Annotated in this window: 206 protein-coding genes, 1 tRNA gene, 1 pseudogene, 1 riboswitch and 1 other annotated feature (1 of these 210 only partly in view); of the genes and pseudogenes, 112 read left to right on the top strand and 96 right to left on the bottom strand. The window is 48.6% G+C overall.

The genetic code is table 11. From position 1 onward, the window contains the following. Positions 1-264: 264 nt before the first annotated feature. The 11 genes from FYJ78_RS04270 (at position 265) to FYJ78_RS04220 (ending at position 10,822) form a co-directional block, all read left to right on the top strand. Positions 265-720: a ribosome maturation factor RimP gene (locus tag FYJ78_RS04270; RefSeq protein ID WP_154620169.1), complete on the top strand. Its 456-nt coding sequence runs from the start codon at positions 265-267 to the stop codon at positions 718-720. Positions 721-755: 35 nt separating this feature from the next. After that, on the top strand, positions 756-1,898 hold the full coding sequence (gene nusA, locus FYJ78_RS04265; RefSeq protein WP_154620168.1) for a transcription termination factor NusA: 1,143 nt from the start codon (positions 756-758) through the stop codon (positions 1,896-1,898). 2 nt (positions 1,899-1,900) lie between these two features. Continuing rightward, positions 1,901-2,182, top strand: coding sequence for an RNase P modulator RnpM (gene rnpM, locus FYJ78_RS04260; RefSeq protein ID WP_154620167.1), 282 nt, complete (start codon positions 1,901-1,903; stop codon positions 2,180-2,182). Between the two features lie 3 nt (positions 2,183-2,185). Beyond that, positions 2,186-2,506, top strand: a complete 321-nt coding sequence (locus FYJ78_RS04255) for a L7Ae/L30e/S12e/Gadd45 family ribosomal protein (RefSeq protein WP_154620166.1) — start codon at positions 2,186-2,188, stop codon at positions 2,504-2,506. Positions 2,507-2,525: 19 nt separating this feature from the next. Beyond that, positions 2,526-4,943, top strand: coding sequence for a translation initiation factor IF-2 (gene infB / locus FYJ78_RS04250; protein ID WP_154620165.1), 2,418 nt, complete (start codon positions 2,526-2,528; stop codon positions 4,941-4,943). Positions 4,944-4,980: 37 nt separating this feature from the next. Beyond that, complete coding sequence (gene rbfA / locus FYJ78_RS04245) at positions 4,981-5,361, top strand: 30S ribosome-binding factor RbfA (RefSeq protein ID WP_154620164.1); 381 nt, start codon at positions 4,981-4,983, stop codon at positions 5,359-5,361. Between the two features lie 6 nt (positions 5,362-5,367). Further along, on the top strand, positions 5,368-6,348 hold the full coding sequence (locus FYJ78_RS04240; RefSeq protein ID WP_154620163.1) for a DHH family phosphoesterase: 981 nt from the start codon (positions 5,368-5,370) through the stop codon (positions 6,346-6,348). A gap of 1 nt (position 6,349) precedes the next feature. Next, positions 6,350-7,228: a tRNA pseudouridine(55) synthase TruB gene (gene truB / locus FYJ78_RS04235; protein WP_154620184.1), complete on the top strand. Its 879-nt coding sequence runs from the start codon at positions 6,350-6,352 to the stop codon at positions 7,226-7,228. A gap of 14 nt (positions 7,229-7,242) precedes the next feature. Beyond that, on the top strand, positions 7,243-8,181 hold the full coding sequence (gene ribF / locus FYJ78_RS04230) for a riboflavin biosynthesis protein RibF (RefSeq protein WP_154620162.1): 939 nt from the start codon (positions 7,243-7,245) through the stop codon (positions 8,179-8,181). Positions 8,182-8,323: 142 nt separating this feature from the next. Beyond that, the gene (rpsO, locus tag FYJ78_RS04225) at positions 8,324-8,599 is read left to right on the top strand and encodes a 30S ribosomal protein S15 (RefSeq protein ID WP_154620161.1); all 276 of its coding nucleotides are present in this window, start codon (positions 8,324-8,326) and stop codon (positions 8,597-8,599) included. 153 nt (positions 8,600-8,752) lie between these two features. Next, complete coding sequence (locus FYJ78_RS04220; RefSeq protein WP_154620160.1) at positions 8,753-10,822, top strand: polyribonucleotide nucleotidyltransferase; 2,070 nt, start codon at positions 8,753-8,755, stop codon at positions 10,820-10,822. Positions 10,823-10,875: 53 nt separating this feature from the next. Here the strand turns inward: FYJ78_RS04220 and FYJ78_RS04215 are convergent, their stop codons facing one another. Continuing rightward, on the bottom strand, positions 10,876-11,862 hold the full coding sequence (locus FYJ78_RS04215) for a site-specific integrase (protein WP_154620159.1): 987 nt from the start codon (positions 11,860-11,862) through the stop codon (positions 10,876-10,878). 123 nt (positions 11,863-11,985) lie between these two features. On the opposite strand from FYJ78_RS04215, the gene FYJ78_RS04210 reads away from it, so the two are divergent. The 3 genes from FYJ78_RS04210 to FYJ78_RS04200 are packed head-to-tail and all read left to right on the top strand — an operon-like array spanning position 11,986 to position 15,109. Then, the gene (locus tag FYJ78_RS04210) at positions 11,986-13,377 is read left to right on the top strand and encodes a GDSL-type esterase/lipase family protein (protein WP_408014416.1); all 1,392 of its coding nucleotides are present in this window, start codon (positions 11,986-11,988) and stop codon (positions 13,375-13,377) included. Next, positions 13,355-14,827 carry a YhdP family protein gene (locus FYJ78_RS04205; RefSeq protein WP_154620158.1) on the top strand — a complete coding sequence of 491 codons (1,473 nt, stop codon included), beginning with the start codon at positions 13,355-13,357 and terminating at the stop codon, positions 14,825-14,827. Before FYJ78_RS04210 ends, FYJ78_RS04205 begins: the two co-directional genes overlap by 23 nt. Positions 14,828-14,866: 39 nt before the next feature. Then, complete coding sequence (locus FYJ78_RS04200) at positions 14,867-15,109, top strand: YjfB family protein (RefSeq protein WP_235899819.1); 243 nt, start codon at positions 14,867-14,869, stop codon at positions 15,107-15,109. Positions 15,110-15,153: 44 nt separating this feature from the next. On the opposite strand, the gene FYJ78_RS04195 is transcribed toward FYJ78_RS04200, so the two are convergent. Beyond that, entirely contained in the window at positions 15,154-16,026 is an 873-nt protein-coding gene (locus FYJ78_RS04195) for a Cof-type HAD-IIB family hydrolase (protein ID WP_195847855.1), read from the bottom strand. Between the two features lie 160 nt (positions 16,027-16,186). Here FYJ78_RS04195 and recG point away from each other — a divergent pair, with 160 nt between their 5' ends. From recG to FYJ78_RS04180, 3 genes are all read left to right on the top strand, one after another. Beyond that, positions 16,187-18,250, top strand: a complete 2,064-nt coding sequence (gene recG / locus FYJ78_RS04190) for an ATP-dependent DNA helicase RecG (protein ID WP_154620182.1) — start codon at positions 16,187-16,189, stop codon at positions 18,248-18,250. Positions 18,251-18,354: 104 nt separating this feature from the next. After that, a complete protein-coding gene (gene dapB, locus FYJ78_RS04185) occupies positions 18,355-19,149 on the top strand; it encodes a 4-hydroxy-tetrahydrodipicolinate reductase (protein ID WP_154620155.1) in 795 nt (264 codons plus the stop codon). Positions 19,150-19,226: 77 nt separating this feature from the next. Then, positions 19,227-20,258, top strand: coding sequence for an aspartate-semialdehyde dehydrogenase (locus tag FYJ78_RS04180; protein ID WP_154620154.1), 1,032 nt, complete (start codon positions 19,227-19,229; stop codon positions 20,256-20,258). A 73-nt stretch (positions 20,259-20,331) separates the two neighbouring features. Here FYJ78_RS04180 and FYJ78_RS04175 read toward each other — a convergent pair whose 3' ends face one another. Then, the gene (locus FYJ78_RS04175) at positions 20,332-20,871 is read right to left on the bottom strand and encodes a methylated-DNA--[protein]-cysteine S-methyltransferase (protein ID WP_154620153.1); all 540 of its coding nucleotides are present in this window, start codon (positions 20,869-20,871) and stop codon (positions 20,332-20,334) included. 268 nt (positions 20,872-21,139) lie between these two features. Between FYJ78_RS04175 and FYJ78_RS04170 the strand changes: the two genes are divergently transcribed. From FYJ78_RS04170 to FYJ78_RS12730, 35 genes are all read left to right on the top strand, one after another. Next, positions 21,140-21,397, top strand: coding sequence for an IreB family regulatory phosphoprotein (locus tag FYJ78_RS04170; RefSeq protein WP_154620152.1), 258 nt, complete (start codon positions 21,140-21,142; stop codon positions 21,395-21,397). After that, entirely contained in the window at positions 21,394-21,810 is a 417-nt protein-coding gene (gene ruvX / locus FYJ78_RS04165; protein WP_154620151.1) for a Holliday junction resolvase RuvX, read from the top strand. Before FYJ78_RS04170 ends, ruvX begins: the two co-directional genes overlap by 4 nt. A 69-nt stretch (positions 21,811-21,879) precedes the next feature. Next, complete coding sequence (locus FYJ78_RS04160) at positions 21,880-22,221, top strand: DUF1292 domain-containing protein (RefSeq protein ID WP_154620150.1); 342 nt, start codon at positions 21,880-21,882, stop codon at positions 22,219-22,221. A gap of 84 nt (positions 22,222-22,305) precedes the next feature. Further along, positions 22,306-23,418: an endolytic transglycosylase MltG gene (gene mltG / locus FYJ78_RS04155; protein ID WP_328597631.1), complete on the top strand. Its 1,113-nt coding sequence runs from the start codon at positions 22,306-22,308 to the stop codon at positions 23,416-23,418. A gap of 37 nt (positions 23,419-23,455) precedes the next feature. Further along, a complete protein-coding gene (locus FYJ78_RS04150; RefSeq protein WP_154620149.1) occupies positions 23,456-24,109 on the top strand; it encodes an O-methyltransferase in 654 nt (217 codons plus the stop codon). Further along, positions 24,093-25,328: a peptidase U32 family protein gene (locus FYJ78_RS04145; RefSeq protein ID WP_154620148.1), complete on the top strand. Its 1,236-nt coding sequence runs from the start codon at positions 24,093-24,095 to the stop codon at positions 25,326-25,328. The genes FYJ78_RS04150 and FYJ78_RS04145 overlap by 17 nt, the downstream gene beginning before the upstream one ends. A gap of 55 nt (positions 25,329-25,383) precedes the next feature. Continuing rightward, positions 25,384-25,665, top strand: coding sequence for an acylphosphatase (locus FYJ78_RS04140; RefSeq protein ID WP_154620147.1), 282 nt, complete (start codon positions 25,384-25,386; stop codon positions 25,663-25,665). Between the two features lie 16 nt (positions 25,666-25,681). Then, positions 25,682-26,128 carry a type II 3-dehydroquinate dehydratase gene (gene aroQ, locus FYJ78_RS04135; RefSeq protein ID WP_154620146.1) on the top strand — a complete coding sequence of 149 codons (447 nt, stop codon included), beginning with the start codon at positions 25,682-25,684 and terminating at the stop codon, positions 26,126-26,128. A 17-nt stretch (positions 26,129-26,145) separates the two neighbouring features. Then, a complete protein-coding gene (locus tag FYJ78_RS04130; RefSeq protein WP_154620145.1) occupies positions 26,146-27,216 on the top strand; it encodes a M24 family metallopeptidase in 1,071 nt (356 codons plus the stop codon). A gap of 73 nt (positions 27,217-27,289) precedes the next feature. Continuing rightward, positions 27,290-27,847, top strand: coding sequence for an elongation factor P (gene efp / locus FYJ78_RS04125; protein ID WP_154620144.1), 558 nt, complete (start codon positions 27,290-27,292; stop codon positions 27,845-27,847). 294 nt (positions 27,848-28,141) lie between these two features. After that, positions 28,142-28,540 (top strand): Asp23/Gls24 family envelope stress response protein, encoded by a 399-nt coding sequence (locus FYJ78_RS04120; RefSeq protein WP_154620143.1) that lies wholly within the window; start codon positions 28,142-28,144, stop codon positions 28,538-28,540. 15 nt (positions 28,541-28,555) lie between these two features. Then, positions 28,556-29,125, top strand: a complete 570-nt coding sequence (gene amaP, locus FYJ78_RS04115) for an alkaline shock response membrane anchor protein AmaP (RefSeq protein WP_154620142.1) — start codon at positions 28,556-28,558, stop codon at positions 29,123-29,125. Between the two features lie 15 nt (positions 29,126-29,140). Next, positions 29,141-29,386: a DUF2273 domain-containing protein gene (locus FYJ78_RS04110; protein ID WP_154620141.1), complete on the top strand. Its 246-nt coding sequence runs from the start codon at positions 29,141-29,143 to the stop codon at positions 29,384-29,386. Between the two features lie 21 nt (positions 29,387-29,407). Beyond that, positions 29,408-29,839 carry a transcription antitermination factor NusB gene (gene nusB, locus FYJ78_RS04105; protein ID WP_154620140.1) on the top strand — a complete coding sequence of 144 codons (432 nt, stop codon included), beginning with the start codon at positions 29,408-29,410 and terminating at the stop codon, positions 29,837-29,839. A gap of 62 nt (positions 29,840-29,901) precedes the next feature. Continuing rightward, a complete protein-coding gene (xseA, locus tag FYJ78_RS04100; protein ID WP_328597630.1) occupies positions 29,902-31,122 on the top strand; it encodes an exodeoxyribonuclease VII large subunit in 1,221 nt (406 codons plus the stop codon). 1 nt (position 31,123) lies between these two features. Further along, positions 31,124-31,369, top strand: coding sequence for an exodeoxyribonuclease VII small subunit (gene xseB / locus FYJ78_RS04095; RefSeq protein WP_154620138.1), 246 nt, complete (start codon positions 31,124-31,126; stop codon positions 31,367-31,369). Then, positions 31,369-32,250 (top strand): polyprenyl synthetase family protein, encoded by an 882-nt coding sequence (locus tag FYJ78_RS04090; protein ID WP_195847857.1) that lies wholly within the window; start codon positions 31,369-31,371, stop codon positions 32,248-32,250. The genes xseB and FYJ78_RS04090 overlap by 1 nt, the downstream gene beginning before the upstream one ends. A gap of 15 nt (positions 32,251-32,265) precedes the next feature. Beyond that, positions 32,266-34,170 carry a 1-deoxy-D-xylulose-5-phosphate synthase gene (gene dxs / locus FYJ78_RS04085; RefSeq protein WP_154620137.1) on the top strand — a complete coding sequence of 635 codons (1,905 nt, stop codon included), beginning with the start codon at positions 32,266-32,268 and terminating at the stop codon, positions 34,168-34,170. After that, a complete protein-coding gene (locus tag FYJ78_RS04080) occupies positions 34,152-34,961 on the top strand; it encodes a TlyA family RNA methyltransferase (RefSeq protein ID WP_154620136.1) in 810 nt (269 codons plus the stop codon). The genes dxs and FYJ78_RS04080 overlap by 19 nt, the downstream gene beginning before the upstream one ends. Positions 34,962-34,973: 12 nt before the next feature. Continuing rightward, the gene (locus FYJ78_RS04075; RefSeq protein WP_154620135.1) at positions 34,974-35,825 is read left to right on the top strand and encodes an NAD(+)/NADH kinase; all 852 of its coding nucleotides are present in this window, start codon (positions 34,974-34,976) and stop codon (positions 35,823-35,825) included. Between the two features lie 35 nt (positions 35,826-35,860). Continuing rightward, positions 35,861-36,313 carry an arginine repressor gene (argR, locus tag FYJ78_RS04070; RefSeq protein ID WP_154620134.1) on the top strand — a complete coding sequence of 151 codons (453 nt, stop codon included), beginning with the start codon at positions 35,861-35,863 and terminating at the stop codon, positions 36,311-36,313. Positions 36,314-36,339: 26 nt separating this feature from the next. Further along, a complete protein-coding gene (recN, locus tag FYJ78_RS04065; protein ID WP_154620133.1) occupies positions 36,340-38,064 on the top strand; it encodes a DNA repair protein RecN in 1,725 nt (574 codons plus the stop codon). 56 nt (positions 38,065-38,120) lie between these two features. After that, complete coding sequence (locus tag FYJ78_RS04060) at positions 38,121-38,480, top strand: hypothetical protein (protein ID WP_154620132.1); 360 nt, start codon at positions 38,121-38,123, stop codon at positions 38,478-38,480. A 120-nt stretch (positions 38,481-38,600) separates the two neighbouring features. Then, positions 38,601-39,149 carry an NUDIX domain-containing protein gene (locus FYJ78_RS04055; RefSeq protein WP_154620131.1) on the top strand — a complete coding sequence of 183 codons (549 nt, stop codon included), beginning with the start codon at positions 38,601-38,603 and terminating at the stop codon, positions 39,147-39,149. A gap of 46 nt (positions 39,150-39,195) precedes the next feature. Further along, positions 39,196-39,822 carry a site-2 protease family protein gene (locus FYJ78_RS04050; protein WP_154620179.1) on the top strand — a complete coding sequence of 209 codons (627 nt, stop codon included), beginning with the start codon at positions 39,196-39,198 and terminating at the stop codon, positions 39,820-39,822. 12 nt (positions 39,823-39,834) lie between these two features. Beyond that, on the top strand, positions 39,835-40,557 hold the full coding sequence (locus FYJ78_RS04045) for a segregation and condensation protein A (RefSeq protein ID WP_154620130.1): 723 nt from the start codon (positions 39,835-39,837) through the stop codon (positions 40,555-40,557). Continuing rightward, the gene (gene scpB, locus FYJ78_RS04040) at positions 40,550-41,209 is read left to right on the top strand and encodes an SMC-Scp complex subunit ScpB (RefSeq protein WP_154620129.1); all 660 of its coding nucleotides are present in this window, start codon (positions 40,550-40,552) and stop codon (positions 41,207-41,209) included. Before FYJ78_RS04045 ends, scpB begins: the two co-directional genes overlap by 8 nt. Positions 41,210-41,248: 39 nt before the next feature. Then, a complete protein-coding gene (locus tag FYJ78_RS04035) occupies positions 41,249-43,738 on the top strand; it encodes a U32 family peptidase (protein ID WP_235899818.1) in 2,490 nt (829 codons plus the stop codon). Positions 43,739-44,231: 493 nt separating this feature from the next. Beyond that, a complete protein-coding gene (locus tag FYJ78_RS04030; RefSeq protein ID WP_154620127.1) occupies positions 44,232-44,396 on the top strand; it encodes a hypothetical protein in 165 nt (54 codons plus the stop codon). A 47-nt stretch (positions 44,397-44,443) separates the two neighbouring features. Further along, entirely contained in the window at positions 44,444-44,608 is a 165-nt protein-coding gene (locus FYJ78_RS04025) for a hypothetical protein (protein ID WP_154620126.1), read from the top strand. A gap of 50 nt (positions 44,609-44,658) precedes the next feature. Beyond that, entirely contained in the window at positions 44,659-45,057 is a 399-nt protein-coding gene (locus FYJ78_RS04020; protein ID WP_195847854.1) for a hypothetical protein, read from the top strand. 121 nt (positions 45,058-45,178) lie between these two features. Further along, positions 45,179-45,499 (top strand): ArsR/SmtB family transcription factor, encoded by a 321-nt coding sequence (locus tag FYJ78_RS04015; protein WP_154620124.1) that lies wholly within the window; start codon positions 45,179-45,181, stop codon positions 45,497-45,499. A 97-nt stretch (positions 45,500-45,596) separates the two neighbouring features. Beyond that, positions 45,597-46,001 carry an arsenic resistance protein gene (locus tag FYJ78_RS04010; protein ID WP_328597629.1) on the top strand — a complete coding sequence of 135 codons (405 nt, stop codon included), beginning with the start codon at positions 45,597-45,599 and terminating at the stop codon, positions 45,999-46,001. 107 nt (positions 46,002-46,108) lie between these two features. Then, positions 46,109-46,696 carry a sugar O-acetyltransferase gene (locus FYJ78_RS04005; protein ID WP_154620123.1) on the top strand — a complete coding sequence of 196 codons (588 nt, stop codon included), beginning with the start codon at positions 46,109-46,111 and terminating at the stop codon, positions 46,694-46,696. 227 nt (positions 46,697-46,923) lie between these two features. After that, a complete protein-coding gene (locus FYJ78_RS12730) occupies positions 46,924-47,691 on the top strand; it encodes an MmcQ/YjbR family DNA-binding protein (protein WP_195847853.1) in 768 nt (255 codons plus the stop codon). Between the two features lie 313 nt (positions 47,692-48,004). Here the strand turns inward: FYJ78_RS12730 and FYJ78_RS03995 are convergent, their stop codons facing one another. Further along, positions 48,005-49,306, bottom strand: coding sequence for a PHB depolymerase family esterase (locus FYJ78_RS03995; RefSeq protein WP_154620122.1), 1,302 nt, complete (start codon positions 49,304-49,306; stop codon positions 48,005-48,007). 513 nt (positions 49,307-49,819) lie between these two features. On the opposite strand from FYJ78_RS03995, the gene FYJ78_RS03985 reads away from it, so the two are divergent. Next, positions 49,820-50,467, top strand: coding sequence for a flavodoxin family protein (locus tag FYJ78_RS03985; protein ID WP_154620120.1), 648 nt, complete (start codon positions 49,820-49,822; stop codon positions 50,465-50,467). Positions 50,468-50,774: 307 nt separating this feature from the next. Here the strand turns inward: FYJ78_RS03985 and fba are convergent, their stop codons facing one another. The 3 genes from fba to uraA all read right to left on the bottom strand — a co-directional run bounded on the left by fba (position 50,775) and on the right by uraA (position 54,068). After that, positions 50,775-51,773 (bottom strand): class II fructose-1,6-bisphosphate aldolase, encoded by a 999-nt coding sequence (gene fba / locus FYJ78_RS03980; RefSeq protein ID WP_154620119.1) that lies wholly within the window; start codon positions 51,771-51,773, stop codon positions 50,775-50,777. 151 nt (positions 51,774-51,924) lie between these two features. After that, positions 51,925-52,803, bottom strand: a complete 879-nt coding sequence (locus tag FYJ78_RS03975; protein WP_154620118.1) for an RluA family pseudouridine synthase — start codon at positions 52,801-52,803, stop codon at positions 51,925-51,927. A gap of 17 nt (positions 52,804-52,820) precedes the next feature. Continuing rightward, complete coding sequence (gene uraA / locus FYJ78_RS03970; RefSeq protein WP_154620117.1) at positions 52,821-54,068, bottom strand: uracil permease; 1,248 nt, start codon at positions 54,066-54,068, stop codon at positions 52,821-52,823. A gap of 347 nt (positions 54,069-54,415) precedes the next feature. Between uraA and FYJ78_RS03965 the strand changes: the two genes are divergently transcribed. From FYJ78_RS03965 to FYJ78_RS03945, 5 genes are all read left to right on the top strand, one after another. After that, on the top strand, positions 54,416-55,645 hold the full coding sequence (locus tag FYJ78_RS03965; protein WP_154620116.1) for an aspartate kinase: 1,230 nt from the start codon (positions 54,416-54,418) through the stop codon (positions 55,643-55,645). A 277-nt stretch (positions 55,646-55,922) separates the two neighbouring features. Beyond that, positions 55,923-57,167: an aminotransferase class I/II-fold pyridoxal phosphate-dependent enzyme gene (locus FYJ78_RS03960; RefSeq protein ID WP_154620115.1), complete on the top strand. Its 1,245-nt coding sequence runs from the start codon at positions 55,923-55,925 to the stop codon at positions 57,165-57,167. Between the two features lie 251 nt (positions 57,168-57,418). Then, on the top strand, positions 57,419-58,045 hold the full coding sequence (locus FYJ78_RS03955; RefSeq protein WP_154620114.1) for a DUF47 domain-containing protein: 627 nt from the start codon (positions 57,419-57,421) through the stop codon (positions 58,043-58,045). After that, entirely contained in the window at positions 58,038-59,036 is a 999-nt protein-coding gene (locus FYJ78_RS03950) for an inorganic phosphate transporter (protein WP_154620113.1), read from the top strand. The genes FYJ78_RS03955 and FYJ78_RS03950 overlap by 8 nt, the downstream gene beginning before the upstream one ends. Before the next feature lie 85 nt (positions 59,037-59,121). Further along, the gene (locus FYJ78_RS03945) at positions 59,122-60,750 is read left to right on the top strand and encodes a nucleoside kinase (RefSeq protein WP_235899817.1); all 1,629 of its coding nucleotides are present in this window, start codon (positions 59,122-59,124) and stop codon (positions 60,748-60,750) included. Between the two features lie 50 nt (positions 60,751-60,800). Here the strand turns inward: FYJ78_RS03945 and FYJ78_RS03940 are convergent, their stop codons facing one another. From FYJ78_RS03940 to dat, 3 genes are all read right to left on the bottom strand, one after another. Continuing rightward, positions 60,801-62,228: an alanine/glycine:cation symporter family protein gene (locus FYJ78_RS03940; RefSeq protein ID WP_154620111.1), complete on the bottom strand. Its 1,428-nt coding sequence runs from the start codon at positions 62,226-62,228 to the stop codon at positions 60,801-60,803. Between the two features lie 208 nt (positions 62,229-62,436). Then, positions 62,437-63,825, bottom strand: coding sequence for a pyruvate carboxylase subunit B (locus FYJ78_RS03935; RefSeq protein WP_154620110.1), 1,389 nt, complete (start codon positions 63,823-63,825; stop codon positions 62,437-62,439). A gap of 312 nt (positions 63,826-64,137) precedes the next feature. Further along, a complete protein-coding gene (gene dat, locus FYJ78_RS03930) occupies positions 64,138-64,995 on the bottom strand; it encodes a D-amino-acid transaminase (RefSeq protein ID WP_154620109.1) in 858 nt (285 codons plus the stop codon). 207 nt (positions 64,996-65,202) lie between these two features. Between dat and FYJ78_RS03925 the strand changes: the two genes are divergently transcribed. The 41 genes from FYJ78_RS03925 (at position 65,203) to FYJ78_RS03725 (ending at position 107,862) form a co-directional block, all read left to right on the top strand. After that, positions 65,203-65,472, top strand: a complete 270-nt coding sequence (locus FYJ78_RS03925; protein WP_154620108.1) for an ACT domain-containing protein — start codon at positions 65,203-65,205, stop codon at positions 65,470-65,472. Positions 65,473-65,519: 47 nt separating this feature from the next. Continuing rightward, entirely contained in the window at positions 65,520-66,881 is a 1,362-nt protein-coding gene (locus tag FYJ78_RS03920; RefSeq protein WP_328597628.1) for a PFL family protein, read from the top strand. 94 nt (positions 66,882-66,975) lie between these two features. Then, entirely contained in the window at positions 66,976-67,623 is a 648-nt protein-coding gene (gene nth, locus FYJ78_RS03915; protein ID WP_154620107.1) for an endonuclease III, read from the top strand. A 22-nt stretch (positions 67,624-67,645) separates the two neighbouring features. Further along, on the top strand, positions 67,646-68,098 hold the full coding sequence (locus tag FYJ78_RS03910; protein ID WP_154620106.1) for an N-acetyltransferase: 453 nt from the start codon (positions 67,646-67,648) through the stop codon (positions 68,096-68,098). Between the two features lie 120 nt (positions 68,099-68,218). Next, positions 68,219-68,453 (top strand) — a binding site (T-box leader). 70 nt (positions 68,454-68,523) lie between these two features. Next, positions 68,524-69,537: a 3-deoxy-7-phosphoheptulonate synthase gene (gene aroF, locus FYJ78_RS03905; RefSeq protein ID WP_154620105.1), complete on the top strand. Its 1,014-nt coding sequence runs from the start codon at positions 68,524-68,526 to the stop codon at positions 69,535-69,537. After that, positions 69,534-70,430, top strand: a complete 897-nt coding sequence (locus FYJ78_RS03900; protein WP_154620104.1) for a prephenate dehydrogenase — start codon at positions 69,534-69,536, stop codon at positions 70,428-70,430. Before aroF ends, FYJ78_RS03900 begins: the two co-directional genes overlap by 4 nt. Before the next feature lie 246 nt (positions 70,431-70,676). Beyond that, a complete protein-coding gene (locus tag FYJ78_RS03895) occupies positions 70,677-71,012 on the top strand; it encodes a hypothetical protein (protein ID WP_154620103.1) in 336 nt (111 codons plus the stop codon). 168 nt (positions 71,013-71,180) lie between these two features. Further along, the gene (locus tag FYJ78_RS03890; RefSeq protein ID WP_154620102.1) at positions 71,181-71,660 is read left to right on the top strand and encodes a pyridoxamine 5'-phosphate oxidase family protein; all 480 of its coding nucleotides are present in this window, start codon (positions 71,181-71,183) and stop codon (positions 71,658-71,660) included. Between the two features lie 193 nt (positions 71,661-71,853). Continuing rightward, a complete protein-coding gene (locus tag FYJ78_RS03885; protein WP_328597633.1) occupies positions 71,854-74,229 on the top strand; it encodes an endonuclease MutS2 in 2,376 nt (791 codons plus the stop codon). Between the two features lie 108 nt (positions 74,230-74,337). Further along, the gene (locus FYJ78_RS03880) at positions 74,338-76,449 is read left to right on the top strand and encodes a transglycosylase domain-containing protein (RefSeq protein WP_154620100.1); all 2,112 of its coding nucleotides are present in this window, start codon (positions 74,338-74,340) and stop codon (positions 76,447-76,449) included. A 55-nt stretch (positions 76,450-76,504) separates the two neighbouring features. After that, positions 76,505-77,719, top strand: a complete 1,215-nt coding sequence (gene tyrS / locus FYJ78_RS03875) for a tyrosine--tRNA ligase (RefSeq protein ID WP_154620099.1) — start codon at positions 76,505-76,507, stop codon at positions 77,717-77,719. A 69-nt stretch (positions 77,720-77,788) separates the two neighbouring features. Next, positions 77,789-78,517: a YebC/PmpR family DNA-binding transcriptional regulator gene (locus FYJ78_RS03870; RefSeq protein WP_154620098.1), complete on the top strand. Its 729-nt coding sequence runs from the start codon at positions 77,789-77,791 to the stop codon at positions 78,515-78,517. 77 nt (positions 78,518-78,594) lie between these two features. Beyond that, the gene (ruvC, locus tag FYJ78_RS03865; protein WP_154620097.1) at positions 78,595-79,092 is read left to right on the top strand and encodes a crossover junction endodeoxyribonuclease RuvC; all 498 of its coding nucleotides are present in this window, start codon (positions 78,595-78,597) and stop codon (positions 79,090-79,092) included. 25 nt (positions 79,093-79,117) lie between these two features. After that, entirely contained in the window at positions 79,118-79,717 is a 600-nt protein-coding gene (gene ruvA / locus FYJ78_RS03860) for a Holliday junction branch migration protein RuvA (protein WP_154620096.1), read from the top strand. 16 nt (positions 79,718-79,733) lie between these two features. Beyond that, positions 79,734-80,750, top strand: a complete 1,017-nt coding sequence (gene ruvB, locus FYJ78_RS03855; protein ID WP_154620095.1) for a Holliday junction branch migration DNA helicase RuvB — start codon at positions 79,734-79,736, stop codon at positions 80,748-80,750. A gap of 12 nt (positions 80,751-80,762) precedes the next feature. Continuing rightward, positions 80,763-81,395 carry an epoxyqueuosine reductase QueH gene (locus tag FYJ78_RS03850; RefSeq protein ID WP_154620094.1) on the top strand — a complete coding sequence of 211 codons (633 nt, stop codon included), beginning with the start codon at positions 80,763-80,765 and terminating at the stop codon, positions 81,393-81,395. A 146-nt stretch (positions 81,396-81,541) separates the two neighbouring features. Continuing rightward, positions 81,542-82,606: a SpoIID/LytB domain-containing protein gene (locus FYJ78_RS03845; RefSeq protein WP_195847852.1), complete on the top strand. Its 1,065-nt coding sequence runs from the start codon at positions 81,542-81,544 to the stop codon at positions 82,604-82,606. Positions 82,607-82,617: 11 nt separating this feature from the next. After that, on the top strand, positions 82,618-83,715 hold the full coding sequence (gene queA / locus FYJ78_RS03840) for a tRNA preQ1(34) S-adenosylmethionine ribosyltransferase-isomerase QueA (RefSeq protein ID WP_154620092.1): 1,098 nt from the start codon (positions 82,618-82,620) through the stop codon (positions 83,713-83,715). 191 nt (positions 83,716-83,906) lie between these two features. Further along, on the top strand, positions 83,907-84,521 hold the full coding sequence (locus FYJ78_RS03835; protein WP_154620091.1) for a hypothetical protein: 615 nt from the start codon (positions 83,907-83,909) through the stop codon (positions 84,519-84,521). Positions 84,522-84,559: 38 nt separating this feature from the next. Beyond that, positions 84,560-85,477 (top strand): LysR family transcriptional regulator, encoded by a 918-nt coding sequence (locus FYJ78_RS03830; RefSeq protein WP_154620090.1) that lies wholly within the window; start codon positions 84,560-84,562, stop codon positions 85,475-85,477. Positions 85,478-85,765: 288 nt separating this feature from the next. Then, positions 85,766-87,148, top strand: coding sequence for a cache domain-containing protein (locus tag FYJ78_RS03825; RefSeq protein ID WP_195847851.1), 1,383 nt, complete (start codon positions 85,766-85,768; stop codon positions 87,146-87,148). 3 nt (positions 87,149-87,151) lie between these two features. Further along, the gene (gene nudC, locus FYJ78_RS03820) at positions 87,152-87,988 is read left to right on the top strand and encodes an NAD(+) diphosphatase (RefSeq protein WP_154620088.1); all 837 of its coding nucleotides are present in this window, start codon (positions 87,152-87,154) and stop codon (positions 87,986-87,988) included. Positions 87,989-88,092: 104 nt separating this feature from the next. Next, positions 88,093-88,168 (top strand) — tRNA-Lys (locus FYJ78_RS03815). A gap of 120 nt (positions 88,169-88,288) precedes the next feature. Then, on the top strand, positions 88,289-89,041 hold the full coding sequence (gene surE / locus FYJ78_RS03810) for a 5'/3'-nucleotidase SurE (protein WP_195847850.1): 753 nt from the start codon (positions 88,289-88,291) through the stop codon (positions 89,039-89,041). A 73-nt stretch (positions 89,042-89,114) separates the two neighbouring features. Further along, positions 89,115-90,356 (top strand): adenosylhomocysteinase, encoded by a 1,242-nt coding sequence (locus FYJ78_RS03805; RefSeq protein WP_154620086.1) that lies wholly within the window; start codon positions 89,115-89,117, stop codon positions 90,354-90,356. 38 nt (positions 90,357-90,394) lie between these two features. After that, positions 90,395-91,675: an amidohydrolase gene (locus FYJ78_RS03800; RefSeq protein WP_328597627.1), complete on the top strand. Its 1,281-nt coding sequence runs from the start codon at positions 90,395-90,397 to the stop codon at positions 91,673-91,675. An 82-nt stretch (positions 91,676-91,757) separates the two neighbouring features. Next, positions 91,758-94,328, top strand: coding sequence for an FtsK/SpoIIIE family DNA translocase (locus tag FYJ78_RS03795; RefSeq protein WP_408014414.1), 2,571 nt, complete (start codon positions 91,758-91,760; stop codon positions 94,326-94,328). A gap of 154 nt (positions 94,329-94,482) precedes the next feature. Further along, positions 94,483-97,098: an alanine--tRNA ligase gene (gene alaS / locus FYJ78_RS03790; RefSeq protein WP_195847856.1), complete on the top strand. Its 2,616-nt coding sequence runs from the start codon at positions 94,483-94,485 to the stop codon at positions 97,096-97,098. A gap of 77 nt (positions 97,099-97,175) precedes the next feature. Then, on the top strand, positions 97,176-98,261 hold the full coding sequence (locus FYJ78_RS03785) for an HlyD family secretion protein (protein WP_195847849.1): 1,086 nt from the start codon (positions 97,176-97,178) through the stop codon (positions 98,259-98,261). Between the two features lie 145 nt (positions 98,262-98,406). Further along, complete coding sequence (locus FYJ78_RS03780) at positions 98,407-98,727, top strand: YerC/YecD family TrpR-related protein (protein WP_154620083.1); 321 nt, start codon at positions 98,407-98,409, stop codon at positions 98,725-98,727. Positions 98,728-98,766: 39 nt separating this feature from the next. Next, positions 98,767-99,951: an ATP phosphoribosyltransferase regulatory subunit gene (gene hisZ / locus FYJ78_RS03775; RefSeq protein WP_154620082.1), complete on the top strand. Its 1,185-nt coding sequence runs from the start codon at positions 98,767-98,769 to the stop codon at positions 99,949-99,951. Next, positions 99,948-100,469, top strand: coding sequence for an HD domain-containing protein (locus FYJ78_RS03770; RefSeq protein WP_154620081.1), 522 nt, complete (start codon positions 99,948-99,950; stop codon positions 100,467-100,469). The genes hisZ and FYJ78_RS03770 overlap by 4 nt, the downstream gene beginning before the upstream one ends. Before the next feature lie 97 nt (positions 100,470-100,566). After that, positions 100,567-101,235 carry an ATP phosphoribosyltransferase gene (hisG, locus tag FYJ78_RS03765; protein ID WP_154620080.1) on the top strand — a complete coding sequence of 223 codons (669 nt, stop codon included), beginning with the start codon at positions 100,567-100,569 and terminating at the stop codon, positions 101,233-101,235. Next, positions 101,232-102,569, top strand: coding sequence for a histidinol dehydrogenase (gene hisD, locus FYJ78_RS03760; RefSeq protein ID WP_154620079.1), 1,338 nt, complete (start codon positions 101,232-101,234; stop codon positions 102,567-102,569). Before hisG ends, hisD begins: the two co-directional genes overlap by 4 nt. A gap of 6 nt (positions 102,570-102,575) precedes the next feature. Beyond that, on the top strand, positions 102,576-103,646 hold the full coding sequence (hisC, locus tag FYJ78_RS03755; RefSeq protein WP_154620078.1) for a histidinol-phosphate transaminase: 1,071 nt from the start codon (positions 102,576-102,578) through the stop codon (positions 103,644-103,646). Continuing rightward, entirely contained in the window at positions 103,643-104,236 is a 594-nt protein-coding gene (hisB, locus tag FYJ78_RS03750) for an imidazoleglycerol-phosphate dehydratase HisB (protein ID WP_154620077.1), read from the top strand. Before hisC ends, hisB begins: the two co-directional genes overlap by 4 nt. A 16-nt stretch (positions 104,237-104,252) precedes the next feature. Continuing rightward, positions 104,253-104,864 (top strand): imidazole glycerol phosphate synthase subunit HisH, encoded by a 612-nt coding sequence (hisH, locus tag FYJ78_RS03745; RefSeq protein ID WP_154620076.1) that lies wholly within the window; start codon positions 104,253-104,255, stop codon positions 104,862-104,864. Positions 104,865-104,907: 43 nt separating this feature from the next. Next, positions 104,908-105,639, top strand: a complete 732-nt coding sequence (gene hisA / locus FYJ78_RS03740; RefSeq protein ID WP_154620075.1) for a 1-(5-phosphoribosyl)-5-[(5-phosphoribosylamino)methylideneamino]imidazole-4-carboxamide isomerase — start codon at positions 104,908-104,910, stop codon at positions 105,637-105,639. Between the two features lies 1 nt (position 105,640). After that, a complete protein-coding gene (hisF, locus tag FYJ78_RS03735) occupies positions 105,641-106,399 on the top strand; it encodes an imidazole glycerol phosphate synthase subunit HisF (RefSeq protein ID WP_154620074.1) in 759 nt (252 codons plus the stop codon). Further along, positions 106,399-107,109, top strand: a complete 711-nt coding sequence (gene hisIE / locus FYJ78_RS03730) for a bifunctional phosphoribosyl-AMP cyclohydrolase/phosphoribosyl-ATP diphosphatase HisIE (RefSeq protein ID WP_154620073.1) — start codon at positions 106,399-106,401, stop codon at positions 107,107-107,109. The genes hisF and hisIE overlap by 1 nt, the downstream gene beginning before the upstream one ends. A gap of 12 nt (positions 107,110-107,121) precedes the next feature. Then, complete coding sequence (locus FYJ78_RS03725; protein ID WP_154620072.1) at positions 107,122-107,862, top strand: SagB/ThcOx family dehydrogenase; 741 nt, start codon at positions 107,122-107,124, stop codon at positions 107,860-107,862. Between the two features lie 394 nt (positions 107,863-108,256). On the opposite strand, the gene FYJ78_RS12725 is transcribed toward FYJ78_RS03725, so the two are convergent. From FYJ78_RS12725 to FYJ78_RS12890, 45 genes and pseudogenes are all read right to left on the bottom strand, one after another. After that, positions 108,257-108,454, bottom strand: coding sequence for a hypothetical protein (locus tag FYJ78_RS12725; RefSeq protein WP_195847848.1), 198 nt, complete (start codon positions 108,452-108,454; stop codon positions 108,257-108,259). After that, positions 108,435-108,773, bottom strand: a complete 339-nt coding sequence (locus tag FYJ78_RS03720; protein ID WP_235899816.1) for an SLATT domain-containing protein — start codon at positions 108,771-108,773, stop codon at positions 108,435-108,437. Before FYJ78_RS03720 ends, FYJ78_RS12725 begins: the two co-directional genes overlap by 20 nt. A 309-nt stretch (positions 108,774-109,082) precedes the next feature. Continuing rightward, a complete protein-coding gene (locus FYJ78_RS03715) occupies positions 109,083-110,072 on the bottom strand; it encodes a Fic family protein (RefSeq protein WP_154620071.1) in 990 nt (329 codons plus the stop codon). 211 nt (positions 110,073-110,283) lie between these two features. After that, positions 110,284-110,427 carry an IS3 family transposase gene (locus tag FYJ78_RS12900; protein ID WP_235899815.1) on the bottom strand — a complete coding sequence of 48 codons (144 nt, stop codon included), beginning with the start codon at positions 110,425-110,427 and terminating at the stop codon, positions 110,284-110,286. Continuing rightward, a complete protein-coding gene (locus tag FYJ78_RS03710) occupies positions 110,412-111,134 on the bottom strand; it encodes a DDE-type integrase/transposase/recombinase (protein ID WP_235899813.1) in 723 nt (240 codons plus the stop codon). Before FYJ78_RS03710 ends, FYJ78_RS12900 begins: the two co-directional genes overlap by 16 nt. A gap of 2 nt (positions 111,135-111,136) precedes the next feature. Continuing rightward, complete coding sequence (locus tag FYJ78_RS03705) at positions 111,137-111,487, bottom strand: transposase (RefSeq protein ID WP_328597626.1); 351 nt, start codon at positions 111,485-111,487, stop codon at positions 111,137-111,139. A 238-nt stretch (positions 111,488-111,725) separates the two neighbouring features. Beyond that, entirely contained in the window at positions 111,726-111,959 is a 234-nt protein-coding gene (locus FYJ78_RS03700) for a hypothetical protein (RefSeq protein ID WP_154620070.1), read from the bottom strand. A 145-nt stretch (positions 111,960-112,104) separates the two neighbouring features. Further along, entirely contained in the window at positions 112,105-114,252 is a 2,148-nt protein-coding gene (locus FYJ78_RS03695; RefSeq protein WP_154620069.1) for a DUF262 domain-containing protein, read from the bottom strand. A gap of 20 nt (positions 114,253-114,272) precedes the next feature. Next, on the bottom strand, positions 114,273-114,812 hold the full coding sequence (locus FYJ78_RS03690) for a hypothetical protein (RefSeq protein WP_154620068.1): 540 nt from the start codon (positions 114,810-114,812) through the stop codon (positions 114,273-114,275). Continuing rightward, complete coding sequence (locus FYJ78_RS03685; RefSeq protein WP_154620067.1) at positions 114,812-116,824, bottom strand: AAA family ATPase; 2,013 nt, start codon at positions 116,822-116,824, stop codon at positions 114,812-114,814. Before FYJ78_RS03685 ends, FYJ78_RS03690 begins: the two co-directional genes overlap by 1 nt. 5 nt (positions 116,825-116,829) lie before the next feature. Continuing rightward, positions 116,830-117,003: a hypothetical protein gene (locus FYJ78_RS03680; protein WP_005839169.1), complete on the bottom strand. Its 174-nt coding sequence runs from the start codon at positions 117,001-117,003 to the stop codon at positions 116,830-116,832. 4 nt (positions 117,004-117,007) lie between these two features. Then, positions 117,008-119,203 (bottom strand): DEAD/DEAH box helicase family protein, encoded by a 2,196-nt coding sequence (locus tag FYJ78_RS03675; RefSeq protein WP_154620066.1) that lies wholly within the window; start codon positions 119,201-119,203, stop codon positions 117,008-117,010. Positions 119,204-119,213: 10 nt separating this feature from the next. After that, positions 119,214-120,359: an aminotransferase class V-fold PLP-dependent enzyme gene (locus FYJ78_RS03670; RefSeq protein ID WP_154620065.1), complete on the bottom strand. Its 1,146-nt coding sequence runs from the start codon at positions 120,357-120,359 to the stop codon at positions 119,214-119,216. 11 nt (positions 120,360-120,370) lie between these two features. Further along, the gene (locus tag FYJ78_RS03665) at positions 120,371-123,976 is read right to left on the bottom strand and encodes a restriction endonuclease subunit S (protein ID WP_154620064.1); all 3,606 of its coding nucleotides are present in this window, start codon (positions 123,974-123,976) and stop codon (positions 120,371-120,373) included. Positions 123,977-123,986: 10 nt separating this feature from the next. Continuing rightward, entirely contained in the window at positions 123,987-124,874 is an 888-nt protein-coding gene (locus FYJ78_RS03660; protein WP_154620063.1) for a DUF4007 family protein, read from the bottom strand. A gap of 43 nt (positions 124,875-124,917) precedes the next feature. Next, on the bottom strand, positions 124,918-126,450 hold the full coding sequence (locus tag FYJ78_RS03655) for a phosphoadenosine phosphosulfate reductase domain-containing protein (protein WP_206671368.1): 1,533 nt from the start codon (positions 126,448-126,450) through the stop codon (positions 124,918-124,920). Positions 126,451-126,891: 441 nt separating this feature from the next. Further along, positions 126,892-127,125 (bottom strand): annotated as a pseudogene (locus FYJ78_RS12895) (transposase); the annotation flags it as partial. A gap of 238 nt (positions 127,126-127,363) precedes the next feature. Continuing rightward, positions 127,364-127,843, bottom strand: coding sequence for a GNAT family N-acetyltransferase (locus FYJ78_RS03645; protein WP_206671367.1), 480 nt, complete (start codon positions 127,841-127,843; stop codon positions 127,364-127,366). A gap of 158 nt (positions 127,844-128,001) precedes the next feature. Beyond that, entirely contained in the window at positions 128,002-128,604 is a 603-nt protein-coding gene (locus tag FYJ78_RS03640) for an alpha/beta hydrolase (protein ID WP_154620061.1), read from the bottom strand. Between the two features lie 60 nt (positions 128,605-128,664). Then, positions 128,665-128,835, bottom strand: coding sequence for a hypothetical protein (locus FYJ78_RS03635; RefSeq protein WP_456242916.1), 171 nt, complete (start codon positions 128,833-128,835; stop codon positions 128,665-128,667). 687 nt (positions 128,836-129,522) lie between these two features. Beyond that, on the bottom strand, positions 129,523-129,759 hold the full coding sequence (locus FYJ78_RS03630) for a hypothetical protein (RefSeq protein WP_195847847.1): 237 nt from the start codon (positions 129,757-129,759) through the stop codon (positions 129,523-129,525). Then, positions 129,722-130,021 carry an oxidoreductase gene (locus FYJ78_RS03625; protein WP_154620059.1) on the bottom strand — a complete coding sequence of 100 codons (300 nt, stop codon included), beginning with the start codon at positions 130,019-130,021 and terminating at the stop codon, positions 129,722-129,724. Before FYJ78_RS03625 ends, FYJ78_RS03630 begins: the two co-directional genes overlap by 38 nt. 20 nt (positions 130,022-130,041) lie before the next feature. After that, complete coding sequence (locus tag FYJ78_RS03620; protein ID WP_154620058.1) at positions 130,042-130,722, bottom strand: DsbA family protein; 681 nt, start codon at positions 130,720-130,722, stop codon at positions 130,042-130,044. A 24-nt stretch (positions 130,723-130,746) separates the two neighbouring features. Beyond that, a complete protein-coding gene (locus FYJ78_RS03615; protein WP_154620057.1) occupies positions 130,747-131,625 on the bottom strand; it encodes a radical SAM protein in 879 nt (292 codons plus the stop codon). A gap of 101 nt (positions 131,626-131,726) precedes the next feature. After that, positions 131,727-132,041: an ArsR/SmtB family transcription factor gene (locus FYJ78_RS03610; protein WP_154620056.1), complete on the bottom strand. Its 315-nt coding sequence runs from the start codon at positions 132,039-132,041 to the stop codon at positions 131,727-131,729. A 93-nt stretch (positions 132,042-132,134) separates the two neighbouring features. Then, the gene (locus FYJ78_RS03605; RefSeq protein WP_154620055.1) at positions 132,135-132,344 is read right to left on the bottom strand and encodes a hypothetical protein; all 210 of its coding nucleotides are present in this window, start codon (positions 132,342-132,344) and stop codon (positions 132,135-132,137) included. Positions 132,345-132,449: 105 nt separating this feature from the next. Next, positions 132,450-132,749, bottom strand: a complete 300-nt coding sequence (locus FYJ78_RS03600) for a helix-turn-helix domain-containing protein (protein ID WP_154620054.1) — start codon at positions 132,747-132,749, stop codon at positions 132,450-132,452. Next, a complete protein-coding gene (locus tag FYJ78_RS03595; RefSeq protein WP_154620053.1) occupies positions 132,746-133,093 on the bottom strand; it encodes a type II toxin-antitoxin system RelE/ParE family toxin in 348 nt (115 codons plus the stop codon). Before FYJ78_RS03595 ends, FYJ78_RS03600 begins: the two co-directional genes overlap by 4 nt. 173 nt (positions 133,094-133,266) lie before the next feature. Continuing rightward, positions 133,267-133,731, bottom strand: a complete 465-nt coding sequence (gene tnpA, locus FYJ78_RS03590) for an IS200/IS605 family transposase (RefSeq protein ID WP_154620052.1) — start codon at positions 133,729-133,731, stop codon at positions 133,267-133,269. Between the two features lie 207 nt (positions 133,732-133,938). Further along, a complete protein-coding gene (rlmD, locus tag FYJ78_RS03585) occupies positions 133,939-135,354 on the bottom strand; it encodes a 23S rRNA (uracil(1939)-C(5))-methyltransferase RlmD (protein ID WP_154620051.1) in 1,416 nt (471 codons plus the stop codon). 4 nt (positions 135,355-135,358) lie between these two features. Further along, entirely contained in the window at positions 135,359-136,024 is a 666-nt protein-coding gene (locus tag FYJ78_RS03580; RefSeq protein ID WP_154620050.1) for an HAD family hydrolase, read from the bottom strand. Positions 136,025-136,185: 161 nt separating this feature from the next. Further along, positions 136,186-137,628: an Asp-tRNA(Asn)/Glu-tRNA(Gln) amidotransferase subunit GatB gene (gene gatB / locus FYJ78_RS03575; RefSeq protein ID WP_154620049.1), complete on the bottom strand. Its 1,443-nt coding sequence runs from the start codon at positions 137,626-137,628 to the stop codon at positions 136,186-136,188. Next, positions 137,628-139,097, bottom strand: coding sequence for an Asp-tRNA(Asn)/Glu-tRNA(Gln) amidotransferase subunit GatA (gene gatA, locus FYJ78_RS03570; protein WP_328597625.1), 1,470 nt, complete (start codon positions 139,095-139,097; stop codon positions 137,628-137,630). Before gatA ends, gatB begins: the two co-directional genes overlap by 1 nt. 17 nt (positions 139,098-139,114) lie before the next feature. After that, positions 139,115-139,405, bottom strand: coding sequence for an Asp-tRNA(Asn)/Glu-tRNA(Gln) amidotransferase subunit GatC (gatC, locus tag FYJ78_RS03565; protein ID WP_149171356.1), 291 nt, complete (start codon positions 139,403-139,405; stop codon positions 139,115-139,117). Between the two features lie 71 nt (positions 139,406-139,476). Further along, the gene (gene priA / locus FYJ78_RS03560; RefSeq protein WP_154620048.1) at positions 139,477-141,918 is read right to left on the bottom strand and encodes a primosomal protein N'; all 2,442 of its coding nucleotides are present in this window, start codon (positions 141,916-141,918) and stop codon (positions 139,477-139,479) included. 75 nt (positions 141,919-141,993) lie between these two features. Further along, positions 141,994-143,523 (bottom strand): YifB family Mg chelatase-like AAA ATPase, encoded by a 1,530-nt coding sequence (locus FYJ78_RS03555; protein WP_154620047.1) that lies wholly within the window; start codon positions 143,521-143,523, stop codon positions 141,994-141,996. A 40-nt stretch (positions 143,524-143,563) separates the two neighbouring features. After that, positions 143,564-143,926, bottom strand: coding sequence for a YraN family protein (locus FYJ78_RS03550; RefSeq protein WP_154620046.1), 363 nt, complete (start codon positions 143,924-143,926; stop codon positions 143,564-143,566). Next, complete coding sequence (locus FYJ78_RS03545; RefSeq protein ID WP_154620045.1) at positions 143,916-144,281, bottom strand: EscU/YscU/HrcU family type III secretion system export apparatus switch protein; 366 nt, start codon at positions 144,279-144,281, stop codon at positions 143,916-143,918. Before FYJ78_RS03545 ends, FYJ78_RS03550 begins: the two co-directional genes overlap by 11 nt. A gap of 78 nt (positions 144,282-144,359) precedes the next feature. After that, on the bottom strand, positions 144,360-146,465 hold the full coding sequence (locus FYJ78_RS03540; protein ID WP_154620044.1) for a hypothetical protein: 2,106 nt from the start codon (positions 146,463-146,465) through the stop codon (positions 144,360-144,362). A gap of 59 nt (positions 146,466-146,524) precedes the next feature. After that, positions 146,525-147,307, bottom strand: coding sequence for a ribonuclease HII (gene rnhB / locus FYJ78_RS03535; protein WP_154620043.1), 783 nt, complete (start codon positions 147,305-147,307; stop codon positions 146,525-146,527). Beyond that, positions 147,294-148,226 (bottom strand): ribosome biogenesis GTPase YlqF, encoded by a 933-nt coding sequence (gene ylqF, locus FYJ78_RS03530; protein WP_154620042.1) that lies wholly within the window; start codon positions 148,224-148,226, stop codon positions 147,294-147,296. The genes rnhB and ylqF overlap by 14 nt, the downstream gene beginning before the upstream one ends. Positions 148,227-148,468: 242 nt before the next feature. Continuing rightward, on the bottom strand, positions 148,469-149,704 hold the full coding sequence (locus FYJ78_RS03525; RefSeq protein ID WP_154620041.1) for a phenylacetate--CoA ligase family protein: 1,236 nt from the start codon (positions 149,702-149,704) through the stop codon (positions 148,469-148,471). A gap of 47 nt (positions 149,705-149,751) precedes the next feature. After that, complete coding sequence (locus tag FYJ78_RS03520; RefSeq protein WP_154620040.1) at positions 149,752-150,330, bottom strand: indolepyruvate oxidoreductase subunit beta; 579 nt, start codon at positions 150,328-150,330, stop codon at positions 149,752-149,754. Next, a complete protein-coding gene (gene iorA / locus FYJ78_RS03515) occupies positions 150,327-152,153 on the bottom strand; it encodes an indolepyruvate ferredoxin oxidoreductase subunit alpha (protein WP_154620039.1) in 1,827 nt (608 codons plus the stop codon). Before iorA ends, FYJ78_RS03520 begins: the two co-directional genes overlap by 4 nt. A gap of 234 nt (positions 152,154-152,387) precedes the next feature. Further along, complete coding sequence (locus tag FYJ78_RS12890) at positions 152,388-152,972, bottom strand: LysM peptidoglycan-binding domain-containing protein (protein ID WP_235899811.1); 585 nt, start codon at positions 152,970-152,972, stop codon at positions 152,388-152,390. Positions 152,973-153,040: 68 nt separating this feature from the next. Here FYJ78_RS12890 and cooS point away from each other — a divergent pair, with 68 nt between their 5' ends. The 13 genes from cooS (at position 153,041) to FYJ78_RS03445 (ending at position 168,713) form a co-directional block, all read left to right on the top strand. Continuing rightward, positions 153,041-155,098, top strand: a complete 2,058-nt coding sequence (cooS, locus tag FYJ78_RS03505) for an anaerobic carbon-monoxide dehydrogenase catalytic subunit (RefSeq protein WP_154620038.1) — start codon at positions 153,041-153,043, stop codon at positions 155,096-155,098. A 108-nt stretch (positions 155,099-155,206) separates the two neighbouring features. Further along, entirely contained in the window at positions 155,207-156,160 is a 954-nt protein-coding gene (locus FYJ78_RS03500; protein WP_154620037.1) for an ABC transporter substrate-binding protein, read from the top strand. A gap of 31 nt (positions 156,161-156,191) precedes the next feature. Further along, entirely contained in the window at positions 156,192-156,953 is a 762-nt protein-coding gene (locus FYJ78_RS03495; RefSeq protein WP_154620036.1) for an ABC transporter permease, read from the top strand. 1 nt (position 156,954) lies between these two features. After that, positions 156,955-157,728 (top strand): ABC transporter ATP-binding protein, encoded by a 774-nt coding sequence (locus FYJ78_RS03490; protein WP_154620035.1) that lies wholly within the window; start codon positions 156,955-156,957, stop codon positions 157,726-157,728. Between the two features lie 423 nt (positions 157,729-158,151). Next, positions 158,152-158,913 carry a nucleotide-binding protein gene (locus tag FYJ78_RS03485; protein WP_154620034.1) on the top strand — a complete coding sequence of 254 codons (762 nt, stop codon included), beginning with the start codon at positions 158,152-158,154 and terminating at the stop codon, positions 158,911-158,913. Positions 158,914-159,012: 99 nt separating this feature from the next. After that, positions 159,013-160,305, top strand: coding sequence for a nitrogenase component 1 (locus FYJ78_RS03480; RefSeq protein WP_235899809.1), 1,293 nt, complete (start codon positions 159,013-159,015; stop codon positions 160,303-160,305). Then, on the top strand, positions 160,302-161,390 hold the full coding sequence (locus FYJ78_RS03475; protein WP_195847846.1) for a nitrogenase component 1: 1,089 nt from the start codon (positions 160,302-160,304) through the stop codon (positions 161,388-161,390). Before FYJ78_RS03480 ends, FYJ78_RS03475 begins: the two co-directional genes overlap by 4 nt. Before the next feature lie 18 nt (positions 161,391-161,408). Beyond that, positions 161,409-163,727: a carbamoyltransferase HypF gene (gene hypF / locus FYJ78_RS03470; protein ID WP_154620031.1), complete on the top strand. Its 2,319-nt coding sequence runs from the start codon at positions 161,409-161,411 to the stop codon at positions 163,725-163,727. A 69-nt stretch (positions 163,728-163,796) separates the two neighbouring features. Further along, positions 163,797-163,994 (top strand): HypC/HybG/HupF family hydrogenase formation chaperone, encoded by a 198-nt coding sequence (locus FYJ78_RS03465; protein WP_235899807.1) that lies wholly within the window; start codon positions 163,797-163,799, stop codon positions 163,992-163,994. Further along, positions 163,991-165,103: a hydrogenase formation protein HypD gene (gene hypD / locus FYJ78_RS03460; protein WP_154620029.1), complete on the top strand. Its 1,113-nt coding sequence runs from the start codon at positions 163,991-163,993 to the stop codon at positions 165,101-165,103. Before FYJ78_RS03465 ends, hypD begins: the two co-directional genes overlap by 4 nt. Continuing rightward, positions 165,096-166,109, top strand: a complete 1,014-nt coding sequence (gene hypE / locus FYJ78_RS03455; protein ID WP_154620028.1) for a hydrogenase expression/formation protein HypE — start codon at positions 165,096-165,098, stop codon at positions 166,107-166,109. The genes hypD and hypE overlap by 8 nt, the downstream gene beginning before the upstream one ends. A gap of 37 nt (positions 166,110-166,146) precedes the next feature. After that, entirely contained in the window at positions 166,147-167,472 is a 1,326-nt protein-coding gene (locus tag FYJ78_RS03450) for a nitrogenase component 1 (RefSeq protein ID WP_154620027.1), read from the top strand. Further along, complete coding sequence (locus FYJ78_RS03445) at positions 167,469-168,713, top strand: nitrogenase component 1 (protein ID WP_235899825.1); 1,245 nt, start codon at positions 167,469-167,471, stop codon at positions 168,711-168,713. Before FYJ78_RS03450 ends, FYJ78_RS03445 begins: the two co-directional genes overlap by 4 nt. A 60-nt stretch (positions 168,714-168,773) precedes the next feature. Here FYJ78_RS03445 and FYJ78_RS03440 read toward each other — a convergent pair whose 3' ends face one another. The 41 genes from FYJ78_RS03440 to FYJ78_RS03245 form a co-directional block, all read right to left on the bottom strand. Beyond that, a complete protein-coding gene (locus tag FYJ78_RS03440; RefSeq protein WP_195847844.1) occupies positions 168,774-169,625 on the bottom strand; it encodes a hypothetical protein in 852 nt (283 codons plus the stop codon). Between the two features lie 101 nt (positions 169,626-169,726). Next, positions 169,727-171,433 (bottom strand): methyl-accepting chemotaxis protein, encoded by a 1,707-nt coding sequence (locus FYJ78_RS03435; RefSeq protein ID WP_195847843.1) that lies wholly within the window; start codon positions 171,431-171,433, stop codon positions 169,727-169,729. A 147-nt stretch (positions 171,434-171,580) separates the two neighbouring features. Next, complete coding sequence (trmD, locus tag FYJ78_RS03430; protein WP_154620023.1) at positions 171,581-172,342, bottom strand: tRNA (guanosine(37)-N1)-methyltransferase TrmD; 762 nt, start codon at positions 172,340-172,342, stop codon at positions 171,581-171,583. Continuing rightward, positions 172,332-172,862 carry a ribosome maturation factor RimM gene (gene rimM, locus FYJ78_RS03425; RefSeq protein ID WP_154620022.1) on the bottom strand — a complete coding sequence of 177 codons (531 nt, stop codon included), beginning with the start codon at positions 172,860-172,862 and terminating at the stop codon, positions 172,332-172,334. Before rimM ends, trmD begins: the two co-directional genes overlap by 11 nt. Then, positions 172,834-173,265: a YlqD family protein gene (locus tag FYJ78_RS03420; RefSeq protein WP_154620021.1), complete on the bottom strand. Its 432-nt coding sequence runs from the start codon at positions 173,263-173,265 to the stop codon at positions 172,834-172,836. Before FYJ78_RS03420 ends, rimM begins: the two co-directional genes overlap by 29 nt. A gap of 80 nt (positions 173,266-173,345) precedes the next feature. Further along, positions 173,346-173,573: a KH domain-containing protein gene (locus FYJ78_RS03415; protein WP_154620020.1), complete on the bottom strand. Its 228-nt coding sequence runs from the start codon at positions 173,571-173,573 to the stop codon at positions 173,346-173,348. 14 nt (positions 173,574-173,587) lie between these two features. Beyond that, positions 173,588-173,860, bottom strand: a complete 273-nt coding sequence (gene rpsP / locus FYJ78_RS03410; protein ID WP_154620019.1) for a 30S ribosomal protein S16 — start codon at positions 173,858-173,860, stop codon at positions 173,588-173,590. 39 nt (positions 173,861-173,899) lie between these two features. Then, complete coding sequence (gene ffh / locus FYJ78_RS03405) at positions 173,900-175,285, bottom strand: signal recognition particle protein (protein WP_328597624.1); 1,386 nt, start codon at positions 175,283-175,285, stop codon at positions 173,900-173,902. Then, positions 175,282-175,665, bottom strand: coding sequence for a YlxM family DNA-binding protein (gene ylxM / locus FYJ78_RS03400; RefSeq protein ID WP_154620018.1), 384 nt, complete (start codon positions 175,663-175,665; stop codon positions 175,282-175,284). Before ylxM ends, ffh begins: the two co-directional genes overlap by 4 nt. Before the next feature lie 98 nt (positions 175,666-175,763). Continuing rightward, entirely contained in the window at positions 175,764-176,855 is a 1,092-nt protein-coding gene (locus FYJ78_RS03395) for a flagellar assembly protein T N-terminal domain-containing protein (RefSeq protein WP_154620017.1), read from the bottom strand. Positions 176,856-177,162: 307 nt separating this feature from the next. Continuing rightward, positions 177,163-178,164, bottom strand: a complete 1,002-nt coding sequence (locus FYJ78_RS03390; RefSeq protein ID WP_154620016.1) for a sirohydrochlorin cobaltochelatase — start codon at positions 178,162-178,164, stop codon at positions 177,163-177,165. A 392-nt stretch (positions 178,165-178,556) separates the two neighbouring features. Next, positions 178,557-178,741: riboswitch (cobalamin riboswitch) on the bottom strand. Positions 178,742-178,888: 147 nt separating this feature from the next. After that, entirely contained in the window at positions 178,889-179,140 is a 252-nt protein-coding gene (locus tag FYJ78_RS03385) for a GtrA family protein (protein ID WP_154620015.1), read from the bottom strand. A gap of 194 nt (positions 179,141-179,334) precedes the next feature. Further along, positions 179,335-179,520 carry a hypothetical protein gene (locus FYJ78_RS03380; protein ID WP_154620014.1) on the bottom strand — a complete coding sequence of 62 codons (186 nt, stop codon included), beginning with the start codon at positions 179,518-179,520 and terminating at the stop codon, positions 179,335-179,337. A gap of 531 nt (positions 179,521-180,051) precedes the next feature. Further along, complete coding sequence (locus FYJ78_RS03375) at positions 180,052-180,330, bottom strand: hypothetical protein (protein ID WP_154620013.1); 279 nt, start codon at positions 180,328-180,330, stop codon at positions 180,052-180,054. Positions 180,331-180,408: 78 nt separating this feature from the next. Next, positions 180,409-180,975: an N-acetylmuramoyl-L-alanine amidase family protein gene (locus FYJ78_RS03370; RefSeq protein WP_154620012.1), complete on the bottom strand. Its 567-nt coding sequence runs from the start codon at positions 180,973-180,975 to the stop codon at positions 180,409-180,411. Then, positions 180,972-181,142: a hypothetical protein gene (locus tag FYJ78_RS03365; RefSeq protein WP_154620011.1), complete on the bottom strand. Its 171-nt coding sequence runs from the start codon at positions 181,140-181,142 to the stop codon at positions 180,972-180,974. Before FYJ78_RS03365 ends, FYJ78_RS03370 begins: the two co-directional genes overlap by 4 nt. Next, the gene (locus FYJ78_RS12720) at positions 181,135-181,302 is read right to left on the bottom strand and encodes a hypothetical protein (RefSeq protein WP_195847842.1); all 168 of its coding nucleotides are present in this window, start codon (positions 181,300-181,302) and stop codon (positions 181,135-181,137) included. Before FYJ78_RS12720 ends, FYJ78_RS03365 begins: the two co-directional genes overlap by 8 nt. A gap of 4 nt (positions 181,303-181,306) precedes the next feature. Continuing rightward, positions 181,307-181,555, bottom strand: a complete 249-nt coding sequence (locus FYJ78_RS03360; RefSeq protein WP_154620010.1) for a hypothetical protein — start codon at positions 181,553-181,555, stop codon at positions 181,307-181,309. Positions 181,556-181,631: 76 nt separating this feature from the next. Beyond that, positions 181,632-183,347, bottom strand: coding sequence for a hypothetical protein (locus FYJ78_RS03355; RefSeq protein WP_154620009.1), 1,716 nt, complete (start codon positions 183,345-183,347; stop codon positions 181,632-181,634). Further along, a complete protein-coding gene (locus FYJ78_RS03350; protein WP_154620008.1) occupies positions 183,347-183,601 on the bottom strand; it encodes a hypothetical protein in 255 nt (84 codons plus the stop codon). The genes FYJ78_RS03355 and FYJ78_RS03350 overlap by 1 nt, the downstream gene beginning before the upstream one ends. Continuing rightward, positions 183,601-185,502 carry a hypothetical protein gene (locus FYJ78_RS03345; protein ID WP_154620007.1) on the bottom strand — a complete coding sequence of 634 codons (1,902 nt, stop codon included), beginning with the start codon at positions 185,500-185,502 and terminating at the stop codon, positions 183,601-183,603. The genes FYJ78_RS03350 and FYJ78_RS03345 overlap by 1 nt, the downstream gene beginning before the upstream one ends. A gap of 6 nt (positions 185,503-185,508) precedes the next feature. Next, positions 185,509-186,318, bottom strand: a complete 810-nt coding sequence (locus FYJ78_RS03340) for a hypothetical protein (protein WP_154620006.1) — start codon at positions 186,316-186,318, stop codon at positions 185,509-185,511. 15 nt (positions 186,319-186,333) lie between these two features. Beyond that, positions 186,334-186,729 (bottom strand): hypothetical protein, encoded by a 396-nt coding sequence (locus FYJ78_RS03335; RefSeq protein WP_154620005.1) that lies wholly within the window; start codon positions 186,727-186,729, stop codon positions 186,334-186,336. A 2-nt stretch (positions 186,730-186,731) separates the two neighbouring features. Then, complete coding sequence (locus FYJ78_RS03330) at positions 186,732-187,061, bottom strand: hypothetical protein (protein ID WP_154620004.1); 330 nt, start codon at positions 187,059-187,061, stop codon at positions 186,732-186,734. Between the two features lie 13 nt (positions 187,062-187,074). Beyond that, the gene (locus FYJ78_RS03325) at positions 187,075-190,065 is read right to left on the bottom strand and encodes a hypothetical protein (protein WP_154620003.1); all 2,991 of its coding nucleotides are present in this window, start codon (positions 190,063-190,065) and stop codon (positions 187,075-187,077) included. Between the two features lie 191 nt (positions 190,066-190,256). Then, positions 190,257-190,568, bottom strand: a complete 312-nt coding sequence (locus tag FYJ78_RS03320) for a hypothetical protein (RefSeq protein WP_154620002.1) — start codon at positions 190,566-190,568, stop codon at positions 190,257-190,259. 67 nt (positions 190,569-190,635) lie between these two features. Then, a complete protein-coding gene (locus FYJ78_RS03315; protein WP_154620001.1) occupies positions 190,636-191,223 on the bottom strand; it encodes a major tail protein in 588 nt (195 codons plus the stop codon). 4 nt (positions 191,224-191,227) lie between these two features. After that, positions 191,228-191,593 (bottom strand): hypothetical protein, encoded by a 366-nt coding sequence (locus FYJ78_RS03310; RefSeq protein ID WP_154620000.1) that lies wholly within the window; start codon positions 191,591-191,593, stop codon positions 191,228-191,230. Between the two features lie 4 nt (positions 191,594-191,597). Continuing rightward, positions 191,598-192,047 (bottom strand): HK97 gp10 family phage protein, encoded by a 450-nt coding sequence (locus tag FYJ78_RS03305; protein ID WP_154619999.1) that lies wholly within the window; start codon positions 192,045-192,047, stop codon positions 191,598-191,600. Then, positions 192,031-192,399 carry a head-tail adaptor protein gene (locus tag FYJ78_RS03300; RefSeq protein WP_154619998.1) on the bottom strand — a complete coding sequence of 123 codons (369 nt, stop codon included), beginning with the start codon at positions 192,397-192,399 and terminating at the stop codon, positions 192,031-192,033. The genes FYJ78_RS03305 and FYJ78_RS03300 overlap by 17 nt, the downstream gene beginning before the upstream one ends. Then, entirely contained in the window at positions 192,396-192,698 is a 303-nt protein-coding gene (locus FYJ78_RS03295; RefSeq protein ID WP_154619997.1) for a head-tail connector protein, read from the bottom strand. Before FYJ78_RS03295 ends, FYJ78_RS03300 begins: the two co-directional genes overlap by 4 nt. 15 nt (positions 192,699-192,713) lie before the next feature. Further along, on the bottom strand, positions 192,714-193,844 hold the full coding sequence (locus FYJ78_RS03290) for a phage major capsid protein (protein WP_154619996.1): 1,131 nt from the start codon (positions 193,842-193,844) through the stop codon (positions 192,714-192,716). Between the two features lie 17 nt (positions 193,845-193,861). Then, positions 193,862-194,650 (bottom strand): head maturation protease, ClpP-related, encoded by a 789-nt coding sequence (locus tag FYJ78_RS03285; RefSeq protein ID WP_154619995.1) that lies wholly within the window; start codon positions 194,648-194,650, stop codon positions 193,862-193,864. A gap of 54 nt (positions 194,651-194,704) precedes the next feature. Then, positions 194,705-195,943, bottom strand: coding sequence for a phage portal protein (locus FYJ78_RS03280; RefSeq protein WP_154619994.1), 1,239 nt, complete (start codon positions 195,941-195,943; stop codon positions 194,705-194,707). Next, positions 195,940-197,685, bottom strand: a complete 1,746-nt coding sequence (locus tag FYJ78_RS03275) for a terminase large subunit (RefSeq protein WP_154619993.1) — start codon at positions 197,683-197,685, stop codon at positions 195,940-195,942. Before FYJ78_RS03275 ends, FYJ78_RS03280 begins: the two co-directional genes overlap by 4 nt. Continuing rightward, complete coding sequence (locus tag FYJ78_RS03270; protein WP_154619992.1) at positions 197,682-198,146, bottom strand: phage terminase small subunit P27 family; 465 nt, start codon at positions 198,144-198,146, stop codon at positions 197,682-197,684. Before FYJ78_RS03270 ends, FYJ78_RS03275 begins: the two co-directional genes overlap by 4 nt. A 173-nt stretch (positions 198,147-198,319) precedes the next feature. After that, positions 198,320-198,715, bottom strand: coding sequence for a hypothetical protein (locus tag FYJ78_RS03265; protein WP_154619991.1), 396 nt, complete (start codon positions 198,713-198,715; stop codon positions 198,320-198,322). 255 nt (positions 198,716-198,970) lie between these two features. Continuing rightward, positions 198,971-199,348 carry a RusA family crossover junction endodeoxyribonuclease gene (locus tag FYJ78_RS03260; RefSeq protein WP_235899823.1) on the bottom strand — a complete coding sequence of 126 codons (378 nt, stop codon included), beginning with the start codon at positions 199,346-199,348 and terminating at the stop codon, positions 198,971-198,973. Positions 199,349-199,595: 247 nt separating this feature from the next. Beyond that, entirely contained in the window at positions 199,596-201,896 is a 2,301-nt protein-coding gene (locus tag FYJ78_RS03255) for an AAA family ATPase (protein WP_154619989.1), read from the bottom strand. A 10-nt stretch (positions 201,897-201,906) separates the two neighbouring features. Then, positions 201,907-202,191, bottom strand: a complete 285-nt coding sequence (locus FYJ78_RS03250) for a hypothetical protein (protein ID WP_154619988.1) — start codon at positions 202,189-202,191, stop codon at positions 201,907-201,909. A 215-nt stretch (positions 202,192-202,406) separates the two neighbouring features. Next, positions 202,407-202,495: the 3' portion of a hypothetical protein gene (locus tag FYJ78_RS03245; RefSeq protein WP_154619987.1), read on the bottom strand. It continues 331 nt past the right edge of the window; only the last 89 of its 420 coding nucleotides appear in the window; its start codon lies off the right edge, out of view — the gene reads right to left on this strand; the stop codon is at positions 202,407-202,409.

Below are 202,495 nucleotides of genomic sequence, written 5' to 3'. Positions count from 1 at the left end.
TTCTGATGTGGTATGATAGACATGGCGATCGGGTCTCCTTTTGTAGAAGTTTGTTGCAACCAATATTCTACGGGATTCGGTCGCTTTTGTATATCCCTCCAGTCTCACATCTATTGTAAACCTACAAAAGAAAAATTGCTTTACACGGATATTGCTTCATGATATACTAATAAAGTAATTTAAGGTATCTTATGGTAAAGAGTGGGTGTGAGCCCACTCTTTACTCTTATGTATGAAAACAAATGCTACAGAGGAGGTGGAGATATGGCAGCGAAGGATATTGAACAGGCTGTAGAAGCATTAGTCAGCGATCTGCTGTCCGGGCAGGATGCGGTGGAGCTGGTTGATGTAGAATATACCAAAGAGCACGACGACTGGTATCTGCGCGTCTATATCGATAAAGATGGCGGCATTGATATTGAAGATTGTCAGAAGCTCAGTGAGCGTCTGGAAGAGAAACTGGACGAGGGGGATAGCGTGCCGGGAAGCTATATTCTGGAAGTCTCTTCGCCGGGAATCGACCGTGTTTTGCGCAAGCCGCGCGACCTGATTCGCGAACAGGGAAAGGCGGTAGATGTTTCCCTTTATGCGCCATGGGACGGAAAGAAGCTTCTTTCTGGAGTCCTGACCGGTTTTGATGGTCAGACGATTACTTTGGACGAGAACATCAACATATCTATGGATAAAGTGGCGCAGATTCGTCTTCATATTGATTTTTGAGGCATCGGCCTGTAAATAATGGGAGGATAAGAATTTTGGCAAGAAAGACTGCGAAAGTGAAGACAAAGGATAATGGACAAGAATTTCTCGATACACTGAGAGAGCTCGGCCGGGAAAAAGGGATTGATGAAGAGGTTCTTTTCGAGGCCATCGAGGCTGCACTGATCTCGGCTTACAAGCGCAATTTTGGCTCTGCCCAGAATGTCCGTGTAACCCTTTCCCGTGAGACGGGGCATTATCATGTCTATGCGATCAAAACCGTAGTGGAAGAGCCGGAGGATGAGATTACAGAGATTTCTTTGGCACAGGCCCGCACAATTAAACCAGATTACGAAGTGGGCGATGTTTTGGAGATTGAAGTAACCCCGGCAAATTTTGGCCGTATTGCTGCGCAGACCGCAAAACAGGTCGTAGTTCAGCGCATTCGCGAGGCGGAACGCGGAATCATTTATGAGGAATTCCAAAGCCGCGAGAGCGATATTCTGACGGGGCTGGTTCAGCGTGTAGAAAATCGAAATGTCTTTATCGATCTCGGCAAGACGGAGGCGGTTCTTACCCCCGCAGAACAGATCCCAACGGAAACCTACAATTACGGCGATCGCATCAAAGCTTATGTCGTTGAGGTGAAAAAGACAAACAAGGGGCCGCAGATCGTTGTATCCAGAACTCATCCGGGATTGCTGAAGCGTTTATTTGAGCTGGAAGTGCCGGAGATACAGGAAGGCATTGTTGAGATCAAATCGGTAGCCCGTGAGCCGGGAAACCGATCCAAGATTGCGGTCTGGTCGCGAGATGAGGCCGTAGACCCGGTCGGCTCCTGTGTGGGGCAGCGTGGGATGCGCGTTCAGGCGATTGTCGATGAGCTTGGCAGTGAGAAGATCGATATCGTAAAATGGAGTGAGGATCCGGCGAAATTTATTGCCAATGCGCTCAGTCCGGCCAAGGTGGTTTCTGTGGCGGTGAATGAAGAGGAAAAAGTTTCCCGTGTCGTCGTTCCTGATTATCAGCTTTCTTTGGCGATCGGCAAGGAAGGGCAGAATGCCCGCCTCGCAGCGAAGCTGACGGGCTGGAAGATTGATATCAAGAGTGAAACGCAGGCGAAAGCGGAACAGCTGGATGACAACATGAACGAGGTAGAGGTCGAAAGCGACGAATCGTTCACAGCAGAGGGTGAATAAGCTTGAAAACAAGGAAAATTCCGCAGCGGATGTGTCTGGGCTGCCAAAAAAGTCGTCCAAAACGAGAATTGATCCGCATCGTACGCAGTCCGGAAGGCGTTTTTTCCATAGATACTACAGGGAAAAAAGCAGGCCGCGGGGCATACATATGCCCTAATCGGGACTGCTTTGAAGCGGCCCGTAAAAGCCATGGGCTGGAGCGTTCGTTTAAACAGACGGTAGCTTCGTCTGTTTATGAGCGGCTGGCACAGGAACTGGACTCACTGCATGGTGAAGAGGACTGAATCATGGCGTTTACCAGAGAACAGCGCATTATGAACCTGCTGAGCATGGCTCAGCGGGCGGGACGGATTGTATCGGGATCTTTTGCCGTAGAACAGTCTGTAAAAACAAAAAAGGCAGTATTCTTGCTGATCGCAGCGGATGCTGCGGATGAATCGAAGAAGAACTATAAAAAATTAGCTGAATATTATCGGATTCCTTATGCAGAAGGGCTGGACCGGGAAAAGCTCGGCAGGTGCCTTGGCAAAGAATACCGTGCGGCAGCAGTGCTGACCGATGCGGGATTTGCCGGAAAGCTGCGCCAGCTGATGGAGGAATCGATATGAGATAACCGGGGGTGGATCAATGTCCAAATACAGGGTTTTTGAAATCGCGAAAGAATTTCATACGGAAAGCAAGGTTGTACTGGATATTTTGAAGAAAGGAAGCTACAAAGTTGCCAACCATTTGAGCAGTGTCGGTGATGAAGAGCGAAATTTCGTCAAATCGCATTTTGAAAAGAAAACGGCTTCGGCAAATACGCCAAAACCGTCCAAACCGGCAGCGGTTCAGAGACCGCAGCATGAAAAAAAGGAAGATCGTCAGCCGCATCATAATGCGGGGCGTGATGCAAGCCCTGCTTCCAGTAACAACGTTCGTCATAATGGGCATAGTAATACGGCCGCAGCTGCACGGACAGAAAACGGACGGGGAAAGGCAGAGCGGACCGCCGGCAGCGCCAATAATCCGGCGCATAAGGGCAATACCGGTCACGCAGGACATAATGACCGCAACAATGGCCGAAGCGGTCGCGGAGAGCGGAATAATGGGGATCGGAACGGACGCCGGAATGAGCGCGGAAACCGCAATGATCGAAACGGGCGCAATAATCGTAATGACCGGAGGGGCGGCCGCAACAACAAGCGTGGTCAGCAGCAGGCGCCGAAAGTAGAAATTGCACGTCCTAAGCATATCAAACTGCCGGAAAGCATTGCCGTAAAGGATCTGGCCTCCAAAATGAGCTATACCGCTGCGGAAGTGGTCAAAAAGCTCTTCATGATGGGGGTTATGGCTACTATTAATCAGGAGATAGATTTTGATACGGCTGCGCTCGTAGCTTCGGAGTTCGGTGTTACCTGTGAGGAGCTTCCGCCGGATGTGGATCCTACGGAAATTCCGGAAGTGGAGGACGATCCGAAGTCGCTTAAGCTGCGTCCGCCTGTCGTGACCGTCATGGGGCATGTCGACCACGGCAAGACCTCTTTGCTGGACTGCATCCGCAATACGCATGTATCGGCGCATGAAGCAGGCGGCATTACACAGCATATTGGTGCTTATCAGGTCAATTGCAAAGGCAAAAAAATTGTATTCCTTGACACACCGGGCCATGAAGCGTTTACGGCAATGCGTGCACGCGGTGCCCAGATTACGGATATTGCGATTCTTGTCGTGGCTGCCGATGACGGCGTTATGCCCCAGACGGTTGAGGCGATCAATCATGCCAAATCGGCCGAGGTTCCCATTATTGTAGCCATCAATAAGATCGATAAGCCCGGAGCAAATCCGGATCACGTCAAGCAGGAACTCATGGAGCATGGATTGGTTCCGGAAGAATACGGCGGTGACACCATCATGGTTCCCGTGTCTGCCAAGAAGCAGCTGGGTATCGATGATCTGCTGGAAAATGTTCTGCTGGTTGCCGAAGTGGAAGAGCTGAAGGCCAATCCGAATCGCGATGCCCGCGGCGTTATTGTCGAGGCAAAACTCGATAAAGGGCGCGGCCCGGTCGCCACGGTACTGGTTCAGAATGGTACGTTGCGGATTGGCGACTCCGTGGTCTGCGGTACGACCTACGGAAAAGTCCGTGCCATGGTGGATGACCGCGGCAATAACGTCAAAAAAGCCGGACCATCCGTGCCGGTTGAAATTCTCGGCCTTAACGATGTTCCTGAAGCCGGCGATGTGCTGGCGGTCCTGGAGGAAAAACAGGCTCGTTCCATTGCCGAAGCCAGAATTGAACGTCAGCGTACAAAGCTCATCAAGAGCAAAAAAGTTTCTCTGGATGATCTGTTCCAGCAGATTCAGGAAGGTGAAATCAAGGACCTGAATATCGTGGTCAAAGCGGATGTTCAGGGATCGGTTGAAGCACTTTGCGGTTCGCTGCTGAAATTGAATAAGAACGATGAGGTTCGCGTGAGCATTGTCCATTCCGGAGTAGGCGCAGTCAATGAATCGGATGTGATGCTTGCTTCCGCTTCCAATGCGATCATCATTGCCTTTAATGTCCGTCCGGATGCTAATGCCCGTCGTCTGGCAGACACCGAGGATGTGGATATTCGTACGTATCGTGTCATTTACGACGCGCTCAACGATGTCAAGGATGCCATGAGCGGTATGCTCAAGCCAAAGTACAAGGAAGTAGTACAGGGCCGTGTAGAAATTCGTCAGGTTATGAAATTCTCCAAGGCGCTGGTAGCCGGTTCGTATGTACTGGAAGGAAAGATCTGCAACAACTCCAAGATTCGCATTATCCGCGACAACATTGAAGTGTTTGACGGCGAAATCGATTCGCTGCGCCGCTTTAAGGATGAAGTCAAGGAAGTGAATGCCGGGTATGAATGCGGTATCTCCATCATTGATTATCGTGACTTTAAAGAGGGCGATATCATCGAAGCGTATACGATGGAGGAGATTGCTACGGACATCACGGAGGCCAATAAGGCTGCCGCCCAACGGCGTCAGGCTGAAGCTGCGGCTAAGGCAGCTTCGGAAAAGGATGACTGATGCGGAGTCCATTTATTGAGGAAAGGAGGCCGTGCCGATGAGTCAGCTGCGGGTAGAGAAGGTCCAGGAACTTATGAAACAGGAGATCAGTCAGATCATCCTGCAGGAACTGAAGGATCCAAGGATCGGCTTTGTGACAGTTACTTCTGTAGAATGTACAGGAGATCTGCGCGAAGCGAAAATTTATGTCAGCCTTATGGGAAATGAACAGCAGATTCAGGATTGCTGGGCAGGATTAAACAGCAGTCTTGGCTTTATCCGGAGGGAAATCGGCAGACGAATCCGTCTGCGTTTTACACCGGAATTGACCTTTGAGCTGGATAAGTCGCTGGATTACAGCGCGCATATTCAGGAGCTGTTGCTGAAGATAAAAGCGGATGAAGCGGCAGGTCATGCCCTTCGCAAAGATGAGGAGTAACAAAGAATGAATGTTTCATTGGGGGAAGCTGCGGAGCTGATGAGCGATGCCAGAACCATCGTTATCACAGCTCATGTTCATCCTGATGGCGATGCCATCGGTTCCTCTCTCGGGCTGATGCATTTTTTGCGAAGTCAGGGCAAAGAGGTACAGGTTCTCATCGATGATGATATCCCGGCAATATTTGATATATTGCCGGGATATGAGCTTATAGAGAAACCGGATCCGGAACGGTGGCAGTCTGCTGATCTGCTGATCGCGCTTGATGTCAGCCTGGATCGGATTGGTCGGGTCAGGGAGATGGTTCAGGCACCGGTCCTGAATATCGATCATCATATTACGAACGATGGCGCTCTGGCTGATAAGCTTTATCTGGATGGAAATTGTGCAGCAACAGCAGAGATTATTTATCAGTTGATCCGGCAGAAAAAGAAACCGTTCAGTCAGAAGACTGCGATGTGCCTTTATACCGGATTAGCGACAGATACCGGCTGGTTCCGTTTTTCCAATACGACGTCTTCGGTGATGCAGGCTGCTGCGGAGCTTTTACAATGCGGGGTCAGGCCGCATGTGATTTCCGAGGCATTGGAACGCAAACCCTTTGCACAGTTAAAGGGGCTCGCCGCAGCAATGGGGCGGATCGAATTATTTCATGAGGGCCGGGCGGCTGGCGCTTTCCTGACGGCGGCCGATTTGCAGAGCATGGAATCGCCGGACGGACTCATTGATATGATCCGTGTTATTGATGGAACCGAGCTGGCTGTGGTCATGAAGGAAAAGGAGCCGGATGTTTGTCGGGTCAGTATGCGCTCAAAAGGGCTTGATGTAACGAAGATTGCTATCCGGTTCGGCGGCGGAGGACATGTCCGTGCTGCCGGCTGTACCATCAGTCAGCCTTTTGAGACCGCAAAAAAAGCCCTGATCGAAGCAATTGATGCGGCTTTGGAAGAGCAGGAAGGGAAGGAGCGGAGCGCTTTTGCCAAATGAGATGCCGCCAGGAGGCGGTTTTCTGAATTTGCTCAAGCCGCCCGGCATGACATCGCACGATGTGATCAGTCTGGCGCGACGGATTCTGCGAGAGAAAAAAATCGGACATGCCGGTACATTGGATCCGGCTGCAGCTGGTGTACTGCCTGTTGCAGTGGGACAGGCAACTCGTCTGATTGAATATCTGGAACAGGCAGATAAATCCTATCGCGTTGAGATGAAATTCGGATTTTCCACAGACAGCGGAGACGATACCGGCCGGATTCTTTCGTCTGTTTCGTCCTTTACTATGCCGTCCAAAGAAGAAATCCGTAATGTATTGAACCGTTTTACCGGAAGCATCCGCCAGACGCCTCCGGCTTATTCGGCGATAAAAATTCAGGGAAAACGCGCCTGTGACCTGATCCGGCAGGGACGTGAAGTGAAGCTCCCATCGAGAACGGTAAACATTTATCGATTGGCTTTACTGTCCTGGACTCCGGAACGGATCCTGCTGGACGTCGATTGTTCGAAGGGAACCTATATCCGAAGCCTTTGTCAGGATATCGGACAGGCGCTTGATTTGCCGGCGGTGATGACGTTTCTGGTACGTCGCCGCGTAGGAGATTTTCGTTTGGAAGACGCTCTGAGTCTGGAAGAACTGGCACAGCAAAAAGGGAAGGCTCTGCTCGCTCCTGCATCATTGCTGAGTCATTTGGCGCGGTATGACCTCGCGCCTTCCCGGGAGCGGGCGTTCTGTAACGGACTGCGCACACATGACGCGCTGTATGTTCCGGTTACAGATCTGCTGCGTGTATATGCTGCAGACCGTTTTATCGGAATTGGCCGGTATGACCGCAGCAGCAGGGAAATCGTACCGGTAAAAGTCATTCAGAGATAAAGGAGCAGTAGTTCATGCAAGTTTTTTCCAAGCTGACCGATCTGACCCGTGTGTATCCGGGCGCAGTGGTCGCTTTGGGCATGTTTGATGGCGTTCATATCGGCCATCAGAGCATTATCCGTCGGGCGGTGCAGCTGGCTGAACAGATTCATGGGTATGCTTTGGTATTCACGTTTAGCAATCATCCGCTTTCCGTTGTTGCGCCGGACGCATTGCCGCAGCAGATTGGAAATTCTGTTTTGCGGCAGCAGCGCCTGCAGGAAGAGGGCGTGGATGCACTGATTTCCGTTCCCTTTACGCAGGAGTTTGCAGCAATTCGTCCGGAACGTTTTCTTCAAATGCTGCAGCAGTATCTGGCACCGCGTTATGTGGTCACTGGTCCGAATTATACATTCGGAGCCGGAGGAAAGGGAACACAGCGCCAGCTCCTGCGTGAAGGCGGGCGGTACGGGTTTCGAGTGGAGATCTGTCCGGCTGTGCTGCGCTCCGGACGGCCGGTCAGCAGCACACGGATCCGCAGACTCTTATCTGCGGGAAAATTGTCCGAGGCCAATGATTTTCTCGGCTATCCGTTTACTGTCATGGACCGTGTGATTCATGGTGATCGGCGCGGCAGGACGCTGGGCTTTCCAACAGCAAATTTGGCGATACCGGATGATCGGGTTATGCTGCCAAATGGCGTATATGCGGCGGAAGCAGTTTATGAGGGAATGTGCTATGGTGCGCTGGCCAATATTGGCAGTAATCCGACCTTCCCTGGCTGCAGCCGCCGGTTGGAAGTAAATATTCAGGGATTTTCAAAAGATATTTATGACCGGATGCTTGAGGTGCGGTTTCTGGGAAAACTCCGCGATGAAAAGCGGTTTGCCGGTGCGGAGCAACTGATCCGTCAAATGCGACGGGATCGCAAGGCCGCGGAACTTTGGTGGGAAAAATTCGGCAGTTCATATTAACCATTTACAAGAAGCGGTACTCTATGATATACTAGCAACGGTGTTTATCACACGGTTATGCCGCAGCTCAGAATATGAAGTACTCCGACGTATCCTTAGCTGACAGGCAAAAAGTTTTATTTTATTAGGAGGAGTTTTATTCATGCTTACACAGGAAGCAAAACAGGAGATCATGAAAAAGTATGCAGTCCATGAGGGCGATACGGGTTCGCCGGAGGTGCAGATTGCTGTTCTGACGGCTCGTATTGGGTATCTCACGGAGCATCTGAAGGAGCACAAAAAGGATCATCATTCCCGTCGCGGCTTGCTCAAGATGGTTGGTCATCGCCGCCGGCTCCTTAGTTATCTCTACAAAAAGGATATCGAGCGGTATCGTTCTATTATCTCCAAGCTCGGCATCCGCGCCACGATTGGCTGATTTCAGTCGATTCCTGAAAAAAGCGGGGTTACTCCCGCTTTTTTTATATGGATTCCGGAATGAAAGATTATAAGAAGAAAAGGATTATTCGGCTTTATGTCGAAAGGACAACATACATAGAATTGAATCTGATTGAAACAGGAGGAAAACTACATGCAGAGTTTCGAAATGGAGCTGGGCGGCCGCCCGCTTATCATTGAACATGGTAAGATGGCCAAACAGGCAAACGGCGCAGTGCTGGTGCGGTATGGGGATACCGTTGTGCTGGTTACGGCTACGGCTTCCGCCGAGCCGCGCGAGGGCGTTGATTTTTTTCCACTGACTGTAGATTATGAAGAAAAGATGTATGCCGCCGGAAAGATACCGGGTGGTTTTATTAAACGGGAAGGCCGTCCCTCCAGTGATGCGATTCTCTGTGCCCGTCTTATCGATCGTCCTATTCGTCCTTTGTTTCCGAAGGGCTTTCGCAATGATGTGCAGATTGTAGCTACGGTACTTTCAGTGGAGCAGGATAATGCGCCTGAGCTGGCAGCTATGATCGGCGCATCCGCAGCGCTTACCGTGTCGGATATCCCGTTTATGGGACCGATTGCCGGTGTGCGTGTCGGACGTATTAATGATCAGTTTGTGATCAATCCGACAGAAGCCCAGCGGGCAGAATCCACGCTGAATCTGACCGTAGCCGGTTCGAAAGACGCCGTGATGATGGTCGAGGCTGGAGCCCATGAGCTGCCGGAAGATGTTGTCCTCGATGCGATTTTATTCGGTCATAAGGAAATTCAGCGCCTGGTTTCTTTTCAGGAAGAGATTCAGCAAGCTTGCGGGAAGGAAAAACGGGAAGCGAAATTATTCGTCGTCCCTGAGAATTTGGAAAAGGACATTCGCGCATATGCTGCAGAGCGGCTGGATCAGGCAACCCGCAATCCGGATAAGCTGGATCGGGATGCACATATTGCCGATATTAATGCCGATGTCATGGAACATTTTTTGGCGGATTACCCGGAGATGGAAAAAGAAATTGCTATGGCCCTGCATGATCTGGAGAAAGAGATTGTCCGCCGCATGATCACGCATGAAAAGATCCGGCCGGATGGGCGCGAGGTAGAAGAGGTTCGGCATGTCAGCTGTGAAGTGGGCTTGCTTCCCCGCACGCATGGGTCCGGGCTCTTTACGCGCGGCCAGACGCAAATTCTGACCGTTACGACACTTGGTCCTCTTGGCGACGAACAAATTATCGACGGCCTTGGACCGGAAACGACGAAACATTATATTCATCATTATAATTTCCCCGGCTATTCCGTTGGCGAGGCCAAGCCGATACGCAGCCCCGGACGCCGCGAAATCGGCCATGGCGCTTTGGCCGAACGCGCTCTGTTGCCGGTGATCCCCTCGATCGAGGAATTCCCCTATACCATTCGTCTGGTCTCAGAAGTCCTGGAATCCAACGGATCCAGTTCGATGGGATCGGTATGCGGCAGTACGCTTTCTCTCATGAATGCCGGCGTACCGATTAAGCGTCCTGTTTCCGGGGTAGCGATGGGATTGGTCAAGGATGGAGATCAATATACGATTTTGACCGACATTCAGGGAATGGAAGATGCATTGGGCGACATGGATTTCAAGGTAGCCGGAACCAGTAAAGGCATTACGGCCATTCAGATGGATATCAAAGTGGCGGGGATCGACCGGGATATTCTGTCCTCGGCGCTGCAGCAGGCGAAGCGCGGTCGGGCCTTTATTTTGGATAAGATGCTGGCCTGCATCGATCGTCCTGCAGCGGAGTTGTCGCCATATGCGCCGCGTGTTGAGACGATCAAAATCAAGACGGATAAGATTCGCGATGTCATTGGCACAGGCGGCAAGGTGGTCAAGAAAATTATCGATGAAACCGGTGTGCAGATTGATATCCATGAGGATGGAAACGTCTTTATCTCTTCCGTTGACGCAGAGGGCATGAAAAAGGCACGGAAGATGATCGAGGATATCGTCCGCGAGGTAGAGGTCGGTGAGGTGTATACTGGCAAGGTAACACGCCTGATGAAGTTCGGCGCTTTTGTGGAAGTTTTGCCGGGCAAGGAAGGACTGTGCCATATTTCCCAGCTGGCTGCTCATCGTGTGGAAAAAGTTGAAGATGTGGTTCAGATTGGCGATCAGTTGCAGGTCAAGGTCGTGGAAATTGACGACAAGGGCCGTATTAATCTTAGCCATAAGGCATGCCTGTAATCTATAGGATCGCATAAAAAAAGCCGGAACACCATGGCGGGTTCCGGCTTTTTTTATGGATGAAACATGCGGTTCAGCGGATTTTCCTTGAAAAGATTTCCCTGTTCAATATAACGGTGAACCATTTTTTCGGATTTGTGACGGGTCTGACGCATGATGGAAAGCGCATCGACATCGTGCTGCGCAGCGCTGGTCGCAAAGCCGCGGCGGAGACTGTGTCCGGCGAACTGCCTGGCATCCAGCCCGGCCATTCGCACATATTTCTTGACGATAAGGGCAACGGATTTATCTGAGAGATGCATCGGCCGAAGCTGATGCGATCGTGTAAACGGCCGGAAGATCGGCCCGCTTTTGATGCCGGAAGCGGTCAGCCAGGATTGAAGCGCACGGACTGCGCAGATCTGCGGATCCGGTGCATAAGGAATCGCAATGGTTGCACCGCGTCCCAGCTGATCGCCTTTGGATTGGGGAACAAAAATCATCAGGCCCTGCGGAGTAAAGGTCAGTTCCTCGTATTGGATACGCACGAGTTCGGAACGACGAAAGGCCCCGGCAAACCCGACAAAAAGCAAGGCTCTGTCGCGCAAAGCGGTCAGGTCATCTGTCTTGAAACAGTCTGCCAGTAAATAAAGTGTTTCGATGAGAATCGGCGCTTTTCCCTGTTGAAAGGTTCCCTTTTCTCTGCGGATGGCAGACATGGCCGTTCGGACCATTCCGTCTTTTGCCGGATTTTTGCTTCCGCTGTACCCTGCCGCAATATGATTTTCCGATATGGCAGTGACTCGCCGCGATACGGTATTGGCACGGGCATCATCAGCAAGATCGTTCATATAATTGACGATGGTTTCCGGCGTGGCTGGAAGCTCGCATTGATGATGATCCTGACACCAATCAGAGAAATCGTTCCAATCGGCGGCATAAGCTTTTATTGTATTTTCCGCTTTGGATTTTTCCAAACGGCGTTTTGCCTTTGCGGACAGGCGGCGATTGGCTTCGATATGCTGATTCTTTGCTAACAGGAAGCTCTTATTGGGTTTCATGTGTATTCCCTGCCTTTCTATGCGATAGCTTCATCCTTATTATATACAAAATTGCCGGGATGCGAAATGGAAGATTCTGAGATATAATAATACAATAGGTGTTTCGCCATCTTCAGGAAAGGAATGAAGTCATTGGATAACAGATATGGTGCGGTCAACAAGAGGATAGGAGCTGCTGTTCTGGTGATCGCAGTGGTATGCATGACTCTGTTTCTGCTGTCAAAGGAAGAGGGCGGTTCGGCGCTGGCGGAACCTGCTCCGCAGAATCTGACGGAATCCGGCTGGAGAAAACCGCTTTCCTATTCGCCTGTGCTGTCCTGGAGTAAAAATCCGGAGGCCGTGTATTATGAAATTGAGTTTTTGGATCATCGGCCTTTGCTGCTGTCCGATACACAGGAGGCAGAGGACGCGGTCTTTCGTTCGTCGGAAGTGTTCCAGAATCATTATAATCCGCCGCTCAAGCAGTTTGCTGCAGATTTTCTTGGCCGCGCCCCGCTTTACTGGCGGGTAAGAGCCATGGACTTCAATGGAACACCGCTTACCCCCTTCAGTGAACTCGCCGAACTCTGGACAAGTCCGGATCGGCCGGAAATGGATGCGCCAGTCCCGGTAACGCAGCTGGGCAGTGACGAACGTGGCGCCGTTCTCTTGTATCCGGTATATCATTGGATTCCCATGTCTGGAGCGGATCATTATGAACTGCAGCTTTTTGAAGGCAGTCCGGATAATGATGATAACCGTTTAATTGCTGTATGGGATTCGGTGCCAGCGGAAGTTTATGATTCATTCCCGCGTTACAGCGATCGTGATTTTTATTGGCGTGTCAGGGCGATGAATGCAGCTGGGACTGCGATCAGCAAATGGTCAAATCCTAAACGGTTCCGGACCGCACCGGAAGATCATTGGGAAATTGCTGTGCTCGGCGATAGTATCAGTCATGGCGGCGGGCATTATTCCTATGGACCGGAAGATTTGGAGTTCAGCTGGCTGCACTATTTGGATTTTCCGGCGATCAATCTGTCAGAGAGCGGAGATACCATTCAGATGACGCTGGACCGTTTTGATCGCGATGTTCTTCCTTTTCATCCCCGTTATCTTTTGATTATGAGCGGAAGCAACAGTCTTCGCGCCGGAGAAGATCCCGAAGTGGTGATTCAGAACCTGCAGGAAATCCAGCATCGCTGCCTGAGCAATGGGATTCGTCCTGTTCTGCTTACACTTCCGGCGATTAATCCGCAGGCGATCCAGCATGTATTTCAGGAGGAAACGGTGGAGGATTGGGCGCAGCGCTTTGCCGCAGTCAATGTTTACATTCGCACGCAGGTTCATATCGATACGGCCGCTGCGTTTTCCTGCCCGAATACCGTGTTGCCGGAAATTTACGCTTTGGATGGTCTTCATCCGGATGTACTGGGAAAACGCCTGATGGGCGGAAAGGTAAATGCTGCCTGGGGCAAGGTGAAGCAGGATGCGGACAAGGAGATGGAACGGTATGCTGCAGAAGCGCATCAGTGAGTTTTTGAGAAGCCATGTCCGATTATGGAAGGGATTGGGGGCAGCACTGCTCATTCTGACTGTCGGCATCATACTCATCCTTGAATTTTTGAGCCGCGGTGCAGCGATGATTTTCAATCAGGCGATGGAAGAGCAGGATATGCTGCGCGGCACGATTACCGTAGAAAAATTACTGGCAGATATGACCGGGCAGGTCACCTTTGAACAGCTTGTATGGAAGGATCCGGAGGGAAATACATTGCTGTACGTTCCCTCCGGGTCCTTCCATGTTCGTCCGTGGGATATTCTGACAAAAAATTTTAAGGCAACGACGATTCAGGAAATGACATGGAATGGTGCGCAGCTTTCCGTTCACTTGTCCGAGGATATGCAGGTGGATTTTATTCGTCACTCCCGTGAATTTCGACAGATGGAAAAAGACAGTGACGATAAGGATTGGCGCAATACCGTCAGCCTGGAAGGAAAATCCGAAGCTGAACGCAAGGCGATCGGCGAATGGCGCCGGGCGCATCAGGCAAAGAAGATGGAACGAAAATGGCAGAACTTCCATCGTGACGGACGAAAAATCCGGTTAAAGCTTCATTTTAATAATTGTCGGATGGAGGTTTTTTATCGAAATCGCCATTATTTGATGGATCATGTAGATTTGCATGCAGATATCAATACGGATCGGGAGATGAAACTCAAAGTATCGACCGGCGGATTTGGCGGAACGATGATCGGCAATGGTGTCAGCATGGATGGAACCGTAAATTTTCGGAACCATGACGTTCCCCATTGTGATATGCAGATTCGTTTTATCGAAGTGGATCCTTCTTCCTTGGGGTTTGGCATGAATGTTCACGACAAAATGACCTTGGAAACACACCTCAAAGGACCTTTAACGGATTTGTCCGGCGATGGGACGGTTCAGATGCAGGAACTGCATATTCCCGGATTGGTGTTTTATCATGTAAACGGCAATGTACATTATGAAAATTCGATCCTGCGCTTTACTCATGTGGACGCAGAGGTTTATGGAGGTACGCTGTCAGCCAGCGGTGATTATGATTTGGATACGCGTTATTATCATCTTTATGGGCATGGTGAAAACCTGCACACGTCTCAGGCTTTGCCCGGCAGCCATCTTTCCTGCGAAGTCCGGCTGGATCTTTCTCTTGCGTCAAAGGGGTCAGCGCATGAAACGCAGGTGCAGGGAAGTTTTGTATCCGGCCCCGGACGATATCGTTTTATTCCGTTTCAACAGCTTCGCGGGCGTTTTGATGATTCGTATCATGATCTCGCATTTTACGATGTGTCCATTGAATTGGCTGGCTTTACCGTAAATACGGATGCATTCCGGATTAAAGAGGGAAAACTCACGATGGAGCCGCTTCGCTTTACCGACGCAAATGGCATGCCGATGGCCACAGTTCATCCGGAAAATGATTCGCTATGGAAGAAAAATTGACATAGCAGGCAGGAGCCAGACCGGTATTTCAACCGAAAAATGAGTTTGAAACCAGATCGCTTTCTGTGTTATGATGATAAGGAAAGAGGGGATGGGAAAATGGATATGCAGATTGCGGCAATGTCTGTCGGCATACATCAGGCACAGACCGCACAAAACTTGGATGTGGCTGTTCTCAAGATGGCTATGAATTCCTCTGCAGATTCTTCAACAGAGCTGCTGGACAGCTTAACGGAGAGTTTGGATCCGAATCTTGGTACCCGGATCGATATTCAGGCATAAAAAAGAGTACGCTATAGCGTACTCTTTTTTATGCCGCGAAAGTCTTACTGTTTTTTTAACATAGCATAGATCGCGTTGGCTACACCATGATGCAGATTGTCATCCGTGATCTTCGCGGCAGCTTGTTTCAGCTCCGGAATGGCGTTGCCCATTGCCGTGGCATGCGTGGGAAAGGCTTGAAACATAGAAAGGTCATTGGAGCCATCGCCGAGGACAAGAACTTCGTCTTCACGAATATTTAACCGTTTGGTCAGGTCCGTTAAGGCCTGACCTTTTGTTGCAGCTGCATCATTGATCTCAATATTGGTGCGGAAGCTGGACGAAATGGCGATATGGGAGACTTCCTGCTCCAGTTCGTTTTGCAGATTCTGCAGCAGCCGCGTATCCTGACTGAATGTAATGAATTTGGCAATACGGATGTTCTTGTTCCATAGCATGTTTAGATCATGCAAGTAGTTTAAGTGGCGATAATGCGGGTTGCGCAGCGACCACAGAACATTGCTCAACAGGTTTGCACCGGGACGGACTTCGCGCATTCGCTGCAACAGACCGCGATAGGTGTGCAAGCGGGAATCCGCACTGTAATGACCATGATCCGTATAGATTTCAATGTAAATAGAAGGATATTTCCGCATAATGGCATAAATGGATTTTGCCCGTTCGGGATCGATATAAGACGCGTGGAGAAGTTGCCGCTGAGGATCGTGCAGCTCTGCTCCATTCATGGTCAGATAATAAGGATCAAGTCCGTATCCTTCAATAAAATCGGCGACATCGCCGATGATGCGGCCGGTGGCGATAACAAGACGGATATTGGATTGGCGGGAGCTTTGAAGTGCCTGAAGATTTTCTTTCGAAATCCGATGATTTCCATTCAGCAGGGTACCATCCATATCGGTGGCAATGAGTTTTATCATAATCGTCCTCCTCATGGTCGATTGTTTTGCAGCCTGACCAAATGTTATTATACGGAAGCAGAGCAGGTTTTTCAAGGAGGCACAAGAAACAAATGTTTGATTATGAACCGGACTATGCTATAATAAGAGATGAAATTTATGGGAACTGAGCGTGATCGACATGAAACTTGAGGATTCCATCCAGTACATAAAAGGGATTGGACCTAAAAAGGCGGCAGAGCTTAACCGGCTGGGTATTCGGAATATTTATGATCTGCTGATCTGGTTTCCGCGAACCTATGAGGATCAGAGCGTTTTGACACCAATCGCCTCTTTGCAGGCCGGGGAGACAGCCGTGGTGGCGGGAACCATTTTAAACCTAAGCGAACATCGCGGCGGCCGCCGAAATATGCACATTCTCACCGCGATGATCGGCGATGGAACGGGGTTTTTACAGGTTACCTGGTTTAATCAGCCGTACTTAAAACAGCAGTTGAAGCCCGGTAAAAGAGTATTCCTTTCCGGGAAGCCGTCTTATGCGTATGGTGGGCGCGGACAATTTGCCATGAACCAGATTCAATCCTGTCATGTTCTTGATGAGGAAGAAGAGCCGGCAGATTCCTGCGGAATACAGCCGGTTTATTCCACGACAGGACATTTGAATCAGAAGTTTTTCCGCAAGGTCATGTCCGGCTTGCTGCAAATGGCGATTCCTCTGCCGAATCTGCTTTCAGAGCCCATGAGAAAACGATTGGGATTGATGGAACGGAGCAAAGCCTTTCGTGCGGTTCATTTTCCTGAAACGATGGAAGAGCTGCGGGCGGCACGGCGCTGTCTGGCCTTTGATGAACTTTACCTGATTCAATGCGGACTCATATTGCTCCGCCAGCAGACACAGCGGGAAAAAAAAGGAATACGTCATTTGATGAACGGCCGTCTCGTGCGTCAGATTATCGACACATTGCCGTTTCAGCTTACGCAGGATCAGCAGAAAGCGTGGCGGGATGTTCAGCAGGATATGGAGCAGGAAAGACCCATGCGCCGTCTGATTCAGGGCGATGTCGGCTCAGGGAAAACCGTTATTGCTATGCTCGCACTGGCTAAGACGGTGGAAAATGGCTGCCAGGGGGCTTTGATGGCGCCAACGGAGATTCTGGCCAGCCAGCATTATGAATTGCTCGCAGCCAGACTTGCACCGCTGGGGATGCGGGTCGGTTTGCTTTCCGGACGGCTGACGCCGAAAAAACGTGAGGAAGTATATCGCGCCATCACTTGTCACGATTTGGATATTGTCGTCGGGACACATGCACTGATTCAGGATGCGGTTCAATTTGCCCGGCTTGGCCTGGTCGTGACGGATGAACAACATCGTTTTGGTATTCATCAGCGGGCTGAGTTGGAAAAACGGGGATCGCGGATGCCGGATGTTTTGGTTATGACCGCAACACCGATACCGAGAACGATGACCCTGACCGTTTATGGAGATCTGGATGTTTCCCTCATCCGGGAGCTTCCGCCCGGACGGAAGCCGGTGCGAACCTTCTTGCGCCGTCCGGATCGGCGCGCGCTGATTTATCGCTATGTGCGGGAGCAGATATGGGCGGGCAGGCAGGCTTATGTAGTCTGTCCGCGGATCGAACAAAGCGAAGCATCGCCGATATCTTCAGCAGAAGAAGTGTATGATGAGCTGCGCTGCGGAATCTTTCAGGGGATCCCCTGCGGGCTCCTTCACGGGCGCATGAAAGCGGCAGAAAAAGAAGCTGTCATGCGGGACTTTTACCAAAACCGGATAAAACTGCTGGTTTCCACGACGGTTATTGAGGTCGGGGTTAATGTTCCCAATGCCAGTATCATGGTGGTGGAACAGGCAGAGCGCTTCGGGCTGGCGCAGCTTCACCAGCTGCGCGGCCGTATTGGACGTGGTCCGTATGCTTCTTATTGTATTCTCATTTCAGAAATGAAAACCGAGGCTTCTCAAGCCCGTCTGCACATTATGGAATCTACAGCGGATGGATTTGAGCTTGCCGAAGAGGATTTAAAACTGCGCGGGCCGGGCCAGTTTTTTGGTTCCATGCAGCATGGACTTCCGGATTTGCGCATTGCTGATGTGCTGAACGATCTGGACATTCTCCTGCAGGCCAGACAGGCTGCTATGGAGAATATCCGAAATCAGCAGCTTGGGACAGCGCGGGAAATGCTTCGTATGCAATATGGCAGACAATTTCTTCATATCATCGAATCTTGAATGACAAATCGTCTTTTTGATAAGAACATCTTGACACAAATGACGGACATGATATACAATGAACACATATTTTGTGCGTAGGGAAATAGTAGGAGGCGCATAGTTTGGTTACAGTATTGGTAAATGGTGCCTGTGGCCGCATGGGACAGGCTGTTTTAAAAGCAGTACAGGAGGATTCGGAGCTGAAGCTTGTCGGTGCGGTGGATATTAAAGGCGGTGAAGACACAGGAAAACTGGTCGGCCTGCCGGAAAACGGTATTTTGGTGGAATCCAATCTGACTGAGGCTCTGCAGCGTTTGAATCCGGATGTCATGATTGATTTCACGCGGCCGGATGTTGTTTTCGACAATGTGATGACCGCACTTCGCAATAAGGTGTCGCCTGTCGTCGGTACGACAGGGCTTTCTGACGGACAGAAGGAAGAAATACGCGCAGCCGCAGAGAAGCTGGGTACACCTGCGTTTATCGCACCGAATTTTGCCATTGGAGCGGTGCTTTTGATGGTCTTGTCCAGGCAGGCCGCCAAATATATGCCGGATGTTGAGATCATTGAGTTGCACCATGACCGAAAGCTGGATGCTCCGTCCGGAACGGCAGTACAGACTGCGGCTATGATTGCAGAGGTACGAAAAGCCCATAAGCAGGGGCATCCGGAAGAAAAAGAGAAACTTGCCGGAGCACGCGGTGCAGAATACGAAGGGATGCACATTCATAGCGTACGCCTGCCTGGCTATGTTGCGCATCAGGAGGTTATCTTTGGCGGGCTGGGTCAGACTCTGACCATTCGGCACGATTCTATGAACCGGGAATCCTTTATGCCGGGAGTGGTGCTGGCTGCCAAGAAGGTTCGCTCTCTGTGCGGGCTGACCATTGGGCTGGACAAATTGCTTGAGTTTTGACGGGGTTATGAGTCCTGTGAAAATTATCATGGAATTTCACTATGGAATTTCACTAATGAATGGAAGGATGGAACGATATGAAAAAATATAATGTAGCAATTCTCGGCGCAACAGGTGCTGTCGGACAGGAATTTCTGAACCTGATTGAAGAGCGCAGCTTCCCGTTCGCCAACCTTAAAATGCTGGCCTCCAAGCGCAGTGCCGGGAAAAAGATTCAGTTTATGGGCAAGGAATATACGGTCGAAGAAACGACAGAGGATTCCTTCAAGGATGTTGAAATTGCGCTGTTTGCCGGCGGTGCGGCCAGCAAACAGTTCGCGCCTGCCGCCGTCAAGGCAGGGGCCGTTGTCATTGATAATTCGAGTGCGTTCCGCATGGATCCCGAGGTGCCGCTGGTCGTTCCTGAGGTCAATCCGCAGGCCATCGCTCGTCACAAGGGAATCATCGCGAATCCGAACTGTTCGACGATCATTATGATGATGGCTTTAAAGCCGCTTTATGATCTTTCAAAGATTAAACGTATTGTCGTTTCCACCTATCAGGCTGTTTCAGGCGGCGGTAAAGAGGCTATGGCTGAACTCGAGCAGCAGGTCGAGGATATCGTTGCCGGCCGCGAACCGCAGGCGAACATCCTGCCGGGGGCTAAATTCCCCAAACATTATCAGATTGCCTTTAATCTGATTCCTCAGATCGATGTATTCTATGACAATCTTTATACCAAAGAGGAGATGAAGATGGTCAATGAGACAAAGAAGATCCTCGAGGACGACAGCCTGCGCATTACGGCTACGACAGTTCGTGTGCCGGTTTACCGCAGCCATGCCGAGTCGGTCAATGTTGAATTTGAAGATGAGGTCAGTGTTGAGGCTGCCCGCAAAGCAATCGATGCTTTTCCGGGAGCTGTTGTCAGTGACAATCCGGCTGAACAGATCTACCCGATGCCGCTTTTCACGTCCGGCAAGAACGATGTCGAAGTGGGCCGCATCCGCAAGGATGAATCGATCGAGCACGGCCTGAACTTCTGGGTCTGCGGAGATCAGATTCGTAAGGGGGCAGCCCTTAATGCGCTGCAGATTGCCGAATATATGATCAAGAACGATATGATCTGAACTTTCATAGGATAGTGCAAAATAGGCGCAACAAATGCGAAGGAATTTGTTGCGCCTATTTGTATGTGCGGCGTCATGATAATGCCGTACCTTTTTGAGGAATCGTGAAGCGGCGGATATCGACACCTTCCAGTTCCAGAAGCGCTTTCTTTCGCAGGATACCGCCGCCATATCCGGTCAGACTGCCGTTGGCCCCAACGACGCGATGACACGGTACGATGATGTCGATCGGATTGTGACCGACCGCGCCGCCTACGGCTTGTGCCGACATCGTTTTTAACCCGCGTTCCACGGCAATCTGTTTGGCGATCCATCCGTAAGTAACCGTATGGCCAAATGGAATTTTACATAATATTTCGCTCACGCGATTGCGGAAAGCGGAGCCAATCCGATGAATCCGGGGGAGGAAAACGGGATCATGGCCTGTAAAATAAATATCCAGCCATCGTTTTGTCTGATCAAAATATGTATTTTCGCATCGAAGGGCATCCTGCATTCCTTCCGGATGCCCATAGCGGCTGCCTTCTGCAAACCACAGTCCCGTTAACCCTTCCTCGTCGCTTGTCATTATCATGGCTCCTAAAGGGGACGGATATTCGTTCATATAAATCATATTGATTTGACCTCCTGACTTTTGGTGATTTGCACAGAATCATGATACCCGGATCGGATCGTCGCTTGCTGACTTTTTTATCATACACTGGATATTCAGCCTGTTCAAGCATTGGTCAGGCTGAGGAAGAAGGGGTTTTTTTAGAGAAATTTTCAGAAAAACTATAGGAATGAGAAGTACAATAGCAATCGAGATCGAAATGTGATAAGATAGAAGACAATATGGTAAGGAAAAAGAAGATTCCACAGGTACATTGGAGGAATTCAATATGGCTAATGTCCGTGAAGAAACGATGATGTTCCGGTTCGGCAGCGAAGAAAATAAAGCCGAGACGATTATCCGCAACGTCTGCAAGGCAATGGAAGAGAAGGGATATAATCCGATTAATCAGCTTGTCGGCTATTTGCTTTCCGGTGATCCGGCGTATGTAACAAGCTATCACGATGCGCGCAGCCAGATTCGAAAACTGGAACGGGATGAGCTGTTGGAGGAATTGGTACGATCTTATCTGGAGAGGAACAAATGAAACGATATATGGCACTGGATATCGGAGATCGGACAATCGGTATTGCTGTCTCGGATCTGCTTGGGCTGACGGCTCAAGGAGTGGAAACGATACGGCGGCGAAAGCTGGAGGAAGATCTCCAACGCCTTGGCGAGCTGATTCATGAGTATGACGTGGAAACTCTGGTTTCCGGTTATCCGAAAAACATGAATGGAACAGAAGGGGATCGCTGCAAGATTGTTACACAGTTTATGGAAGAGGTAAAAAAAGCATATCCTGATGTCGGCGTAACCTTTTGGGATGAAAGGTTGTCGACCGTGGCGGCAAATCGTTCTTTGCTCGAGGCCGATCTCTCCCGGCGAAAACGAAAAAAAGTCATTGATAAGATGGCAGCGGTTTTTATTCTGCAGGGATATCTGGACAGCCTTCATTGATCCGGAGTAATTCTTGACAAGTTTTCTGCAGATACGATAGAATAAATTCAGCAGATAAAGCAGGTAAGAATGAGAAAAGAGGTGCTTGATTTGTCCAATAAAGAAACAATGGATGATGGTGTTGTCGTTGTCATGACCGATGATCAGGGAAATGAATATTATTATGAAGAAGAAATGATCATTCCTGTCGGCGATCAGAAATATGCTTTGCTGATTGGTCTGCATGATGAGGATGATCCGCATGATCATAGCTGCGGCTGTGGCTGTGAAGATGGAGACGAGGACGTCTTGATCGCCAAGATCGTTCAGAATGATGCGGGCGAGGAAGAATATATTGAACCGACGGATGAAGAGTTCGAGGCGGTTCAGAAGGCCTATGATGCATTGGTTGACGAAGCGGAACAGGACTGATTTCTGCAGTAAGCTGCCATCCAAATTGGATTGGCGGCTTTTGTTTATGTCATAGACAAAACGGAGTGAACGGGGGATGTTGGTGTGGGGCTGAATGGCAGAAAATTTCTGGGTGTTTTGAAATATGCCCTGACAAAGGGGAAGGAGAAAACGGGCCGGATTCTGGATGGTATGGCGGCATTCAGCGATAAAATGACCTGGAAGCGCTGGACCGCAGCGGCCTTCCTGATCTTGCTGATCGTTTGCGGCGTTTCCATAACCATGTTCGGGCGGACTCATTCGACCGGTTCGGCAGCAAAGGGAGATGCTGTTATTTATCTGACGGTAAAATCCGGAATGAGCGCTGGTGATATCGGCGATGAACTGGTGAGAAAAGGAATTTTAGACCATAAGTTTCTATTTTGGTGGGAAGTCCGGCGTACGAATGCCGCCGCATCATTTAAAGCTGGCATGTATGCCATGAAGCCGGGGATGACAACAGACGAAGTATTGGAAAAACTCACCTCTGGCGAAACAACAGCAGCCCGTTTCACTATTCCAGAAGGGTTTGGAGTGCGTGAAATTGCCAAGCGTCTGTCCGAAGAGGGACTCGTCAATGAAGAGGAGTTTCTCGAAAAAGCTAGAACATTTGTTCCATATTCGTATATAGAAGAAAAACCGGAAATTCGTTTTGCCTGTGAGGGCTTTTTATTCCCGGATACCTATGAGTTGCATGAAGATGCGGATGCGGAATCGATCCTGAATATGATGGCAAAAGACTTTGATGAACGATTTACACCGGACTTGCGCGCCCGAGCGAAGAAAATGAATCTCACGATTTTTGAGGTAGTTACCCTTGCTTCGTTGGTGGAAAAAGAAGCACGTTATGAAGAGGACCGGCCGATTATTGCGCAGGTTTTCTTCAAACGGCTGGCGCTTGGCATGCCATTGCAGTCGGATACGACGATCCAGTATCTCCGGGATACGCCGAAAGAGGATCTTTCGCTGGAAGATACGAAAGCGGACTCCCCGTATAACACGTATCGCGTTCGTGGATTGCCGCCCGGACCGATAGCCAGTCCGGGCATGGCTGCGATACGGGCTGTTCTTTATCCTGCTGATACGGATTATCTTTATTTTGTCGCAGATCGGCAGGGGCATAATCATTATTCTACCAATTATGCGGAACATCAGCGCATAGTTGAACAAGTCCGGTAATCGTATGGGAAACAGGGATGGAGGAGAAACGTTCGGATTGGAAACATTACTCAAAGAAATGGAAGAATACGCTGCAGTTCGTCACGTACCGATTATCAATGAACAGGAACGCAGTGCGTTTTGCCGGATTGTCCAGGACTTCTGTCCGCATCGAATTCTGGAAATCGGCACGGCTATTGGTTATTCGGCACTTTTACTGGCCAGATGCGCTGCAGACGATGCTTGCGTTACTACTCTGGAGCGTTCAGAAGAGCGGGCAGAACAGGCGCAGAAGTATATTGCCCGATCACCGTATGCTTCTTGCATTAAGATCCATGTCGGTGATGCGGGAAAACTTCTTCAGCAGGAAAATATTCGTGCTGGCGCTCCTTATGATCTTGTCTTTATCGATGCAGCCAAGGGGCAATACCCGGATTATTTCGCCAAAGCGCTGCCGCTCTTAGCTGACCATGCGGTCCTTTTAGCCGATAATGTTTTGTTCCGCGGCTATGTACGTTCGGAGCAAAAGATACCTCATCGCTATCGAACGATGGTCAACCGGCTTCGTGAATATCTGTGTCTGGCGGCAGAAACCCCTGGCTGTCATACTGATATTCTGGAGAATGGGGATGGTCTTGCTGTTACCCGCTGGGATCGCACCGCGGAAGCGAGCACAACGGAAAGGGGCAGAAATCATGCGGAAAAAGCCTGAACTTTTGGCGCCAGCGGGCAATATGGAAAAATTGAAAATGGCGGTTCTCTATGGAGCAGATGCGGTTTATCTCGGTGGGAAAGCCTTTGGACTCAGAGCGCTGGGCGGAAATTTCAGCCTGACAGAACTGAAAGAAGCGGTCGATTTTGCTCACAGTCATCGATGCCGCGTTTATGTGACCGTAAATATTTTTCCGCACAACAGCGATATGGAAAAGCTGCCGGAATATCTGCGCTATCTGAATTCCATTCATGTGGATGCGCTGCTTGTGGCAGATCTCGGTGTTTTTATGATGTGCCGGAATCTCATTCCCGAAATGGAACTTCATATCAGCACACAGGCAAACAACACCAATTGGGCCGCAGTAAATGCGTGGAAAGCACTGGGCGCAAAACGCGTCGTTTTGGCGCGTGAAATGTCTCTGGAGGAAATACGCGAAATCCGCACCCGATGCGATGTGGACTTGGAAATGTTCATTCATGGTGCCATGTGCATTTCTTATTCCGGCCGCTGTTTGCTGTCCAATTATTTTACAGGACGCGATTCCAACAGGGGAAGCTGCGCCCAGTCCTGCCGCTGGAAATATGCACTGGTTGAAGAAACGAGACCGGGACAGTATTTTCCGATTGCTGAGGATGAGCAAGGCACATACATTATGAATTCCAAAGATATGTGCCTGATGCCATATCTTCGTGATGTGATAGAAAGTGGCGTAGACAGCTTAAAAATCGAGGGACGCATGAAAAGCGTTCATTATGCAGCCAGCGTTGTCAAGGCCTATCGGATGGCGATTGACAGTTACTTTGAGGACCCGGATCATTTCCTTGTGCGACAGGAATGGCTGGATGAGCTGGAAAAGGTATCGCATCGTACGTATACTACCGGCTTCTATTATCATCGTCCCAGCGAAAAGGATCAGATATACAGCCGGACTTCCTATGACCAAACTTCGGATTTTGTTGGCTTGGTGCGGGCTTATGATGAGAAAACGGGATGGGCGGTTATCGAGCAGCGTAATCATATCAAAGAGGGACAGGAAATTGAAGTATTCCGTCCGTCCGGGCCATCCTATCGTCAGCAGATAGACGGTATGCTTGATATGGATGGATTCCCTATTCATGCAGCACCGCATCCTCAGCAAATGTTTCGCATGAAAATGTCATATCCTGTCACACCCTACACCATTCTGCGGCGTGACAAAGAACCCGGATCCGCTTAAGCGGGCGGTGAGAACTGATAGATATCAAGGATTAACGGAGAAAGCGGTGTGGTAAATGGAAAAGCTCATACGTTATGCGGGAACAGCAACCGGCAGGGTACAGGGCGTAGGTTTTCGCATGTTTGTACAGCAACATGCGATGGAACGTCATATAACCGGCTGGGTAAAAAATATGGATGATGGTTCTGTATCAATGGAACTTCAGGGAACAGAAGGCGCCGTCGAGGGATTGGAGCGGCTGATCCGCACAGGAAATTATTTTATCCGGGTAAAAACATTCAGCTTGGAAGCCTGCGCAGTTTGTCCCGATGAAAAGCGTTTTGTTATTCGTTATTGACAGAAGGGAGTTTATTATGGCAAAAATTCTTGTATTGAATGGGCCCAATTTAAACCTGCTTGGAACACGTGAACCAGAAATTTACGGAAAGACAACGTTAAAAGACATCGAAGAGCTTTTGAAAGCCCGTGCCGAAAAAGCAGGCGTCGCCATTGATTTTTTTCAGTCGAACCATGAAGGCGAATTAGTGGATAAGATACAGGAAGCGGATCATTACTACGACTATATTCTTCTTAATGCGGCTGCGTTTACGCATTACAGCATTGCACTGCGTGATGCCATTTCTGCGATAAGCGTTCCGGTCATCGAGATCCATTTATCCAACATCCATAAACGGGAAGAATTCCGGCACACCTCCGTACTGGCCCCGGTTGTTTTGGGACAAATTTGCGGTTTGGGCGTGGAAAGTTATCTGGCTGCGCTTGAGGCAGTTCTTGCCAAGTTGGTAATCTCAGCAAAATGAACATGGAGTGATCACTTATGAATGAAGCGCGTTTGTCGGCAATTCGTGCATTGTTGCCTGAGAAAAAAATTGATGCGGTTATTGTCACTAAGGAAGCTAATCTGTATTATTTCAGTGGATTTCGCGGTGATGATACGGTGCTTATTATAACGGAGGACCGGGCGCTGCTGATTACAGACAATCGTTATACGGAACAAGCATCGCAGCAGGCACCTTTGTTTGAAGTTGTCGAGCAAAAAGAGGGACTTTTGAAAAAAACGGCAGAATGTGTGAAAAAGCTGGAATGCCAGTCTGTCGGTTTTGAAGGAAACGCTCTGTCCTACGCCGATTTTTCTGTTCTGCAGGCGCTTCTGAAGCCGATTTGCTTTGACACTTCTTTGCAGCTGGATTCGCTGCGTCAGATCAAGGAGAAAGAGGAGATTCGGCACATCCGCAAGGCCTGTGCGATCGCCGATGCCGGATTCGCGGATATGCTAACCTATATCCGCCCCGGCATGACAGAACTTCAGGTCGCCGCCCATTTGGAACATTGCATGCGTGAAAACGGATCGGAAAAAACATCGTTTCCGACGATTGTCGCATCGGGGATTCGTGGCAGCCTGCCGCATGGCATTGCCACGAACCGTGTGATCTGTGAGGGAGAGCTGGTAACCATGGATTACGGTGCGGTTTATGAAGGGTATGATTCGGATATCACGCGAACGATCTGCGTGGGTGCTGCGGATGAGAAGCAGAAACGGATCTACCATGCCGTGCTGGAATCGCAGGAGCTGGCATTGACGCTTATCCGGCCGGAAGTGTCCGGCCGTTCTGTCCATCTTGCCGTAAAGAAAAATCTTGCCCGCTATGGCCTTGATTCTTATTTTGGGCATGGACTGGGCCACAGTTTAGGGTTGGAGATCCACGAAGAACCAAGAATGTCTCTTTCCCGCGATTTTATCCTGAAACAAAATATGTTGATCACGGATGAACCCGGGGTATATATTCCGGGATGGGGCGGACTGCGCATTGAAGATACGGTACTGATTACAGCAGATGGCTGTGAGCCGTTGACAAAATCCAGGAAAGAACTTATTGAAATTCTATGACGGATGTTGTAAAATATAATGTGTTATTTTGAAATAAAATGCTTGAATAGCGAGTATTGGAGGGCGTAATTTAATGATTAACAGTACGGATTTTCGCACGGGGCTTACGATTGAGATTGATGGCGGTGTATGGCAGATTGTTGATTTCCAGCATGTAAAGCCGGGAAAAGGTGCCGCTTTTGTGCGTACGAAGATCAAGAATGTGGAAACGGGCGCTGTGGTCGAACGCACTTTCAACCCAAATGAAAAGATGCCGGCGGCTCATTTGGACACGCAGAACATGCAATACCTCTATGAAGCGGACAACATGTACACGTTTATGAATACCGAAACCTATGAACAGGTAGAACTGAACAAGGAGCAGCTCGGTGATGCGCTGAATTACCTCATGGAAAACATGGAAGTGTCGATTCAGACCTTTAAGGGCCGCATTATCGGTATCCAGCTTCCGAACTCGGTTAACCTGAAGGTCACGGAATGTGAGCCGTCCGTCAAGGGCAACACGGCGACGGGTGCCACGAAGATGGCTAAGGTGGAAACTGGCTATGAGGTTCGTGTTCCGCTGTTTATCAATGAGGGAGATGTACTTCGCATCGATACTCGTACCGGAAACTATATTGAGCGCGCATAATCATAGATCACTGCTGCCTCAGACTGCCGCATTGTCCAGATGATGCGGCAGGTTTTTTTAAGTTTCTTCAATATTTTCTGAATGAGCAGGAATACGGGCTCTTTTTGCCGAATAAGTAAACAGAGTAGTATAAATATGCGTTTCTTCGCATGTCTCGTGGGCGGAGCAAGTCCGCCGTCTGCGGGAGTTTTGTCCACACAATGTTTTTGGGGTCGATTTTCGAAGAATTGATGTGGATTGAAACGGGTCAATGCGTGAAGGTTGTATGGTTCTTTTTGCTCAGGAGGGGTCATGATGGAAAAAGAAAAAGAAATCAAAAGAGACGGGTCTTTGGGATCGATTCGGATTGCAGACGAAGTCGTCAGCATTATTGCCGGTCTTGCTGCCACGGAAGTAGATGGCATTGCCGGAATGAGCGGCGGTATTGCCGGCGGCATCGCGGAAATGCTGGGACGGAAGAATTTTGCCAAGGGCGTCAAAGTGGAAGTCGGAGAAAAAGAGGCTGCTGTCGATCTGTATATTATTGTAAAATATGGAGTGCGGATTCCCGATGTGGCGTTGGCTGCTCAGGAAAATGTTAAGCAGGCAATTGAAACCATGACCGGATTGTCTGTGGTGGAGGTCAATGTCCATGTACAGGGCGTAGGCTTTCCCGAAGATGAGAACAAAGAAGAAGAGGTTCGGGTCCGTTAAGAAGAGGCAGATGACATGGGAATGATCAATCGGCTCTTTCTTCTATTTCAGACACTTTGCATGATCGCAATGTCTGTTGCTGTTCTGGGGGCGGCAACGACTCTGCTTCCAGAACAGCTCTGGCTCAATGAGGCACATTATGCGTTGACGCGCTATGAAACCGTTATAATCGCCGTATGCCTTATGCTTATCGGCATCAGACTGCTGTCCGCAGTTTTTCGTCGTGCAGATAAGAAAACAAGGGGGAAAGGCGAATATGTAATTGAAAGCAGCCCCAATGGAGAAGTCCGGGTTTCTTTGGAGGCGATACGGCTGCTTTCTGACCGACTGGCCCGTGAGGTTCAGGGCGTGCGCGATGTCCATGTCCAGCTCCAATCCCCAAAGAAGCAGTCAGGCACAGCGTTAAGCCTGACTTTGGATCTCGTTATTGGACAGGAAGCAGAGATCTCGTCGCTTTCCAGTCAGATTGTGGAAAAGATACGGCGGCATTTAGATCATATGATGTCTTTGAACGATATCCCCATCCAAATTGTCGTCTCCGAGGTCACGGATGCTGCTCCGGTAAGAAAGCACCGTGTGGTCTGAGGCGGTGAAGTAAATATGAAGGAAAATTTTAAAGAAACGATACGGATTTTGTGGGAAGTTCATCGCGGAAAACTGTGCGGTACCGTTTTAGGGCTGCTGATTGGAGCGGGCATTGTATGCTTCGGATTTTGGAAGACTTTTTTTGTTTTCTGCTGCGGAGCTGTTGGTTTGTTCGTCGGGACTCAGATGGACCGGGGCGAGTTTGTTGCCGGATCCATTGCTGACCGTATCTCAGACTTGATAAATCGTTTTCAAAGATAAAGAATAAAAGGAAGATAAGTAATGAGTCGTAGACAAGCGAGAGAAACTGCCATGCAGGCATTGTTCCAGCTGGATCTGAATCCAATCCATGCCGATAATCAGCAGGAGATGTACCAGACACTGGCTATTGATACGGCATTAGGAGAATCTGAAGCCATGCCGAAACGTGACCGGGAATATGCAAAGGCGCTGGTAGAGGGAACACGCAAACATCTTTCTGAGATTGATGCGTTGATTTCGGCGAGTTCAAAGGAGTGGAAAATTGAACGTATGGCAGCAGTGGATCGCAATTTGATTCGCGTTGCTGTCTATGAAATCCGCTTCTCACCCGAAAAACTGACGCCAAACATTGCGATCAATGAAGCAGTGGAATTGGCAAAGAAGTACGGTACGGATGATTCCAGCCGGTATGTCAACGGAATCTTGGGCGCGATGATGAAGCTCGCGGACTGATGAGAGAAATTGCCAGCTCTGGATGACCGAGCTGGCTTTTTCGTATGTTGGGAGGAACCATAGTGGGAATTCATTCTGTCAGCGAGGTCAACCGATTTATCAAAACCCTTTTGGATCGTGAGACCATACTGCATCATATTATGGTACGCGGTGAACTGTCGAATTTCAAACAATATCCCTCCGGGCATTGCTATTTCGCATTGAAAGATGCCGGAGGTGTAATCAAATGCGTCATGTTTCGAAGCAGGGCGCAGACATTGCGCTTTCAGCCGGTAAATGGCCTGAAAGTTGTTGCTTCGGGGACGATTTCGGTTTATGAACGAGACGGTGTTTACCAACTGTATGTGGATTCACTGCAGCCGGAAGGTACGGGGGATTTGGCCCTTGCCTTTGAGCAATTAAAAGCCAGATTGACGGATGAAGGCTTATTTGATGTCAGCAAAAAAAAATCGTTGCCAAGGTTCCCAAAAAAGATTGGCGTTGTTACCTCATTGGCCGGTGCGGTATTGCGTGATATTTATCGTGTATCCAAACGTCGGTGGCCATCGGTTCAGCTCATCCTTTATCCGGTGCAGGTGCAGGGAGAAGGTTCTGCTGCACAGATTGCTCATGCGATCCAATTTTTTAATCAAAAGGCATTGGTTGACGTACTGATCGCCGGACGGGGCGGCGGCTCAATGGAAGATCTCTGGTCCTTTAACGAAGAAATAGTGGTACGAGCTATTGCTTCATCAAAGATACCTGTGATTTCTGCAGTTGGTCATGAAACAGATTTTACTTTGGCCGATTTTGCTGCAGATGTCAGAGCGGCGACTCCGTCTCAGGCTGCCGAGCTGGCTGTTCCTGATCGTCAGGAGCTTCGCCGTTTTACAGAGGGCTTGATTCGGCGCCTTCAGACTCAGGCTGGAAAAGGACTGGAGAAGCGCCGCCTTTATCTGGAAGCCCTTTGGCAGCGCCCGGTGATGAAAGATCCTCAAAATCTTTTGTCTTCTCGGCGGCAGCGGTTGGATCAGGCGTGCGAAAAGCTCACGCGTGTCGTATCCGATCAGTTGATGCAGCGGCGTCATCGTCTGGAACTCAGCCTGAAAAAGCTGGATATGCTCAATCCGGCGCATGTTCTGCAGCGCGGTTATGCCGCAGTAGAAAAGAATGGTGTGCTGCTTACCAGCGCGCAACAGACCGCGGCAGGTGACCGTCTCATGCTGACCTTTCAGGATGGGACGCGTGTCGTAGAGGTCGTAGACGAAAACGAAGCAGAAAAAAAGGTCAGGAGGAGACGATAAGATGCCAAGGAAAAAAGAGCTTTCTTTTGAAGAATCTCTGACTGAGTTGGAGAGAATTGTCACTGCCATGGAATCCGGAGACAGCAGTTTAAAGGAACTTATGGCAAATTATTCGGAGGGCGTCAAATTGGGAACGCATTGTTTTCAAGTACTAAACCGTGCCGAAAAAGCCATGGATCTTCTGATTGATGAATCAGCCGAACTGGCGACGGCAAAGGAGTTAAAGATAGAGGGAGACGAGCCATGATGAATCTGCAAGAACTTTGGTCTGAGAGGCAGAAGTTAGTGGATGCCGCTTTGCCGGGGGAACTGAATCAGTCTGCTCCGCTGGATCAGACTTTGTCGGAAGCTATGGAATATAGCCTGATGGCAGGAGGAAAGCGCCTGCGCCCGATTTTGCTCATGGCTGCTGCCGATGCCGTCGGAAAAAATGGCACAGCCTTTTTGCAGAGTGCCTGCGCCATTGAAATGATACATACCTATTCCTTGATTCATGACGATCTCCCGGCAATGGATAATGATGATTATCGTCGTGGAAAACTGACCAATCACAAGGTCTATGGAGCGGGAATGGCTACATTGGCCGGGGATGCTTTGCTTACGCTGGCGTTTGAGGTTATGACGCGTCAAGAAGGTGCGGACCCGGCAACGATACTTCGCGTTGTGCGCGAGATGAGTGAATCTGCAGGACCGGATGGTATGGTTGGCGGACAGGCACTGGATATGGAATCTGAGAACCGGCAGATTCCGTTGGATACGCTTCGCAAAATGCACATGGGAAAAACAGGGGCCTTGTTCCGGGCTGCTGTACGCAGCGGAGCGATTTTAGCCGGAGCGGACGACAGACAGCTGGAATCCTTGACCTGTTATGCAGAGAAATTTGGACTGGCTTTTCAAATCACAGATGACATTCTTGATGTTATTGGCGATGAAGCAGTAATCGGCAAGCCGGTGGGCAGTGATGAAAAAAACCACAAATCCACTTATGTAACACTGACATCACTGGAAGAAGCAAAAAAACTGGCACAGCAAACAGCAGAAGAGGCGGTAGCGGTATTGTCGTCTTTCGGAGCAGAAGCGGATTTTCTGCGGGAGCTTGTAAAATATCTTGTTGGACGCAAGAAATAACAGGGAGTGCTTTGCATGAATGCATATCCGTTACTAGATAGCATAGAAAAACCTGATGATATTAAGCGCTATAGCTTGTCGGAATTGGAGGAACTGGCTCGGGAGCTGCGTAATCTGATTATTGATACGGTTTCTCAAAATGGTGGACATCTTGCCCCCAGCCTTGGGACGGTCGAGCTGACGCTGGCTCTATATCGTGTATTTTGTTTTCCGCAGGACAAATTGATTTGGGATGTCGGACATCAGGCCTATTCCCATAAAATTCTGACTGGACGCCGCGCACGTTTCCATACGTTGCGCCAGAAGGGCGGCATCACCGGCTTTCCCAATCGCTCGGAGTCAGAATATGATGCATTTGGCGTAGGTCATGCGAGTACCTCGATCTCTGCGGCATTGGGGATGGCGATATCCCGGGATCTCTGCGGCCGTACGAATGAAGTCATCGCAGTGATCGGAGATGGAGCTTTGACAGGTGGTGAGGCGTTTGAGGCTCTGAACCAGGCAGGCGATCTTGGGAAAAAAATCATCGTTATTTTGAATGACAATGAAATGTCCATTGATCGGAATGTTGGCGGGATGAGTGAATACCTTTCCCGCATACGGATGGCACCTCAATATAATCGCGCCAAAAAGGATGTAGGCAGTCTGCTCATGAGCATTCCTCATATCGGAGACAAGGCTTTTCGTACGGCGCGCATTGTCAAGGATAGTGTTCGTTCGGCTTTAATTCCGGGAGGTATCTTTGAGGAGCTCGGTTTTCATTATATCGGTCCGGTTGACGGACATAATATCGCTTTGATGCAGGATATTTTTTGTCGGGCAAAAGAAATGGACGGCCCGATTCTGATCCATATCCATACCAAGAAGGGAAAGGGATATTTGCCGGCAGAAAAAATGCCCGGAAAATTCCATGGCATCGGCTGCTTTGACCGTAAAACAGGAGTCTGTGAGAAGAAAGCCGGCGCTCCGACATACACCGCTGTATTCAGTGATGCGCTGATCCGGCTGGCTGCAAACCATACGAATATCACAGCAATCACCGCTGCAATGCCGACGGGCACAGGACTCAAAGCATTTGGAGAACGGTATCCTGATCGTTTTTTTGATGTTGGCATTGCTGAAGAACATGCCGTTACGCTGGCCGCAGGTATGGCCGCGGATGGATGCCATCCTGTTGTTGCACTTTATTCTACGTTTGCTCAGCGGGCTTACGATCAGATCTTGCATGATGTTTGTCTGCAGAATCTGCCGGTGACGTTTTGCCTGGATCGTGCTGGACTGGTCGGCGCTGACGGTCCGACCCACCACGGAGCCTTTGATCTTTCTTATCTGCGCCATATGCCGAATATGACCATTTTTGTTCCAAAGGATGGAGCAGAGCTTTGTGATATGCTGTCAGAATCAGTGTCCATGAACTCTCCTTCTGCGATCCGCTATCCACGTGGAGCCGGAACCGGCGTTCCGCTGCATAACGAGTTTGTTCCTCTTTCCGTAGGGAAAGCGGAGCTAATCCGTTCAAAGGAAAACGATTCGATTGCGATTTTGGCGGTCGGACCCATGGTTGGCCAGGCCGAGAAAGCGGCGCGGCTTCTGGACATGGAGGGGATTCCTTCCTCACTTGTCAATATGCGTTTCGTCAAGCCGTTGGATTACGATATGATCCGGCAAATGGCAGAAAAACGGAAACTTCTGGTCACCATTGAAGAAAATGCGCTGGCTGGCGGTTTTGGATCCGCTGTGTCAGAATATCTGGTTGACAGCGGGCTGGCCGTTCATACGGATCTTTTGCGTCTCGGTCTGCCTGATCGCTTCATCGAGCAGGGGACGCCGCAGGAACTCCGAAAACTTTGCGGCCTCCAGCCTGAAGACATTGCAGAATCGATAAAGGAACGGTTAAAATCATGGCAAAACAGAGATTAGATATTTTGTTAGTAGAACGCGGTCTGGCAGGGAGCCGGGAACGTGCCAAGCGAATGATCATGGCGGGGGAAGTTCTGGTAGACAATCAGAAGGTAGACAAAGCCGGTGCGTCTGTGAAACCGGAAGCAGCCATTCGTTTATTGGGCCATGATATTCCTTATGTAAGCCGGGGCGGACTGAAACTGGAAAAGGCAATCCGTGCATTTCATATTCAACTGAACGGTTATTGTTGTGCCGATATCGGCGCTTCAACCGGTGGCTTTACCGACTGCATGCTTCAAAATGGCGCAGTCCGGGTATATGCGATTGACGTCGGATACGGACAGCTGGCATGGAAGCTGCGTACGGACTCCCGCGTTGTGAATATGGAACGCACCAATATCCGCAATGTTCGTTTCGAAGACATCGGCGAGCCTTTGGATTTTGCATCGATTGATGTAGCATTCATTTCCCTGACAAAGGTTCTGCCGGTGGCTTATCAGTTGCTTCGGGATGATGGAGAACTGGTCGCTCTGATCAAACCGCAGTTCGAAGCCGGACGTGAAGCCGTAGGCAAAAAAGGTGTTGTTCGCGATCCGGCTGTTCATGAAGCCGTGATTCGAAACGTAACTTCGTTCGCCAGAGAACTTGGACTTGTGCCTGCAGCGATAACCTTTTCTCCGGTCAAGGGACCGGAGGGGAATATTGAATATCTCATTCGTTTGAGCAAAGATCCGACGCAGTCTGATACTGTAACGGATTCTTGTATTACGGATGTTGTTGCTCAGGCGCACCATGAACTCGATCAATGAGGAGATGAGTCAATGCAGACCATTGCTGTCTTTCCCAATGTCGGGAAGCCGCAGGCACCGGAAGTATTGCAGCGTATTTTTTCTTTTTATCAGAACAAAGATGTCAGGCTGATCCTTCCTGTCGATGAATCAAGATTTTTTGATATGGAGGAATACGGCGTACCGGATATTGAGCACGTTCCTGCGGATCTGGCTTTAAGTCTTGGCGGTGATGGGACGCTCCTGGGCGTATGCCGCCGCTATGGCGCGGCAGCTGTGCCGGTATGCGGGGTAAATATCGGTACGCTGGGGTTTATGGCAGATATTGAACTGAGTGAACTGGAAACAAAGCTGCAAAAAATCCTGCAGGGGGACTATCGCATTGAACACCGGCTTCTGCTGGCTGGTTTTGTCCGCTCGCAGGAAGAGGAACGTTTTTTAGGACATGCGATCAATGATGTCGTTGTTACAAAAGGCGGTGTAGCCCGCATGCTTCACTTGGGACTCAGCATCAATGATTCTCATCTCATGGATTACAAAGCGGATGGAGTCATTGTCGCATCTCCTACTGGCTCTACGGCTTATTCCCTGTCGGCAGGCGGGCCAATTATGAATCCGAATATACGAGCTCTTCTTATTACGCCTATCTGCGCACATACCTTTAATATGCGTCCATTAGTCGTAGGTGAAGACGATGTAGTGCATATACAAATTGCAGCGATCCATCAGGATATTATTGTAACCTTTGATGGGCAGGAAAGTTTCCGCTTGCTGCCAGGCGATGAAGTAATCGTCATGAAATCGAATGTACAAGCAAAAATTGTAAAATTTGAAGACAAGGATTATTATCAGATTCTGAGAACGAAGCTTTGGAAAGATGCCTGAACCGGGCGAAAATTTAAACAGGAGAGGGTGGAGCAATGAAAAGCGTACGCCATGCGGTTATTAAGAATATCATTGAAAATCAAGTGATTGAAACGCAGGAAGATCTGGCTGAGGCGCTGCGCGAGCGGCGCATTAAAGTCACGCAGGCGACGGTATCCCGGGATATAAAGGAACTCATGCTGATTAAAGTACCAACCAGCGACGGTCGATACCGGTATGCTTCTCCCATGCAGAATGCCATTCTTTTTACAGAAGAACGTATGCAGCGGCTGTTTTCCGACACGGTTACTCATTGCGATTACAGCGAAAACATCATTGTAGTGAAGACCCTGCCGGGAGGGGCGAATACCGTGGCCTCTGCATTAGATCATGCGAACTGGCCGGAAATACTTGGCACTGTAGCCGGAGATGATAATATTTTCGTCATTGTCAAGCCGAAAGAAGCAACCGAGAAGATCATGCAGAGGCTCAAATCTTATCTTCGGTAAAATCAAATTACAAGGGAGATTTTTGCATGTTAAAGACACTGACCGTTTGGAATTTCGCTTTACTGGAACATGTGCAGGTGGAATTTGGACCAGGGCTGAATATCCTGACCGGTGAAACCGGGGCGGGAAAGTCTATACTGATTGATTCCTTGGGCGCAATTTTAGGGCATCGTATTTCCGCAGATTCGATTCGCACGGGCTGTGACTGGCTTCGCGTCGAAGCTGTATTTACTTTGGACGATGTATCGGAGAATCTGCATGCACTGCTCACAAACCAAGCCATTGATGATAACGAGGGACTGCTGATTATTACCAGACAGGTGACAAGGGGAGGGCGCAGCATTGTTCTGGTCAATGGACGCCATGTTACATTAACTTTGTTGAAGCAAATCGGAGCATTTCTTGTTGATATTCATGGACAAAATGAGAATCTGGCTTTGCTGAAAGAAGAAAATCAGTTTTCTCTTTTGGATCAATACGATCAAACCATACAGGATTCTCTTCATGCCTATCATGCGGCCTATACCGGCTGGCAAGAGAAAAAGCGCCTTCTAGAACAGAACGTACAGAACGCTCGGGAATATGCCCAACGGCTGGATATGTTGCGCTGGCAGGATCAGGAAATCTCTGCGGCACATCTTCAGGAACAGGAAGATGTGCAGCTGGAGACAGCAATCCAAAAACTTTCCCATGCAGAAAAACTGACAGGATTTGTAGAAGAGGCTTATGACCTGCTGGAAAATGGTACCCAGAAAGGGATTGGCGTGCTGGCCGCGCTCTCACAGGTCAGTAAAAATCTTGAGGCCATGAGTCGTTTTGACGATTCTATGTCCAACATGCAGGAAATGGTTGAAGAGGCTTCCATCACGCTTCAGGAAGTGGCCAGTGATTTGCGTCAATATGGAGAATCCATCGAATTTCGTCCGGACAAGCTGGATACGCTTCAAAAACGCATGGATGTCATTTATCGGCTGCGAAAGAAGTATGGCGCGACGATTTCGGATATCCTTGCACATCAAAAAAAGGTTCAGCAGGAACTTCATGCCATTGCCCACTACGATGAAGATATCGCTGAACTTGAACAGGATATTTCTGCACGAGAAAAGCAGATGAAACAATGTGCCGCTGTTTTATCTGATCAGAGAATCAAAGCCGCAAAAGCCCTGTCCGCGTTAATCCAGAATCAGCTGGCTTCGCTGGGAATGCCGGACGCTGTATTCCGGATTGACGTGCAGCCATCCGGCAAATACATGGCAAATGGAACGGATAATGTGGCATTGCTTTTTTCCGCCAATCGTGGAGAGACGGCGAAGCCGCTCCAGAAAGTGGCTTCCGGCGGTGAATTGTCTCGCATTGCCCTTGCTGTCAAAACGGTAGCCGCATCTCGTGATACCTCCGTTCCCAGTATGGTTTTCGATGAAATTGATACGGGCATTGGCGGACGCACTGCGCAAATGGTCGCTGAACGCATTGCACAGGTTGCCTTTTACAAGCAAGTCCTTTGCATTACTCATTTGCCGCAGATTGCCTGTATGGCAGATATTCATTTATACCTGTCAAAGATTTCAGAGGAAAACAGCGTGGTTACACACGTACGAACCCTTTCCGAATGCGAACGGATCAGCGAAATTGCCCGCATGGCATCGGGAGCGGATATAACCTCTGCTTCACTGGATAATGCGCGAGAAATGGTCAGTCATGCCCGAACAAAAAAACAACAATTTGCTCAAAAAAAGCAAAATAACCTTTAACGGACCAAAACAAAAATGCAAAAAGATAAATGGAGAAAAAGGGAGGGGGAACAGTTATGAATAAGCAGTTCGGTAAGCTTACGGTATTAGAAACCACCGGGCGGATGGATAAATTCGGCAGTGAATTCTATTGGTGCAGATGTGCCTGCGGAAACATTACCATTCTTTCTCAGGAAGAATTGGAAAGCGGCTTTATAGAGGACTGCGGATGCGGATGCTCGCATCCGGAATCTGCAAAACCGGCGCAGCAGGAAACGCCGCAGGAAAAGAATCAGGCAGAACCTTCATCAGAGAAACCATTTAAAAAGGTATTTGTCGAATCCTTTGCTTCCAGATGGCACGGACTGGATGGTATCGCTACAAATCCGAAACATATTCGTCCTTGGCCGGAAATTCATCGGCGCAAACATACGTGATGCAACTCATACAAGCCTTCTTGCGGGAAGGCTTGATGATTATCTGAACCCTTTTCAGAGAAACGGATTCGTAGTAAAATAAACAGGATTGTTCGTAACTTCATAATAGGAGGAAAGATAATGGATGAAGAATTAATGGAAAAAAAGATCGGAAGTGAAACAATCTTCGACGGAAATCTGCTGCATGTCCGGCGTGATACAGTCTGTCTGCCTAACGGGAAGTCGGCGACGCGTGAATGGATTCAGCACCCCGGAGCTTCGTCTGTTATCCCCGTTTTTCCGGACAAACAAATTCTATTGGTTCGTCAATATCGCTATCCGATCGGGCAGGTTACTTTAGAGGTGCCCGCAGGGAAATTGGATTCTCCTGAAGAAGATCCTCTGACTTGCGCAAAACGGGAGTTATCCGAAGAAACAGGATATGAGGCAGATCGGCTGAAGAAACTTTCGGTACTTGCCACAACCGTGGGATTTTCCAATGAACTTATCCATATGTACGTCGCTGAGGGCCTTAAACCAGGAGTACAGCATCCGGATGAGGATGAATTCATCCATCTGGTTCGTATGCCTCTGCAGCAAGCGGTTGAGATGATATGGGACGGCCGCATTTTTGATGCAAAAACCGTAGCATCTATTCTGATGCTGGATTCCCAACTGAAGGACCAATGATCTCCAATGACCGGACATATGTAGGATTGGGAGGATGATAAAGGATATGTTTGATTTTAATCTGATGGGAATCATCGCGGGGATTCCGGGACTGATCATTGCAATGGTAGTACATGAGTATGCTCATGCACAGACAGCTGTATGGCTGGGGGATTTTACACCAAAAATAATGGGGCGCCTTACGTTGAATCCGGCCGCACACATCGATCCGATCGGTTTGCTTATGTTATTTCTGGTTCATTTTGGCTGGGCAAAACCCGTTATGATTAACCCGGGAAATTTTAAACGCCCGCGGCGCGATGATATTCTGGTTTCTTTGGCCGGACCTCTTTCCAATCTGATTACGGCCTTTTGCGCTCTGATAGTCCTGCTCTGTTATAGTCGTTTTGGCGGACACATGACAACGGGGATATATATGGTATTTCAGCTGATTATCGAATATAATATCGGGTTTGCTATCTTTAACATGATTCCGATTCCGCCGCTTGACGGTTCTCATGTTCTTCGTCAGTTGCTCCCATCTCATTTGGCCTATAAACTGGCTGGGCTGGAACGGTATAGTTTTTGGATTCTGATCATACTGCTCGTTACGCCAGTCCTCAGCCTGATTCTAATTCCTTGCCGCACTCTGATCTGGCATATCTTTTCCCTTATCCTGTCTCCTTTTTTCTAAGATAGGACGGCAATGCAAGAATATAAAGTAAAGATCGAAGCATTTGAGGGTCCTATGGACCTTTTGATGCATCTGATCGAGAAAAACAAGATTGACATCTACGATATTCCGATCGCTATCTTAACGCAGCAATATCTGGATTATTTGGACCATCTGCGTGAATTTGATATCGATGTAGCCAGTTCTTTTTTGGTTATGGCTGCCACTTTGCTGCAGATCAAATCACGGCTGATGCTGCCAAAACCAGAGAAAGAGACGGACCCGGAAGAAGAAGATCCCCGCTTAGAGCTGGTACAGCGAATTTTGGAATACCGAAAATTTAAGCAAGTCAGCACAGTGCTCGGCTCCATGGCAGGTTCACAAGAGCGCTTTGTTTCGCGTGCACCGATGGAACTGCCGATACATCATCTTCCTCCCGGTAATATATCACTGGGTTCCTTACTGGACGCATTTCGGATGGCCTTATCCGTTCAGGCGGAGCTATCTGTCCCCAAAACGCTGGTTGAACCGGAGACCTACCACATCCAGGATAAAATGCAGGAAATTTTATCCCAATTGAATCATCGTTACGGCCGGCTCCTTTTTTCCGAGGCGTTTTCATCCGGGTCGCGAGCAGAACGCATCGTTACCTTTTTGGCTTTATTGGAACTCATCAAGCTCCGGGCAGTCTGTGTCAGGCAGCAATATGCATTCTCAGAAATATATATCTGCATCAGGGAGGACAAGCATGACTGAATGTCAGGAAGATCCAACAAGAACAGAAGTTCGTGTATTAGAAGCTGTTTTGTTTGCTGCAGGAAACCCGCTTACTATAAAGGAGATTGCTTCGGTTCTTCAGCTGGATATATTGGGAACCCAAAACCTTTTGGTGAAACTTCAAGACGAGCTGGATCATCGTCACAGTGGATTGACAATCCGGCAGGTTGCAGGAGGATATCAGCTCGCCACACGGCCGGAACTGTTTTCTATTGTAAAACGTCTGGGACAGGTCGTGGACCGCAAAATCTCTGCACCAACGATGGAAACGCTGTCCATCATCGCTTTTAAGCAGCCTGTCACAAAGACAGAGATCGAGCAGATTCGCGGAGTAAGAGCAGAGCGTTCTCTGCAAAAACTGCTGGAATTAGATTTGATTCGGGAAGTAGGCCGTAAAGCCGTGGTCGGACGCCCTATTCTTTACGGAACGACGGATACCTTTTTGCAATGTTTTGGAATGAATACGCTGGATGATCTGCCGGATTTACCGACGACCGAGCAAGCGGCTGCCGCTTTGAATACGGAGCAGATGGAGCTCTTTCAGGAAATCCGTCAACGTGAAGGGGAACCTTACGATCCGCAAAATGAGAAACATAAAGAATACGAAGAACACGAGGAAACAACAAAATAAGTGGATCCAGCCCAGTGGCGGCTGGATAGAATGGAGGGTATGGAATTGGTTGAATTATTGGCTCCGGCCGGCAGCGAGGATTCGCTAAAAGCAGCGGTGGAAAGCGGGGCAGATGCCATTTATCTGGCAGGAAACTTTTTTGGCGCCAGAGCTTATGCCAACAATTTTGATGAGGATGGCCTTGCGAAGGCCATCCGTTTTGCCCATTTACGGGGAGTCCGTATCCATGTGACGGTCAATACGGTGGTAAATGATTCGGAAATTCCTGCTTTGCGCAAATATCTGCGATTCCTCTATGAAGCGGGAACGGACGCTATTCTGGTGCAGGATCTTGGCGTCGCCAGATTAGCCAGGGAAACCGTCCCGTCTCTTCCGCTGCATGCTAGCACACAGATGACGGTGCACAGTCTGGCTGGAGTTCTGGCTTTGCAGGAACTTGGATTTGAACGTGTTGTCTTGTCCAGAGAGCTCTCGCTGGACGAGATCCGCTATATCTGTGCGAATTGTCAAGTTGAGATTGAAGTCTTTATGCATGGTGCGCTTTGTGTATGCTATTCCGGTCAATGCCTGATGAGCAGTATGATCGGAGGGCGCAGCGGAAATCGTGGGCGCTGTGCGCAGCCATGTCGTCTGCCCTATACGTTAGTGGATGAAACAGGGCAGGATGTGTTGGAAGGGGCTGCCGGAAAATATCTTTTGTCGCCACGGGATCTTAATACGATAGATCTCATTCCGCAACTCATTGACGCAGGGGTGTCCTCTTTAAAAATTGAGGGACGTATGAAGCGTCCGGAATACGTAGCCGCTGTAGTACAAACTTATCGTCAGGCAATCGATACCTGCTATAAAGGAACAAACTATCAGGTAACGCAGGAAGAACGCGATACGCTGGCGCAGATTTTTAACCGCGACTTTACGACAGCGTATCTTACCGGACGTCCGGGAAAACATATGATGAGTGATCGCCGGCCGAACAACCGGGGGCTGTTGATTGGCCGTGTATCTGTATATGACCGCGATCATCGGCTTGTCACAATAAAACTCAACGGTCAACTTGCCAATGGAGATCAGGTGGACTTCTGGGTGAAAGTCGGCGGCCGGGTTACAGCTTCTGTGCAGGATATGACCGATGAAAAAGGGCGGCCGCTCCAGTCGGGGAAAGCTGGTGATCTTGTTCGTTTCTGTGTTCCGATGACCGTGCATGAGCATGATCGTGTATTTAAAGTATATGATGGGGCATTAATGGAACGCACGCGAAAAACATTCCGATCAGCGGATCCGATACGGCGGATTCCAGTAAACGCAGTAGTTCGTGCTGCGATAGGAAAGCCTCTTATGCTCCGGCTGACCGATAAAGAAGGCCATACCGGTGAAGCATTGACACACTTTATCGGTGAACCGGCTCGCAATCGTCCCTTGACAGAAGCGATCGTACGTGGGCAAATCGAGCGCCTTGGTACCTCTGTCTATTCCCTGAATACCTTAACCTGTTCCATCGAGGGATCTGTTATGATACCGATGAGCGAGTTAAACGACGTACGTCGCCGCGCCGTAGAAGATCTGGACGAACATCGTTTGGCTGTCTATTCACGTTCGGAGCAGAAGCTGCCGAAAATCCATACGAATATGCAGCCTTTGCCGAAAAAGGCGTCTCGTCTCATGGTATCGGTAGAAACCATTGAGCAAATGAGGGCAGCGATCGAGACCGGTGCGGATGGCATATTATTCGGTGGAGATTCTTACCATCATCAGCCGATTACTCCGAATGATTACCAAAAGGCGTGGGGGATAGCCAGAGAAACTGGAATTCGCATTGATTTCAATCTGCCGCGGATCATTCGGGATTCCCACCAAAAAGCAATCGAAAATCTATTGGTATCATGCCGGGAAAATTTCGAGCCGGATGCCATTCATGTTCATAATATCGGGGCGCTGTCTTTGGTAAAAAATCTGACCAGACTGCCGATACACGCCGATTATTCTTTGATTGCTTATAATCTTCAAACCTTAGAATTTCTGCGTGACTACGGTGCAGCAGAGGCTACGCTTTCACCAGAGCTTAACATTGGACAAATTCGGTCTTTAGCAGCAAATAGTCCGTTGCCGCTTACCTGCATTGTACACGGTAAATTGGAACTTATGGTATCCGAATACTGCGTTATCGGCAGCTTCCTCGGCGGTGAAGGGCAAAATACCTGCACCCATCCATGCACGAAGAAAAGCTATGCCTTAAAAGACCGCAAAGATGCTTTATTTCCGCTGGTAACGGATCAATTTTGCCATATGCATATTCTAAACAGCAAAACACTTTCTATGATGCCGCATGTTATGGAATTTGAGTCCTGGGGCATTCATTCCTTGCGCATAGAAGCAAAAGCAATGAATCCTGACCAGATCCGTCGTATCGTCCGTGCCTATCAAACGGCTGCTGCGTTCCCCGTGGAACCGGATGAGGCACAGAAAAATTGGATACAAGCACAAGAAGGACCTGAAGTTACACGAGGCCATTATTTCCGTGGGGTACTTTAAGACAGGGAGTGCGACAAAACGCTTTCGTATTTTGCCGCACTCCCTGTTTATGATGCTCTAGGCGCGATGCCGGGGCGAGGAGTATTTCAGGACTATAAACCTTCCACCGCTTTTTGAAATGGCGGAAGTTCTCGTGGGATACCTAATTGGCAAAATGTGTGCCATAATGGACGAGAAGAACAAAAAGGAGGGGAATGTTAGGCAGAGAAATTACATGCACTCGCTTGCGCAGTTGCAGCGACTTTTTACGGGGCGACGACGTTTTCGCTATTCCCTTCATCGGATTATAGCACGTGTATTTCCGAGGCTGACAAGATTGCGCAGAATATCTGGGAACGTACCGGCTTTATGCTGAAGCAAGCAATCGATAATAACAGGGGAGTTTTCCTCTGTAAAATATAAGGCCGGGGGTATTGAAAACCAGCAGGACGCGGGATACAATGAAGATAGGATAAGCAAGGCCGTTTTTGGCAAGTATCTCAACGATGGCATTATGCAGATGGTACGCAATATCGTTGCAAGGGAAATCGGGGAGCATGTGAATCTTGCGGAAATGAGTGATCCGGTGAAGCGCGATGCGGAGCGGGATCAGCTGCCATATATCCGTAAAATGTTGGTATGGTTCAATACAAGCGCAATACAAAATAATCAGGCATAAAGATAGGCTGGCAGCGAAGATTGAGTATGCGAGGAGGTGCTTCGATTATGACGAAAGAATCAGAAGCCAATATGGCGAAGTTCGACCGTCTGATGGAGACAACCGATAGAGAAGAATCAATCAGGCTGGCGATGGAATTGTTTCCCGGAATGACTCAAAGGGAAGCGGAGAGGATAACCGACGAGGCGTTAGCGGGGTATCGCGAAACATAGCGGCCAGCCGCTCTAGGGCATGGAAACATTTCAATCACCTTTATGAACAAATGAAGAAGGAAAGCCGTTCTGATAATCAGGGCGGCTTTTCTAGTGTGCAAAATCCCATGCGCTATTCCGCTGAGACGGAGCAGGCCCCGCGGAAGTTTGTGGAAAAGGCGTTTTTGAACCTCACGAAGCGCAGTAGTCATATCAAGGGCGATAAGAAGATGATTGGCAAGCTGGCGAAGGACAACGATATGACGCTGGCGGAAGCGCAGGAGCTTGTCGGAGATAGTGTACGGCGTAAGAGCCGCCACCGGTTCTTTGGCAATATGATGCATCGCATGGGCGTTGAGGGATATGAGAAGAATCTGGATTGGGTGCTGCGACACTATTTCAGCAGTGCTTCGCGTTATCCGGAAGAATGCTTTTCCGAAGAACTCTCGATATGCCTTACTTCTTTATAGGGTTGCTAGGTGTTTAAGTTATTATTGCAATTTAGGTTATTAAAAAGATATATTGATATATTGATAACTGTAAATGTATATGTATATGGTATAATATGTACATCTCTCGGAGGTGAAAATCATGGGATTCAGAGAAGACGCCAGGAAAATAAAGGCACTTACCGATGAGAACCGCCTTGCTATCATGTTGGCGTTGCAGCATGGAGAAAAATGTGGATGTGATCTGCTAAAGGAGCTGGATATCACGCAGCCGACGCTTTCGCACCACATGAAAATTCTTGCAGACAGCGGCCTTGTGGATTACTACAAAGAGGGAAAATGGATGCATTACTCTATCTCCGCAGACGGTGTCAAAAATTTCCGGGAAATGATCGGTTCCTACGCAAGATGTGACTGTGAAACAGACAGCAGCGTATCCTGCGGATGTAAGGAAAAGAAGTAATTGATATCTGTCATTCATAGGCAGTCCTTTTGGATTGCCTATATAAAGGTCATAAACATAGATACATTTCAATATATCGAATTAATGGAGGTTGGTCATGAACAATCGGAGTAAAGCGATGAATACCTTTCAGCGGTATCTTTCGGTATGGGTACTGCTCTGCATGGCGATAGGAGTACTGATTGGGCATTTTGTCCCCATCGTTCCCGTCACACTTGGCATGTTTCAGATTTTTGGCATTTCGATTCCTATCGCTGTTCTCATTTGGGTTATGATATACCCGATGATGATGAAGGTGGATTTTCAGAGCATAAAACAGATTGGGAAGAACCCGAAAGGGCTTTTGGTCACGTGGGTGACAAACTGGCTGATCAAGTCTTTCACTATGTATGGAATTGCTTACCTGTTTTGGTTTGTCGTGATCCCACTTATCGGTGGTATTCTGACAAGGATGACGGTCATGCTCCTGCTTGTGCGAATCGCAACGAAACGAATGGAATAGCTTGGAAATTGTCCACGGCGATCATGGTTCTATGAATTAAGACATTTTTAACAGAAAACTTTTCATGAATCGGATATACTAGTAATAACCAGCAAGGAGGATGAAAAATGACAGAGAAAGATAAAATGCTGCATCAGAAGTTGTATGATGCCAATTATGATCCAGATCTTGAAAGGGAAAGGATTCGATGCAAGAGCCTTTGTCAAACCTACAATAACTTGCCAATCGAAAAGGTGGACGAGAGGCATGCCTTCATAAAGTCGATTCTCGGAGAAACAGGAAAGCATGTTCATATTGAACCGGATTTTTGGTGCGACTACGGCTACAGGATTAAGGTGGGGGAAAACTTCTACGCAAATCACGGCTTGATTATTCTTGATGCGGGAGGTGTGACCTTTGGCCACGATGTTTTCCTTGCACCATCTTGCGGTTTCCATACATCCGGTCATCCGATTGATTTTGAACGCCGAAATCAGGGGCTGGAGTATGCTTATCCGATTGTTGTCGGTGATAACGTATGGATTGGCGCGGGGGTGCAGGTTATGCCCGGGGTCACGATTGGAAGCAACGCGGTCATAGGAGGCGGCAGTGTTGTGGTAAAGGATATTCCATCCAATAGTGTGGCCGTTGGAAATCCTTGTCGGGTGATTCGCCGGATTACCGAAGAGGAAGGAAAGAGAAGCTGGGACAGATAAGCGGATATCTTTCGCGGTCACTTTTTCCATTGCTCTTCCGGCGACCGCTAAGAGAGTTGTTCTTGCACGGTCAGACGGTTTGTTGAGCGAAAGAGCAGGATAGCATAAAATGTCGCTGAAAAAAGCGACGGAACGAAGCAACCGGCAGGAATGGTGAGGGTCTGTAGCGAACTTTACCCTAGAACGGGAGATAGCAGGCAGGAGAAGGATGAAAGGTAGGCTGCGATATGACGTTACGAGACGATGTTTTGCGATATGTACACGATACATACAAGACGAAGCCGGAATTTCTATGGCGCCGTTTCCCTCATTATGCCGTTTTACGCCATGCCGACAACCGTAAGTGGTACGGATTAATCATGGATGTGCCGAGAGAAAAGTTGGGGCTTCAGGGCAAAGAGCGCGTGGACATTCTCAATGTGAAACTTTCAGATCCCACCTATGCCGATGTGCTGATCCGGCAGGAAGGCTACTTCAAAGGCTACCACATCAGTCGTGGAAATTGGATATCGGTGTTGCTCGACGGCACGATTGCCATGAAAGAAATTCAAAGCCTGATAGATGAGAGCTTTATCGTCACGTCGAAACGCCGCAAGAAAACATGGAAACTAGATCGAGTGGATCACATCGCGATAACGGTTCGCAATATCGATACATCGGTGGATTTCTATACCCGGATTTTGGGGATGGAACATGAGGTCGGTGCTGGGGGACGGCACGCGTTGCGCTTTGGGCAACAGAAAATAAACCTTCATTCGTATAAGGGAGAGTTTCAACCGGCCGCGAAAAATCCGGAATATGGTTCGCAGGATTTGTGCTTTATCATTGATGGTGCTATCGAATCCGTCAAAGAGGAGATAGCGTCCAAAGGAATCGAGATTATCGAAGGGATCGTAGACAGGCATGGTGCGCTCGGTCCCATGAAAAGCCTATATCTCAGAGATCCGGATGGAAACCTGATTGAACTGGCAGAATACGGCAGAAAGAAGAAATAAAAAACGTCCAATCTTTTTGACTGGACGTTTTTTCGTATGGTTGAGAAGGCTAGGGGGAGTTTATGGCAAGACCACCGCCGGGAGAGTTTCAGCATGAATCGGTTGGAAACAGCCTTTTTATCGACTGGAGGCGCTATCGTGAAACCTTTATTTACACACGCAGAACTTCGCCAGATGAATCTATCGGCAAAGCGAGGGAGATGGGTGGGGCTTGTACAACTCCCGGACATTCCGACCTTCGCGGTGTGGTTGTTTCGATGCGGGTGGATATGCCAGTCATCGGATATCGGCGATCTTTTGGCAGAAACGGGATTCAGTGCGTACGTTTTTGTGTGAACAGCCATGCGAGCGCCGGCGTCATGCGGTAGGCGTGCTGCCAGGTGGAGCGGTGGCTGCCGCCCTCGTAGATGGTCTGGTAAATGCTGCAAGTCGGTGTGATGAGAGAGGCGGCATCCCGATTGATATCGGCTTCCGGGCGGTCTGCGCTGATGGTCTGGCGGCGGACGGTGACGCCGCTCGCCTCGATGTCCTTGAGAATGGCGCGCATGCTCGGCATGGCACCGGCGTCGCCCTCCGATGAGACGATCCAAAGATGCTGACGCGCGAGCGCCGAGGCAGAGGACTCAGCCCATTTGCAGGCGACGAGGTACGAGCCGGCAAATACGTCCGGATAGGCGGTATCCATTTCGATGGAGGTCATGCCGCCCATGGACTGGCCCGTGTTGTAGATGCGATCCGTATCGATGGCGTACTGCTGGGTGAGCGCTTTTACGAGGTGCATCGTGCGCTCCAGCTCTGGTCCGTGCTGGTAGAGATCGTTGACGATGATGGTATCGTACTGCGGGGCGAGGACGAAGCAGGGATGCTCTGCCTGCCACTCTGGTGGCGAGGCGAACGTGATCGCGCCGAGTCCTTGGACGAGGGTCGTTTTGACATCGGACGAGACGGCACCGGCATCGTGCATAAAGAGGACGAGCGGATAGCGCTTTTCCGGGTTATAGTTCTTTGGAATGTAAAGGTTGTAGGCGAGTGCCGCGCCGCCCTGCGCGGGATCCTGGAATATTGCCTGCTGGAAATCCTCGACGACGAGTTCGCGCACGCTCGTCGTTTTTTGCGATGCGGAGGGCGCGCAGAGCAGTCCTGCTGTCGTCTTGACCAAGCCTACCTGCGCCACCTGTGCCTCCATGACGGGGAGCGGCTGCGGATTTCCGTGACTGCCGAGCGTTGGCCCCATATGTCCCATGGCGTTTCGCTGCGCGATAGGTCCGTCCTCTGGGTGCGTATCGACGGAGGAGTCAACGAGTGGGAGCGGTGCGAGCTCGAGTACGACATAGGAACCGGTTTTAGGCGCAGCGGAGGCGGGATCTTGTCCCTCTACGGGATAGGCGCGCGTGATCGTTCGGCCTGTGACCTCATAGTCGTCGGGCGTCACGGATGCGGCATCGATGGGCGCATCGTAGGAGAGGACGACGCGGCTCACGTGTTCGCCGTCGCCTGCGCCCTCTGCCACGGCCTCTGCACCCGTGATCTGCGGAGAGGCAGCCAAGCATCGCGCTCCGGGTAGGAGAAAACAGGCCGCTGCCAATGCAGCAGCGGAGAAGAGCAAAGGTTTCATAGCAAACTTCCTTTCTGTTGCGAGAAACTCCCGTGTACAGGAGAAATCTCTCGTGTATCACGGACGGATATCCTCATTATAAAGGATCATGTCAAGAAGAATGCGCTGAAGGCGGGCTTAGGGGATGCTATAGAATCGTCTTCTTTGGCCGCCTGCGAACGGTTATGCGTAAGCCGATTCAACCAGCATCTGCCGTGTACGCCATAGCAGAAGCGCAGATGATTGTAAAAACGCTCTTGATCCTTCCTGTGGCTGCGCTCCACCTTGCCATTGTGACGTGGCGTTCTCGGACTCATGTGGCAAATAACGCTTCTGATGTGGTATGATAGACATGGCGATCAGGTCTCCTTTTGTAGAAGTTTGCTGCAACCAATATTCTACGGGATTCGGTCGCTTTTGTATATCCCTCCAGTCTCACATCTATTGTAAACCTACAATTATGATGGGGTCATTTCGAGAAAATAATTTATTTACTTTTATGTAATTGTTACTAGGCTATGAAAGGAGTCAGGTATGAAAACTATTGTATTAAACGCAAGCCCGAGAAAAGCCAGAAATACTGCTCAATTACTCAAATCAGCAGCGGATGGAGCAAGAGATGCAGGAGCAGAAGTTGAGTATATCGATTTATACGATCTGACTTTTACCGGATGCAGGGGCTGCATGCTCTGCAAGAGAAAAGGTGTAGAAAGATGTCACTGCTATTGGAAAGATGACTTATCACCAATTATTGATAAAATATTTCGCGCGGATGTTCTGCTGATCGGTACAGCGATTTATCTGGGAAGACCGACGAGCCGATATTTTGAATTGATAGAGCGCCTGCATTTTTGTTCGCTGTCTTATGACGATTATAGCAATTATTTTACAGGAAAAATAAATGTTGGTATGTTTGTCAGCATGAACGCTACCAAAGAGTTCTATGACCGTCTATATAAAACAAAATTTGAGAAGTATGCCAAAGAATTGGAAATACTGGGTGGTAAGGTAATCCTGTATCCTTGCTATGATACTTTGCAAGTGTCGGATTATTCGAAGTTCAATATGGCAAGTTTCGATGAAAGTAAAAAGAAATTAGCGCACGAAAAGAATTTTCCTAAGGATCTGGAGAATGCTTATCGGATAGGGCAGGAATTTAGTATGTTAACCCCTAAGCAGTAGTTGTGGGGTAACGGAGTAACTGTAGCGTCGTTCCCCGAGAGTATCCCAAAACCACTCTGGATACACCGAGCAATCCGAATACGTCGAACACTTTTTCTATACTCACTTTTGAGTTTACACAAATGATTTTACACTATCATCCATTCGAAAGAGGCTTTGGTAAGAGAAAATCAAGAGAAGCTTGATGAAAATCGAAGAATGAATCATACAGCTGTGGGGGGGCCGTTTATCTGTGTACTAAAAGAGCGGTGTTCCTGTTGATTGGATCAGCAGGAACACCGCTCTTTGGTGTCGGTATCTGAAATGCTTATTTATTGGCGTTGACGAGAGCAAGAATCTCGTCAGCACGGCCATCCGAACCGAGAACGTCTTTGATTTTGTGTTCTACGAGTTCTTTGATATAGGAACGACCATCTGCGACATACTGACGCGGGTCAAAATGTTCCGGATGAGCAACAAAATGCTCGCGAATACCAGCCGTCATAGCAAGACGAAGGTCCGAATCGATGTTGATCTTGCAGACTGCGGATTTTGCAGCTTTGCGGAGCTGATCTTCCGGAATGCCTACGGCATCATCGAGTTTGCCGCCATTGGCGTTAATGATTTTTACATATTTCGGAATGACGGAAGAAGCGCCGTGAAGAACGATCGGGAATTCCGGAATCTTCTTTTCGATCTCGGCGAGGATGTCGAAACGGAGCTCAGGCGGTACGAGAACGCCATCTGCATTCCGCGTGCACTGTTCCGGTTTGAATTTGAATGCGCCATGGGACGTACCAATTGCAATCGCAAGAGAATCTACGCCGGTCTCGCTGACGAATTCTTCGACTTCTTCCGGCTGCGTGTATGCAGCTTCATGTGCAGCAACTTTGACATCGTCCTCAATGCCGGCCAGTTTGCCGAGCTCAGCTTCGACGACGACACCGTGCTCATGGGCATAGGCTACGACTTCCTGCGTGCGTTTGATGTTTTCCTTGAAGTCATATTTAGAGCCATCGAACATGACGGAAGTGAATCCATCGTCAATACATGCTTTGCAGGTCTCGAAATCCGGACCATGGTCGAGATGCAGAGCAATAGGAATATCGTTGACTTCCAAAGCAGCCTCGACAAGGTGGCGGAGATACGGACCCTTGGCATATTTGCGAGCGCCGGCGGAAGCCTGCAGGATAACCGGAGAATTCAGCTCAGCAGCTGCTTCGGTAATACCCTGTACGATTTCCATGTTGTTGACGTTGAAAGCACCGATGGCATAACCACCCTCGTATGCTTTCTTAAACATTTCTTTCGTTCCAACTAATGGCATGTTTCATTACCCCCTAATGAATTATGTCCAAACAATGAACTTGAACTGTGAATATTATATCATAGAAATGTAACAGGTTGTATAGCCGCCATGAAAATTTTTGAAAATTCTTCAAACCTGATACAAAATAATACGAATCTTTTACTCTGATTTATAAATCCGACACAATCCGGCTCATATCCGATGGCATCGGAGCCTGTACGACGATCGTTTTGCCTGTTATCGGGTGACGAAGAGTCAGTTGACAGGCGTGAAGTGCCTGCCGGCTGATGCAGGATGATGGACAACCGTAGAGTGTATCGCCTAGAAGAGGATGACCAATCGAAGCCATATGGACGCGAATCTGATGGGTGCGTCCGGTTTCCAGTGTGAGATGGACCAGGGAACAGCGGCCGTTGCTTTTTTCCACGCGATAATGAGTGCGCGCCGGTTTCCCGTCCGGATCGGTTTTGCGTTTGATGATGCTGGGCAAATCGCGGGCAATCGGAGCGTCAATGAGGCCGGATGGGGGATCGGGACAGCCGGTGACCAATGCCAGGTACTCGCGCTGAAATCGCTTGATGCCGTTTCGTGACAGCTGATATTGAATTTGCGGTTCTTTGGCGATGAGAATCAGTCCGGATGTTGCGCGGTCAAGACGGTGAACCGGATGATAAGCGTGCGCATTTCCCTGCTGGAGATAATGAAAGAGAACGGCGTTTCCCAGCGTTCCATGGGATTCTTTCGTGGTCGGGTGGACGAGCTGGCCGGCGGGCTTGTTGACGATGAGCATCCATTGGTCTTCAAAACGAATATCGAGCGGAAGAGCTTCCGGCTGTACCGAACAAGGACGCAATATATGATAAGAAAGGCGGTCTCCATTGTGTACGAGGGTTTGAGCGGCGTTAACTGGCTGGCCGTTCAGACGAAAGGTGCCTGAGTGTTTGATGCGTTTCCATAACGTATGAGAAAGACCACAATGTCGGATCAGAAAGGTCTTGGCCGGCATGGGGGAAAGTGATTCCGCAATGGTTACGGTTATGCTGGTCATTTTGCAGGAGGCTCCTTTCATTTGGGATTGCGTATTCTGGCGATCAGGCGAAACGATACGGACAGCAGGATGGCTGTGACGGTGGCCAGGGACATTCCCCGCAACGTTACGGTGCCGATGGTGATACCGGCAGTGGAAACGCCCAATCCCAGGACGATGGCAGTCAGCATGAGATTGACTGGATTGTTGTAGTCGATGTGGCTTTCTACCAAAACACGGATTCCTGAGGCGGCAATTACGCCGAATAGCAGCAGAGAAACGCCGCCCATTACGGGAGTGGGGATGCTCTGGATCACAGCTGCCAGTTTTCCGAAGCAGGAAAGAAAAATGGCGAAGACAGCGGCTCCGCCGATTACCCGAACCGAGAATACTTTGGTGATGGCCAGAACGCCGATATTTTCCCCATACGTTGTATTTGGCGTGGAGCCGAAAAAGCCCGAAAGAATGGTCGACAGGCCATTGCCGAAAATAGAACGGTCCAATCCCGGATCTCTGGTCAGATCTTTGCCGACGATGTTGCCGGTTACTATTAGATGGCCGATATGTTCGGCAATGACGACCAGAGCGGCCGGCAGGATAATGAGGATGGCGTCCGGATTGAATACCGGGGTATAGAAGGTTGGCAGAGCAAACCAGGGGGCCTGTTCGATCAAGTTTTTGTCTACGATGCCGCAGCAGGCTGCGAGGATGTATCCGCCGATAACGCCGAGAAGAACCGGGATGATCGAAAGAAAACCGCGAAAGGCGACCGAGGCGAACACAGTGATAGCCAGTGTAGTGAGGGAGACGAAAATGGTTGTACTGTCTCCGGGGTGCTCAGCAGTCAGCCCGGCCATACCAGCTGCCGTCGGCATGAGTTCCAACCCGATAACGGCTACGATTGCGCCCATCGCTGCCGGCGGGAAAACGATATCGATCCAACTGGTTCCTATGGCTCGGATCAATAAGCCAATCAGACAAAATACGGCACCGACGACGATGAACCCGCCAAGTGCCGCTTCGTAACTGTATTGCCCGAGAACGAGAAAGACGGGGGAAAGAAAGGCAAAGCTGGACCCCAGATAGGCAGGAATCTTTCCTTTGCATAAAATAAGGTAAAGAATGGTGCCGATTCCATTGAACAGCAATACGGTTGCCGGATCAATTTTGAAGAGAATGGGAACGAGAACGGTGGATCCAAACATGGCAAACAGATGTTGCAATGACAACGGGATGGTTTCGGTCAGGGGAAGTTTTTCGCTGACGCCGATCGGTCGTTTTTGCAAGATAAATACTCCTTTCCAGTCAGGTAAACGCTTATATAAAGAACAAAGTACGAAACTTCAGATAAAATCTATCATAGAATAGCATGGTTGTCCAGCTATTTTAAGAGGAGGTATAAAACGACATTATATCTTTATCATTTTGTGTGAAAAAACGCGAAATACAAGCAGAATATGTAACATATTTTCTCTGTTCTGTTTTTTGGAAGTGAACATTTTTACATAAATTTGTGTTTTTTGGTAGACACATGACTCTTTTTCTTGTATAATATGTTTCGATTGTAAAGATTAACAACCAAGACCGGTGCTTCGCATAAGGATGTCATACGGTCGTGTTTAGGGGGAGAATCATGGCGCTTATTGTAAAAAAATTCGGTGGCAGTTCGGTGGCAACCACAGAAAAGATTATGAATGTGGCCAAGCGGGTTCTGAGTGAAAAGCAGCCCGGAGACCAGATTGTTATGGTCGTGTCGGCTATGGGCGATACGACGGACGATCTCATCGCTTTGGCGCAGGGTATCAATAAGAATCCGTACCAGTATACCAGAGAAATGGATATGTTGCTGACTACAGGCGAGCAGCAGTCCATTGCATTGCTGGCGATGGCGTTTCAGACGCTCGGTCAGCCGGCTGTTTCGCTGACCGGGCCGCAGGCTGGTATGCGTACGAACGCGGTTCATACGAAGGGGCGGATTGTGGATATTACGCCGGAGCGCGTTCATGAGGAACTGGCGAAGGGGAATATCGTCGTTGTGGCAGGGTTCCAGGGGGCGGATAAATACGGCGATCCGGTAACCCTGGGGCGCGGTGGTTCGGATACATCGGCTGTTGCGCTGGCCGGTGCATTGAAGGCCGATACCTGTGAGATCTTTACAGACGTAGATGGCGTGTATTCGGCTGATCCGCGCATTGTCAAAGGCGCGCGCAAAATGAAAGAAATTACCTATCATGAGATGCTGGAGATGGCTCGCTTGGGCGCTGGCGTCATGCAGCCTCGTTCGGTGGAAATGGGCGAATATTTTCATATTCCCATACATGTCCGTTCTACTTTTACGACGAAACCGGGAACAATCATTAGGGAGGATTATACAATGGAAGATAAAGATTTTGCTATCCGCGGCGTTGCTCATGATGAGAAAGTTGCTAAAATTGCGGTGCTTGGGATCCCGAATACCCCGGGTATTGCTCATGAGATATTCTCTGCTTTGGCTGAGGCAAATATCGATGTGGATATGATCGTGCAGAGTATCCGCAATATCGAGAAAAATGTAACAGATATGGTCTTTACTGTAGCGTCAGACGATCTGGCTCAGGCCAAGAAGGTCGTTGACGGCGTTGCGGATAAGTTGAATGCGGTCGCTGTCCTTATTGAAGAGGATGTAGCAAAGGTTTCTATCGTCGGAGCGGGAATGCTGGGAAATCCGGGAACGGCTTCCCGGATGTTTGGCGCGCTGTCCCGGGCGGGGATTAATATTGATATCATCAGTACGTCGGAGATCAGTATCTCTTGCCTGATCAAAGGATCTCAGCTGAAAGAAGCTGTCAATGCGATTCATGATGAATTTTTTCCTGTGAAGTGATCATAGGAAAGAAGGGGGTCTTCCGCCCGGTCTGATCCGGGCAGGTTGAGGCCCCTTTTATCATAAAATAAAACAGGTCAGGGGGGAGTTTTAGACTTTCCCTGACTCTGGCTGAATGAATCCGATGCCAACGAGTGCCAGAACAGGAATATTGTATACATACAGCTGTACGGGTAGACAGGACAGTTGCAAACAGTTATTATATTATTTGTATGAATTATGTTGGCGTTTGGCTTTCGTAAGCATCAGGCCTTATATTGAAGGAGGAATTTGTTTTATGACAACGAGCATGGCAGCGAAACACGCTGCAGATAAGAGATTAAAAGACGCGATTTTTGGTGCAAGTGCAGCCTGCGCTGAAGCGGCTAAAAAATACGGTGCGGATAAAGTGACAAACGCCACGATGGGTGTTATGATGGATGATCAGGGAAAGTTGGCCTGTATACCGACGATGGAGCGTGTTTTCCGTTCGCTGTCTCTGGAGGATTACATGCGATATGCGCCGATTTCCGGCCTGCCGGAATATCTTGATGCAGTCATTGATCTGACCTTTGCCGATCAGAAACCGGAAGGATATACGGCTGCTATTGCAACAGCCGGAGGCACTGGCGCGATTCATCATGCTGTGGCCAATTATGCCGAGCGGGGAAGCAGCGTCCTGACATCGGATTGGTTCTGGGGAACTTATAATGTAATCTGTCAGGAGTGCGGCTGCCGTCTGGAAAACTATAAGCTGTTTGATGAAAAGCAGCATTTCAATATAAGCGACTATACGGCTAAAGTCGATGAAATCATGAGCCGGCAGGACAGTTTGCTTGTCATTATCAATACGCCGGCGCATAATCCTACGGGATTCAGCTTGACGGAAGAAGACTGGGAACAGGTTCTTACGCTGACGAAAAAGTACGCGGCGCAGGGCAAAAAGATGAGCATTCTCGTGGATATTGCTTATATCGATTATGCTGGTGAGAAAAATGAAACACGCCGGTTCATGAATCAGTTCGGCAATCTGCCGGATAATATTCTGGTCATGTTTTCGTTTTCCATGTCCAAGGGTTATACGGCTTATGGACAGCGTACTGGTGCGCTGGTCGCTGTTTCTTCCAGTAAGGAAGTCATTGCGGAGTTCAAGGAGATCAATAAATACACGAGCCGTGCGACCTGGTCGAATATCAACCGCGGTGCTATGACGCTGCTGACCCGCATTCAACAGGATAAGAGTACATTGGCACAGTTCGAGAAAGAGCGCGATGCCTTTTATCAGATGATTCAGGGACGCGGCAGTCTCTTTATGGCGGAGGCACGGGAATGTGGCCTCAATGCTTTACCGTATAAGGGCGGTTTCTTCCTGTCCGTTCCGGCCGCTGATCCTCAGGCAGTCTGTGACAAGCTGCATGAGGATTTGATCTTTGCCGTTCCGCTAAAGATGGGTGTACGCATCGCGGCATGCTCGGTATCGGCTGCAAAGATGAAGGGCGTAGCGGCAAAAGTGCTCAAGGCGCTTCGGGCAGTAGAGAACTAATGCTTCTGTACATTGCGTGCGGCTTTTAGTCTGAGCAATTTTGTAGAGAGCCAATCTGTTTTGGGGACAGATTGGCTCCTTTTTATACCTTTCTTTTGGGAAGTGTGCCTGTATTCCTTCCGCACTTTAGTTGAAAAGGAATGTATGTTTGATGATTTCTATGAAAAAATTATTAGTTGAACGGAAAAGAAAATAATGATATAGTTTTAAGTGTGTATGTGATATTTTGTTCGGGGAGGACTCAGAACAGCATGTTTAAATTCAAAAAGAAGGATAGTGAGTTCTTTGATCTGTTCGTTGAGAGTGCCAATTATTTTTACAAAGGTGCGCTCATGATGGACGAGGTCATGCTGGATTACAGCAAGGCGGCAGATAAGGTAAAGGAAATCATCGATCTGGAACATCAGGCGGACCGGGTCAATGACAAGATTATCGATAAGCTGAATCTGACCTTTATCACTCCCATTGACCGTGAGGATATTTATGCATTGGCAAACGGCCTGGATGATGGTGTGGATTATCTTCAGGGGACGCTGCAGCGCATTGTGATGTATCGCACGGGAAAGGCAATGAGCGGCGCAGTTACGATGACAAAGCTGCTCATTGAATCCACAGAAGAAATCATCCGGGCGTTCTCGCTTCTGAAGGATATTCGCAAGAATCAGGCGCAGATTTTGGATGCGACGCACAAAATCGCCCAGTTGGAAAGTGAAGGGGATCGTGTCTATCGTCACGAGATCGCTTATCTTTTCGATAAGGAAAAAGATCCGATTGCCTTGATCAAGTGGAAGGATATCCTGGAAAAGCTTGAGGATACACTGGATCACTGTGAGAAAATGTCTGACATGATCCGGGGAGTGGTAATGAAGTATGCCTGAAGTACAGATGCTTATATTCACGGTTATCGGATTGGCGCTGCTGTTTGATTTCATCAATGGATTTCACGATACAGCGAATGCGATAGCTACTTCCGTATCAACCCGAGCTCTTCATCCCAGCCATGCCATTATTATGGCTGCAGTACTGAATTTCCTCGGGGCCATGTACAGCACCGGTGTCGCAAAAACGATTGGCGGTGATATCGTCAAGTCGGCCCAGCATGTGGATGAACATATTATTATTGCGGCGCTGGCCGGCGCGGTGATATGGAATCTCATCACTTGGTGGTTTGCTGTTCCATCGAGTTCCTCTCATGCTTTAGTCGGCGGAATCATCGGCGCAGTTCTTGTCTCCGTGGGGGCCGACGGATTGAATTTTTGTGGTATAGGAAAAATCGTCCTGTCCCTGATCGGGTCTCCGATTCTTGCTATTCTGACAGGATATGTAACGATGACGGTGCTGTTTCGGGTTTTTGGCCGTTTTAGTCCCTCGGCTATTAACCATAAGTTCAAAAAAATGCAGATTTTATCGGCAGCAATGATGGCTTTTTCTCATGGCTCGAATGATGCGCAGAAGTCGATGGGTATCATTACGCTGGCTTTGTTGTCAGGCGGATATATTGATGTTTTTGAGGTACCGACGTATGTTAAAGTTTTGGCGGCGACCGCTATGGCCTGCGGTACGGCAGTTGGCGGCTGGCGGATTATCAAGACAATTGGCGGAAAGATCTTCAAGCTGGAGCCGATTTCCGGCTTTGCTGCTGATTTGAATTCGTCGACGGTTATTTTCACGGCAACGCTTCTTCATCTTCCGGTAAGCACAACGCATGTGGTATCCGGTTCGATTATGGGTGTGGGAACGGCTAAGCGTGTCAATGCTGTTCGCTGGGGGGTTGCTCAGCAGATGTTACTGGCCTGGGTTCTTACGATTCCGTGTACGGCGATGATGGGAGCAGCGGTCTACTCTTTGGTTTGTATGATATTCCGATAAAGGGTTACAAGAAAAAGGCTTTGATTTTGCAATTTTTGTGAGATCAGGGTCTTTTATACTATACAGGGAAGGAATGGTATATATTATGGAAGTTGTTCCGGGAAAAACGGTTCGGGAAATGGCTCGCGAAGCGCAAAAACATTTTGACAGTGAAATTGTTGCGGTGGAATTGGATCATGAAATTCGCGATTTGCAAAGCGAAATCGGGCAGGCTGCACAAATCGAATTTATCCCACTGAACTCGCAGCCAGGATGGCAGGTATATCAGCGGTCGGTTGTTTTTTTGCTGATTACGGCTGTGCATGAATTATATCCCAGCGCAGAAGTGATCGCTCAGTTTTCTGCCAACAAAGGACTGTTCTGCGAGATACGACTGCCGGATCGGGAATTGGACGAAGCGACCGTACACTGTATTGAAGCCCGTATGCGCCGTATCATTTCGGAAAACCGCCCGATCCGGAAAGAGAGCCTGAGTCGTGAAATGGCAGTCCGTCTCTTTAAGGAATCCAAACAGATTGAAAAAGCAAATCTTATTGCTGCGCTGGAACAGCCGACAGTCAGCATTTATCGCTGCGGCGACTTTTATGATTACCTTTATGGTGCGATGCTTCCGGAAACGCGGGGGCTGGATCGTTTTGCATTGGATTTTGAAGCTCCGGGTATTCTGCTTCGTACACCGGATATGGGAACAGATGGCGCGGTTCGTGAGCGCATCCCCCAGCCGAAGCTCAGTCATATTTTGTCTGAATCAAAACGATGGGCGCAAATTCTTCATTGCAATTATGTAACGGATCTCAACCGGGCTAACCGAAATGGACAGATTGGCGATATCATTCGTGTTTCTGAAGCATTGCAAGAGAAGCGGATTGCACAGATTGCAGATCATATTGCGGCAGAGAGGAAAATGCTGCGCCTGATTCTTATTGCCGGACCATCCTCATCAGGAAAAACCTCTTTTGCGCAGCGTCTTCGTATCCAGCTTCGCGTCAATGGTCTGGAACCTGTGTCTATTTCTCTCGATGATTTTTTCCGTCCACGGGTGGAAACGCCACGCAATGAAAAGGGCGAATATGATTATGAGTGTCTTGGCGCTCTGGATACCGATCTGTTTAATCAGGACATGGTCGACTTATTGGCAGGGCGGGAGGTCATTCTACCGCGGTATAATTTTATTACCGGAGAACGGGAATGGCAGACGGATGCACCGCTTGCGGTAAATGAAAATCAGCCGATTATCGTAGAGGGGATTCATGGCTTGAATGAAGCGCTCAGCCAGGCTGTGCCGCGTGACCGCAAGTATAAAATTTATATCAGCGCCTTAACGCAATTGAATATTGATGCGCATAACCGCATTCCAACAACAGATGCGAGACTGATGCGGCGTCTGGTTCGTGATTATCAGTTCCGCGGGGCTCACGCATTGAAAACGCTGCGCCAGTGGCCGGATGTACGGGAGGGCGAGGAGAAAAATATTTTTCCGTTTCAGGAGGAAGCGGACGTCATGTTTAATTCTGCTTTGATTTATGAACTTGGCATCTTAAAAAAATATGCCAAACCCTTATTGGAGAAGATTCCTCCGGAGGTACCGGAACATGCCAAAGCACGCCGACTGCTGGATTTCTGTACGTATTTCGATGATATTCAGGCAGAAAATGAAGTACCGAATAATTCATTGCTGCGGGAATTCATAGGGAAATCCGTGTTTTTCCAATAAAAAGTCGTCTCTCAAGGGATCTTTGGAATCTCCTTGAGAGACGACTTTTTTTATTCGTTGGAACGAACCTCTTTGTCCCAGGCGTAGACGCCGGTTTCCTTTTTTAGAATGGTTGGATGGAATACCGGCTCTTTTTCGCCGCTCCGTTTCTGCGCGATATAATCATTTAGTGCAGCACGGGCATAACCGGAGAGGCGCGCTACGGCATAGAGATTGGTCAGGCAAAGAAATCCCATGAAGAGATCGGCCAGATTCCATACGAGTGAAAGTTCAGCCAGACTGCCGAACAGTACCATGGCCACAACGCCAACGCGGAACAGGCAGAGTTTCCTGCGAATATTGCCCTCAAAAAAGGAAATATTGATTTCTCCATAGTAGTAGTTGCCAATGATGGAACTGAAAGCGAACAGGAGAATCATGAAAGAAACGGCAACTGGCGCCAGTGCGCCGAACACACTGGCCAATGAGGCTTGCGCCAGTGCAATGCCGGTGAGATCACCGCCGATAGTATATTGTCCGGTAAGCAGAATGATGAATGCGGTAGCAGAGCAGACCAGCCACGTATCTACATAAACGCCAAAGGCCTGAACCAGTCCCTGTTTTACCGGATGTGATACATCAGCCGTGGCCGCAGCATTTGGTACAGAACCTTCGCCGGCCTCATTGGAAAAGAGACCACGCTTCACACCGGTAAGAATGGCAGAGCCGAGGCCTCCGCCGACCGCCGCCTGAGGGGAGAAGGCATCATGAACAATCAGGGCAAACATGCCGGGGAGCTTGTCTATATTCAGAATCAAGATGAGAAAGGCAATCAGAATATAAACACCGGCCATGATGGGGACAAGGTATTCCGTAAATCGGGCAATCCGGGTCATGCCGCCAAAAATAACCAATGAGGTGAGTACGCAGAGAAAAAACGCTGTCATGAACGGCGGAATATCGAACGCGGTCTTGACCGATAACGCGATGGTATTTGCCTGTACGGATACATAGATTAAGCCAAAGGTTACGGAAATCAAAAGGGCAAAGAGTTTTGCTATTGCTGGCTGCTGTAAGGCATTTTTGATATAATATGCCGGACCTCCGTGATAGGTATGATTTCCACGCGGGAGCTTGTAAATTTGAGCCAGCGTGCTTTCTATGAAACCGGTGGCACATCCGATGAAAGCGATAGCCCACATCCAGAATACAGCGCCCGGTCCTCCCGTCACAATGGCGATGGCTACTCCTGCAATATTGCCGACACCGACGCGGGAAGCTGTGCTGACACAGAAGGCTTGAAATGAGCTGATGGCGTTTCCGCGTGTTTTTTGGCCGATTCCTTCGGTCAAAAGGTGCAGCATCTCTGGCAGCATGCGTATCTGTACAAACCTTGTGGAAACGGTAAACCATAGGCCACAGCCGACCAGTACGATAATGAGTACATACGACCAAAGAATGGTATTGATTTGATTAATTGCTGCATTCAGTAATTCCATGAAATCATCCTCTTTTCTTTTGCAGATTGGTTTCTCGCAGGCTGCATTCAAACAAAACTATATCAATAAATATATAGAAATTATAATAGAATGGTTTAGAATTTGTCAAGAATGGATTGGATAAGAAGGTTGGAATGATACCAAAAGGCCCTGCGAAACGAGCAGGGCCTTTTGATGACTTAGAAAAACGAACAGAAGGTAAAAACGATTATGCTTTTTTGTATGCGGTAACTTTCTGGTAATGATTCTGGAAGAATTCTTCTGCAACCTGCGGGAACAGTGCATACGAAAGAATGTCTTCTTCTGATGGGTTCAGGAAGCCTTTTTCTTTCAGTTCCGCTTCGAATTCTGCAAACGTTTTGGCTTTTGCATCTTCTACGGAGCAATCTTCGATGATATCCTCCGGAGCGATTCCCAGAGTTTTCGTGAGGAAGTCGCGGTCAATGGCGACCGGCGTCCGGCCAAATTTACCACGTGCAAGATCTTTGAATTCTTTCGGTACCATCTTATAGCGCTCGCCGGACATGACATTGAAGGTCGCCATGGTTCCTACAATCTGAGAAGAAGGCGTTACAAGGGGAGGATAGCCAAGATCCTTACGGACGCGAGGCATCTCATCAAGCAAATCCTGATATTTATCTTCCATACCGGCCTCTTTCAACTGATTGGCAAGGTTCGAAAGCATACCGCCCGGAATCTGGAAGTCCAGAACGTTCGGATTGATATCAAAATATCCTTTCAGATTGAATTCCTGAATGATGCGTTTTTTCACAGCAAGGAAATGCTTGGAGATTGGTGTAAGTTTCTGAACATCAATCCCTGTATCGTATTCTGTGCCTTCCAGTGCGCGAACCATTGTTTCGGTGCAGGGCTGAGAGGTGTCTGAAGAGAAGGGAGCCAAAGCCGTATCGATGACATCGACACCGGCCTCGATGGCTTTCAGATAGGTAGCGTGTCCAAAGCCGGAGGTGCAGTGCGTATGAAGTTCGACCGGGATATCCAGTGCAGCCTTCAGTTTTTTTACCAGATCTTCAGCCACATATGGCTTGAGCAGGCCGGACATATCTTTGATACAGATCGAATGGCAGCCCATTGCTTGAAGTTCCTTGGCCAATTCCACGAAGGTTTCATTGGTATGAACCGGACTGATCGTGTAGACCAGGCAACCCTGAACTTCCGGTTTTTCCGGGCAATGAAGCGCTGCATTGATGGCTACTTTCAGATTGCGGACGTCATTCAGTGCATCAAAGATACGGAATACCCCCACGCCATGCTGGGCGGCCTTCTGAACGAACTTTTCCACAACATCATTCGAATAGTGGTTATAGCCAAGCAGATTTTGCCCACGGAGAAGCATCTGGATAGGGGTTTTCAGATGAGCCTTGAGCGTATCGAGACGTTCCCAGGGATCTTCGCCAAGGAAACGCAGGCAGGTATCGAAGGTCGCGCCGCCCCATGCCTCTAAAGCCTTATAGCCAACAGAATCAAGAGCATCAAGCTGGGGAAGCATGTCTTCTATGCGCATGCGTGTCGCACACAGGGACTGATGACCATCACGCAGGACGGTTTCCATGATCTGTACAGGTTTCTTTGACATAATCAACACTCTCCCTTGAGTTATGGATACATAATGTTTGTTTATGGATATAAAACAGAAAAACAATCAGAATATCCGGTCAGGAATGCGAAGAAACCTTGATACGGCTGGCTTTTCTGTGTTTTATCCGAATTGATATCACAAGAATAGTATAGGTACTAAAAAGTCCTTTGTCAATGGAAAACGTGATTCTTTTCTCAAACGATAACCAATTAGAATTATAGACACGGTTTATTCTGTTATTTATTCTATTGAAGTGATAACTCAAAAGAATGGCATCTGCTTTTGCAGATGCCATTCAATCATTTTGTATTAAGCATAACATTCCTGACGAACGAGACGATGATATTCCGTCAGGAGTGACTGCGTGATTTTTCCTGGTGCGCCCTGTCCGATCGTGTGACCGTCAATGTTTACTACGGGTGTTACTTCGAGACTGGTGCTGGTGACAAATGCTTCGTCGGCGCTCATAGCAAACTCTGGAGAAAAGGCTTTTTCTACTACCGTAAGACCGAGCTTTGGAATGATTTCTTCCATGAGGATAGATCGGGTTACCCCTTTGAGGATGTAATGGTTGAGCGGATGAGTCCAAATGATACCGTCTTTGACAATATAAAAGTTGCTGCTGGATCCCTCGGTAATAAGATTTTGATCTTTACGGAACTGAATGGTTCCCTGTACGCCCTTATCATGTGCCGCCTGTTTTGCCAATACGTTTCCCAGTAAGTTCAGGCTTTTGATATCGCAGCGCAGCCAGCGAATGTCTTCAACCAGCGTGCAGTGGATGCCGTTTTCCTGCCATTCTGTATTGGGCTTGGATTCCCGGATGGTCATAGAAAGATGGGGGACAACGTGTTCCGGGAAATAATGCGTGCGCGGCGCCGTGCCACGTGTAATCTGATAATAAATCGCTCCGTCTTTTATGCCGCTCTTTTTTATGATGTCCTGATGAATGGCTGTGAGTTCTTCATCCATATAGGTAATCGGAATCCGAAGCTCGCGGAGCGATCGGCGGCAGCGCGCGAGATGCCGCGGCAATGCGAAGCAGGTCCCGTTATAGACATGAGTCGCTTCATAGATTCCATCCCCAAACTGATACCCGCGGTCTTCCAGTCTTACTTTTGCCTCGTCAAGTGAGATGAATTCGCCATCAAAAAAACCAAGTTCCATAAAAATACCTCCTCAATAGTGATGTGCTGTATTTATTATAACGGATTTTCAGCAAGATAGAAGGAGATTTTCAGAAGAATTTTCATTCAAAGTATTGGTTTTTAAGGAATCCCTTGTTATAATGAAAGAAACCATTTTGTGTTGACACATTGTTCTATGTTTACACAATATGTCGTGATAAAGGAAATCAAAAGGAGAAATGTGTAAATGAAGCTTGTAGTGACAGTCGTTGGGAAAGACCGTGTAGGTATTATTGCCATGGTCAGCCGGATTCTGGCCGAGAACAATGTCAATATCCTGTCCATCAATCAGAATATTCTGGATGGCTTTTTTAATATGATCCTGATTGCCGAGATCAGCGGCAGCAAAATTAAGCTGACAGAACTGCAGCAGAGACTTCGTGAAAGCGGCCGGGAGATTAATGTGGACATCAAAGCTCAGCATGAAGATATTTTTAATGTTATGCATAATATCTGATCGGGCAGAGTATATAAATTTGCCGGTTTTAGGAGGACGTATAACCTGTGATAACAATAGATGATATTTTAGAAACCAATGCAATGATCACGGAGAACAAGCTCGATGTGCGGACGATCACGATGGGGATTTCTCTGCGGGACTGCGCACATCCCAATATGGAACAGTTTTGCCGGAATGTGTATGACAAGATTACAAAATCGGCGGAATTTCTGGTAAAAACCGGTGAGGATATTGAAGCCGAATACGGAATTCCTATTATTCATAAGCGTGTATCGGTCACGCCGATTGCTATTGCTGCGGATGCCTGCAGGACGGATACATACGTACCGGTAGCAGAAGCGATGGACCGGGCCGCAAAAGAGGTCGGTGTCAATTTTATCGGTGGTTTTTCCGCATTGGTGGAAAAAGGATTTTCGCATGGCGATCGTATCTTGATTGATTCCATTCCTCAGGCACTTGCTGCCACAGATCTCGTTTGCTCTTCCGTGAATCTCGGTTCGACGAAAACGGGAATCAATATGGATTGTGTACGCGAAATGGGAGAGGTAGTCAAGCGTACGGCTGAACTGACACGGGATCAGCAGGCATTGGGCTGCGCCAAACTGGTGGTATTCTGCAATGCGCCGGGGGACAATCCTTTTATGGCTGGGGCTTTTCACGGCGTAGGAGAGGCGGATAAGGTCGTCAGCGTTGGCGTCAGCGGACCTGGCGTGGTCAAGCATGCGCTTGAGGATATGAAAGGGGCTGACTTCACTCAGGTTGCAGAAACGATCAAGAAAACGGCTTTCAAGATTACGCGTGTCGGCCAGCTGGTAGCCCGGGAAGCCTCGAAACGTCTAGGGGTTCCTTTCGGCATTATTGATTTGTCGCTGGCGCCAACGCCGGCGGTCGGCGACAGCGTAGCACGCATCATTGAGGAGATGGGGATTGAAAGCTGCGGCGCTCCGGGAACGACGGCGGCGCTGGCACTGCTTAATGATGCTGTAAAAAAAGGCGGCCTGATGGCTTCTTCGCATGTTGGCGGGCTTTCCGGCGCTTTTATTCCTGTCAGTGAAGATGAAGGCATGATTCATGCGGTTTCTCAGGGCAGTCTCTCTATTGAAAAACTGGAAGCCATGACCTGTGTCTGCTCTGTCGGTCTGGATATGATCGCTATCGAGGGCGATACGACAGCGGCGACGATTTCCGGGATTATCGCAGATGAAGCTGCGATCGGAATGATCAATAATAAAACGACGGCGGTTCGCGTCATCCCTGTTCCCGGGAAAAAAGTCGGTGATGTGGTAGAGTTTGGCGGCCTGCTGGGTTATTGCCCCATTGTACCGGTACGCAATCAGTATAGCTCGGCGGCGTTCATTGCGCGCGGCGGACGCATTCCGGCACCGATCCGCAGTCTGACGAACTGATTCGTATCGTTTTGTGTCATAGACATTCATTGATCGCCCCATTTACAGGATTTCCTGTGAGTGGGGCAGTTCTGACGGATAAAAGGTGCAACGTATGAGAATGACAAAGAAGATCCGGGAAGAACAGCTTGCTATTTTGGAAAAGATTTATGCAGGAGCCAAACCAGCCTTGCTGTTTCGCAATCCATTTGAATTACTGATAGCAGTTATCCTTTCCGCACAATGCACGGACAAGCGCGTCAATGTAACAACCGCTCGTCTGTTTCAAAAAGCAGCTACGCCAGAGGCCATACTGGCTCTTGGGCTGGAACAGCTGGAAGACGAAATTCGCGATTGCGGCCTGTTTCGCAATAAGGCCAAAAATATTCTGGCAACTTGCCAGATCCTTTGCGAGAAATATGGCGGTGAAGTTCCGGATGATTTTGCGGCATTACAAACTTTGCCGGGCGTCGGCAGGAAAACGGCGAATGTAGTGGAAAGTGTCGGTTTCCATCATCCGGCTATTGCCGTAGACACGCATGTATTTCGTGTTTCCAATCGGCTTCGTCTGGCTGTTGGCAGCACGCCGCTTGAAGTAGAGCAGGGGCTTCGGAAAGCCATTCCTATGGATAAATGGTCCGATGCACATCATTGGCTGATCTGGCACGGACGCAAAGTTTGCAAAGCTAGGAAGCCGTTATGTGATGGGTGTCCGCTTGCGTCGGTCTGCCCCAGCTTTTCTCCTGCTGCAGAAGGCGCATAACTTGAGGAAATGAGATGAGAGCATGAAATACCGCAAAGCAACATTTCGGGATATCGAACCTATTTTTCGATTGGTTTCAGGATATGCAACGGAAGGAGTGATGCTGGCCCGCTCACGCAATACACTGTATGAAACACTGCGTGATATGATCGTCGCTGAGGCGGAAGATGGAAGTATCGTCGGTGTAGGGGGACTGCATATCATCTGGGATCGCTTGGCAGAGATTCGGACGATGGCAGTAGCTCCGCAAATGGTTCGAAAGGGAATCGGCGCGGAAATTGTACAGCGTCTCTTGAAAGAGGGAGACGAATTAGGGGTAGAAAAATATTTTACCTTGACGTATAAGCCCGGATTTTTTCAAAAACTGGGATTCGTAACGATTACCAAGGAAGAACTCCCGCATAAGGTTTGGAAAGAATGTATCGACTGTCCGAAGTTCCCCAATTGCGACGAAATTGCGATGGTAAAAGTTTGATGAGAATACGTTGTTTTTAATCGATATAAAGGTTCGTTCCCGGTGGAACATCTTTTGTACCGTTTTACATTAAAGTTATTGACATCCGGTGAATAAACTGATATAGTATCAATCAATAAGAGAAGTGCAACGACGGAGAGAAGTACGCTTTTCCTTTTTCCTCAGAGAGCGATGGGGTGGTGCAACATCGTGAAAAATGAAGTGGAAATACACTCCTGAGCAGCAGGCTGAACCTTTTTAGTAGGCCGCGCCGGATGCCACCGTTATCACAGGCTAGGATATGTCAGTATCCGAAATGAGAGGCTTGCTATTGGCAAGCAGGGTGGTACCACGGGTATATCGGCTCGTCCCTGTAGAGGGACGGGCTTTTTCTATTTGCGTACCTTTCGTTTCGGACGGAGTAAAAGTTTTGGAGGGATGTACACATGATTATTGTAATGAGTCCGAAGGCTACACAAGAAAACATTCAGCGGGTGGTCAACAAAATCGAGTCTGCCGGGCTTAAAGCACATTTATCGACAGGCGAAGAGGTAACCATTATTGGCGTTATCGGGGATAAGAAAAAAATTGCCAATCTGGAAATGAATATGATGGAAGGTGTGGAAAAAACGGTACGCATTACCGAAAAATATAAATTGGTCAGTCGGAATTTCCACCCGGCCAATTCGGTAATCGATGTAGGTGGTGTTCCGGTCGGAGGCGAACATTTGGTGGTGATGGCCGGCCCATGTTCGGTAGAAAGTCTGGAACAGCTGCGGGAAGCTGCCCGGGCCGTCAAAGCTGGCGGTGCACAATTTTTGCGTGGTGGTGCGTTTAAGCCGCGTACCAGCCCGTATGATTTTCAGGGATTGGCTGAGGATGGCTTGAAAATGCTGCGACAGGTGGCTGATGAAGAGGGACTCAAGGTTGTAACAGAAATTGTAGATAAAGATGATATCGAACTTGTGGGACGGTATGCGGATCTTTTCCAGGTGGGCGCGCGGAATATGCAGAATTTCCAGTTGTTAAAAGCTTTGGGAAAAGCATCAAAACCTGTGCTCCTGAAGCGTGGACTGTCTGCGACGATTAGCGAGTGGCTTAATGCAGCCGAGTATATTATGGCCGGCGGTAACGAGCAAGTTATCCTTTGTGAACGAGGAATCCGCACTTATGAGACGTTTACGCGAAATACGCTGGATCTCAGTGCTGTCGCAGCAGTTAAGGAGCTTTCGCATCTCCCTGTTATCGTCGATCCCAGCCATGGTACCGGAAGATGGCAAATGGTTCGCCCTATGGCCCGCGCAGCAGTAGCGGCAGGCTGCGATGGATTGATCATCGAAGTTCATCCGCATCCGGAAACGGCGTTATCCGATGGCGATCAGAGCCTGACTCCTAAGAATTTCCATTTGCTGATGGATGAACTCGGACGCATTGCGAAAGTTATGGAGCGGACGTTATGAGCACGGCAAAGGTGAAGCTGGCCATCATCGGAGTCGGTCTTATTGGCGGGTCACTTGGTTTGTGCCTTAAGGACAAATTGGGAGAAGAGATTTATATCACTGGTCTGTGCCGCACGCAGGCCTCGATGGATAAAGCCATGAAATTGGGCGCGGTTGATTTTGCAACAGCGGATGTTCAGCAGGTGGTGCATGATGCAGATATCGTATTTTTGAGTCCTCCTGTTCTGCAGATTGTACCGATGGTCAAAAAGATCCTTCCCTATTTAAAAAAAGGAACGATTCTCACTGATGCAGGCAGTACAAAGCAGTATATTTGGGAGCATTTGCGCGGGATCTTGCCTGAAGGTATCTATTATATTGCCGGGCATCCTATGGCCGGCCGGGAAAAAAGCGGCGTCGAGGCAGCCTGTAAGGATTTATTTGTCGGAAAGGCTTATGTCATTGTGGAAAATACCGGGGCACCGCAGGAGGCACAGCAGAAGCTGATGAAATTGCTTCGCTATACAGGCGCCAATTTTACCACACTGGATATTGCAACACATGACCGTTGCGCCTCAGTCATCAGCCATGTTCCGCATGTAACGGCGGCTGCTCTGGTTACTCTGCTGAATCGAACGGGCGGGGACTTAGCGTCGTGTATCAAACTGATCGGCGGCGGATTTAAAGATACGACACGCATCGCTTCTTCGAATGCAGATATGTGGGCGGATATCTGCATGACGAATTCCGATGCCATTGTGGATAGTCTTCATACCTTGCAGGAGATTTTGGACGATGTCATTGCCGCTTGCAAGTCTCAGGACCGTCAAGCCATCTATGATTATTTTTCTGCGTCCAAGAAAAGACGTGACGGCATCTTGGAGCATGCGGAAAGAGAATTTGATACCAATTGACGATAAAATAACGGCTGATTGCGCGCTGGCTAAGCAATCAGCCGTTATTCTGTCTGGTTATATATGGAAAAAATTCATGCACCGCATCGTCAAAACCTTGGCATCTTCAGTTTTATGCGTAACCAAGTAGTTTAAGGTATACACATAGAAGAACGAGCTGATCGGAACAAAACGGCGGCCTTTTTTAAAATTCCCCCATCGCAATAATTTATGATAAATCACATCAATGTCTGCCGGAGAGACGGCATGCTTTTTCATAATACGGCGCAATTTCCAATCCTTTGTACAGTAAGCGTAGATATCCTGAATCAATTGTTTATTGTCAAGATCCTGTTCATACTGGCGAATCAAACGATCGGATTCGGCAGAACGCTTCAACGAGTGACGCATTTCCCCAAAAAATATCACGCAGAGAAGGACAAAGAGAAGTATAACAAGATACAACAAGATACATCACCTCATAATTGGTATAATGGCAAGCCGCTGTCTGTGATCCATTTCTGTACGGCGGCGGGGCAAACGGTTGAAGGGGACTGGATACCTGGAAAAAAATGGGAACTTTATCAAGAGCCAATCTACTGATAGAATACAAGAAGCCGGATTAAATTGCAAGGAAGGAACTTTTAGGGTGCAAGCGAATTCTGTAGGTGTAAGCGAATTCACTATTGCTGACGGCGTATTCCAGGAGTACCGCAGCGGCAAGGTTCAAGATGACAGGGAAATATGATCAATAACAAGGAGGCAGGAAAAATGAGAAGAAAAGACAGAGAAGTGACGGATCTTGATCGGATTTTCGAAATTGTGGCACGATGCAGCGTCGCCCATGTTGGAATGGTGGATCATGGCAGGCCTTATGTGGTGGCGCTGAATTTCGGATATGAGCGGCAAGGCAACAGTCTGGTCCTCTATTTTCACAGTGCCTTTGCAGGACGAAAAATGGATATCCTGCAGGACAATCCGTCCGTCTATGTGCAAATGCACTGTGCGGATGAATTTATCAGCGGAAGTTATGAAAAACCATGTGCGTTAAGTTGGAGATACGATAGCGTGATGGGGGCCGGCACGGTCGAGTTTTTAAAAACTCCGGAGGAGAAGGCCCATGCCCTGAACGGTATGATACAGCATCTCAGCAAAAAGGAGGATGCGTTTTCATTTCCTGGTGAAATGTTAAAGCACACCTGTGTTTATCGTGTCTGCATAGATGCTCCGACGGGGAAGCACCATGAATGAGGGATCCATGGAAGGGGGGATGACATTTTCTGTCCATTTTTTGCTATTGTCATTACGTGATGCGCTCTGATCACGTAATGATAATAAAAAACATGGTATTTTTTCACCAAATTGTGTAGACTATATAGACGTGGCTATCTGTTGCGAGATACCTTTACCGGTGATTTTTATTTACAGGAGTTCTTTTACGATGATAGAGAATGAATCGCTTAAAACATTGGAATTTGAAAAAATTATTGCTATGCTGGCCGACCGTGCCGGTTCTGTGCTGGGAAAAGAGTTGGCGCATGCCCTCCGGCCCAGTTCGGATTATGAGGAAGCTGCCGAATGGCAGGCAGAGACTGCTGAGGCCGTATCGGTTCTTTCCCTGACTTCGCCGCCTCTTGGCGGAATTTTTGATATTCGTCCCTTGCTGAAAAAGGTTCGAAAGAATGCGGTTCTCGATCTGAGCGATCTGATGTCCGTTATGAGTACGCTTTATGCGATGCGCCAGATCAAACAATTTTTCCGTCATCTTGAGCTGGATGTGCCCATTCTCAAGGAGTGGGCGCATTCCATTGAGATCATCGGGCAGCTTGAACGCAATCTAGATAATACCATCGATGAGCATGGCAATATACGGGAAGATGCCAGTGTGGAATTTGCCCGCATACGGCGCGACCGGAAAGCCGCTCAGGCAAGAATAAAGGAAAAGATTCATGCGATCCTTCATGATGAGCGCTATCAGAAAATGTTTCAGGATGCTATTGTAACGGTACGCGATGAACGATATGTTATTCCGGTGAAGGCGGAATACCGATCTCGTTTTCCGGGACTCGTTCATGACCAATCCGCTACTGGTTCTACCCTGTTTATCGAGCCGCTGCCTGTGGTTGATCTGAACAACGACGTCCGACAACTATTGCTGGCGGAACAACAGGAGATACAGCGCATACTTCGGCAGCTGTCGTCAGAAATTCATCGGAACAGCGAAGCCCTTTTGCTGAACTGCCGTATTCTTGGTGATTTGGATTTTGCCTTTGCGAAAGCCAGACTTGCTCAGGATATGGATGCATCCAGGCCCGTCTTGAATCAGGAAGGCCGGACTGTGCTGCGGAACGCACGCCATCCTCTGATTCCGCGGGATCAGGTTGTCCCATTGAACATTACACTTGGCGAAACGTATCGCATGCTTCTTATAACGGGACCAAATACCGGCGGAAAGACAGTCAGTATGAAAACGCTCGGGCTCATGGTGTTGATGGCGCAATCGGGATGTTATCTGCCGGCTGATCCGGATTCGGAAATCGCCGTCTATCCTCATTTGTACGCTGATATCGGCGATGAACAAAGCATTGAGCAAAGTTTGTCGACGTTTTCTGCGCATATGACGCATATCATCCGTATTTTGGAAAAAGTGGAGTCGACAGATCTGCTGTTGCTGGACGAACTGGGCGCCGGCACCGACCCCGAAGAGGGGGCTGCTCTGGCCATGGCCATCCTGGAGCGCCTTCTTTCCGTCCGTGCTTCCACAGTGGCAACCACACACTATTCTGAGCTGAAAGCATTTGCTTATACGCATGACGGCATTGAAAATGCCTGCGTCGAATTTGATGTGGAAACTTTGAGGCCGACCTATCGTCTGCTGATTGGGATACCGGGCGCCAGTAATGCTTTCGCGATCAGTCAGCGGCTCGGCTTGGCAGAATCGCTGATTCTTCGGGCCAGACAGTTGGTGGAAGCCGATCACGCGCAGTTTGAGCATGTCATCAATCAGCTGGAACATGAAAAGCTATTATATGAGCAGATGAATGCTGAGATTCGGGAAAGGCAGCAGCGCGTGACGCAGCTCGAGCAAAAATGGGAAAGCGCCAGAACGGAACTGAGCCAGAAAAAAGGCGACATCCTGCGCAAGGCCAGAGAGAAAAGCGCCGCGATGATCCGCCAGACGCGCCGGGAATCCGAAGCGGTTATTCAGCAGCTGAAGGAACAATTCGATGATCAGGGAATCCGGAAACGTCAGCAGGCCATTCAGGAAGCCCGTGCAAGGATTAATCAGGCATCGGAAAAGGCACAGCCAGGCATCATGACTCGCAAAGATGTAGGCCGGCGTATTGATCTGAAACAGATTTCAGTCGGCGATGTCGTATATGTACGCAAACTGGATCAAAAAGGAACGGTACTGGAGATTCAGGGGCGCGAGCTGACCGTCCAGCTTGGCAGCCTGCGTACGAAGGTAAAGGCCAGCGACTGCGCGTTTCTCTCCCATGCTGCAAAAGAGCCGGCAATTTCTTCCAGAGGCAAGGGCTCTGCACATGCTCATGCGCTTCTTCGCAAATCCCAAAACATCCGGCAGGAGATCGATATTCGCGGGATGATGGTAGATGAAGCTGAAATGGTTGTTGGAAAATTTCTCGATGATGCGGTTATTGCCGGTTTGAATCAGGTACGGATTATTCATGGCAAAGGCACCGGTGCATTGCGCAAGGGGATTCAGAATTATTTGCGTCATCACCGGAATGTTCTGCAATATCGTTTTGCTGATATCAACGAGGGCGGTACTGGCGCTACAGAAGTTGACCTCAAATAGCTGCATGGGATCCCTTACGGGAAAAGGAACGCGGAGCCCATGGATATCATAGACGCTGAAATTGATTTTGTGCTATAATGAAAAAGTATAAATTGAAGGAGGCAGCTCATGGAGAAACGTTCAAATACAAGCCGTCAGAAGCGGTCCGTGAAACAAGGAAGCGGCACGGCAAAGAGGATCCTTATGGGATTTGGCTTGATAGTACTGGTCATGCTTACTGGTATCGGATGCGGTTTTCTGACTGCAAGTATGAATACGAAACCGGATCTGGCCAACGACATTTTACCGCCGGCATCTTCTCAGATTTATGATATCAATGGCAATGAAATCGCGAATGTTCATGCTGCGGAAAACCGGCGTCCGGTAAAAATTGCTCAGGTGCCAAAAGAATTGCAGAATGCCTTTGTGGCTGTCGAAGACAATCGCTTTTATGAACACAACGGCGTGGATCCGCGCGGCATTTTGCGTGCACTTTATGCCAATATCCGCGGCCGCGGTGTTTCGGAAGGCGGTTCGACGATCACCCAGCAGCTTGCCAAAAATGCTTATCTTACACAGGAACGGACATTGACCCGAAAAATTCAGGAGGTATTTTTGGCTCTTCAGCTGGAACGGCAATATACTAAACAAGAAATCCTTGAGATGTACATGAATCAGATTTACTTTGGACAAGGAGCGTATGGCGTTCAGGCCGCAGCGCAGACCTATTTTGGCAAAGATGTGGAAAATCTGACTCTGAATGAATGTGCTATGCTGGCCGGTATCCCCAAAAGCCCGAATTATTATTCTCCGTCTAATAATATGCAGGCAGCACAGGAACGCAAGGCGACCGTTTTGGATCAGATGGAAAAATATGGCTACATCAACAGCAGCACAGCATTCAAAACAAAAAAAGAAGAATTGAAGATCGTCAAACCTGTCAAGCAGGATAAGAAGACGGAGGCTTCTTATTTCATCGACTATGTTACACAGCAGCTGATTGATAAATATGGTGCAGATGCAGTATATAAAGAAGGCCTGAAAATCTATACGACAATCGATATGGATATGCAGCGCGCTGCCGAGGCAGCCGTTGCCAAGCTTCCTACCCGCCGTACCGATGGAAATGGCATCCAGCAGCCGCAGGGGGCTTTGGTCGCCATTGATCCGCATAATGGGTATGTAAAAGCCATGGTTGGCGGACGCGGCACGGATCAGTTCAATCGTGCGACGATGGCTGTGCGTCAGCCGGGATCCGCGTTTAAGCCATTTGTGTTTGCGGCGGCTCTGGAGGATAAGTTCACGCCCGATACCATCATTGATGACAGCCCGGTCAATATTAATGGATGGAAGCCGCAAAATGACAGTGGTCATTTCAACGGGAAAGTGACAATGCGTGATGTGGCCCGGTATTCTATCAATGTTCCTACGGTGAAAATTGCTCAGAAGATTGGTATTGATAAGCCGATTTATTATGCACAGGAAATGGGCATTTCCACTTTCGTTTTGGAAGGCCCGCAAAATGACCGGACTCTTTCTACGGCATTGGGCGGACTGACCAAGGGGGTAACGCCGCTTGAACTGACCAGTGCATATGGCACATTCGCAAATAAAGGTGTTCACGTTGCTCCTGTCATCATTATCAAGGTACTGGACCGGAACGGAAAGGTGCTGGAACAAGCAGAGCCTAAACAGCGCAGTGTTATCAGTGAAGGCAGCGCGGCGGAATTGACCGATATGCTGGAGGGAGTCATTAAAAAAGGAACGGGAACCCGTGCGAATATCGGGCGGCCGGCCGCAGGAAAAACAGGAACAACCAGCGATTATCACGATGCCTGGTTTGTTGGCTATACCCCGGATTTAGTCTGCGGTGTCTGGGTCGGTAACGATGATAACACCGATACAGGGGGAATTATGGGCGGACAGCTTCCGGCGGAGATATGGAAATCCTTTATGCAGAAAGCTTTAGCACAAATTCCTGCCAAAAATTTTGATGGTTCTTCCGCATCAAAGAGTGATGCCATCGGCGAATTGGAGAACGATAAAAAATCTGAAATGAAGAAAAAGAATGAGACGAAGCAGAAAAATGCCCGCACGGACAAGAATGGCAAACCCATTCAGGGAAACAGTGGCATTACGCCAGGCCCTTCACAACCTGCGGATAATTCCGGTGAGCAGCCTGCTATGCCGGATTCTGCGGCTCCTGAACCAGGCGGTGCGGTGTCCAAGGGCAGAAATTGATTCATTTTCCGAATTTATCGGTGGATTAGGATAAAGTGACAAAGGAGAGAGTTCGTTGACAAATGTTTTCGACACACTGAAAGAACGAGGCTTTATTGCGCAATGCACCAATGAGGCAGAGCTTCGGGAATTATTCGATAAAGAGCGCGTAACCTTTTATATTGGCTTTGATCCAACGGCAGACAGCCTGCATGCGGGGCATTTTATCGCCTTGATGGCAATGGCTCATATGCAGCGCGCTGGTCATCGTCCTATTTGTCTTGTAGGGGGAGGAACAGGAACCATCGGCGATCCGACGGGGCGAACGGATATGCGCAAAATGCTGACCGATGATGATATTGCACATAATTGTGAATGCTTCAAAAAACAAATCGCCCGGTTTATTGATTTCCGCGACGATAAGGCAATTATGGTCGATAATGGGGAATGGCTTCGCAAGCTGAATTACATTGACCTGCTCCGTGATGTTGGCGCATGTTTTACCGTTAATCGTATGCTGGCCGCCGAATGTTATAAGCAGCGCTGGGAAAAAGGATTGACATTCCTGGAGTTCAATTATATGGTGATGCAGGCTTATGATTTTCTGGAATTGAACCGCCGTTACGGCTGCAAGCTGGAAATGGGCGGCGATGACCAATGGTCTAACATTATCGCCGGCGTAGAACTGAATCGCCGGAAAAATAATACGACGGTTTACGGACTGACCAATCAGCTTCTGACGAAGAGCGATGGCAAAAAGATGGGCAAAACGGCAGGCGGTGCGCTCTGGCTTGACGCGGATAAAACCAGTCCATATGAGTTTTATCAATATTGGCGTAATGTGGACGATGCCGATGTAAAAAAATGCCTTTCGCTGCTTACCTTCCTTCCTATGGATGAAGTGCGGCGTCTCAGCGCCATGGAGGGAGCCGAAATCAATCAGGCAAAGACTGTCCTGGCTTATGAAGTTACGAAAATTGTGCATGGCGAAGCTGCGGCTCAGCAGGCAAAGGAATCTGCGGAAACGATGTTTGGCGGCAGCGGTGCTGCAGGGAGCAGTATCCCCGAGATTCGTGCGGCATCCGGGCGGAAATTGCTGGATGTTTTGACTGAAGGCAAAGTCTTTGCTTCCAAGGGAGAAGGGCGTCGTCTTATCCTGCAGAACGGCTTGTCACTCAACGATGTCAAAGTCGGCGACGCAGATTATGTACTGTCTGATTCAGATTTCCAGCAAGGAACGGCCATTGTCCGGAAGGGAAAGAAGAAATATTTCCGACTGGTGACAAATTGACGGTTTAGTGGAATCGTAGTATACTGAATAAGTTCTTATGAATAGTAAATTGAAGGGGCGGTATTTCGCATGTCAGGACATTCTAAATGGGCAAATATCAAACGGAAAAAGGGAGCAAATGATGCCATTCGCGGCAAGATTACGACAAAAATCGGCCGGGAAATCACCATTGCTGTTCGCATGGGCGGAGCTGATCCTACCGGAAATATGCGTTTGAAACTGGCCCTTTCGAAGGCAAAGTCCAACAATATTCCGAAAGACAATATTAAGCGCGCCATTGAAAAGGGACTTGGAAATTCGGAAAGCGGCAGCTATGAAGAGCTCATGTATGAAGGTTACGGGCCGGCCGGCACAGCTGTTATGCTTGATATTCTCACGGATAACCGCAACCGCACGGCCGCAGACGTGCGCCATTTGTTCTCGCGTTTCGGCGGAAACTTGGGGCAGGATGGCTGCGTTGCCTGGATGTTCAAGAAAAAAGCCATTTTCGTTGTAGAAAAAGAAGTGTTCGATGATGAAGACGCATTGTTGGAAATTGTACTCGAAGCAGGCGCCGAGGATATGAAGGACGAAGGGGACGCTTTTGAAATCACAGCGGATCCCGATGCCTATGATGCGATTGAATCGGCTTTGGCGGAAAAGGGCATTGAGACTGCCTCGGCTGAAATCACAATGGTTCCCGATAATACGGTAAAACTTTCGGGGGCAGATGCTGAAAAGATGCAGAATCTCGAAGATGCACTGGAAGAGAACGACGACGTCCAGAACGTTTACAGCAACTACGAAACGGAAGACTGATTTCTTTTCCCGGAACGGACATGAATGTCAATGGGCTCAGCTGGTGGGCCCATTTTTCTATATCGAGGAGAGAACTTATGTTAGCATTAGGTATTGATCCGGGGACTGCCATCTGCGGATATGGTTTTGTCGAGGCGAAGGGAAGCCGTTTGATTCCGCATGCGTACGGATCGATTTTTACTTCTCCCGAAATGAAGATGGAAGATCGTCTTATGAAGATTTATGATGATCTTGATGCACTGATTAAACGATATCAGCCAGATGTCATGGGAGTGGAAAAGCTGTTCTTTAACCGGAACGTTACGACAGCGATACCAGTAGGGCAGGCCCGAGGAATTGTGCTGCTTACCGCTGCCAAAAACGGGTTGCGCTTGGTAGAACGTACTCCTATGCAAATCAAGCAGGATGTCACCGGCTATGGTAAAGCGACGAAAGATCAGGTGATCTATATGGTCACGAAATTGTTGAACCTGCCCAAACCGCCGAAACCAGATGATACAGCAGATGCGCTGGCGATTGCAATCTGTACGACGTATTGCCTAAACAATGTGGTCTGGCGGAATCAACTGGAATAAGCAAAGGCTATACAAGGAGTTAGTCATGATTGGTTTTTTACGGGGAAAGGCGGTAATCATTCAGACGGATTTTTGTCTGCTTGATGTAAACGGCGTAGGTTATCGGCTATTCATTCCCCATAGCACAAGAAACGTCCTCAGGCTGAATGAGACGGTTCAGCTTTTTACTTATATGAATGTATATCAGGACGGCATTACCCTGTACGGGTTTGCTGCTAAAGAGGAATACGATCTCTTTCAGCTGCTGATCGGCGTATCTGGTATTGGACCCAAAGTTGCTTTAGGAATTCTTTCATCCATCTCTGTTGATGGACTTTGCCGGGCGATTCAGGAAAAACAGACTGCCGTACTGACGAAACTGCCGGGAATTGGCAAGAAATCTGCGGAACGGCTTATTTTGGAACTGCGCGATAAAGTTGGCAGTACGCAGGGAAATTCCGATGATCTGTCAGACGGCGATTTTTCGGCCGATGTGGGAACCGATACGGTTTCTGAGGCAATTGCCGCTTTGCAGTCGCTGGGCTATACGCAGGCTGAAATTCTGCCGGTCATGAAAAAAGTCAAAAACGATGCGCCGCCTGAGACAATCATTAAGCAGGCCCTGCAATTTTTGGGACGTGCATAAGTGAGGAGGGGAGACCATGGATGATTTCCACGATATTGATCCGGAACGCATTGTAGCCATGGAGGAGCAGCACACGGACGACTGGCAGTACAGTCTTCGGCCGCGCAGGCTCAGTGAATATATCGGTCAGGATAAAGCCAAGGAAAACTTGTCTATTTTTATTCAGGCGGCCTTGTCCCGCGGAGAAGCATTGGATCATGTTTTGCTTTATGGGCCGCCCGGACTTGGAAAAACAACATTGGCCGGCATTATAGCCAATGAACTGGGCGTTAATTTTCGCCAAACGTCCGGTCCCGCGATTGAGCGGCAGGGCGATCTTGCTGCTCTGTTAACGAATTTACAGGAACACGATGTACTCTTTATTGATGAAATTCATCGTCTTTCACGCAGTGTAGAAGAAGTGCTGTATTCAGCTATGGAAGATTTTTCTCTGGACATCATTATTGGTAAAGGTCCGAGCGCAAGATCCATACGACTGGACATCGCGCCGTTTACATTGATTGGTGCGACGACAAAAGCCGGCGCACTGGCCGCGCCGCTTCGTGATCGCTTTGGCGTTATTTCCCGGCTCGAATACTACAGTCCGGACGCGCTGGTGCATATCATTAAGCGCGCTGCAGAAATTTTGGATATTTCCATTGAGGATCAAGGTGCGCGTGAAATCGCGCGGCGATCACGCGGAACGCCGCGCATCGCCAATCGGCTGCTGAAACGCGTACGCGATGTCGCACAAGTTGAAGGAGATGGCCGGATCACCGATGCCGTTGCCGACCGCGCACTTCGTATGCTGGAGATTGATCAGGCCGGATTGGATCATACCGACCGGAGGATGCTGGATACCATGATCCGTAAATTTGCCGGGGGACCGGTTGGGCTGGATACGTTGGCTGCGGCCATCAGTGAAAGCACGGATACCATTGAAGATGTTTACGAACCCTTTCTCATGCAGCTCGGCTTCATCAGCCGTACACCGCGCGGTCGTGTAGTGACGCGTTTTGGCTATGAACATATGGGGCTGCATTATCCGGAATAACAGGAGATGCCAATGAACTTACTTTTACATATGTGCTGTGGGCCATGTGCCTGCTATCCTGTCAGGAAGCTCCGTCAGGAAGGTATAGAACCCACTGGCTGGTTTTTTAATCCGAATATCCATCCGTATACCGAATGGGATCACCGGCTGAAAACTGCTGCAGAATTTGCAGAAAAAGTCGATATGCCATTTGAAGCAGAGAAGCATTATCAGCTGCGCGACTTCCTGAAGCGGGCATTGCCTGCAGAAGCAACGGCCAATGGACGCTGTACGATGTGCTATACATGGCGTTTGGAGGAAACGGCAAAATATGCGGCGGAGCATGGTTATGATGCGTTTTCTTCCACGTTGTTTTACAGTATTTATCAGCAGCATGATTTGATGAAACGTACAGCAGAACAGTTTGCCGCTAAATATGATGTGCCATTTTATTATGAAGACTTTCGGCCTGGCTGGCAGGAGGGAATCCAGATCAGTCAGGAACTGGGGCTTTACCGTCAGCCATACTGCGGTTGTATCTTCAGTGAGGAAGAACGGTACAGCAGGGAAATTCGCAAGCAGCGCAGGAAAGAAAATCGGGCGAAAAAACGTGCGCGTCTCGCTGCCGAATCGGAATTAAACCAAGCAGAAAGGCATGAATCATGAAAAAAGCGACATCTGAGGGAACCCTGTGGTGTATCCGCTTCGTTTTTTTGTCTTTTTTCTTTTTTTTCTGTCTGGAATCATCTGCAGAAGCATTCTGGCAGCCTGAACTTTTTGTCGAACTCCGTACGTCTGCTTCCTCTCTTCGTTTGTCTGCTGATCAGTCAACAGAACTGTGCAATGTCTCAACCGGGGAAAAATTTATGCAGGTTCCGGCTGGTACACAGCTTATCATCACCTGTTCAAACCGGACATTCTATGTAAACGGCAAGCCGCTGCGTTTCCAAGATTTATCAGCCGGGGTGGATTTTGTTGTACCGGATCTTAGGACACTGGACAAGCAGGTCAGCCATATTGACGGTTATTTATATCGCGGAGGTGTTCGTCTGCTTCCTAGGGAGAATGGCTTTGCGGTCATTAATCGGGTGACCACAGAAGGATATTTGCAGGGGGTCGTTCCCCAGGAAATGCCATCCAGTTGGAATGCAGAGGCGTTAAAAGCTCAGGCTGTAGCCGCCAGAACGTTTGCCCTTCGTCACCGTCGCCGCCATGAACGCGATGGGTTCGACCTGTGTGCCACAACGCATTGCCAGCAGTACGGCGGAATCCGTGCGGAACGAGCTGAAACCAATGCGGCAATTCAAGCTACGTGCGGCGAAGTGCAGGTTTATCAGGGAAAACTCATTGAGGCATTGTTTCACACGGATTCCGGAGGGATGACAGAAAACAGCCGGGACGTATGGGGACAGGATATTTCCTATCTTCATGCAGCAACTGAGGTTCATCGCAACACACAGCCATGGGAGAAGACGCTGACAGCAAATGAATGTTCGATATTGTTATCTCGTCATGGCAAAAATCTTGGTCAATTGAAGAAGATCGAGCTTTCGGCTCTGCAGTTGGGGAAAAGCGGTCCGGACCGAACGGCTTCCGGACGTGTTCGATTTGTTCGTATCACCGGCACCAAGGGGCAGGACATTGTTTCTGGTAATGATCTTAGAAACTGGTTGGGACTGCGCAGCACATTGTTTGATATGACACTGCGCGACGGTGTGCTGTTTTTACAAGGATATGGCTGGGGCCACGGACTTGGTCTGTCACAATGGGGAGCCAAAGCCTATGCGGAAGAACAGCACTGGACCTATCACCAGATCCTCCGGCATTATTATGCCGGCACAACGGAAAAGAAATTATATTGCAATGAAGGAAAATAAAGGGTGACATCATGTTATTATTGTCAGATTTTGATTATGAACTTCCAGAAGAACGTATTGCGCAGGTTCCGATTGAACCGCGCAACGCATCTCGTCTAATGGTGCTGGATCCGGTGAAGAAAACCATACTGCACCGTCATTTTTACGATCTGAAAGAGTTCCTTGTACCGGGGGATACGTTGATTTTCAATGATACCCGCGTCATGCCGGCGCGCCTGATTGGACATCGTGAAAACACCGGCGGCAAAGTGGAAGTGTTCCTTCTGCGCCGTTTGGATGCCACGCATTGGGAAACATTGGTCAAGCCGGGGAAAAAAGCCCGGCCGGGCAATTGCATTGTATTTAGTGAAGAGCTGCGCTGCACCATAACGGATCATACGGATTTCGGCGGCCGCATTGTTGCCTTCCAGTTTGACGGCGTATTTGAAGAAATTTTGGATCGGCTCGGTGAAACGCCGCTGCCGCCCTACATCCATGAGAAACTCGAAGATAAAGAACGATATCAAACGGTTTATAACCGCGAAGAAGGCTCCGCAGCGGCTCCAACTGCTGGTCTGCATTTTACCAAAGAGCAGATGCAGGAACTTCGTGAAATGGGCGTAAACCTTGGCTTTGTCACGCTGCATGTCGGGCTGGGAACCTTTCGTCCTGTCAATGTAGAAAACATCAAGCAGCATGAAATGCACAAAGAATTTTATCGGATTTCTGAGGAAACGGCTAAACTGGTCATGGATACAAAGCGTGCCGGACATCGCGTCATTGCCGTTGGAACAACGAGTATACGAACTTTGGAATCCGCAGCCCTCGCACCAGGAAAAATAGAGGGCAGAAGCGGTTGGACGGAAATTTTCATCTATCCCGGCTATGACTTTAAAATCGTCGATGCGCTGATCACGAATTTTCATCTGCCAAAATCTACCTTGATTATGTTGATCAGTGCCTTTGGGGGACGTAAATTTATTTTGGACGCGTACCGTACCGCGGTAAAAGAAAACTATCGCTTTTTCAGCTTTGGGGATGCTATGTTTCTCTCAGGGCATCAGCCACAAGAAGAACGTGACCGCGAAATTGCTGAGCTGGAAGCAAGCCATCAGACAGAAGAGTCATAATTTGGACCTTCCCTGACCCGGTTTCATTTTATTTATGCGAATGCGGATGGGGCATGGTCATACAGCAATTCGTTTCGCCTGAGGCAGAGACCGTGTCATGTCCAGCTTTTTTTCAGCCCATAAAGATATCATAAAAGCAATTTCCGTTCATTGCGGATATCGCAGTGACATACCATAAGGAGGGTATTTTCATGTTGTTATTGATCGGTGTGATGATTCTGAATGTCGTGATCAGTTTCATAAACGCACGCAATGTCGGCCGGATTTGGGCGGAATCCAGGGCTGTTGGCGGATGGATCCGTCTGCTGGCCTGGGCTGGAGCCATTCAGTCCGCAGTGGGATTCACCTATGTTTACGGTATTCTTGTCTCTTATATTGCCGTGTCGGCTGGTTATCTGCCTCCGCAGATGTTTTCCGCGCTGATGAGTCTCATCTATCTGTTCATCATTATTCCCGCTATTGGTTCAGGGATTATCATTACCATTCAGTCCTGGATCAATTTTTCCCGGGATAAATCCCTGATGAATCTGGGAGTTGCAGGATGGAATACCTTTGCGCAGGCTTATAATACCTATAACGCAGTGCAAAGCTTCGGCCCGGCATTGAGCAGTGTACAGGAAAGTCTGGGCGGATTGTTTGACGGAGATTCGGATTCGGATAATTCTACAGCCCGCGTACTTCTTCTGGCAGCGATTATTCTGCTGGCAGGTGTACTGACGACCAGCGTCATCATTCGCCGCTATGAAGCCAGTCTTCCCGTATCCGAAGAAGTACGCAATGGCAATCGGGATCTTCAATATCGTTAAAAGGTCATCTGCAAAGCCAGAGGAAGAGAGGCTGTCATATGGAAGATCTGCCAAGTATTCAGCAGCTGGAATGTTTTGCCATCTATGGGCGAGTGAAGAATTTCACGGCGGCAGCCAGAGAGGCAAATATCACACAATCTGCATTTAGTGCCCAGATGAAGAAACTGGAAACGACATTGGGGGTTCAACTGATTTATCGTTCAAACCGAGGCAGTCATCTGACTCCTGCTGGTGAGAACCTTTTGCCAAAGGTTCAGGCATGGCTGGAACAGATGCGCCAGATGGTACACGAACTGAGAGAAGAAGAAGGATTGGCACCTATCGAGCTCAATGTTGGCATTTTACGCACTTTGGGCGATGTCCAGATGAACCGTCATGTTTCGTATTTTCAGCAGCATAACAGCCGTCTGCGGTTGAATGTATTTGATATGGAGGAGGCGCAGCTTATTGATGCTTTTTATGAAGAGCGCATTGATGTAGCTTCGACCTATCTTTTGAAAAAGGACAGTTTCCGGGAATTTGAAACGGTTCATTTTTGCTGGGATAAGATGGTTTATTACGCCCCTCTTCTTATTCCGCCGCAAGGGCCTGTTTCTTTGGATTGGATCAGCGGACAACCGCTTTGCTGTTATCCGCACAACTCGTTTATGAACGAAACCTTTGAACAGTACTTTGAAGATGCTTCCGTATTTCCACCGGTCGCAGCCCGGCTGTCCACTCCATATGCAATGATCTTTTTCTGTCAGCAAAATCGGGCTGGAGCCTTGCTTCCGGAACGGCTGCTGGAGGCTGTAGGCAGTCATGATGGCTGGTATGAATTAGCAAAGCCGATGCGGGCGGATGCCTGCCTGATTTTTCGCCGGGACAGCCCGAAATTATGCAGTATACGGATTTACGTTGAACACATTCTGGATTGTTATCGCGGACAGGCAAGATCTTGCCATCAAAATTTCTGATAGGTATGATTTCTTTTCTATGTTATACAACCACATGAATCTTCGTTATAATAAATGTGTGTTGATGACAAAGCTTCGTTCTCCCCTTCATTAACGAAGCTTTGGATAGAAACCACCCTTTTATCATAACCCCAGTAAGGATAAGGGACACGAGCGGGTATACCGCTTGTGTCCCTTATCTGTTTTCAAATCGATAATTTTTTCGTGGAAAAACAGGATTTGAGCCTTTGATTAGGGAATATTCTTATCATAGGAAATGGGGGCTGAGTCATGTTTTGTTTCAAATCGATGAAAGCTAGACTGATTGCTATCATGGTCAGTGTTTCTTTAGCAACGTCTGTTTGCTTGGGGAGCATAGTGATATACAGTTCGGTTCAGGAAAATGAGCGCCTGCTTCAGGCTTATCGGGAAGATCTGGAAAAAAATGCCCGGATTCAGCTGCAAAATCAGACGCAATCTGCATTGAGCATCGTACAGGATCACTATCGCCGCCAGATATCCGGTGAACTAACCCGGGAACAAGCCATGAGACAATCGGCAGATATCATACGCATGATGCGCTATAACGATGGAACCGGCTATTTCACGATCGATACGGACGACGGAGTGAATGTCGTTTTGCGCGGAACCGCAGCAGAGGGGAAGCCGCGCCTTGATGCCATGGATCCGGAAGGAAACTATTTTATTCAGGATATCATTCGACAAGCGAAACAGCCGAGCGGCGGGTTCACCGCGTTTATGTATCCGAAACCAGAAACGAATAATCCCTTGCCGAAATTATATTACAGTATCGAATTCCGCCCATACCATTGGGTGATTGGAACAGGAGTATGGATTGATCAAATTGACCGGATGGTAGCTGCACATCAGAGTGAAATGAACCGCCATGTATGGGAGCAAGCCTTCCGTACCATGGCCGGGTTGGGGGTGATGGGACTTTTACTGATTTTGATGGCAATTTATATTGGACGGCGTCTGGCATATCCGATACAAATTGCCACACAGCGCATGCGGGCACTGGGAAATGGATTTTTGGAAATGGATGGGAAAACGGACTCGGCCATGAAGCGTATGGCGGAACGGCACGATGAATTGGGAACCATGAGCCGGGCCATGCAGGAAATGAGCCGAAAACTTTGTGAAAATCAACAGCTTATTCTGCGGATGGCAAGAGAAGATGCTTTAACGGGACTGGCCAACCGCAGGTATTTTACCGAATCCATTCGGAAGCACCCTGCGGGAAAGCCGTTGACGCTGATTTCGCTGGATCTGGATCACTTTAAGGAAGTAAACGATCGGTTTGGGCATCAGACCGGAGATGCTGCTTTGCTGATTTTGGCCGAAGTATTGCGCCAATCCTTTGCCGATGCAATGACTGTCCGTATGGGCGGCGATGAATTTCTTGTGGCCATGACCGGACCGATTTCCAGAGAGAAAGCCGAGCAGCGGCTGACATCCTTTATGAAAAAACTGATTCATATCTATCAAAAGGACAACAGCTTGTGCCATTTGACGATCAGTGCTGGTATAGCCTTTTCTGTGCAGGGGGATGTTCCTGTTGATGTGCTGCTTCACCAGAGCGATGAAGCACTGTATGCGGCGAAACTTGCCGGCCGTTCTTGCTATCGGGTTTATACGCCGGCAGATGATATGTCAAAGAAAGAAGGCTAACCATTGATACAGGATATTTATCCACATAAATTGCATAATGAATATCATCCGGACCAATCTCCTCGTCCGGATGATGCGATAATCTGTTTTGTTGGAAATAAGATTCTGGTCGGCGGAAAGGAGAATGCGTTCACTTTCCCGCATCGCAGTGAATTGCCGGTGGTGTCAGACGGAACCTATCTGTTCTCGCTGGACCGGCAAGCGTTTTATCTGGTCGATGGAGACTTTACCGGACATTCAGGCAGCTATCGGTATCACACACTGCGTGATCTCCGCTGGCATCTTAAAGGCCCGCGCGAAAATCTTTATGCAGCTTATACGGCTTATCATCTGACTACCTGGTATAGAGAAAATCGGTTCTGCGGCAGCTGCGGACAGGCAACGGTACACGCAGCTGCGGAACGGGCTTTGCATTGTCCGGCCTGCGGCCGGGTGATTTACCCGCGTCTGAACCCGGCAGTCATCGTCGGTGTAACGGACGGCAATCGCATACTCATGACCAAGTATGCCAATCGGGATGTTTCCTTCTATGCATTGATTGCCGGATTCACTGAAATCGGTGAATCGATGGAAGAATGTGTCGCGCGCGAGGTTATGGAGGAAGTCGGCCTCAAGGTAAAGAATCTGCGCTATTACAAATCACAGCCATGGGGCAGTGCTGACGATATTTTGCTGGGCTTTTATTGCGATGCAGACGGCGCGACGGATATACGTCTTGATGAGAAGGAACTTCGCGAAGCGGTCTGGGTGGAACGCGACGCAATCGAAGGACAGCCGGACAATCTCAGCCTGACGAATGAAATGATGATGGTTTTCAAAGCTGGACGGGAACCGCGCTGACTGGAATGAGAACGGAACCAGAATTTTTCTGTCGGAATGTCTAAAAATAGTTGACAAAAAGTAGAAGATATATTATTATAATATCTGTTCTTGATAAATGAACTGACTCACTAGCTCAACTGGCAGAGCAACTGACTCTTAATCAGTAGGTTCACGGTTCGATTCCGTGGTGGGTCACCAAAAAGCATAAGAGAAGGCGTCAGATCTGGTTTGGCGTCTTTTTTGTTGTATCCGGCAAAAGGAAAATCTTCATAAAAGATGCTGGTAAAAAGAAAAGACATACTGGAGGATGAAAACAACTTGCGTATTCTTATATCAAATGATGATGGAGTTCGTGCTCAGGGACTGGGCGCGTTGGTGCATGCTTTGTATCGTCAGCATGAAGTCGTTGTCTCTGCCCCGATGTATCAGCAGAGCGGTATGGCTCATGCCTTGACCGTAGGCACGCCGATGGAAGTAGCCCATGATGCGGATTTGGAAAAACGCTATCATATTACGGCCTTATCGGTAGACGGCACGCCAACGGACAGCGTCAAGCTGTATTTGGAAGCTCTGGCTGGGGAATTCCAGCCAGAACTGGTCGTGTCTGGTATCAATCATGGAGCAAATCTCGCTACGGATATTCTCTATTCGGGGACAGTCGGCGCAGCAATGGAAGGGTACCTTCATGGCATCCCGGCGTTTGCACTCTCATTGGATGCGGACAGTGAACTAACGTATACGGATGTCGCAGAAATTTTTGCCCGGGATCTGAATCAGTGGCTGGATCACAGGGAAACGCCATTTTTTTATAATGTGAATTTTCCCAAAAAGCTGAAGGACGGCCGTCCGCAATATGTCTTTGGACGTCAGGGAAAGCGGGACTATATAAACGCGTTTCAGCGCGAAGAACAGGATGGCCATGTGTTTTACACGATGGCAGGAGAAATCTATGATTCCGATAAAGGAAGCGCGACGGATATTTACGCCACCGATCAGGGATATATTTCTATTACGCCGCTGATTACGGACATGACTGATTATATGGCACTGCAGGATCGTCTGGAAAAATAAACCACTGGCAGCAAACAGAGTTTCGTGTTAAAATGTGGTAGTATCTAAGATTTGGGAATAGGGAGGCATTTTTATGGAATCCATGATTCGTGATATCAAACTGGCTCCTTCCGGTCATGACAAGATCGAATGGGTGAAAAACTTTATGCCGGTAATGGCTGCTGTCGATGAGAAATTTTCAAAGACCAAGCCATTTGCAGGTAAAAAGATGGTCATCACATTGCATCTGGAGGCCAAAACCGCCTATATGGCTGAAATTTTCAAGCATGCAGGAGCGGAGGTGGCCATTACCGGCAGCAATCCGCTTTCCACGCAAGATGACATCGCTGCCGCTCTGGTTGAAGATGGCCTTCATGTGTTTGCCTGGCATGGATGCTCCGAAGAAGAATATTTTACTTTTATTGATAAAGCACTGGATATTCAGCCGGATATCATTATTGATGACGGCGGTGATCTGGTACATATGCTGCACACAAAACGGCGGGAACTTCTCCCTCATATCCTCGGCGGTTCTGAGGAAACGACTACCGGAGTCCATCGTCTGCGCGGACTGGCCAAAGAAGGGAAGCTTGAGTTCCCAATGATCGCCGCTAATGATGCTTATATGAAATATCTTTTTGATAACCGCTATGGCACGGGGCAATCGACATGGGACGGCATCATGCGTACCACAAATTTGGTCATTGCCGGAAAGAATGTCGTCATTTCCGGGTATGGATGGTGCGGGAAGGGCGGTGCGATGCGCGCCCGCGGTCTCGGCGCCAATGTCATTATCACAGAGGTAGATCCGATCAAGGCCATTGAGGCTGTTTTTGATGGGTTCCGTGTTATGCCTATGGATGAGGCGGCAAAAATTGGCGACATTTTCCTGACTTTAACGGGTGATAAGGATGTGATTCGGAAACGCCATTTTCAAGTGATGAAAAATGGCGCAATGATGGCTAATTCCGGCCATTTTGACTGCGAGATCAACATTCCGGAGCTGGAACAATGTTCGGTATCCCGCCGTACCGTCCGTAACAATATCGAAGAGTTCCGCCAGCCGGACGGCCGCAAGTTGTATTTGCTTGCCGAAGGGCGCTTGGTCAATTTGGCAGCTGGTGACGGCCATCCGGCAGAGATTATGGATCTTTCTTTTGGCGTACAGTTTTTCTCGGCGCTTCATTTGCTTCAGCATGGACGGGAGCTGAAGCCGGATGTGTATCTTATGCCGGAAGAGATTAATACAAAAATCGCCGAAATCAAGCTCCAATCTCTTGGCGTTGCCATTGATGAACTGACTGCGGAACAGAGAGCTTATCTGAATCTGGATTGATAGAACATGACACTGTAAAACGAAAGAGAGAAGTATACGTGAAAACACTGATAAAAAATGTATATGCCGTTATGCCGGATGGTTCCGTTCCAAAAACCAATATTCTAATTGACCAAGACCGGATTGTCGGTATTGGTCCTGTATCGGACGACTTTCATCCAGATAAAATTATCGACGGAACCGATCATCTGGCCATTCCCGGCTTTGTCAATGCACATACCCATACATCGATGACGCTTCTGCGGAGTTATGCAGACGATATGGCCTTAATGGACTGGCTGAACCAAATGGTCTGGCCGGCAGAGGCGAAAATGACGGCAGAAGACATTTACTGGGGGGCCATGCTGGCCATGCTGGAAATGGTCCGTACGGGAACGACTACTTTTGCCGATATGTATGGACCCTGGATGGAAAAAGTGGCAGAAGCTGCCATTGATGCCGGACTGCGCGGCGTTCTCTCGCGCGGCATCATTGGAGCGGCGCCTGATGGGGAAAAGAAGATTGAGGAAAATGTCACGTTGTTCCAAGAGTTTCATGGCGCAGCGGATGGACGCATCACGGTTATGTTTGGTCCGCATGCGCCGTATACCTGCCCCCCTGACTTTTTGAAAAAGGTAGCTAAAACAGCACAATCGCTGAACGCAGAGATTCATATCCACATGCATGAAACCAAAACAGAAATACAGGACTCTCTTCAGCAATATGGGAAGCGGCCGTTTGAATGGGTAGCGGAAACCGGCCTTTTTGATGGAAAGGGAACGTTGGCTGCTCATTGCGTGCATCTGAACGACGCGGATATTGCCATTATGAAAAAATACGGAATCCGTGCTGCACACAATCCGGGAAGCAATATGAAACTCGCCAGCGGCGTTGCCCCGGTTCCGCGGCTGCTGCAGGAAGGTGTTTGCGTCGCACTGGGGACAGACGGCGCTTCGAGCAATAACAATTTGGATATGCTCGAAGAGGTCAACCTCGCCGCTATGCTGCACAAGGTTCATACCTATGATCCAGTAGCGGTTCCAGCTTTTTGCGCACTGCAGATGGGAACGGAATATGGTGGAAAAGCCGTCGGAGTCAAGGATATCGGTCGCTTGGAACAGGGCTATAAAGCCGATATCACCTTATTCGATCTGAACAGTGCGGCTTGGTGCCCGCGCAACAACTTGGTTTCCTTACTGGTTTATTCCGCAAATTCCAGCTCTGTTGATACGGTCCTCTGCAATGGAAAAGTTTTGATGGAAAATCATGTATTGAAAACATTGGATGAGGAGCGTATTCTCTTTGAAGCGCAGCGCTGCGCCAATCATCTGACGAAATAATCGTCTTGGTTTTTATCCGGCCTTCCTTTCTTGGGAAGGCTTTTGCTATGAACATACGATACTGAAACAAAGAGGTGATCTCTTGAAGAAAAAAACAACCAGACGGAAAACACCCCGGCGGCGTCGTGTTACGAATCGGGCAGAAGGAAAAAAAACGGCCAATCCAGGACGTGCTTACGAACTGGCCGGTCTGGTCTTTGTGGCCGCAGGCATGATTTCCCTGTGCGGTTTATTTGGTTTGAATGTCGGTTTTGTTGGCGTTTATTTTGCAAAATGCCTGCGCTATCTTTTCGGCGTTGGTGCCGTGTTTATTACGATGCTCATTTTGCTCATCGGCTATCAATATATGACCCGTCATCGCGGACTGGTTTATTCGCTTCGCTTTTTTGGCATGGGAATGCTTTTTCTTTCTATTCTTGCCATATGGCATCATATGGTGATCCCTGTTGGCGAAGAAATCTTGCCAGACAGCCTTCCGCGTGGCGGCGGACTGTTGGGCGGCGGGCTGTTGTTTGTCCTGCGGAAATTCTTTGGCGTGGACGGTACCCTTATCATTTTATGTACCGGTGTGATCGGCGCTATTTTGCTTTCCACGACCTGGTCTTTGGCAACAGGACTGCTAAAGACACAGCATACGGCAGCAAAGGGCGCAAAAGCAACGGGAGAAGTGGTTTCTCATGCCTGTGAAAAAGTTGCCAGTGCAGGGACTCGTGTGGAGGAACGGGTTGCCGGTGTAGTGAAAGAAAAGGTTCGCCATTCCTTTTACAATCAAGAACGGGATCATCACTTTGATGAAGAACCTCCTGTTGCGAACAGAATGGATAGCGAGTTCTGTCCGGCTTCGGATAAAATGGCTCAAAATACAGATAATATGATTTATGCAGATCCGGTGCCTGCAGCACCCATGGAGGCTGATCCTGAAAGGAACAAGATGCAGGATGAGGAAGAGCAGGAAACCATCCCCAGCTTTACCATTGAATACGGACGGAATGCAGAAATGGACCATTCAGGCGATGATTCCCTGTCTGCGGAAAAACAGCATTCGGAATCATCATCGTCTCCCTCTGCGCATCTGATGAAACAGCAGCGCACACCATTGCCAGATTATCAGGAAATCGCTCCCATGATGCCGGCCGCTTCGTTGCTGGATGGATCTGTCCCCAGTGATTCACAGGAAAAAACAGCAGTCGTAAGACCATATCAGCTTCCCGGTGTGACCGATATTCTTTCCAGACATGTGAAAAAAAAGAATGCCTCTCTGGAAATGGAAATCGAGGAAAATGCCCGTACTCTGCAGAAAACGCTGGCCGATTTCAAGGTGAAGGCAACGATCATTAATGCCTGCCATGGTCCGGCCGTCACAAGATATGAGCTTGAACCGGCACCCGGTGTCAAGGTCAGCAAAATCACCAATCTGGCGGAAGACATTGCCTTGCGACTTGCCGCATCTTCTGTGCGAATCGAACAGATTCCCGGCAAGTCGGCCATCGGAATCGAGGTCCCGAACAAGGAACTGGAAGGCGTTCAATTGCGTGAAGTTCTGGAAAGCCCGAAATTCAATAGTGCGAAATCCAAGCTGACCGTCGGTCTCGGCATGGATATCGGCGGCCAGGCCATTTTTGCCGACCTGGCGAAAATGCCGCACTTACTCGTCGCTGGCGCTACCGGATCCGGAAAATCCGTTTGCATCAATACATTAATCACCAGTATTTTATTTAAAGCCAAACCCGATGAAGTCAAATTTATCTTAGTCGATCCGAAAATGGTCGAATTATCCAATTATAATGGTATTCCTCATCTCATGGTTCCTGTTGTTACCGACGCAAAAAAAGCAGCATCGGTCTTGAACTGGTCTGTACAGGAAATGGAAAAACGCTATGCGAAATTTGCCGAAAGCAATGTCCGGAACATGGATACGTATAACCGCAAATTTCCGGAAGAAACCATGCCTGCCATTGTCATCATCATCGATGAGCTGGCGGATCTCATGATGGTTGCTCCGCACGATGTAGAGGATGCCATATGCCGTCTGGCCCAGAAAGCACGGGCCGCGGGCATTCATATGGTGCTGGCGACACAGCGTCCATCGGTTGATGTAATCACAGGGATTATCAAAGCCAATATCCCCTCGCGGATTTCCTTTGCGGTATCCAGTCAGATTGATTCTCGGACGATACTGGACCGCAGCGGAGCAGAAAAACTGCTTGGAAAGGGTGATATGCTCTTTTATCCGGTCGGCGCTTCAAAACCACAGCGCGTACAGGGAGCGTTCATCAGCGACGAGGAAGTGGAGCGGCTTCTGGAATTTATCCGGTCGCAGGGACAGGAAATGGAAACGAATGAAGAAATTGTTGCGTTCACAGAACAAGCTTTGCAGGAAGAAACTGAAGCAGGTGAGGGAAACGGTTCGCGGAATAAAACGGATGAATTGTTGGCTGATGCCGTAGATTTGATTATGTCAACCGGACAGGCATCGTCCTCAAGCATTCAGCGGCGTTTTCATATTGGGTATACCCGGGCTGCCCGCCTGATTGATACCATGGAGGAACTTCATATCGTTGGTCCGAATGCTGGCAGCAAACCTCGCGATATCCTGATGTCTTTGGAGCAGGCACAGCAGGCTGTATCGAATTTTCAGCCGAAAAACGGATAGGACGGGAAACCTCTTCCGCAAAGCGTCTATGGAAATAAAACGTTTCACAAGAGGCCTGAATTGTGGTAAAATAAGCAACTAGATATTGTGCAAATGCAGCAATGAACCAATTGCTGAAAATACCTATTTATGGGGGTAGATTTTTTTGAAGTATATGAGTGGCAATGAACTGCGTGAAGCGTATTTGCAGTTTTTTTCTGAAAAGAAGGGGCATCTTCGCCTTCCGAGCTTCTCGCTGATCCCAAAAGATGATCCGACGCTGTTGCTGATCGGCGCAGGGATGGCTCCGCTGAAGCCGTTTTTCACCGGCAAAATGAAGCCGCCCCGCACGCGTGTGACGACGAGTCAGCGTTGTGTTCGTACGGGTGATATTGAAAATGTCGGTCGTACCGCCCGCCATCAGACTTACTTTGAAATGCTCGGCAACTTTTCCTTTGGTGATTATTTCAAGGGAGAGGCGATTCCCTGGGCGTGGGAATTCCTGACGGAAGTCATTGAGCTGCCAAAAGATAAACTCTGGGTCACGGTCTATCCTGATGATGAAGAGGCTATTGCCATTTGGAAGGCTCAGCCGGGATTCCCACAGGATCATATCGTTAAACTGGATGATAATTTCTGGGAAATCGGACCTGGCCCGTGCGGACCGGATTCTGAGATCTATATCGATCTCGGCGAGGAACGCGGATGCGGTTCTCCTGACTGTGCCGTTGGCTGCGACTGCGATCGCTATTTGGAGATCTGGAACCTCGTATTCACGCAGTATGATCGTCAGGAAGACGGCTCGTATAAGAACCTCGCACATAAAAACATCGACACGGGCTGCGGACTGGAGCGCCTGGCATCGGTTGTCCAGAACAAAAAAACAAATTTTGAGACGGATTTGCTCTATCCGATTATTGAATATGCAGCAAAAACTGCTGGTGTTACCTATGGCAAAGACGAAACGACGGATATCTCATTGAAGGTCATTGCTGACCATGCACGGTCCATGGCCATTATGATTATGGATGGTATTTTGCCGTCCAATGAAGGACGCGGATATGTCTTGCGCCGCATCCTGCGCCGTGCGGTACGTCATGGACGTATGCTCGGCATAACGAATAAATTCCTTGAGGGAGCAGTGGATGCTGTAGTCGACATTTATCGTGATGCCAGAGATTTTGAAGAGCTGGTCCAAAAGGCAGAGTACATCAAAAAAGTCATCAGCATCGAAGAGGATCGCTTTGCCGCTACGCTGAATCAGGGCATCGAGCTTCTTAATGGTGAAATTCAGACGGTGAAAGCTGCCGGAAAGACAGAACTGGACGGAAAAATCGGCTTCCGCCTTTACGATACCTTTGGTTTTCCTTGGGAATTAACGGAAGAAATCCTGCATGAACATGGCTTGGATTTGGATAAGGCCGGATTCGATCAGGCGATGGAAGAACAGCGCACGCGCGCCCGTAATGCCCGCGCAGAAAATACCCGGGTTGCTGTTCCGGATCTTTCAAGCATAGATGTCAGCAAGCTGACTGTTGACCCGGAAGCCCATGAGGGCAAGGTTGTCGCGATCTGGAAGGACGGGCGTTTGGTCGATGAAATCCACGATGGGGAAGAAGCCGGCATTATTCTGGATAAAACGCCTTTCTATGCAGAAGGCGGTGGGCAGGTCGGCGACGAAGGGCTGCTCATCAGCGAGCTTGGCCGCATCAAGGCGGTCAATGCGAAAAAGCTGCCGGACGGTACGGTTTATCATGTTGCCTATGTGGAAGAAGGGCAGCTCAAAGTCGGCGAGACGGTCCGCATTGAAATCGATCAGGTAAAGAAACTCGCTTCGGCTCGCAACCATACCGCGACACATTTGCTGCAGGCTGCTTTGAAGCGAGTGGTCGGCGATCAGGTTAACCAGGCAGGATCTTCCGTTACACCGGAACGCCTTCGGTTTGACTTTACAAACTTTGAACCGGTTACACCTCAGCAGCTGGCTGATGTGGAAGCGCTGGTCAACGAGAAAATTCTTCAGGGCATAGATGTTGAAATTTCGCAGATGAGCCTGGAGGAAGCCAAGGCAGCCGGTGCAATGGCATTGTTCTCGGAAAAATATGGCGATGTGGTTCGTGTAGTTAAAGTTCCTGGTTTCTCCATGGAGCTTTGTGCAGGATCGCACGTAAAAAATGTCGGCCAGATCGGCATGTTCAAAATTGTCAGCGAATCCGGGATCGCTTCGGGGGTACGCCGCATCGAAGCGATTACAGGCAAAGCTGCGCTGGATTTTGTACAAGAGAAAATGGGCTTGTTGTCTCAAGCAGCATCTGCGCTGAAGACTTCCGAAGAAGAGGTCCCTTCCGCTATATCCAGACTTCAATCCTCTGCCAAAGAGATGGAAAGCAAGCTGGCGCAGGTGGCATCGATGCAAGAAAAAGCGGATGCACAGCAGCTTGTTGCAGGCGTACAGGAGATTCAGGGGATCCATGTTATTGCAGGAAAAGCCAATGTCCACGGCATGGATGCGTTGCGTGAACTGGCGGATATGGTGATCGGAAAAATTGAAAGCGGTGTCGTGGTTCTGGGATGCGTTAGCGACGGAAAGGTGAATCTGGTCGTAAAGGCATCAAAGGATGTCGTGAAAAAAGGCATTCATTCTGGAAAAATCATCAAAGAGGCTGCTGCTGTTGTCGGCGGTGGCGGCGGCGGACGCCCGGATATGGCGCAGGCCGGCGGCAAAAATGCGGAGGATCTGCCCAAAGCATTTGATAAGGCCGTGGAAATCATCAAGGCACAGATTGGCTAAATAAACGGGAAGAAATAGAATACCTCCCTCTTTTTCGGGGGAGGTATTCTATCTTCTTTTGCATGGAGGATTCCACAGTGGAAGTCGATATTACAAACAAGGCAAAAAAATATACCCGAATCGGGCTGCTGAGCCTGATTATACTGGCTGTTGCTGCTGGTGCCGGTGTCTACTATTATCAGCATCATAATAATTATCTTACCGTTTATGATGCGCATGTCGCTGGCAAGACCACCGCTGTCCGGACCAAAGCGGCAGGAACCATCACTGATCTAAAAGTAGCGGATGGCGATCATGTGGAAGCCGGCGATGTTATTGCGGTCATAGATCCCGGCATTACCGAGGAACAGATTCAGCAGCTGGAGCAAAACCTGGCACTGACCAAACAAAATTTGGAGCAGCTTCAAAAGGGGACCAAGGTTACATTACCAACCAGTCCCACGCCCCAGCCAACTGTCGATGCCGGTGCGCAGCAGCGTGCAGCCCAGGCCTATGCGCGCATGCAGCGCATGAATGAACTTTACAGCATGGGTGCGGTCAGTGCTGTCAAGCGCGATGAAGCGGCAGCAGATTACTACAGCGCGCAGGCCGCCGCAAACCAGTCTGGTGTATCGGCATCAGCCCCTTCAGCACCCTCTGTCACGGCCGTTCCGGTCAATCCGGAGATCATCAAACAGGCAGAGGCTCAGGTAAAACAAGCAGAAGCTGCGCTTGCTAATGCAAAAGAAGATCAGCAATCTACGGAGATCCTTGCACCGGTTTCCGGCACCGTTCTTTTGGAAGATGCGTTGCAGGAAGGTGCTTCGCTCAAAGCCGACCAAATGCTGGCCAACATTCAGAATCCTGATGACGCCTGGATTGAAGCGCGTCTGCCAGAAGAACAGGCGCAAAAGATACGTCTCGGCCAGTTTGTAACCTATACCATCAACGGTCATGAACTTCAAGGCTCTGTTCAGGATATTCTGGATCCGGCTTCCTCTGAGGATAGTGATCGTGCCGGAACATCTGACGCGATGACGGATGCCTCTTCCTCCGGACATGAAGCTGACCCTGCAACCATTACCGATGGGCGTTTTGTAATCAAATTATCCATCCCATCCGGCCTTACGTTTGATATTCCACCGGGAACGAATGCTCAGGTGAAGTTTTTACTCAGGAACTGACAGCGTGTTACTCTCTGTTTGCCTTTCCTCCCATTTTTGCGGGGGAAGGGCTTTTCTTTTCTCCTCTACTATGCTATAATTATTTTCACAGACTAAAGGAATAAAGAAAGAAAGAACTTAAAATATATAAGGGAGGATGACGTTCATGATAAATCCCAAACTCAGAGATCCATTGAATGATCAGTTGTGTCAGGCTGTCTTATCTTTGGAAAATATGGAAGAATGTTATCAGTTTTTTGAGGATATCTGCACGATCAGTGAATGGAAATCCATGGCGCAGCGTTTGGAAGTGGCACGTATGCTGCAGGCAGGACACACTTATGATGAAATTGTTGAGCAGACTGGTGCCAGTACGGCGACGATCAGCCGGGTAAAGCGATGCCTGAATTATGGCGCAGACGGCTATAAGGTCGTTCTGCAGAGACTGACCGATCCCAAGGCGTGTTCACGTTCGATAACGAAATGAAGCCGAAGAAAACCAGCGAGCAAATGAGGAGCAAAACGGATGGAAAAAAATAAAAATGTATTGGAAATTCCCTATGGAACACGCGACTTCCTTCCCAATGAAGCAGCGGGGAAACGTGCTATTGAAACAAAATTAGCAGAACTGTTCACGGAATGGGGCTATGATGAAGTCGTTACACCGACGATCGAATATCTCGACAATCTGACACTCGGCAGCAGTCATAGTCTGGAACCGCATCTATTCAAACTCTTTGACCGGAATAACCGCACTCTGGCGCTTCGTCATGAAATGACTACGCCTATTGCCCGTCTGGTTAGCAGCAGGCTTCAGGATTATCCTTTACCGATGAAACTTTCTTATATCAGCAGCGTTTTCCGCTATGAACAGACTCAGACCGGTCGGCAGTGCGAATTTCATCAAGCTGGTGTCGAACTGATGGGAAGCACCAGTGCGTTTGCCGATGCCGAGGTTATCGCATTGGCCATTCGTGGAATGATGTGTTCCGGATTAAAAGATTTTCAACTTTGTCTGGGACAGGTAGAATTCATCAATGGAATCATGGAGCAATACCAGCTTCCTCCGAAAATGAAGGAAAAACTAAAAGATGCCATGGAAAAGCGGGATTTGGTGGCCTTTGGCGATCTGATAGACCATCTGGCATTGCCGGAAAATGCCAAAGAAGTGCTGAAGAAACTTCCGCTGCTCAATGGCGGTGAAGATATGCTGAAAGACGCGTATGGTTTTGCACTGAATGAGCAGAGCCGCAGAGCATTGGATAACCTATGTGAGATATATCATCTTCTGGATGCGTATGGGCTGACAAAATATGTGCGTTTTGATTTGGGGATCATACGCGATTTCAATTATTACACAGGGATGGTATTCGAAGCATATACCCGCGGTCTGGGATTCCCGCTTTGCGGCGGCGGTCGTTACGATCATCTGCTTTCTGATTTCGGCAGCGCTTGCCCGGCTACAGGATTTGCTTTGGGCATTGAGCGGATTCTGTTGGCATTGGAGCGGCAAAATTTGAAAAAGCCCGTACGTCCCAAAGATATTTATTTGGGATACGCGCAGGGAAAAGCAGGAGATGCGGTAAAAAAAGCAGAGGAGCTGCGCTGTCAGGGAGATGTTGTCGAAATTGCCCTGATTCCGCAAACACGGGAGGCTGCGGCTATATCTCAGAAGGATAAAGGGTATAAAGAACTGGTATATCTGTCATGATACTGCAGCGTATTCGGCAGTTTTACTACGCCATAACCGGGCGGCTAAGCTCAGAAGATCGGGAAAAAATTACGCAGTATCTGCCTGCAGAAGCCGTGTCGCTTTTTGATGCCATGCATCCGGCTGACCAGTATCACGCATTTCGGGTCGCCCGCAGTGCCGCTGTTTTATGTGACATTGCAGCAGATCCCTCCATCGATCGGGATTTGCTGATTCGCTGTGCTCTCCTGCATGATATCGGCCGTCAGAAGGGAGATATGGATATCTGGGGCAAGGTCTTTGCCGTTTTGATGATGTGGTGGAGACCGCAGTTTGCCCGGCGTTGGGCAGCTGCTCAACACGGGAGATTTAGGCATGCTTTGTTTATTTATTTGGCTCATCCATCCATTGGCGCAGAAAAGCTAACCGCTATTGGCATGAAGCGTGAGGCTGAAATTATTTCCCTGCATCATACGCCGCCATCCCCGGTCGACTGCAGGGAGCTTTGTCTGCTTCGATATGCCGATGAAAAAAATTAACCGATATACTTGACGGAATTTTATTTCCATGTTAACATTGTTACAAATTATTACTTTAAAATGTTAAAGACAAAAAACAGGATACAGGAGGTCGCTCATGCAGTTGAATCACGACGAGTACTTGACCATTGCACTGCCAAAAGGAAAGCTCTTTGGCTTATCGGCAAACCTGTTTGAAAAAATAGGATATACAGCAGAAGGATTATCGGATAAATCCCGTAAGCTTGTGATTGCCAACGAAGAAAAAAAAATCAAGTTCATTGTATCAAAAACAGCGGATGTTCCTACTTATGTAGAATATGGTGCTGCTGACATCGGTGTCATTGGGAAAGATGTTCTGCTGGAATCGGGCAAAGACGTTTATGAACTGCTGGATCTTGGGTTCGGCCGCTGTCATCTGATGATGGCTGTTCCAAAAACGGAAAAGCGTGCAAAGCTTACCGACTACAATCATACACGGGTAGCAACAAAGTTTCCGCACATTGCCGAACGATTTTTCAATCGACATGGCATGCAGATGGAGTATATCAAACTCAACGGCTCCATCGAGCTTGGACCCATTGTCGGCTTATCGGAAAGCATCGTAGATATCGTAGAAACGGGAACAACGCTGAAGGAAAATAATCTGGAAGAAATTGTCGCCATTCAGGAGGCAACAGCCCGATTGATAGCCAACCGCGTAAGCTTTAAATTGAAATTTGACCGGATCAATGAGATGGTCACGGATTTACATCGGATTTTGGAAAGGGAGGCTGTGGCACAATGAAGATTGTCAATGCAAAAGAGGCAGGAGAACAGGAAATTGAACGGCTTTTGACGAAGGCGGCTTTTGATCAGGTTGAACTGAATCCTAAAATCCGGGAGGCAAATCGGAAACTTTTCGGCAGGGATATGAGCGCTGCCGAGCTGGTGCGCCAGATTGTCCGTGATGTACGAAATGAGGGCGACAAAGCCGTCATTCATTATACTGAGTTGATCGACCGGGTCCGTTTTACACCAGAAGATTTTCTCGTGACCGAAGAAGAATTTCAGGCAGCGAAGGATGAGGCGGATCCTGATGTTGTTGCTTCTTTGCAAAAGGCAGCGGAAAATGTGCGTCGCTATCATCAGGAACAGAAGCCAAAATCCTGGATGACGTACCGGGATGCCGGTTCTATTCTTGGACAGGCGATCATTCCCTTGGATCGTGTGGGAATTTACGTTCCCGGCGGTACGGCAGCCTATCCATCATCCGTGATTATGAATGCCATGCCGGCTGTTGTTGCCGGTGTTCGTGAAATCATCATGATGGTGCCGCCTAAAAACGGAAAAATCAATCCGTATGTTCTGGTCGCAGCCCGAGCAGCCGGAATCAAAAAGATTTACAAGATCGGCGGAGCACAGGCAATTGCTGCCATGGCCTTTGGTACAGAAACTATACCTCGCGTCGATAAAATCACCGGCCCGGGAAATATTTTTGTTACGCTGGCTAAAAAAGAAGTGTATGGTCATGTGGATATCGATATGCTTGCCGGCCCAAGCGAGATCCTGATTCTCGCGGATAAAACTGCAGATCCGGTATATACGGCAGCAGATATGCTTAGTCAGGCAGAACATGACCCGCTGGCATCCAGCATTGTCATTACCGATGATGCCGGGCTGGCAGAACGTGTCGCAAAAGAACTCGAAAAGCAACTGGCAGACCTCCCACGACGCGAAATTGCACAGGCTTCTTTAGATCGCAATGGTCTGATTGTCATTGCCGAGGATATGCGACAGGCGCTTCATTTTGCCAATGTTTCTGCACCAGAGCATATGGAACTTTTGACCGAGCAGCCCTTTCAGCTTCTGCCTTATGTGCGCCATGCCGGTGCTGTATTTCTCGGCGCCTATTCGCCCGAGCCGCTCGGCGATTATTTTGCCGGTCCCAATCATGTCCTGCCGACAGGAGGAACTGCCCGGTATTATAGCGTGCTGAATGTGGAAACGTTTATGAAACGGACAAGTATTATCTCGTATACTCAGCCAGCACTTTCCGATGTCAGCAGTGACATTATCCGCCTGGCAGAAACAGAAGGCCTGCAGGCACATGCGAATGCCATTCGTCTGAGGAGGAAATAATTCTCTATGCTAAAATATCGCAACGGATTGAAAGATATCCCCGTGTATAATACCAGAGAACAAGATTGGGATATCAAGGTCAATGCCAATGAATGCAATATGAATTTACCACCGGTCGTTGAAGAACGCCTGATGGGACGCCTTTCCTGTCTGGCCTACAACCGGTATCCAACGGAAGAATACGATGCGCTGTGCGATCAGATTGCCAGAAATCACCGTATTCGGAAAGAAAATATTTTGCTGGGCAATGGATCCAGTGAAATCATTGAAAAGCTTTTTTATTGCTTTGGCGGAAACAAGCTGCGCAAAATTGTCTACCCGGCACCATCTTTTTCTATGTATCCCATTTATGCTCAGGCTGCTCAGGCGACAGGAATACCTTTTCAGTTGAACGACGATTATTCTATGGATGTTGAAGCCTTTACGGAAACGGTCAACGGGCAGAAAGCCGGGCTGGCAGTGATCTGCAATCCGAACAATCCAACCGGCAACGGGTTCTCAGTCAGCGATATCGAATATATTGCCGATCATATCCATCCCAATTGTGCTCTGTTGATCGATGAGGCCTATATGGAATTTTTCGGCCATACGGCAGCTGCGCTTTTGCACGATCATCCGAATCTGATCATAGCCCGCACCTTTTCCAAGGCGTATGCACTGGCATCAGCCCGTGTCGGCTATATGCTGGCTGATGAACGCATCGTATCGATGATCGAAAAGGCATTTATGCCATATCATATGAACTCGCTTTCTCTGGCCGCCGCCGATATTGTCTATCAGATGCGTCACGAATATGTGCCGCGCATCCAGATGATCGTCGCTGAGCGCAAACGAATGAGCACTATGCTGGATAAACTGCCGGGAGTAATCGTCTATCCATCGGAAACGAATTTTCTGCTCATCCGTTATTCCAAAGCGGCTTTGCTCACAGAATATCTGGCAAGCAAAAAAATAGGTGTACGCTGCTTTGGGAAAGATTCCGGTTTGAGAGACTGCATTCGTATTTCCATCGGCCTAAGGGAAGAAAACGACATATGGTATGATGCTGTTAAGGCATTTGTGGAGGAACGAGCATGAATAAGGTTCGAACAGCTTCTGTCGAACGGAAAACGGCAGAAACATCGATTAAACTGATATTGAATCTGGATGGCTGCGGAAAAGGAGCCATTCACTCGGGCATTGGTTTTTTTGACCATATGCTGAATCTCCTGACCGCACATGGCCTGTTTGACCTGACCCTGGCTTGTGACGGGGATCTTGACGTTGACGGACATCATTCCGTAGAGGATATCGGTATTGCCCTTGGCGACGCTTTCTATCAGGCCATCGGCGACAAAGCGGGGATCTGCCGATATGGTACGTTTTATCTGCCGATGGATGAAACGTTAGCATTGATATCACTGGATATCAGCGGTCGTCCTTATCTTGTATACGACGGGGGAGAGATGGCCCCAATGATCGGCGGCTTTGATACGGAGCTCACGGAAGAATTCCTGCGAGCTTTTGCCGTACACGCCGGAATTACCTTGCATGTAAAGATCCTTTATGGAACGAATTCGCATCATAAGATTGAAGCGATCTTCAAAGCATTAGGACATGCCCTTCGACATGCGCTGGAACACGATCCGCGCAACAGCGGAATCCCGTCAACCAAGGGGATGCTTTGAACTGGGAGGGACAAAAATGATAGCGATTATTGACTACGGGGTTGGCAATCTCTTCAGCGTAGAAAAAGCCTTTACCTTTCTCGGCGCAGATGCCAAAATCACCAATCGCCCCGAAGAGATTTCTGCAGCTGACCAGCTTGTTTTGCCGGGTGTTGGTGCGTTTGGCGACTGCATGAAAAATTTAACCCGATCGGGACTTATTCCTTCTATCCGGGAGTCCCTTTCCCATCAAAAACCACTGCTGGGGATCTGTGTTGGTCTGCAGATTCTCTTTGACGGCAGTGAGGAATCGCCGGGTGTAGCCGGTCTGGGACTGCTGAAAGGGACCGTACGGAAAATCCGGGCAGATGGACTGAAAGTCCCGCACATGGGCTGGAACAGTCTGAAGATCACTTCACCGCGCCAAAAAACAGATCTGTTTCGGAGACTAGGAGATGCTCCGTATGTCTACTTTGTACACAGTTATCATGCTGTTCCCGATGACCCGCATATTATCACATCTGTTACCGAATATGGCGAAAACCTGACGGCTTCGGTAGCGCAAGGGCCGATTCAGGCAACACAGTTTCATCCGGAAAAGTCCGGTGATGTCGGTCTGCAATTGCTGAAAAACTTTATCGAAACGTAATGCGCCGTTTTTCTGCCGATCATGAGAAAAGGAGAGATCTGTCATGCTTATTTTCCCTGCAATTGATATCCGCGGAGGAAAATGTGTCCGCCTACTAAAAGGAGATTTTAATCAAGAAACCGTATTTTCCGATCGGCCGGAAGAAATGGCTCGTCAATGGGAGAAGCAAGGGGCAGAATATCTCCATCTCGTTGATTTGGATGGTGCCCGCGCCGGGCATCCAGAAAATCTGGAAACCGTAAAAAGGATTTTGGACTCCGTATCGATTCCGGTAGAATTGGGCGGCGGAATACGCACCATGGAAAACATCGACACGGTTCTTTCTCTAGGCGTCCAGCGTGTTATTCTTGGCTCTGTAGCAGTAAAAGACCCGGAACTGGTTCGGCAAGCCTGTAAAAAATACCAGGAACGAATCGTTGTCGGCATCGATGCAAAAGATGGTATTGTCGCCGTTGATGGCTGGGGCGTCTCTGGAAATGTGGATGTTACGACGCTGGCCAAAGAGATGAAGAAAGCTGGCGTCAAAACCATCATCTATACGGACATTTCGCGTGATGGCACGCTCAAAGGCATCAATGTCAAGGCCACGGCTGAACTGGCTCGCGAGAGTGGAGTACGTATCGTTGCCTCGGGCGGCGTCAAATCAACAACGGATATCGAGGCCCTTAAGCCTTATGAAAAAGACGGCATTGAAGGTGTAATCGTCGGCAAATCGATTTATATGGGCACGCTTGATTTACAACAGGCTATTGAAATTGCCGCCAAGGAGGATTAAAATGTATACGAAACGGATAATTCCTTGTCTTGACGTCAAAGATGGCCGTGTGGTCAAAGGAACCAATTTTGTCGGCCTGCGCGATGCAGGCGACCCGGTGGAGCTGGCTGCGCGCTACGATGAAGAACGCGCCGATGAGCTCGTTTTTCTCGACATCACGGCTTCCAACGAAGAACGCAATACGATGGTGCAGGTCGCACAGGACTGTGCCTCACAGGTGTTTATTCCTTTTACAGTGGGGGGCGGAATCCGCTCGGTTGAGGATATGCGCCGCATGCTGAAAGCAGGTGCCGACAAGACTTCGCTGAACACGGCGGCCATTAAGAATCCTGAGCTCATCCGCGAGGGAGCAGAAAAGTTTGGCAGCCAATGCGTTGTGCTCGCCGTCGATGCGCGCCGCGCAGGCGAGGGCAAATGGGAAGTCTATATCAACGGCGGCCGCACACCGACAGGCATTGACTGCATCGAATGGGTCAGGAAGGCCGTGCGGCTCGGTGCTGGCGAAATCCTGCTCACAAGCATGGACGCTGATGGTACGAAGGACGGCTACGATATCGCCTTGACGCGGGCGGTTTCCGAGGCGGTAAACGTGCCGGTCATTGCATCGGGCGGTGCCGGCAAACTCGAGCACTTCTACGATGTGCTGACGCTTGGCAAGGCTGATGCGGTGCTTGCGGCCTCGGTATTCCACTATGGTCAGTTCACGGTGCGGCAAGTTAAGGATTATCTGAAATCTCGTGGCGTGGAGGTAAGATTCTGATGGATAAAAACATTGACATTTCCATGATAAAGTTTGATGAAAAAGGCCTGGTCCCAGCGATTATTCAGGAAGAGAACGGTCAGGTTCTCATGATGGCCTATATGAATGAGGAATCCATCAAGAAAACAATTGAGACGGGCTATACCTGGTTCTTTAGCCGCAGCCGCCAGAAACTCTGGAACAAAGGCGAAGAATCGGGCAACAAGCAAAAGGTTCGCGAAATTTCCTACGACTGTGATGGCGATACGCTGCTCGTGCGCGTTCATCAGACTGGTGTTGCCTGCCATACGGGTACATATACCTGCTTTAGCGGGCGCAAGCTCGTCGGCGATGAGGAAAAAGGCGTGGCAGTCGTACCGCCTGAACCGCAGGTATCGTTGGCGACAGTCTTAAATGACCTCTACAACGTCATTCAGGACCGCAAGCTCAATCCGGTCGAAGGGTCCTATACGAATTACCTGTTTGATAAGGGACAGGATAAAATTCTAAAAAAAGTTGGCGAGGAAGCCGTTGAGACGGTCATTGCTTCGAAAAATCAGGCGCCCGAGGAAGTTCTCTACGAGATGGGTGACCTCTGGTATCACTGTCTCGTACTGCTTGCTTATCATAAGCTCACGCCGGACCAGCTGCTCAACGAGCTCATGAGCCGCCGCAAAGGTGGAAGCTATCACCAGTTCACGGGCAAGACTGGCGTTCGCCCGGATATGTAAGCGAGGTTTGCTATGAACGATGATACGATTGCGCAGGAATTTTTGGCCGCAACGACAATAGCGAAGAATCCAAGCGTGCCCAAGCTGGAAGGCGCAGAACCGCCAGCCCCTGAAAAGGCCGTGGCAGCGGGATCGAAAATCATTCCGCTGCCAGAGCCGGAACTGCTGCCGGATATGCCTGTCAACTTCCTTGAGGTTATCGAGTTGCGCGCGTCCGTGCGCCAGTACAGTCAGGTGCCGCTGACAATAAGGGAACTTTCTTATCTGCTCTGGTGCAGCCAGGGCGTCAAGATGGGACTGCCAAAGGGAGCGAGCAAACGCAATGTGCCGTCGGCTGGCGCGCGTCATGCCTTTGAGACGTATCTTTTTATCCAGAATGTCAAGGGCATAAAGCCGGGACTTTATCGCTACCTCGCTTTTGAGCACGCCTTATTGCCGCTTAAAACAGCGGAAGAAATGGGCGAGGCATTCTGCTCGTGTTTCCGCGCGCAGAACATGGCTAAGAACAATGCGGTAACCTTTGTCTGGAGTGCCGTGCCGGAGCGCATGACTTATCTCTTTGGCAGCCGTGCTTACCGCTATCTGTTCCTCGATGCCGGCCACGTTTGCCAGAACCTGTACCTGGCGGCGCAGACCGTAAAGATTGGCGTCTGCGCACTCGGTGCTTACGATGATGACAAGCTCAATGGAGTCTTGGGATTCAACGGCAAAGATGAATTTGCCATCTACGGTGCTACCGTCGGTAAATTATAAGATTACCTATCGATTCGGTTCCCTGCCTGATACGATTCAGATGGGGGACCGTCTTTTATAATAGGCAATCCGGCAAGAAGAACGGGATTGTGCCTACTTACTTTGAACTGAGGCAGGGAGCAGAAATGGCCGGAAGCGTACCATCGGTACGACGTCCAATCCTCATGCCATCTGGACTGAAACAGTTGGCTCAAAGTGAGACACTGGAAGATAATGAGACCTTAATTGAATATTTCGATGTGAAGATACATAAGGTAATTACTACGACAAAGAAACAAATATTAAACAATTATTAACAAATACATGCTTTCGTACTATAGGTTCCGATAAGTATAAATTATCGGAAGTAATGAAAACATTCTTTTATATGTGTTTATATACGTTATCGTTATTCTTATTTTTTTACGAGAGCCGTATCTGTTGACGTAAAAGCTCTAACTTTAAATTCTCCGCTATTCTTATCCCCTTCTTTCGCAACAACGCGGAACCTGACAAGGTGCCCGCCGTCTTTTACAACCGCAAACAATTCGATGTATCGGTTCTTACTGCTGTGGCGCATATCTGAATGTTTTTCAATATTTATCAATTCCATTAGGCAAAATGGAATCAACCTCGTTCTCCTTAAAAGTCTGTTCTTCTTCCTTTTGCAAAGCCTTCTGCGCAGCCCTGTAGCTTTTCTTATCAGTTGCAGGATAATTATTGTTGACTTCTGAAACTTTATTACAAAGAACATCTCTCTTTTTTTGTATCTCACTATCTTCAAGCACTTCAAAATCAACTAATAAGGAAACATACTCTTCTCGGATAACCCACAACACATTTGCTGCATTTCTATGCTGGCTTACTTCATTTTGAATCTTATATTCCTTGGCATATAGATTTAGGCACAAAGACAATACAGCACTACCCATATCAATTTGACATCAATGCTACGGTCTCCACGTGGCTCGACGGCCTGAGCTGGATGTCGCGGCCCCTCAATTAGCTCCGCTCGTTTGCGGGAACTGGTCAAGGCAGAAAATAAGTGTTTTTCTACGCGCTCTCCGTTCGCGGGAACATGTCCATCTACTTTTCTACCTAATCATACGGCGGGCAGGAGGGAGGCCATCGTCTCGACCTGCTCTCCTCTGCTCGATCGGCTTATGATCAAGGTCTAGGCCCAGTATGCCGTTAACTTGGTCGGTATCTTAGTCGCTTATCTTGGTCGGTCAGCGATCAATTTATTTTCTCCTGTATCTCTGATTTCGGCTGTTAGACCTGTCGGGAATTGTCATTTCGATAACTCCTTGTGCTAATGCCGGATTCAGATAGTTCTTGCGAAACGTTGGTCTATGAGAAAGATCAAGCCTCTCCATGATTTGAGCAGCGGACAATTCCTCGTCACCGAGAACATCAAGCAATTTCTGTACTGAAGGATTTGTCTTCTTAACCGTCTCGTCACCATTCCCGACAACTGTCGTTTCTCGCAGAGTATCCAGGATGATTTCCAGCATGAGCTCGACAAATGCGCTGCTATCAGATTCCCGGTCTGATTTGCCGAGGGCGTCATAGTACTCCTGCTGTCGGGAACGAATCAGTTCTTCTATCGGCAGCCAGTAAAATATCTCATTCCATTTTCCCAGAAGCAGACTATGCCACATCCTGCCCATGTGGCCATTTCCGTCCGCAAACGGATGGATAAATTCAAACTCGTAATAGAAGATTGTACTGCGGATCAGAGGGTGAATTTCGGAGCATTTGTACCAGTCGAACAGATCCTGAATTTCTCCAGGTACAAGTCTTGCAGGAGGAGCCATATGGACGACTACATCTCCATCAAACACGCCTACCCCTCCGGAGCGAAATCTCCCATTCTCCGGAATCAAGCCTTCCATCATCATCTTATGAGCCTTCAGCAAATCTTTCACAGAATAGGGATCCAGCGAAAGCATCATCTCGTATGTGTCGTAAGCATTCTTCACTTCCCGGATTTCATTCGGGTTTCCAAGGATATGCTTTCCATCAACGATAGCCGTAACTTGTTCAAGAGAAAGGGAATTATGCTCGATGGCAAGCGACGAATGAATTGTCCGTATCCTGTTTTCTTTTCTCAGATGCGGATTCAGATTGCCATGCGAGAGCACTTTGATCCTGCCGATCTGCTCGCTGATAGCGGCAACTAAGTTGGTAATCTTGTCCGTCGTGTGGAACGGCGGCTTGTATTCACTCATGTGTTTAAATACCCCTTTTCCGTGTTTTCTGTGACACCTATCGTTAAAAGATGTTTCAGGGCATAGAACGGGAGTGCACTTGTCAACAAAAATTGGACACAAAACTAAAAAAATCAGGCATAAAAAACGAATCGATGTACAAGATTCATCAACTTTTCTGACATCCTTCAAGCTTGTTAGACAAACCATGCCATCGATAATGCAGATGAGATCAGCAGATGGGCGTGTGACGTTCCCGATACTGCTTCGGCGTCAGGTAGCCTAAGGAATAGGCTGGCCTCTGTTCATTGAAGAAAAGAATGTAGTCATCCACCTCCTCCTTGACCGGTTTCTCGCCGGTCACATGCAAGTCCATGAACAGCTCCGCCTTGATCCATTGATGGACTCCATAGCGGCATTGTCTGTGGGGGTCCCGGCACGTGACATGGATCGGGTGATGCCGTACATGGGCAACAGCTCGTTGTAGGCTTTGGAGGCGTAGACCGATCCCTGGTCAGAATGGAGAACCATTTGGTGCTCCGGATGCCGTTTTTGCCACTCAATCAGATTTTCCAGTCCGCTGATGTAAGTCATGCGATCACCGCGTTTTGCAGAGAGGGAATGACTGACAATCTCATTGTTCCATAGATCCATATAAAGAGTCAGTTCATGGTAGATGCCTTTCACATAAAAAGCGGTCATATCACTCACGATGCACTGCATTGGCCCATCGATCTGCATTTCAGACATGAGCAGGTTGGGAAATATCCGCGCTGGATCGCCAGCCTTCTTGTACCTGTAGTGCTTGGATTTGCTCTTGATTCCCGCAATCCGACAGCATTTGTGGGCATAGGGATCGGACAGGACAATCTCTTTGTCCAACCGTATCTTGGCGTTCAGCCAGCGATAGCCGTGCGATGGATACTTCCAATGGTACTCCTGGAACAGCAGGACGTTGCTCAAAAGGCGCTTTTCTTTGCCCGACGGCTGAGAAAGATGTTTTTTCCAAGCGTAGAAACTGCTCCTCTGGATGCCCATTGTCTTGCAAAGAAGCTTCACCGGAATTTCTCTGGATAGTTCCATGATTACTTGATAATCTTGTTGCCGTACAGAATTACAGTACCATCCCCCTTCACCTCGTAGCCTTTTTTTAGCCGTGCCTCGGTTATCTTGGCCTTGATTAGTTCCTGGATAAGTTCTTCCTTTGTCATCGCCTTCAGTTCATCCAGCTCTGCCGGAGCTTTCTTGAACGAGGGCGCACAGATGCTTCTTCGTCCCTGCCTGGGCGGCAACTGGTTGGCATCCCGGTACATTCTCATGTAATTCCGTGCCGTCTGCTCATTGATACCGTATTCCTCTGCAGCTTCATACCGGCTGATTCCGCCGTCGTAAATGCGGCGGCCAATGTCCAATCTCTGTTCTTTTGTGTACTTCACGGCAAACCTCCTGTCCTGTGAGGGAGAATTTCTGTCCGATAATTAATTTCGTACTATCCGTACAGTATACACCGTATGTCCAAAAATTACCCCCTCCGTGTCCAATTTTAGTTTACCACTTCAGGAGCGCGTCTGTGCCCCTGTACTGATATGCTGCTGGGCTTGCTGTGGTCAAAAGCGACACCCCTTATCTGCTATCGTTAAAAGGTATGCCTATCGTTGAAAGGTTAAATCAGCGTCACCATGCTTTCTTAAGCTGTGACACATCGTAGGAATCCACATGTTTTCCGTCATCAAGGGAGACCATTATCAGAATGCCGTCGACGTAAACGTATGGGTATTCTACCGTTAAAGGACGCTGACGCCATTCTTCGATGTGCTTGTACGCCTTCTGGTCTACGCTGTCGCGTACAAGATCCTTTAAATTATTCTTTATAAGATCCTCGTTAAGTTGTATAATGTTACCAGACATGGCCTATTACCTCCTTACGAATTTGGTGTGGTAACTTAATTGTACTAGCGGCAATAGACTATGTCTATTTTTTATGAAATTGAATTTGCGAAATATATTTTACCTTATCAAATGTTGTGTATTCTTGTCGGATTATCAATGTCATTCAGGCAATACCATCCAGCAACTGTCCCACTCTTTCGCAGATTGATCCTTGTAAACTGTCAAAACGTCCCGAAAGAAATTTCTTCACGTCCTCCTTTGTATACTGATCATTTGTGAATTGCGTCAGCATCAGGCTTTGCTTAGCTTCTGGCGTAATCTGATTGATGTACTCATTGACGCTTTTATCCGAAATGGCGTTATTATCTTTTTTCGTAATGTATATAAAATTGAGAGGAGAATTATAGATACTACGAAGATCTTTCCGCAAAGCACCAGACACCTGCCCTATTTTCTTTACCGACCCCAAAGGAATGATATGATGGGCTTCTAATAGCGTATCATCCGATTTTGCTTTTTCTGAGAATGTACTGATCTCTTCTTCATGATCAAACATACTACGATATGTCTTAGACAAGAAGTACTGACAAACATAATCCACGAGATTCCTTTTAGGATAACGTTCCTTATCGACCTTGTCATAGAGCAGCAGAGCTTTATCAGAGTAATCTTCTACTTGAAGAATTTTTCCCTTTAGATCCTTCAGCCAGTCGATATCCTTCGGATTTACCAAGGTCTTTGTCAGCAACTGAATATTCTTGATAAAGTTCTTGTTTTGATCCTTATCGAATTCGCCGCCGAAAATGGCGCACCAGTACCAGGCCTCTAGTAAGTCATGTACCTTCTTATCATGGAACCACTTATCTTTAATGAAGATGTACGCCAGCAATACGAGAATAAAGAGATTGTTCACTTCTGACAATTTGCGTATGCCACAGCGAGTCTGGAGGAAGTAGCATGCTCTATCGATGCCCCTGCAGACATCCTCAACATTATTATTGATAACCTCAGGGCTGAGATTCAGTATTTTCGTTTGTTTGAGATAATCCTGATTAAAATTGGCTGGGTCAAAATTTGGATTATAACAGCGAAGCGATATGATATCGAGAAAAGCGTTCAAATACTTCGAAGCAATCGTATTATTATTTTCGTTATAACAGCCAAGTCTCAGGGAAGCATTATAATCCGTCAGTTTGGCAACTTCTGCCTCCATACATTCTGGGACAACAGTCTTATCAATTTCCTTAGGTTTCTGAATATACTCAATAAGTCTTTGATACAGACCTTCTGAACTGACCACTGCTACTTTTGCTGTCATCAAGTCAAAGGTATTGAGACTGACGCCACCGCGATTCAAATTTTCATAAATATCAATGGCCCTACCTCTTTGCGCTTCCGATACAACAATCTGATTCAGTATGATATTCTTGATGCAGTCCTTCAGATATTCGCTGAATGACGACCACCAAGTCTCAAATACCTCACCTAGAGAAGTGCTAAAATCTCTATCCTCATCGATTCCTTCCTCATATTTTGCTATGAACGCCTGCTGCTCATCTTCATGCAGGGCATCATAATGATCTTTCATATCCGAAATATAATCGTTCTTGATTTCGGTTTTGATGCGTGTCATCTTATTGATATTTTTCTTATCATTCGAGCCAATCAGATGGAGTGGGATCCGATAGTAATCGTCTTTGCTGGTACAGAATTTCGCTAAGTCATTCGACTTTGCTTTTTCTTCTGGAGTAAAGGGATTAAATGCCTTGCCATCATTCTTATTAAATTCTATAGCTTCTAAGTTCGGCATGATATCACCCGACAGATATGTCGGATTTTCACCAAGATTTTCTGTAGGAAAATTCAGGTCATGAAAACCAAAGATATCCTCTTCACTATCCTCAGCAGATTTCCACTTTGGCAGTTTGATAAAAAAACGTCGTTTCAAGGCCATTGGTGCTACTAAATCATTGACAGAGGTCAATCCCTGAAATATGGCATTTGAGAAAACATTAGTCAGTACAGTCATACGTTGCTGTCCATCTAACAGGTACTCGACATTGCCGCCAAGTTCGCTTGTATTGATAATCTGCTTTCTGCCCAAGGCCTTTGATGAAAATTCTTTTGGATTAGAAGACTGGAGAAGCAGGATACTGCCAATTGGCATACGTGCCAGGACTGAGGCAACCAATTGTTTCTGCTGTTCTACATCTTTCCAAACAAATTCTCTCTGAAAATCCGGAAGCAGTATTTCATTAGCTTCAATCTGCTTAATGAGTTCCGTCAAATCGGATATGTTCTTGTTTTCCATGATTCTTTCCCCTCAATCCCTTAAATACCTGCTTCCCTGCAGAATTTATAGATGCACTCTGGATCATCTTCATGCTCAAACTGGCCGCAAAGAACTACAAAATCCTGCAATCTCTGAATATCGTCACTTTTTGTTTCAGCGCCTTGAATCAGCTGCTCATAAAGGACCTCTATACCACCACGAACATATCCTTTAAAAATTTCATCACCTTTGCTACGCTTCTCTTCATCACGGTCATAGCGGAATGCGCGATTCATTCGTTCATCCAAAGAGACACTATCTTGCTGTGCTAAAAGTACAATAGTTCGATAGATGAGTTCCAACTGGTCGATATTATTGATAAGCTGCTCAACGAATATTTTATTTTCTTGTATGTTTTTGTCATTGTCCTTTGAGCTGAAACGATGATACAAGAAGCCAATAACTGGAGCAGCCATTAGGACTTGATAATTCATTTTAAAAGGCCAATCATGATTGGGATCGGGTTTACTGCTGCCTTGTGCTAATGCTCGAAGATATTCGGCATGTTTCCCTGTAAAAACAACATTTTTATCGAACATTATACACACGCCCTTTCTACAACAGTAGAGCGGGTTTTCGTTTCCTGCTCTAAGAGCCATTTCTTACCAATAATATCCTGCATGTATTTTTCGGCAATCTCACCATCAGTATCCTTGATGAAAATGATAACCTGATCAGCAATATGCGGTAAGACAGTACAGATTTTCTTGATTCTGTCCTTATCAAATGCCGAAAGTGGTGCGTCCATGACTAGTGGGAAGCCTTCATCTTCCTGATAAATCTTCTCGCCTGTTACTTCTCTGCTCTCTTTAGCCATTTTAATGATTCCCGCAATAAAAGCAAAAATGATAGCATAGCTTTGCGCCGTATTTTTTTCTATTTCATCGCCGCTTGATGCATCGGTATCAATAACGGTAGTCGCAATATTATAGTTCTCACTGACTGAAATCTGTATACCGCCATCATAGATATCTTCAAAAATCTGATTGATGCAGTTTTCAAGATTCTCTCGAACCTGCTCTTCTTTTTTCTTATAACTCGTTTCCAACTCATCTTTAATTGCCTGTGCATAAGCCAAATACCGTAATTGTTTACGATTTCTCACAGAGGCCTGTCTATAATGAAGCCGTTCTGCCTCTAATCGCGTAATTTGCGACTCTTTTGCCTGAACACTTCCTGACAGCTGATATATCTCATCATTCAATCGCTTAGCATTTACTTTTGCATCCGCAATCCGTCCATTCAGATTTTTTACTTTCTCCTGGTCAGGCAGTAATCTCTCAAGATCATGCATTCGATCCTCTGCTTCTTCAATATTTGTTAGATGCTGTGCGTAATTTGCCATGCGCTCTTGAAAAGCTCTAGCGAACCCACTTGCCCCACGTGTTTGACTCCTTGCACGGTCCGTATACTGACCAATCATATTACCAATGCTGTACGGAGGCAGCGAAGATATCAATTCATTGAGATGTTGTACTGCTTCCGGATGTTCTACTAAATTTGTCCCGCAAATGCATTTACCGCGTTCAAGCAGGAATTTTATAGTATCGGCATGGATATGTGGAATACCCTTATCCAGTTTATTTGCTCCATCTAGTTCATTCAATGCTCGTCTGAGAAGCGGTATCAAAATGTACATGCCAATATTTTTACCAAAATATTCATATATACTTTTACGAGCTTTTTCTTGTTCTGCTTCTTCAAGCTCCTTTTTCACCTTGCAGTTTTCATATTCATTTTGGCGCTTGATCCCATCCTGCATATCCTGTAATTCTTTTCGAAATATGCCAATATCCTGTTGATATCGATCGCGTTCCGGTTTAATCTCCTCTAGACGATTATTCTGATTATCACGCTCCGTCTGCAGCTTCTCAATCTGCGAACTCAGCTCTGTCTCATCTACATCACCCTGCGCATCGATTTCTGAATTTATCATGCCAATGACACTTCTCTTCAAATTCTCTCTGCCGAGATGCTCTATCGCATTCATCATAGCAGTTAATCCTACTAAGCCACGAACAGCTCCCTTAAAATTACTGCTCTTACCATGGTTCAATAATTCTTCGCTCATATGCTCTAAGCGTTCGCCATCAAAAAAGAAAAAACCAGACAGTTCTTCGGGCAGAAATTCACGAATCATAGCTGCGCCCTTCGTACTAGTCAAAGGAGTATAGTCACCATTTTCATTCTGCTCATATACCCAGAAATTCTCCTCCGGATTCTTATCAAAACGAGCACCTTGTTTTTTCAGTCGTTGTTTACGTACAATCTTATAATTCTTCTGATTATGGCTTATCATCAAAGTCACGGATACTCTTTCTTCATCACCGCTAATCATAGCATCTCGTACTTCACGATTAATAAGTTCCTTTAACCGAAATGTATTTGTTCCATAAAGGCACCACATAAAAGCCTGTTCTAACGTCGTCTTCCCTGCACCATTTTCTCCCATAATGACAGTAACATTTTTATGAGAATCTGTGGCGAAATCCAGTGTAGATTCACCTTTAAACTGGCGGAAATTCTCCAGTGTCATACTTTTAATAATCACGTCATTCACCCCTTTGAAACTTCATCGACAATGTTTTGGTATATCTTCTCCGCCATTTTATTGTCAGGTGTTCTTTGGTTGTATGGAAATTTCAGGTTTTTATTTTCATCCATGATAATCCTGAATATCAAGCGTTTGACAATATCCTGATCAACTTTAAAATCCTGCTGTCCATCCATATGATTACCCCCACTCTTCTCTTTCATCAACAAATTCAGTTTCTGTTATCGGAATATTGTACGTATCCCTTATTTCATCAATCAAATGATCCGATACATAAAAATTCCTAGCAAGATTACGGAATTCTACCATTCTGTTGAGCTCATTTTTTACCAAGGCCAGTTCATGCCGCCCTAATGCTGCATCTGAATTTCGAACTTCGTCCAAGGAACGTGGCAAGGTAATAAAATCATAGATAACTGCAGATTCGTTCCCTGGATAACGCCTTAATACACGACCCCGTCGCTGGATATATTCTTTCGGATTTGTCGTACTAGCTAGAATAAACGCCGTGCGAATACTCGGGATATTGACGCCTTCATCAAGACATTTAATGGCCACTAGAGCTTGTATGTCATGTGACTTGAATTCTTCTATCCGCAGAGCTCTTTCGTCCATAGACTCTTTGGATGTGAATTGTGCCGTTCTCATTTCTAACTCAAAATTCAACATACGCGAGATGTAATCAATTTGCCGGATATCCAAATTTTCATCTTCTATGCCGACTTGTGCTGCGCCGCAATAAATCAACATGTCATGCTTATCTTTAAATTCTAGCATCATTTCGCGCAGCTTTTCGACTTTGTTCATTGCCCCAGCAACTATACGCGACCTCTTTAGCAGCAGCGTTTTAGCCTTTTGTGTAACAATGATTTTTCCTTTCTTTTTATAGATGCCTTTACCTATCTCGATGGTCAGCTGTTGATATTTTTTCAATTCTGTTTCTGTGAGGTAAATGACAACAGGATAATAGTCATACGGCACAAGCTTTTTTTCTTGAATTGCCCGTCCAAGGTCATAATGAATGCATACATCGCCAAAGAATCGATACAGGCACTCTGTTCCCTCCGGATCATTATGTCGGTCCATCGTCGCGGAAAGTGCTAATCGATAGGTATAGTTCTTCTGCAGCGTCTGCATTAATTTTTCAGCACCAAAATTATGTGCTTCGTCTACCACTAAAACTGATGGTTCCTTCAGTTTGGCGAATTCTGCTTGTGCCCAATCAGCAGCAAATGTCGCATTCGTGCAAATAAAGCAGAAAAAATCTCGAGCTTCTAGGTTAAAGCTGAACACTGCCCGTCTGAGTCTTTCTTTATAATTATGCTGTGGTGATGCGCTATGTCCGATAATTGGATGCACCTTGAATTTTTCGATATCCTCATCCCACTGGTCAACCAAATGCTGATAAGGACAAACGATAATAACAGCCAGACGCGGCTTCTGCTCACATAAAGCTGCCAATGCTCCCAATCCAGTCAGCGTCTTACCTGTTCCTGTCGCCATATCAAAGATGCCACGATAGCCATGCTGCCGCCATGAATCAATTGCCTGCTGCTGATAGGAATAAAGCCTCAATCCCTTAGGGATTTGAAATCCTGACTTTTGAGACTCAACTTTAGCCTCGTTATCGTCAACCGTTTCTGCGATTTGTTCATCTGACTGAGGATGATATACAGGATAAATTTCTTTTATCGGTTTTACTGGGCCTATACGATATTTATCTACCATATATGATGTAACTTCAGGAAATGTTTGCACCGATGCATGGGAATCAAGATTATACCATAAGCGAGTAAAGTCAGCTGATTTCTGCATGACTCTTGCAGCATCTGCTTCTTGCCATGAACAAAAGACATCGAAGGATTCATAATTCTGCCCCAACGCATTACCGCTCTCATTCATCGATCCCGAAAAGGCCACAATATTGCCAAAAGAATCTTCAAGCAGACCAACTTTCTCATGATACATGCCAATACCTTTTCTGCCTTTTGGCATCACAATCTTGATATCAAGACGTTCATCAGCAATAAGATTTACCAGCAAGTTCAAGCGATTCAACGTACAGAAATCTTCATAATCCAATAATTCCCGCCTCAAAGATTGCTCGATAACAGCTTCTCTTGCAGCATATCCCTGTTCAATAGCTTCTATGTCTTCTCTTGAAAGTTTAGGCGATGCCAACAATTCGATTTTGCCTTCGTGCTGATAAAATTCATACAAGCCTGCTGTTATCATTGACAAAATGGATGAAGAGAAAAAGCCCACTGCCCTTTTATATCTGACGGCCTGCTTCAAAGCGGGGATATAAAAATCCTGCGCGATATTATCCTGAAAGGAACGATATTCTGTTTTCAGTGCAATATCCTGTAAACTCATATCTGACCTCTTATATATCTTCTTCTATTTCATCCAAAACGGACTTCAATGCTTCAAAATCCCTTTCTGTCGTGAAATAACTGACACTAAAGCGAAGTGTCCCTGCGGGGAATGTCCCTAAAAACTTATGTGCCAAGGGTGCACATTGCAGGCCTGTCCGGATGGCAATGTCATGTTCATCAAAAAGTGGTCCCGCACTATCACTGCTGATTCCATCAATAAGCGCCGATACCACACCAACGTACTCTCTTTCCGGATTAACCCCAACCAACTGTAAAAAGTCATATCCTTCAAGAATTTCCAACAGCTGCTGACGATTTGCGTGTTCCCGTTTGCGTATATTGTCAATCCCTGTCTCCAGCAGCCAGCCTAACGTTGCATGCAGTCCAGCGATGCCTGAGATATTCATTGTTCCCATCTCATAACGTGCTGGCAAATTCTGCGGCATATCTTGTTCTGCCGAAGCCACACCAGTTCCCCCGAATAGAACTGGCGGCAGCGAAATCTCCGGCTTCATAAGGAATCCTGAAATACCTGTAGGGCCGTATAATGTCTTATGTCCAGCAAAAACGGCAAAATCACAATCAGAACGTTGTATATCGATATCTACCAGTCCTGCGGTCTGTGACATATCCAATAATGTACAAGCTTGATATTTTTTTGCTAAAGAGAAAATATCCGGCGCTGGTGCAATCAAACCAATAACATTGCTTGCATGCGATACAATAACAAAATCTGGTGCCTGTTCATCAAACTGATAACGGATGCGTTCCATATCATAAGCAAGATCATCTCTGACTTTGAGTTGATGAACAGACAGCGTGTATTCTTTAGCCAAAGCATGGAGCACTCGGGTGACTGCGTTATGCTCAAATGGCGATATATAGATATTACGAGCCCCAGCTTTAATCATTCCCTGAATAATCATATTCAAAGCCAATGTAGCTGTTGGGGTAAAAATAACCTCATGATTCGGCGCATGAAAAAGGAATTTAAGCCGGTCTCTTGTCTCAGCAATCAGCATTCCTGCGGACTTTGCTCCTTCATGGGTTCCCCTGCCGGCACTGCCACCATGACTGCGGTAAAAGCTGTCCATTTCATGGTAAACACATTCTGGTTTAGGATATGTTGTCGCTGCATTATCAAAATATGCCATAGCTTCCTCCCTTAAAAGAGCTTTTGCAGGATTTCTGCCACTACTTGACGTTTTTCCTCAGGATTGATAGCCTGTCCCATTGCTTCAATATCTGCCGTGATGCTGTTCAACAGCAGCTTAGCTCTAGGAGAATATGGCACCTTGACGAAATGTCTGCGTACCATTTGTCCGGCTTCCGGATAAGAGAAGTAATATCCATCTTCCACTTCTTCTGCTGTTTCTGCATTTTTCTGATTTACAGGCTGAAATTCGTCTGCCGTCTGTTTATAACGTTTTACTTTCGTGCAGAATTCTGAATATGTCTTATCTGACCAATCTTCCAGACGCAGCCCTGTTACCTCTCGGGCTAACTGCCGAATGAGCTGTACATCACCTAAGAGGTCACCCTGACAAATTTTAAGGAAGCTAGTTGTACCATCCGAAAAAACTTCTTCTCCAATAGCAGAGGGCAGCTGCTCATACCAGTCCATCAAAATGGAATGAAGAGATGCTCGTTCAGACTGTGCGTTTCTGAAGACTTTTATCATGAATTGACAAATTTCATTTACCAACGCATCCAGCGCATTATCCAATTCGATCTTGATATTTTTTATTGCATCAATAAGAAGACCTGCATCATTTATTGTCAACTGACATGCTTCAGGAATTTTGACAAAAAGCAGCTTGCTGCTGCTTCGCTCTGAGCTTACAGCCTTGCGAAATGCCCTGATTTTTTTCTCTAGTTTTTCACCTGTTGGCTTTTGCTGTAATTCTTTAGTATATTTCGGAAGAGCAAGATACCAGGCCATAATAGCATGTGCTGTTGCATCGTAATCGACTCTGCCCTGAACATGATCCTGCAGTGATGCGTTAAAGAGCTGCCCCAAATCTTCGATATACGTTTCTTTTTCCTGCGACCAATTAAGTCTTCTCAATTTATAATTTTCTGGATGAGCATTAATCTGCTCAAGCGTGTCAGCCTGAATCGGCAGCTGCTCATCCTTTTCATAAATCAACAGCGACTGCAAGTATGGACGCATTGCCACCGCTAATAAAATCGGTATAACGCCCCTGCGCAAACCAATACGTCCAGTCGGTGACATCAACTGATGATACAAATCAGCAAAAGACTCTGGCTGGTTTTCACCTGCATGCTCCAGAAATGCACTAATAGTGGCCATCGTATAATCCATTTCCGCATCTCCGGTATGCTTATGCCACTGCCATTTATCATTATCTGCCGTCAAAATCCCTGTACGCATCAAAGTGCTGCGCATAATAGACATATCCTGCCCTGAGCCTATCAAACCTAAATTTGGCTCTGTTATCGGACGCAGTATGGCTGTTACAACTTTATGACGACTCCTAGCTGCCATTACCGTGATTTCATTTTTATTGATGACTTCATTATTAATAACCGGCGTCATCGGGTAAGTAAAGTCACAGATTTTAGATAACAATGTCGATAACTCTGCACGTCTGCGAATATGCAGACGCTGTCCCATATGATAATAATAGGCCTGTTTCATTTCCGGACGAGTATAGCTCTGCAGGAAAGACCTCACTATGACATAATAATCTTCATAAATCAGATTATATTCATCGCGAAGAACATAATCTTCTCCCGCTGCATTTCTTAGCTGTCCTGCTGCATAGAAACCGAACAAGGTATCACGAATAGGCCGATAATGCTTTGGTACCACAAAGACGAATCTTTTTGTCTCATCACCAGATTTTTGCAATATATCCGCTGTTTGTTGAATCTCGGCCTCTTCATTTGGCAAAACTGCATAAATGACACCATCTGCTGCTATCGATTCGCTTTTTACCTGCCAATTCACGTCTTCCCTGACTTCTTCAGCCGTAATAAATTCAACTGCAAAAAAGCGGGTAATTTCTCGTTCATCGTTATACCTTGCTGGATAGAGATAGCGGTTAAAATTCATGCCGTTGAGCAGCATCTTCATATCCATATCCTGATGTGAAGCGATGAAATCTTTTATTTTCTGCTGTACATCAACACCCGAGCTCTGTTTCAGGCAAAGATACCCGTTGCTGCGTTTCAGATATACAACATATTGACGTTCGATTAAATCATCAAGTGCAGAATCAATCGCTTCTGCCGAATAAGCAAAACGCAGGATATTTGTCAATTCTTCTCTTGTCGGTGGCAACACATCAAACTGTTCCACCATGTAAAACAGCGCCAGGATTTTAACAATTTTCTGCTGCAATTCATTCTCATGAACTTTTTGCAGAATGGATTTTGCCAGCAGATAGCGCTGGTGAATTTCTCCGTCGTAAGCTTCCTTTTCCATCAAAGGACGGAAATAATCAAATAAAAGGTCTGCCGTAATAAGATGAAAACCATCCTGGCCATATCGACGCAGAAAATCCCGCAAAGTCGCAGTACCATCTGCCGATAAGAAGGTAAACAGCGTTCTTTCGTTCTGGGCAATACGCTCTGACAAGCGCGGCAGAATAAAGACAGATACCGGATGCAACGGATAAGATTCCAAGATAACACGCGCTGCTACTTTATGATTTAAATCGGCAAATATCGAATGGTTTAAGTATTGCCCCATCAGCAACGTAAATTGGTCATGATATTTTTTAGTGAACGATTTCCACAATAATTCTTCTTTTTGAATGACGTTATCAATCAGTTCATACGTCTGAGCGTATTCTGCACGCACATGGACGTGTTTGAATCGTTCCGAGACACCGCGCCAGCCATCGGTCTTCTGTTTTGGCAAACGGTCGATATAATTCGCAATCCCCTTATGCGATATCAGCAAAATATGAAGCTGTTCTTTACCACTGCGATTGCATTTCTCTGCGAAATCCTGCAGCATCTTTGTATCACTGACAGAAGCTTCCTGAATGTTCGCTTCCAGATACTTGCTGAATTCATCATAGACGACATAAATTCCTTGATACCCCTTAGCTTTCAAGGAACGCACTACGCTGCTGTAAAGTTCTGCAATATCAAAACCAAGGAATGGATTAAATACACTTCCTGCCGTCAGCTGTGGATACAAACGTTCAAAAGTTTCATAGGCCTGCACATCATATTGTGACAAGCGTTTTATAAAATCTTCTGGCTCATCAGCAATTATATTGGTATATGCCTGATACGTATCCGGATATTCCTGCTGCCACTTTTGAATGCATTGTACCGCTGCCTTGTAATTTGTGTCTGGCATAATATCCAAAAGATTATTATCTCTTAAGGACTGCTCCAAGGCCGTCAGGAACGACTGAGGAATACTTGTACTGCTGCCTGAGATGATGACCGGCAGAATCTTCCCCGAACCACTGTAATAGCGGTCAATCTCCTTTGCTAAAGTCTTATGCTCAGATAATTTAGGCTGTAAATGCTTGAACTTCTGTAAATCTTTTTTCAGCAGCAATCCCAGCATCGTCAGGACCATATGAGATTTTCCTTTACCATAAGCCCCGACTAAGACTCTCGCCCGTTCTGTAGAATTCTCTCTGGTAGACTTCATGATGTCTTCCATAAAATCCAATGCAGCCGAAGTCGGAATGAAGTTTTCTATTTTATCCTCACGATTAAGGTCATAACGCAGATTCACAGAATACTGGAATCCCGATGCTATGTGTATCATTTCACTCATAATTTTCTCTTCATTCCTTTAAGACGTCTTGATAATACTGTTCTATACACTCTTGTGCCGTATATTCTGTCATGATGTGCACTACATCCAGACCTGCCGTACGTACGACTTCGACTTCCCCCAACTGCTCTAATTGTTTCAGCAGCTGCATCAAAGTTGTCATATCAAGGTTAAATGCTCTGCCAATACTTTTAGGCGCATGAAGCAGTGATTCCAAGGAAACCTCTGTATTATCATCATGCTGTAAAAGAATCATGGCTAAAGCAATATATGGAGATAACATCTGCGGCTGGACCATCGTCTTGCGATAAATCGTTCTATCTTGACTGACGTAATCAATCAGGCCCAATTCTCCCAAGGGACAGGCAATATTGTTCTCAGGAGAAAACTGCAGTCGGCCGCCTTTGATTCTAGGAATGTATGTATTGAGGATGCAGCTAAAATCATCTTGATATGAACGATCCGCTACACTTGTCTCTTCATCCTGCATCAAAACATAACTCTTAAGGCCTCTGATGAAATCATCTCTCGTGAATTCCAACATCTGAAATTCATTAAAGAAAAAATACCACGCTGTCGCTTCTTCCTGATTCGAAGCCAACTCATATTGCAGTAATGAAAGCGTTCCCTGTTCCTCTATATAGCGATCATAACGATAGATAAGTTCTCCTAACGGTGTAAACTGCTGAGTTCTCTTACCATGTGTCGGCTCTTTTGTGATGCCAACAGCCTGCATCCAATAGCGAAGAGATTTAACCATATTAGAACCAATTCCCAGGACATCCATGGGCTTTTCTTCTTTGCTGACAAATACGTCTGGATGACGCTTTACATATTTCATCCCTTTGGTAATCCAGCCTTTACGGATAAAGAATGTCTCATGGCCCCTGAATTTCATACTTGATTCTCCTCACTCATCTATTTGCTATAGTAACGATACGTTACTTCGTTCTTAAATATTTATCCATCATACAGCCGCCCGCTAAATATTTTGCATTCATGCACTTCTGACAGTGTACGCATTTCTGTGGATCAATATAATAAGAATCTCCAATGATAGAAATAGCCCCTGTCCGACATAAGGATTCACATTTCAGGCAGCGGCGGCATGCGTTGAACTTTCGTATCTGATATCCTGCCATTCTCTGCAATGCATCATGGTCCTTGACATTCATTGTCTTGACCTTGACTGCATGTTCATAATCATCCTGCTTAAACGGCTGAATGGACAAAATAGGAACATTGGTATGGATATCCAACACTACAGTCTCATGCAGTAATCTTCTGCCAAGTTCCGGTGCTAATTTTCCGAACGGCACAAACATATTCACCAGTTCATCATCATATGGCCGGAACAGTTTATATATCTTTGAATGTTCTTCTGAAGTACAGTTCGTATACTGCAATTTGACAGTTTTAGCTGCAGGAAGTCCATTTCCGCCCTGTCGTGCCTTCCACTTGCCCGTATCAACATAAACCTCGGCATCTTCCTTGCCGATCTCATGGGCAAAGTCAATCAAAAAGTTACGCCACTTCGTCGAACGCTCTGGCATATATACATTGGAAAGAAACTGCGCTCTTTTATTATTGTTAGGGCAGCACCAACAACCAACACGGTCATATCCCAAGCGATAAGCATCATTAAAGTCAATTTTCTCACCCAAGATATAAAGCCAAACATCAATATCCTTCCAATTGAATATAGGGGCAGCAACCGTCTGCTGCTGTATCTTTACCGACTCTGTATTCTTCTCAACGCGATTGTATTTACTGCGGCTGACAGACTCATAACGACGGATACCATAAAAAGTCAAAATCTGCTGATTTCGATACAGATTACTAATGACTCGTGTAATCGGTCCTGTTTTGAACATAGAACAGCACCAGCGCATCATCCTGGCAGGCGGGCCAATTACTTTGCACATATCCATGAAATTTTGTTCCCGATTCTGGGCAATCTGAAAAATGGCCTGTGGATGATTCTTACGGAACCGCTCTGCGTATGTCAATGTTGTCGGGAATTCCAATGTTGTATTGCCAAAAATATGAACAAGACTCGGATTGCTCAGTGCCTTTGTGACAATGTCTGCCGTAACTGTCGAATCTTTGCCCCCTGAAAATGACAATACTATATTCTCTGCAGGATATTTAGAAGCTTCCTCTCTGATAAACTGATGAGCCTCGTCGATGATAGACTGCAGATGATGACGATTGACTGTCAAAAAGTCTTGGATATGACGCTTAAAGGATCCAGAATATTTTTCCTGAGCATGTTCCTGCAGAATTTTCCTTACCTGCTCAATATCGGCTTCTTCATAGTTCTTGGCAGTAATTACCTTGGAATGACCGTCAATGTAATAGCGGTTCTTATTCGCCCAGATAGATTTTTCAGCCAAGCTCAAGGGCTCAAATTTCAAGAACAATTCCAACAGCAGTCGCTCTTCTGGAAAAACTGGGCGCAGGTCAGATGCCATATACTTCGTCTTTTGTCCGCAAATCGGGCATTCTGACTGACCGGACTGATTGACTCGACGGATAATCGGTACCTGGCAATGCTCGCACCAATAAATTTCTGTAGGAACATCCGTTTCTGTTTTTTGCCCGCAAATCGGGCATTCTTTTTCGTTTGTCTCTATCTCACAGTGTTTACACCACATTTTTATATGTTACCTTTTATTCTATACACAACAAAATTCGTTAATTACCTATAAAAAAGAGCAAAAAACCACATATTTTAATCTTAACTCAAGATATACACTTTCATTATATAACGAGTTACGTTATTTTACAATAAAACGGCAATTATATTCTCATATATCGTCAGTTTTGTAACATTTAACGTTAGATTTTGTATAATGAAAAGCATGGAGGTGTGCAGACTCATGTCTAGGTAGTGTCAAGATTCTTTCGCAAATTCATTTCATCCGCCGGTAAATATCGGCATCAAATGTATGGATTTTCCTCGTCAGCTGCTCAATTTCCATCTTGAATAGATGTTCCATGTCCATATGGCGCTTCGAGCCCCATTCTGAGGCGGCAACATGGCGAAGTCTGGCACAGACGAGCATCAGCGCACTGTTGCCGTCAGGAAATGCACCAATGGCCCTTGTACGGCGGCGTATCTCGCGATTTACTCGTTCCGTCAAGTTTTTTATGAAATTGAATTTGCGAAATATATTTTACCTTATCAAGATCACCGTCCTTGCCGACCGCTTCACCGTGAAATTCAAATCCGGGCTTGCAATCGATATCGAAGCATAAAAAGGCTCCTCGCCGCCGACGCATTTGTCGGTAGTGAGGAGCCTTGGTCTCGTTTAGATAATCTGTCCCGGAAGTTTCAACTCCTTCTTTGCGGGGAATCCCTTGTCGAATTTCTCCACATCGGAATCATCCACATAAGGAGTCATCCGCGCCTTCCGGCAGGTCATGATAGCGGATACCAAACTCACGGGCATAAGTAAAGCCGCACTTGCTGTAGAATCCGATATTGCCTTCAAACAGAACAGCGCCATAGCCGAGTCCGGCCGCCTTCTCCAGAGAGTAAGCAAGCAGCACCTTTCCATAACCCTTGCGTTTGAGTTCTGGAGTGATGCCAATCGGCCCCATTGTCAGGACAGGGATCACCTTGCCGTCATCCGCTTCGATAATCGTCTTCATGAACATATTCTGTCCGATCAGTCTGTCATCCTGCTCCATGACGAAATCAAGTTCCTTGATGAAAGCCGGATCATCACGCAGCACATGGAGCACATAATGCTCACCGCATCCCGGACGGTAGACGTTCCAGAACGATTCTCTGACGAGATTCTCAACTTCTCTATAGTCTTCAGTTCTTTCTAAACGAATGATGTAGTCATTTGTATTCATTGTTTTTCCTCCTGAAAATTGTTGACTGCAATTGCCTTTCAGCGGGAGGTTTGTTTTGATCGTCTGCAAGCCTCCCGGTCAGCCGACAATCTCCAGTGTGTTGTACTTTTTCAAACAGTACTCTCCTTAAAATGATATTTATAATCAAGCCAGCAGGCTTAACTATCCAATTTGTTTTTGAGCCAGTTATCGAGGAACTGCATCTGCTCCTCCGTGTGGAACCAGTGCTCACCGTTCTCCATAACGGTAATACTCACATGATGCGTCTGAGCAAAATCCATAATTGTATCGGCGAATGTCAGATTGTCTGCGCTTCCGTAGAGAATATCGGTTGGAACGTTCCAGTCCACAGGATGCTCTCTCACATAAGAAAGGTACTCCCATGACAGGTCTTCACCAAAATCTGTGTGAATAGTTCCATTCTTCTGCAACTCCGACTCTGTGATGCCAGCCCAGCCCATCATGTCGCTGATCAGCTTCTCCATATTCACGATGGGAGATATGAAAAAGGCGTGAGTGACATATCTCTCGATATCTGCGTTCATAGAGAAATACGCGCCGATGCTGTTGGCAATCAGAATAATCCTATCATATTCTGCATTCAGTTCTGCAACAGCAGCATGTATTTCCATTCCTGCTTCCCACGGTGTAAAGCCCTTGTACTCAAGTCCGATCACATTACAGGAAGAAAACAGCAAATTGTAATGCTCCGCCTCAGCCGCGTTGCCTCCCTTGCCGTGGATGTATATAACAGCGTCCATTCTTTTCACTTCTTTCCCGCTCCCCGCCGCTAAAAGAGGTGTGGAAGCCTTGGTGTGTGCTTACTTCTTTTCCTTTGAAGCAGGAAGCTCCTCGTACATTTCGTCCAGAAGTTCTCTCAGGAATTCCTTATTCTCAACGTCATCAACGAGCAGCATTTCCTTTGCTCCGTCATACGGCAGTTCTCTATTTGTGTCCGGCATCATAGCCACGGCTGACTTCGTAGGCTTCACAAGAAAGCGGTCATCGTAAGTTGCCGGAACCTCTTACAACGATATCGCCGGAGTCACGAAGTTCTTTCCGCCACTTGGTCAAAGTGCTGTAACCGATGCCTAGGTTATTGGCGCAGCCACGCAAGCCAAGCTTTCTTATGCTCTTCGTAATATTGAATTGCGTCAAGTTTAAACTGTTTGTCATGTTGTTTAGCCATTCTGAAATCCTCCTCAAGATAGGTACATATATTGTACCATGTCATGAACTTATTTAGGATTTCTCATTTTGACTTGTATTATTTATATACTAACTCCAAAAAGTGCCTGAAATCAAGAGCTTTTGAGCTTATTCCACTCCTACCTTTGACATCAATACTACCGTCTCGAACGTGGCACGAGACAAGCACCTGAATGTCTAGATTCCGTACACATTTCCGCCCGTTCGCGGGAACTGCCCTAAGCCGAAAATCGACGTTTTTACACCTGCTCTCCGTTTGCGGTAACTGGTCCACATGTTTTTCTACCTATAATACGGCGGGCTGGAGGGAGGCCATCATCTCGCCTCCTCTGCTCAATCGGTTTATGATCAAGGTCTCAACCCCTCAATTTTCAAACATTATAACATTTCGATTAAAATGATTCCACTCTGCCACTCAACAAAAAAACACCCCGCCGGAGCGGAGTGTCTGTCGCCTGATTTATGTTCAGTTATACCTCTATCTCGGTACCGTCCCGAAAGGTGAAAATCATCTCCTTCCGGCGGCCTACTGTGACGAAATCCACCATGCAGGCCCACAGCCACGAATCAAATTCCTGAATCACACCGTTCTGTTCTTTCAGCTTCCCGATGAAATCCTCGATCCGTTCTGACCTTGCGTTCTTTTCCGATATCTGGCGGTTCGCTTCATCAAACTGCTTTCGTGCCTTGTCGTACCGTTCCACCAAGCTGTCGTAACGGATCTATCTGCCTATCTTCCCAAAGACCTGCCGGTGTTTTCGATGCCCCCGCAGTCCTTGTTACGGCAAAATTCTCTGTGATGATGATCCCATATCCGCCCTTTGCCTTGTGTTCATGATAAGCCATGAATTTTTCAGTCGGCGTTCCGCCTTCGTTACAGTAATTCGTGACCATAGCGGAGACCACCATGCGGTTTTTAAACTCCGTCTTGCTGATCGTGATTGGTTCAAATATTTTCGTCAGTTTCATAATGCCTTCCTTCAAATAACTTATGAACAACCTGTACCGTCGATATTACAGGCAACGGGCGTATTGTATCCATCATTGAGGATCCCGCCCTTTTCCTTAATGATATTCAGATTTTCCTCTAAATCATTGAGGGTAATCGCACTTCCTTTTAAGTCATAATGCTTCCCATTTATTTCAAGAAACAGCGTCGGGAAGGATGTGACTCCTATTTTTCTTGCCTCATAAAAGTCCGGATGGTACTTGCCCTCTTCAGAAATACGGATGAACTCCTCTGCGATCTTGTCTGCAGGAAGGTCATAGGATTTGGCGATTGATCCGATCGTCTCCACGTCAGAAAGTGATTTACCATCCAAATAGAATGCTTCATGCATCTTTGACGCAAGATTAACATGTTCTCCTTTAGGTAAGAAGCTCCTGAGAACTCCAAATCCTATGGCGGCATCATTCGAGTCAGGAACCATACTTCCCGTCTCTAACAGGTTCAGATATGGCTTGCCGAATTCTACTCCAAACATATCCGCAATTCTTTTATTCGTATCACTCATATACGGAAATGCCGAAAGCGAATGACCGTCCATAAATAATCTACCTGATAACACCGTTACTTCCAATTCCGGATGTGCTTCAATAAACGCTTTAAGAATTGTTTCAAACCCATAGCACCATCCACAATAGCTGTCAAAAATATAATACACTTTCATCTAAAGACCGCCTTTTTATCCTGGTCACAGGCTTCTCATGCTGTCTCTTCGCATCCGCAATCGCTCTTCCCCCTGTTCGTCTGCACCCTGTTTGAGCATCGCCAGTATCTTCTCTTTGTCCTCCGGAAGATGTCCATATACCGGCATCATGTTGGCGATATTCGTCGCATCCAGCAGAGTGTGGATATCAAGCGTCTTCACAAAGGTATACAGTTCCTGTATCTTCTCTGTCTCTGTAGCCTCTACGAACTCACCTCTTCTTACTTCCTCCATAAGCGGTGTGTCAGGGAAGATCGAGAGCCCGGAAGCCAGTACTCTGACGGGCGACAGGTGGTTTAACACTTCTGCTGTTTTGACGGCATGCCCCATACCATAATCATGGCCTCCCAGTCCGTATAAGAAGATGACGGAATAATGCATTCCTGCTTCATCCAGCTTGGAAAGCTGCTCTACGATATCACTAGCATGATAGCCCTTGTTCATCTTATCGAGGACAGCATCATCGCCCGACTCGATTCCGAATACGATCATGTCATATCCCATTTCTTTCAGTGACTTAAGCTGCTCCACAGACTTGTTCTTTACGCTGTCAACCCGGCCATATCCACCAACGGAAACGCCCCAGGGCAGGTATTCTTTGATCAGGTCCATGATTCTTTTAAGCCTGTCGTAGCTCAGCAGGAACGGATCTGCCCCCTGCAGAAAAATCCGCTTTACCTTCCATCCGGAATTCCGGATCTCCTGAAGATCCTCCCGTATCTCACTCTCCGGAGATACGGAAAAAGGTGCTTCCTTGTAAAAGGTGCAAAAGCGGCACTTATTATGCGAACAACCCGACGTTACTTGTAAAAAACAGGAACCAGCCTCATAAGGCGGTCTGACGATTCCACATGAAAAATGCATACGAATTCCTCCTCGTTTCTATATATCCTTATATCTCGCTTTATCGATATGTAATGGTTTAAATTAAACGGGATCTTCATCCCGTCTAATCTATGCACAACTTAAATTTCGTGACCAAAGTAGTCTGCCAGCGCAGCGAGGGTCTCTTCATTCCGTCTGTAATATGTCCACTTTCCGCGCCTTTCGGAAAGAAGCAAGCCTGCTTTTTGCAGCATATCTAGGTAATGAGATACGGTTGACTGTGATATCCCGGCTTTGTCGCGGATGCTTCCAACACACACACCGCCTTTCAGATCCACCACATCATCAAAATGTCCTCCCTGCGGCGGAAAGTTTTTCTCCGGTTCCTTCAACCACTCAATAATACTGAGCCGAGTTTCATTTGATAGTGCTTTAAAAACTTCAATCTTATCCATACGTTTATTATATCTATCTTTCGCGATATGTCAATGCTTATAAGCAAAAAAAACGACTGATAGAGAAATATATTTACTCTATCAACCGCCACATCAGAGCCATACAATGCCATCGCTGATGAGATTTTCCGGCTCCGCGACCAAAAAGAAAAGTCCGAGGTCGATAGTTATCACCGGGAAGAAGCCATGAACCGGATCAAGGAGCTGCAGGACTTCATCGGTAGTCAGCAATCCGAAATCACCGAATTCGACGAAAGCCTCGTCCGAAAGCTGATCCAGCAGATCACCGTTTACGACGACCACCTTGCCGTCCGGTTCAAATCAGGGCTTGAGATCGACATCAACGAATAAGAGCAGGTGCTCCGATCATGGAGTGTCTGCCCAATTTAACATATGTTCATTACATATTTATTTTGCGGTCTTTATTGCACCTTCAGGGATGAATTCAATCTTAAGTCTCATGCCAAGACCATGTGCCAGCCGTTTTACCATTCCAAGAGAGGGATTTCTGGTTCCATTTTCAATGCGGCTGATATCCGCCTGTGTGATTCCCGTCCTTTCAGACAATTCTTTCTGCGTTAACCCTTCTTTATTCCTCGCATCAATCATCGCCTGGATAATATCGTATTCCGGCTGGAGAGCCTCATATTCTGCTTTCACATCTGGGTTCTCCAGCGCTTTTCGCTTGTAATCATTGTAGCTACTCATCGTCCGAATCTCCTTTCGTAATCCGTTTTGTATTTCCTTGCCAGCTCGATAGCTGCGGGAGGCGTCTTCTGCGTCTTTTTTACGAAACCGTTTGTCAGAATCGCTCTCTTTTCTATAAAGAAAAAATAGAGAACCCGCGTAATGTCAGAACCTTGTTTCGTTCTTAACTCAAATATTCCATCTCCAATTGGCCTTGAATATGGCAGCTTGAGTGCCGGCCCATTTTGCTCCAAGAGGTCAATTGTTCTGAACACTTTTGCTTTCATTTTGGGTTCTAAGGAATCCAGAAACTCTTGCACCGGCGTGCTCCCGTCTTCCGTATCATAAAACTCAATCTCAAACATTTCCGTCTACCCTTGTTTTTCTTCATTATATGTCGTATAAGACATATTGTCAATGGACCATTGCATACGAATAAATATCCCCCGGCATAGCCGGGGGTTTTATATTTACGGCCTTATAAGGCCTCTGCTTACCAGCTGCGCTTAAAAGCGCTTGTCGGTCCGTCATACGCTTACTATTTCCGGCTACCCGTAAACGGGTCTGTCATATCCAGTACCAACTGTTCCGACATGTAATCTTCCTTCAGCTGGTTCTGAATGTATTCCGTTATTTTCTTTTCGTTCTTGCCTACCGTACTTACATAGTACCCTCGACACCAAAAGCTTCGATTTTTATATTTGTACTTCATATTCCCCCATTTCTCGTAAATCATCAAACTGCTCTTCCCCTTCAAAAAGCCCATAAAATTAGACACGCTAATCTTTGGCGGTATCTCAACTAAAATATGGATGTGGTCAGGACAGGCCTCGGCTTCTAACAAGTTCACCTGTTTCCACAGACACAGTTCCCTTAAGATTTGACCAATCTCGTACTGCTTCTGACCATAAAAGACCTTTTTTCTGTATTTAGGGGCAAATACAATATGATATTTACACTCCCATTTTGTATGTGATAAACTATGTACATCGTGATCTTTCATTACGATATACCTCCTTTGTCGTATTGGTTGCAGTTGACGGACCGCAACTTCATACTTCAAGGGAGGTTTATTAAATCCTTTAAAGACTTATCGCTAAAGCTTTATCGAACCCCTGGTCTAACTAGGGGTTTTCTATATACAAGAAAGGCAAGACCATTTTGTCGGTCTTGCCCTTTTCAGATGGAGCTGCACTGCTCGGCGCGGCTTTTATTCTTCTGTTTTCTTCGCCTTCCCGGCATTCTCTTTCTCTAGAAGATCGGCTCTGACAAGTTTCGTGCAACACTCAACGTGCGATGTCATAGGAAACATATCTACGGGCTGGACGTTTTTAGCTTTGTAGCCGAGTATTTCGAGGATGGCGAGGTCACGGGCGAGGCTGGCGGGGTTGCAGGAGACGTAGACGATGCGCTCGGGGTGCATATTGGCAAACGTCTTGAGGACGGTCTCGGTGCAGCCGGCGCGCGGCGGGTCGACGACGACGACATCGGCGCGCACGCCCTGTTTGTAGAGGCGCGGCATGACTTCTGTCGCATCGCCGACGATAAACTCGGCGTTGCGGACGTTGTTGTCGCGCGCGTTCTTCTGGGCGTCGAGGATGGCCGGCTTGACGATCTCGATGCCGTAGACTTCGCGGGCCTTCTGCGCGAGGAACAGCGTGATGGTGCCGGTGCCGCAGTAGGCATCGATGACAGTCTCCTCGCCCTTGAGGTTCGCGAATTCCAGGGCCTTGTTGTAGAGGACTTCCGCCTGCTTCGTATTGACCTGGAAGAAGGAGCGCGGCGAGATGTGGAAGGTCAGGCGGCCGATGCGGTCGAGGATGGTCGGCTTGCCCCAGAGCAGTTTCGTCTCGCGGCCCATGATGACGTTGTTGCGATACGTCTGGATGTTCTGGTGGATGCTGACGACATGCGGCAGGCGCTTGCGCAGGGCCTTGACGAACTCTTTCTCACGCGGCAGCTGCTTCGTGGCCGTAACGATGACGATCATGAGATCGCCCTTCTCGCCGACGCGGCCGACGACATGGCGCAGGACGCCGGTGTGGCGGTCTTCGTCGTAGACGGGAATGCGCAGTTCTGTGATGATATCGCGCACGGCGTTGACGATCTCGTTGTTGCCTTCCTTTTGGATGCGGCAGTCGCGCGTGTCGATGATATCATGGCTGCCCTGCGCGAAGCATCCGATGACAGTCCTGCCCTTGATGCGGCCAATCGGGAACTGCATCTTGTTGCGGTAGTTCCAAGGGCTCTCGGCACCGATGGTCGGCTCGACGAAGAGATCCTTCTGGCCGCCGATGCGCGTGACGGCGTCTATGACCTGCTGACGCTTTGCCTTGAGCTGAGCCATGTAGTCGAGGTGCTGGAGCTGGCAGCCGCCGCACTGCTCGTAGATTGGACAGGCCGGCGCGCGGCGGTCACGGCTCGCACGCAGAACCTTGAGGAGGTGACCCTTGGCATACGTTTTCTTGACTTCGTCAATGGCGGCCTGAACGGACTCACCCGGCAGGGCTCCCGGCACAAAGACCGTGAAGTCTTCGTATCGCCCTACCCCTTCGCCGCTCGTGCCGAGCGTGCGGATCTCGATCTCATATGATTTTCCTTTTTCGACGGGAACTTTATGCTTCATGATATTATCCTTTTGCAAATGTCAGTTTCTCGAATAGTTCCTCAGGCTTTGCGAGGATGACCTTGGCGCCGTGCTCGAGGAGCTCTGTTTCGGGACGGAATCCCCAGAGCACGCCGACAGGCAGGAAGCCGGCATTGACGGCCGTATCCATATCGACGCTCGTATCGCCGAAGTAGGCGACCTCTTCAGGCTTTACGCCGTATTCCTTGGCCATCATGAGGACTTTTGTCGGGTCCGGCTTGATGGGCAGGCCCGGACGGTCGCCCATGACGGTCGTGAACGTTCCTGCGGGGAACATGCCACCGATGATCTCGTCGGCCGCCTGCTGATGCTTGTTGGTGCAGATGCCCATCGGGATGCCCTTGGCCTTGAGCGCGTCGAGCATCGCCTGGATGCCCGGGAACGGCCCCGTGTGATCGCGGTGATGTTCGTAGATGACCTGATAGCGATTCATCGCCTCGATGACAAAGGCTTCGTCGGCTGCCTTCTCCTTCGGCAGGGTGCGCTCGATGAGCTTCTTGGAGCCGTTGCCGAGGTAATAACGGTATTCATCAAGAGGATGCGTCGGGAATCCGTAGGACTCGAGCATCTCGTTGACACTGATGGTCAGGTCTTCGAGCGTGTCGACGAGCGTACCGTCGAGGTCGAAGATGGCTGCTCTGTACTGCATGGTAGTTCTCCTCTCTTTATCAAAAGCCTTCCCAAATTGAGAGAAGATATCCTGCCAGCGAAGAGATTGCAACCTGCTGTCAACCTCATCCGCCCCTGCAGGACACCTTTCCCAGAGGGGAAGGCTTTCATTGGTTCTTATGAATCAGCCATACCGATAAATCAGTCAGCGAGTTTCTCGGCAAGCATCTTATTGACCATCTGCGGGTTGGCTTTACCGCGCGTGGCCTTCATGACCTGACCGACGAGGGCACCGATGGCTTTCTTCTTGCCGCCCTTGTACTCTTCGACAGCTTTCGGGTTCGCCGCGATGGCTGCGTCTACGGCTGCCTCGATGGCACCTGTGTCCGTGATCTGGACGAGACCCTTATCCTTGACGATTTTTTCCGGATCATCCTCGTTCGTCCACATCTCCTTGAATACCTTCTTGGCAATTTTGCCGGAAATCGTGTCCTTCATGATGAGGCCAATCATTTTGCCGAGACGCTCCGCGCTGACCGGGGACTTGGCGATGTCGATACCGTCCTCGTTGAGGTTCTTAGCGAGGTCGCCCATGATCCAGTTGGCCGCGAGCTTCGAGTCAGCGCCTGTCGCGACGACGGCGTCGAAGTACTCGGCCATAGCGCGCGAGCTTGTAATGATGCCGGCATCGTAGTCAGAGAGGCCGTACTCCTTCTCGAGGCGGGCGCGGCGAGCATCCGGCAACTCCGGCAGCTCGCTGCGGTACTTCTCAATGGTCTCCTCGCTCGTGACAATTGGCGGCAGGTCCGGCTCCGGCATGTAGCGGTAGTCGTGCGCGTTCTCCTTGCTGCGCATCGAAAGCGTGATGCCGCGGGCCGGATCAAAGGTGCGGGTTTCCTGTACGATATGGCCACCGTCTTCGAGCACTTCCTCCTGACGATCAATCTCGTAATTGATGGCGTCTTCGAGGTTCTTGAAGGAGTTGATGTTCTTCATCTCCGTGCGGGTGCCGAGTTCTTTGGAACCAACCGGACGCAGGGAAACGTTGATATCGGCACGCAAGTTGCCTTCCTCCATGCGGCAATTGGAGACGTCGATATATTCCATGATGGATTTGATTTTTTCCATATAAGAGCGGGCTTCTTCCGCCGATCTCATATCTGGTTCGGAGACGATTTCGAGAAGCGGCACGCCGGTACGGTTGTAGTCGACGTTCGAGGAGGAAGAATCCTTGATGGTCGTGCCCGAATGAACGAGCTTGCCGGCATCCTCCTCCATATGGATGCGCGTAAGACGGATGCGCTTCTTCTTGCCCCCTGCATCGATATCTACCCAGCCATGCTCAGCAATGGGCAGATCATACTGGGACGTCTGCCAGTTTTTCGGCAGATCCGGATAGTAGTAATTCTTGCGGTCAAACTTGCTGTATTTGTTGATTTCGCAGTTCGTAGCCAGACCGGCTTTGATGCCAAACTCGACAACGCGCTTGTTGACCGTCGGCAGTACGCCTGGCATGCCAAGGCATACCGGACAGACATGCGTGTTCTGTTCTGCGCCAAAGGCCGTGGCACAGCCGCAAAAGATTTTCGTTTTAGTTTTCAGTTCACAGTGTATTTCAAGACCGATTACGGCTTCGTATTTCATCAGTTGTTACCTCCCAGCTTTGCCATCTCATCGTGGTAGTTCTGGCTCTGCTCATACGTGTAGGCAGCACGGAGGATGGTTTCCTCATCGAGTGCCTTGCCGATGATCTGCAGCCCGATTGGCATGCCGGATGAACTGTAACCGCAGGGAATCGACATGCCCGGCAGACCGGCAAGATTCAAAGGAACCGTACAGGCATCCTGCAGGTACATCTGCAGCGGATCAGAAATCATCTCGCCGATCTTGAAAGCCGGCGTCGGCGCCGTCGGCGCCATGATGACATCGACTTTCTTAAACGCCTTATTGTAGTCCTGCTGTACCAGCGTGCGGACCTTCATGGCCTTGAGGTAGTAGGCATCGTAGTAACCTGCCGACAGCGCATAGTTGCCGATGACGATACGGCGTTTAACCTCTTCGCCGAATTTTTCCGTACGGGTATTGGTCATCATCGCTACCAAATCTTCTCCTTCTACGCGCTCACCATAGCTTACGCCATCGTAACGCTGGAGGTTCGTAGCGGCCTCAGCCGGAGCAATCAGATAGTACGCCGAAATGGCATACTTCGTATGGGGCAGGGAGATGTCAACGATTTCGGCACCGAGCTCTTTGTACTTCTCGATAGCCGCGCGAACGGTCTTTTCGACTTCCGGGTCCATGCCATCGACAAAGTATTCCTTCGGCAGGCCGATTTTCAGGCCTTTGACATCTTCCACCAGAGCCTTGGTGAAATCCGGGACTTCCGCCTCGCTGGAGGTGGAGTCCATTTCATCGTGACCGCAGATGATATTGAGGATGTTCGCACAGTCCGTAACATCGCGGGCCAAAGGGCCGATCTGGTCCAGCGACGATGCATAGGCGACAAGGCCATAGCGGGAAACACGTCCATAGGTCGGTTTCATTCCCACAACGCCGCAGAATGAGGCCGGCTGGCGAATCGACCCGCCCGTATCGGAGCCGAGTGCCCAGATGGAAGTACCAGCAGCCACCGATGCCGCACTGCCGCCTGAGGAGCCGCCCGGTACGCAGTCCGTATTCCATGGATTGCAGGTCGGATGGTATGCGGAGTTTTCCGTCGAACCACCCATGGCAAACTCATCCATGTTGGCCTTGCCGAGGATGACCGGATTCTGCGCCTTGATTTTCGTCATGACTGTCGCATCATAAGGCGGCACGAAATGTTCAAGGATCTTGGATGCACAGGTCGTTTTGATCCCCTTGGTGCAGATATTGTCCTTGATAGCGCCCGGGATACCTTCGAGGAAGGAAATCGTTTCGCCCTTGGCAATCTTTTCATCGACAGCCTTGGCCTGAGCCAGTGCCTCATCGCGCGTAATGGTCAGATATGCCTTGACGTCGCCCTCGACTTCATCGATGCGCTTTAACACATCTTCCGTCAGCGCTACGGCTGTAATCTCTTTATTGACGAGCATGTCATGGAGGACATGCGCCGGTTTCTCGTATAATCTCACGTTTGTTCCTCCCCTGCTTAGTCCTCGAGTACCTTCGGTACCTTGAAATAGCCGTCTTCTTTGAGCGGTGCATTGGCAAGAGCAGCCTCGCGGCCGAGGGACTCTTTGACTACGTCCTCACGGAATACGTTCTGCATCGGCAGGGCATAAGTGGTCGGCTTGACATCCGTCGTGTCGAGTGCCGACAAATTGTCCATATACGTCAGGATCTTATCGAGCTGGCCCAGATACTTTTCCTCCTGATCCTCGGCAATCGCGAGACGGGAAAGAACCGCTACATTCTGTAAATCCTCTTTGGTTACTTTCATTTTATCACCATCCATAGATGTACTCGTATCATAAAACATACCATTTTATTATAGCACAAAAGACCTATTGCTCAAAGCATGGTTATCGGATCAATGTCGATCGCCACATCTGCGCGCAAGTGCAGATTCTGCTCACGCAAAAATACCTGAACCGCCTGAAGATCCGCTGTTTTGATCAGCACGACATAGCGATAAGTTCCGCGTAGGCAGACAATGACGGCCGGCGAAGGTCCGATGATCTGCTGGTTTCGCTCCCCGAAAAAATGAGTTTGAAAGAGGCGGACAAAAGCAGCTGCCTGTCTGTTCGCCTCTGCCTCTGCTTCATTTTGAAAGAGCAGTTTTACCAAACGGCTGTATGGCGGGTAAAAAAGCTGACGGCGAAGAGCCAGTTCTTGTCGAAAAAAGCCTTCATAATCCTGTGCCATACCACAGGTCACAGCATAATGTTCAGGGTTATAGGTCTGTATGACAACGCGGCCCTGTTCCGTATGACGGCCAGCCCGCCCGGCTGTTTGTGTAATCAGCATGAAGCATCGCTCCGCAGCACGAAAATCCGGCATATTGAGACTGGAATCCGCACTAATCACACCTACTGCGGTAACGTTTGGAATATCGTGTCCTTTCGCCACCATTTGTGTGCCGAGCAGGATGTCATATTCGCCGCGACGAAAGCGCTCAAGAATATCCTGATGAGAAAATTTTGACGTGGTTGTATCCCGATCCATACGGATAACCCGGGCTGACGGAACCAGCTGATGAAGCTCCTGCTCCAGTTTCTCTGTACCGGAACCGAAATACTTAATGTATCGGCTGCCGCATTTCGGACATACCTGCGGTATCTCTTCCGTAACATCACAATGATGACAAGCCAGCCAACCTGACTTTCCCGCCCTTCCCTGATGGTAGACGAGCGGCAAGCCGCATAGTTTGCATTTGATGACAGCACCGCAGGAACGGCACAGAACAAACGTGGAAAATCCTCTCCGGTTCAGCATAATAATGGCCTGCTGTCCCTTTTCGATCGTCGTTTCAATCAAATGCTGCAGATCTGCCGATAAGATATGACGATTTCCACGGCGCAGTTCCTGACGCATATCTACACATTTTACTCGCGGCAGCGGCATATTGCCAATGCGATGCGACATTTCCAGCAGCGTAAATTCACCATGCACAGCCCGATAGTATGATTCCAGCGACGGCGTCGCACTGCCGAACAGCAGCACTGCCTGATGGATATGTGCAAGCGCCTCGGCCACCACACGTGCATGGTAGCGCGGAGACTCATCCTGCTTATACGACATATCCTGTTCCTCATCCATGATGATAAGGCCGATATCCTCCGCAGGCGTAAATAGTGCTGAGCGCGCTCCAATGATGATCCCTGCTTCGCTGCGCCGTATGCGGAGAATGGCATCATTGCGCTCCGAAAGCGAGAGTCTGCTGTGCATAACGACGATATCCTGAGAAAAATACGCCTTGAACGCCAGAACAACCTGCCCCGTCAGGGCAATCTCCGGCACCAGCACAATCACCTGACGCCCCAATGCGCGCACCTGCTTAGCCAGCTCGATATAGACCTGTGTTTTCCCGCTCCCCGTTACTCCTTTCAACAAAAATCCATGATATTGATGCAATGCAAAAAACGAGACAACCGCATCGACCGCTTTTTTTTGCTCCGCTGTAAGCGTCACATCCGGACGGGCTTTACGAACCTCGCGATAACTGTCTCTCAAGATTCGCCGCTGCTGAATCCGAACCAATCCCGCTTCTTCCAAATGATGAATCGTTGGCCGGGAAATTTTCTGTGCCTTCAGCTGATCCATCGTCATCGCTTTATCCGGCGCCGCGGATAACAGGCAGAGCAGATGCCTCTGTGCTTTGCGGCGTGCATAAGAGCTCAAAAGATCTTCTGTAACCTCAGTCTGAAGCTGCACCGACTTGACGTATTGGGCCCGATCCCGTTTTTCTGCCAGATACTCCTTGGTCAATATGTGATACTGAACCAGCTTCTCAAGAATATCCGTCAGCTGTTCTTTCCACTGCGGCAGATCCCGGCCGATTTCCCTCTTTTTTCGCGGCCCGCCCTTGAGCAGATAAAAGAATACGTCCCCGTACATCGCCATCTTCAGTAAAACATGGTGCTCTTCCTCCGGATTTGCCCGATAGAGCACTTCAATGTGTATCCCGCTTTTACCGGGCATAAAAAGGCGCATCATCTCCGCCAAGGAACAAAGATAGAACGAGGCCAGCCATTGCGCTGTCCGAATCATACGAGGAGAAAACCAGGCTTCGTCATCCACCGCAGACTGAATCTCTTTTAGCGAAATCTTTAATCTATCCCCGGCGTTCCGCTCCTCCACGCTCAGCACAAAGCCTTCCACTTTGCGTCCGCCAAATGGAACAAAAACGCGCCAGCCGGCCCGAATAAAAGACAAGCCGTCTGGCACAAGATAGGTATAAGACTTCGCAATACGCTTTACCGGAATATTTACGAAAATTTCTGCCGTCAACATTCTGCTGTATTCCCTCCGGTTTTTCTGTAATCTGCTTCTATTATACACGAAGGGATATGCGAAAAAAAGTCCGCATCAAAGGTCCGGATTTCTTCCTACATCGTTGCGCAGCTGCACAGCCTCGGCAATATGTCGGCCAGCAATCTGCTCCGCACCGTCCAGATCCGCAATAGTCTGCGCTACTTTAATAATGCGGTCATACGAACGCGCGGAAAGCATTAGGCGCTGAAATACCTGAGCCAGCAGGGATTTTGCTTCCTGATTCATCTGGCATTTCCAACAGATCATCGCGTGGCTCATCTGAGCATTGCAGAACAGTCCATATTCTTTCAGCCGATCCCGCTGAATCTCACGCGCCGCTTCCACACGACCGCGTATGACTGCAGAAGTTTCAGCCCGCTGCTCTGATGCCATCTCCTGATATTTTACCCGCTGCACGCGAATATGAATATCCATGCGATCAAGCAGCGGCCCGGAAATCCGACGGGTATACCGTTTGATCTCCCCCGGCGTACACTCACACGGATGATCCGGATCGCCAAAATATCCGCATGGACACGGATTCATCGATCCGATAAGCATAAAACTGGAAGGAAACGTCAATGTCGCATGAATGCGGGACACAGTGATCTTCCGATCTTCCAGCGGTTCTCTTAAAACCTCCAGCGTTTTTTTGCTAAATTCCGGCAATTCATCCAAGAACAATACGCCATGATGGGCCAGCGTGACCTCGCCGGGACGTGGAATCGTACCGCCTCCGATCATCGCCGTCATAGAACTCGTATGATGCGGACTCCGATAAGGCCGCTGGGTCACTAAACCGCCGTGGCGCGGAACCAGTCCTGCTATACTGTATATTTTCGTGACCTCCAACGCTTCTTCCTGAGATAATGCGGGAAGAATGGTGCTGACACGGCGGGCAAGCATGGTCTTTCCCGAACCAGGAACACCGACCATTAAGACGTTGTGACCGCCAGCCGCAGCAATTTCCAATGCCCGTTTTGCCTGAAACTGCCCCTGAACATCCGAAAAATCATCCGTCAGCATTTCGTTATAACCGGAACGCGGCGCCGGTACAGCGGGAGAAAGTTCCGTTTCACCACGCAAAAAACACACCAACTGATGAAGATCATCCAGCGCATAGATATGAAGCCCGTCCACCAGCAACGCTTCATCGGCATTGTCTTTGGCCACAAAAAAATCGGCAAAGCCCTCCTTTTTTGCCTGAATCGCCATGGGCAGAACGCCTCGGATCGGGCGGCATTCGCCCTCCAGAGAGAGTTCGGCCGCAAACAAACTTTTTCGGATTCGTTCCGCCGGAACTATACCATAAGAAGCCAGAAGACCAATGGCAATGGGAAGATCCAATCCGGAACTGTCTTTGCGTATATCAGCAGGTGCCAGATTGACTGTCACCTTTTCCTGACGCAGACGGAGACCGGTATTTCGAATTGCCGTGCGCACTCTTTCCTTGGATTCCCGGACTGCCGTATCGGGCAGTCCCACCAGATCAAAGGCCGGCAGTCCGGAAGATGCATCCACCTCCACATCAATAATCAAGCCATCTACACCCAAGGTCGCTGCTCCATACGTTCTTGCAAACATGACTCTGCTCCCATCTGTTTCACGATTTACGATTCAGACATTATACTTCAAAAGCACCCGGCAGATGATGAATACGCCATCTGCCATCCGAACACGCATAAACCTCTATGACGTCAAAACGACAGAGACACCGATCCTCAAGATGCCTCTGCCGTAAAAACCACCGTGCAGTCTGAATAATCTTTTGTTGTTTATAGAACGTGACCGATTGCGCAGGCGTACCGCACCGCATTCCTCTGCGCGTCTTGACTTCAACGAATACAAGCGTGTCTTGAAAGGATGCCACAATATCGATTTCACCGACAGCGGTTCGGAAGTTCCGTTCACAAATGCGGTATCCATGCCGCATCAGATACTCTGCCGCCGCCTGTTCTCCCTGATCGCCAAGAATTTTATGGTTCATAATCGACGCTTCCCGCTTTCCCGGACTTCATATGAAGCCCGCGCAAATGGTTTCCTTTTTTCTGATCCACCCGATAGACATAAGCCAGAACTTCTGCAACGGTTCGATAAAGTTCCGCTGGAATCTCCCGATCAATTTCCAATGCCATCAGCATGTTGACCAACGTCTTATTCTGGTAAACCGGTATGGTATTCTTTTGCGCTGCAGCCAGAATATTTTCCGCCACATGACCCTGCCCCTTAGCCACCACTTTCGGAGCGGAATCACGCTCGGTGTCATATCTCAGCGCCACAGCCTTCTGTGTAGCACGCGGATCCGTTTCCGGATCTTCCTGCCATCCATGATTCTTTGTCATATCCTTATCACCTGCCGCCCGGTCCCTCATTCTTTTATTCTAATCGGTAAGTGTCCGTCTGTCAAGGACACTCATTGTTTATTCGCTCATTGTATTCGTTGGCCCTGCCATACCGGATGAACCAATTTTAAAATCATGCAGCTTCAGTGCGGAGAACTTCAGGGTTTCGCGCAGAGAACCGACCTCTTTCTGAAATGCTTCTGCATGATCCGGACTGGAAAAAAATACCCGGAGATCCAACTGATTCTCATCGTATATCCGGCAGGTCAGTTCTACTGCACCAATATAATCGGTCAGGACACAGAGCCGCAGCCAGGTCTCTTTTTTACATATCCCTGTATCAGGATCCGGCTGTTTTTCATCGTAAACATGGATATATGCCGGATAACTACAATCCTCAGTCATATACAGAGGCATCATAAAGTTCAGGGAACGCTGCCCCGGCGCCACAGCGTTTTCTCCTTCCATAGAGCTGCGCATGGAAAAAATAAACGTCGCAACATCTTTCGCTGCTTTTTTCAACTGGCGGTCGCTCATCCGTCGAACCGAAGCCATATCGCAAAGCTGCATAAAAGCCCAAAGGCGCGATAAATCCGGGAGATCATGCTGACGAGCTGCCTGCTGTACAGCTGCCGGCGTATTTTGCTCACAAAGATGTATCATCCGCTGAAATGCCTTGGCTTCCTTGCCGTTCATCACGGCCTCCGGGCTGGCGGCAAAGCGTTGAAGTGCCGCCGCTTCCTGCGGCTCAAGTTCCGCATGACGAAGCAAATACCGGGCAAAATCCTTCATTGACTCCATTGACTGCGGTGTGTTTTCCCAAACCGGCCCTATTTGCTGCGCAGCCGGGCGGAGTCCATTCTGCTTGATCTCAGCGGCTTGCTGCCCTGCAACGTTTTTTTCTGCAGACAACGACGGGGAACCATCCCCGACACTTCGAAAGCCAGTCATCTGTTCTTCCTGACGGAGAGTAGCAGAAGAATCGCCGCCTATCCGCTGCATAGCAATATATTGCCCGGAACGTCCGATTTGACCCTGCTCTGTCCCCGAAGATACATTCATCATTTGACCAGAAAGGGCCGTCCCATTCCGCGCCAGCCGGCTGCCAGTTTTTTCCACTATGGACTGCTGAGTATCCCCCTCAACCGGCGCCCGCATATCCTTGGGAGCGGACTCCGATGCCGCGCTTCTGGACATCACACCAGCTTGATCCGGCAAAGCTGTTTTTTGCAGAGAATCTGCTGACTTTGCCATCTGCCCCTGCCGGTCTGCCATAGACGGAACATTCTCCTGTGCCAGCTGTCCGTAGCCTGATGCAGCAGACCGGTTGGTTCCCGCCGGAACCGCATTTCCCCCAGTCGTTTCCATCCCCTGCCGCGCGCCGGACGATAATAGCGTATCTGTAGCCATACTTCCTTTCTGCCGCTGTTGTACCGCTGCCGATAGGTCAGCAACGCCCCCTTCCTTTCCCGGATTGGGCAAAGAAAGAGATCCCCCTGTCCCATGGGGAAGATCGGCCGCGTTCCCGGATGAAACAGTTTTGGGGATAAACTCCTGAATCAACCGTGTGAATAATCTTGCAGCCTCCGATTGTTCTGTGCGGTCCGTCTGGTTCTGAAGAGCAGCCAGCATATTCTGAAGCCCCTGCGGGAGATCCTGTACGCTCTGACCATTCAAAAGGGCAAACGATGCTTTTAACAACAGCACTGGTTCAAGAACGGTACCATTCTCGTCGACAGCGATCTGCTTCAGGTTGGTCATCATCATCCGCAGAACATCACTGGCTCCTGCTTCCGTCCCCTGTTCTGCCAATATTCCCATTTGAGAAAGCATCCGGGAAAATGCCGTGAGCTGCTCCATGGAAAAACGCTGGCTTTCCATGCTACTGCCCAAGCCCTGTCCAATCGTTTCTTCCATGGAAAACGCCTGCTTCATAACATTCTGCACAAATTTCTGTATGTCCTGCGGCATCTGTTCCACCGCCTCAGCCTCATGGGAGGCAATGCCCGACAAAACCTCTGCCATATCGCGAATGGCATTCCGAATCGAGACCGCTGTTTTCGGACTAAATGACGATGCAGACTGTCCGTTATCTTCACGGCGGCTTACGCTCTCCGTACTTTCTGCAGACTGGGACCGGTCAACCGGACGAATTCCTATCTGCATAGACGTTTCCATTGGCATGTTACGCAACTCCTTTGCCTAATCCTGTTTGTGCAGTACAATCGAATCCCTTCTAATGCTCAGACATTTCCCCGCACCATGGAACGTATCGGTTCAAAAGAAACACGGTGTATCGGACACGGACCATATTTTTTGAGCGCCGCAATATGCTCCGCCGTACCATATCCTTTATGTCTGGCAAATCCATATTCAGGATATTCCTTATCGTATGCGTCCATCAGCCGGTCGCGTGTAACCTTCGCTAAAATCGATGCTGCAGCAATAGAAGCAGACCGGGCGTCTCCCTTGATGATCGATTGGGACGGCATCGGCAGATTGTCTAACGGAACGGCATCAATCAATACCTTGTCCGGTTCTGGCCGCAGAGAAAAAACAGCTTCATACATTCCATTGATCGTCGCTTGATAAATATTCACCCGGTCAATCGTCTGCGCATCAATGAGAGCAACGCCGACAGACAATGCCTTCTCCTGAATCCTGGCGTAAAGCTCCTCGCGTACCCCGGCAGATAATTTTTTCGAATCATTCAATTTCGGCAAATAAAGATCGTGTGGAAGGATTACCGCCGCCACGGCCACTGGTCCTGCCAAGGGTCCGCGGCCGGCTTCATCCACGCCAGCCACCGCATCGAATCCATCGGCCCACGCTCTGTGCTCCAACTCATACATTTTCGCCACACGGCTGCGATCCTGCTGCTCCCGTTCATAACGGCGCACCAGCCGGCCCGCAGCCTTGCGGGCATCCGACCGGCACGCCGCCAGAAAAGAGTCCTCCACTTTTCCCGATGCAAAAATCGCTTCTAATTCTTTTATCGTATATTTTGCAGAATCATTCACTGGCATGCTCTGATTCCCCCTTGCCTGTCGGAAAAGCCTCCCGATCCGAAGGGACTTCATCCAACGTGATCAATCCCAGTTTCCCCGCACGGAATTCATTGAGAACAATATTTTGCGCTTTATCCATATCAATCCGACCGCCCTTTACCAGACAGCCTCGTTTCCTGCCGATGCATTCCAAAAGCTCCAGCCCCCCCGCAGGAAGCTCCCCCTGCAAGCGGAACCGCTCACGAATGCGCTCCGGATAATCACGGCGCATGACATCCATCAGCAAAGCAGTAACCTGCTCACGATCGTAAATATCATCGTTAATCGCACCGGTAAAAGCCAGCTTCAGTCCTACGGCCGGATCCTCAAATTTCGGCCAGAGAATCCCCGGCGTATCCAGCAAATCCAAATTACTGCCGATCTTGATCCATTGCTTCGCCCGCGTAACGCCCGGTTTATCTGCAGTTTTCGCCCTTGCTGCACCTGCCAGACGATTAATCAATGACGATTTCCCCACATTTGGAATACCCAGTATCATACAGCGGGCTGCTCTTGCTCTCCCACCTTTGTTTACAAACTTCTCGGTCTGCGGCCTGGCCAGTTCTTCCGCTTCCCGAACCAGCTGTTTCATACCCCGTCCTTTGACCGAGTCCACAGAAACCGCACGAATTCCCCTATCCCGGAAATAAGCCAGCCATCGCTTTGTCGCGGCTGCGTCTGCTAAATCCGATTTATTCAATACAATCATGTGCGGTTTCTTCCCGATGATCTCTTTCAGCATAGGATTCGCACTGGAGGCCGGGATTCGTGCATCCAGCAGTTCAATGACTACATCGACCAGCTTCAGGTTTTCCTCAATCATGCGCTGTGCTTTTTTCATATGTCCCGGAAACCATTGTAATCTTGGCAGTTCCTTTATATTATCCTTTTCCGTCATTTATCCTCACTCCTGCAAAGCCTTGGCGTAACATGTTCGTCTTTCATTTTACCTTATTGTTCTGCGGCTGGCAATTACTGCCGTTTCTTTCCGGCAGTCTCTGTATGTTCTAAACCATTGCGCAGCCTTTTCAAAAAGAATGCATCGCCTGATAGTATTTCGGGTAACGGAAAAAGACGCCGCCCAAGGATACGGCGACGCCTTTTCTGTATTCATTGAAGAAAATCTGAATATCGAACTGGTCAGGAGAATCGTTCATCAATAACGCGCTTGGTTTTCTTTTCACTGCGCGGCAGCAGTCCCAGCTCCACCACTTTGACGATCGGAGTAAATCCGATACGGCTCTTGACACGGTGCGCCACTCGTCCCGCCATTTCCTGAAAGTCGACGGAACCGTTTGTCTCGACATAGATACGCATGGTATCTTTTCCGTCCAGATGCGAAATTCGGATCTGATACTCACTGGATAGCTCAGGAAAAGTCTGCAAAATCTCTTCGATCTGCTTAGGAAATACATTGACGCCCTTAATTTTCAGCATATCGTCACTTCGTCCTACCAAAGTATCTATACGCGGGAACCGGCTGCCGCATGGACAGGTTCCGGGAACAATGCGGGAAATATCATGCGTGCGGAAACGGATAAGCGGAGCGCCCTCCTTGACCAGCGTCGTGATAACAATCTCACCATATTCGCCGTCAGGAACAGATTTCCCCGTCTCCGGATCGATAATCTCCAAATAAATGTAATCGTCCCAATAATGCATCCCTGTATCATATTTGCAGCTGATGCCGATTCCCGGGCCATAAATCTCGGTCAAACCGTAAATATCATACAGCTCAATGCCCAGTTCTCTGGCAATACGCTCCCGCATCTTCTTTCCCCACCGTTCCGACCCGATGACGCCCTTTTTCAGGCAGATACGATCTTTGATGCCGCGTTTGCCGATCTCTTCCGCCAGCAGCAGCGCATAGGATGACGTTGCGGTCAATACCGTGGTCTTCATGTCCATCATGAACTGCAGCTGTTTATCCGTGTTTCCCGGCCCCATCGGCACGACCATTGCACCAAGTTTTTCAGCGCCGTTTTGAAAGCCGATTCCTGCTGTCCACAGTCCATAGCCGGGCGTAATCTGGATACGATCCCGATTGGTAATGCCGGCAAACTCATAACACCGCTTAAACATTTCTCCCCAATCGTCAACATCCTTCGCCGTATAGGGAATGATAACCGGCGTTCCCGTTGTTCCGGATGAGGAATGAATACGGACTATTTTTTCTTCCGGAACGGCCATAAGACCGAGCGGATAAGCATCCCGTAGATCCTGTTTCTCTGAAAACGGGAGCCGCAGAAAATCTTCCGTATTCTTTACTTCCGTAATTCCTGCTTCTTGCAATCTTTTTCCATAAAAGTTATGCGACGCAATCAGCCGCCTGACCTGTTGATTGACTTGTTCCAACTGCTCTTCGCGGATCTGCATGTCTATCTCTCCTTTTTTCGTCCATTCATAAACTGCGAACGAGTCCATTACCTATTATCGGCAAACGATAAAGCTTTTTCATTCATTTCCCAAAATTTCTCAGGCATCCGCTCATGGATAACCTCCAGCAAATCCTGACGGGAAAGTCCCAAATGACCGGTTTGCACCGCAGCCCCCAACAGAAGAACATTGAGTACCTTCGCCGACCCCAGTTCATTGGCTGCCCACGCACTGTCAACGACGGTCAGATGCTCCGTATGCTCCTTCAGGTAACTCATGACCGACGCAGTATCATATACAGAATCTCCGATCATCGCACTGACGGGGAAAATCGGATGGCTGCTGACGACAACCGTTCCTCCCTTTTTCAGAAAGGGAAGCTGACGAACCGCCTCGGCAGGCTCAAACCCTATAATGAGATCCGCCCTGCCTCGTCCGATCAGTGGTGAGAAACTTCCCGAACCCAGTTTCAGATGACTGAATACACTGCCGCCCCGCTGCGCCATACCAATCGTCTCTGCCGTCCGTACCATAATTCCCTTCTTCATAGCAGCCGCCGCAATCAGTTTCGAAGCAAGAATTGTCCCCTGGCCGCCTACACCGCACAGAATGATATTCGTACTCATAATTTCTGACCTCCCGAAATCGCATGAACCGGGCAAACGCTTTCGCAAAGTGTACAGCCGGTACAGAGCGACGACTCAATGAATGCTTTTTTGCCATGCAGGACCAACGCAGGGCATCCTAACTGACGAATGCACCTCTGACAGCCGATGCACTGATCCTCATCCACCCTTGACTTCGCAGCGGGTCGTGCCCGGACCACACAGGGCGATTGGAAGAGAATCGCCTTGACCCCCGGTTCCTCCGCCACCTCTCTGACGCGTTCTATCGCTTGCGGGAAATCAAACGGGTTCATGGTCACCACGGTCTGCAGTCCGATTGCCCGCAGAACTTTTCCTATGCTGACAGACTGCACCACTTCATCCCGTATCGTCCGTCCGGTTCCCGGATGCGGCTGGTGACCTGTCATTGCTGTCGTGGAATTATCCAGCACCACCAGCGTCATATCTGCCTGATTATAAAACGCATTGATGACCCCCGTTATGCCAGACGCGAAAAACGTAGAGTCTCCCACAAAAGCAAAGCACTTCACTTCCGGATCCATATGGAAAACACCCTGGGCAATGTTGATTCCCGCTCCCATGCAAAGACAAGTATCGCACATATCCAGCGGCGCTGCATTTCCCAATGTATAACAGCCGATATCTCCGCAATAAATGGTTTTCTTCCCCTTCATGGCTTCTTTTACAGCCAGGAAGGAGGCCCGATGCGGACAGCCGGCACAAAGTACCGGCGGCCGAACCGGAAGAGCCGGCATCTCCTCCTTTGGCTTCTCTTCCTCCGCAGCTCCTGTACGCTTCGCCAAAAAAGCACGCATCGCCTGTCCTACCGAATCCACCGTATTCTCTCCGGCAGATGGCATATCGCCGGTCAATTTTCCGCGAATTTTGACCGGTAAATGATATTTTCCGCATACAGCCAGCAAGGCGCGTTCAATGACAGGATCCAGTTCTTCCACGCACAGCACTTCATCCAATCCGTCAAGAAACGCCACGGCCATCTCCTCCGGAAACGGAAACGGTGTCGCTACGTGGAACAAACGAATCGGCTCATTCGCCGATAAATTCTCTTTCACATACATGCTGCTGATGCCGTTCGCGGCAATGCCGCGTTTGGTTCCTGCTCCGCCCGCAGCAGGAATCACCCGATTGCGCGAATAATGAGAAAGCACACCCGTCAATTTCTGATTGCGTTTTTCAATGGCAGCATGATTGCGCAGAGAAAGCTTCGGGAAAATCACCCAGCGGGAAGAATCCTTGACAAACCCCTCTCGTTCTGTACGGTCATATTCGTCCGGATCTTTGATCTGAAAGGAAGCATAAGCATGGTCGATACGCGTCGTCGGACGAAAAATGACCGGCGTTCCATAACGTTCGGAAAAATCAAACGCCTCCTGAATCATCTCATATGCTTCCTCTACCGAGGAAGGATCAAAGACCGGAATCTTGGCATACATTCCAAAGGTTCGCGTGTCCTGCTCTGTCTGGGAGGAAATCGGCCCGGGATCATCTGCCACAACGAGAACCATTCCGCCCTTTACCCCGATATAAGCGAGGCTCATCAATGGATCCGAAGCGACATTCAATCCTACCTGTTTCATCGTCACCAATGCTCTGGCACCGCTATAGGCTGCACCGGCTGCAACCTCCAAGCCTGCCTTTTCATTAACGGACCACTCCACATGGATATCCTCCGCGCCGCGTTTTGCCAAAGTCTCCAAAATCTCCGTTGACGGCGTACCCGGATAACCGGCAGCAAGGTTTACGCCAGCCGCCAGTGCTCCTAATGCAATCGCCTCATTGCCCATCAGGAATTCACTGTGCATTGTATGATTCCCCCTAAACTATACCAGAATATACCATCTTCTACGGACGCATGCATCCGTCATCGGACTTTACTGCATTAAATTGTAACATTGTAAAGGAATCCTGTCAAAAAGTCTGCCTTTGATCTTGTCGGAACACATCTCACCAGACCGTACCATCCAGATAATGTACAAAAAAGCTGCTGACCCGTTTTCTTTGACAGGTCAGCAGCTGAGAATCAACAGATCCCGACGCTATTTCTTTATCCAATAATTGATATGAAGAGTATCTCCCGGTCGAATGTCGCGTTGCAACAGCCAATCGTTAAGTTCTTTAATGCCCGACGTAAATTCGCGAATTTCGCGCGGGCCATAAGTGTTTCTGGCCATATACTCCCTTGCAACGCCATCCAGCGTATCTCCCTCTTTCACCTGATATACGGTTTCGATCAATTCATAATGTTTTTCGGCTGCTTCTCCCTGCAGACCAGCCAGTCCCACCAAGCATACAGCCATGAGAACGATACATGTCCTCTTCATTTTCTGTTCCTCCTGTACAGCCCGCCTATAATGGCAGACAACATGGAAATTCTTTGGAATTCCCCGGATTGTTTCTTGATTATAAAGCAAAATCCCCCCTATGACAATACTTTTTACAAAAAAATAATGCCAGATACAAAAGATTTTTCCACCCATGCCCCAAAACGCATTTTCTCCTGTTTTTACGCTGATCCAGGTATACTTCCCTCTGTTATTTTCTTCCGTCTTTTTCGATGTAATATATTTCTTACTAGAAAAATATGCTTTGTGATTGACAAGTTTACAAATTTCCTTTATCATAAAAAGCATCATACAAACGCATAGTTATTTTATATGTTTTAACTGTATTAAAAAAGGAGTATTTTGTTATGGCCAAGGAAAAGCACCCCTCCGAAACGACCCATAAACACCACCACGATTGCCATCACGTCCACGAGCACGCGGATTGGCACACTCATGATCATTCCCCCAGCCATCCGCATACGCACGGCGATGTACGAGACTATATGAACGCCGTTGCGGAATACCGGAAAACCTTCGCGTCCAAACAGGACGTACTTGACCATACGCCGGACCCGGCTGTCCGTGAAATGATGCTGCGCATGGAGCAAATCGGGTGCGATACGGTTTTCGACCGATTCGACCAGCAAAAGCCGCAATGTTCATTTGGCCTGGCCGGGGTCTGCTGCAAATTCTGCAATATGGGGCCCTGCAAAATCACGGCAAAAAGTCCGCGCGGCGTCTGCGGTGCCGATGCAGATCTCATTGTCGCCCGCAATCTGCTGCGCAGTGCTGCAGCAGGTGTAGCGCAGCATGGTGCACATGCCCGCGAAATTCTGCTTTCCCTGAAATTTATTGCACAAGGGCGGCTGAATCTCCCATTGCTCGGCGAGGAAAAGCTCCGTACCGTCTGCAAAGCATTTGGAATAGAGACCCGCGGGCAGAACAGCAAACGTCTTGCCGGCAAGCTGGCCGACGTCCTGTTGGCCGATCTCTCCCGCCCCACGCCGGACACTTATGAAACCATCAAAGCGCTTGCCCCTGCCGAACGTCAAAAAATATGGAAGGAACTGGATATTCTCCCGATCAGTGCCTATAACGAAGTATTCGATGCCTATCACCGCACGGGAGTCGGTACGGATGGAGACTGGCAAAGTATCATGAAGCAGTTTCTCCGCTGTGGACTGGCTTTTTGCTTCACCGGCGTAGTCGCTTCCAATATCGGTACAGACGTTATGTTTGGCACAGGACACCGCGCCACTTCCAAGGTAAATATAGGCGCATTGAAAAAGGGATACGTCAACATCGCCGTCCATGGACATCTCCCCACACTGGTCAGCGAAATCGTCCGGATCGGACATACCCGGGAATTTTTAGATCTGGCCAAAAAGCACGGTGCAAAGGGAATTCAGTTCTACGGAATATGCTGTTCCTGTCTGGCAGCCATGTACCGTTACGAAGGCGTCATTCCTCTTTCCAATGCAGTAGGCGCAGAACTCGTACTCGGTACCGGCGCACTGGATCTCTGGGTGGCTGATGTCCAGGATGTCTATCCAGCCATTATGGACGTAGCCCGCTGCTTCAAAACGACCGTGGTGACGACCAGCGATTCCGCGCGTTTGCCCGGCGCTGAGCACTACGCCTATGACCACCACCACAGCAATATAGAGGATACCGAAAAGCTGGCCCGCAAAATCGTAACCCGCGCAATTGAAAGCTTTGCTTCCCGCCGGGACGTCCCAGTATTCATTCCTGCCTATGAAGTCACCGCTGATATCGGGTTCACCGCCGAAAACATCGCCGAACAGTTTCCCGGCTACAAACCGTTGCTTTCTGCCTTGCAGTCCGGTCAGATCCGCGGCATAGTCAATATGGTCGGCTGCAGCAATCCCCGCGTCGTCTATGAACGAGCCGTCGTCGATGTCGCAGATGAGCTGCTCCGCCATAATATCCTGATCTTCACCAATGGATGCGCTTCCTTCCCGCTCTTAAAGCTCGGCTATTGCAGCAAAAAAGGCGCGGCCCGCGCCGGCAGTTCGCTGCGTCAATTCCTGACGGACAACGATCTGCCGCCGGTATGGCATATGGGCGAATGTGTCGATAATACACGTGCTTCTACTGTTTTTGGCGGTATCGCCGGAGCGGCCGGCATCGCCATCAAAGATATGCCTTATGCCTTTGCCAGCCCGGAATGGTCCAATGAGAAGGGACTGGACGCCTCGCTGGCCTTCCGCTTGTTCGGCATCGATTCTTACCACTGTGTAGAGCCCCCTGTGCAAGGCTCCGCCCATGTAGAAGACTTTTTAAAGAAAGGCACTGCGGCAACACTTGGTGCCGTCATGAAAGTAAATACCGATCCCAAAGCACTGGCCGCGCAAATCATAGCAGACATCGAAACGCAGCGCAAAAAACTTGGCTGGAAATAAAGGAATTCCAATCCAGCCACACAAAGAAAAACGTCATTTTGACGCTTTTCTTTTTCCTTAAAACATATTTTTCATCTATGTTAACAATATATAAAAAGAGGTATGCCGATGAAAAAAATAATTTTGATTTGTCTTCTTCTGGTCAGCACAGGCCTTCTGCTTGCGGGCTGCAGTGTGGAACCATCTGCTCCACGTGCAGCAGAAAACGGCACGCGGACAATCCGCATCGCTTATCTTCCGATCACGCATGCTCTGCCGCTGTTTACCGCAAAAGAGCTCGAAACATCCGACGGACCGGTGCGGATTGAGCTTATAAAATACGGATCCTGGCCGGAACTTATGGATGCTCTGAATACGGGCAAGGTCGACGGCGCCTCAGTACTCGTCGAACTTGCCGTCAAAGCGCGGGAGCAAGGAATCCCGATTCGGGCGGCTGCACTCGGACATAAAGACGGAAATGCCATCATTGTCGGAAACGATATTCACCGCGTTGAGGACCTGCGGGGAAAAATCTTTGCTATCCCTCATAAACAATCCTCTCATAAACTTCTGCTTGATGCACTCTTAGCCGAACATGGCATGACGGAACGGGATCTCACCGTTGTCGAAATGTCACCGCCGGAAATGCCGGCAGGACTTGCTCAGGGGCAGATTGCCGGCTACTGCGTCGCCGAACCGTTTGGCGCAAAATCCGTTGTCCTCGGCACCGGCAGTGTCTTATCCGATACCCGGGAACTCTGGCCGGACAGCGTCTGCTGCGCGCTCGTGTTCAATGGAGACTTCCTGAAAGGTAATCATGAACTGGCTCACGAAATGGTGCAGGAGTACAAACAAGCGGGGATATACCTCACCCAACATCCGGAAAAGCAGAAGGAAATCGCGCTGAAATATCTGAAAGCAAAAGGACGTATTTTAGATCTTTCCCTCCAATGGATTTCCTATGCCGATCTTGCTCTGACCAAACCGGCTTATGACGAACTGATCCGGCGCATGCAGGAAGAATCTCTGCTCCATACTGCGCCTTCATATGAGGAATTTGTCGATCCTTCCCTGTTGGAATGACGATGGATTTCCGGAAAGGTTGTGTATTATCATGAAGAATCTGATCCATATCTCCGGTGCATTCATTATCGTACTGGTCATCTGGCAGCTGACCGCCCTGACCGGCGGATGGAATGAGGCATTGTTTCCCACGCCTCTCCATACCATGTTGGGATTCGGCGAGCTTCTGCGCGACGGTGTCCTGGCTGCCGATATCACAGCCAGTCTGGGACGTTTTCTGATCGGTTATCTTGCTTCTGTCCTTCTGGCTATGGTGCTGGGCCTGATCCTCGGCTGGTACAAGGGAATCTGGGCTTTTTTGAATCCAATCGCACAAGTGCTCCGCCCGATCTCGCCCATGGCCTGGCTGCCATTCATCGTTCTGTTTTTCGGCATTGGCGAAATGCCCGCTCTTGTTATCATTTTTATCGCCGCTTTCTTTCCTGTTCTTCTGGCTACGGTCTCTGCCGTCGGAGATATAGATCCCGTCTATCTGAAAGTCGCCCGCAATTTTGGCATCCGTCAGCCCCATATTCTGACAAAGATCGTTTTTCCTGCCATTTTCCCCCGGATTGCTACAGGACTGCATCTCGCCCTTGGAACCGCCTGGGTTTTTCTGGTCGCCGGAGAAATGGTCGGCGCGCAATCCGGTTTGGGCTTCCTGATCATCGATGCGCGCAATAACCTTCGTGCGGATCTGCTTATAGCGGCCATCCTGACCATCGGCGTCCTGGGACTTCTGCTGGACAACATGGTTCGCCTGATTGAACAGCGTATTTATCGGCTCTGGGGCATGCATAAAAGGAGAATTTGATATGAGTTATATTGAAATCCACGATGTTTCCCGAACGTATCGTCAAAAAGATCAGGTCTTTCAGGCACTCAGCCACGTAGATCTGCAAATTGAACAGGGCGAATTCATCTGCCTGCTCGGCCCTTCCGGCTGCGGAAAAAGCACGCTGCTCAATATTCTCGCCGGTTTTGACCGGGTAACGGAAGGAACCGTATCCATAGGCGGAAAACCGATTACTGCCCCGACGATTCGCAATGTCACGATCTTTCAAAATTACGGGCTGCTCCCCTGGCGAACCGTGGAAAAGAATGTCGAACTGGGGCTGGAAAGCCTGCACATCCCCGCGGATAAGCGGCATGAAATCGCGGAACATTACTTAAAGCTCGTCGGACTACAGGATTTTCGCCATCATCATCCGGCGGAATTGTCCGGCGGCATGCAGCAGCGCGTAGCCATCGCCCGTGCTCTGGCTGTGGATCCGGACATCTTGTTTATGGATGAACCGTTTGCCGCACTCGATGCCCTGACGCGCATGAATCTGCAGGATGAGATTTCTTCGATCTGCCGCCAGCAGCACAAAACGATTATCTTCGTAACACACGATATCGACGAGTCCGTAGTATTAGCGGATCGCATCGTTATCATGACGCCAAATCCCGGCCATATCAAGGCCATCCTTCCCGTGGATCTCCACGGACAGCGCGATCGCACCAGTCCGGATTTCCTCCATGTCCGCGATCGTGTTTTCCAATCCTTCTCACTCAAGCCGGAAGACAAAACCGAGTATTACATCTGATATACGGCGGATATGATAAAAAGGAAAACCGGTTCATAGCGCGTTAGGAATCGGTTTTCTTTTTCTGCATACGAAGAGACGGAGTCACTCCACTGACTCCGTCTCTGTCTAAAAAAGATGTAAGGAAATGGGATACTGGAAACTGGGATAAGTTTCCAGAGAAGAGACCGATAGGTTCCGATGCAAACCGGTGGGATAGCCGGTTTCATTCCTATCGACGCCTTTAGTATATCATATTTATAAAGAAAAAAATACCCCCTTTTTCATTTTTCTATAAATTTTATTTTTCGCAACATTTTCGGATTTTCGTAAGGATTTTATGAACAATAGTAAATCGGTTTATAACTTTTCGTCAAACGGTAGAAATATACGACAGAAAACGATATAATAAGAAACAGACATCAGGATTACGGAGGCTTCATCATGCAAAAAATTGCAATTTATGGCAAAGGCGGCATTGGAAAATCGACAATGACCGCCAATCTTTCCGCAGCATTCGCTACGCTCGGCAAACGGGTTATACAAATCGGCTGTGATCCGAAAGCCGATTCAACCATCAACCTTCTAGGAGGACAGCCTCTGCAGTCCGTCATGGGCTATATGCGCAGCTATGATCGGGAACCAGATCGTCTGGAGGATATCGCCCGGACCGGATTTGGCGGCGTTTTGTGCATTGAAACCGGCGGGCCTACTCCGGGCCTCGGCTGTGCGGGACGCGGGATCATTGCCACATTCAACCTGCTGGACGACTTAAATTTGTTCGAAACATTCCGGCCGGATATCGTACTCTATGACGTACTGGGCGATGTGGTCTGCGGCGGCTTTGCCGCACCGATCCGTGAAGGATATGCCGAGGATGTTCTCATCGTAACCTCGGGCGAAAAAATGTCGCTTTACGCAGCCAACAACATCGCCAGTGCTGTGGAAAATTTTGCCGACCGCGGCTACGCAAAAGTGCGCGGAATCCTCTTTAACCGCCGCAATGTTCCCGACGAACAGAAAAAAGTCGATGCCTTTGCGCAGGCGCACGGACTTCCCATTCTTGCGGACATCCCGCGCAGCGATGCCATCAATCGCTGCGAAGAGCGCGGCATGACGGTGATCGAGGCCGATCCGGATCTGCCGATCAGCCAAAAATTTTTGCGGCTGGCCGTCTCTCTCGCTGCAGAACAGGAAATCGGATAAAAAAGGAACGGATGCCTGCTTGTAAGAGGCATCGTATTACGAAACAGAAAGAGATGTGACGGCGGCATGCAGGACAAAAAACACCCCCTCCCTTATTCATTGACGATAAAGGCGCTTTCTGACCTTGGCCCCGAACAGATTCCCACAGAACTGCGAACGGATACGCAACTGATCTACAATTCTCCGGCGGCACTTGACTTTAACTCTCCCGGCGCTCAGGGATTCGGCGTAAAACGCGCGGGACTGGCTGTTCCCGGCAGCATCATGATGCTGATCGCCCCCGGCTGCTGCGGGCGCAACACAAAAGCGCTGCAGGCTCCCGGCGGATACGGAACGCGCTTTGCGTATCTCATGCTGTCAGAAAATGATATTGTAACGGGAAAACATCTGAAAAAGATTCCGGAAGCAGCCGAGATATTCATTCACAGCCGGCCCACACCTCCTACGGTTCTCATGATCTGCATCACCTGCGTCGACGCCCTGCTCGGAACCGATATGGATCGGATATGCCGACAGATCGAAGACCGCACAGCGATTCCTGCCCGCCCTTGTTATATGTATGCCCTGACGCGGGAAAGCCGTCTCCCTCCCATGACCGCTGTCCGTCAGACTGTATACAGTCTGCTGAAGCCGCGGAAAAAACGCGCCAATCAGGCAAATCTTCTGGGTTATTTTTCACCGATCGCGCCGGACAGCGAGCTTTTTGCCCTCCTGCAAAAACTGGGGATTCGGCATATCGGCGAACTGGCATGCTGTAAAGACTTTTCGGATTACGAAAAATTATCGGCCGCGAATTTCAACCTGGTTCTAAACCCTGAAGCGCGTCATGCTGCGGACTGGTTTCGCAAGACCTTGAATATACCGGCGATTGAGCTGAAGCGCCTTTATGAAATCGATAAAATTGCACGGCAATATGAAGGATTTGCCCGCATCATCGGAGCAGAACTTCCGGCTATTCCTGACCGTCAGGAAGCAGAAACGGCACAGCACGAATTTTGTACAATGCATCCCTCTATTGCGATCGCCGTTGGCAGCCGCTTGAATGCCGATCCCTTCGAACTCGCTCTCGCACTTGTACGCGCCGGTCTTCATGTAAAGGAGATTTATGCCATCCCTCTGCCGTCCGATTTTTTCTATATCCGGCGCCTTGCCGACTGTTCACCGGATACGCGGCTCTATACCAATCTTTCCCCTTCTATGCTGAATGAACGGGAAAGCGATCATCCGGTAGATCTGGCCATTGGAGCAGATGCCTGCTACTATCATCCGCATGCCGCTCATGTTCTTTGGAACGAGGAAACACAGCCCTTCGGCTATCAAGCGGTATGCGGTTTATTCCGGTCTATGACGCAGACCATGAAAGCCCGGCACAGAGAGGAGAATGCACGATGAAAGGACTTCGTCTTTATCTGCCGCCCTTTGCACCGGATACATCCGGCGCCGCTTCCGTGCTTTATCCGCTTGGCGGCATGGTTATCATTGTGGATGCAGGAGGCTGTGCCGGAAACATCTGCGGATTTGACGAGCCACGATGGCAGCAAAACGGCAGCAGGAGCGCTGTATTCAGCGCCGGCCTGCGAGATATGGATGCAATTATGGGGCGGGATGACAAACTCATAGAAAAGATCCGTCAGGCTTGCCTTATGTTTGACCCCCGCTTCATTGCCTTGATCGGCACACCGGTTCCTGCTGTCATCGGAACCGATTACCACGCACTCACACGCATGATACAAAATGCAGTTCACCGGCCGGCTATCGCCATCGACAGCAACGGAACCCAAAAATATGATCAGGGCGGCGCAAAAGCGCTGCTGGCACTGAGCCGCATGTTCGCACCGAAAAAAGAGCGACAACGGCCCGCAAATGAATCACAAAACGGCAAGCAGGGAACGCTCGGTGTACTCGGTCTGACACCGCTCGATTTCACGGCAAAAGAGGCGCACCGCCTGATATCGATCCTTCATCGCCAAAGCTGGCAGGACATTCGCTGCTATGACCGGTTGGAGGATTTTCAGCAGGCCGGCCAATTCCGGAAAAATCTTGTCGTCTCTCCCATGGGGCTTCCTGCAGCCCGTTTTTTTGCTGCACAATTTGACATTCCCTATGAAGTCTCAATTCCTGCCGAATTTTTTGAGGAATCCGCTGCCCTCTCGTCTATCCCGTCAGACAGCAGGGTTCTGATCGTCCATCAGCAGATTTTTGCCAATTCTCTGCGCGGCTTTCTCCGGCAAAAGGGACATCAAGGGGCCATCTGCTGCGCCACGTTCTTCGAACAGGCAGACCAGCTTGCAGAAAAGGACGACCAGCTGTTGGAAGAAGAAGATTCCCTCTGTCAATTCCTTCAAACGGAACCCTTTGACTATCTGGCCGCTGACGAACTGATGCTCCGCGCCCTGCCGGACTTCCATGGACACTTCATCCCTCTGCCGCATTTTGCCGCGTCTGGCTCTCCTGCCACTGCCAAGATATCTGTTTAAACAAATGAGGTACTTTGTATGTCACGTTGGAATATCAAAATTTATGGAATCGTCCAGGGCGTCGGTTTTCGTCCGTTTGTCAGCCGTCTGGCCGTTTCCTGCCATATTTGCGGTACTGTATGCAATAAAGGTCCCTATGTTGAAATCGATGCAGAAGGTACAGAAGCCGACCTCGAAGAATTCCGGCAGAATCTCCGAAATAAGGCACCGGAACGCTCCAGCATCCTGAAAATGGATGTACAACAGCTGGAAAGCAACGAAAAAGAGCCGGTATTTGAACGATTTTCTATTATCGAAAGCGCCAGAGAGCAGGGAGATATTTTTGTTTCGCCGGATATCGCCACCTGTGATAAATGCCGTGAGGAACTGTTTGACCCGAAAAACCGCCGGTACCTCCATCCTTTCATCAACTGCACGGCCTGCGGTCCGCGTCTGACCATCCTTGACGCTATGCCCTATGACCGCGAACGCACCAGTATGAAGGAATTCCCTATGTGCCCTGAATGTCAGGAGGAATACACCACCCCTGATGACCGGCGCTATGATGCCCAGCCTGTCTGCTGCAACCACTGCGGCCCAGAGGTCTATCTTCTGGGCAAAGAAACCATCCGCCGGGATGAAGCAATAAAAACGGTACGCCGTGTTCTGGCCCAGGGAGGTATTGCGGCAATCAAGGGAATCGGCGGCTTTCATCTCTGCTGCGACGCAACGAACGAAAAAGCGGTTGCCCGGCTTCGCCGCCTCAAGCATCGTCCGGTCAAACCATTCGCTGTCATGATGCGGAATATCGAATCGGTCCATCGTTCCTGCCGGCTTGAACCCGGGCAGGAAGAAGTTCTAACCGGACATCAGAAGCCCATCCTGCTGCTGCGCAAAAATCAGGATGCGCCTCTGGCTCCGAGTATTGCCCCCGGCAATCCGAAAATCGGTGTCATGCTCCCCTATACGCCAATTCACATGCTTCTCTTTGACTATCCGGACGGCCTTTCGCTGCCAGACGCGCTCGTCATGACAAGCGGCAATCCGGCAGGAGCTCCGATCTGCCATAATGATCAGGAAGCACAGGAAGCCCTCGCTCCGCTGTGCGATGTCATCCTGTCTCACAACCGCCGCATCCGGCTGCGCGCAGACGACACCGTCATGGACTGGTTTGAAGGAAAACCATATATGATTCGCCGGAGCCGCGGTTTCGCTCCGCTCCCCTTTATCATCAGCCCCAAAATGGAAGGCCAGGTCCTCGGCATAGGCGGCGAGCTGAAAAACACGTTCTGCCTCAGCCGGAACGGATTATTCTATCCCTCTCCTTATATCGGTGATATGTCCGATCTGCGAACCATATCCGCACTAAAAGACTCGGTCCGCCTCATGGAGGCCCTTCTCGAAACACGGCCCGTTCTCGTTGGCTGCGACCTTCATCCCCGTTACAATACCACTGCGGCAGCCCGTGAGCTGGGGATGCCCCTTTTTCCAGTTCAACATCATTATGCACATATTTTGTCCTGTATGGCGGAAAATGATATCCATACCCCCGTTATCGGTGTTTCCTTTGACGGAACCGGATATGGCGGGGACGGAACCATCTGGGGCGGAGAGATCCTTGCCGCTTCCTGCCATACATTCCGGCGGCTTGGATCTATCGAGCCATTCCGTCAGGCAGGCGGCGACCGTTCCAGCAGGGAAGGATGGCGCATCGCACTCGCTCTGCTGTATGATCTGCGCGGAAAGGAAGAAGCGGAAAAAATCGCCGAAAAGCTTCAGCTGTGTAATCCGCACGAATTTTCCGCGATGAACTTTCTGCTTCATCATCAGATAAACACCGTGATATCGACGAGTGCCGGACGCCTTTTTGATGCCGTCAGCGCATTGCTCGGGATCCGCCGCCGTTCCACGTTTGAAGGAGAATCCGCCATGTCCCTTCAATTCGCAGCAGAAGAGTGGCTGGACAATCATGCGGAAGCGCCGCTCAAACTGCAAAATCCGGTCTTGCAGCAGCAAAAAGACCGGTTCCTTTTGCCGACCGGACAGCTCTTTTCCACTCTTACCACAAAGCGACTGGCTGGTGAGGACAGCCGCGCGCTGGCGTATCTCTTTCATATCGGCATCGCCCAGATGATCGTTTCTGCCTGCCGGGAAGCCCGGGAAAAAACCGGATTATCCACAGTCGCGCTTAGCGGCGGCGTTTTTCAAAATCTGCTGCTCTTGAAGGAAGCCAAACAACGTCTTGATCGCGCGGGATTCCGCGTTCTGCTGCACAGTCAGATTCCGCCCAATGACGGAGGACTTTGTCTGGGACAGGCAATGGCCGCGCTTTATCATCTCAGCGCAGCTCCATCATGACCTGCTTAAGTTTTTTATCATCATATCCCATCATTTTCAGGAAAGAAGGATTTCATTATGTGTGTAGGTTTGCCAGCAAAAGTAATCCGCGTCAAGGACGGCATGGCTGTCGTAGACGCCTCGGGAGCGCGCAGGGAAGTCTCTGCTGAACTGCTCGATTCGCTCGACCCCGGTGATTATGTCATGGTTCATGCCGGCATCGCCATCGCAAAAATCACGGATAATGACGAAGACGAAACCTCTTCCGTCATGGAGACATTATCATGAGTCCGCAGAAATCGATTCAAGGCAGAGCCCGTCAGATCATCACAAGTTACCACGGACCACGGCTGCGCATCATGGAAGTCTGCGGAACACATACGCATGAAATCTTCCGTCTTGGTCTGCGTCAGCTTCTTCCTCCCGACATCGATCTGATATCCGGGCCGGGCTGTCCGGTCTGCGTCACGCCAATCCGCTTCATTGATGAAGCCATCTATCTGGCCTGCTCCGAACACGTCACCATCTGCACCTTCGGCGACCTCGTGCGCGTTCCGGGAACCAATATGAATCTCGGAGAGGCACGGGCAAAAGGTGCAAAAGTCCAAGTCGTCTACACCCCGCTCGATGCCATCACCTACGCACAGGAGCATCCGGATGAACAGATTGTTTTTCTTTCCGTGGGATTCGAAACCACTACGCCAGCCTCCTGTCTGGCTGTCCGGCGGGCAAAAAACGCAGAGCTCAAAAATTTCATGCTGCTGACAGCGAACAAAACCATGGATGCCGCTTACCTCGCCATGGCAAAAAGCTGCGATGCCTACCTTTATCCCGGCCATGTCTGCGCCATCACGGGAACCCGGAAACTTCACATGCTGGCCAAGAAAAATGACATCTCCGGTGCTGTCGCCGGATTTACAGCCAATGAGCTTCTGACCGCACTGGCCGTCATCATAAAAAACGTTCAAAAAAAACGCCCCTTCCTGATCAACGCGTATCCACGCGTGGTTCGTGAAGAGGGAAATCCTGCTGCACAAAAACTGACAAGTACCTATATGCAGCCATGCGATGCTGAGTGGCGCGGGCTCGGCACGATGACGGGAAGCGGAATGAAGCTGCGTCCGGAATATGCCGCGTTTGACGCGCGTCGGCGCTTTTCCATCCCCGACCTGATCAGTCACGCCAATCCCGCCTGCCGATGCGGAGAGATTTTGCAGGGCAAGTGCCAGCCAACCGATTGTCCGCTCTACGGGAAAGTTTGTACCCCGGATCATCCGGTCGGTGCCTGCATGGTATCCCGGGAAGGAACCTGTTCCGCCTACTATCAATATTCCTCCGGTGCATCCTGCGATACATCGGAACTAAACACGAATCATGGAGGTAACGCTTATGTCTGATACCATTACTCTGGCTCATGGTGCCGGCGGACGCCAGACTGCCGACTTGATCGAATCCGTTTTCGCCCGCCACTTTCGCAACCCGGAATTTACTGCAGACGATGCAGCGATCCTTCCTCTCGGAAATACCCGCACGGCATTTACTACCGACGGGTTCATCGTTTCCCCATGGAAATTCCCCGGCGGAAATATCGGCAAACTCAGCATTTGCGGAACAGTCAACGACCTGTCCTGTATGGGAGCGCGGCCCAAATACCTTTCCTGCGCCTTCCAAATCGAAGAAGGATTCCCCCTTCATGCACTGGAGGAAATTGCAGCATCCATGGCGCAAACGGCCGCGGAAGCCGGCGTCCGCATTGTAGCAGGCGATACAAAGGTGGCAGGCCGCGGGCAGGTGGATCATATCTTCATCACCACCACAGGGATCGGTGAAGTACAGGAAGGTGCCTCCCCGGCCGGCCACAAGGCCAGACCGGGCGATGCCATCATCGTGACCGGCGATATCGGACGTCACGGCTGCACGATCCTGCTGGCCCGCAATGAGTTCGGCATTGATGCCGACCTGACCAGTGACTGCGCCCCGTTATGGGGAACCGTCGAACAGCTTCTGGATACGGTAAATGACCGCAGTGACCTTCATGTCATTCGCGACGCGACCCGCGGCGGTGTCGGAACCGTATTGTATGAAATCGCCGCTCAGAGCGGAACCGGCATGCGTCTTCATGCCGAAGCGATCCCAGTTCATCCCGCTGTCCGTGGAGTCTGCGGCATGCTCGGCCTCGAACCCCTTTATCTCGCCTGCGAAGGGCGCCTCGTCATTATCGCCCCACAGGATGCCGCTCCCGGCATTGTAAAGACATTACAGCAAGGCAAATATTCCACAAATGCTGCCGTCATCGGCGAAGTCACAGAAAATCATGCCGGTCAGGTCGTTCTGACTACCGAAATCGGCACGCAGACCATGCTTCCCGCCCCAGGTGGCGAACTCCTGCCGCGCATTTGCTGACAGGTCTGCTGCATTTTCGACAAAGGACGGATACCCCATGCTGAGAAAAATAAACGATCATCCCATCCGCTCTGTTCATTTGCTGCGTTCATCCGATCCCGACAATCTTTTCCCCCGCACGCTGGAATTCAGCCCTCCTGCCCGCGGCACCTGGAATATTGTTCATACCGGCATGCAGCTTCCGGAATCGCATCAGATTTATGTCTGTGCTTCAGGCTGCCTGCGCGGAGTCATTCTGACGGCAGCTGAAATGGGCTGCATGGACCGCTTCTCCACCATTGAGCTGTTGGAAAAGGATCTTCTGCGTACGGACAATGAAGCGCTCATTCTGCAGGGCGTCACGGATATTCTCAAAAATCTGACCAAACGCCCCCGGGCTGTGCTTCTGTTCACAGCCTGCTTCCATCATTTCATGGGCACGGATCTCCATTATATCTTCCACCAGCTCAGCCGGCGATTTCCTGAAATAGATTTTATCCCGTGCATCATGGATCCGATTCGGCAGACCAAAAGCATTACCCCGGAAGAACGCCTGCGCCGGGAAATCTATCGCCAATGGCGGCCGCTTCCGCTTCGTGCCAGGGCCTGCAACATCATCGGCAGCAATCTGCCTACCGATGACACCAGCGAGATTTTGACGCTGCTTCAAAAAAACGGCTGGACGCTCCGCGATATGACCACCTGCCGCAGCTATGATGATTTTCTCCAAATGGCAGAAGGCAGTCTGAATCTTTATATCAACCCCTTTGGACACCGGGCGGCACTGGATCTGCAAAAAAGATACGGACAGGATTTTCTGTTTTTGCCGCAGAGCTGGCGCTATAGCGAAATCACGGACCATTTGAACCGGCTTGCGGACAAGATGCAGGTCTCCCGTCCCGATTTTCGTCCGCGCATAGCGGAATGTGAACTGGCATTCGAAGCCCTGAAGCAGCTTATTGGTGATACCCCGATCGCCATAGACTGCACCTTTACATTCTGTCCGTTCAGTCTTGCCCGTCTGCTCGTTGAACACGGATTCCGTGTCCTGAAGATTTATTCGGATACCGTGCCGGCTGAAGATCGTGACAATTTTGAATGGCTGAAACGACATTACGGCTCCATAGAACTATGGTCAACGAAAAATCCGGACGGCAGACTGGCCCATGGAAATACAATGGGCCAGAAGATCCTGTGTCTCGGACAAAAAGCGGCCTGGTTCAACGGCAGTCCGTATTTCGTCAATCTGGTTGAAGGCGGCGGCCATTATGGCTTTGACGGCCTGCTCCGTCTCATCCACCTCATGAGTGCCGCTTTTCTTGTCCCCAAAAATCTTCCGGAGGTAATCCGCCGTAAAGGATGCGGAGGGTCTTGCTGCTTATGAAATATCATCAAAATGCTCATATTCTTTCCACCTATTCTGCAGACACCTTTGGCGTCTGTTCTGCGCTGTTCGAACTCGGCGGCATGATCGTCATGCACGACCCGTCCGGCTGCAATTCCACCTACACCACACACGATGAACCCCGCTGGTACGAGCAGGACAGTCTCATCTTCATCTCAGCCCTCAATGAGCAAGATGCCGTCCTCGGCCGCGATGATAAATTCGTACAGGATGTGATCGATTCTGCCATGCAGTTCCGGCCCCGGTTCATCTGCATCATCCCATCGCAGATTGCCTTTCTCATTGGGACGGACATGAAAGCGTTGGCACATATCATCGCGAACCGAACCGGAATTCCCTGCTTTACCTTGCCTACGAACAGTATGCATTACTATGAGCGGGGCATCTTTTACGCACTGGAATGGCTGGCCAAACAAGCCGTACAGCAGCATGTGCCGCTGCAGAAACCGGCCCGCAAAGGCACGCGTTCCCTAAACATCCTCGGCGTGACTCCGCTCGACTTTTCACCAGACAGCGTTTCTTCCCTCCGCCAATGGGCCTTAAACGCGGGTTTTACTTTGCAGTCCTGTTGGGCCGTCGGTGAATCACTGGATACCATCCTTTCCTCAACGAACGCCTGTGTCAATCTCGTGGTAAGCTATGGCGGACTTGGCGCTGCCCGGGTTTTACAGGAAGCGATCGGAATCCCCTATGTCATTGGCACCCCAATCGGCGCACTGCGTTCCCTGCTGGCCGAAGCACTGAAACGGAGCGCTGACGACCAGCACATACGCGCACCGTTTCTCAGCGGCCATCCAATAGAATTGCCCGTGCAGGCGATGACTGCGGGCACCGCGGACAATCCGGCCGCCCGACCGAACCAAATGAAAAAAAACGCACAGCTCCTTGTCGGCGAAAGCATCTGCACCCAATCCCTTGCCTTTGCGCTGGAACGGGAAGGGGCAGAACACTGGCAGACCATTGTACCAGTCGAAACCGAATCGTCTCTTCTCCTACCTGATACCATGCAGCTGACCGATGAAACCGATCTTCAGCCTGCATTCCGCGTGGCAGACAAAGTCCTTGCCGATCCGATGTACGAGCCGATCATCCCCACAAGATATGGCGTTTCCTTTATCCGTCTACCGCATGCTGGCTTCTCCGGGCGGCTATACCAAAAGGAAATTCCGGATCTCATCAGCACAAAGGGATTCCAGCATCTCCGGAAGAAAATAAAATAACGGCAAAGAAGCCGCCTCCGTAGAAAGAGGCGGCTTCTTTGCGGTGACAGCCGGCCGTGTTCATCGTTCGGACGATACCTTTTTGTCTATGCCGTCAAGCAGCTGTTTGATTTCTTTGTTTTCCGTCAGCTTATAGGCAATATCCAGAAAATAAGCGGCATGCGGATATTTTCTGGCAGCCAGCATCGACTTGCCATAACGCAGCGCCGTTTCTATGATTTCCATATCCGGCCCGATAGGAAAATGGTGCTTTTCCCCATAAGAACGCATCGCTCCAATCGAGGGGCGGCTGGCTTCGCCTTTTGTTTCTTCATAGATGTATTTGAGTTCCTGCTCAGCCTGAAACCGGCCTTCTGCCTCAGCAAAGGTCATGCTCATTAAATAGCAGCCGACCGCCTCATCCCACATCTGTTTCTCGCAAAAGTAAAAGCCGAGATTCCGATACGCGTGTGCAATCTCCCGTCGTTTATAGGCAATGGGAAAAATCTCTATCGTCTGTTTTTTAAAGGCTTCCCAATCTTTTTTTCGGCGAAAGACTTCGGCATGCTCGAAAGCAATATCCGCACTCATCGGATTCCAGTCCATCGCAACAGCCAACGCCTCCTCAGCCTCATCCAATGCGCCGTTCTCCAACAGCACGGACCCATACATGGCATAAAGGCGGTTGAACGGTTCCTCGATATCCACTATCGGCCGGATATCCGGATGACGGCTCTGAAACATGACCATCTCCATCAGGGTGTTAAAGTCATAATAATCCGCATTGCCATCCTGATAAAGATTGAGCTGTTCCATGCGATCGATTTCTTTTTTCAGGATTTTTGCCGCACCACCGGAATCTTTCTTCTCACAGGCATCCAGAGCCTGCTCAATTGCGGTACGAATCTCCCGTGTCAAAACCGTTTCTTTCATCATAACCTCCCGTTGAGCATTCATTATCTTGTCTATTGTAACACAGAAGGCATAAAATGCAAAAACGGCTGACCGTAGCTGGTCAGCCGTCCCGTCCAAAATCAGAATTGGAATTTTTTCAAAGAGCCCTGCAGTTCCTGTGCCAACCCGGAAAGGGAATCACTGGCAGAAGCAATCTCCGATGCCGATGCGGACTGTTCTTCCGAAACAGCCGATACATTCTGCATTTCATCGGATACCTTCATCCCCTGCGCATCAATATCACGAATGTGTTCTGTAATCGTTGCGGTTTCTTCAGCAACCTCCTGAATCGCCTTCGCCATATTGTCCACCTGACCGGATACTTCATCGACAAAATCGCGAATCTGATCAAACGTCGAGCGCAGATCCGCCACGGACTGTGCGCCAGATGCAACGGCTGTACTGCCCGTCTTCATTGATGCCACCGCATCAGACGTATCGGACTGAATGCCGACAATCAGCGCGGAAATCTGCTGGGCCGCATCCTGCGACTGCTCGGCCAGCTTGCGAACCTCATCTGCCACAACAGAAAAGCCGCGGCCTTGTTCCCCTGCCCGTGCTGCCTCAATAGCGGCATTGAGCGCCAATAGATTCGTCTGCTCGGCAATGCCGGAAATCGTCTCAACGATCTGCCCGATTTCCTGAGAACGCTCACCCAGTTTGTCAACAATCGCGGCAGATTCCCCGACCGTCGTCTCAACGCTGCGAATCTGATCCACAGACTGCTGAATGGCCTTGCTGCCGGCCACGGCCTGATCAAACGCCGCTTTTGCCCGGTCCGCAACATGTGCGGCTTCTGTCCGCAGTTCATCTACCGAATGCGATACCTTGCCAACTGCTTCGCTGCTGTCATCAATGCCCTGCTGCTGACTGGATACTGCTCCGGACGCCTGCGTTACGGACTGCGCTACCGACTGCGATGCCTGCGCAGACTGCTGGCTGCTGGCCGTCAGTTCCTCGGACGCAGAAGCAATGCGCTCAGCCGATTCACTCGTCTTCATCATCAGCTTATGGAGCTGCTGCTTCATCGCATCAATAATATCCGCCATATGCCCAAATTCATCGGCACGGCGCAGCTCACGGGGCACATCACGGAAATCACCATCGCGAAGGCGTTCGCAAGCCATAATCATCTGCTGAAGCGGTGTCCGGATTGCCTTGCTGAGCATCCAGCCGAACAAACACATAAGCATCATCGCAACCAGCGTAATGACACTCATGCTGACCACCGCATGTCCGACCTTCGACTGATTCTGTTCATTAATCCGTTCCGCGTCATCATTGACCGCCTTACGCAGAGGAACCATGCTTTCATCCCAGGCGATGATTTCTTTTATGGCCTTGCTGCCATAAAGAGCACCGGCCTCCTGCTGCTTGCCCGCGAGAGAAAGATCCATCATCTGGTTCATCGAAGCCTTGAACGCATCCCAGTGATTCTTCACATCAGCAGCTCCACTGGCTTCATTACCTAAAGCCTCGTAGGTATTCCATGTTTTTTCATAATGATCCATATAAGCCTGGATATCCCGTTTATTCTTCTCCAGCTGCTTTTTGTCGGTCAGGCTGACATTCTCAAGGATTCTCGCCTGCATGGCACGTACCGTTACAGAACACTCTCCCAGAAGCTGTACCGCCTGCATCTTCTGTGTATACATGCGATTCATGTCTCCCTGCAGATCCCGCAGATATGATGTCGCATTCCAGCCGACTGCGGCCAGAGACAATCCCGCCATAATGATGAGGCAAAGAATTTTTCCCGTGACCTTCATGTTACTCAACCAGTTCATGTCCAGTCTCCCCTCCGATTTCATCAATTCCCTTTAATAAAAAACCGACTATTATTGTTATAATCCCATTATAACAAAAGAAAAAAAGCAGTAACAGGACACATGTCCCTATTACTGCCTGAGATAGTCCCCTGTATACAGAGCTTTCTACGAATCAGCCCTATGGTCTTCGGTTTTCCGGCCATGCTGCTTGAGATAATCGATCTCTTCTTCCGTGAGCTCGGCATGCTCCAACAGATCCGGCCGGTATTTTTTCGTGACCAGAAGAGACTGCCGGCGCCGCCATTCCCTGATCTTGGCATGATTTCCGGAAAGAAGGACCTCTGGCACCTCCATCCCTTCAAAATCACGAGGCCGCGTATACTGCGGATGTTCAAGCAAGCCATCATAAAAAGAATCCGTCGGTGCCGAATCGACGGAGCCAAGGACTCCGGGGATCATACGGGCTACTGCGTCTGTGATCACCATGGCCGGAAGTTCCCCCCCCGTCAGAACAAAATCGCCCAGCGATATCGCCTCATCGGCGAGAGGATAAATCCGGGCATCAAAGCCCTCATAATGACCGCAGATAAACACCAGCTGTTCATACGCCGCCAGTTCCCGCGCTTTGGCCTGATTAAAAACCGGTCCGGACGGGTCCATTATGATGACACGGCGTTTTGCTGCCAGCGCTTCGGTCTTCGAAAGGACATCCCGAACCGCCTTGTACAGGGGTTCAGGCATAAGCACCATGCCTGAGCCGCCGCCGAACGGCGTATCATCCACATGATGGTGTTTATCCTCTGTATAATCCCGAAAGTTCGTATAATGGATATCAAGCAGGCCGCGATCCACGGCCCGCTTGATGATGCTGTCTCCAAATGGCCCGGAAAACATATTCGGAAAGAGCGTCACCATATCAATGCGCATCGGATATTTCCTCCGGCATGCTGACCACCATACTTCCCTTTTCCAGACTGATTTCCCGTACGACGGATTTCAGCGCCGGAATCAGCAGCTCCCTGCCGTCTGCACACCGGACCTGATAAACATCATTGCTGCCTGTCCGCAAAACATGTTCTACGACACCGAGTTTTATCCCTGCCTTGTCGTATACAGACAATCCGATGATATCAAAGGTATAGTATTCTCCTTCAGCCAAAGGGGCAGCTTCACTGCGGTCAACAGTCAGCAGTCGGCCGGTCAGATGCATCGCATCTTCCCGAACCGGATATTCCCGGAACTTCATCAGGACGAACTGCTTATGATATTTGCAACTTTCAATATGCAGCAATTCCTCACCAACCATGACTTCCGTCATAGAGGAAAAGCGGTCGGCAAAATCCGTCAGCGGAATAATGCGCACCTCGCCATGAATGCCATGAGGCGCACCAACCTTACCGATGGTAATGCGATTCTTCTCAGCCCCGGATGGCGATAATCTTGTCATCTTCCACCAGAACCTCCACATTCATGAGTTCCCGCATATTGTCACCGACATGAACATCTACCTGGCGCTCCAGCGTTCCCTGCACGATCTCTGCACCAAGGACCAGCTTTTCCGTCTCTTCTTTTCTGGCCATCGCTTCAGCCCGATACTGCAGGCGCTTCTGTCGTTCCTCTCCAAAATGAGCCTGAATGGCCTGCAAGCGCTGGATCTCATCTGGCGTCGGATTCTCCTCATCTTCCGGCTGATTTTCCTGCATCACGCGCTTTTCCTGAATATTGAGCTGCTGTACCTCCAGCTCGGCGCGTTTGATTCCTTCTTCCAGATCACTGAGGATTCTTTCCTTCAGTTTTTCCGTCAGCTTTGCCTTGATCGTTACCGGCATTTTCAGTGATACCATGTCCATGACCGTTCCTCTTTTCCATTTCTTTTCTGCACAGAAACAGCGGCAAATCCATACAACGCATGGAACCTGCCGCTGTTTCCTTAAATAATCTCAACCGTAACTTTTGTGTTCTCCCGGGTGGCCGCGGCTTTGACCACGGTTCGCATCGCCTTGGCGATGCGTCCCTGACGCCCGATGACCTTCCCCATATCATCCTCAGCTACATGAAGTTCCAGCACGGTCTGCTGATTCTCCTGCTTTTCATCCACCTGGACGGCTTCCGGATGATCCACTAAGGATTTGGCGATAACTTCAACAAGTTGTTTCATGTTGAGCCTCCCAATCACTTCTTAGCTTTTGCGTCAGCAAACTTGGCCATAATGCCCTGTTTGCTGAGGAGATTCTTTACGGTATCGGTCGGCTGAGCACCTTTGTTCATCCAATCCAGAACCTTGTCCTCATCGACATTAACAAGAGCCGGGGTCTGAGACGGATCATAGTTACCGAGAATTTCGATGAAACGACCATCACGCGGAGCGCGGGAGTCAGCGACAACGATACGATAGAACGGATTCTTTTTTGCACCCATACGGTTCAAACGAATCTTTACTGCCATTGAAAATTCACCACCTTTCACAGAGAAATCATATGAAATTTAATGCATAAACGGCATCTTGGGGAAGCCGCCAAGACCGCCCAAAGCACCGAGTCCCGGAAATCCCTTCTTGCCCTTCTGCATTTTTTTCATCTTCTTCATCATCTTTCTCATTTCGCCAAACTGCTTCAAAAGCTTATTTACATCCTGAACGCGTGTGCCGGAGCCAAGCGCAATCCGCTTGCGGCGACTGCCGTTGATGATGCCGATATCGGCGCGTTCCTGCGGCGTCATTGATTTGATGATGGCCTCAATCTGACGCATTTCCTTGCCGTCAAGGTCAATATCCTGCCCTTCCAGCTGCTTTTTCAGCCCGCCCATGCCGGGAATCATGCCCAGAATGTTTTCCAAAGAACCGAGCTTCTTTACCTGCTGCATCTGACTCAGAAAATCATCAAGGGTAAACTCCTCTCTGCGGAGCTTCTTTTCCATTTTTTTTGCTTCTTCCAGATCAAAGGTCTGCTGCGCCTTCTCTACGAGAGAAAGGACATCGCCCATGCCCAGAATGCGGGATGCCATGCGGTCCGGATGGAAAGGCTGGAGCGCCTCCAGTTTTTCTCCCATGCCGACGAACTTGATTGGAACATTCGTAACCGCCTTGACCGAAAGCGCTGCGCCTCCGCGGGCATCGCCGTCGAGCTTCGTCATAACCACGCCGTCCAGACCGAGGCTCTCATGGAAGCTCTGCGCTACGTTCACCGCTTCCTGACCAGTCATTGCATCAACGACCAGCAGGATCTCGTGCGGGCGTACCTCCGCTTTAATATCGCGAAGTTCCTGCATCAGTTTTTCATCAATCTGAAGCCGGCCGGCCGTATCGATGATGACCACATCATTCGCATGAGACTGTGAATACGCAATGGAAGATCTGGCAATCGTCACCGCATCTGTTCCTGCATCCATCGAAAAGACAGGCAGCTCCAGCTGTGCGCCGACAACCTGCAGCTGCTTGACAGCAGCAGGTCGATAAATATCGCAGGCAACCAGGAGAGGACGCTTCCCCTGCTTCTTGAGCGCCAGTCCAAGCTTGCCGGCCGAGGTGGTCTTGCCGGCGCCCTGAAGTCCGACCATCATAATAACTGTCGGCGGATTCGGACTCATATTGATGCGGCTCTGCGTTCCTCCCATGAGGTTCGTGAGCTCTTCATCCACAATTTTAATGACAACCTGTGCCGGCGTCAATGTATCCAGCACATTTTGTCCGATCGCCCGTTCTTTAACGGTCTGGATAAATTGTTTGACCACTCTGAAATTGACATCGGCTTCTAGAAGAGCCATGCGCACTTCACGCATGGCCTCATTGACATCCTTCTCTGTCAACTTGCCATGACCGCGTAGCTTCTTGAATGTCGCCTGCAGGCGGTCGGATAAACTTTCAAAAATCACTTAGATACCTCCTGACCGCTGCCTAAGTAACCAGACAGCCGATCAAGGACTGCATCGACAGCGGCCTCATTGCCTGGCTGCTTCAGTCCTCTGATGGATTCGCAAATATCAGCCAGCGCCTGACGTTCCGCCTGATAACGGCGCACAAGCCCCAGCTTCTCTTCATAGGATTCCATGGCCTTTTCGGAGCGATGAATGTTGTCATAGACAGCCTGCCGGGAAATCCCCAGCGACTCGCCAATTTCCGATAAAGAAAAGTCATCAAACAGATGCATGCGCAGGCACTCCTGCTGTTTTTCTGTCAAAAGCGCTCCATAGAGATCAAACAAAGCCGACAAATACAACAGCTGCTCCACGATGTCATCACCTGTTTTTCCCAAAAGTAAGTGCCAAGGCTTTGTCCTTGACACTGCTATTATACCGAAGCCTGCATAACCTGTCAAGTATTTTTCCTTGGCACTAAAAATTTCTTTTTTGCTTAAATTTTTACATACTCGGAGCCCATCTCTAAGACCTTGATGTGCTGATTCTCCAGCAGTACCGCAAAATCATGCGCTGTGCCGAGGAAATCCAAATCGATGGTCATATTGCCGAAGCTCGCATCGCGGACATATACATTGCTTACACCGGCCAGTTCCTGCAAATACGCCGTCGCTTCATGGATGCTGCCCAGCTGATTGCTGGTAACGATGAGCTGCAGATGCTGCTCCGGATTCGCGGCCTTGCCCAATGCCGCTTTTCCTACTGCATCAGGAATTTCCTCTGATGCTTGTGAGATCGCCTCCTGAAGAGCATGGGGACCGCGACGCTGCGACCTGCCGGTAAACACTCCGGCGTACAACACTTCCCCGGTATTGACGTTAAACATTCGCACGGACAGTGTTACGTCCGCACGTTTCAACTTTTCAAATCCGGGTATATCCACATAGTCCGCCATACTGCCGACAGCTTTATTTACATGAACGATCACAAGATAATCGACCGGGAACCGGCTTGCCAGCGATTTCTGCAGCGCAGCATCTCCGGAAAACACGGCCGATGCCAAACGCCGGCTTCCGGCCGCATCCAGCTGATCCACATCAACCAGCCTCGTAAATCCCTGCTCAGAAAGCCCCTTCATCACGAGATTTTCCAGATCTGCATAGCGAGCTCCTTCCGGGTCAGCGGCAACAATGCCAATGCGCGGATCCTGCATATTGGCACCGACCACCGCTTTCTTCTGTGCATAGGTACCAAGTGCAGCCTGAATCTTCTGGTCCTGAACATCTGCCCGTATCGTCACGGTATAAATGCCATTCTTGTTGTCCGACGCAAGCACTTCATAGCTTCGAATATAACCATCTGCTTGCGAATAAATCCGATCCTGAATCAGGCGGTAATTCTGCACATAGCTGCGGCTGTCTACCATAACACCGACCTGCTGCTCAATCGCCTGCCGCATGGCCTGATGAAGCGCGCTTCGTTCCGACCCGCCCTGGCCGGTCACGGTCACCGATGCCGCTGATACGGATGCGTTCAGCGCCATAAAAAAGATTCCGGCGAGCATCGCTTTTTTCCCATAACTGCGCATAAGGCAGATACCTCCCTTTCCCGAAACATAGCATCCAAACCGACTGGAAGCGATAACTACCATTCTGATCTGCTGCTCCTGCTCTATGGCCATTATAGCAAACTTACTCTTTATCAGCAAAGAGTGCAGCCTCTTTCTGGCACCTTTTATGGTTCCGTTTCCATTCTTTTGATACGTAAATCATACCAAACCTTTGAAAAGAAAAACCAGAAAGAAAAAAACGGTACGTTTCCCATCAAAGAAAAACGTACCGGAGTCCGGACAAGATCAAGCGGGAGCCTGATTTTGCTCTATACCAGCAAACGAATTACGAATTGCTTTCCAGTGCATTCCAGGCGTCCTCTGCCCGCTTGACATACAGGCTGCGAATCTGTGGATTTTCGCCGATGCCATGAATATAAGCATCTACTTTGAATCCAGCAGCTTCCAAAATGGATTTATGAGAGTCCTTATCGCTGCCAGCCATATCATTATTCGCATGATCGCCGGCTACCATCATAATCGGCATTAGCGTAACATGCTTCACACCATTCTTTTTGAGCTTCGGCAGGACGGTTTCCAAAGACGGCCAGCCCTCTACCGTATAGACGAATACATTTTTGTATCCCATTTCATCGATTTTTGCCTGGATGACCGAATAATAGGCGTTAGATACCTGCGGGGTACCATGTGCCATGATCAGAATCGCATCTTCCTTGCCCTGCCTTGGGAACTGGCTGGACAATGCCTGAATCGTCTCCGATACATCATCGGCCTGTCCTTCCTGTCCCTGCCAGTACATGAGCGAGGTTCCGAGCGTCATTTTTTTGAACTTTTCCTTATAATTTTCATAGACGCCTTTATCGTAATCGTATTCCATGCCGGGAATGACGTCAAGCGACACCAGAGCAACGCGGCTGTATCCATCCGCCTTCAGCTGATCCAGCGCTTCCTCCGGTGTCGGGAATTTGATCCCTTCTTTTTTCAAAACCCGGTCAATGATGATATGAGAGGTATATGCCGTTACCACTTTCGTACCCGGATGCTGCTGCTGAATGGCCTGAACCGTCGCATCAATCGTTTTGACGCGCGTGTCCTTAAACGTTGTCCCGAACGTCATGACCACAATGGCATCTTTATCGGCCTGATCTTTGAGCGCAGGATTTTCATATTTCAACACACCGATCTGTGACGCCGACTTAAGTGCCATCGTTGCATTTTTCACTTCCGGATTCAGCTGATACGCCGCTTCCGTACAAGGCTGCGAGATCCCCAACACCGCAGAACAGACCAAACTGGCAACCAGCATGTTTTTCCAACTTTTCTTCATAAAAAATTCCTCCCTCAAAGCATATCTTCTGCACCATGAAGTTGTTCATCCCTTCATAATATGCAGTATATCGCCCGCTTCTCTTTAAAAAGCGGGAAATATGAGAACTGCTCCTCACGGAACAGGTATCGAAAAAAGAAGGCTCCGGACTAAGCCTGGAGCCGCTGCGGCATTTCCGCAGCAGATAGAACTGAATGAAATGTATGAGCAATTCTCCTGTCACGGCTGTGATGCTGTGACAGAAAATCTTTTGACATTTCCCGGAATCAGGCAATAAAAAAGCCCTTCCGCAAAGGAAAGGGCTCGCGAAAAATCATTCAGTTCTTCTGTTCTGGTATGCCAGAATCTCTATGAATGGTATCGTGATCCCCTTCCCATCGCTCGCAGGTCAAACGGTGACCGTCAATCAGGCAGTTCTCCTGGCTCCAGTTCATCGCCCTGCTGCGTCTTCCCAAAGAAAGCTTACCCTCTCTCCAGTGACATCGTGCAGCCGGACTCGCTGTTACAGTGGCGGGACCGCTCCGGCTTTTACCGGATTCCCTATTAAGTCATAGACACCTGATCCACTTTTATTTAATTATTCGTCCGATCAATATTTATCATAGCATCAGCAGCTTTTATTGTCAAGACAGCCGATCTTGCTAAAAAAAATAGAAACCAGGGCCGCACTGACTGCAGAAAGCAAAGCATAAAACAGACAGGATTTCATAGAACGATCCTCCTTTTACTTTGAGCGCTGGTGAAAGGCCCAGAAGCGGACCAGCAGAAAGGTAATCGGCATCGACAGAAACGCCGCTACCAGAAAACTGATCAGCGGAGCACACGCCAGCATATTATAGGTAATGACAACAATGCCGTTTTCCAAAAGAAAATTGGGAATATACGACATCATAAAGCGAAAATAGCCATGAAAAACCGGCCGGGCATGAAAAATCAAAAAACAATTCAGCAGATAGGCCAGAATATTGCTTGTCAGATAGCTGAGATTTAAATCTATGTAAATTATATATTAGACAGAACGTAGTAATGACGCGGATTGTCTATATCTTTGTATGCAGTATGTATGTAATTTGTATGTACCGAACGCCAATAAATAGCGCGCCACAAGGGTATGTAGGGTCTACACTGGAAAGACAAAATACAGGGCTGAACCTCGCCCTGTATTCTAATCTATTCCTTCTGTTTCTTTAGCTGCTTTTCTTTGTATGCGGCCTGAAGATAGGCCGCCATGCTCATATCATTGGCGGCGGCTGCTTCCTTTATTTTCGCTTTCGTGCCCTTCGGCGCACGAAAAGATATTTGTTCGTAATTCGCTTTCAGCCATTTTTCATTGGCCCGCCTCCTGCTTTCCTGCATTATTTTAATCCTCCTTCATCCGCTACTTTATGTTATAAAAAAGCCAAATTGTAATTCGGCTGAATTAATTCATCTTTTGGCTTTTTCTTTACATATAGTTTTCGCTGTAAATACTATTCTCTTCCCGCCATCTGCGGGCTTCTTCCTCCTGCTGACGATAATGGAATTCCACTATCGCCCAGAACTGTGTCCATGACACTTTCCCGCGTACGAGTCGCATAATATCGGCAGTTGGAAAGTTGTCAACACAAAATGTAAACCCGTGCTTGTCCTCGGAAATGAATATATGAATACTCATTTCCGAGGTTTCCGTACAGAACATAGTGATGAGAAACAACATGGAAACGGCGTTTCCCTTCTTTAATCAATTTCATTTTGATTTGCCTCCTTGCCACCGAGTGGACTATCTATCTTTTCTCTTTCTGATTATATTGTACTGCTATCAGTACAACTTGTCAAGAGGTATCTATATATTTTTATAAAAAAAATAGCGAGGGCAAATACCCTCGCGTAATCAGAAAAAAATAATACTTACTGCTCTGCCGCCGCTTTCTCAAGGACTACTTTTAAGACGGTCAGCCCGCCCTGAATCGCCAGCGGCAGCACAAAAGCATCACGCACTTTGCACCACCCTTTTTCATTCGGCGCATCCTTCTTGCACTGGTCAATCACTTTATCGGCGGCTACAGAAATCACATCCATCCCCTCAGACATAAGCCAATGATTCAAATTTCCTTTCATCGTCTTTCCTACCTCATCAAGCCCCAAAGCATCTACTGCCGTATCGCGAATGTCTACCCATTTGCTCATAATAAATTCTTCCTATCACTTTTACTTTACCCGCGGAAAATATTCCGCAAATCTGGTAAAAAATATTCCATCCTATCGCTATTGAATACACTCATAATCTGTAATTCCACGCGCAATGGCCCGCGCGAAATCATCCTGCTTGTCCGCAAGCAGCGCCGCATCATCGTCATTGTCGATAAAAGCCATCTCGATAAGTACCGCAGGCATATCGGTATACCGGAGTACAAGCAGCTTCGACATATACTTCACGCCGCGATCCGTCGTGCCGAGACTGCCGACAATCTGCGACTGGATGCACTGCGCAAGCTGCTCGCCCGCACCGCCGCCGAAACACTCAACCTCCGTACCCTGTGCCGCCGTATTTGCGGCGTTACAATGGATGGATACAAAGATGTCAGCACCCCACTCATTGGCCGTCTCCGTGACCGTCGGTCCCTGCCGATCTGCATACTCGCTACGTCCTGCCGGCGTCGGCGCAAGATTGTCACTCTGCATGATCTGGCACTCGCATCCGGCGGCTTCAAGATAAGCCGCAACCCGTGCGCCGACTTCTGCCGCCACATCGCACTCACGCAGCCCCGTATTCGGATTGACCGCGCCGCTGTCGTATGTCGTGTCATGTCCCGGATTGATAAATACTTTCATTCTGTATTCTCCTTTCTCTGGCGCGGAAAGGGGTCGATGTCCAGCAGGGCCTGTTCCATCCGCGCCACCTCCTCATCGTAGAAATGATACTGCTTTGCCAGTGACGAAAACCTCCAGAACGCGTCAGCGAAGAGCGCATACTGGAGCGCGGGTATGCGGTTATCCATGCGTACCACCTCCTCCGTGATCAATCGCCGTCCGGCCAAGATATCCAATCAGGCCGCTACCAAGAGTCGTCTGAAGCTCCGTGCTACCCCCAAGGAAGATGGCGGCAAGAAGCGCGGCGACAAGACCAGTTCCTACAATCATATCCGTCGTGATCTTCATCCGATCACCTCCCAAGCGCCCACGTCAAAATGCTTGCAAATATTCCCACGCTGGTTGTACTTACACCGATTGTCCAGCACACATCCCGCTTAAATTCATCGATCCTGTGATGGGCCGATTTGGTGGATTGCAATGCTTCTGTCAAGTCCGTGCTCATCTGATCAATTTTGCGCTTTATGTCTGTATATCCATCTGATACGCTGGCCAGCTGCGTTTCAATTCTGACCAAGCGTTCAATCACATTTTCTCCCATGCTCTATCCTTTCGCACGATACATTAAATGACATTGATTTCCCGGCGGAGGTCTTGCCATATCACACCGCTCCTTTTTATTTGATCTCACCACTGGAAAGATATCCTTTACTTTGCATTTTTGCGATGCGATAATTTACCGCATCACGCTCTCCTCTTTTTTTCTGCGTGATCTCGTATATCTTCCGCCGGCGATACCCATCACATATCAGCCATCCATTTTTTACTTGAATAGCATCTATGCCACCTATTCCTTCTCGATCTCCAAGCGCGGTTTTCGCATCCGGAAGTGCATAAATCAGCTGGCCTTTTGTGTCGTATATCTTTGCATGCGTACCATTACTATACACTTTCAGCTTTCCGGAATTTAGATCAAAGGTAAGCTCTCTATGTCCGCCCGATGACTCTGTATAAGATAATCCATATACCATTGGAGCTCTCAAGGTTATCGCATACGACGGCCCTGTTTTTTCGATCGAGTTTTCTAATATTTGTGACCATATTCCGCCATAATCATATACCTTTTTGTAATTCGCCAAATCGAATCCGCCGGCATTTAATGCGCCGTGACCTTCATCGAAAGCGAAATCATACATAGTAAGAGCCGGCGGAAGCGGCGTTACAATATCTTTTTTTATGACCATTGGATCGCCATTTGTGACCAATATATATACCGATGCTATGATATTGGCATCCGTCCAATATCCTAATCCGGTATGATCTACAGATACAGATTGATTAGTCTCTGTGCGATCATATCCATAGTATAATGGGCGGTCAGTCATCGCAGTCCATTTGTCTATATCATGCACAGAGTAATTTGTAGTCGTATTGATTGATGCAAGATCAAGATTCCCGAAAGCATACGGAAAGCATACGCCTTGCACCCATGCACGGATAACCGCAGTCCAATTTCCATCAGCATCAATCCGTGCGCTATTTATCGCGGCGTATGTACCACATATATAATCTTTGGGCGGCTTGCCGGCAGCCCAATATCCGCCGCTTTTTTGCGAATGATTATACGCCTTTGATTTAATACTGCTAAATGCTTTTTTCAATTCAAAATTTGCCAATCGTACATAGGCAGATAAATCATATGTCGCTATTTTCCCGTCTCGCTTTACGACAAGCGGAATATTCTTTTTTTCTGCTTTTTGGGAGTCTCGATATATTGGCGTATATTCGATATGATCTGACGGATTCCAGTGCCATGATTCTTGCTTTTGTATAGGCTCAGTATTTCCACTGTACAAAAAATCCCCAGCTCTGATTTCTCCGCTTTCCGATTCCACTTTACTGATCGTCTGCCGTGGGATCAGCATATTCCCACCATTCCGCCTATCGCCTGTCGCTAAATCCATATACTTTATATAAGGATATTCCGATGTGATATTATAGCTCGGCTTGTCGATATATACCCCGCCCGAGATGGAATTGACTTTTCCTTTTTTACTGATACACAAATCCAATACATCATTTTCAATAGTGAAATGCTGAGCATCGGATGCAAAAGCATTTCCCGCGCCTGATTTTTTGAATTCATATGATATCCATCTGGAATTTAAATCATAAAGACCGGTATATGTATATGTAGGAATGATACCAGCAGGGATAAAGATATTTCTTCCGCGCCGGCGACACAATGTCAAAGCATATTTACCATCCGTCCACACTTCATCACCAGCATACAAATTCAATGAGCTTGTATTGATTAATTCAAGCCCATTTTGTGTCTTGACTACTCCGGATTCCGCAGACTTTACGACTACTTTATACATCCCGCCTGGCATTAATATCCGCTCCCTACAATTAGCACCTTTCCCGCTTCTTCCGTCGCAATACAATATACTTTGCAGCCATCATATAATCGTATATCTGCTGATGACAGCTCACAATCGTATTCTACTTTATCGATTATGACTTTGTGATTGGATTTGTCGTAAAGTCCTTCTTGTATCTTTACTTCCTTTTTCTCTTCAATTATGGGCGCCGGCTCATCGAAAATATCTACAATCTTCTCGGAAAGTATATCAATCCCGCCCATCAAAACCACCTCACGATTTGCAAAGACTGCCTAAATTCCGTCGGCGTATATCTGACATTATTGTGCTGCAAATAGTATTTATTTCCTTTAAAAATAATGACATCGCGAAAATCGATAATATGCGAATTCGATATCTTTCCATTTATCACCGGATCGACAATATCAAAAGTCAATATCTCCTCTGTTTTACCATTCATTTTGCAAAGCTCATCAAAATATTTTTTATATGATGCTTCATCAATCCCGAATTGATTATCCGGACGCTTCGCGGTACGAATATCACCAAGCTTTGACATGCTGACATAATTTCCGAAAGAATCATATGTATAGCACATAATACCTATGATCTTATTGTGGAAAATATATCGCTCTGTCCAAGCCCCATCATAATCTGACATGATTGATGTCGATATGGATGATGATTCTTCTACATGATTATCGTCTCTGTGAGAGGTATAAGCCATACCATTATTCAGACTGGTATCGATTTGCTGGCTATGCGTGATATTCCCTTGATCATCACCTTCGACAATGCTTTGTGTGACCTTTGTCGTGCCGCGTTTTCCCTCTTCGTCATAGCTATAAGATACTTCCCGATAGCTGCCATCCGGATTACTTGTTTTTGAGCGCATCGGCCTTCCATTTTCATCATAAAGCATGGTCGTATTGTCATCTATTTTTTCTACCGGCTTATTGGGATTTACCTGATGCTCTATCCATCCCTGCTTTACGATATAATCGCTAAATTTGTGAATTTCAGCGTAATTCATAAGCAGTGTCCTGCGAATCATTGGACGAGTAATATTTCTCCCGTCAAGATTTACAGTATTAGGCTCTTTCCCTCGCTGGATTACCCAAAGTACTCCCTCACGGATAAAAGCATTGATCTCGCAGTATGGCACTGTTTTTGACCAGCCAATAAAAGACGATAATATCTCCGGTACGCTTACGCCTCTCGCCGTATTACCAGATTCATCTTGAACTGATCCGGAAACCGTACCTTGCCTTTCAAAAACGAATTTACCCTCGATATTTGCACTAAAATTATCACGAAGTAAAATCTTTGTATCATGACATCCAAGTGCTTTTGAAAGAATCGGGAAAAGACGATTTACTTTGACATATTTGCTATCGCTTTGAATAGAAAGTATTTTTTTCTCATAGCTTAAATTGTAAAAATTCGCCATTGTATTGATATTAGCTATTTTTGCACCGTATTCATTCGATATTTCCTTTGCCAATACTTCATAATTGTAATCTAATACCGATCCTTTTATTGTGTCTTTTGGCATGATTTTTGAGCCATCGACGACATCAAGTGCGATAATATCTGTAACCGTCTGCTCATCGATAGAAATCGAAATAGATTTTAGCTGATTATTGCTCATGATCACCGGGATTCTCCGAATCGTATCAGCTTCAAATTCCAAAGACACGACATTTTTATATTCGAGTCCTGCATATAATATTACATTTTTCCCGGACTGCCGTATTGTGTCCACGATAAAAGTGACGGGCATACTGGTAAATCGTCTCGTGTCGGCATTTACAATCACATCGATAAGGATATCCCGACACATATCAAATACAGATTCTGTAGTCACGGCGATTTGGCGCTGTGTATCATATCCGGCTGATATATCTTTTATATCACGACCGACTAAGCGCTTTGTATCGATATTGATTTCTTCGCTTCGCTGGATTGATCTACTCGTATCGACGCATACATCTACATCTATTTCTTGACCTGGCTTCGGGACTTCGCTTTCGTCCGCCGTCACAATAATCATTTTCACAAAAGATTTTGCATGATTATTTTTTGTCGCAATGACCGCTTTCGGCGTGATACCTGCATGATTATTTTTTGTCGCAATGACCGCTTTCGGCGTCGCTTTAATCACTGAGCATCACCCTTTCGAAGTCATAGTAAATTTGTCTCCACATTTTGAGATATATGATTTTGCTACATCTGTAAAAGTCGCTGTCTCATTCACTCCATCTACTGAAATATCCACCCCGGCCACATCTCCACCGCCCGTAGCATTCGTAAGATATGCCGCTTTATAGACGATTACCTTCCCATCTCCGGCCGCGCTATCCGGTACATCTATCATCATGGATTTACCGACAGAATCAGCTTGATAGCTGCCATCTGAATTTTTCGTCCAGTCCGTCACAGGACTTGCAATATCGACGACAGAAACCGACGCCGAAAGCGGAATTTTATTTTCAGATATAATCATATCTTTAAGATGAAATTTTTGGTTTGAATTACTCCAAGGATCATATATATCAAATTCATGTATCGTATCTCCCGACATACTGGACAAATCAATTGATATACTTTCTGTACCATTATCAACAAAAGAAAATTTTTCTCCCCCTGATTCCAAAACGATATTTATACCATATCGTCTATAAACCGATTTGGTTACATCAAAACTCCCTTGTAATTTATCGTCAATATATACGCCATATATTGACGAATTGTTTTTAATAGAAATAGTATGATTTGTACTTTTAAAAATAAAAAGCACTTTATCAATATCACCCAATTGCGCAAGAAATGAAAGATGTACATTTTTTAATTTTGGTATGTTGATTGGCGTAGCTTTGTCATAACTAAATACTACATATTGATCATTACTACTTTTTTTAAGTACTGCATAATATCCAAATGCGTCAGCATCCAGTGGAAATAATCTTGTCCAAGCCATTTTTATCACCTCATATTATGCCGCCTGTATCTTCGTCACGACTTTGATATTGGTCGATGTATCATTGACCGGCGTTTCTGTACTTGACGAAATTGCTTTAACGTAAAATAATTTATTTTTATTTTCGATCACATCAGAAATAGTAAGTGTCGATGCAAATGTACCGTCAGCCGTTGCAGAAAGCGACCATTTGCTTGTATCTGTGCCGACCAGCGAAAGCGTTGTATCGCCGATGGTTTTATACCCATCCTCACAGCGTAATGCACAAGTGATAACCGCACTTTCGGCTTTACTTGCATCCAGCGTGACCGAAATCGGCGAAGATTCTGCATCATCAGTAGATACCTGTGTACCGTCCACCCCTCCGGCCGTAGGATTTGATTTATATACATTGATATATGCGTTTGCCATTTTTACACCCTCCAAAGCTCTATTTGCGCTGTAATACAATCTCTGAATCGCTTGACATATGACCAACTTTTTACATCAATTCTCGCTTTAAATTTATGTCCATGATCATCAATATCGACAATATTTCTATTGGTGAAATATTGCATAATAATACCCCAATTGGCAGAATCAAATTGCAGTGTCCAAGCCGTTTTTAATCCATCATCATAATATCCAAAGTCCTGCACAACCACACCATTTAAGGTTTGTATTTGAGACTGCCGGCTATCCGGCGTTATCGTCTCATTTTCCGGATCATTCATGCTTACCGCTTCGCCGATATGGACACTCATATCTTCACCACCTTTAATAATTTCTGCCGCCGTCCGTGAATTTTACTTTTCGCGCTTTTGCAAGATATTCAATTTTACGGGCTGTTTGTTTCGCCCACCGATTCATTAATTCTTCGCCTGTATCATTCGTGACCACAGCCCCATCCATATTCATATTGACTACAATTTGAGAATTATCGAGGTATGATTGCTGCCCGCCAGACAGACTTTCCGTCTGATTCGTACCGCCACCACCAATTGAATCAGACAGTGGCGTTATCGACGTGACAAGACTTGTCAAATTTCGCGCCTGATCTTCGCTCCAAAGCGGATAGCTTTGCCAATCTTCATCCGTCCTCCGTATGATTGATACCTGATCTTTCACCCCAGGAATGGCATCCGCCGGCAGCTCAAATTTAGGCTCCTGACTGCCGCGATATACTTCAATCATGGCCTTTTTGACACCCTCATACGTCGCGTCACTAAGCACCGGCACAAGCGATTCATTCGCTTCTTTTAGGGCGGATTGGAAACCGGCTATTTCTGACGGCGACGTAAAATCTGTCGCACTGATTCCATATTGCTTTTGAAGCTCTTTTCGGATCGCATTTACTCCGCCCTGCTGGCCAAGTCCGGATCGAAGCGCATTACGGTATACGTCCAACAGCTTTTTCTGCGATGTGAACATCTCGCGCACCGTATTTGCTTGAATCTGCTTTTTCTTTTCTTCGCTCCATTGAGTAGCTTTGACTTCATCCAGCCCTTTTTGAATCCATGCCTGCTTTTCGCGCTCGATGCGATCCATTTGATTTTGATACTCAGACTGCCAGATACTATCGATCTGATCGGCCACCTGATTATCCCAATCTTCATTGATCTTTGCTTTTCGCTGCTCCGCCCACGCAGTCGCAGCATCTGCACTAGCTCCGGCGCGCATATATGATTTGGCTTGCAAATCCACCTGATCAAGCTGATTCTGCAAATCACTTTTAAAAGCTTCTGCCATTGGCGCGGTCACATTGCGGAATCGATCTTCTTCAATGCGATTCGATTGAGCATTGACAAATTGAGCGATCAATTCATCTGACACACCGCTTGCTTTTGCTTTTTCTACCTCTATCCACATGGCATGCTGTGCATTCTCTATGTCATTATGAGTCAGTGCATATATTTTTTCCGAAAGCTGGCCGGCGGCACTTTTTCGCCATTCCATGGCTTTTGCCGCTTTCATCTGAGCATCAGCATTTTCTTTTGCGGCCTGTGTATTCTTTTGATTTTCAGAAGTATTTTGATTCAGTCTCGAAGAAAATTCTCCCCATCTGACATTTGCTTCACTTACGGATTGTACCGCACGCTGCACCGCCGTCCGAGTATGGCCAAGCGTGATATTATACTGCGATAAATCATAATTTCTATTCTTGACCAGCCGATTACTGGCGTCGTCCCACATGGTCCCTGCTCCGCCAGCCGACTTTTTCCCCAGCTGATAGCGATCTTCAAGCCCTTTCCAGCTTGTATCATATCCGGCAAGACTCATAAGATTGCGGGAGTACTCCGCTTGTAATTTAGTCGTCGAATTATAGCCGCCGTAAGCACCTATACCGGCACCGATAGCAATGCCTATAGGCCCGAAAGGCGATCCGGCCAAACCGCCAGCCAATCCGCCGCCAGCAATACCTGCCGCTCCTGCGAATATATTCCGCGTATTATATCCCGGATCAATAGAGCGCAGAGCATCCTGCTGGTGTTTTTGAGCGTCAGACGTGCCAATCGCAGCAGATATCTTTCCGATGGTTTCAGCAGCTACACCAGCCGCTTTTCCGACCGTCAAAAGTGCCTGCGCCCACCCCTCTATTGCCGTCTTGATATCGTCCTTATTACTGCGGATATTTTGAATCATGCTCTGCATGCCAGACGTCACCTGCGGCATCAGCTCTTTAGCGATTGGCATCATCGCGGCCCCGAATGCCATACTGAGCTGCTTTCCTTCACCGCGCATGATCTTCCATTCCTGATTCAGCTCATGCGCCTGCTTCGGATCAAGCATGCCTGTAGCCTGTATTCTGGACGCCGCTTCCATATTGGCCCGATAATCCTCAAGCAAAGGGATAAGCGCCGCACCACGCGCCCCGAGTATTTGCGTGACAAATTCCTGCTGCTTTCCGGCTTTTGACGCATTTTCATACCCAATCGCCAGCTGACTCAGCTGCTGATTGAGCGGCAAAAGCTTTCCGCTTGTATCTTTTAAAGAAAAGCCAAATTCCGTCATGGATAAGGCCATTTTTGCACTGCTTTCGCCACCGGTCATGATTTGCTTATCCAGCCGCGCAAAAAAAGGTATGATGGCATTGATATCCGTACCAGACAGCATAAATACCTTGCTCAGTTGAGCTGCTTCGCTTGTCGTCAGGTGAAGCCGTGTTGAAAGCTTATACAGATTTTCGCCGGCATCCATCGCTCCCTGAGTGATATTAAAAAGGCCGGCGCCAGTCATGCCTATGGCCATGATCCCTGCCATTTTTGCAGACAGCATACCATAGGCCCCTGACACATCAGATACGCCCTTCTTTGCCACTGATGCGCCTGTGCTGATCTTACTGAAAAGCCCGGACGATGCGGCGGATGCCGCTGCACTTGCGGCTTGCATTTTTCTCAGTTCGGCGTTAAGCCGTGCGACATATTTTTCTTGCTGTAAATAGCGCGTATCTGCCGCGCGATAAAGGCTACTGTTGGCACCAGTACGAGTGTATGCGCTATCACGCGCCTGTCCCAGCAGCCGAAGTTTCGCCGTCTGCAATTCAATCTGACGTGTCAGCGATTGCATCTCAATCGCTTGCTTTTTAAGCGCATCGTCCCCGGCTTTCAGCTCGGAAATATCCGCTTTCAGCTTGACCTGCTTATTCTCGCTATTGATACGGCTGATAGCCTGGCTGATCGTCGCATTCGCTTCATCCATGCCACGAAAAAGGTCATCGAGGTTCAAGCCTATCGTCAGACTAAAATCCGCTTTTTCACCTTTTGCCAATCTTTTTCACCTCACTCAAAAAGGCAGTACATTTTCGATATACGCTCTCTTTGGCTGATTCTTTTTTGCAAGTACAAGAATCTCATCAATTGCCATTTCCAAATCTGTATCATCGACTTCTTGTATGGTCCATCCATACGCTTCATGATATCTACAGTACCACGACAAAATCTGCTCATACGGAGAAAGATTTACTCCTGATCTTTCTCCGCTCCCGCGTTTGGGACTTCTTCAAGCTTCGGAAAAATGAGTCCATGAATCCATTTCACGATATCACGATACGCGGGGATAATATCAGCGACATCCATATCGTCAAGAATGCTTTTATCGATCTCATACACCGTCGCGATGATTTCAAGACGGGAGTCAAGAATCTGCTCCATATCCATCTTTTCGACCGCATCGCGCTCATCCTGCTTCGTGATGATCCGCCACATTTTCATCGTCGGATTCCGCTTCGGCGTCAGCGTCTTTTCACCGACTACAATCTCAGGCTTTTTCATTTCACGCCCTCCTTATAGGCAAAAAGGCAAGTGCTATATACTTGCCTTTTTTTATATCGCCACACCATCACACCGTCGTCAGTGTGTACCAATTCGTCCCCGTCGTCTCGACGTAGTTTTCTGCTTCTTCATCGGCTTGCTCCAGCGATGCGCCGTCAGCCGTGCGATAGATCGCTGTTGCCGTCATGGTCGGCGTGTTAAAGGAGACATTCTCCTCTTTCGTCTTGCTCGTCTCGTCCGGCTCCGTGAACTGAACTTTCGTAAAGCGGACAAAACGCTTTTTACCATTCTGCTTCGTGCTCTCAAACATCACGGCGAAATACGGCGCGACGTCCTCTTTACTGACCGTCAGTTTACCTGCATCAATCTTATGGCCAAGAAGCAACGCCTTGTACTCAAGCGGCATTGTCGCCGTCTCAATCGTCAATTCATATTCGCTCATGACATTTGACGTCGCGACACTCATATTATCCGCGTAAAGCGTCGCCGAATTATTTTTCGGCTTGACCTGCACCTGACGCACCCACGGAATCGCGACAGACGCATCATATTTCGGTGTGCCACCCGACGCATCTTCTGTCAGCTTCGCTACGTGAAAATTCGTCACGCCGACAAATGGCGAATTCGTAATACCGCTTTTCACTGTATCTGCCATCTTATCATTCCTCTACTTTCTTTGATATTGTGTAGTCACATATCATAATGCGCAAATCGTCATCATTGACCTCATTACACATTTTTCGCATATAGCCAAGATTCACCATTGCCGCATTCACCGCATGAAAGAGCTTCGTAAAAGCGCCATTCTTTGTGACGATATGAATGCGTATCGTCACAAAATGCGAGACTTCGCGATTGTCTGCCGTGATATGCGGTACATCCGCAGCAATCCCATAAATCAAGACGGGATAGCTGCCAGCGTCTTTGCTCCACCCGTGATAGATGGATTTCCGCCCCTCTGCCAGCAGCGACGTCACATCTGCCGATGCTTTTAGACTTTGATACACCTCAGACAATACGCTCATTCTCTCACTTCCTCTGCTTCGACTGACAAGCTTGCTGGATTGCTGCCACAATCCTATCATGCACCACAGCCCTATTTGCATCCATCGCCGGGTACAAAAAAGGCTTATTTACGCGCGGGCTAAATTCGACCACCTGACCATAGTAAAATCCCTCATCATCTTGTGCATTTGCGGAAATCTTAAATATCGTGCCATTCTTCTTCGACTCTGCCTTGATGGAATCTCTCAGCGCGCCGGCTGAAAGTCCTCGATTCTCAAGGTATTTGCTGGTGCTTTCCGGGCATCTGCTTTTTGCATCTGCCACGATCATATCAGCTCCATCAGCAAGGGCCGCTTTTGCCGCTTTCAGGACATTTTCGCCAAGCTCGCGTATCTTCTTAGCGGCATCACTGCCGCCGCTCACGTAGCCGCGTGAAAATCCTTTATCGCGGTAATGATTATGTCGGCCCGACATCCTCGATCAGCTCCTTGCACTCTAGCACCGTCCATATATGGCGGCTTTCTGCATCATACGGCGGGGCCGTCATGATCAATTTCTTTCCCTTCCACATGATATAGTCATCCGGTTTGACGCCGGTATAGTATCGGATGACAATCCGATAATTTACCTGATTGACCGTCTCCGAATAGCCATCGCGGATAAGTGAGCCGGATGGCAGTACCTTCGCCCAGCATTCGCGTACTGATTCAGGATCGCCCTGTACGGGATTCCCTTCATCATCCACCGCTTCGGCACGACGCATGATGGATATACGCTCTGAGAGGTCATCAATAGACGTATTCATGATAGAACCGATGTTTCTCATGTCGTACCACCTGCCGCGTAATTTTGCAGCTGTGTCATCATGGACTGCTTCATGTAGTTGAGATTTGCGCGGGAATCATTGCGGGCATCGCGGTTTGTGTAGTATTCCGCAATGAGATCGTACATGAGCTGATCCGCAATTTCCCGGAAATCATCGTATTTCTCATAGCTTGTATCGAAATCAGACACAGCACCGATGAGATACGCTTTCGCGGCATTGATGCAATCCGTCAAGAGCGCATCATCATCCGTGCCGTCGATTTTCAAATAAAGCTTTGCCTTTTCCAGTGTGATAGCCATCGCTATCACCTACCGTCAGGCCGATGCCGTGCTGACACCCAGCGATACGATAGCATCCGCATCGTCAGCGACTACGCCGAATCGCTCGATTGCGCGGATCATCGTCGTATTCTTCGCAAAGCCAGCTTCATTCGAGACAGCGACCTCGACGCCCTGACGCTGGAAGAATGCCGCATAGTCAGCAAGACTGCCGATGTAGAAAGGCACGACGCTCGTCTTAGATGTCAGCAGCGTATTCGATACGACGATAATCTCGCGGCCACGGAATACATACTTCGACGGATCTGCAAGCGACGCTGTGAGAAGCGGGCGGCCCTGCGAATCCGTGAGCTCGTCGAGAAATTCCAGACCGTCCTGATTCGTGTAGATTTTCGCACTGGCAGAGATAGCCGGATCAAGCGTGACATTCAGGGCTTTCGTAATGTCCTTCCAAGTTTTACCGGACGTCTGAGACAGCTTGCCCAGCAGGTCAATGATGACGCCGTTTTCCGTATTGACGGATTTGCGGGCGAATCGCTGACCGATGACGCTCATGATGTCGATGTCGGCATCCTGCAAGAGCTCATTCGATACCGGGATGATGTCGCCATATGTCAGGATGTCATATTTGAGCTGGCCAAAAGTAAGATCATCTTTATTGATGTCGTTGATTTCGTCAAATGCAATGAGCTTGCCCGTCTCAGCACCGATCGTCGGCATCTTGCCAGAATTGGAATTTGCCGTCTGGACATTGCAGTACGATTTCAGTGCGACAAGGCCGCGACGATATTCTCTAAGAATTGCAAGCTGCTCCTCCGGCACAAGATAGCCGCCTTTCCCCGGCGTTGCTTCGACCTGTCCCGGCGTACCGGCCGCATTGAAAATGGCACGCTCTTCATCCGTCAAGACACGGCCCAGCAGTGCCTTATTGAATGCACGGTTCAGCAGCTTCTTTTCATCGCACTTATTCGTCGCGGGCTTTGCGCCGGTCTGGAAATCGCTGAGATCAGCCGCTTCAAGTGCCATGGCCGTCTGATAATCGCGCACGGCGGCAGTCAGGTCATTCGCGGCCTTTGCCGCATCGTCGTACTGCTCCTGCCCCTGCAAGCTCTCGACTTTTGCTTTGAGCTCATCGACGATCTTTTTGAGTTCTACCGATTTTTTCATTCTTTCAATCCTTCCTTTCAGATGGACGCATTGGCAAGGGCAAGCGCGATAGCGGCTTTTTCCTTGCTATGATCGTTCTCTTTTTTCGATCCTTTTTCTTTGATGGAATCATGGACAGTACCCGGATCGCGCTCCATCGTCTTAATCTGAGCTTTAAGACAATCCGGCATATTGCGAAACTGTTTGTCGTTCCAAGCCCTCCCACTGGCGCATGCTGCTGTCTGATCTGACTTTAGAAGTGTAATATTAAAATAATTCGCGGCTTCTACACCGGTCAGCCAGGTTTCCGCGTCAACCATCTCAGAAATTTGCTGTGGTGTAGTACCTTCCTTTGCAGCTTTGATGTAAGCTTTCTCAAGACCTTGCTGAATCGTGTCAAGCATATCGATCGCTTTGCGCAAATCGTCTGCATTGCCGTAAGCCGCTGTCATCGGCTTATGAATCATCAGGTAAGCATTCTCTGGTATTTCTCGCTCATCGGCGGAAAAGAAAATCTGTGTCGCGATGCTACAGCACCACCCTTCGACCACAGCTTTTGTGTGTCCCTTGTGACGTGCGATTCTATTTGCTATCGCCACGCCTGCCGGGATGCTTCCGCCATTCGAATTGATGTACACCGCCAAATCGGCATTATCATCGATCTCGTCAAGCTGCTTCCTGATGTCTTCTGGCCATACATAGCCGCTGATATTTCCTTCATTATCAGCGGCAATCCTTTTCAGCCACACGCCATCTGCATCATCGATGATGTTGCCGGAAATATAGATTTCTGCTTTACCTTCGGCCTTATTAATCACTCTAATCATATTGTACGCCCCTTTCTATTAGGTCTTCCCAACTCATTTTGAAAAATTTTCAAATTAGCTATTGACATTCTTATTCTGGTATGCTTTGCCGATGTCTTCGAGCTTGACGTAGCTGCCATTCACCATATGCACATCGCCATTCGCGCATGGCGGCCTGTCCATAAGTGACAGCGCATCATTCGGCGAGTAGATACCCGCCTGTACGAGCTTCTGGATGACTTCGGCCTGCTGGCTAGGATCGCCACGCAAGATGACGCTGACATTAAATTTAAAGCCCATACTCTGCGTCTGCTCTTTCGACGTCAAAAGCTTGCGGTTTAATTCCTGCTCGTACACGGTCACATTGTACAAAAGCGTATTGACATAAAAGCTGAGATTCTGCGCCGACGAATTCGCGTAGCTCGATTTACTGTAGTCATTCAAGTAATTTGGCTGGACACCGAAAGCGGCGGCAATTTTGAGTGCATTGTATTTGGACAGCTCATAAAATTGCGAATCCGTCAGCTTGAGATCAAGCGTCTGGATGTCTGCGCCGACCGGCAAGGCGATCATCCGACCATTCTCTTGCGACTGCTCGCGAATGCTCTGCAAAAATACTTTCTGCCGCTCTTTACTCATGTCGCCAACATACTTCACGACGGCATTTGCGGTCATGCCCTTCTGATAGAGGTCATTGAGAAAATTCTGCGCTGCCTTATTGCCCGCCATATACGTTGCAAGGATTTCACGCACGGATTTTCCGGCAAGGCCGCTCTGATCCGTTACCCACGACTTGACATGCAGGATGTCGTCAGGCCGCATCCAATAGGTTCTGCCGCTTCGCGTATCGGTGTAGTAGTAGTAATAGCGACGCTGCGTAAAATTATCCGTGTCATTGATCCAGATTTGCATCATGCGCGGGTCTAAAGGTATCAGCCCTGTCAGATGTGCCTTTCTGTCGCGCCGAATGTACGCATAAGCATTGCCATAATGATTGCGGCAGTATTCCATCTGCGTAAAGAATTGCACCGGCGTACACACTTCATTCGGCTCTACCGACAAGATTCTCGTCGTCTCATGGCTGAGAATACGATTCTTGTCAGCATCCATCAGATACACTGGCATCTTGCCAATACTCTCAGACAGGATTTTCAAGCATGTAAAATACGTGATTTCGGCCAGATCAGGGCCGCCGACACGGTTGACCGACGAAAACCAGTCATTCAGGTCTGCAAGCGATACCGTCGATCCGTCTGCACTATTTACTGCAAGGCGACGCGCCGCCGCGTTCTGAATCCTTTTGATAAAGTTCAATCTTTTTCATCTCCCTTTGTGTTAACGATAGCCAGATAATCATCCAGCATGTCATCTGTTGACGCTTTCACATTCTGATTACGCACAAACCATACTTTCCACGCATCGATGATAGCATCCACCGGATCGATGCGGTTTTTCTGTGTCTGCTTATCGACTTTAATCTCACCAAAAGAATTAGGCTCCGATATAATGGCATTCAGCACGCTCCACGTCAAAAGCCCGTTGCTCTTGTCATATCGCACTTGCCCAGCTTCGACGGAAAGCTGGAAATCGCGTGTTACGTCGTTGAGATTGCGGGCGGATTGCTTCACGTCAGTAAGGTCACAGTCGAGTATTCCTTCCAGGTCAGAGAGGAAAGCGCCCGCATTGTGATTATCATAGCCGCACCCGACGACATTGATGTGCAGCCGCTCGATGAGCGCGGCCACGTCAGCCGTGATGTAGTGGTAATCCGTCTTAATGCCGTACATACCAGATGTCAATGTGATGAGCTGCTGTTTCTTCCAGACGCCATAGGGGGCCTCGTCTGTACGGATATGTTCGGCAAGCCGCAATTCTGGCATATACGAATGACTCCAGATGTAGAGCCGCCCGTCATCGAGCGGAAATAGTAATGCAATACTCGTCAAGTCGCCGCCGCTCGACAAGTCGATACCAAGATAGCAGTCACGGCCTGCCATATCGTCGATTGTGAGGTCACACGCGCCATCATGCCATTTCTCAGCATCAATCAAGGCAGATCCATTATACGTCACCCAATAATTGAGCGATTTCGTCAAGAAATTTACAAGGTCCTCACCCTGCTTTTCGCGTGCATCGATAGCTTTTTCCGCAATGCGGGCAAGCATCTCGTCATTCAGCGTGTCATCTTCATTCCAGACGTAGAGCGGATTCGCTTTTGCCCAGTTGTGCTGATCCCAGATGTCATCGTCTTCATCCATCTCAGCGATAAAAATAAAAAGGGAATCCTTCTCGATAGCACCTGAAAGCACCTTTTTGCAGAACTTGTACTGCTCATAGCACGGCCCATTCAAGTTAAATCCAGCCGTCGTGATAGCCAGCGTCAAGGCATTGTCTACTTTGATCTGGCCATCGAGCATAAGTTTATACATCTGATTCGTTTTGTGGGCATGATATTCATCGATGACAGCAAGGATTGATCTAAAGCCGTCCGCGCTTTTTGTATCACGCCCGATAGCCTTGATTTCCGTGCCGGTCACAAGGCTCTTGATGGTACGGTCATATTCGCGCACCTTGTAAAGCTCTTTCAGATTCTTGTCTGACTGGATAAATTTATTGACTTCATCCCACACGATATTCGCCTGATCCTGCTTCGTAGCGGTACAAAATACGCGTCCCATCTCATAGCCTGAAAATGTGGCAAAATCATTGCAAAGCTCACCGGCTAGAAAGCTTTTGCCATTCTGACGCCCGATCTGTATATAGCATTCACGAAATCGGCGGATTTTTGAGCGTTTCTTTCGCCATCCGAAAAGACTGCCCAGAATGAAATTCTGAAAGCCGCGCGTCTTGAGCGGTTTACGCCCTTCACCTTCGCCGATGGTCAATTCATTGGCCAGACTGATATGCTTTTCAGCCTGCTCGACGTCGAATATGTACGAGAAATCCTTACGCTGCATATCATCAAGATGGCGTTTACACGCTAGGTATTCGGAATGCCCGCATAGCTTTTCACCATCGACAATCTTTTTCGCGTATTCCGTCGTTCGGTCTCTCATACGTATTTCAGGAATTTATTGACTTCCTTGCTCTCTTTCTCTGGCACGATGAGTTTCAGCCGGTCAGTTGTCGCAAGCCCCAGTTTCGTGCTGCACTTCATGATCTGATTCGATGCGGACTCCGCAATCTTGACGTATGGCGACATGGACGGACCGAATTTTCCTTCGTAAGTTTGGCCATTCTCGCGCAGATATTCCGCCGCATCAAGATAGCGGTCATAATTATCAGCATAAATAGCCAGCACTGCCATATCAAGATTATCGAGCATGTCGATTGCCGCCGCTTCACGCACGACACGGTTATATTCTGCCGCCGCCCGCTCAGACAGCCACGACGGCGCACCCGCCATGAGCGCATCACGGTCAATCTTGATTTTTTCTTCCTGTATCTTGCGATTCATCTTTTTCTGCTTGCTGATATTTCCAATCTGCATATCAATCACTTTTCTAGCTCGTCCCATATCATCACTCCTTTTATAATTGGTTAATATTATCAATTAAGCTTTATTTTTATTTAGCGTTTCTGCACGAAAAAGTAGAGACGCGTTAAATCGGGCGCCTTCAAAAAACAATTTTGGGGCTCCCCTACCCTCTCTGACGGGCTTCTAATCATTCACGCATATCATTTATCGTGTCATCCTTTCAATGTACCTTCACGGACGCGTAGGAGCTTTTCAATCATATTTTCTTTTTCCTTCCCGCCCGCTTTATAAGCAAGATGCACGCGACGGTGCATAGAATCCGATAAGAATATTAAATTGTCGAGCGATGCTTTAAGCTCCGGCCGCTCATCAGCCGGATAGATGTGATGCGCGATCCTGCCGGGAACCGCCCGATGCTCGTAGTACGCTAGATACTCATCACGATACAGCGCACGAGCACGGCACGCTTCCGCCAGCTTGTGCCAGCGTGCTGACCAATAGAAATCGGTCTGCTGCTTTTTACGCGTCTGATTGTAATCATTTCGGCATAGACATCGCGTCCCTTGTGGGATTACCCTGCCACAATTCTGACATATCTTTGTCAGCATATATCATCATCGCCTTAGCGCTATCGTCATCGCTATGCCGTCGTCGTACAGCATAGCTTTTGTAGCCACCGCAGAGAAAAGAAAGGTCAAGTGAGGAGAGATTTGGGGATATATATCCAGTATCATCTTTAGAGAAATGCAGTAGGCGGTGGACTGCTGCTATTATCATTGTACCGTGCTTTCTTCTAGGTCTTCCCAACTCATCATAAAAAAAATCGCGAAAAGCTATTGACAACTTTTCGCGATGCGTATCTATTATGCCAGGGTTCGCACGACGATATATACGCCCTCATGATCACGGCTGTAGAATTTTTCTACCTGCTCGCTGACGACCTGGCAATCATCTTTCCAGAATCCCGTCCGCGTCATGCAGTCTTTGAGCAACTTGATCATATTGTCGGTATCCGGCTTTGTGGTCTTCCAAGCCCATTCTGTCAGCAAGCTTTCATCCCGATACAAAAATTTGACTTCCAGTCGAATGGGACCTTGCCACGGCTCACGCGGTGCGTACTTTGAAAGATGTGCCATGTAGCTCTGCCGTGCGTCCTTGACTTCTGGCGGCTCGTAGAATCGCGGCTTACCATGTACCACGCTTACCTTGTGTTCTTGATGTGTAGCTGTCGGCACTCGCATTGCTATGAAAAATGAATTTCTCATTGTCGGCTCCTCTCTTTCTGTAGCTGTCCACTCAAAAATCCTTCTCACACTCTTTTTTTGTTGGCTTTTGCTTAAAAAAGTTCTTGAATCTGGATAGGTATGGGGGGCGCATTATAAGCCCCCATACCGTATATCCAGTTTCAAAACCTTCTTTTTTAAGCCTGAAACCATATTATTAAAACTATATGTATATATAAGACAAAAAAGTTTCAGTTTCTCTTGATCACTCGTCAGTGTCTTCTCTCGGCGTCACAATCCCATTGTCGATATCGAAATCACCAAACTTTTTCAACTTCTTGCGCATACCTGGCTTTGTCATTTCTTTGCCAAAAATTTCTTCGGCACGCTCTACAAAGTCATCAAGCCGTACACGCACCACGCCATCATCGTCCGGCTCTTTGTCGGTGGCTATCAGCGTATAGGCATTTGTGATGGCAAGCCGCTCTTGCTCTGCCTTTGCCGCCTTGCGACTGCCGTCAGACTTATCGCGCTGATGGAAGGTCTTGCCATTGATCTCCACGTCGGGCCGAATGTCTTTTAAATATTCCTCTGTGTCGATTTTGTGGATGGGCCAGCTGAAAAAGATGTCTCGGGGCTCTGGCTTTTTGAATTCTCTCAGCGTGCAATCTACACGCCATGCCGTGACGTGCCGCGCGTCATCTTCGGCGCGGCTTGCGATGCGGTGAGCTTCTGCCGCCTGCTCTTTTGTGAGATGGTCATCACACCATCCCAGCAGCTGGAATTTTGATTCGCGGTCATCAAGGCCGATATCGTCGCGCCATGCCGGATGCACGCCATCAAGATAGTGCAGCACGCTCTCACATGCCAGCTTATTGGCCATATAATCGTACTGCTTATCCTTCATCGGCAGCTCGATAAGGTCTAAGAGAGCGTCAGGATCGCGGGCAAATACCCCCGATCCGCTTGCCCTGTCCATCGACTTTTTCCCGCCTTGTGCGCCCTTGCTGTGATGGTGACAGTAAATCACACTGCATCCGACCTCAGTCGCCACCTTGTCGAATTGATTGCAGAACAGGGCCATTTGCTCTGCACTATTTTCATCGCCCGTGATGACTTTGTAAATCGGGTCTAAAATAATGGCCAGCGGATTTGTCTTGCGGGCGCGTCGGATGAGCGACGGCGCGAGCTTATCCATTGCGACCGACTTGCCGCGCAGATTCCACACTTCGAGATTGTCGCTCCACGCATCCGTCGAGTCGCTGGGATAGCCGATAGCATCGTACACATCAAAGATTCGATTCGTGCAGCTGTCTTCATCCAGCTCGAAATTGACGTAAAGCACCCGGCCCTGCTTGCACTTCATCCCCAGCCATTCGCGGCCCTCAGCGATGGCGATAGCAAGCTCGATCTGCAAAAAAGATTTACCGGCTTTCGACGGCCCAGAGATAAGCATTTTATGACCGTAGCGCAAAAGTCCGTCAATGACGCACGGTTTAAGCGGCGGGCGGCCCGCCCTGTATCGCTCTTTGATGTTGATGAAATCCGGCAGGTCATCATTCTGCTCTGAGTACCATTCCATCCAGTCATTCCAGGTATCTTGTCCGATATTTTTGTCGATCAGGAATTGCTTTTTGCCCGCCCGCGTCACGCCCGGCATTCTTGAGAGTCGCGACGGATTCCGATTCTGTTTGTCGAGCGTCAGGCCATTTTCCTCGCATACCTGATAGAGCTTATCGACGCGCTTTCTGTACTCATTGTATGAGCTTGCATCAATCTTGACGATGGCATGTACGCTCTTGCCGCCTGAGTAAACAAGCGCGGCAATCGGCAGCTCCAATTTACGCACGATTTCATTCTGCTTGTCGATGCTCATATTGTCTGCTTCGATGAGCGCATATCGGTAATCCGTCACATTGTCATTGCGGACGCCCTTTCCGTCGAGCGGATTGAAGCGAATCCACGCGCCACAGCATGGATCGTAATCGCCTAGAGTCTTGCCAAGATCGTCGCCGTACTTCTTGAGCTCTTCGATGATTTGGCCCGCCGTGCGCGTGTAGCACCCTTTATTCGCTGGTACGTACCTTTCATCGCGCTTGATGGACTCGACGCAATAGCCTATGTAGTCATCAGGCTGAAAGAGTGCTTCAAGGTATTCGATGAGCTGCTGGGCCGGATGCCATTCTTTCGGCTCATGGATTTCGCGGCCTTCCAGCCAATTCCGATCGATGATACCGCGACGCGGGCGCGTGCCGTCGTCGAAGTCGAATTCTGAATCCCATGTGAAGCTGCCCTCTGCTCGCTGGTAGCTCCATCCGTGCCGGCGTGCCATTTCGATGAGCGTGCCGCCCGTGACTGGCTTATCTGTGCGCTCTTGATATGATTCCCACTTTCGCGCGCATTCGCCGCTATGGTATCGGCTCGCGTCCTGTCTGCTCCATTCATCCCACACAGATGCAGAAAAACCTTCATACTTTAATGCCATGCCAATTTGATACCAATCTTGATAATTTAAATCACGCGGATCAATGTGCTGCAAAGCATCTAAAAGGATTTCTTTTTCCATTTTTACCTCTTTATTCTCGACTCAATCCAATTCTTGATTGCCATAATAAATAATGGCAATATCCAGATTTATTTGTTGTGGTTCTATGTATTTTTTTATTCCAGCGGATCGAAATAGATAAGCCCGGATAAATCATATATAAAAGCTCATCCGGGCTTCTAGGTTCACACACTTTCCAATCCCATTTCTGCAAATAGGCCATAAAATCATAAATATCTTTTAGCCGTATTGTACCGGGATATCCCAATTTTTCTTGTCGCTCCGCTTTTTTAATTATTCGCGTAAGCTCAGTCATAAATTTACCTTTGATTTTCCATCCTTAAAGCCGCAAAGATATCCGGCAATAAAAGAAACCACAATACAAATCAGCGATACAATTCCACTAATTACGATTTCACCGTGCATATGCTCACCTCCATTAAATATTGAAAAAGGAAAGAATAATAATATATACTCCTGTTATTCCTACACCTATTGAAAATCCATTCAAAAAGCCTAAAAGATAGTCACTCATGATCTTATTTCTCCCGCGCGCTCTCTCATTTTCTTGTCACCCCATCGCTGGACATCTTCCAGCATTTTCCTCGTGTCGAGTCCTT

The organism is Wylensekiella montiformis (genome assembly GCF_009697385.1).
GTDB lineage: Bacteria > Bacillota > Negativicutes > Selenomonadales > Selenomonadaceae > Selenomonas_A > Selenomonas_A montiformis.
This window is presented reverse-complemented; position numbering and strand designations above follow the sequence as displayed.

Coding starts and splice junctions, on each gene's coding strand:
- FYJ78_RS04270 (WP_154620169.1), top strand. CDS start 265: ATGGCAGCGAAGGATATTGAACAGGCTGTAGAAGCATTAGTCAGCGAT.
- FYJ78_RS04255 (WP_154620166.1), top strand. CDS start 2,186: ATGGCGTTTACCAGAGAACAGCGCATTATGAACCTGCTGAGCATGGCT.
- infB (WP_154620165.1), top strand. CDS start 2,526: ATGTCCAAATACAGGGTTTTTGAAATCGCGAAAGAATTTCATACGGAA.
- rbfA (WP_154620164.1), top strand. CDS start 4,981: ATGAGTCAGCTGCGGGTAGAGAAGGTCCAGGAACTTATGAAACAGGAG.
- FYJ78_RS04240 (WP_154620163.1), top strand. CDS start 5,368: ATGAATGTTTCATTGGGGGAAGCTGCGGAGCTGATGAGCGATGCCAGA.
- truB (WP_154620184.1), top strand. CDS start 6,350: ATGCCGCCAGGAGGCGGTTTTCTGAATTTGCTCAAGCCGCCCGGCATG.
- ribF (WP_154620162.1), top strand. CDS start 7,243: ATGCAAGTTTTTTCCAAGCTGACCGATCTGACCCGTGTGTATCCGGGC.
- rpsO (WP_154620161.1), top strand. CDS start 8,324: ATGCTTACACAGGAAGCAAAACAGGAGATCATGAAAAAGTATGCAGTC.
- FYJ78_RS04220 (WP_154620160.1), top strand. CDS start 8,753: ATGCAGAGTTTCGAAATGGAGCTGGGCGGCCGCCCGCTTATCATTGAA.
- FYJ78_RS04215 (WP_154620159.1), bottom strand. CDS start 11,862: ATGAAACCCAATAAGAGCTTCCTGTTAGCAAAGAATCAGCATATCGAA.
- FYJ78_RS04210 (WP_408014416.1), top strand. CDS start 11,986: ATGAAGTCATTGGATAACAGATATGGTGCGGTCAACAAGAGGATAGGA.
- FYJ78_RS04205 (WP_154620158.1), top strand. CDS start 13,355: ATGCTGCAGAAGCGCATCAGTGAGTTTTTGAGAAGCCATGTCCGATTA.
- FYJ78_RS04200 (WP_235899819.1), top strand. CDS start 14,867: ATGAGTTTGAAACCAGATCGCTTTCTGTGTTATGATGATAAGGAAAGA.
- FYJ78_RS04195 (WP_195847855.1), bottom strand. CDS start 16,026: ATGATAAAACTCATTGCCACCGATATGGATGGTACCCTGCTGAATGGA.
- recG (WP_154620182.1), top strand. CDS start 16,187: ATGAAACTTGAGGATTCCATCCAGTACATAAAAGGGATTGGACCTAAA.
- FYJ78_RS04180 (WP_154620154.1), top strand. CDS start 19,227: ATGAAAAAATATAATGTAGCAATTCTCGGCGCAACAGGTGCTGTCGGA.
- FYJ78_RS04175 (WP_154620153.1), bottom strand. CDS start 20,871: ATGATTTATATGAACGAATATCCGTCCCCTTTAGGAGCCATGATAATG.
- FYJ78_RS04170 (WP_154620152.1), top strand. CDS start 21,140: ATGGCTAATGTCCGTGAAGAAACGATGATGTTCCGGTTCGGCAGCGAA.
- ruvX (WP_154620151.1), top strand. CDS start 21,394: ATGAAACGATATATGGCACTGGATATCGGAGATCGGACAATCGGTATT.
- FYJ78_RS04160 (WP_154620150.1), top strand. CDS start 21,880: ATGAGAAAAGAGGTGCTTGATTTGTCCAATAAAGAAACAATGGATGAT.
- FYJ78_RS04145 (WP_154620148.1), top strand. CDS start 24,093: ATGCGGAAAAAGCCTGAACTTTTGGCGCCAGCGGGCAATATGGAAAAA.
- FYJ78_RS04140 (WP_154620147.1), top strand. CDS start 25,384: ATGGAAAAGCTCATACGTTATGCGGGAACAGCAACCGGCAGGGTACAG.
- aroQ (WP_154620146.1), top strand. CDS start 25,682: ATGGCAAAAATTCTTGTATTGAATGGGCCCAATTTAAACCTGCTTGGA.
- FYJ78_RS04130 (WP_154620145.1), top strand. CDS start 26,146: ATGAATGAAGCGCGTTTGTCGGCAATTCGTGCATTGTTGCCTGAGAAA.
- efp (WP_154620144.1), top strand. CDS start 27,290: ATGATTAACAGTACGGATTTTCGCACGGGGCTTACGATTGAGATTGAT.
- FYJ78_RS04120 (WP_154620143.1), top strand. CDS start 28,142: ATGGAAAAAGAAAAAGAAATCAAAAGAGACGGGTCTTTGGGATCGATT.
- amaP (WP_154620142.1), top strand. CDS start 28,556: ATGGGAATGATCAATCGGCTCTTTCTTCTATTTCAGACACTTTGCATG.
- FYJ78_RS04110 (WP_154620141.1), top strand. CDS start 29,141: ATGAAGGAAAATTTTAAAGAAACGATACGGATTTTGTGGGAAGTTCAT.
- nusB (WP_154620140.1), top strand. CDS start 29,408: ATGAGTCGTAGACAAGCGAGAGAAACTGCCATGCAGGCATTGTTCCAG.
- xseB (WP_154620138.1), top strand. CDS start 31,124: ATGCCAAGGAAAAAAGAGCTTTCTTTTGAAGAATCTCTGACTGAGTTG.
- FYJ78_RS04090 (WP_195847857.1), top strand. CDS start 31,369: ATGAATCTGCAAGAACTTTGGTCTGAGAGGCAGAAGTTAGTGGATGCC.
- dxs (WP_154620137.1), top strand. CDS start 32,266: ATGAATGCATATCCGTTACTAGATAGCATAGAAAAACCTGATGATATT.
- FYJ78_RS04080 (WP_154620136.1), top strand. CDS start 34,152: ATGGCAAAACAGAGATTAGATATTTTGTTAGTAGAACGCGGTCTGGCA.
- FYJ78_RS04075 (WP_154620135.1), top strand. CDS start 34,974: ATGCAGACCATTGCTGTCTTTCCCAATGTCGGGAAGCCGCAGGCACCG.
- argR (WP_154620134.1), top strand. CDS start 35,861: ATGAAAAGCGTACGCCATGCGGTTATTAAGAATATCATTGAAAATCAA.
- recN (WP_154620133.1), top strand. CDS start 36,340: ATGTTAAAGACACTGACCGTTTGGAATTTCGCTTTACTGGAACATGTG.
- FYJ78_RS04060 (WP_154620132.1), top strand. CDS start 38,121: ATGAATAAGCAGTTCGGTAAGCTTACGGTATTAGAAACCACCGGGCGG.
- FYJ78_RS04055 (WP_154620131.1), top strand. CDS start 38,601: ATGGATGAAGAATTAATGGAAAAAAAGATCGGAAGTGAAACAATCTTC.
- FYJ78_RS04050 (WP_154620179.1), top strand. CDS start 39,196: ATGTTTGATTTTAATCTGATGGGAATCATCGCGGGGATTCCGGGACTG.
- FYJ78_RS04045 (WP_154620130.1), top strand. CDS start 39,835: ATGCAAGAATATAAAGTAAAGATCGAAGCATTTGAGGGTCCTATGGAC.
- scpB (WP_154620129.1), top strand. CDS start 40,550: ATGACTGAATGTCAGGAAGATCCAACAAGAACAGAAGTTCGTGTATTA.
- FYJ78_RS04035 (WP_235899818.1), top strand. CDS start 41,249: ATGGAATTGGTTGAATTATTGGCTCCGGCCGGCAGCGAGGATTCGCTA.
- FYJ78_RS04030 (WP_154620127.1), top strand. CDS start 44,232: ATGCAGATGGTACGCAATATCGTTGCAAGGGAAATCGGGGAGCATGTG.
- FYJ78_RS04025 (WP_154620126.1), top strand. CDS start 44,444: ATGACGAAAGAATCAGAAGCCAATATGGCGAAGTTCGACCGTCTGATG.
- FYJ78_RS04020 (WP_195847854.1), top strand. CDS start 44,659: ATGAAGAAGGAAAGCCGTTCTGATAATCAGGGCGGCTTTTCTAGTGTG.
- FYJ78_RS04015 (WP_154620124.1), top strand. CDS start 45,179: ATGGGATTCAGAGAAGACGCCAGGAAAATAAAGGCACTTACCGATGAG.
- FYJ78_RS04010 (WP_328597629.1), top strand. CDS start 45,597: ATGAACAATCGGAGTAAAGCGATGAATACCTTTCAGCGGTATCTTTCG.
- FYJ78_RS04005 (WP_154620123.1), top strand. CDS start 46,109: ATGACAGAGAAAGATAAAATGCTGCATCAGAAGTTGTATGATGCCAAT.
- FYJ78_RS12730 (WP_195847853.1), top strand. CDS start 46,924: ATGACGTTACGAGACGATGTTTTGCGATATGTACACGATACATACAAG.
- FYJ78_RS03995 (WP_154620122.1), bottom strand. CDS start 49,306: ATGAAACCTTTGCTCTTCTCCGCTGCTGCATTGGCAGCGGCCTGTTTT.
- FYJ78_RS03985 (WP_154620120.1), top strand. CDS start 49,820: ATGAAAACTATTGTATTAAACGCAAGCCCGAGAAAAGCCAGAAATACT.
- fba (WP_154620119.1), bottom strand. CDS start 51,773: ATGCCATTAGTTGGAACGAAAGAAATGTTTAAGAAAGCATACGAGGGT.
- FYJ78_RS03975 (WP_154620118.1), bottom strand. CDS start 52,803: ATGACCAGCATAACCGTAACCATTGCGGAATCACTTTCCCCCATGCCG.
- FYJ78_RS03965 (WP_154620116.1), top strand. CDS start 54,416: ATGGCGCTTATTGTAAAAAAATTCGGTGGCAGTTCGGTGGCAACCACA.
- FYJ78_RS03960 (WP_154620115.1), top strand. CDS start 55,923: ATGACAACGAGCATGGCAGCGAAACACGCTGCAGATAAGAGATTAAAA.
- FYJ78_RS03955 (WP_154620114.1), top strand. CDS start 57,419: ATGTTTAAATTCAAAAAGAAGGATAGTGAGTTCTTTGATCTGTTCGTT.
- FYJ78_RS03950 (WP_154620113.1), top strand. CDS start 58,038: ATGCCTGAAGTACAGATGCTTATATTCACGGTTATCGGATTGGCGCTG.
- FYJ78_RS03945 (WP_235899817.1), top strand. CDS start 59,122: ATGGAAGTTGTTCCGGGAAAAACGGTTCGGGAAATGGCTCGCGAAGCG.
- FYJ78_RS03940 (WP_154620111.1), bottom strand. CDS start 62,228: ATGGAATTACTGAATGCAGCAATTAATCAAATCAATACCATTCTTTGG.
- FYJ78_RS03935 (WP_154620110.1), bottom strand. CDS start 63,825: ATGTCAAAGAAACCTGTACAGATCATGGAAACCGTCCTGCGTGATGGT.
- dat (WP_154620109.1), bottom strand. CDS start 64,995: ATGGAACTTGGTTTTTTTGATGGCGAATTCATCTCACTTGACGAGGCA.
- FYJ78_RS03925 (WP_154620108.1), top strand. CDS start 65,203: ATGAAGCTTGTAGTGACAGTCGTTGGGAAAGACCGTGTAGGTATTATT.
- nth (WP_154620107.1), top strand. CDS start 66,976: ATGAGAATGACAAAGAAGATCCGGGAAGAACAGCTTGCTATTTTGGAA.
- FYJ78_RS03910 (WP_154620106.1), top strand. CDS start 67,646: ATGAAATACCGCAAAGCAACATTTCGGGATATCGAACCTATTTTTCGA.
- aroF (WP_154620105.1), top strand. CDS start 68,524: ATGATTATTGTAATGAGTCCGAAGGCTACACAAGAAAACATTCAGCGG.
- FYJ78_RS03900 (WP_154620104.1), top strand. CDS start 69,534: ATGAGCACGGCAAAGGTGAAGCTGGCCATCATCGGAGTCGGTCTTATT.
- FYJ78_RS03895 (WP_154620103.1), top strand. CDS start 70,677: ATGCTTTTTCATAATACGGCGCAATTTCCAATCCTTTGTACAGTAAGC.
- FYJ78_RS03890 (WP_154620102.1), top strand. CDS start 71,181: ATGAGAAGAAAAGACAGAGAAGTGACGGATCTTGATCGGATTTTCGAA.
- FYJ78_RS03880 (WP_154620100.1), top strand. CDS start 74,338: ATGGAGAAACGTTCAAATACAAGCCGTCAGAAGCGGTCCGTGAAACAA.
- FYJ78_RS03870 (WP_154620098.1), top strand. CDS start 77,789: ATGTCAGGACATTCTAAATGGGCAAATATCAAACGGAAAAAGGGAGCA.
- ruvC (WP_154620097.1), top strand. CDS start 78,595: ATGTTAGCATTAGGTATTGATCCGGGGACTGCCATCTGCGGATATGGT.
- ruvA (WP_154620096.1), top strand. CDS start 79,118: ATGATTGGTTTTTTACGGGGAAAGGCGGTAATCATTCAGACGGATTTT.
- ruvB (WP_154620095.1), top strand. CDS start 79,734: ATGGATGATTTCCACGATATTGATCCGGAACGCATTGTAGCCATGGAG.
- FYJ78_RS03850 (WP_154620094.1), top strand. CDS start 80,763: ATGAACTTACTTTTACATATGTGCTGTGGGCCATGTGCCTGCTATCCT.
- queA (WP_154620092.1), top strand. CDS start 82,618: ATGTTATTATTGTCAGATTTTGATTATGAACTTCCAGAAGAACGTATT.
- FYJ78_RS03835 (WP_154620091.1), top strand. CDS start 83,907: ATGTTGTTATTGATCGGTGTGATGATTCTGAATGTCGTGATCAGTTTC.
- FYJ78_RS03830 (WP_154620090.1), top strand. CDS start 84,560: ATGGAAGATCTGCCAAGTATTCAGCAGCTGGAATGTTTTGCCATCTAT.
- FYJ78_RS03825 (WP_195847851.1), top strand. CDS start 85,766: ATGAAAGCTAGACTGATTGCTATCATGGTCAGTGTTTCTTTAGCAACG.
- FYJ78_RS03805 (WP_154620086.1), top strand. CDS start 89,115: ATGGAATCCATGATTCGTGATATCAAACTGGCTCCTTCCGGTCATGAC.
- alaS (WP_195847856.1), top strand. CDS start 94,483: ATGAGTGGCAATGAACTGCGTGAAGCGTATTTGCAGTTTTTTTCTGAA.
- FYJ78_RS03780 (WP_154620083.1), top strand. CDS start 98,407: ATGATAAATCCCAAACTCAGAGATCCATTGAATGATCAGTTGTGTCAG.
- hisZ (WP_154620082.1), top strand. CDS start 98,767: ATGGAAAAAAATAAAAATGTATTGGAAATTCCCTATGGAACACGCGAC.
- FYJ78_RS03770 (WP_154620081.1), top strand. CDS start 99,948: ATGATACTGCAGCGTATTCGGCAGTTTTACTACGCCATAACCGGGCGG.
- hisG (WP_154620080.1), top strand. CDS start 100,567: ATGCAGTTGAATCACGACGAGTACTTGACCATTGCACTGCCAAAAGGA.
- hisD (WP_154620079.1), top strand. CDS start 101,232: ATGAAGATTGTCAATGCAAAAGAGGCAGGAGAACAGGAAATTGAACGG.
- hisC (WP_154620078.1), top strand. CDS start 102,576: ATGCTAAAATATCGCAACGGATTGAAAGATATCCCCGTGTATAATACC.
- hisB (WP_154620077.1), top strand. CDS start 103,643: ATGAATAAGGTTCGAACAGCTTCTGTCGAACGGAAAACGGCAGAAACA.
- hisH (WP_154620076.1), top strand. CDS start 104,253: ATGATAGCGATTATTGACTACGGGGTTGGCAATCTCTTCAGCGTAGAA.
- hisA (WP_154620075.1), top strand. CDS start 104,908: ATGCTTATTTTCCCTGCAATTGATATCCGCGGAGGAAAATGTGTCCGC.
- hisF (WP_154620074.1), top strand. CDS start 105,641: ATGTATACGAAACGGATAATTCCTTGTCTTGACGTCAAAGATGGCCGT.
- hisIE (WP_154620073.1), top strand. CDS start 106,399: ATGGATAAAAACATTGACATTTCCATGATAAAGTTTGATGAAAAAGGC.
- FYJ78_RS03725 (WP_154620072.1), top strand. CDS start 107,122: ATGAACGATGATACGATTGCGCAGGAATTTTTGGCCGCAACGACAATA.
- FYJ78_RS12725 (WP_195847848.1), bottom strand. CDS start 108,454: ATGGAATTGATAAATATTGAAAAACATTCAGATATGCGCCACAGCAGT.
- FYJ78_RS03720 (WP_235899816.1), bottom strand. CDS start 108,773: ATGGGTAGTGCTGTATTGTCTTTGTGCCTAAATCTATATGCCAAGGAA.
- FYJ78_RS03715 (WP_154620071.1), bottom strand. CDS start 110,072: ATGAGTGAATACAAGCCGCCGTTCCACACGACGGACAAGATTACCAAC.
- FYJ78_RS12900 (WP_235899815.1), bottom strand. CDS start 110,427: ATGGACTTGCATGTGACCGGCGAGAAACCGGTCAAGGAGGAGGTGGAT.
- FYJ78_RS03710 (WP_235899813.1), bottom strand. CDS start 111,134: ATGGAACTATCCAGAGAAATTCCGGTGAAGCTTCTTTGCAAGACAATG.
- FYJ78_RS03700 (WP_154620070.1), bottom strand. CDS start 111,959: ATGTCTGGTAACATTATACAACTTAACGAGGATCTTATAAAGAATAAT.
- FYJ78_RS03695 (WP_154620069.1), bottom strand. CDS start 114,252: ATGGAAAACAAGAACATATCCGATTTGACGGAACTCATTAAGCAGATT.
- FYJ78_RS03690 (WP_154620068.1), bottom strand. CDS start 114,812: ATGTTCGATAAAAATGTTGTTTTTACAGGGAAACATGCCGAATATCTT.
- FYJ78_RS03680 (WP_005839169.1), bottom strand. CDS start 117,003: ATGGATGGACAGCAGGATTTTAAAGTTGATCAGGATATTGTCAAACGC.
- FYJ78_RS03675 (WP_154620066.1), bottom strand. CDS start 119,203: ATGAGTTTACAGGATATTGCACTGAAAACAGAATATCGTTCCTTTCAG.
- FYJ78_RS03670 (WP_154620065.1), bottom strand. CDS start 120,359: ATGGCATATTTTGATAATGCAGCGACAACATATCCTAAACCAGAATGT.
- FYJ78_RS03665 (WP_154620064.1), bottom strand. CDS start 123,976: ATGAGTGAAATGATACACATAGCATCGGGATTCCAGTATTCTGTGAAT.
- FYJ78_RS03660 (WP_154620063.1), bottom strand. CDS start 124,874: ATGAAATTCAGGGGCCATGAGACATTCTTTATCCGTAAAGGCTGGATT.
- FYJ78_RS03655 (WP_206671368.1), bottom strand. CDS start 126,450: ATGGCATCTGACCTGCGCCCAGTTTTTCCAGAAGAGCGACTGCTGTTG.
- FYJ78_RS03645 (WP_206671367.1), bottom strand. CDS start 127,843: ATGAATACAAATGACTACATCATTCGTTTAGAAAGAACTGAAGACTAT.
- FYJ78_RS03640 (WP_154620061.1), bottom strand. CDS start 128,604: ATGGACGCTGTTATATACATCCACGGCAAGGGAGGCAACGCGGCTGAG.
- FYJ78_RS03625 (WP_154620059.1), bottom strand. CDS start 130,021: ATGAAACTGACGAAAATATTTGAACCAATCACGATCAGCAAGACGGAG.
- FYJ78_RS03620 (WP_154620058.1), bottom strand. CDS start 130,722: ATGAAAGTGTATTATATTTTTGACAGCTATTGTGGATGGTGCTATGGG.
- FYJ78_RS03615 (WP_154620057.1), bottom strand. CDS start 131,625: ATGCATTTTTCATGTGGAATCGTCAGACCGCCTTATGAGGCTGGTTCC.
- FYJ78_RS03610 (WP_154620056.1), bottom strand. CDS start 132,041: ATGGATAAGATTGAAGTTTTTAAAGCACTATCAAATGAAACTCGGCTC.
- FYJ78_RS03600 (WP_154620054.1), bottom strand. CDS start 132,749: ATGAGTAGCTACAATGATTACAAGCGAAAAGCGCTGGAGAACCCAGAT.
- FYJ78_RS03595 (WP_154620053.1), bottom strand. CDS start 133,093: ATGTTTGAGATTGAGTTTTATGATACGGAAGACGGGAGCACGCCGGTG.
- tnpA (WP_154620052.1), bottom strand. CDS start 133,731: ATGAAAGATCACGATGTACATAGTTTATCACATACAAAATGGGAGTGT.
- rlmD (WP_154620051.1), bottom strand. CDS start 135,354: ATGAAGCATAAAGTTCCCGTCGAAAAAGGAAAATCATATGAGATCGAG.
- FYJ78_RS03580 (WP_154620050.1), bottom strand. CDS start 136,024: ATGCAGTACAGAGCAGCCATCTTCGACCTCGACGGTACGCTCGTCGAC.
- gatB (WP_154620049.1), bottom strand. CDS start 137,628: ATGAAATACGAAGCCGTAATCGGTCTTGAAATACACTGTGAACTGAAA.
- gatC (WP_149171356.1), bottom strand. CDS start 139,405: ATGAAAGTAACCAAAGAGGATTTACAGAATGTAGCGGTTCTTTCCCGT.
- priA (WP_154620048.1), bottom strand. CDS start 141,918: ATGTTGACGGCAGAAATTTTCGTAAATATTCCGGTAAAGCGTATTGCG.
- FYJ78_RS03555 (WP_154620047.1), bottom strand. CDS start 143,523: ATGTTTGCAAGAACGTATGGAGCAGCGACCTTGGGTGTAGATGGCTTG.
- FYJ78_RS03550 (WP_154620046.1), bottom strand. CDS start 143,926: ATGAACCATAAAATTCTTGGCGATCAGGGAGAACAGGCGGCGGCAGAG.
- FYJ78_RS03545 (WP_154620045.1), bottom strand. CDS start 144,281: ATGACAAAGAATCATGGATGGCAGGAAGATCCGGAAACGGATCCGCGT.
- FYJ78_RS03540 (WP_154620044.1), bottom strand. CDS start 146,465: ATGCCAATGGAAACGTCTATGCAGATAGGAATTCGTCCGGTTGACCGG.
- rnhB (WP_154620043.1), bottom strand. CDS start 147,307: ATGCCAGTGAATGATTCTGCAAAATATACGATAAAAGAATTAGAAGCG.
- ylqF (WP_154620042.1), bottom strand. CDS start 148,226: ATGACGGAAAAGGATAATATAAAGGAACTGCCAAGATTACAATGGTTT.
- FYJ78_RS03525 (WP_154620041.1), bottom strand. CDS start 149,704: ATGCAGATCCGCGAAGAGCAGTTGGAACAAGTCAATCAACAGGTCAGG.
- FYJ78_RS03520 (WP_154620040.1), bottom strand. CDS start 150,330: ATGAGTACGAATATCATTCTGTGCGGTGTAGGCGGCCAGGGGACAATT.
- iorA (WP_154620039.1), bottom strand. CDS start 152,153: ATGCACAGTGAATTCCTGATGGGCAATGAGGCGATTGCATTAGGAGCA.
- FYJ78_RS12890 (WP_235899811.1), bottom strand. CDS start 152,972: ATGATAAAGGAAATTTGTAAACTTGTCAATCACAAAGCATATTTTTCT.
- cooS (WP_154620038.1), top strand. CDS start 153,041: ATGGCCAAGGAAAAGCACCCCTCCGAAACGACCCATAAACACCACCAC.
- FYJ78_RS03500 (WP_154620037.1), top strand. CDS start 155,207: ATGAAAAAAATAATTTTGATTTGTCTTCTTCTGGTCAGCACAGGCCTT.
- FYJ78_RS03495 (WP_154620036.1), top strand. CDS start 156,192: ATGAAGAATCTGATCCATATCTCCGGTGCATTCATTATCGTACTGGTC.
- FYJ78_RS03490 (WP_154620035.1), top strand. CDS start 156,955: ATGAGTTATATTGAAATCCACGATGTTTCCCGAACGTATCGTCAAAAA.
- FYJ78_RS03485 (WP_154620034.1), top strand. CDS start 158,152: ATGCAAAAAATTGCAATTTATGGCAAAGGCGGCATTGGAAAATCGACA.
- FYJ78_RS03475 (WP_195847846.1), top strand. CDS start 160,302: ATGAAAGGACTTCGTCTTTATCTGCCGCCCTTTGCACCGGATACATCC.
- hypF (WP_154620031.1), top strand. CDS start 161,409: ATGTCACGTTGGAATATCAAAATTTATGGAATCGTCCAGGGCGTCGGT.
- hypD (WP_154620029.1), top strand. CDS start 163,991: ATGAGTCCGCAGAAATCGATTCAAGGCAGAGCCCGTCAGATCATCACA.
- hypE (WP_154620028.1), top strand. CDS start 165,096: ATGTCTGATACCATTACTCTGGCTCATGGTGCCGGCGGACGCCAGACT.
- FYJ78_RS03450 (WP_154620027.1), top strand. CDS start 166,147: ATGCTGAGAAAAATAAACGATCATCCCATCCGCTCTGTTCATTTGCTG.
- FYJ78_RS03445 (WP_235899825.1), top strand. CDS start 167,469: ATGAAATATCATCAAAATGCTCATATTCTTTCCACCTATTCTGCAGAC.
- FYJ78_RS03440 (WP_195847844.1), bottom strand. CDS start 169,625: ATGAAAGAAACGGTTTTGACACGGGAGATTCGTACCGCAATTGAGCAG.
- FYJ78_RS03435 (WP_195847843.1), bottom strand. CDS start 171,433: ATGAACTGGTTGAGTAACATGAAGGTCACGGGAAAAATTCTTTGCCTC.
- trmD (WP_154620023.1), bottom strand. CDS start 172,342: ATGCGCATTGATATGGTGACGCTCTTTCCGAATATGTTTTCCGGGCCA.
- rimM (WP_154620022.1), bottom strand. CDS start 172,862: ATGACAAGATTATCGCCATCCGGGGCTGAGAAGAATCGCATTACCATC.
- FYJ78_RS03420 (WP_154620021.1), bottom strand. CDS start 173,265: ATGGACATGGTATCACTGAAAATGCCGGTAACGATCAAGGCAAAGCTG.
- FYJ78_RS03415 (WP_154620020.1), bottom strand. CDS start 173,573: ATGAAACAACTTGTTGAAGTTATCGCCAAATCCTTAGTGGATCATCCG.
- rpsP (WP_154620019.1), bottom strand. CDS start 173,860: ATGGCAGTAAAGATTCGTTTGAACCGTATGGGTGCAAAAAAGAATCCG.
- FYJ78_RS03395 (WP_154620017.1), bottom strand. CDS start 176,855: ATGCGCAGTTATGGGAAAAAAGCGATGCTCGCCGGAATCTTTTTTATG.
- FYJ78_RS03390 (WP_154620016.1), bottom strand. CDS start 178,164: ATGAAGAAAAGTTGGAAAAACATGCTGGTTGCCAGTTTGGTCTGTTCT.
- FYJ78_RS03380 (WP_154620014.1), bottom strand. CDS start 179,520: ATGCAGGAAAGCAGGAGGCGGGCCAATGAAAAATGGCTGAAAGCGAAT.
- FYJ78_RS03375 (WP_154620013.1), bottom strand. CDS start 180,330: ATGAGCAAATGGGTAGACATTCGCGATACGGCAGTAGATGCTTTGGGG.
- FYJ78_RS03370 (WP_154620012.1), bottom strand. CDS start 180,975: ATGAAAGTATTTATCAATCCGGGACATGACACGACATACGACAGCGGC.
- FYJ78_RS03365 (WP_154620011.1), bottom strand. CDS start 181,142: ATGGATAACCGCATACCCGCGCTCCAGTATGCGCTCTTCGCTGACGCG.
- FYJ78_RS12720 (WP_195847842.1), bottom strand. CDS start 181,302: ATGAAGATCACGACGGATATGATTGTAGGAACTGGTCTTGTCGCCGCG.
- FYJ78_RS03360 (WP_154620010.1), bottom strand. CDS start 181,555: ATGGGAGAAAATGTGATTGAACGCTTGGTCAGAATTGAAACGCAGCTG.
- FYJ78_RS03355 (WP_154620009.1), bottom strand. CDS start 183,347: ATGCCAGGCGGGATGTATAAAGTAGTCGTAAAGTCTGCGGAATCCGGA.
- FYJ78_RS03350 (WP_154620008.1), bottom strand. CDS start 183,601: ATGGGCGGGATTGATATACTTTCCGAGAAGATTGTAGATATTTTCGAT.
- FYJ78_RS03340 (WP_154620006.1), bottom strand. CDS start 186,318: ATGGCTTGGACAAGATTATTTCCACTGGATGCTGACGCATTTGGATAT.
- FYJ78_RS03335 (WP_154620005.1), bottom strand. CDS start 186,729: ATGGCAAACGCATATATCAATGTATATAAATCAAATCCTACGGCCGGA.
- FYJ78_RS03330 (WP_154620004.1), bottom strand. CDS start 187,061: ATGAGTGTCCATATCGGCGAAGCGGTAAGCATGAATGATCCGGAAAAT.
- FYJ78_RS03320 (WP_154620002.1), bottom strand. CDS start 190,568: ATGAAAAAGCCTGAGATTGTAGTCGGTGAAAAGACGCTGACGCCGAAG.
- FYJ78_RS03315 (WP_154620001.1), bottom strand. CDS start 191,223: ATGGCAGATACAGTGAAAAGCGGTATTACGAATTCGCCATTTGTCGGC.
- FYJ78_RS03310 (WP_154620000.1), bottom strand. CDS start 191,593: ATGAGCGTATTGTCTGAGGTGTATCAAAGTCTAAAAGCATCGGCAGAT.
- FYJ78_RS03305 (WP_154619999.1), bottom strand. CDS start 192,047: ATGTCGGGCCGACATAATCATTACCGCGATAAAGGATTTTCACGCGGC.
- FYJ78_RS03300 (WP_154619998.1), bottom strand. CDS start 192,399: ATGAGAAACATCGGTTCTATCATGAATACGTCTATTGATGACCTCTCA.
- FYJ78_RS03295 (WP_154619997.1), bottom strand. CDS start 192,698: ATGGCTATCACACTGGAAAAGGCAAAGCTTTATTTGAAAATCGACGGC.
- FYJ78_RS03290 (WP_154619996.1), bottom strand. CDS start 193,844: ATGAAAAAATCGGTAGAACTCAAAAAGATCGTCGATGAGCTCAAAGCA.
- FYJ78_RS03285 (WP_154619995.1), bottom strand. CDS start 194,650: ATGATTAGAGTGATTAATAAGGCCGAAGGTAAAGCAGAAATCTATATT.
- FYJ78_RS03275 (WP_154619993.1), bottom strand. CDS start 197,685: ATGAGAGACCGAACGACGGAATACGCGAAAAAGATTGTCGATGGTGAA.
- FYJ78_RS03270 (WP_154619992.1), bottom strand. CDS start 198,146: ATGGGACGAGCTAGAAAAGTGATTGATATGCAGATTGGAAATATCAGC.
- FYJ78_RS03265 (WP_154619991.1), bottom strand. CDS start 198,715: ATGCTGACAAAGATATGTCAGAATTGTGGCAGGGTAATCCCACAAGGG.
- FYJ78_RS03260 (WP_235899823.1), bottom strand. CDS start 199,348: ATGCGAGTGCCGACAGCTACACATCAAGAACACAAGGTAAGCGTGGTA.
- FYJ78_RS03255 (WP_154619989.1), bottom strand. CDS start 201,896: ATGGAAAAAGAAATCCTTTTAGATGCTTTGCAGCACATTGATCCGCGT.
- FYJ78_RS03250 (WP_154619988.1), bottom strand. CDS start 202,191: ATGACTGAGCTTACGCGAATAATTAAAAAAGCGGAGCGACAAGAAAAA.